Origin of the sequence: Providencia xihuensis (assembly GCF_041953405.1) — a bacterium.
Taxonomy (GTDB): domain Bacteria; phylum Pseudomonadota; class Gammaproteobacteria; order Enterobacterales; family Enterobacteriaceae; genus Providencia; species Providencia vermicola.
This window is the reverse complement of record NZ_CP169565.1, coordinates 2018501-2249186: the sequence shown is the minus strand read 5'-3', so window position 1 is coordinate 2249186 and position 230686 is coordinate 2018501. Positions and strand designations below refer to the sequence as shown.

General features: G+C 40.1%; 216 protein-coding genes, 2 tRNA genes, 4 pseudogenes and 1 riboswitch (1 of these 223 only partly in view). Of the genes and pseudogenes, 97 read left to right on the top strand and 125 right to left on the bottom strand.

Features of this window, described 5'->3' with window-relative positions; all coding sequences use genetic code 11:
- The first annotated feature begins 274 nt into the window (after positions 1-274).
- Positions 275-1030, top strand: coding sequence for a YciC family protein (locus tag ACE2AL_RS10015; protein ID WP_206086116.1), 756 nt, complete (start codon positions 275-277; stop codon positions 1028-1030).
- A gap of 63 nt (positions 1031-1093) precedes the next feature.
- On the opposite strand, the gene ACE2AL_RS10010 is transcribed toward ACE2AL_RS10015, so the two are convergent.
- Positions 1094-2893: a SulP family inorganic anion transporter gene (locus ACE2AL_RS10010; RefSeq protein ID WP_375083446.1), complete on the bottom strand. Its 1800-nt coding sequence runs from the start codon at positions 2891-2893 to the stop codon at positions 1094-1096.
- Between the two features lie 225 nt (positions 2894-3118).
- Here ACE2AL_RS10010 and ACE2AL_RS10005 point away from each other — a divergent pair, with 225 nt between their 5' ends.
- Entirely contained in the window at positions 3119-3676 is a 558-nt protein-coding gene (locus ACE2AL_RS10005; protein WP_206086118.1) for a septation protein A, read from the top strand.
- A 68-nt stretch (positions 3677-3744) separates the two neighbouring features.
- On the opposite strand, the gene ACE2AL_RS10000 is transcribed toward ACE2AL_RS10005, so the two are convergent.
- Positions 3745-3942, bottom strand: a complete 198-nt coding sequence (locus ACE2AL_RS10000) for a YqaE/Pmp3 family membrane protein (RefSeq protein ID WP_206086119.1) — start codon at positions 3940-3942, stop codon at positions 3745-3747.
- A gap of 290 nt (positions 3943-4232) precedes the next feature.
- On the opposite strand from ACE2AL_RS10000, the gene yciA reads away from it, so the two are divergent.
- On the top strand, positions 4233-4661 hold the full coding sequence (gene yciA / locus ACE2AL_RS09995; RefSeq protein ID WP_206086120.1) for an acyl-CoA thioester hydrolase YciA: 429 nt from the start codon (positions 4233-4235) through the stop codon (positions 4659-4661).
- Between the two features lie 67 nt (positions 4662-4728).
- Here the strand turns inward: yciA and ACE2AL_RS09990 are convergent, their stop codons facing one another.
- Both ACE2AL_RS09990 and ACE2AL_RS09985 read right to left on the bottom strand, forming a co-directional pair.
- On the bottom strand, positions 4729-5448 hold the full coding sequence (locus ACE2AL_RS09990; protein WP_375083445.1) for a TonB family protein: 720 nt from the start codon (positions 5446-5448) through the stop codon (positions 4729-4731).
- 126 nt (positions 5449-5574) lie between these two features.
- Positions 5575-5748, bottom strand: a complete 174-nt coding sequence (locus tag ACE2AL_RS09985) for a YciY family protein (RefSeq protein ID WP_206086122.1) — start codon at positions 5746-5748, stop codon at positions 5575-5577.
- A gap of 286 nt (positions 5749-6034) precedes the next feature.
- On the opposite strand from ACE2AL_RS09985, the gene cls reads away from it, so the two are divergent.
- Both cls and ACE2AL_RS09975 read left to right on the top strand, forming a co-directional pair.
- Positions 6035-7495, top strand: coding sequence for a cardiolipin synthase (gene cls, locus ACE2AL_RS09980; protein ID WP_206086123.1), 1461 nt, complete (start codon positions 6035-6037; stop codon positions 7493-7495).
- 22 nt (positions 7496-7517) lie between these two features.
- Positions 7518-7850: an HI1450 family dsDNA-mimic protein gene (locus tag ACE2AL_RS09975; RefSeq protein ID WP_206086124.1), complete on the top strand. Its 333-nt coding sequence runs from the start codon at positions 7518-7520 to the stop codon at positions 7848-7850.
- Positions 7851-7885: 35 nt separating this feature from the next.
- On the opposite strand, the gene ACE2AL_RS09970 is transcribed toward ACE2AL_RS09975, so the two are convergent.
- The 8 genes from ACE2AL_RS09970 to ACE2AL_RS09935 form a co-directional block, all read right to left on the bottom strand.
- On the bottom strand, positions 7886-9277 hold the full coding sequence (locus ACE2AL_RS09970) for an SMI1/KNR4 family protein (protein WP_375083444.1): 1392 nt from the start codon (positions 9275-9277) through the stop codon (positions 7886-7888).
- Positions 9278-9452: 175 nt separating this feature from the next.
- Positions 9453-10454 (bottom strand): murein tripeptide/oligopeptide ABC transporter ATP binding protein OppF, encoded by a 1002-nt coding sequence (gene oppF, locus ACE2AL_RS09965; RefSeq protein ID WP_206086126.1) that lies wholly within the window; start codon positions 10452-10454, stop codon positions 9453-9455.
- Entirely contained in the window at positions 10451-11440 is a 990-nt protein-coding gene (locus ACE2AL_RS09960) for an ABC transporter ATP-binding protein (protein WP_206086127.1), read from the bottom strand. The genes oppF and ACE2AL_RS09960 overlap by 4 nt, the downstream gene beginning before the upstream one ends.
- Positions 11441-11451: 11 nt before the next feature.
- Complete coding sequence (gene oppC, locus ACE2AL_RS09955) at positions 11452-12360, bottom strand: oligopeptide ABC transporter permease OppC (protein WP_206086128.1); 909 nt, start codon at positions 12358-12360, stop codon at positions 11452-11454.
- A gap of 13 nt (positions 12361-12373) precedes the next feature.
- Positions 12374-13294 (bottom strand): oligopeptide ABC transporter permease OppB, encoded by a 921-nt coding sequence (gene oppB / locus ACE2AL_RS09950; protein ID WP_206086129.1) that lies wholly within the window; start codon positions 13292-13294, stop codon positions 12374-12376.
- A gap of 67 nt (positions 13295-13361) precedes the next feature.
- On the bottom strand, positions 13362-15002 hold the full coding sequence (gene oppA / locus ACE2AL_RS09945; protein ID WP_273803157.1) for an oligopeptide ABC transporter substrate-binding protein OppA: 1641 nt from the start codon (positions 15000-15002) through the stop codon (positions 13362-13364).
- 90 nt (positions 15003-15092) lie between these two features.
- Positions 15093-16700, bottom strand: a complete 1608-nt coding sequence (locus tag ACE2AL_RS09940; protein WP_371007206.1) for an ABC transporter substrate-binding protein — start codon at positions 16698-16700, stop codon at positions 15093-15095.
- A 500-nt stretch (positions 16701-17200) separates the two neighbouring features.
- Positions 17201-17845 carry a YchE family NAAT transporter gene (locus ACE2AL_RS09935; protein ID WP_206086132.1) on the bottom strand — a complete coding sequence of 215 codons (645 nt, stop codon included), beginning with the start codon at positions 17843-17845 and terminating at the stop codon, positions 17201-17203.
- A 501-nt stretch (positions 17846-18346) separates the two neighbouring features.
- Here ACE2AL_RS09935 and adhE point away from each other — a divergent pair.
- Positions 18347-21055 carry a bifunctional acetaldehyde-CoA/alcohol dehydrogenase gene (adhE, locus tag ACE2AL_RS09930; protein WP_206086133.1) on the top strand — a complete coding sequence of 903 codons (2709 nt, stop codon included), beginning with the start codon at positions 18347-18349 and terminating at the stop codon, positions 21053-21055.
- 180 nt (positions 21056-21235) lie between these two features.
- Here the strand turns inward: adhE and ACE2AL_RS09925 are convergent, their stop codons facing one another.
- Positions 21236-21865, bottom strand: a complete 630-nt coding sequence (locus ACE2AL_RS09925; protein ID WP_206086134.1) for a thymidine kinase — start codon at positions 21863-21865, stop codon at positions 21236-21238.
- Positions 21866-22395: 530 nt separating this feature from the next.
- Between ACE2AL_RS09925 and hns the strand changes: the two genes are divergently transcribed.
- Complete coding sequence (hns, locus tag ACE2AL_RS09920) at positions 22396-22806, top strand: histone-like nucleoid-structuring protein H-NS (protein ID WP_206086135.1); 411 nt, start codon at positions 22396-22398, stop codon at positions 22804-22806.
- A 452-nt stretch (positions 22807-23258) separates the two neighbouring features.
- On the opposite strand, the gene galU is transcribed toward hns, so the two are convergent.
- Positions 23259-24170, bottom strand: coding sequence for a UTP--glucose-1-phosphate uridylyltransferase GalU (gene galU, locus ACE2AL_RS09915; RefSeq protein WP_206086136.1), 912 nt, complete (start codon positions 24168-24170; stop codon positions 23259-23261).
- Positions 24171-24333: 163 nt separating this feature from the next.
- Positions 24334-25344 carry a two-component system response regulator RssB gene (gene rssB / locus ACE2AL_RS09910; RefSeq protein ID WP_206086137.1) on the bottom strand — a complete coding sequence of 337 codons (1011 nt, stop codon included), beginning with the start codon at positions 25342-25344 and terminating at the stop codon, positions 24334-24336.
- Positions 25345-25469: 125 nt separating this feature from the next.
- Here rssB and ACE2AL_RS09905 point away from each other — a divergent pair, with 125 nt between their 5' ends.
- The 3 genes from ACE2AL_RS09905 to ACE2AL_RS09895 all read left to right on the top strand — a co-directional run bounded on the left by ACE2AL_RS09905 (position 25470) and on the right by ACE2AL_RS09895 (position 27150).
- Positions 25470-25943 carry a YchJ family protein gene (locus ACE2AL_RS09905; protein ID WP_206086138.1) on the top strand — a complete coding sequence of 158 codons (474 nt, stop codon included), beginning with the start codon at positions 25470-25472 and terminating at the stop codon, positions 25941-25943.
- A gap of 112 nt (positions 25944-26055) precedes the next feature.
- Positions 26056-26904, top strand: a complete 849-nt coding sequence (gene purU / locus ACE2AL_RS09900) for a formyltetrahydrofolate deformylase (protein ID WP_206086139.1) — start codon at positions 26056-26058, stop codon at positions 26902-26904.
- A 161-nt stretch (positions 26905-27065) separates the two neighbouring features.
- A tRNA-Tyr gene (locus tag ACE2AL_RS09895) sits at positions 27066-27150 on the top strand.
- A gap of 1 nt (position 27151) precedes the next feature.
- Here ACE2AL_RS09895 and ACE2AL_RS09890 read toward each other — a convergent pair.
- A complete protein-coding gene (locus ACE2AL_RS09890; RefSeq protein WP_206086140.1) occupies positions 27152-28027 on the bottom strand; it encodes a LysR family transcriptional regulator in 876 nt (291 codons plus the stop codon).
- Positions 28028-28568: 541 nt separating this feature from the next.
- On the opposite strand from ACE2AL_RS09890, the gene xthA reads away from it, so the two are divergent.
- A complete protein-coding gene (gene xthA / locus ACE2AL_RS09885; RefSeq protein WP_206086141.1) occupies positions 28569-29381 on the top strand; it encodes an exodeoxyribonuclease III in 813 nt (270 codons plus the stop codon).
- Positions 29382-29427: 46 nt separating this feature from the next.
- Here the strand turns inward: xthA and ACE2AL_RS09880 are convergent, their stop codons facing one another.
- Genes ACE2AL_RS09880 through ACE2AL_RS09870 form a run of 3 tightly spaced genes read right to left on the bottom strand, consistent with a single transcriptional unit; the run spans position 29428 to position 32965 of the window.
- The gene (locus ACE2AL_RS09880) at positions 29428-31356 is read right to left on the bottom strand and encodes a DNA topoisomerase III (protein WP_375084289.1); all 1929 of its coding nucleotides are present in this window, start codon (positions 31354-31356) and stop codon (positions 29428-29430) included.
- 3 nt (positions 31357-31359) lie between these two features.
- Positions 31360-32403: a selenide, water dikinase SelD gene (gene selD, locus ACE2AL_RS09875; RefSeq protein WP_206086143.1), complete on the bottom strand. Its 1044-nt coding sequence runs from the start codon at positions 32401-32403 to the stop codon at positions 31360-31362.
- Positions 32404-32413: 10 nt separating this feature from the next.
- Positions 32414-32965, bottom strand: a complete 552-nt coding sequence (locus ACE2AL_RS09870) for an NAD(P)H nitroreductase (RefSeq protein WP_206086144.1) — start codon at positions 32963-32965, stop codon at positions 32414-32416.
- Between the two features lie 792 nt (positions 32966-33757).
- On the opposite strand from ACE2AL_RS09870, the gene sppA reads away from it, so the two are divergent.
- The 3 genes from sppA to pncA all read left to right on the top strand — a co-directional run bounded on the left by sppA (position 33758) and on the right by pncA (position 37439).
- Positions 33758-35614: a signal peptide peptidase SppA gene (gene sppA, locus ACE2AL_RS09865; RefSeq protein WP_206086145.1), complete on the top strand. Its 1857-nt coding sequence runs from the start codon at positions 33758-33760 to the stop codon at positions 35612-35614.
- Positions 35615-35781: 167 nt separating this feature from the next.
- Positions 35782-36801 carry an asparaginase gene (ansA, locus tag ACE2AL_RS09860; RefSeq protein WP_272539380.1) on the top strand — a complete coding sequence of 340 codons (1020 nt, stop codon included), beginning with the start codon at positions 35782-35784 and terminating at the stop codon, positions 36799-36801.
- 11 nt (positions 36802-36812) lie between these two features.
- The gene (gene pncA / locus ACE2AL_RS09855) at positions 36813-37439 is read left to right on the top strand and encodes a bifunctional nicotinamidase/pyrazinamidase (RefSeq protein ID WP_206086147.1); all 627 of its coding nucleotides are present in this window, start codon (positions 36813-36815) and stop codon (positions 37437-37439) included.
- Positions 37440-37506: 67 nt separating this feature from the next.
- On the opposite strand, the gene ACE2AL_RS09850 is transcribed toward pncA, so the two are convergent.
- Positions 37507-37809, bottom strand: a complete 303-nt coding sequence (locus ACE2AL_RS09850) for a YeaC family protein (protein ID WP_206086148.1) — start codon at positions 37807-37809, stop codon at positions 37507-37509.
- 121 nt (positions 37810-37930) lie between these two features.
- Entirely contained in the window at positions 37931-38344 is a 414-nt protein-coding gene (gene msrB, locus ACE2AL_RS09845; RefSeq protein ID WP_206086149.1) for a peptide-methionine (R)-S-oxide reductase MsrB, read from the bottom strand.
- A 355-nt stretch (positions 38345-38699) separates the two neighbouring features.
- On the opposite strand from msrB, the gene gapA reads away from it, so the two are divergent.
- Together gapA and ACE2AL_RS09835 are read left to right on the top strand one after the other, a co-directional pair.
- Positions 38700-39695, top strand: a complete 996-nt coding sequence (gene gapA / locus ACE2AL_RS09840; protein WP_206086150.1) for a glyceraldehyde-3-phosphate dehydrogenase — start codon at positions 38700-38702, stop codon at positions 39693-39695.
- A 231-nt stretch (positions 39696-39926) separates the two neighbouring features.
- The gene (locus ACE2AL_RS09835; protein ID WP_375084288.1) at positions 39927-40808 is read left to right on the top strand and encodes a D-hexose-6-phosphate mutarotase; all 882 of its coding nucleotides are present in this window, start codon (positions 39927-39929) and stop codon (positions 40806-40808) included.
- Between the two features lie 66 nt (positions 40809-40874).
- Here ACE2AL_RS09835 and ACE2AL_RS09830 read toward each other — a convergent pair whose 3' ends face one another.
- The 4 genes from ACE2AL_RS09830 to fadR form a co-directional block, all read right to left on the bottom strand.
- Positions 40875-41627: a MipA/OmpV family protein gene (locus ACE2AL_RS09830; RefSeq protein ID WP_206086152.1), complete on the bottom strand. Its 753-nt coding sequence runs from the start codon at positions 41625-41627 to the stop codon at positions 40875-40877.
- A gap of 132 nt (positions 41628-41759) precedes the next feature.
- Positions 41760-42839, bottom strand: coding sequence for an alanine racemase (gene alr / locus ACE2AL_RS09825; RefSeq protein WP_375084287.1), 1080 nt, complete (start codon positions 42837-42839; stop codon positions 41760-41762).
- A gap of 62 nt (positions 42840-42901) precedes the next feature.
- Positions 42902-44203: a D-amino acid dehydrogenase gene (locus tag ACE2AL_RS09820; protein WP_375084286.1), complete on the bottom strand. Its 1302-nt coding sequence runs from the start codon at positions 44201-44203 to the stop codon at positions 42902-42904.
- Between the two features lie 491 nt (positions 44204-44694).
- Complete coding sequence (fadR, locus tag ACE2AL_RS09815; RefSeq protein WP_047756875.1) at positions 44695-45411, bottom strand: fatty acid metabolism transcriptional regulator FadR; 717 nt, start codon at positions 45409-45411, stop codon at positions 44695-44697.
- Positions 45412-45631: 220 nt separating this feature from the next.
- On the opposite strand from fadR, the gene nhaB reads away from it, so the two are divergent.
- Both nhaB and dsbB read left to right on the top strand, forming a co-directional pair.
- Entirely contained in the window at positions 45632-47179 is a 1548-nt protein-coding gene (gene nhaB, locus ACE2AL_RS09810) for a sodium/proton antiporter NhaB (RefSeq protein WP_272573178.1), read from the top strand.
- Between the two features lie 157 nt (positions 47180-47336).
- The gene (dsbB, locus tag ACE2AL_RS09805; protein WP_206086156.1) at positions 47337-47858 is read left to right on the top strand and encodes a disulfide bond formation protein DsbB; all 522 of its coding nucleotides are present in this window, start codon (positions 47337-47339) and stop codon (positions 47856-47858) included.
- 72 nt (positions 47859-47930) lie between these two features.
- Here the strand turns inward: dsbB and ACE2AL_RS09800 are convergent, their stop codons facing one another.
- From ACE2AL_RS09800 to ACE2AL_RS09790, 3 genes are all read right to left on the bottom strand, one after another.
- Positions 47931-48230: a DUF333 domain-containing protein gene (locus ACE2AL_RS09800; RefSeq protein WP_272573179.1), complete on the bottom strand. Its 300-nt coding sequence runs from the start codon at positions 48228-48230 to the stop codon at positions 47931-47933.
- Between the two features lie 43 nt (positions 48231-48273).
- Positions 48274-48606 (bottom strand): multidrug efflux SMR transporter, encoded by a 333-nt coding sequence (locus ACE2AL_RS09795; RefSeq protein ID WP_206086158.1) that lies wholly within the window; start codon positions 48604-48606, stop codon positions 48274-48276.
- A gap of 112 nt (positions 48607-48718) precedes the next feature.
- A complete protein-coding gene (locus ACE2AL_RS09790; RefSeq protein ID WP_206086159.1) occupies positions 48719-49918 on the bottom strand; it encodes a sugar transporter in 1200 nt (399 codons plus the stop codon).
- Between the two features lie 382 nt (positions 49919-50300).
- Here ACE2AL_RS09790 and ACE2AL_RS09785 point away from each other — a divergent pair, with 382 nt between their 5' ends.
- Positions 50301-50522 carry a DUF2594 family protein gene (locus ACE2AL_RS09785; protein ID WP_206086160.1) on the top strand — a complete coding sequence of 74 codons (222 nt, stop codon included), beginning with the start codon at positions 50301-50303 and terminating at the stop codon, positions 50520-50522.
- Between the two features lie 173 nt (positions 50523-50695).
- Here ACE2AL_RS09785 and ACE2AL_RS09780 read toward each other — a convergent pair whose 3' ends face one another.
- The 7 genes from ACE2AL_RS09780 to ACE2AL_RS09750 form a co-directional block, all read right to left on the bottom strand.
- Complete coding sequence (locus tag ACE2AL_RS09780) at positions 50696-50974, bottom strand: hypothetical protein (protein ID WP_206086161.1); 279 nt, start codon at positions 50972-50974, stop codon at positions 50696-50698.
- Between the two features lie 169 nt (positions 50975-51143).
- Complete coding sequence (locus tag ACE2AL_RS09775) at positions 51144-51452, bottom strand: hypothetical protein (RefSeq protein ID WP_206086162.1); 309 nt, start codon at positions 51450-51452, stop codon at positions 51144-51146.
- Between the two features lie 221 nt (positions 51453-51673).
- A complete protein-coding gene (htpX, locus tag ACE2AL_RS09770; protein WP_206086163.1) occupies positions 51674-52555 on the bottom strand; it encodes a protease HtpX in 882 nt (293 codons plus the stop codon).
- 420 nt (positions 52556-52975) lie between these two features.
- Positions 52976-53725 (bottom strand): cell envelope biogenesis protein TolA, encoded by a 750-nt coding sequence (locus ACE2AL_RS09765; protein ID WP_272539383.1) that lies wholly within the window; start codon positions 53723-53725, stop codon positions 52976-52978.
- 245 nt (positions 53726-53970) lie between these two features.
- Positions 53971-56013 carry a carboxy terminal-processing peptidase gene (prc, locus tag ACE2AL_RS09760; RefSeq protein ID WP_272539384.1) on the bottom strand — a complete coding sequence of 681 codons (2043 nt, stop codon included), beginning with the start codon at positions 56011-56013 and terminating at the stop codon, positions 53971-53973.
- Positions 56014-56032: 19 nt separating this feature from the next.
- The gene (proQ, locus tag ACE2AL_RS09755) at positions 56033-56722 is read right to left on the bottom strand and encodes an RNA chaperone ProQ (RefSeq protein WP_206086166.1); all 690 of its coding nucleotides are present in this window, start codon (positions 56720-56722) and stop codon (positions 56033-56035) included.
- A gap of 110 nt (positions 56723-56832) precedes the next feature.
- The gene (locus ACE2AL_RS09750) at positions 56833-57315 is read right to left on the bottom strand and encodes a GAF domain-containing protein (RefSeq protein ID WP_206086167.1); all 483 of its coding nucleotides are present in this window, start codon (positions 57313-57315) and stop codon (positions 56833-56835) included.
- A 133-nt stretch (positions 57316-57448) separates the two neighbouring features.
- On the opposite strand from ACE2AL_RS09750, the gene yebS reads away from it, so the two are divergent.
- The 3 genes from yebS to ACE2AL_RS09735 all read left to right on the top strand — a co-directional run bounded on the left by yebS (position 57449) and on the right by ACE2AL_RS09735 (position 61370).
- Positions 57449-58675, top strand: coding sequence for a membrane integrity lipid transport subunit YebS (gene yebS / locus ACE2AL_RS09745; protein ID WP_375084285.1), 1227 nt, complete (start codon positions 57449-57451; stop codon positions 58673-58675).
- A complete protein-coding gene (locus ACE2AL_RS09740) occupies positions 58650-60989 on the top strand; it encodes an MlaD family protein (RefSeq protein WP_375084284.1) in 2340 nt (779 codons plus the stop codon). Before yebS ends, ACE2AL_RS09740 begins: the two co-directional genes overlap by 26 nt.
- A 147-nt stretch (positions 60990-61136) precedes the next feature.
- Complete coding sequence (locus ACE2AL_RS09735; protein ID WP_206086170.1) at positions 61137-61370, top strand: DUF1480 family protein; 234 nt, start codon at positions 61137-61139, stop codon at positions 61368-61370.
- 423 nt (positions 61371-61793) lie between these two features.
- Here the strand turns inward: ACE2AL_RS09735 and ACE2AL_RS09730 are convergent, their stop codons facing one another.
- From ACE2AL_RS09730 to ftnA, 4 genes are all read right to left on the bottom strand, one after another.
- Positions 61794-62141, bottom strand: coding sequence for a DUF2511 domain-containing protein (locus tag ACE2AL_RS09730; RefSeq protein WP_206086171.1), 348 nt, complete (start codon positions 62139-62141; stop codon positions 61794-61796).
- 65 nt (positions 62142-62206) lie between these two features.
- Positions 62207-63103: a copper homeostasis membrane protein CopD gene (gene copD / locus ACE2AL_RS09725; RefSeq protein ID WP_206086172.1), complete on the bottom strand. Its 897-nt coding sequence runs from the start codon at positions 63101-63103 to the stop codon at positions 62207-62209.
- Position 63104: 1 nt separating this feature from the next.
- Positions 63105-63491, bottom strand: coding sequence for a copper homeostasis periplasmic binding protein CopC (gene copC / locus ACE2AL_RS09720; protein WP_206086173.1), 387 nt, complete (start codon positions 63489-63491; stop codon positions 63105-63107).
- A 234-nt stretch (positions 63492-63725) separates the two neighbouring features.
- Positions 63726-64229, bottom strand: a complete 504-nt coding sequence (gene ftnA / locus ACE2AL_RS09715; protein WP_206086174.1) for a non-heme ferritin — start codon at positions 64227-64229, stop codon at positions 63726-63728.
- A 292-nt stretch (positions 64230-64521) separates the two neighbouring features.
- On the opposite strand from ftnA, the gene ACE2AL_RS09710 reads away from it, so the two are divergent.
- The gene (locus tag ACE2AL_RS09710; protein ID WP_206086175.1) at positions 64522-64752 is read left to right on the top strand and encodes a DNA polymerase III subunit theta; all 231 of its coding nucleotides are present in this window, start codon (positions 64522-64524) and stop codon (positions 64750-64752) included.
- A 76-nt stretch (positions 64753-64828) separates the two neighbouring features.
- Here ACE2AL_RS09710 and yebF read toward each other — a convergent pair whose 3' ends face one another.
- Together yebF and ACE2AL_RS09700 are read right to left on the bottom strand one after the other, a co-directional pair.
- Positions 64829-65194, bottom strand: coding sequence for a protein YebF (yebF, locus tag ACE2AL_RS09705; RefSeq protein WP_206086176.1), 366 nt, complete (start codon positions 65192-65194; stop codon positions 64829-64831).
- Between the two features lie 192 nt (positions 65195-65386).
- A complete protein-coding gene (locus tag ACE2AL_RS09700) occupies positions 65387-65566 on the bottom strand; it encodes a YoaH family protein (protein WP_206086177.1) in 180 nt (59 codons plus the stop codon).
- A 124-nt stretch (positions 65567-65690) separates the two neighbouring features.
- Between ACE2AL_RS09700 and pabB the strand changes: the two genes are divergently transcribed.
- The 8 genes from pabB (at position 65691) to mntP (ending at position 74095) form a co-directional block, all read left to right on the top strand.
- The gene (gene pabB / locus ACE2AL_RS09695) at positions 65691-67070 is read left to right on the top strand and encodes an aminodeoxychorismate synthase component 1 (protein ID WP_375084283.1); all 1380 of its coding nucleotides are present in this window, start codon (positions 65691-65693) and stop codon (positions 67068-67070) included.
- Entirely contained in the window at positions 67054-67614 is a 561-nt protein-coding gene (locus tag ACE2AL_RS09690; protein WP_272539388.1) for a CoA pyrophosphatase, read from the top strand. Before pabB ends, ACE2AL_RS09690 begins: the two co-directional genes overlap by 17 nt.
- 278 nt (positions 67615-67892) lie before the next feature.
- Entirely contained in the window at positions 67893-69257 is a 1365-nt protein-coding gene (locus ACE2AL_RS09685; protein WP_349415091.1) for an L-serine ammonia-lyase, read from the top strand.
- Between the two features lie 656 nt (positions 69258-69913).
- On the top strand, positions 69914-70879 hold the full coding sequence (gene manX / locus ACE2AL_RS09680) for a PTS mannose transporter subunit IIAB (RefSeq protein ID WP_272539390.1): 966 nt from the start codon (positions 69914-69916) through the stop codon (positions 70877-70879).
- Between the two features lie 82 nt (positions 70880-70961).
- Positions 70962-71762, top strand: a complete 801-nt coding sequence (locus tag ACE2AL_RS09675; protein WP_206086181.1) for a PTS mannose/fructose/sorbose transporter subunit IIC — start codon at positions 70962-70964, stop codon at positions 71760-71762.
- 13 nt (positions 71763-71775) lie between these two features.
- Positions 71776-72627 (top strand): PTS mannose transporter subunit IID, encoded by an 852-nt coding sequence (locus ACE2AL_RS09670; protein WP_206086182.1) that lies wholly within the window; start codon positions 71776-71778, stop codon positions 72625-72627.
- An 89-nt stretch (positions 72628-72716) separates the two neighbouring features.
- Positions 72717-73175 carry a DUF986 family protein gene (locus ACE2AL_RS09665; RefSeq protein ID WP_272539391.1) on the top strand — a complete coding sequence of 153 codons (459 nt, stop codon included), beginning with the start codon at positions 72717-72719 and terminating at the stop codon, positions 73173-73175.
- A 151-nt stretch (positions 73176-73326) separates the two neighbouring features.
- Positions 73327-73513: riboswitch (yybP-ykoY riboswitch) on the top strand.
- Entirely contained in the window at positions 73514-74095 is a 582-nt protein-coding gene (mntP, locus tag ACE2AL_RS09660; protein ID WP_272539392.1) for a manganese efflux pump MntP, read from the top strand.
- A gap of 44 nt (positions 74096-74139) precedes the next feature.
- On the opposite strand, the gene rlmA is transcribed toward mntP, so the two are convergent.
- The 3 genes from rlmA to ACE2AL_RS09645 all read right to left on the bottom strand — a co-directional run bounded on the left by rlmA (position 74140) and on the right by ACE2AL_RS09645 (position 75548).
- Positions 74140-74964 carry a 23S rRNA (guanine(745)-N(1))-methyltransferase gene (gene rlmA, locus ACE2AL_RS09655; RefSeq protein ID WP_272539444.1) on the bottom strand — a complete coding sequence of 275 codons (825 nt, stop codon included), beginning with the start codon at positions 74962-74964 and terminating at the stop codon, positions 74140-74142.
- Positions 74965-75070: 106 nt separating this feature from the next.
- Positions 75071-75271, bottom strand: a complete 201-nt coding sequence (locus tag ACE2AL_RS09650) for an acid-shock protein (RefSeq protein WP_206086185.1) — start codon at positions 75269-75271, stop codon at positions 75071-75073.
- Positions 75272-75341: 70 nt separating this feature from the next.
- A complete protein-coding gene (locus ACE2AL_RS09645) occupies positions 75342-75548 on the bottom strand; it encodes an acid-shock protein (RefSeq protein WP_206086186.1) in 207 nt (68 codons plus the stop codon).
- Positions 75549-75946: 398 nt separating this feature from the next.
- Here ACE2AL_RS09645 and ACE2AL_RS09640 point away from each other — a divergent pair, with 398 nt between their 5' ends.
- Entirely contained in the window at positions 75947-76417 is a 471-nt protein-coding gene (locus ACE2AL_RS09640; RefSeq protein WP_272539393.1) for a GNAT family N-acetyltransferase, read from the top strand.
- A gap of 64 nt (positions 76418-76481) precedes the next feature.
- On the opposite strand, the gene ACE2AL_RS09635 is transcribed toward ACE2AL_RS09640, so the two are convergent.
- From ACE2AL_RS09635 to ACE2AL_RS09625, 3 genes are all read right to left on the bottom strand, one after another.
- Positions 76482-77219: a phosphatase gene (locus ACE2AL_RS09635; RefSeq protein WP_349415090.1), complete on the bottom strand. Its 738-nt coding sequence runs from the start codon at positions 77217-77219 to the stop codon at positions 76482-76484.
- A 217-nt stretch (positions 77220-77436) separates the two neighbouring features.
- A complete protein-coding gene (gene alr, locus ACE2AL_RS09630) occupies positions 77437-78693 on the bottom strand; it encodes an alanine racemase (protein ID WP_375084282.1) in 1257 nt (418 codons plus the stop codon).
- Positions 78694-78915: 222 nt separating this feature from the next.
- Positions 78916-79899, bottom strand: a complete 984-nt coding sequence (locus ACE2AL_RS09625) for an aldo/keto reductase (protein ID WP_272539396.1) — start codon at positions 79897-79899, stop codon at positions 78916-78918.
- 115 nt (positions 79900-80014) lie between these two features.
- On the opposite strand from ACE2AL_RS09625, the gene ACE2AL_RS09620 reads away from it, so the two are divergent.
- Positions 80015-80896 (top strand): LysR family transcriptional regulator, encoded by an 882-nt coding sequence (locus tag ACE2AL_RS09620; protein ID WP_206086191.1) that lies wholly within the window; start codon positions 80015-80017, stop codon positions 80894-80896.
- 275 nt (positions 80897-81171) lie between these two features.
- On the opposite strand, the gene ACE2AL_RS09615 is transcribed toward ACE2AL_RS09620, so the two are convergent.
- From ACE2AL_RS09615 to ACE2AL_RS09585, 7 genes and pseudogenes are all read right to left on the bottom strand, one after another.
- Positions 81172-83124 (bottom strand): DUF262 domain-containing protein, encoded by a 1953-nt coding sequence (locus tag ACE2AL_RS09615; protein WP_375084281.1) that lies wholly within the window; start codon positions 83122-83124, stop codon positions 81172-81174.
- Positions 83121-84401, bottom strand: coding sequence for a DUF262 domain-containing protein (locus tag ACE2AL_RS09610; RefSeq protein WP_375084280.1), 1281 nt, complete (start codon positions 84399-84401; stop codon positions 83121-83123). The genes ACE2AL_RS09615 and ACE2AL_RS09610 overlap by 4 nt, the downstream gene beginning before the upstream one ends.
- 732 nt (positions 84402-85133) lie before the next feature.
- A complete protein-coding gene (gene ptuB, locus ACE2AL_RS09605) occupies positions 85134-85805 on the bottom strand; it encodes a retron Ec78 anti-phage system effector HNH endonuclease PtuB (RefSeq protein WP_375084279.1) in 672 nt (223 codons plus the stop codon).
- A 5-nt stretch (positions 85806-85810) separates the two neighbouring features.
- Positions 85811-87451, bottom strand: coding sequence for a retron Ec78 anti-phage system effector ATPase PtuA (gene ptuA / locus ACE2AL_RS09600; protein ID WP_210782888.1), 1641 nt, complete (start codon positions 87449-87451; stop codon positions 85811-85813).
- On the bottom strand, positions 87444-88388 hold the full coding sequence (locus tag ACE2AL_RS09595; protein ID WP_375084278.1) for a retron St85 family RNA-directed DNA polymerase: 945 nt from the start codon (positions 88386-88388) through the stop codon (positions 87444-87446). Before ACE2AL_RS09595 ends, ptuA begins: the two co-directional genes overlap by 8 nt.
- A gap of 345 nt (positions 88389-88733) precedes the next feature.
- Positions 88734-88958: pseudogene (locus ACE2AL_RS09590) on the bottom strand (AAA family ATPase); the annotation flags it as partial.
- Entirely contained in the window at positions 88943-89194 is a 252-nt protein-coding gene (locus ACE2AL_RS09585) for an AlpA family transcriptional regulator (RefSeq protein ID WP_195569291.1), read from the bottom strand. The gene ACE2AL_RS09585 and the pseudogene ACE2AL_RS09590, both read right to left, overlap by 16 nt.
- 93 nt (positions 89195-89287) lie before the next feature.
- On the opposite strand from ACE2AL_RS09585, the gene ACE2AL_RS09580 reads away from it, so the two are divergent.
- Both ACE2AL_RS09580 and ACE2AL_RS09575 read left to right on the top strand, forming a co-directional pair.
- Positions 89288-90460 carry a transcriptional regulator gene (locus tag ACE2AL_RS09580; protein WP_375084277.1) on the top strand — a complete coding sequence of 391 codons (1173 nt, stop codon included), beginning with the start codon at positions 89288-89290 and terminating at the stop codon, positions 90458-90460.
- A 29-nt stretch (positions 90461-90489) separates the two neighbouring features.
- Entirely contained in the window at positions 90490-91851 is a 1362-nt protein-coding gene (locus ACE2AL_RS09575) for a hypothetical protein (protein WP_375084276.1), read from the top strand.
- Between the two features lie 90 nt (positions 91852-91941).
- Here the strand turns inward: ACE2AL_RS09575 and ACE2AL_RS09570 are convergent, their stop codons facing one another.
- From ACE2AL_RS09570 to guaB, 3 genes are all read right to left on the bottom strand, one after another.
- Positions 91942-93129, bottom strand: a complete 1188-nt coding sequence (locus ACE2AL_RS09570) for a tyrosine-type recombinase/integrase (protein WP_375084275.1) — start codon at positions 93127-93129, stop codon at positions 91942-91944.
- Positions 93130-93438: 309 nt separating this feature from the next.
- The gene (gene guaA / locus ACE2AL_RS09565; RefSeq protein WP_206086582.1) at positions 93439-95016 is read right to left on the bottom strand and encodes a glutamine-hydrolyzing GMP synthase; all 1578 of its coding nucleotides are present in this window, start codon (positions 95014-95016) and stop codon (positions 93439-93441) included.
- Positions 95017-95100: 84 nt separating this feature from the next.
- A complete protein-coding gene (gene guaB / locus ACE2AL_RS09560) occupies positions 95101-96567 on the bottom strand; it encodes an IMP dehydrogenase (protein ID WP_206086581.1) in 1467 nt (488 codons plus the stop codon).
- A gap of 171 nt (positions 96568-96738) precedes the next feature.
- Here guaB and xseA point away from each other — a divergent pair, with 171 nt between their 5' ends.
- Positions 96739-98115 carry an exodeoxyribonuclease VII large subunit gene (xseA, locus tag ACE2AL_RS09555; RefSeq protein WP_371007514.1) on the top strand — a complete coding sequence of 459 codons (1377 nt, stop codon included), beginning with the start codon at positions 96739-96741 and terminating at the stop codon, positions 98113-98115.
- A 54-nt stretch (positions 98116-98169) separates the two neighbouring features.
- On the opposite strand, the gene ACE2AL_RS09550 is transcribed toward xseA, so the two are convergent.
- The 5 genes from ACE2AL_RS09550 to maeB all read right to left on the bottom strand — a co-directional run bounded on the left by ACE2AL_RS09550 (position 98170) and on the right by maeB (position 106981).
- Positions 98170-100431 carry a TonB-dependent receptor gene (locus tag ACE2AL_RS09550; protein WP_375084274.1) on the bottom strand — a complete coding sequence of 754 codons (2262 nt, stop codon included), beginning with the start codon at positions 100429-100431 and terminating at the stop codon, positions 98170-98172.
- 154 nt (positions 100432-100585) lie between these two features.
- Positions 100586-102760: a S9 family peptidase gene (locus ACE2AL_RS09545; RefSeq protein WP_375084273.1), complete on the bottom strand. Its 2175-nt coding sequence runs from the start codon at positions 102758-102760 to the stop codon at positions 100586-100588.
- Positions 102761-102772: 12 nt separating this feature from the next.
- A complete protein-coding gene (locus ACE2AL_RS09540; protein ID WP_375084272.1) occupies positions 102773-103567 on the bottom strand; it encodes a TonB family protein in 795 nt (264 codons plus the stop codon).
- Positions 103568-103697: 130 nt separating this feature from the next.
- Complete coding sequence (locus ACE2AL_RS09535; RefSeq protein ID WP_272539414.1) at positions 103698-104570, bottom strand: ChaN family lipoprotein; 873 nt, start codon at positions 104568-104570, stop codon at positions 103698-103700.
- Positions 104571-104701: 131 nt separating this feature from the next.
- On the bottom strand, positions 104702-106981 hold the full coding sequence (gene maeB / locus ACE2AL_RS09530) for an NADP-dependent malic enzyme (protein WP_206086575.1): 2280 nt from the start codon (positions 106979-106981) through the stop codon (positions 104702-104704).
- 599 nt (positions 106982-107580) lie between these two features.
- Between maeB and ACE2AL_RS09525 the strand changes: the two genes are divergently transcribed.
- The 4 genes from ACE2AL_RS09525 to ACE2AL_RS09510 all read left to right on the top strand — a co-directional run bounded on the left by ACE2AL_RS09525 (position 107581) and on the right by ACE2AL_RS09510 (position 110558).
- The gene (locus ACE2AL_RS09525) at positions 107581-108201 is read left to right on the top strand and encodes a LuxR C-terminal-related transcriptional regulator (RefSeq protein ID WP_225818758.1); all 621 of its coding nucleotides are present in this window, start codon (positions 107581-107583) and stop codon (positions 108199-108201) included.
- Between the two features lie 179 nt (positions 108202-108380).
- Positions 108381-108752, top strand: coding sequence for an ArsC family reductase (locus ACE2AL_RS09520; protein ID WP_241016903.1), 372 nt, complete (start codon positions 108381-108383; stop codon positions 108750-108752).
- Between the two features lie 13 nt (positions 108753-108765).
- Entirely contained in the window at positions 108766-109893 is a 1128-nt protein-coding gene (gene dapE / locus ACE2AL_RS09515) for a succinyl-diaminopimelate desuccinylase (RefSeq protein ID WP_272539416.1), read from the top strand.
- Positions 109890-110558, top strand: a complete 669-nt coding sequence (locus tag ACE2AL_RS09510) for a M15 family metallopeptidase (RefSeq protein WP_272539417.1) — start codon at positions 109890-109892, stop codon at positions 110556-110558. The genes dapE and ACE2AL_RS09510 overlap by 4 nt, the downstream gene beginning before the upstream one ends.
- A gap of 51 nt (positions 110559-110609) precedes the next feature.
- Here the strand turns inward: ACE2AL_RS09510 and ACE2AL_RS09505 are convergent, their stop codons facing one another.
- Positions 110610-111002 carry a DUF454 family protein gene (locus ACE2AL_RS09505; protein ID WP_349415040.1) on the bottom strand — a complete coding sequence of 131 codons (393 nt, stop codon included), beginning with the start codon at positions 111000-111002 and terminating at the stop codon, positions 110610-110612.
- Between the two features lie 237 nt (positions 111003-111239).
- Between ACE2AL_RS09505 and ACE2AL_RS09500 the strand changes: the two genes are divergently transcribed.
- Positions 111240-111428, top strand: coding sequence for a YpfN family protein (locus tag ACE2AL_RS09500; protein ID WP_047757402.1), 189 nt, complete (start codon positions 111240-111242; stop codon positions 111426-111428).
- Here ACE2AL_RS09500 and ACE2AL_RS09495 read toward each other — a convergent pair.
- Both ACE2AL_RS09495 and ACE2AL_RS09490 read right to left on the bottom strand, forming a co-directional pair.
- A complete protein-coding gene (locus ACE2AL_RS09495; protein ID WP_375084271.1) occupies positions 111412-113445 on the bottom strand; it encodes a tRNA(Met) cytidine acetyltransferase TmcA in 2034 nt (677 codons plus the stop codon). The two genes, ACE2AL_RS09500 and ACE2AL_RS09495, sit on opposite strands and share 17 nt — an antisense overlap.
- 7 nt (positions 113446-113452) lie before the next feature.
- Positions 113453-113905, bottom strand: a complete 453-nt coding sequence (locus ACE2AL_RS09490; RefSeq protein ID WP_206086569.1) for a DUF441 domain-containing protein — start codon at positions 113903-113905, stop codon at positions 113453-113455.
- Between the two features lie 622 nt (positions 113906-114527).
- Between ACE2AL_RS09490 and ACE2AL_RS09485 the strand changes: the two genes are divergently transcribed.
- The 5 genes from ACE2AL_RS09485 to ACE2AL_RS09465 are packed head-to-tail and all read left to right on the top strand — an operon-like array spanning position 114528 to position 117931.
- Positions 114528-114953 carry a PPC domain-containing DNA-binding protein gene (locus ACE2AL_RS09485; RefSeq protein WP_206086568.1) on the top strand — a complete coding sequence of 142 codons (426 nt, stop codon included), beginning with the start codon at positions 114528-114530 and terminating at the stop codon, positions 114951-114953.
- A 35-nt stretch (positions 114954-114988) separates the two neighbouring features.
- The gene (locus tag ACE2AL_RS09480) at positions 114989-115570 is read left to right on the top strand and encodes an ECF transporter S component (protein ID WP_206086567.1); all 582 of its coding nucleotides are present in this window, start codon (positions 114989-114991) and stop codon (positions 115568-115570) included.
- Positions 115571-116275: an energy-coupling factor transporter transmembrane component T gene (locus tag ACE2AL_RS09475; protein WP_375084270.1), complete on the top strand. Its 705-nt coding sequence runs from the start codon at positions 115571-115573 to the stop codon at positions 116273-116275.
- Positions 116266-117132, top strand: coding sequence for an ABC transporter ATP-binding protein (locus ACE2AL_RS09470; protein ID WP_272681405.1), 867 nt, complete (start codon positions 116266-116268; stop codon positions 117130-117132). Before ACE2AL_RS09475 ends, ACE2AL_RS09470 begins: the two co-directional genes overlap by 10 nt.
- Positions 117116-117931 carry an energy-coupling factor ABC transporter ATP-binding protein gene (locus ACE2AL_RS09465; protein ID WP_375084269.1) on the top strand — a complete coding sequence of 272 codons (816 nt, stop codon included), beginning with the start codon at positions 117116-117118 and terminating at the stop codon, positions 117929-117931. The genes ACE2AL_RS09470 and ACE2AL_RS09465 overlap by 17 nt, the downstream gene beginning before the upstream one ends.
- A gap of 42 nt (positions 117932-117973) precedes the next feature.
- Here ACE2AL_RS09465 and purC read toward each other — a convergent pair whose 3' ends face one another.
- From purC to dapA, 4 genes are all read right to left on the bottom strand, one after another.
- Positions 117974-118687 (bottom strand): phosphoribosylaminoimidazolesuccinocarboxamide synthase, encoded by a 714-nt coding sequence (purC, locus tag ACE2AL_RS09460; protein ID WP_206086563.1) that lies wholly within the window; start codon positions 118685-118687, stop codon positions 117974-117976.
- A gap of 401 nt (positions 118688-119088) precedes the next feature.
- A complete protein-coding gene (locus tag ACE2AL_RS09455) occupies positions 119089-119697 on the bottom strand; it encodes a hypothetical protein (RefSeq protein ID WP_375084268.1) in 609 nt (202 codons plus the stop codon).
- Between the two features lie 193 nt (positions 119698-119890).
- Complete coding sequence (bamC, locus tag ACE2AL_RS09450; RefSeq protein WP_206086561.1) at positions 119891-120943, bottom strand: outer membrane protein assembly factor BamC; 1053 nt, start codon at positions 120941-120943, stop codon at positions 119891-119893.
- Between the two features lie 16 nt (positions 120944-120959).
- A complete protein-coding gene (dapA, locus tag ACE2AL_RS09445) occupies positions 120960-121868 on the bottom strand; it encodes a 4-hydroxy-tetrahydrodipicolinate synthase (protein WP_206086560.1) in 909 nt (302 codons plus the stop codon).
- 286 nt (positions 121869-122154) lie between these two features.
- Here dapA and ACE2AL_RS09440 point away from each other — a divergent pair, with 286 nt between their 5' ends.
- Together ACE2AL_RS09440 and bcp are read left to right on the top strand one after the other, a co-directional pair.
- The gene (locus ACE2AL_RS09440; protein WP_206086559.1) at positions 122155-122712 is read left to right on the top strand and encodes a glycine cleavage system transcriptional repressor; all 558 of its coding nucleotides are present in this window, start codon (positions 122155-122157) and stop codon (positions 122710-122712) included.
- A 14-nt stretch (positions 122713-122726) separates the two neighbouring features.
- Positions 122727-123197, top strand: coding sequence for a thioredoxin-dependent thiol peroxidase (gene bcp, locus ACE2AL_RS09435; protein WP_375084267.1), 471 nt, complete (start codon positions 122727-122729; stop codon positions 123195-123197).
- 53 nt (positions 123198-123250) lie between these two features.
- Here bcp and ACE2AL_RS09430 read toward each other — a convergent pair whose 3' ends face one another.
- Positions 123251-124315 carry an AI-2E family transporter gene (locus tag ACE2AL_RS09430; protein ID WP_206086557.1) on the bottom strand — a complete coding sequence of 355 codons (1065 nt, stop codon included), beginning with the start codon at positions 124313-124315 and terminating at the stop codon, positions 123251-123253.
- A gap of 196 nt (positions 124316-124511) precedes the next feature.
- On the opposite strand from ACE2AL_RS09430, the gene ACE2AL_RS09425 reads away from it, so the two are divergent.
- Positions 124512-125975, top strand: coding sequence for a M48 family metallopeptidase (locus ACE2AL_RS09425; protein WP_206086556.1), 1464 nt, complete (start codon positions 124512-124514; stop codon positions 125973-125975).
- A gap of 9 nt (positions 125976-125984) precedes the next feature.
- Entirely contained in the window at positions 125985-126341 is a 357-nt protein-coding gene (gene arsC / locus ACE2AL_RS09420; protein WP_206086555.1) for an arsenate reductase (glutaredoxin), read from the top strand.
- A gap of 653 nt (positions 126342-126994) precedes the next feature.
- On the opposite strand, the gene hda is transcribed toward arsC, so the two are convergent.
- From hda to upp, 3 genes are all read right to left on the bottom strand, one after another.
- A complete protein-coding gene (hda, locus tag ACE2AL_RS09415; protein WP_206086630.1) occupies positions 126995-127699 on the bottom strand; it encodes a DnaA inactivator Hda in 705 nt (234 codons plus the stop codon).
- A 129-nt stretch (positions 127700-127828) separates the two neighbouring features.
- On the bottom strand, positions 127829-129121 hold the full coding sequence (uraA, locus tag ACE2AL_RS09410) for a uracil permease (RefSeq protein WP_206086548.1): 1293 nt from the start codon (positions 129119-129121) through the stop codon (positions 127829-127831).
- Positions 129122-129229: 108 nt separating this feature from the next.
- Positions 129230-129856, bottom strand: a complete 627-nt coding sequence (gene upp, locus ACE2AL_RS09405) for a uracil phosphoribosyltransferase (protein WP_206086546.1) — start codon at positions 129854-129856, stop codon at positions 129230-129232.
- 358 nt (positions 129857-130214) lie between these two features.
- Between upp and purM the strand changes: the two genes are divergently transcribed.
- From purM to yegS, 14 genes and pseudogenes are all read left to right on the top strand, one after another.
- A complete protein-coding gene (gene purM, locus ACE2AL_RS09400; protein ID WP_206086540.1) occupies positions 130215-131255 on the top strand; it encodes a phosphoribosylformylglycinamidine cyclo-ligase in 1041 nt (346 codons plus the stop codon).
- On the top strand, positions 131255-131893 hold the full coding sequence (gene purN / locus ACE2AL_RS09395; protein ID WP_375084266.1) for a phosphoribosylglycinamide formyltransferase: 639 nt from the start codon (positions 131255-131257) through the stop codon (positions 131891-131893). The genes purM and purN overlap by 1 nt, the downstream gene beginning before the upstream one ends.
- Before the next feature lie 245 nt (positions 131894-132138).
- Positions 132139-132726, top strand: coding sequence for a spermidine N1-acetyltransferase (gene speG, locus ACE2AL_RS09390; protein WP_206086537.1), 588 nt, complete (start codon positions 132139-132141; stop codon positions 132724-132726).
- 54 nt (positions 132727-132780) lie between these two features.
- Positions 132781-134850, top strand: coding sequence for a polyphosphate kinase 1 (ppk1, locus tag ACE2AL_RS09385; RefSeq protein WP_206086530.1), 2070 nt, complete (start codon positions 132781-132783; stop codon positions 134848-134850).
- Positions 134851-134854: 4 nt separating this feature from the next.
- Positions 134855-136384 carry an exopolyphosphatase gene (gene ppx, locus ACE2AL_RS09380; protein WP_206086517.1) on the top strand — a complete coding sequence of 510 codons (1530 nt, stop codon included), beginning with the start codon at positions 134855-134857 and terminating at the stop codon, positions 136382-136384.
- 374 nt (positions 136385-136758) lie between these two features.
- A pseudogene (gene mgtE / locus ACE2AL_RS09375) lies at positions 136759-138030 on the top strand (magnesium transporter); the annotation flags it as partial.
- Positions 138031-138619: 589 nt separating this feature from the next.
- Positions 138620-139975 carry an MFS transporter gene (locus ACE2AL_RS09370; protein WP_349415034.1) on the top strand — a complete coding sequence of 452 codons (1356 nt, stop codon included), beginning with the start codon at positions 138620-138622 and terminating at the stop codon, positions 139973-139975.
- 377 nt (positions 139976-140352) lie between these two features.
- The gene (locus ACE2AL_RS09365) at positions 140353-141603 is read left to right on the top strand and encodes an MdtA/MuxA family multidrug efflux RND transporter periplasmic adaptor subunit (protein WP_206086504.1); all 1251 of its coding nucleotides are present in this window, start codon (positions 140353-140355) and stop codon (positions 141601-141603) included.
- Positions 141603-144725 (top strand): MdtB/MuxB family multidrug efflux RND transporter permease subunit, encoded by a 3123-nt coding sequence (locus tag ACE2AL_RS09360; protein WP_206086502.1) that lies wholly within the window; start codon positions 141603-141605, stop codon positions 144723-144725. Before ACE2AL_RS09365 ends, ACE2AL_RS09360 begins: the two co-directional genes overlap by 1 nt.
- A complete protein-coding gene (gene mdtC, locus ACE2AL_RS09355) occupies positions 144725-147826 on the top strand; it encodes a multidrug efflux RND transporter permease subunit MdtC (RefSeq protein WP_272573201.1) in 3102 nt (1033 codons plus the stop codon). Before ACE2AL_RS09360 ends, mdtC begins: the two co-directional genes overlap by 1 nt.
- Positions 147816-149204: a two-component system sensor histidine kinase BaeS gene (gene baeS, locus ACE2AL_RS09350; protein WP_206086498.1), complete on the top strand. Its 1389-nt coding sequence runs from the start codon at positions 147816-147818 to the stop codon at positions 149202-149204. Before mdtC ends, baeS begins: the two co-directional genes overlap by 11 nt.
- A gap of 2 nt (positions 149205-149206) precedes the next feature.
- Positions 149207-149902, top strand: coding sequence for a two-component system response regulator BaeR (baeR, locus tag ACE2AL_RS09345; protein WP_272539428.1), 696 nt, complete (start codon positions 149207-149209; stop codon positions 149900-149902).
- A gap of 126 nt (positions 149903-150028) precedes the next feature.
- Complete coding sequence (gene yegQ / locus ACE2AL_RS09340) at positions 150029-151414, top strand: tRNA 5-hydroxyuridine modification protein YegQ (RefSeq protein WP_206086495.1); 1386 nt, start codon at positions 150029-150031, stop codon at positions 151412-151414.
- 439 nt (positions 151415-151853) lie between these two features.
- Complete coding sequence (gene yegS, locus ACE2AL_RS09335) at positions 151854-152753, top strand: lipid kinase YegS (RefSeq protein WP_206086493.1); 900 nt, start codon at positions 151854-151856, stop codon at positions 152751-152753.
- A 49-nt stretch (positions 152754-152802) separates the two neighbouring features.
- On the opposite strand, the gene thiD is transcribed toward yegS, so the two are convergent.
- The 3 genes from thiD to ACE2AL_RS09320 form a co-directional block, all read right to left on the bottom strand.
- Complete coding sequence (gene thiD, locus ACE2AL_RS09330) at positions 152803-153600, bottom strand: bifunctional hydroxymethylpyrimidine kinase/phosphomethylpyrimidine kinase (protein ID WP_272573203.1); 798 nt, start codon at positions 153598-153600, stop codon at positions 152803-152805.
- A gap of 183 nt (positions 153601-153783) precedes the next feature.
- Positions 153784-154650 carry a YjjW family glycine radical enzyme activase gene (locus ACE2AL_RS09325; protein ID WP_206086488.1) on the bottom strand — a complete coding sequence of 289 codons (867 nt, stop codon included), beginning with the start codon at positions 154648-154650 and terminating at the stop codon, positions 153784-153786.
- On the bottom strand, positions 154622-156178 hold the full coding sequence (locus tag ACE2AL_RS09320) for a YjjI family glycine radical enzyme (protein WP_375084265.1): 1557 nt from the start codon (positions 156176-156178) through the stop codon (positions 154622-154624). Before ACE2AL_RS09320 ends, ACE2AL_RS09325 begins: the two co-directional genes overlap by 29 nt.
- 574 nt (positions 156179-156752) lie before the next feature.
- Between ACE2AL_RS09320 and pagP the strand changes: the two genes are divergently transcribed.
- Positions 156753-157328, top strand: a complete 576-nt coding sequence (pagP, locus tag ACE2AL_RS09315) for a lipid IV(A) palmitoyltransferase PagP (protein ID WP_206086485.1) — start codon at positions 156753-156755, stop codon at positions 157326-157328.
- Positions 157329-157390: 62 nt separating this feature from the next.
- On the opposite strand, the gene ACE2AL_RS09310 is transcribed toward pagP, so the two are convergent.
- Together ACE2AL_RS09310 and mgrB are read right to left on the bottom strand one after the other, a co-directional pair.
- Positions 157391-158764, bottom strand: a complete 1374-nt coding sequence (locus tag ACE2AL_RS09310; RefSeq protein ID WP_272539430.1) for an amino acid permease — start codon at positions 158762-158764, stop codon at positions 157391-157393.
- A 231-nt stretch (positions 158765-158995) separates the two neighbouring features.
- Complete coding sequence (mgrB, locus tag ACE2AL_RS09305; RefSeq protein WP_371007564.1) at positions 158996-159127, bottom strand: PhoP/PhoQ regulator MgrB; 132 nt, start codon at positions 159125-159127, stop codon at positions 158996-158998.
- 349 nt (positions 159128-159476) lie between these two features.
- Here mgrB and ACE2AL_RS09300 point away from each other — a divergent pair, with 349 nt between their 5' ends.
- A complete protein-coding gene (locus tag ACE2AL_RS09300; protein WP_206086481.1) occupies positions 159477-159860 on the top strand; it encodes a helix-turn-helix domain-containing protein in 384 nt (127 codons plus the stop codon).
- Positions 159861-160086: 226 nt separating this feature from the next.
- A complete protein-coding gene (gene yidA / locus ACE2AL_RS09295) occupies positions 160087-160899 on the top strand; it encodes a sugar-phosphatase (RefSeq protein ID WP_206086479.1) in 813 nt (270 codons plus the stop codon).
- 47 nt (positions 160900-160946) lie between these two features.
- Here yidA and yddG read toward each other — a convergent pair whose 3' ends face one another.
- Complete coding sequence (yddG, locus tag ACE2AL_RS09290; protein WP_206086477.1) at positions 160947-161843, bottom strand: aromatic amino acid DMT transporter YddG; 897 nt, start codon at positions 161841-161843, stop codon at positions 160947-160949.
- Positions 161844-162005: 162 nt separating this feature from the next.
- Positions 162006-163466 (bottom strand): sodium:alanine symporter family protein, encoded by a 1461-nt coding sequence (locus ACE2AL_RS09285; RefSeq protein WP_206086469.1) that lies wholly within the window; start codon positions 163464-163466, stop codon positions 162006-162008.
- A 598-nt stretch (positions 163467-164064) separates the two neighbouring features.
- Between ACE2AL_RS09285 and ACE2AL_RS09280 the strand changes: the two genes are divergently transcribed.
- Both ACE2AL_RS09280 and ACE2AL_RS09275 read left to right on the top strand, forming a co-directional pair.
- A complete protein-coding gene (locus tag ACE2AL_RS09280; RefSeq protein ID WP_206086467.1) occupies positions 164065-164316 on the top strand; it encodes a DinI-like family protein in 252 nt (83 codons plus the stop codon).
- Positions 164317-164673: 357 nt separating this feature from the next.
- Positions 164674-165045, top strand: coding sequence for a hypothetical protein (locus ACE2AL_RS09275; RefSeq protein WP_241016902.1), 372 nt, complete (start codon positions 164674-164676; stop codon positions 165043-165045).
- A 57-nt stretch (positions 165046-165102) separates the two neighbouring features.
- Here the strand turns inward: ACE2AL_RS09275 and ACE2AL_RS09270 are convergent, their stop codons facing one another.
- On the bottom strand, positions 165103-165474 hold the full coding sequence (locus tag ACE2AL_RS09270; protein ID WP_375084264.1) for a hypothetical protein: 372 nt from the start codon (positions 165472-165474) through the stop codon (positions 165103-165105).
- A 278-nt stretch (positions 165475-165752) separates the two neighbouring features.
- On the opposite strand from ACE2AL_RS09270, the gene ACE2AL_RS09265 reads away from it, so the two are divergent.
- Together ACE2AL_RS09265 and ACE2AL_RS09260 are read left to right on the top strand one after the other, a co-directional pair.
- The gene (locus tag ACE2AL_RS09265) at positions 165753-165977 is read left to right on the top strand and encodes a HEAT repeat domain-containing protein (protein WP_206086463.1); all 225 of its coding nucleotides are present in this window, start codon (positions 165753-165755) and stop codon (positions 165975-165977) included.
- A 165-nt stretch (positions 165978-166142) separates the two neighbouring features.
- Positions 166143-166493 (top strand): hypothetical protein, encoded by a 351-nt coding sequence (locus tag ACE2AL_RS09260; protein ID WP_206086461.1) that lies wholly within the window; start codon positions 166143-166145, stop codon positions 166491-166493.
- Between the two features lie 54 nt (positions 166494-166547).
- On the opposite strand, the gene ACE2AL_RS09255 is transcribed toward ACE2AL_RS09260, so the two are convergent.
- Positions 166548-167051: a DUF1543 domain-containing protein gene (locus ACE2AL_RS09255; protein WP_206086459.1), complete on the bottom strand. Its 504-nt coding sequence runs from the start codon at positions 167049-167051 to the stop codon at positions 166548-166550.
- A gap of 269 nt (positions 167052-167320) precedes the next feature.
- Between ACE2AL_RS09255 and ACE2AL_RS09250 the strand changes: the two genes are divergently transcribed.
- The gene (locus ACE2AL_RS09250) at positions 167321-168472 is read left to right on the top strand and encodes a histidinol-phosphate transaminase (RefSeq protein WP_206086457.1); all 1152 of its coding nucleotides are present in this window, start codon (positions 167321-167323) and stop codon (positions 168470-168472) included.
- 61 nt (positions 168473-168533) lie between these two features.
- Here the strand turns inward: ACE2AL_RS09250 and ACE2AL_RS09245 are convergent, their stop codons facing one another.
- Positions 168534-168878, bottom strand: coding sequence for a DMT family protein (locus ACE2AL_RS09245; protein ID WP_206086451.1), 345 nt, complete (start codon positions 168876-168878; stop codon positions 168534-168536).
- A gap of 127 nt (positions 168879-169005) precedes the next feature.
- Between ACE2AL_RS09245 and ACE2AL_RS09240 the strand changes: the two genes are divergently transcribed.
- Positions 169006-169497, top strand: a complete 492-nt coding sequence (locus tag ACE2AL_RS09240) for an N-acetyltransferase (protein WP_272573208.1) — start codon at positions 169006-169008, stop codon at positions 169495-169497.
- An 86-nt stretch (positions 169498-169583) separates the two neighbouring features.
- Positions 169584-170366, top strand: a complete 783-nt coding sequence (locus tag ACE2AL_RS09235; protein WP_272539433.1) for a class I SAM-dependent methyltransferase — start codon at positions 169584-169586, stop codon at positions 170364-170366.
- 54 nt (positions 170367-170420) lie between these two features.
- Here the strand turns inward: ACE2AL_RS09235 and ACE2AL_RS09230 are convergent, their stop codons facing one another.
- Both ACE2AL_RS09230 and ACE2AL_RS09225 read right to left on the bottom strand, forming a co-directional pair.
- The gene (locus ACE2AL_RS09230) at positions 170421-170822 is read right to left on the bottom strand and encodes a hypothetical protein (protein ID WP_206086441.1); all 402 of its coding nucleotides are present in this window, start codon (positions 170820-170822) and stop codon (positions 170421-170423) included.
- A 98-nt stretch (positions 170823-170920) separates the two neighbouring features.
- A complete protein-coding gene (locus ACE2AL_RS09225; protein WP_206086439.1) occupies positions 170921-171259 on the bottom strand; it encodes a GlpM family protein in 339 nt (112 codons plus the stop codon).
- Positions 171260-171628: 369 nt separating this feature from the next.
- On the opposite strand from ACE2AL_RS09225, the gene ACE2AL_RS09220 reads away from it, so the two are divergent.
- Complete coding sequence (locus ACE2AL_RS09220) at positions 171629-173296, top strand: methyl-accepting chemotaxis protein (protein ID WP_206086437.1); 1668 nt, start codon at positions 171629-171631, stop codon at positions 173294-173296.
- A gap of 157 nt (positions 173297-173453) precedes the next feature.
- On the top strand, positions 173454-174296 hold the full coding sequence (locus tag ACE2AL_RS09215; RefSeq protein WP_206086435.1) for an MBL fold metallo-hydrolase: 843 nt from the start codon (positions 173454-173456) through the stop codon (positions 174294-174296).
- A gap of 98 nt (positions 174297-174394) precedes the next feature.
- On the opposite strand, the gene ACE2AL_RS09210 is transcribed toward ACE2AL_RS09215, so the two are convergent.
- The gene (locus ACE2AL_RS09210) at positions 174395-174784 is read right to left on the bottom strand and encodes a nuclear transport factor 2 family protein (protein WP_206086433.1); all 390 of its coding nucleotides are present in this window, start codon (positions 174782-174784) and stop codon (positions 174395-174397) included.
- Positions 174785-175476: 692 nt separating this feature from the next.
- Between ACE2AL_RS09210 and nqrE the strand changes: the two genes are divergently transcribed.
- From nqrE to ACE2AL_RS09180, 6 genes are all read left to right on the top strand, one after another.
- Complete coding sequence (nqrE, locus tag ACE2AL_RS09205) at positions 175477-176025, top strand: NADH:ubiquinone reductase (Na(+)-transporting) subunit E (protein WP_375084305.1); 549 nt, start codon at positions 175477-175479, stop codon at positions 176023-176025.
- Positions 176026-176613: 588 nt separating this feature from the next.
- A complete protein-coding gene (locus tag ACE2AL_RS09200) occupies positions 176614-176823 on the top strand; it encodes a hypothetical protein (RefSeq protein WP_206086420.1) in 210 nt (69 codons plus the stop codon).
- 739 nt (positions 176824-177562) lie between these two features.
- Entirely contained in the window at positions 177563-177886 is a 324-nt protein-coding gene (locus tag ACE2AL_RS09195; protein WP_206086416.1) for a helix-turn-helix domain-containing protein, read from the top strand.
- 46 nt (positions 177887-177932) lie between these two features.
- A complete protein-coding gene (locus tag ACE2AL_RS09190) occupies positions 177933-178151 on the top strand; it encodes a helix-turn-helix domain-containing protein (protein WP_206086415.1) in 219 nt (72 codons plus the stop codon).
- A gap of 201 nt (positions 178152-178352) precedes the next feature.
- A complete protein-coding gene (aes, locus tag ACE2AL_RS09185; protein WP_371007531.1) occupies positions 178353-179330 on the top strand; it encodes an acetyl esterase in 978 nt (325 codons plus the stop codon).
- A 90-nt stretch (positions 179331-179420) separates the two neighbouring features.
- Complete coding sequence (locus ACE2AL_RS09180; RefSeq protein ID WP_206086413.1) at positions 179421-179870, top strand: N-acetyltransferase; 450 nt, start codon at positions 179421-179423, stop codon at positions 179868-179870.
- A gap of 223 nt (positions 179871-180093) precedes the next feature.
- Here ACE2AL_RS09180 and ACE2AL_RS09175 read toward each other — a convergent pair whose 3' ends face one another.
- The 11 genes and pseudogenes from ACE2AL_RS09175 to icd all read right to left on the bottom strand — a co-directional run bounded on the left by ACE2AL_RS09175 (position 180094) and on the right by icd (position 186327).
- Positions 180094-180402, bottom strand: coding sequence for a GNAT family N-acetyltransferase (locus tag ACE2AL_RS09175; RefSeq protein WP_375084263.1), 309 nt, complete (start codon positions 180400-180402; stop codon positions 180094-180096).
- Between the two features lie 16 nt (positions 180403-180418).
- Positions 180419-180499: pseudogene (locus ACE2AL_RS09170) on the bottom strand (hypothetical protein); the annotation flags it as partial.
- Between the two features lie 182 nt (positions 180500-180681).
- Positions 180682-180888, bottom strand: a complete 207-nt coding sequence (locus tag ACE2AL_RS09165) for a hypothetical protein (protein ID WP_206086411.1) — start codon at positions 180886-180888, stop codon at positions 180682-180684.
- Positions 180889-180964: 76 nt separating this feature from the next.
- Entirely contained in the window at positions 180965-181159 is a 195-nt protein-coding gene (locus ACE2AL_RS09160; protein ID WP_375084262.1) for a hypothetical protein, read from the bottom strand.
- A gap of 300 nt (positions 181160-181459) precedes the next feature.
- Complete coding sequence (gene psiE / locus ACE2AL_RS09155; protein ID WP_206086410.1) at positions 181460-181870, bottom strand: phosphate-starvation-inducible protein PsiE; 411 nt, start codon at positions 181868-181870, stop codon at positions 181460-181462.
- 60 nt (positions 181871-181930) lie between these two features.
- Positions 181931-182008, bottom strand: a tRNA-OTHER gene (locus ACE2AL_RS09150).
- Positions 182009-182376: 368 nt separating this feature from the next.
- Entirely contained in the window at positions 182377-182532 is a 156-nt protein-coding gene (locus ACE2AL_RS09145; RefSeq protein ID WP_180312531.1) for a hypothetical protein, read from the bottom strand.
- A gap of 212 nt (positions 182533-182744) precedes the next feature.
- A pseudogene (locus ACE2AL_RS09140) lies at positions 182745-182867 on the bottom strand (cold-shock protein); the annotation flags it as partial.
- A complete protein-coding gene (gene cspA, locus ACE2AL_RS09135) occupies positions 182864-183076 on the bottom strand; it encodes an RNA chaperone/antiterminator CspA (protein WP_123381878.1) in 213 nt (70 codons plus the stop codon). The gene cspA and the pseudogene ACE2AL_RS09140, both read right to left, overlap by 4 nt.
- Positions 183077-183456: 380 nt before the next feature.
- Positions 183457-183663: a hypothetical protein gene (locus ACE2AL_RS09130; protein WP_206086409.1), complete on the bottom strand. Its 207-nt coding sequence runs from the start codon at positions 183661-183663 to the stop codon at positions 183457-183459.
- Positions 183664-185073: 1410 nt separating this feature from the next.
- Complete coding sequence (icd, locus tag ACE2AL_RS09125; RefSeq protein WP_206086408.1) at positions 185074-186327, bottom strand: NADP-dependent isocitrate dehydrogenase; 1254 nt, start codon at positions 186325-186327, stop codon at positions 185074-185076.
- Positions 186328-186858: 531 nt separating this feature from the next.
- Between icd and ACE2AL_RS09120 the strand changes: the two genes are divergently transcribed.
- The 10 genes from ACE2AL_RS09120 (at position 186859) to ACE2AL_RS09075 (ending at position 196698) form a co-directional block, all read left to right on the top strand.
- On the top strand, positions 186859-187512 hold the full coding sequence (locus ACE2AL_RS09120; protein WP_206086407.1) for a hypothetical protein: 654 nt from the start codon (positions 186859-186861) through the stop codon (positions 187510-187512).
- Positions 187513-187643: 131 nt separating this feature from the next.
- Positions 187644-188300, top strand: coding sequence for a 23S rRNA pseudouridine(2457) synthase RluE (rluE, locus tag ACE2AL_RS09115; protein ID WP_206086406.1), 657 nt, complete (start codon positions 187644-187646; stop codon positions 188298-188300).
- Positions 188293-188742: an NUDIX domain-containing protein gene (locus tag ACE2AL_RS09110; protein WP_272681439.1), complete on the top strand. Its 450-nt coding sequence runs from the start codon at positions 188293-188295 to the stop codon at positions 188740-188742. The genes rluE and ACE2AL_RS09110 overlap by 8 nt, the downstream gene beginning before the upstream one ends.
- A gap of 135 nt (positions 188743-188877) precedes the next feature.
- Positions 188878-189981: a tRNA 2-thiouridine(34) synthase MnmA gene (gene mnmA, locus ACE2AL_RS09105; protein WP_272539446.1), complete on the top strand. Its 1104-nt coding sequence runs from the start codon at positions 188878-188880 to the stop codon at positions 189979-189981.
- 2 nt (positions 189982-189983) lie between these two features.
- Positions 189984-190610 carry a high frequency lysogenization protein HflD gene (hflD, locus tag ACE2AL_RS09100; protein WP_206086405.1) on the top strand — a complete coding sequence of 209 codons (627 nt, stop codon included), beginning with the start codon at positions 189984-189986 and terminating at the stop codon, positions 190608-190610.
- Positions 190611-190627: 17 nt separating this feature from the next.
- Positions 190628-191998 (top strand): adenylosuccinate lyase, encoded by a 1371-nt coding sequence (gene purB, locus ACE2AL_RS09095; RefSeq protein WP_375084261.1) that lies wholly within the window; start codon positions 190628-190630, stop codon positions 191996-191998.
- A 243-nt stretch (positions 191999-192241) separates the two neighbouring features.
- Positions 192242-192916 (top strand): two-component system response regulator PhoP, encoded by a 675-nt coding sequence (phoP, locus tag ACE2AL_RS09090; protein WP_206086403.1) that lies wholly within the window; start codon positions 192242-192244, stop codon positions 192914-192916.
- 1 nt (position 192917) lies between these two features.
- Positions 192918-194375 (top strand): two-component system sensor histidine kinase PhoQ, encoded by a 1458-nt coding sequence (gene phoQ, locus ACE2AL_RS09085; protein ID WP_206086402.1) that lies wholly within the window; start codon positions 192918-192920, stop codon positions 194373-194375.
- A gap of 254 nt (positions 194376-194629) precedes the next feature.
- Positions 194630-195754 carry a cupin domain-containing protein gene (locus ACE2AL_RS09080; protein ID WP_206086401.1) on the top strand — a complete coding sequence of 375 codons (1125 nt, stop codon included), beginning with the start codon at positions 194630-194632 and terminating at the stop codon, positions 195752-195754.
- A gap of 344 nt (positions 195755-196098) precedes the next feature.
- Positions 196099-196698 carry a LysE family translocator gene (locus ACE2AL_RS09075; protein ID WP_206086400.1) on the top strand — a complete coding sequence of 200 codons (600 nt, stop codon included), beginning with the start codon at positions 196099-196101 and terminating at the stop codon, positions 196696-196698.
- Between the two features lie 53 nt (positions 196699-196751).
- On the opposite strand, the gene pepT is transcribed toward ACE2AL_RS09075, so the two are convergent.
- The gene (gene pepT / locus ACE2AL_RS09070; protein WP_206086399.1) at positions 196752-197987 is read right to left on the bottom strand and encodes a peptidase T; all 1236 of its coding nucleotides are present in this window, start codon (positions 197985-197987) and stop codon (positions 196752-196754) included.
- 390 nt (positions 197988-198377) lie between these two features.
- On the opposite strand from pepT, the gene ACE2AL_RS09065 reads away from it, so the two are divergent.
- On the top strand, positions 198378-199088 hold the full coding sequence (locus ACE2AL_RS09065; protein WP_272539437.1) for an SDR family oxidoreductase: 711 nt from the start codon (positions 198378-198380) through the stop codon (positions 199086-199088).
- A gap of 49 nt (positions 199089-199137) precedes the next feature.
- On the opposite strand, the gene cobB is transcribed toward ACE2AL_RS09065, so the two are convergent.
- The gene (cobB, locus tag ACE2AL_RS09060) at positions 199138-199971 is read right to left on the bottom strand and encodes a Sir2 family NAD+-dependent deacetylase (RefSeq protein ID WP_206086627.1); all 834 of its coding nucleotides are present in this window, start codon (positions 199969-199971) and stop codon (positions 199138-199140) included.
- A gap of 329 nt (positions 199972-200300) precedes the next feature.
- Here cobB and ACE2AL_RS09055 point away from each other — a divergent pair, with 329 nt between their 5' ends.
- Both ACE2AL_RS09055 and ACE2AL_RS09050 read left to right on the top strand, forming a co-directional pair.
- On the top strand, positions 200301-200789 hold the full coding sequence (locus tag ACE2AL_RS09055; protein ID WP_206086397.1) for a TIGR00645 family protein: 489 nt from the start codon (positions 200301-200303) through the stop codon (positions 200787-200789).
- 150 nt (positions 200790-200939) lie between these two features.
- A complete protein-coding gene (locus ACE2AL_RS09050; protein WP_349422406.1) occupies positions 200940-201485 on the top strand; it encodes a class IV adenylate cyclase in 546 nt (181 codons plus the stop codon).
- Between the two features lie 62 nt (positions 201486-201547).
- On the opposite strand, the gene lolE is transcribed toward ACE2AL_RS09050, so the two are convergent.
- The 3 genes from lolE to lolC are packed head-to-tail and all read right to left on the bottom strand — an operon-like array spanning position 201548 to position 204691.
- Entirely contained in the window at positions 201548-202795 is a 1248-nt protein-coding gene (lolE, locus tag ACE2AL_RS09045; protein WP_206086395.1) for a lipoprotein-releasing ABC transporter permease subunit LolE, read from the bottom strand.
- The gene (gene lolD, locus ACE2AL_RS09040) at positions 202795-203496 is read right to left on the bottom strand and encodes a lipoprotein-releasing ABC transporter ATP-binding protein LolD (RefSeq protein WP_206086394.1); all 702 of its coding nucleotides are present in this window, start codon (positions 203494-203496) and stop codon (positions 202795-202797) included. The genes lolE and lolD overlap by 1 nt, the downstream gene beginning before the upstream one ends.
- On the bottom strand, positions 203489-204691 hold the full coding sequence (lolC, locus tag ACE2AL_RS09035; protein WP_375084260.1) for a lipoprotein-releasing ABC transporter permease subunit LolC: 1203 nt from the start codon (positions 204689-204691) through the stop codon (positions 203489-203491). Before lolC ends, lolD begins: the two co-directional genes overlap by 8 nt.
- 276 nt (positions 204692-204967) lie before the next feature.
- Here lolC and mfd point away from each other — a divergent pair, with 276 nt between their 5' ends.
- Positions 204968-208411, top strand: coding sequence for a transcription-repair coupling factor (gene mfd, locus ACE2AL_RS09030; protein WP_375084259.1), 3444 nt, complete (start codon positions 204968-204970; stop codon positions 208409-208411).
- A 51-nt stretch (positions 208412-208462) separates the two neighbouring features.
- Here mfd and umoD read toward each other — a convergent pair whose 3' ends face one another.
- From umoD to yceD, 22 genes are all read right to left on the bottom strand, one after another.
- Positions 208463-209056 carry a UmoD family flagellar biogenesis regulator gene (umoD, locus tag ACE2AL_RS09025; RefSeq protein WP_349414971.1) on the bottom strand — a complete coding sequence of 198 codons (594 nt, stop codon included), beginning with the start codon at positions 209054-209056 and terminating at the stop codon, positions 208463-208465.
- Between the two features lie 573 nt (positions 209057-209629).
- The gene (locus ACE2AL_RS09020; protein WP_206086390.1) at positions 209630-210934 is read right to left on the bottom strand and encodes an NAD(P)/FAD-dependent oxidoreductase; all 1305 of its coding nucleotides are present in this window, start codon (positions 210932-210934) and stop codon (positions 209630-209632) included.
- 416 nt (positions 210935-211350) lie between these two features.
- Entirely contained in the window at positions 211351-212970 is a 1620-nt protein-coding gene (locus ACE2AL_RS09015; RefSeq protein WP_375084258.1) for a bifunctional metallophosphatase/5'-nucleotidase, read from the bottom strand.
- Positions 212971-213009: 39 nt separating this feature from the next.
- The gene (locus ACE2AL_RS09010; protein ID WP_272539438.1) at positions 213010-214362 is read right to left on the bottom strand and encodes an OprD family outer membrane porin; all 1353 of its coding nucleotides are present in this window, start codon (positions 214360-214362) and stop codon (positions 213010-213012) included.
- A 1353-nt stretch (positions 214363-215715) separates the two neighbouring features.
- Entirely contained in the window at positions 215716-216738 is a 1023-nt protein-coding gene (gene nagZ, locus ACE2AL_RS09005) for a beta-N-acetylhexosaminidase (RefSeq protein WP_206086387.1), read from the bottom strand.
- 51 nt (positions 216739-216789) lie between these two features.
- Complete coding sequence (locus tag ACE2AL_RS09000; RefSeq protein ID WP_241016900.1) at positions 216790-217692, bottom strand: phosphotransferase; 903 nt, start codon at positions 217690-217692, stop codon at positions 216790-216792.
- A complete protein-coding gene (gene lpoB, locus ACE2AL_RS08995) occupies positions 217655-218233 on the bottom strand; it encodes a penicillin-binding protein activator LpoB (protein WP_206086386.1) in 579 nt (192 codons plus the stop codon). The genes ACE2AL_RS09000 and lpoB overlap by 38 nt, the downstream gene beginning before the upstream one ends.
- A gap of 2 nt (positions 218234-218235) precedes the next feature.
- Positions 218236-218649 (bottom strand): YcfL family protein, encoded by a 414-nt coding sequence (locus ACE2AL_RS08990; protein ID WP_272681431.1) that lies wholly within the window; start codon positions 218647-218649, stop codon positions 218236-218238.
- The gene (gene hinT, locus ACE2AL_RS08985) at positions 218649-218999 is read right to left on the bottom strand and encodes a purine nucleoside phosphoramidase (protein WP_206086385.1); all 351 of its coding nucleotides are present in this window, start codon (positions 218997-218999) and stop codon (positions 218649-218651) included. Before hinT ends, ACE2AL_RS08990 begins: the two co-directional genes overlap by 1 nt.
- A gap of 47 nt (positions 219000-219046) precedes the next feature.
- Positions 219047-219838, bottom strand: coding sequence for a metal-dependent hydrolase (locus ACE2AL_RS08980; protein ID WP_206086384.1), 792 nt, complete (start codon positions 219836-219838; stop codon positions 219047-219049).
- Positions 219839-219850: 12 nt separating this feature from the next.
- Entirely contained in the window at positions 219851-220843 is a 993-nt protein-coding gene (gene holB / locus ACE2AL_RS08975; RefSeq protein ID WP_206086383.1) for a DNA polymerase III subunit delta', read from the bottom strand.
- Between the two features lie 12 nt (positions 220844-220855).
- Positions 220856-221482: a dTMP kinase gene (gene tmk, locus ACE2AL_RS08970; protein WP_375084257.1), complete on the bottom strand. Its 627-nt coding sequence runs from the start codon at positions 221480-221482 to the stop codon at positions 220856-220858.
- A gap of 6 nt (positions 221483-221488) precedes the next feature.
- A complete protein-coding gene (gene mltG, locus ACE2AL_RS08965) occupies positions 221489-222511 on the bottom strand; it encodes an endolytic transglycosylase MltG (protein WP_375084256.1) in 1023 nt (340 codons plus the stop codon).
- Between the two features lie 44 nt (positions 222512-222555).
- Positions 222556-223386: an aminodeoxychorismate lyase gene (pabC, locus tag ACE2AL_RS08960; protein ID WP_206086380.1), complete on the bottom strand. Its 831-nt coding sequence runs from the start codon at positions 223384-223386 to the stop codon at positions 222556-222558.
- Positions 223387-223535: 149 nt separating this feature from the next.
- Positions 223536-224786 carry a beta-ketoacyl-ACP synthase II gene (gene fabF / locus ACE2AL_RS08955; protein ID WP_206086379.1) on the bottom strand — a complete coding sequence of 417 codons (1251 nt, stop codon included), beginning with the start codon at positions 224784-224786 and terminating at the stop codon, positions 223536-223538.
- 78 nt (positions 224787-224864) lie between these two features.
- Positions 224865-225101, bottom strand: coding sequence for an acyl carrier protein (gene acpP / locus ACE2AL_RS08950; protein ID WP_206086378.1), 237 nt, complete (start codon positions 225099-225101; stop codon positions 224865-224867).
- A gap of 155 nt (positions 225102-225256) precedes the next feature.
- Positions 225257-225991 carry a 3-oxoacyl-ACP reductase FabG gene (fabG, locus tag ACE2AL_RS08945; protein WP_206086377.1) on the bottom strand — a complete coding sequence of 245 codons (735 nt, stop codon included), beginning with the start codon at positions 225989-225991 and terminating at the stop codon, positions 225257-225259.
- Positions 225992-225998: 7 nt separating this feature from the next.
- Positions 225999-226931, bottom strand: coding sequence for an ACP S-malonyltransferase (gene fabD, locus ACE2AL_RS08940; RefSeq protein ID WP_206086376.1), 933 nt, complete (start codon positions 226929-226931; stop codon positions 225999-226001).
- Between the two features lie 18 nt (positions 226932-226949).
- On the bottom strand, positions 226950-227900 hold the full coding sequence (locus ACE2AL_RS08935) for a beta-ketoacyl-ACP synthase III (protein ID WP_206086624.1): 951 nt from the start codon (positions 227898-227900) through the stop codon (positions 226950-226952).
- A gap of 9 nt (positions 227901-227909) precedes the next feature.
- Positions 227910-228950 (bottom strand): phosphate acyltransferase PlsX, encoded by a 1041-nt coding sequence (gene plsX / locus ACE2AL_RS08930; protein WP_206086375.1) that lies wholly within the window; start codon positions 228948-228950, stop codon positions 227910-227912.
- Positions 228951-228961: 11 nt separating this feature from the next.
- The gene (gene rpmF, locus ACE2AL_RS08925) at positions 228962-229132 is read right to left on the bottom strand and encodes a 50S ribosomal protein L32 (RefSeq protein WP_047755811.1); all 171 of its coding nucleotides are present in this window, start codon (positions 229130-229132) and stop codon (positions 228962-228964) included.
- Between the two features lie 12 nt (positions 229133-229144).
- Positions 229145-229669, bottom strand: a complete 525-nt coding sequence (gene yceD / locus ACE2AL_RS08920; protein WP_004911841.1) for a 23S rRNA accumulation protein YceD — start codon at positions 229667-229669, stop codon at positions 229145-229147.
- A 143-nt stretch (positions 229670-229812) separates the two neighbouring features.
- Between yceD and ACE2AL_RS08915 the strand changes: the two genes are divergently transcribed.
- Positions 229813-230397 carry a nucleoside triphosphate pyrophosphatase gene (locus tag ACE2AL_RS08915; protein WP_272539442.1) on the top strand — a complete coding sequence of 195 codons (585 nt, stop codon included), beginning with the start codon at positions 229813-229815 and terminating at the stop codon, positions 230395-230397.
- Positions 230398-230445: 48 nt separating this feature from the next.
- Here the strand turns inward: ACE2AL_RS08915 and rluC are convergent, their stop codons facing one another.
- On the bottom strand, positions 230446-230686 hold the 3' end of the coding sequence (gene rluC / locus ACE2AL_RS08910; RefSeq protein WP_225818847.1) for a 23S rRNA pseudouridine(955/2504/2580) synthase RluC. Its footprint extends 719 nt past the window's final position; only the last 241 of its 960 coding nucleotides appear in the window; the start codon falls outside the window, past its right edge; its stop codon occupies positions 230446-230448.

Here is a 230686-nt window from a genome sequence, read left to right as displayed (position 1 = left end):
TTTGATTTAAATCAATTTTTGGAAAATAACTAATAAAATAAAAACTTGATCCTTAAATTTATATATTTACCCTATACATAAAACATATATTTAAAATGCAATTTAAGTAATTCTAATTAACCCTCTCAATTAATTTGGTTAAATATTGAGAATCATTCCCTTTACATACTTACGTTAACTTCCCGAAATTTCTTATCTTTCTCTACCTCTATGTCTGATACTCAGTTACAATTGCCTTAAAATTTTGATCCCGTTTGTAGATAGGAGCAGTTAAATGTCCATTTCGGCCAACTCACTCATCAGTGACAGCGTTAATTTTTTCAAAAATCAACTGAGTGGCCTTTTCACCATTGTTGTGTTGGCAACGGCGGTGAGCCTCGTGATTTACGCAATGATGATCCCGAATGAACAAATGATTGGTGTGCTTGCTCAAGCACAAAACCAAATGATTGAGTCAGGGAATGCAGGTTTACAAGATTGGATATTAGGCCTTTCAGAGCAAGACAAAAGCAGCATTCTACGTGTTTCCTTTGGGCTAATTCTTTCTGTAACGCTAGGCAGCTTAGTGCTTATCTGTGGCACTTTATCCTATATTGCAGGGATGTCCCGCGGTGAAGCCATGAATGCGACGCAGGCACTTAGCGCTTCATTAGGCAAAGCCCCTTCTATGTTTTTGTTACTCGTTGTTTGCTCACTTCTCATTCAACTTGGCATCACCATTATGGTGCTCCCAGGGATTGTTCTAGCGATTGGTTTTTCTCTCGCACCAGCTATCTTAATTAATGAAAAAACAAACCCGTTTAGTGCGATGGGTAAAAGCTGGAAAATGGCGTATGCAAACTGGCGTGTTGCCCTGCCAATGATTTTAATTTGGATGGCTGCACAAATGTTGGTGAGTGTATTATTAAGCAGCTTACAGATGAACCACATTGTCATTAACGGTATATCATTCCTGCTGAATAATATCGTTGCTGCTTTCGCCTTAATTTATTTCTACCGTTTATACATGTTAGTCAATAAAAACGCTTAATTTCGATTTAAAAAAGGGAGCCAAGTGGCTCCTTTTTTCTAATGCAATCAATTGAGAAATATCTTAATTCTTTTCTGGTTTCAAATTAAGTGATTCATCAATATCTTCACAATCCCTTTGTTGTTCTAACGCGTTCATCTCTTCTTGCGCTTTTCTCTCTTCAACACATTTAATTTGAATTTGTTGCTTACTTTGAATTAAACGAATTGCAAAATAGATATCAGGGACAACTAATAAATCATCATCAGAGCGTGTAATTTTATTTTGTTCTAGCCAACGTTTAATTGATGTACGACGCCCTGCCAACACTAACGTGACACCTTTCGCTTTCAAAGATGTGACGATATCATTAAGAGTTGAAAATACACTCACATCATTATGGGTAAAACTTACCGCGGCGTCGACGATCACCCATGCAGGTCTCTTTAATTGGTTATCTAAGTGCTTATTCAACCGCTCTTTAAAGTAATTCACGTTGAAGTAAGTCAACGGAGAGTTAAAACGATAAATTAATACACCTTCAATAGGTTGAATATCATTATCTGATGTCATTGAATGCAACATGCCTTGCTCATCCACACCAAGTTGCTGATCGGTTGGCCTAAATATCACTCGGATAAACTGCAATAAACCCAATAATACGGCTAAACCCACACCACTGATTAGCCCAACTAGCAACACAGCAACTAACGTAAAGACACATAAGAAGAAGGCTTCTCTATTACGCTTACGCATGGATAAAATACTACGAAAGCTAATTAACGAGAACGTCGAAACGACCAGTACCATTCCCAAGGCTGGCATCGGAATATATTCCAATAAGTCCATAGAAAATAACAATACGGCTAAAATCGTTAGTGCCGCAACAATAGAAACGAGCTGAGTTTTCCCCCCCATCATATCGTTAACTGCAGTACGGCTGCTTGCCGCACTCACAGCAAAACCTTGGGAAAACGCAGAGGCGATGTTGGCTATCCCTAATGCACGTAGTTCCTGATCCGCATCAATAGCATAGCCATTTTTACTAGCGAAACTACGCGCAGTCATCATAAAACTGACAAAGCTGATCACTGCCAAGTTCATTGAAGGAATAACTAAGTCGCGTAGCAGTCCCGGTGGGAACTCGGGCATTGGAATAGAAGGCAACCCGTCTCCTAAATCCCCGACAATACTAATACCATACTGTTCAAGATTAAATACGATACTAGCAACCGTCGCGAGAACCATGGCAATCAATAATGATGGCCACTTACTACGCACACGTTTAATAATTAATGTGACTGCTAATGTTGCCGCCGCAACCAATAAGGTTGGTATATGCGTTTGTGCTATTGATAGAGGAAACGCAATAAGGCGCTCGATAAATCCTGCAGGTAATGTGGTAATACCAAAAATTTTACCCATTTGGCTAACAACGATGGTTAATGCCACCCCATTTAACAAGCCTTGTAATATCGGGCGGGATAGAAAATCAGCAAAAGTTCCTAAACGGAATCTTGCTGCAATCAAACACCAAATACCCGTCATGAGGCTCATTACAATGATTAACTGCCAGCGAACATTTTCATCCCCCATTGCAAGTGGAGCAACGGCAGCAGCAATAACCGCGCAAGTCGCCGCATCAGGGCCAATAATCAGTTGCTTTGATGTCCCAAACAGCGCATAAAAAAACATAGGAAGGATACAGGCATACAATCCAACAATAGCGTTCACCCCCATTAATTCGGCATAAGCAATCGCAACAGGTAATGCCACCGCCGCAACGGACAATCCAGCTTTCACATCAGAACCTAAGTTTGAAAGCTGGTAGTTAAACAGCGTTTCTAAACCTGGCATCCAGACAAATAGCTTCGCCTTTATCATTGAGGAAAAACACCTATAAATTAGTAAGTTAAATTATCTAAAACCTTATTTATAGCCGAACTGATAAAGTTTATCTAGAAGTAAGTCAAATAATAGTAAAATTGTGCAAATATGATTGGTAACAAGGCATGTTTATTGGTAAAAAGGTGCAAACTTTTAACAATTAATGCCAATATCGGTTAAACTACTCTATTATCTTGACGTTGAGGCGCTGTATTCACTGTTATGAAACAACTTATTGATTTTATCCCTCTGATTATCTTTTTCATCGTGTATAAGCGATACGACATTTTTTACGCAAGTGGTGCCTTAATGGTCACTACACCACTGGCATTGTTAGCCACTTATCTTATTTATAAGAAAGTTGAAAAAGTAGCCAAGATCACCTGTGCTATTGTGATGGGTTTTGCGGCATTAACACTAATTTTCCACAGTGATGCATTCATTAAATGGAAAGTCACCATCATTTATGGTGCATTCGCTATCGCGTTATTATTCAGCCAATGGTTTACTGAAAAACCATTAATTCAACGTATGCTAGGAAGTAACCAAGAAATTAAGTTAGCGGATAGTTACTGGAATAAGCTTAATAGTGCATGGGCTATCTTCTTTGTTTTTTGTGCAGTTTTAAATATTTATGTCGCATTTTGGATGGCACAAGATATTTGGGTCAATTTCAAAGTATTCGGTCTGACGGCAGGAACACTGATTTTTACTGTGTTAAGCGTAGTATATATTTTTAAAAACATGACCAAAGAAGCGGTTGAAAAACACGAAGAGTAGTCATGTTTCTGAATATCTAAACAAAAAAACCTGCTTTATCTGATTGAGCAGGTTTTTTTGTTTTTAAGCTAATGTCGGTTTTGACCAAACGCTTTTTCAATCTTTTTGTCAGTATTGTATTGTGATAACGCATATACAGACCAGATAGCCGCTGGCAACCAACCAATTAAAGTCAGCTGTAAAATCAGACAAATTATTCCTGCAAATGGACGACCAATAGTAAAAAATTGCAACCACGGTAATAATATCGCCAAAATGAGTCTCATACTTTCCCCCCAAATACTTATCAACGGTTTATGGTTTAAGTATAGGCAATCTAGCCAATTGACTAAATACAAAAAACACTTCTAGCGTTTTCTTTGCATAACTCTAACTTTCAGCCGAATTTAAACACAATACGCCGATGTTCTGCGCTATTTATTGGATTTTATTGGCTAAACACGTTTTATTGGCGATACTTGGACAATAAGTCTGTAGTTAGAGTTTACTTGAGTATCAGTAATTTGCTATAAATGCTAACTAGTCGTTTTTATTCCCTTTTTAATAAGAGTTAAATATGCAATTACCAAACGGTGAATTGGTTTTACGAACCCTCGCCATGCCTGCGGATACAAACGCCAATGGTGATATTTTCGGTGGCTGGTTAATGTCACAAATGGACATTGGCGGTGCTATCCTTGCAAAAGAAATCGCGCTCGGCCGTGTTGTTACCGTCGCAGTGAATGGCATAAAATTTCAAAAACCTGTCGCAGTCGGTGATGTGGTCTGTTGCTACGCGCGCTGCTTAAAAACAGGTAAAAGCTCAATTACCATTAATATTGAAGTGTGGGTGAAAAAAGTTGCAACGGAGCCTGTAGGCCAACGTTACCGTGCCACCGATGCGGTATTTACCTATGTAGCCGTGAATGATGATAATACGCCACGAGAGTTACCAACAGAAAAACAGCATTTCCAATTAGCCAGCTCTGAGCAAATCACTGAATAATCGTTTAATTCACGCTTAAATTAAAAAAGCACCGTTTTGGTGCTTTTTTAATGGCTTAATCAGCAAGTTACACTTGGCTAACTGTACCATCCAGTTTGAAGTAAATTTCGGTGACATAACCTTTTGCGGGTTGTTTCTCGAATGTCCAGCGGTTCATTGCTCGTTTAACATCTCGCTCAAACAAACCTTTCGGTGAAACCTCAACAAACTCGATATTCGTCACACGGCCGCCGTCGTCAATATCATAACGCACCTTAACATACCCCTCTTTCCCTAAACGGCGTGCACGTTCTGGATAAACAGGAGCTTGTTTATGTAGAGCCCTTGGACCACTTTTCGCGGTAGACTGGCTATTACTCGCCCCAGTATTTTTTGCGGTCGTTACTGGATTATTGTTTGTTTTCGGTGCTGTTGCATCTGATTTGATGTTATTCATCGCAAGTTGTTTTTCAACTGGCTTAACATCTTCTTTAATTTTTTTCTTTTCTTCCTGCTTTGGTTTTGGCTTCTTCTTCACTTCAGGTTTTTTCTTCGGCAAAACAATCGCAGGCTCAACCACAGGTTCGGGTTCAGGTTCGATAATCGGTTCTGGCTCTGGTTCGACAGGTATTTCAACCTCAGGAACAGGCTCTGAAGCAGGTTCAGGGGCAGCAAAAGCAACCATCGCAATCGTCATTGGCTCAGGATCTCTAGCCAAATTAGGTTGATTAAAAATCCATGCCATCGCAAGACCTGCATGAATAGATAACGAAATGACGATAATTAAACTCCAACGGATCCAACGCATATGCAATTTCTACCCTACACCTGTCGACCTAAAAGAATATAGTCACTAGTTTAAATGCAAATAGCAATCATATTCAATAAGGTTTGTCATACAAAGTGAAAAATGTGAATGTGCGCCCTAATAACCCTACTCAACCCATTGAGTAAAAAGTAGTGAGTGTCGACGGCGATAAATATCGATTTTGCGCATGGCATAAATGTGCATATTGCGTCTTGAATGCCCTTCTAGCCAGCGTCGACGGCGACGTTGCACTTGTCTTAACATTCTCCAACGACCGACCTCATGCCTACTGCGTCTCATTTTTCTGCCCTTTTTTTATGAAAAAATACGGTGAGAAAATATTATATTCCTTTGAAAAAAAGAGCCAAGAAGATCTTTTATGGTCTATCTCATAATAATTATTTAATTTCAATGTTTATTATTTCAATTTGGAATTATTATTTCCTCATGAATTATCTATTACACAAAGCTTTTACTGCAAAATTTTGCTAAATTCTATTAAGTTAATATATTGCTCACTGTTTTTTCAGGTAAAACTTCTTTTTTCGATGGTATTTCCCTATTAGCGAGAGGCATTTAATCCATTATGGCAACTGTTTATACCCTTATGAGTTGGCTTCTATTTTTCCTTTACTGGCTACTTATTGCAGCAATTACTGTCCGCATTTTAGTTAAAAGGAGGCCTGTGACCTCTGCAATGACATGGTTGTTAATTATTTATATCCTTCCTTTAGTTGGGATAATTGCCTATGTCGCCTTTGGTGAGCTTCATTTAGGGAAACGCCGTGTTGATAAAGCCCACCATATGTGGCCTTCTGTCGCCACATGGCTCGAAAACTTACGCCATTCAAAACATATTTTTGCAAATGAAAACAGTTCGGTAGCAGAACCGCTTTTTCAACTGATCGAAAAACGTCAGGGCATCGCTGGCGTTAAAGGAAACCGTATCCAACTATTAACCACTTGTGAAGATTCATTAAAAGCCATTGTTAATGACATTAATAATGCACAGCATTCTATCGAGATGGTGTTCTACATTTGGCAACCTGGTGGATTGGTTGATGGCGTAACGGAGGCTCTGCTAAATGCCGCTAAACGTGGTGTAAAATGCCGCATCATGGTTGACTCCGCAGGGAGTTGGCACTTTTTCCGCAGTGATTATCCTGCAAAAATGCGCGCAGCAGGCATTGAGTTTGTCGAATCGCTAAAAGTGAATTTAATGCGTTTCTTCTTACGTCGCATGGATTTACGCCAACACCGTAAAATTATCATTATCGATAACTATATTTCATACACTGGAAGTATGAATATGGTTGACCCTCGCTATTTTAAACAAGACTCAGGTGTTGGTGAATGGATTGATATTTTAGTGCGTATGGAAGGCCCTGTGAGCACCACTTTAGGGATTGTGTATGCATTTGACTGGGAAATGGAAACAGGCCAACGTATTTTGCCACCACCACCAGACAGCAATATTATGCCGTTTGAGCAAGCCAATGGTCACACCACTCAAACCATCGCTTCAGGGCCTGGTTTCCCTGATGAACTGATTCAACAATCGCTGATGACCGCCATGTTTTCTGCTCGCAAACAGTTAATCATGACAACGCCCTATTTTGTCCCTAGTGATGACCTTCTGCATGCTATCTGTACCGCGGCCATGCGCGGTGTCGATGTGAGCATTATCATGCCAAGACAAAATGACTCTTTCCTCGTTCGATGGGCAAGCCGTTCATTTTATAGCGAATTACTTGAGGCTGGCGTAAAAATTTATCAATTCGAAGATGGCTTATTGCATACTAAAAGTGTCCTTGTGGATGGCGAACTCAGTTTAGTTGGTTCCGTTAATCTCGATATGCGTAGCTTATGGCTTAACTTTGAAATCACCGTCGTTATTGATGATAAAAGTTTTGGTAGCGATCTGACGTTAGTTCAGTATGATTACATGGCTCGATCAACACGCTTAGAAATTGAAGAATGGGAACAACGCCCCTTCTGGAACCGCGTAGTTGAGCGTGTTTGTTATTTCTTTAGCCCACTGTTATAGCGTAAATGAATTAGGAAAGGTCATGACTGAGAAACACAATATACATTTAATCGATGAAGACGATATCATTGAAATGGCTTATGACCTTTTTCTCGAAGGCGCAATGGATAATCTAGAACCTGCTGACCAGCTTATTTTTGCCTTACAGTTTGAAGAATCTGGTGCAGCTGAAATCATTGATTTAACTGATAATTGGCAAGGTATTCTGCCGAGTGAGGCAAATTTATCACAGTTCAGTGAAGTGATTATTGGGCTAGCGAAAAACCCTGATGACGAACTCGACGATATCTTTGCTCGCGTCTTAATTAGCCGCCATCCTACAGAGCCTTTCCACTCTATTCTCTGGAAAAAATAACAATTGAGGGGCATTAGCCCCCTCTTTTTCACATCTTAATCTTCTTTAGGAAAGTCGCCTGTCACTGAAAATTTTCGCAAATAATTCTGAATATTGGTCCTGACATATTCATTTTTCTCTTTTGGGAATTTTTTCCATGCACATTCTAATAGAGGAATAACATCAGGTATTACAGTATTAAGTTCAACTAGCGTTCGAATGGCCAGACAAGCCATGTCACCATCATCTGACGTAATGCTTGGGTAAAAAAGTGCAGATTTTTCCTTAACATTCGTATCAGAACTCGCTGCATAAAGAGCAGTTCTCGCAAGGTTTAGGTTCGAATGTTTAAATAAATGAGCAAAATCTTCAGCTTGCGTGGCAGCTAAGTCTTTAAGTATGTACCCTGCAAAACGAATAAAATCGGCATCTTCCACACTTTTGATTAGCTCCAAAATATTATCTTTATAATCGGCTAAGTTCTCTTTTTGATTAAAAAAGATAGTACTAATCGCTAAATTTTGCCATGCACGGTCGGTGCTTTTTAACGCAGACATAAGGTATGAGGAAGCAATATTAGGTGCATATTGCGCTAAAACTCTCAAAGCCAGTTTTGACTCTTCCCCTTGGTTTTCTTTAATAATTTCGGTCAATAACACCAAACCTTTATCAGATAAAAGCTTAAGTTTAGTCAACCCTGACAATACCTGACATCTTAATTCCGAACTATCCATTTGGATGTATAAATCAAATAACGTTTGCTCATCACCGCCAATTCTGTGACCAAACCAACTAGTTTCATAGCCTTGAATAACTTCATCTAACCAACGTTCATACCATTGTGAAAAACTCAGTTCGTAAGAAAAGAAGAAAGGCTGATTAGAACCACACCAATGGTTTGTATAAATAATTCGCCCTGCATATTCCCCTGTAATCACTAATAATAAATCATATTCACACCCGCACGTTCCAAGGTAAAAAACACCTTGGTGAATATAGTTTTCTCGCTCATCGAATTCTTCATCACTGCAATCATCATCAAGGAAAGTCAGTTTCTGCCATTCCTCTTGGCTCATCGTAGGACTTAAAATAGAGGGTAATGCTGCGGTTTGATCAAAGCGGCTTTCGCTATCTTCAAAACGGACAATTCCATAATAAGGCCCTAGTCCACCATTACCAATTTGCGTTAAAAACTGTACAAAATCTTGCGGTAATGTCGCCCCCGTTCGCTTTTGCCATTTTTCAATATCTGCTAAGGCAATAACGGGGTTTAACTCATATTCATGGCTAGCTGCACCAAATAAGTTTAACTCGCTATCTACTTGTTTAACTAAAGGGATTTTCTCACGAATTCGTGCTAATGCGTCGTTTGGATACTGTTCATTAATCTGCTGCCATTGGCGTAAAACCGAAACCGTCTCTTTATCCTGTAAAAAATCATTCGTCATTTATGTTGAACCTTTATTTTATTGCCTCAATGAATAATTAGTTTATTAACATGTTTTGCTTCCATTATTTATCAGTCATTATCTGAACACAGCTAAAAAAGTGGTTTTTAAGATTAATAACAAAAAAGCAGAGCCAATTGACTCTGCTTTTAAGGTTAATTGTTGGCAAAAATGATTAAAGAGGGTCTATTTTCAAACAAGATACTGCATGTCTAAAACTACCTTCTAACAACGGACGCGTTTTCGCACACCCTTCATCTGCCAATGGACAACGTGTTCTGAAAACACAACCTGAAGGAGGGTTAATCGGTGATGGCAGCTCCCCCTCGAGTAATTCAATGCTTTTATTTTTTTCCTTGTCAGGGTCTGGCACAGGAACCGCTGACATCAACGCTCGAGTATACGGGTGTAAGGGGTTATTATAGACCTCATCATAGGTACCTAATTCCACGGCATGTCCCAAATACATCACCAGTACACGGTCAGAAATGTGCTTAACCACGGCTAAATCATGAGCAATAAATATCAGCGATAATTTCATTTCACGCTGTAGTTCTTGCAGTAAATTCACCACTTGCGCCTGAATGGATACATCCAGCGCAGAAACTGGTTCATCACAAATAACCAATTTTGGTTCTAATATCAACGCCCTAGCAATACCAATTCGCTGACACTGCCCCCCAGAAAACTCATGGGGATAGCGGTTAATCAAGTTCGGTAATAACCCCACTCGCATCATCATCGCTTTTACTTTTTCGGTGATTTGCGATTGTGGCATTTTCGGGTGATAGGTTTTTAGTGGTTCAGCAATAATATCACCAATGGTCATTCGCGGGTTTAATGAGGCCAATGGGTCTTGGAAAATCATTTGAATATCGCTACGCACACTGCGCCACTCTTTATCACTTTTACCTAATAAATTTTGACCTAGCCAGCTAACGGTGCCGTCTGTCGCTTTGACTAAGCCAATTAGCGCACGAGCAAAGGTGGATTTACCACAACCAGACTCACCAACCACCCCCAGAGTTTCCCCTTCGTATAAGCGCAGTGTGACGCCATCCACCGCTTTTAAACTTTTGTCGGGTTGCCAAAACCACTGCTTTTTATCCCTAATGGAAAAGTGCACTTTTAGATCATTAACTTCCAGTAACACAGGCCTATTTTCATGAGTCGTCATACTAATTCCTCCATAGGCTTGAAGCAGGCACGCAGGCGGGTTTGCGCAAAGGATGATAAAGCAGGTTCACTTTCTACACATTGCTGTGTTGCATATTGGCAACGTGGTGAGAACGGACAACCTTTTGGTAATCTTAATAGATTTGGTGGGTTACCTGGTATTGTTGCGAGACTTTCATCATCCCCATCGAGTCGCGGAACTGCCGCTAATAACCCCAAAGAATAAGGGTGAGATGGCTGATAAAAAATATCTTTGGCAGTGCCATACTCCATAGTGCGCCCCGCATACATGACCAACACTTTGTCGCAAACGCCAGCCACAACCCCCAAGTCATGGGTGATCAAAATAATTGCTGTATCAAACTCATCTTTCAATTCATTCAGCAACGTCATGATTTGCGCTTGTACCGTCACATCTAACGCCGTTGTTGGCTCATCTGCAATCAGTAATTTTGGTTGGCACAATAGTGCCATCGCAATCATCACCCTCTGGCGCATTCCGCCTGAGAATTCATGGGGATACATGTTCATACGCTTACGCGCTTCAGGCATTTTAACCGCATCCAACATTTTCACTGATGCCTCGAAAGCGTCACTTTTGCCCATCCCCTTATGGAGCATCAGTACCTCAGATAGCTGCGTGCCAATTTTTAAGTAGGGATTTAATGACGTCATTGGGTCTTGGAAGATCATGGAGATTTCTTCAGCCCGCATCCGATTTAATTCTTTTTCTTTTAAATTCAGAATTTCACGACCATTAAACATCGCCGAACCATTGATTCGGCCATTTTTTGCCAGTAGTCCCATCAAAGCAAATGCCGTTTGCGATTTCCCTGACCCTGACTCCCCAACAATACCCAAGGTTTCCCCTGCGCGTAAATCAAAATTAAGCTTATTAACCGCAGTGACATCGCCATCTTGCGTAGAAAAAGTCACACTCAAATCTTTAACTGATAACAGAGGGCTTTTGGTTGAATTTATTGACATAACATTTCCCTCTAACGGTCTTTCGGATCGAGGGCATCACGTAAGCCATCGCCGATAAAATTAAAACAAAACAACGTGATAACCAGAAAACCTGCAGGGATCAATAATAACCATGGTGTCACTTCCATCGAATTTGCCCCATCACTGAGCAAAGCCCCCCAACTGCTGAGTGGCTCTTGTGTGCCCAAACCTAGGAAGCTGAGGAATGATTCAAACAAGATCATGCTCGGTACTAACAAGGATGCATAGACTACCACCACACCCAGCACATTTGGCACAATATGGCGTAAAATAATATGGCGCGTGCTGACACCACAAACTAATGCCGCTTCAATAAACTCTTTACGTTTTAACCCCAGTGTTTGACCACGTACAATACGTGCCATATCTAACCAAGAGACCATCCCAATTGCGACGAAAATCAATAAGATATTGGTGCCAAATAAGGTCACTAATAAAATAACGAAGAACATAAATGGAAATGAATTCAGAATTTCCAATAAACGCATCATGATTGAGTCAACTTTACCACCGACATAGCCTGCCAGTGAGCCATATAACGTCCCAACCACTACTGCCACCAGCGCAGCAGCAACGCCGACCATCAGCGAGATACGCCCACCAATTGCGACACGCACTAGCAAGTCACGCCCCGACGCATCCGTACCAAAATAATGGCCTGTCGCCATATCTGGCGGCATGGACATCATCTCCCAATCGGTATCATCGTATAGGAATGGTGATAGCATCGGCGCAAAAATGACAAATAATGTGATTAAAAACAACACACATAAACTGAAAATTGCCGCACGGTTATGCATGAAACGACGACGTGCATCTTGCCACAAACTTCGCCCTTCAATATCCAATTGCTCTGAAAAATTCGCCAGAGCTTCACTATTTTTTTGATTCGAAATCATAGCGTTTCTCCAATTAGTAGCGAATTTTCGGGTCAATGACGGCATACAACACATCGACAATAGCATTAAAGGTTATCGTTAATACCCCAACCAAAATGGTTAAGCTCAACACCAAGGAATAATCGCGGTTAAGTGCGCCATTAACGAATAATTGACCAATGCCAGGTAAGCCAAAAATAGTTTCAATCACCATTGAACCCGTAATGATTCCCACAAATGCAGGGCCCATATAAGAAAGCACTGGGAGCAACGCAGGTTTTAAGGCATGGCGTAAAATGATAGTTCTCAGTGGTAAGCCTTTAGCGCGTGCAGTACGGATAAAATTTGAATGCATAATTTCTATCATCGAGCCACGAGTGATACGGGAAATACTGGCAATATAGGCTAATGACAGTGCCACCATCGGCAAAATCATATGTTTCAAATTACCGCCGTCCCAGCCACCGCCGGGGAGCCATTTCAAGTGAATGGCAAATATCAGCACCAAAAGAGGTGCCACAACAAAGCTGGGGATGACAACCCCCGTCATGGCAAACCCCATGACTGTAAAGTCCCATTTAGTATTTTGATTAAGGGCAGCAATGACCCCTGCCGTGACACCAAATAAAACAGCAACCACAAAGGCAGTAGCCCCCAGTTTCGCAGAAACAGGGAAAGCTTTCGCTACTAAGTCATTGACACTATAGTCTTTATATTTAAATGAAGGCCCAAAATCGCCTTGTGAGAGTTGAATAAGGTAGTTGAAGTACTGCTTATACATCGGATCATTTAAATGGTATTTGGCTTCAATATTTGCCATCACCTCAGGTGGTAGCTTACGCTCGCCTGTAAACGGACTACCCGGCGCTAAGCGCATCATAAAAAATGAGATGGTAATGAGAATTAAAAGAGTCGGGATCGCCTCAAGCACCCGACGCAAAATAAATTTCAGCATTGCTCGTTCCTGCTTCTATTGCCCATTAGGCTAATATCTGGCCCCTCTCGGAGCCAGAGCATTGTTATTAGTGTTTGATAATATATAAATCTTTAGTATGTAAGTTATCTAATGGGTCTTTACCACTATAACCACCAACGTAAGGTTTCACTAAACGGGTGTTAACGTAGTAGTAAAGCGGAACAATGCCTGAATCTTTATCGAGTAACTTTTCAGCTTGTTGATATAAGGCCGCTCGTTCTTCGTCTGTTTTCACCTGTAATGTTTTCTTCATCACAGCATCAAAGTCCGTATTTTTATAGTGAACCGTGTTGTTACTACTGTAGGAAAGCAGCATATTCAGGAACGAAGATGGTTCGTTATAGTCCGCGCACCATCCTGCGCGGGCAACATCATAATTACCTTGATGTCGGCTATCCAAGAAGGTTTTCCACTCTTGGTTTTCGAGTTTAACGTCTGCGCCGATATTTTTCTTCCACATAGAAGAGGCAGCAATCGCAATACGTTTATGCAAATCTGACGTATTATATAGTAAGTTGAATTTTAATGGGTTTGCTTTGTTATAACCCGCCTCTTCCAGCAATTGTTTCGCTTTTTCATTACGCTGTTCCTGAGTCATATTGGCGTACCAATCTGGTTTCTCAGTTTTCATGCCGCTGGTAAAGGGTGGAGTAAAACCATAAGCGGGGATATCTCCCTGCGCTTTCACTTTATAGGTGATAGTGTCTCTGTCCATCGACAGTTTTAATGCTTCACGAACACGCGGGTCGTTAAATGGTGGTTTTTCGTTATTAATTTCATAGTAGTAAATACACAGATAAGGATTTACACGTAACTCATTGGGCATGTTTTGTTGTAAGCTTTTAAATTGCTCAATAGGTAAGTTGCTATATGTCATATCAATTTCACCACTTCGGTAGCGGTTTACATCGGTGACTTCAGACGAAATTGGCAGGAAAGTCACTTGATCAATAACTGTATTCGCATTGTCCCAGTAAGTTGGGCTGCGCTCTAATACAATACGCTCGTTAACAGTCCAATCTTTCAGTTTATAGGCTCCGTTACCCACAAAATTTTGGGGTTGTGTCCATTTAGCTCCATTCTTTTCAATCACTTTTTTGTTTACTGGAGACATGGATGAGTGAGCTAATAATTTAGGAATATAAGGAACGGCTTCACTGAGCGAAATCACTAATGTTTTGTCATCAAGCGCTTTGACACCAAGTTCTTGCGGTTTTTTCTTACCCGCAATAATATCGTCAACATTTTTGATATGCGCGTATTGTAGGTAGCTTGCATATGGAGAGGCGGTATCAGGGTCTGCTAAACGTTGCCAACTATAAACGAAATCCTCTGCCGTGACAGGGTCACCATTTGACCATTTTGCCCCATCACGAATTTTAAACGTCCACTCGGTAAAATCTTTGTTTTCCCAGCTGGTTGCTGAGCCAGGTAAAATTTCCCCATCTGGCCCAACAATAGTAATCCCTTCAAATAGATCCCTTGCTAAAGCTGACTCTGGTACCCCTTCAATTTTATGTGGATCTAAAGACTGTGGCTCTGAACCGTTATTTCTGACCATCACTTGCTTTTCAGCAAGTTCAACACCAGCTGGAACCGTCGCAGCAAAACTGGTTGCTATTGACCCCATCGCTAACCCAGCGGTAACGCTAAGTGCAATAATCGATTTATTGATTAATTTACTCATCTTATCGGTTACTCCCATACATATTTATTATGATTGTGTGTTGATGCAGGTTTATCTTAGAGATAAACACTTTTTATAATTATTTGGATATTATTTATTAGGTTCACTTATATATAACCGTTTAATATCCGTATAATCAAGGGGGTCTTTACCTTTAAATCCACCAACGGTGGGTTTTACCATACGTGCGCTGACGCGATAATAGACAGGAACTAACGCAGAGTCCTTGTCTAACAAGGCTTCAGCTTGTTGATAAATCTGATGGCGCGCTTGTTCATCTTGTGCAGTTAACGCTTGGGCAAGTAATGCGTCAAACGTGGCGTTTGAATAGAAACCAGTGTTATTGCTGTTGTCCGTTAACATCATATTTAAAAATGCAGTTGGTTCATTGTAATCAGCACACCAAGTCGCCCTTGCAACGTCGTATTGCCCTTCATGACGGCTTTGCAGTGAAGTTTTCCATTCCTGATTTTGTAGCGTAACTTTCGCACCAATATTTTTTTGCCACATAGAAGCGGCAACAATCGCTTGCTGTTTATTTTGGTCTGACGTGTTGTATAACAACGAAAATTTCAGGGGATTCTCTTTGGTGTAACCCGCTTCTGCCAATAGTTCTCTCGCCCGTTGATAACGCTGCTCAGCGGGTAAACTGGCCCACTGCGGTGGCTCAAAATTGCCATTATTAATAAATGTTGGTGTGAACCCATAAGCCACGGTTTGGCCTTGGTTGATGATTTTATTCGTAATGGTTTCTCTATCTAACCCTAATTTAATAGCCTCCCTCACTCTAGGGTCATTAAATGGTGGGCGTTTATTATTAATTTCATAATAAAAAGTACACAAATAAGGCCTTACATATAACTCATTGGGCTTTTCTTGCTTCATCTTTTGATAAAGCGCGGGCGGAATAGCGGAATTGCTGATATCGGTTTCCCCACTGCGATAGCGGTTGATATCACTAACTTCAGAAGAAATTGCGAGGAACGTCGCTTGGTCTATCTGGCTCTGCACATTATTCCAATATAACGGATTACGTTTTACAACAATGCGCTCGTTAACCACCCATTTATCCAGCAAATATGCCCCATTACCCACAAAATTTTGTGGTTGAGTCCATTTATCACCATGTTTTTCAATTGTCTGTTTATTAACAGGCTTCATCGCTGTATGGGATAGCATATCAACAAAATAGGGGACAGGATGGCTTAACGTGACTTGTAAGTGATGAGGATCTAAGGCTTTTACGCCAAGTTCATTGACAGGCTTTTTCCCTGCCAAAATAGCATCTGCATTTAAAATATAAGCGTTTTGTAGGTAACTTGAATAAGGTGAGCCCGTTGCTGGATCCGCGAGACGTTGCCAGCTATAGACAAAATCTTCCGCAGTGACAGGGGTTCCATCACTCCACTTTGCGTCATCTCTGAGCGTAAAAATCCAAGTAATGTAATTATCATTTACCCAGTTTTTTGCCACACCTGGTGTCACTTTGCCATCGACATCAGTATAAACTAGGCCTTCTAACAAATTTAAAATAACATTACTTTCAGGCACTCCCTCCACTTTGTGCGGGTCAAGGGAAGCCACTTCTGAACCATTGTTAATCACAATTGACTGTACAGGTTTAACAATATTGGCACTCATTGATGATGTCGTAATAAATAATGACAGTGCTCCCAAACCCATTGCCGTTCTTATCATTTTATCCCTCATGATTAGCAACCTTCGCAGTAATTAACGAAACCTTTTATCTAGCCGAACATGGCCAAATGCACCCTTTGAATATGAATAATTAAAACAATTAATTAACATTTGTTAGTTAAAAATTTCATGCTATTTCTAAAAAAAACTCATCAATACACCATTAAACACATTAAAATCAATGCTATACCATAAACCCCATCATATCGTACAGCATGTCCCCCCTTCACACTTCCAAACATATCATTAACAAACACCAATTAAAATAGTGAATAAATTTACGTAGCTCACAATTCCTTACTTTTTATCCCTGTTTTAGCAAAAAATGCGATATTTAATTACAGATGTGACTTTTATTATTGCTGATTGTTTGTTGTGAAAGAGATTAGATAACGACATATCCTGCTATTGGATACCACAATACTGTTTTTGAAAGGCGATAGTTTTTCTCAATGCTGCTGTCAGCAAAATGCATAACAGCAGCATTGGAAAGAGGTGTTTTAGAGTAAACCTGGGAAAAGTGCTTTAACCCCTGTGACGATAAATTCGATGCCCAACGACATCAATAATAATCCCATAATACGCGTAACAACGTTGATCCCTGTCTGCCCTAAATAGCGTACTAATAACGAAGCGGAGCGAAATAATAACCAACAACAAAAGGCAAAGAAAATACTGGTTAGGGCTAAACCCAAGAAATTTTGCCAGCCATGCCACCTTGAAGACCAAACAATACAAGAACTTATTGCTCCAGGGCCAGCCATTAACGGTAATGCCAGAGGCACAACACCAATGCTGTCGCGAACCGCTGTTTCTGTTTTTTCTTGTTTATTCTGTTTGTCTTCACCAATTTTCCCGCTGATCATCGACATTGCGATGGTGACAATCAATATCCCCCCTGCAATACGGAATGAATCAATAGAAATCCCAAATAATTGTAAGATTGAATCGCCAATTAATAATGACGTACATAAAATAATAGCAACGGAAGTATTCGCAATGGTATTGGTTTTATTTCTCCCTGCATTACTTTGATAATTAGTCATACTGATAAACACAGGCAAAATACCCACAGGGTTTACCAATGCAAATAAACCGATAAAAAATTTAATGTAGCCCGATAAGTCAAGTAATGCTGCACTCACTCATTCATTTCCTTAAATAACTCTTGTTAGAGGTTTATTGATGTCTTAAATAATTTTATCACTGATGCAGTAAATTTCCTTGAGAAAAGCACTAATTTCTGTGAATGTCTCTTTTTACCCCATTTTTTGTTAGCTTTATTATCAATCTCGACGCATTTAGCTTACTTATGTGAAAGTTAATTAATACACCAACAACACTATTTCAAATAGTACAAAAATAGCCATGCTGAAAGGTGTCAGCTTGCCATTTTCGTGATTTAGATCACTTTATTTAATTCCTGTTTTGTTAATCTATCCTTAACTGATAGACAGAGTTAATGGTGAACCAATCATCAATAATTCACGTTTTAACAAGGTTTTTAAGCCAATAGGCGATGATGAGCTACGTTATTATAGATATTATCTATACTTTCTTTTTTAAGTGGTCTTTTTTAAACCTCTTTATAATAGATACATTGCTCATTGGCTTAAAAAGTTTAACATTTATCAGGAGTAATCTATATGTCCGTAACTAACGTTACCGAACTCAATGAACTCGTTGCTCGTGTCAAAAAAGCTCAACGCGAATTCGCTAGTTTTTCGCAAGAAAAAGTAGATGAAATCTTCCGCGCTGCTGCCCTTGCTGCTGCTGATGCACGTATCCCTCTCGCAAAACTCGCGGTAGAAGAGTCTGGAATGGGTATTGTTGAAGATAAAGTGATCAAAAACCACTTTGCCTCTGAATATATCTATAATGCCTATAAAGATGAAAAGACCTGCGGTGTACTTTCTGAAGACCCAACATTTGGTACGATTACAATCGCAGAACCTATTGGGATTATTTGTGGTATCGTACCAACCACAAACCCAACATCAACAGCCATCTTTAAATCCCTGATTAGCTTAAAAACCCGTAATGCCATTATCTTTTCTCCGCACCCTCGCGCAAAAGTAGCCACTAACCGTGCCGCCGAAATTGTTCTTAATGCCGCTATCGCAGCAGGTGCGCCAAAAGATATTATTGGTTGGATTGATTCCCCATCAGTTGAATTATCCAATGCATTAATGCATCACCCTGATATTAACCTGATCTTGGCGACAGGTGGCCCTGGTATGGTTAAAGCGGCTTACAGCTCAGGAAAACCCGCTATTGGTGTAGGTGCAGGAAACACCCCTGTGGTTATTGATGAAACTGCAGATATTAAACGCGCAGTGGCTTCTATTTTAATGTCCAAAACCTTCGATAACGGTGTTATCTGTGCATCTGAGCAATCTGTTGTCGTTGTCGATGAAATCTATAGTCAAGTACGTGAACGTTTTGCAAGTCACGGTGGCTACTTACTGCAAGGTAAAGAACTCAAAGCTGTTCAAGATATCATCTTAAAAAATGGCAATTTAAACGCAGCTATCGTGGGTCAACCTGCTTATAAAATTGCAGAGATGGCTGGCATTACGGTGCCAATCAATACAAAGATTTTAATTGGTGAAGTGAAACTGATCGATGATTCAGAGCCCTTTGCTCATGAAAAATTGTCTCCACTGTTAGCCATGTACCGCGGCAAAAACTTTGAGGATGCAGTATCGAAAGCTGAGCAGCTGGTTGAGATGGGCGGTATTGGCCACACATCTTGCTTATATACAGACCAAGATAATGAACATGAACGTGTCAATTATTTCGGTCAAAAAATGAAAACGGCGCGTATCCTGATCAACACCCCTGCCTCACAAGGTGGGATTGGTGACTTGTATAACTTTAAATTAGCCCCTTCTCTCACACTCGGCTGCGGTTCTTGGGGGGGTAACTCTATCTCTGAAAACGTTGGTCCTAAACATTTAATTAATACCAAAACTGTGGCGAAGAGAGCTGAAAATATGTTGTGGCATAAACTTCCAAATTCAATCTACTTCCGCCGTGGCTGTTTACCTATCGCCCTAGAAGAAATTGCAACTGACGGTGCAAAACGTGCATTTATTGTCACCGATGGCTATTTATTTAATAACGGCTATGTGGATGAAGTGGTTAATGTCCTCAAAAAACACCATATCGAAACCGATGTTTTCTTTGAAGTTGAAGCTGACCCAACGTTAACAGTTGTTCGTAAAGGTGCGGCACAAATGCAAGCTTTCCAACCTGATGTCATTATCGCATTAGGTGGCGGTTCTCCAATGGATGCGGCGAAGATTATGTGGGTCATGTACGAACACCCTGAAACACATTTTGAAGAGCTGGCGTTACGCTTTATGGATATCCGTAAACGTATTCACCGTTTCCCGAAAATGGGTGTGAAAGCAAAATTAGTTGCTATTACAACAACATCAGGTACAGGTTCTGAAGTCACACCATTTGCAGTTGTCACCGACGATAAAACAGGTCAAAAATACCCATTAGCGGATTATGCATTAACGCCTAATATGGCAATTGTCGATGCTAACCTTGTAATGAACATGCCTAAATCGTTAACTGCTTTTGGTGGTTTAGATGCCGTCACCCACGCATTAGAAGCTTATGTCTCCGTGTTAGCTAATGAGTTTACCGATGGTCAAGCTTTAAAAGCGCTAAGCTTATTAAAAGATTACCTGCCAGCAAGTTATCATGAAGGGGCTAAAAACCCAGTGGCACGTGAGCGTGTACACAATGGTGCAACCTTAGCAGGTATTGCCTTTGCTAACGCCTTCTTGGGTGTTTGTCACTCAATGGCACACAAACTGGGCTCTGAGTTCCATATTCCTCATGGTCTTGCGAATGCATTGCTAATTTGTAACGTTATTCGTTTCAATGCGAATGATAACCCAACCAAGCAAACTGCTTTTAGCCAATACGACCGTCCTCATGCACGCCGCCAATATGCTGAAATTGCAGATCATTTGGGGCTCACAAATGCAAATGACCGTACGGGTGTTAAAATTGAGAAATTATTAGCGTGGTTAGATGAAATTAAGGCTGACTTAGGCATTCCTAAATCTATCCGTGAAACAGGTGTTTCTGAAGCTGATTTCTTAGCCCGCGTTGATAAACTGTCAGAAGACGCTTTTGATGACCAATGTACAGGGGCTAACCCACGTTATCCATTAATCTCTGAAATTAAACAGTTATTACTGGATTCATATTATGGCCGTGAGTTTATTGAACATACAAGTGCACCATCTGCGGAAGTAAAGACAGAAAAAAAAGTTGTTGAGAAAAAGACGACAACGAAAAAAACGGCAGAGAAAAAATCATCTAAAAAATAATTTTTTGGATAATTAAATAATAAAGGCACTGCAAATGCAGTGCCTTTAATGTTTTACAAGTCAAATAATGCTATTAATCACAATCATATATTAGAGAAATTATACACAAGGGCTTTCATTAAAAGCCCATAGGTCTATTCTAAAAATAGGTTATTTTTCACTTTCCATTTTATTTTTCGTTTAATTGAAGTGAATAGCTTTTTTAGGAATAGTCCCTGCGTTCATTAATTTAGCTTGTTCAATCGCATCTGAATAATGCTTGCGACACACAGAGATGTATTTCTCATTTCCCCCTATATCCACCTGTGCGCCCTCATAAACTGGGATCCCATCACTTCCTACACGTAATACTTTATTCGCTTTACGGCCGCAGTAACAGACTGTTTTAAGCTCAACCAATTTATCAGCCCAAGCAAGTAAATATTGGCTTCCTGCGAACAGTTCACCTGCAAAATCAGTGCGTAAACCATAACATAAAACAGGGATATCGCAGTTATCAACGATATCGCATAATTGCGCTACTTGTTCTTTTGTTAAAAATTGACACTCATCAATAAGAACACAATGTACTTTCTGTGTGCTATTTTCACGTTTAATAATCTCTGCCATATTTGTCGATGGTGAGAATAATAACGCTTCAGCTGATAGCCCAATACGTGAGGATACCCTTCCTAGGGCAAAACGGTTATCAATTTCTGCCGTGAATATCAATGTTTGCATCCCTCTTTCGTTATAGTTATACGATGACTGTAACAAAGACGTTGATTTCCCCGCATTCATTGCTGAATAATAAAAATAAAGCTGAGCCATCTCGCTGTTTCCTCAAAAATTATATTCGAAATAATTTTATCATAAAACATATCATTAGATTAACTATAACCACTCTTTCTCACCTTTACTTATTGAAAATTTAACTCTTTTTACGTAAACATATCTGTATTTTATACTTATAATGATTATCTTATATGCAATAAAAACCAGTTCAATATTAACGACAAATGTTTTTGCTGAAGCACTGATGGCAAAAACCTCATCAAAAAAAGAAAATTTAAGTTAATCCCTGACATCGCTTCATTTTGAGCTAAAGTAAAAAAGACCTTTTACTCATTTTACAGAATATTAAGTTAGTAAAACTTTTTCATATTGCTATTTTTTTCATTAGTTCAGTTATTGATAATAGTGGTATATATATCTACGAAAAGTTTATATTTCTTTTGTAAAAAAATTGCATTCGTTAAAGATTACTTTTAAACTAGGGGCGTAATTTAGCTATTGCAGAATTTAAAATAGCATTCTATTATTACTGTACACATGCCAACAAATAATTTGAGACCAGGAAAATGAGCGAATCATTAAAAGCGTTAAATAACATCCGTACTCTTCGTGCTCAAGCTCGCGAAGTTACTTTAGAATCTTTAGAAGAAATGCTGGAAAAATTAACGGTCGTTGTTGATGAGCGTCGTGATGAAGAAAGCCAAGCACGCGCGGAATTAGAAGAACGTAACCGTAAATTGGAAAAAGTTCGTGAAATGATCCTAGAACAAGGCGTAGATTTAAATGATCTTCTGCAAACTATGGACTCAGGTAAAACGACAAGCACTCGTGCTAAACGCGCTGCACGCCCTGCTAAATACAAATATGTTGATGAAAACGGCGAAACAAAAACGTGGACTGGCCAAGGCCGTACACCTGCTGTAATCAAAGTTGCTATTGAAGAGCAAGGCAAATCGTTAGACGATTTCTTAATCTAATCAACTAAACACGTATTCTAAACACCCTTTTTAAAGGGTGTTTTTATTTATAGCCTTATATATTATTTTATATTTCTCTGTGTCAGAAGTATCTTCATGCATATAAAACCAGCATCCTAATTTCAATTATTTCATATAGACTTCTCTTAAAATGCGTATTCTTCGTTGTTCAAATGCCTAAAAAAATTAAATAAAATATTGTTATAGTAAAGAAATGTAATCTTAATTAGAAATAACAGGTGCATAGACAAGCATTTATTGACCTACCCTGTAAGCATATTTTTAATACTTTCATCGTAAAAGCTAAATGCCACAATTGTTGCATTTGCAATGTAAGATATACCACTTAATACTTAGCTACTGGCATTAATATTACCGATTTATCTGCACAAAAAAGGCTAACAGATAAAATTAGCCTTTAATAAAATTTGACGGATTGAAGCGATTTAGGTTTATTTAATGTTTGATGACAATTCTTTCACCCACTGTGTAAAATCATCGCCCAATGTATCGTGCTGCATTCCATATTCAACAAAAGCTTTCATGTAACCTAATTTATTTCCGCAATCATGGCTTTTACCACATAAGTGGTAGGCTTCAACAGGCTCGTTATTTTCCATCATTAAAGCAATTGCATCAGTTAATTGTATTTCATCACCAGCACCTGGTGTTGTCTTCGCTAATGCACCCCAAATCTTTTCAGATAATACATAACGGCCAACAATGGATAAATTAGATGGTGCTTCGTTTTGTTTTGGTTTTTCAACCATACGTAAAATCTTTTTACTATCGCCAGGTTGTAAGCTTTCACCATTACAATCCACAATACCGTAATTAGAAACTTCCTCTTCGGGTACAGGTTCGACCAAAATTTGACTCGCCCCTGTTTCCTCGAAATGTTCAAGCATTTCACGTAAGTTAAATTTAGTTAAATCTGTGCTGTAACGATCTAAAATTACATCAGGTAAAATTACTGCAAATGGTTCTTCGCCAACCAGGGGTTTAGCACATAAAATAGCGTGACCTAACCCTTTTGCGATTCCTTGGCGCGTTTGCATAATCGTAACATGACTTGGGCAAATAGATTGCACCTCGTCGAGTAATTGGCGCTTAACACGGGCTTCTAAAATGGCCTCTAACTCAAAGCTTGTATCAAAATGGTTTTCAATTGAGTTTTTAGAAGAATGTGTGACAAGGACAATCTCATTAATACCCGCGGCAATACATTCATTAACAACATATTGAATCAACGGTTTATCAACGATTGGTAGCATCTCTTTAGGGATCGCTTTCGTTGCTGGAAGCATCCTTGTTCCTAATCCCGCAACGGGGATTACCGCTTTACGCACCTTACGTTGTGTCATTTTATACTCCATATAATTTCTGCACACCTTTACCTCATTTTTCAAAAAAGTGAATGAGGTTTTTTTAGTGCGCAGAAGTATATCAGGAATTATTAATGAATAAATAGCGATGAGTCTGATTAGCTTTATTTGGCGCTTTACTGTGAGTCATTTTAAGATAATGCTAACTTTCAGGGTTAAACATAAGTTTTATTTTCTGGCTGTTATTACGAATTAAACACTGCCAAGCCGTTCCTTTTACTTCTAAATGATTCGGATGGTAGAATTTTAGAGCACCCAATGGAATACTTCTGTCTAATTTAAAATGGGATTCTTCTGTAGTCACTTCCGCTTCTAAACCTGCACTTGCCATAATAATCGCTTTATTCTGAGTATTAAAATACCCAAGAAGTAGAGGAAAATGGCCAGTAAACCCTGAGTCTTCTAGCAAATGATTTATTTGATTAATAATTTTATCAATATTTGGTAGTTTTTTATCTGGGTAGCTCACCGCGTTTTTCAACAAATCATTGAAAACAACACGAATCAAAAACGCAGCCATGATCCCCTCTTGTGCTGAGCGCTCTGTATCAATGCAATAAAAACCGATTTGGCTTTCTGAAATTGGCGCTAAATCTAGCAACAGTCCAAATCGGTTGGCTTCATTCAATTGGCGATAATTAATTCGATAACCATTAATAATCTGATGCACTGGTGGCTGCAATTGTTTCAAGACGGCTAGCATATCTTGCGTATTACTTTGCATCAGAGACGCAATCTGGTGTATTTCATCACCAATTTGAGTGCTAAGATCATCTTCTTCGGGATAGAGAGCAGACAAAATTGTAATTTTGACTTCATCTAAATTCTTTATTGGCTTAAGTAAAGCATCCTTTGCACCAAGACGAAACATGCGATCAAGTTGAGTAAAATCTGTCGTTGCAGAAATAACGATCACAGGTGTGGTTATATTACTAGCAACCAATTCACGCATGAAGTCTTCCCCATTCATCACTGGCATATTTAGATCACAAAGAATAATATCAGGGTCAATTCCCTCAACCGTCAACATCTCAATCGCTTGTTGGCCATTACTTGCGGTATAGATCTCTAGCTCTAAACTTTCTAAGTACGTTTTCAAGATAGTACAGAAGGTGATTTCGTCTTCGATTATCAATATTTTTCTATTTTTCATTTGATACCTACCGCAATAACCCTGTTTAATTAACAATACTATTATTCATATAATAAAATCATTTTTCATCCATCATTTGAGTATAGTGATTTTTCAACCTTCTACTTATTTTTATCGAGAGTATTATGGATCACCAAGAAGAAAGTAAGTGCCATTGTGGCAGCAGAGCACAATTTGAACATTGCTGTGCCCCATTCTTACGCAATGAAGCCACCCCAGAGACGCCTGAACAGCTTATGCGTTCACGTTATAGTGCCTATGTATTGCATAACGCTGATTATTTAATTGAAACATGGCATCCAGATTGCAATGCACAAGAGTGGCGGCAAGAAATGACAAATAGCTTCGAGCATACACAATGGGTAGGGCTCCGTGTTATTAGTTCTTCTTATGCTAAAAACGCCGATGAAGGCTATGTCGAATTTTCGGCTTGCTTTATTGATGAAAAAGCTGATCATAAACAGCTTATTCATGAACGTTCCCGCTTTATTCGTTTGAATTCGCGTTGGTATTATCTCGATGGTATTACCCCCAAAGTTGGACGTAACGATTTGTGTCCCTGTGGTTCTGGCAAAAAATATAAAAAATGCTGTGAATAAAACGAATACTTTTCGTTATAAACACTAAATACTATCTACCTACGCGAGTTCATTACGCCGTATGTATTAGCCTGAAAAATAAGGCTCTGTTAGTTAAGGATTAGGCAGTTTCATGCAACACAAAATTGTACAAAAAAAAATCCTCAGGACTATTTGCCCTGATGCGAAAGGATTAATCGCAAAAATCACCAATATTTGTTACAAGCACCAACTCAACATTGTGCAAAATAATGAATTTGTGGATCACCATACGGGTCGTTTTTTTATGCGAACAGAACTTGAGGGTATTTTTAATGATGAAACCCTCCTCGCCGATCTTGATGACGCATTACCCGCGGGTTCAAAACGTGAGCTCAATGCTTCTGGCCGCCGCCGTATTGTTATCATGGTGACCAAAGAAGCACATTGTTTGGGTGACTTGTTAATGAAGAGTGCTTACGACGGGTTAGATGTTGAAATTGCAGCCGTTATTGGTAATCACGACACATTGAAAAATTTGGTTGAGCAATTTGGTATTCCATTCCATCATATTAGTCATGAAGGTTTAACTCGTGAACAACATGATGAAAAGATGACGGCGCAGATTGATCAATATCAACCTGATTATGTCGTTTTAGCAAAGTATATGCGAGTTTTAACCCCTGAGTTTGTCCAGCATTATCCTAATCAAATTATTAATATTCACCATTCATTCTTACCTGCTTTTATTGGTGCACGCCCTTATCATCAAGCTTATGAGCGTGGTGTGAAGATTATTGGCGCTACCGCACACTTTGTGAATGATAACTTGGATGAAGGTCCTATTATCACGCAAAACGTGATTAACGTTGACCATACATTTACAGCGGATGATATGATGCGAGCAGGTCGTGATGTTGAAAAAAATGTCTTAAGTCACGCATTGTATTGGGTGTTGGCGCAACGTGTATTTGTATATGGTAACCGCACTATCATTTTATAAACAAATACACGTAAGCCCTTTCTAGTAATAATTTGTAGTATTTACAATCATTAAGAACAAAAAAACAGCAAACGAATGTTTTTTGAAAATTAATGCTTTACAGCGGCGCGTCATTTGATATGATGCCGCCCGCTGTGACCGATTACAGCAATTCAAAATCTGGTGGGATACCCAAGCGGCCAAAGGGAGCAGACTGTAAATCTGCCGTCACAGACTTCGAAGGTTCGAATCCTTCTCCCACCACCATTTAAAGACACTCTACACCAAGCTTATCAACGACCCCCATAAAACGATTTAGTACACTTGAATGTGCCTTTGACTTATAGACATAACACTCGCTCTGTCCCAATAATTTATTCAGTGATATATATATTAATGACTTATCGATTAATTCTTCTTCAGGATAGTGATCAATAATGCCAATAAAATCACCATCTTGAATAAAACTCTGGCAACAACCAATATTATCCATTTGCCTCACACTCACTTTATTATCGAGTGTTTCTATTTTTTCTAATAAATCACTCATCAGTGAACTTTTATAAAACGCAGGATCACAAAGCCATGTGCTTTCTTGTAATAATGCGACAAGGTCATGATTAAATTTCTCATAAAGAGCCTTACGACAGTAAATACCCAATGGTGAATTCTCTATTTTTTTTTGTAATGAAAATCGTTCACTTATCACTTGTTCAGAACTTAAAATCAGTGTATTTCCATCATAGTCAACTATTTCATCCACCTCATCATAATTAAACCTTAATATATTTACTTGTACATTATTTTGGTGAGCTGCTTGGTAAAGATTAATCAAATGATTTTCCTTTCCCCAGTCATAGTAAATATTTGCTTCATTGACAATATAACCTGAAAAATGTTTTTTAGTGATTTCCTTCTCCTGCAAGTACAGATCTCTAAGATCATTATAAAGTTCCTGGCCATCCTTAGTTAATGTCATTCCAAATTTTTCTCGTTTAAAAAGCCGTTTACCTAGGCTTGTTTCGAAGTCCTTGATAGACTTAGCGATAGGAGGCGTCGTTCGGTTCATCACTCTCGCAGCTTTACTTAACGAGCCATTTTCAACAACCGCCATAAACGCCTCTAATTTTCTTGAAAAGAACATATCTATGACCCCATTCTATTTATTAATATGTTAATCAACAAAATTATTATCCAATAGATAATATATTGATTATCCCATAACCAAAATCATTCAATAAAAAATAAAATTTAATTTTTTATTGAATGAGTAACAATATTTCATAAAAGTATTTTTATAATTTCCAACATAGCAAAGCAATATATTATACTGTTTCTTTTAATTATTTTTTATGCCACCACTATTAAATCACATTAAAATGCAAATAACCAATTGACTTTAAATGAAATTAACAATGCTTATTCCAAATAATTAACAACCATTTTTTAATCATCAACCATAACTTTATATTAATGACAATTGAATCACACACAATAAATTATAAATAATTAAATATATCCTTATTTATTTTTAATATAGCTATTTTCCATTACACCCCTAATTCATATCTTTAATTAATTGTTATTTTGTATATTAGCCAATAACCACTATCATATGGGTTACAGTGACGATTGCATCTGTTAGAATTAACCATAAGAATATTAAAAATAGGTGATAAAAATTCATGAAATTCATATCGTTTAACATCAATGGTCTTCGTGCTCGCCCGCATCAACTTGCCGCTATCATCGAAAAACATCAACCTGAGGTCATCGGCTTACAAGAAACCAAAGTACATGATGATATGTTTCCTTATGATGAAGTGAGCCAATTGGGTTATCATGTTTTTTATCACGGCCAAAAAGCACACTACGGTGTTGCGCTTCTGACTAAAAATGAACCTATCGCTGTCCGTAAAGGCTTCCCGACTGATGATGAAGAAGCTCAACGGCGAATCATTATGGCTGACATTCAAACAGAGCGGGGATTACTCACTGTAGTCAATGGTTACTTCCCTCAAGGTGAGAGCCGTGACCATCCAACAAAATTTCCTGCAAAAGAAAAATTTTACCGTGACTTACAAAGTTATGTGACTTCCACACAAACTGCGGACTCCCAGCTACTCATCATGGGTGATATGAATATTAGCCCAACAGATTTAGATATTGGTATTGGCGATATCAACCGTAAGCGCTGGTTAAAGACAGGAAAATGTTCATTTTTACCTGAAGAACGAGAGTGGCTAGACAAGCTAATAGGTTGGGGTTTAGTTGATACTTATCGCGCAAAAAACCCAGATGTCGATGACCGTTATTCATGGTTTGATTACCGTTCGAAAGGTTTCGATGATAATCGTGGTTTACGCATCGATTTATTACTGGCATCCAATAAGCTAGCAGAACGCTGTATTGCAACAGGTATTGATTATGAAATTCGTGGAATGGAAAAACCGTCTGATCATGCCCCTGTTTGGTCTGAGTTCGATTTAACTAAATAGTTAATATTATGTGGAAAGGCGCTCAAATCAGCGCCTTTTTATTGACTTAGCCATCCGCTTTCTTCTTACTTTTCTTCGCAGTTTTAGCCATTTTCTTACCACCTTTACTTGGCGGCGGAGGTAACTCTCTAAATGCTCGTAAATTAGTAAACTGGCGTGCGTGATGAATAAGCTGTATCAATGTTTCACTCAGTGGATGCATAAAATCATCATAACGAGTTTGCTTTTCACTGATTTGCGTTAAAACTGATTCCCAGTGCGCTGTCATATCAGGCAACGTAGCCATGTCAGGCAATACATGAATCAAGGCTCTTCCTGCAGGAGATGAATGAATATATCGCCCTTTTTTATACAGAAACTGGCGTTTAAACAATAAATCGATAATCCCAGCTCGGGTTGCTTCAGTGCCAAGACCATCTGTTTCTCGCAATACTTTTTTTAATGCTTTATCTTGAACAAATCGCGCAATACCCGTCATAGCAGAGAGTAAAGTGGCATCAGTAAAAGGCCTCGGTGGCTGAGTTTGCCTCTCAATCACTTCTCCTTTTTCACACAAAAGCTCATCATCTTTAGCAACAACAGGCAATGGCATCCCATCGTTTTCAGCATCACGCTCTTTCCCGCCTAAAACAACCCGCCAGCCTGCTTCAGCTAAGAAGCGAGCTTTGGCAACAAATTTGCCCTTTTCAATTTCCAGTTCAATCGTGCATTTGCGAAAAATAGCATCAGACATAAACTGGATAATATATTGGCGTGCAATTAGCTGATAAATATGATTTTCATTTTCTGTTAATTTTACTGCTGTTGCTTTAGCTGTAGGGATAATCGCATGGTGAGCATCAACTTTTTTATCATCCCAGCAGCGGTTTTTCTTATCTAATTCAGGTAATTCAAATTCTATTAAATCAGGTTGATGAACCGCAATTGCATTTAATACACTATGTCGCCCTGCAAAGTGCTCATCGGGTAAATAACGGCTATCTGAACGTGGATAGGTGATTAATTTATGGGTTTCATATAAGCGCTGGCAGATATCCAACACTTCTTGCGCACTTAACGCGTATTTTTTAGCTGCTTCTATTTGTAATGCAGACAATGAAAAAGGCAGTGGCGCAATTTCAGACTCTCGTTTGTCTTGATACAGCGTGACAATTGCGGGTTTTCCCTCAATACGAGATACGACATGCTCAGCCAACGGTCGATGAAATAAGCGCCCTTCTTCATCCTGATAATCAATACAAGACTCACTCGGTTGCCAAGTCGCAACAAAGCGTTCATCGTTTGGGGTGACAATGTGCGCTTTCACTTCAAAAAAGTCTTTAGGCACAAAATGTTCTATCTCTTCATCACGCCTCACTACCAGCCCTAAAACAGGGGTTTGTACTCGACCAACAGAAAGAACACCTTGATATCCGCCACGTTGCCCTAGCAACGTGTAAGCGCGAGTCATATTAATACCATACAACCAATCTGCTCTTGCCCTCGCAAGGGCAGATACACACAATGGGATAAACTCGCGGTTTTCCCTTAACCGGTCAATAGCGCGCTCAACGGCTTGGGGATTAAGGTCATTGATAAGGCAACGTTTAACGTTTTTGCGTTTTTCCACATCAAGTTTTAGAAAATCGAGCACTTCATCCACCAGCAACTGACCTTCTCTATCAGGGTCTCCTGCATGGATCACAACTGTTGCTTGTTTAAGCAGTGCTTCGATGGTTTTCAGTTGTTTGGTTACTGCGGCACGCGGTTTTAGCTGCCACTTTTCAGGAATAATTGGCAAGTCTTGCAAATTCCAACGCGCATAGCGTGGCTCATAAGCATCGGGCTCAGCCTGTTCAAGAAGGTGACCAATGCACCATGTGACCGTTTGGCCATCACCGCATTTAATAAAACCATCCCCCCGCTGGTGAGGTTTTGGTAGTACATCGGCAATCGCTCTAGCGAGGCTCGGTTTTTCCGCAATAAACAAACGCATGAATTAATCTATCACTTCAACTAGTGGGACATTGTCCTGATGGGGGAGTAATCTTCCGATAGACTGTAGCAAAACACCTTGCTGCTGTGCAATCTCTTTAATTTTAATGACTTCAGATGGTTTTACAGCAATAAGTAACCCACCAGAGGTTTGAGGATCACACAATAATTGACGCTGCATATCACTCATAGGACCAATAAGATGACCATAGCTATCAAAATTACGTGATGTTCCGCCTGGCACACATCCCGCTTCGATATATTTTTCAACATCGGCTAATTTTGGCACTTTGCTAAAAGAAACCTGTGCGCGAACGCCAGAACCTTCGCAAATCTCACTTAAGTGACCAAGTAAACCGAAACCTGTCACATCCGTCATTGCAGTGACACCTTCTAGGGGGGCAATCACGGCGCCGAGTTTATTCAACTGGCACATGGTTTCTGCGGCAAGGTGCTGGTGCTCTTCTTTGAGTAAACCTTTTTTCTCCGCGGTCGTTAGCACGCCAATACCGAGTGGTTTTGTCAAAAACAGCTCACAATCTGCTGTTGCAGCACTATTTTTTTTCACATACTCCGTGTTGACGACCCCCGTGACAGCCAAGCCAAAAATAGGCTCAGGGGCATCAATAGAGTGCCCACCCGCAAGGGAAATTCCAGCATCTGCACAAGCAGCACGACCACCTTCAATCACTTCACGAGCAACCTCTGGTGGTAATTTAGCGATCGGCCATCCTAAAATCGCAATCGCCATAATCGGCTTACCCCCCATAGCAAAAATATCGCTAATCGCGTTGGTTGCCGCAATGCGCCCAAATTCAAATGGAGAGTCAACGATTGGCATAAAGAAGTCAGTGGTACTGATGATCCCAATACCATTACCTAAATCATAAACAGCAGCATCATCCTTAGTTTCATTGCCAACTAACAAATGTGGATCATGAAATTTGGCTTGTTCTGTATGTAAAATCTGTTCTAACACTTTCGGGGCAATTTTACAGCCGCAACCCGCTCCGTGACTGTATTGCGTTAGCCTAATTTTTTCAGTCATTATTGTTCCCTTAAAAATGTGTGATAAAACTGTCCATATCTGGTGTTTGAACTTTTGCTGGTGCTTTTAGTTCTGGAGTGCCTAAGTAAAGGAAACCGACAATACGGTCATTTTCTTCGCAACCTAACCCTGCACGAACAACGGCATCTTCTGTCCATGAACCTGAGCGCCAAATCCCACCAAAACCTTGTGCAACTGCAGCCATTTGCATCGCTTGGACAGTACAACTCGCGGCAACTAATTGCTCCCACTGTGGCACTTTAGCGTGATCTTTAATTTTCGCGATCACTGTGATGATTAAGGGTGCACGAAAAGGTGCATTACGTGCTTTTTCTTCAACTTCTGCACCTAGTTTGCCTTCAATCGCTGCTTTTTCTAGCAATTGACTAAAGCGCTTAATACCCGCATCTTGCATAATAACGAAATGCCATGGGCGTAATGCACCGTGATCGGGTGCTCTCATTCCTGCCGCAAGAATGTTGTTAAGTTCTTCGCCTTGTGGTGCTGGTGTAGTGAGTCTGGAAGCTGAACGACGGTTCAACAAAAGAGTTAAAGCATCCATATTGGTCTCCGATTAAGAGTAGACTGATTTGATAATCATTCAATCAGGTAATTATACCCACACAACCTATTGTTATAGTAAGCTTATCGTTACACTCTGACTTGCTTGACGATTAACGTGGGTTGCATTAATTAGATTATTAATTCATTGAATTATATCATTTGTCATGAGTGAAAAATATCATTGTGGCATTGTATATCGCGCATAACGGATTTGTTATGCATAAAAAATGATTCATTATCAAATAACTGTATTGTTAATAAATCAAATTTAAAGCAGTATCCAAAATAGTTTGTGCCACAAGTAGGCGGCAAGCGATTGAGTCCCTAGGAGCATACATAAGTCTGTGACTAGAGCGAGTGAGTGAAGCCAACAACCTTGTGGTGCAAAATAAGATAACAAGCAGTATCCAAAATAGTTTGTGCCACAAGTAGGCGGCAAGCGATTGAGTCCCTAGGAGCATACATAAGTCTGTGACTAGGGCGAGTGAGTGAAGCCAACAACCTTGTGGTGCAAAATAAGATAACAAGCAGTATCCAAAATAGTTTGTGCCACAAGTAGGCGGCAAGCGATTAAGTCCCTAGGAGCATACATAAGTCTGTGACTAGGGCGAGTGAGTGAAGCCTGCAACCTTGCGGTGCAAAATAAGATAACAAGCAGTATCCAAAATAGTTTGTGCCACAAGTAGGCGGCAAGCGATTGAGTCCCTAGGAGCATACATAAGTATGTGACTAGGGCGAGTGAGTGAAGCCAACAACCTTGTGGTGCAAAATATGAAGGATAGGAGAAAAAATGCGTCAAATATGGGACATCCTCGCCACCATCTTTAAAATCAGTTGGAAGGCACTTAACTTTATTCGGGAATTCGTTTTCAACGCGATTTTCCTTGTGCTGTTCTTCATTGTGATTGGGTCTTTTGCCCTTTATCACTCAGAATCTGAGCCTGAAAAAAATTACTATGGTGCGTTGTATGTAGACTTACAAGGCGTGGTGGTTGACCAAGTCTCTGCACCTGACCCGTTCGGGCGTATGAGCCGCGAATTATTAGGCACCTCTAATAATCGGATGCAAGAAAACTCTTTATTCGATATTGTCGATACCATTCGCACTGCCGCCGATGACGACCGTATTACAGGTATGGTATTACGCCTTGATAACTTAGTCGGAGCAGATCAACCTTCCCTTGCTTATATTGGTAAAGCCATTGCACAATTTAAGCACAAAGGTAAGCAAGTTTACGCTGTAGGTAACCATTTTTCTCAACCACAATATTACCTTGCAAGCTTTGCAGACGATATCTATCTTACACCACAAGGCTCCGTTGGCTTATATGGTTTCGCTACAAACAGCATTTACTACAAGTCCTTGTTAGAAAAACTGAAAATTAGCAGCCATATTTTCCGTGTCGGAACGTATAAATCTGCGGTTGAACCCATGATGCGTGATGATATGTCCCCTGACGCGCGCCTTGCGAATCAGCAATGGTTAAATGCTTTATGGAACAATTATTTGGATGCTTTAGCGACTAACCGTAAAATGACCACTACGCAGATTTTCCCTGGAGCTGATACAGTCCTTAGCCAATTACGTGCAGTTAAAGGTGATAGCGCTCAGTATGCATTAAAACAAAAATTGGTTGATAAAGTGTATACCAATGAGCAAGTCGAAGAGCTCCTCAGCAAGCACTTTGGTTGGAATAAAGACGATAAGCAATTCAATAATATTAGTATCTATGATTACTCAGCTAAGATTGCCGATACCACCGCAAACCAAGGCGGCAACATTGCCGTCATCGTAGTGCAAGGCGCAATCATGGATGGCCCACAGACGCCTGGAATTGCTGGGGGGGATACCATAGCAGCACAAATCCGCGATGCCCGCCTTGATGACAATATCAAAGCCATTGTTCTACGTGTGAATAGCCCAGGGGGAAGCGTTAGTGCATCTGACCTTATTCGCAGCGAATTAGCGTCCGCCCATGCTGCAGGTAAACCTGTTGTTGTTTCTATGGGCGGTATGGCGGCATCAGGCGGTTACTGGGTTTCCACACCTGCGGATTATATTATTGCAAGCCCAAATACGCTAACGGGCTCAATTGGTATCTTTGGTGTAATTAATACCTTTGAAAAATCACTGGATTCTATTGGCGTATACACTGATGGGGTTTCCACTTCACCACTTGCCGATATCTCCATAACAAAAGGGATCAACCCACAATTTGCAGATATGATGCAAATCACCATTGAAAATGGTTATGACACCTTTATTAATCTTGTAGCAAAAGCGCGAAACAAAACCCCTGAGCAAATAGACAAAATTGCCCAAGGCCGTGTTTGGATTGGTCAAGATGCATTGAAAAATGGTCTTGTCGACCAACTGGGTGATTTTGATGACGCCGTGGATAAAGCCGCAGAATTGGCTAAACTGTCAGAAGTACAATTGGATTGGATGAAACCAGAATTGTCCTTTATGGACCAGCTGCTACTTGAATTAACCAGTAATGTTCAAGCAGCCATGCCTGATGTTCTGCACGTGTTTTTACCACCCGCTGTTGCAACAGATATCCGCCAACAAGCTCAATTTTTCTTAAAAATGAATGACCCACAAAACCGTTATGCATTTTGCTTAAATTGCGCTGAAATTAACTAATCGCCATCCCCTCTAGCTTACTGGAGGGGATTTCTCTCACTAGATACTCAGTTCACCTCATTTCAATCTACAAATTAGCAATTTAACGATAGTAATACACCAGTAATTACGTCAAAATTCGGATAATTATTTTCACTTCTCCATGCGCTAATAAATTAGGTAATCAAATGCAGAAGAAATCTATTTATGTCGTTTATACTGGCGGCACCATCGGCATGCGTCACTCACCGCAAGGTTACATACCTGTCTCAGGTCATTTACAAGCGCAATTGGCTCAGATGCCTGAATTTCACCGTCCAGAAATGCCTGAATTCACAATTCGCGAACATCAGCCGTTAATCGACTCATCCGATATCACCCCTGAAGATTGGCAAATCATTGCAGATGATATTTGCCAACACTATGAAAAATATGATGGGTTTGTCATTTTACACGGCACGGATACCATGGCATTTACAGCATCCGCCCTTTCTTTTATGTTTGAAAACTTAAAGAAGCCCGTTATCGTGACAGGGTCACAAATTCCATTGGAAGCATTACGTTCTGATGGTCAAACTAACTTATTGAATGCCTTGTATTTAGCAGCAAATTATCCCATTAATGAAGTAGGATTATTTTTCAACAATAAATTGTACCGTGGTAACCGTACAGTCAAAGCGCATGCAGATGGTTTCGATGCCTTTAGTTCCCCGAACTGCTCACCGTTGATGGAAGCAGGTATTCATATTCGTACTTTTAATGCTTGCCCCGCCCCCATTGGCGTCGGGGAATTCAAGACACACCGCATCACACCTCAACCGATTGGCGTTGTCACGCTCTACCCTGGTTTATCTATTGATATTGTTCGTAATATCCTTCAACAACCCGTCAAAGCATTAATCTTGCGCTCTTATGGGGTCGGGAATGCACCTCAGCAGCCTGAATTACTGCGCATTCTACGGGAAGCGACTAACCGTGGGATTATTGTGGTCAATCTAACACAGTGCATTTCAGGGCGTGTGAATATGGAAGGCTATGCCACAGGACATGCCCTCGCAGAATCAGGGGTAATTAGTGGTTATGACATGACTTTTGAAGCGGCATTGAGTAAATTACATTATTTACTGAGCCAAGATTACACACCTGCGCTGATCCGCGAATTAATGCAAAATAATTTACGCGGTGAATTGAGTTACGCTGATGAATAACTGAGGAAATGATGAAAACGGCCTTATTATTAGTCGATTTACAAAATGATTTTTGCACAGGCGGCACTCTCGCTGTGAATGAAAGTGAACACGTTATAGACATAGCAAATAAAGCAATCACGATTTGCCAACAAAAAGGGATTACCACCCTTGCAAGTCAAGATTGGCACCCTGTTAATCATTTAAGTTTTGCCGCAAACTCAGGCACACAAATTGGCGATATCGGTGAACTTAATGGGCTGGCGCAAGTATGGTGGCCTGTACATTGTGTCCAAGGCGAATATGGCTCAGAGTTCCACCCACAATTAAACACTCAAGCCATTCAAGAAACATTTACGAAAGGCGAAAACCCGCAAGTTGATAGCTATAGCGCTTTCTTTGATAACGATAAGGTAAGTCAAACTCGATTACACACATGGCTACAAGCTCAGAGGATCACCCATTTAATTATTATGGGGATTGCGACCGATTATTGCGTTAAATTTACAGTGCTCGATGCCTTGAATTTGGGCTACAGCGTTGATGTATTAGTTGACGGCTGTCGTGGGGTAAACTTAACCGCTAATGACAGCCAGATTGCATTAACCGAAATGGAACAGCAAGGCGCCAAACTTATCACACTAGACGATATTGCCTAACCCCTCATTTTCCTCAGCAATATTTTCTCTTGTACTGTATTCCTTGAGAAAATATTGCCGCTCAACCTTAATCGTTATTTTGCGGTTTGAGTGTTGCGAACATCTCCCCTTGGAACATCGCTTTCAGCTCTTGCTTGCTTTTCATGGTGATCTCACCATTGGTACCAACAGTCATATGTTCAGCATCATGGTTATGGCGTGATTGCCACAGCATCACCATCTGTAAGCTATGTTCTTTTTGCTCCGCCGTTAAAGGAACTCCATCTGGCCATTTCCCCAACTCAACGGCAGTAACGAGACGCTCATAAATCTCTGGGGTCATTACTGCAAGCAATTGTTCAATATGTTTTGGGTCGACTTCTACACTCATGGCACCGCTCCTTCAAAAAATTATACTGACGTTTAGTTAAATTGCTTTTTTATTTTTAGCTGAATCGTTATTGCTGAAGGTTATTGATAACAACTTATAAACTTCAGCAGCCTTCAGCAGCCTAACCACGCGTCTTTTCACCCGATGACTCATCCAAAAAGCTTAAGGATGCTGAATTAATACAGTAACGTTGCCCTGTTGGCATAGGTCCATCAGGGAACACATGCCCTAAGTGGGCATTACAATTTTGGCAACGGACTTCAATACGATGCATACCATGAGAAAAATCTTCGATGTATTTGATGACATGATCATTCACTGGCTCATAGAAACTTGGCCACCCACAACCTGCATCAAATTTAGTCTCAGACATAAATAAAGGTGTACCACAACACAGGCATTCGTACACACCCTCTTTACGGTTATGCAATAATTGACCACTAAATGGCGGCTCAGTGCCCGCTTGCTGTGTAACATAACGCTGTATCTCATTTAAATCTGAAATATCAACGTGTTGTTTATCTTTCTGTGACATAACTTATCCACGTATTTAAGCAATTTGTTCTGTTGATGACTATCACACCGTAATTTTCAGCAACAAAAAATTAACAACAATTTTTATAAAACTATTCTAAACTAAGAAGCATCTTACTTTCCGTTTTGATTTGTGAAGCGTATCACATATATCACTGATAGATGGTTTCATTATGCCGTACAATCCCGATAATACGTGCGGCTGTGTTTGCCGCTGAAGTGGCTGACAAATAAGCAGTTAGTGGTATCAGAATTGATTTTTTTCAATAATTGACACGATTCCGCTTGACGGCTGGCAAGGTTTTGGTAACTTTAACTACAACTTAATTCACGAATAAATAGCTGGTGGAAATACTATGACTATCAAAGTAGGTATTAATGGTTTTGGTCGTATTGGCCGTATCGTTTTCCGTGCTGCACAAGAGCGTTCTGATATCGAAATCGTTGCTATCAACGACCTGCTCGATGCAGAATACATGGCTTACATGCTGAAATACGATTCAACTCACGGTCGTTTCAACGGTACTGTTGAAGTTAAAGATGGTCACCTGGTTGTAAACGGTAAAAAAATCCGTGTTACTGCAGAAAAAGATCCTGCAAACCTGAAATGGAACGAAGTTGGTGTTGATGTTGTTGCTGAAGCAACAGGTATCTTCCTGACTGACGAAACTGCGCGTAAACACATCCAAGCAGGTGCGAAAAAAGTTGTTCTGACTGGCCCTTCTAAAGATGACACTCCAATGTTCGTTATGGGCGTTAACCACAAAGCTTACGCAGGTCAAGAAATCGTTTCTAACGCATCTTGTACAACTAACTGCTTAGCGCCGCTGGCTAAAGTTATCAACGACAAATTCGGTATCGTTGAAGGTCTGATGACGACTGTTCACGCAACAACTGCAACGCAAAAAACAGTTGATGGCCCTTCTCACAAAGACTGGCGTGGTGGTCGTGGTGCTTCTCAAAACATCATCCCATCTTCAACTGGTGCTGCTAAAGCTGTAGGTAAAGTTATTCCTGAGCTGAACGGTAAACTGACTGGTATGTCTTTCCGTGTACCAACACCAAACGTTTCAGTTGTTGACTTAACTGCACGTTTAGAAAAACCAGCAACTTACGCGCAAATCTGTGAAGCTATCAAAGAAGCTGCAGCAGGCGAACTGAAAGGTGTTCTGGGCTACACTGAAGATGACGTTGTATCAACAGACTTCAACGGTGAAAAACTGACTTCTGTGTTTGATGCTAAAGCTGGTATCGCACTGAACGATAACTTTGTTAAATTAGTTTCTTGGTATGACAACGAAACAGGTTACTCAAACAAAGTATTAGACCTGATTGCTCACATCTCTAAATAAGTGTTGTTAAGTAATTAGCCTGACTGAGCCGCCAATTGGCGGCTCTTTTGTATCATATCGAATACTGCATTAATATTTTATCTCACTTCATTTATCTTTAATCCATTATTCGATACTGTATAAACCAACTTTCAATCAGATTTAAGATAAGTGCCATACATCGCACAAATCTGCCACACGCAAAACGTATAATGCGTATTAATGCTGTTTCTACTAACACAGGCCGATACCATGCACGAAAAAATTTTTGCTCTACCCGTTATTAAACAACTCTCTGCCTATATCACTCAACGCCAATTAGGTGACCTACCACTGATTGTGGTTTCTCACCCAAAAGTTCGTGGTGCAGTCAGTTTACAAGGCGCACATCTCATTGATTGGCAACCTGCGGGGCAAAAGCCGTGTCTTTGGCTAAGTTCTGAAAGTGCGTTTAAAAACGGCGTAGCAATCCGTGGAGGCATTCCTATCTGTTGGCCATGGTTTGGCCCTGTAGCGAGTCCGAGTCACGGCTTTGCGCGTATCTTGCCTTGGCAATTTACTGCCCATAATGAACATGATGATGGGGTAATTTTAACCTTTACGCTCACTGACACTGATTATACCCGTAAGCTATGGCCCCACGAGTTCACATTGATTTTACGAATGAAACTGGGTGAAACCTGTGAGCTTGAGCTCGAAAGCTATGGTGATTTTGAAACGACAGCAGCATTACACACTTACTTCAACATCAGTGATATTCACAAAGCGACTGTTTACGGCCTTGGCGGTCACTATTTTGATAAGGTCGCTGATAAAGAAGTGTATGCATCTGAACCATTAAAATTCAATAAACACACTGACCGCATCTATTCAGAACCTGAAGAGTACAGCTTACTGCGCGATGAAGGCTGGAACCGCACGATTGAATTGCATCATTACCATAATAGTGATGTGGTGTGTTGGAATCCATGGGCTGAATTATCATGTAGTATGCAAGACATGCCAAATAATGGTTATAAACAGATGGTTTGTGTTGAAACGGCCTGTATTAATGTGCCCATGAAAAGCGATGCTCAGCACCCTGCTCGCCTGTCTTTAGTGATGGTAAGCCGCGATAATAAACCACAAAATTAATATTAAGACAAAATAAACCCCCAGTAGAGTCATCTTACTGAGGGTTTATGATTCTTTAACGACACATTAGAATGTATAGGTCACACCCGTCCACATAATGGCAGAAACAGATTTATTCACCATTGGGCTATCTTTTACTTCACTCGGTAGGCGGTCAACACGCCCCATCGCAAACACAGTCCAATTTTCGTCGAAACGGTAGTTACCTGTGACTTCCATATACGGCGTCCAGCTTGAACCTGGGTTATAACGTTTTAAACCGCTATGATTCGATTCTTTTGAAGAAACGCCATATTCATAACGATTTTGATTTTTGCTATCCCATTTGATACCTAAGCCTGGCGTGATAGACCATTTGTCGCCTTCAAAGCCATATAGGTAAGCAAACTCACCACGAATACCATTACTAATACCAAGGATATCCCCTGAAATATTCGTACGCAGTGTGCCCCAATCCGCTTTATGGCGGTAGGTAAAACCGGTCATAACCGTATCACGGCGACGATTTAGCTCACGCATTGCTTTGTCATCATTGTCTTTAGGTTTAAAAAATTGAGGATAATAGTACGCATCTAAAGACAGTTGATCTTGCGTGTCATTCCACAGGTAGTAACCTGCAGCTAACGTATGAAAGTAAAAATTTTCACTGTCATAATTCACAATTGGTACTGGCGTAATATAATCACGAGACTTAATGCCTTTATATGGCGTAGATTGCGCCAGTACAGAGCCACCAACAGACCATGTTCCAGCTAAAGCTGCGCTCGATAACACGCTTAACGCCACAGCAAGTGTGGTTAACTTAATTGTTTTAGACATAGATTAAACCTAAAAATAATGAGAAATGGATCAAACTTATATGTTATATCAATATGCAAAGATCCCCAATCTTCATAATCTAAATCACATTTAAAGCTAAATATGTGAGTTAGCGATAGTATTGGTTAACAATTATTCTACGCTTTTTTCGTAACGAACAGGAACTCTTTTTGCAAGTGCACACATTAATTCATAGCCTATCGTGCCTGCCGCTTGTGCCACATCGTCCACAGGCAAATTTTGCCCCCACAATTCCACTGTGGTGCCTAATTTCACATCACTACAATGGGTGATATCAATGCTCAACATATCCATAGAAACTGCGCCTAATAGCGCACAACGTGTCCCATTGCACCAAACAGGTGTTCCATTGGGGGCATGACGTGGATAGCCATCAGCGTAACCACACGCAACCGTAGCGATACGCATCGGCTTAGATGCAGTGAATCGGCTCCCATAACCGATAGATTCCCCTGCAGCGATATCATGCATTGCTATCACCTCTGATTGTAACGTCATCGCAGCTTTTAGCGGATACTGTTGGATATCAGCTGACTTTCCACTTGGTGACGCACCATACAACAAGATCCCCGTCCGTACCCAATCATACTGAGTATCTTTGTGCCAAAGAGTTGCACCTGAATTGGCAATACAGGTTTGTAAAGACAAATGACTAAACTGTTTAATTTTCTCAAATGGCTCAATTACCCCAGTATGTGAATCTGAATTAGCAAAATGACTCATTAACGTGATGGAGCCGACATTCTCCATCTTCGCTAACTGTTCAATGACATTTTGATATCCCGATACAGGAAAACCTAAACGATTCATGCCACTATTGAGTTTGACATAAACTGAAATTGGCGTAGACAGTTGCGCATTTTCAATAGCATAAAGTTGCCATTCACTATGTACGCTAGTCGTTAAGTGATACTGGTCGATTACCCCTAAATCTTGTGGCTGAAAAAAACCTTCAAGCAACAAAATTGGCCCTTTCCAACCTTCTTCACGCAATAGAATAGCTTCTTGGAGGTCTAACACTGCAAAGCCGTCAGTGGCTTTCAGTGCGGGCCAAATGTGTTTGATACCATGACCATAACCATCCGCCTTCATGACTGACCAAATTTTTGCCTGCCCTGAATGCTGACGCACAACCGATAAATTATGTTGTAAATTGTCTAAATGAATAATGGCACTAATTGGGCGTGGCATCTTAAGTCCTTAAATACATGTCTATTTTTATGTCAATACATCAGTTATATGGTACCAGCGAATTAACGTGCGGGGTTTAAATGCCCACCAGCCACTAATTTCGTATTAAATCCATCTAAATACCGTGATACTGACAAATCATCAGAAGCAATATCGGGTGTATTTCCTGAAATTAAATCTGACAGCAATTTCCCTGCTCCACATGCCATCGTCCAGCCCAGTGTGCCGTGGCCCGTATTCAAGTATAAATTGCTATACGCTGTTGGCCCTACAATTGGCGTACCATCTGGCGTCATTGGTCTGAGCCCTGTCCAAAATTGTGCTTGTGCGATATCGCCACCACCTTGGTACAAGTCTTGTACCACCATTTTCAGTGTTTCACAGCGTTTTTTCAGGATATTTAAATTAAAACCGACCACTTCTGCCATACCACCAACACGTATGCGTTCATCAAAACGAGTGACTGCAATTTTATAGGTTTCATCTAAAATGGTGGAAGTTGGCGCTCTTTGGGTGTCAATTATTGGCATCGTCAACGAGTAACCTTTAAGCGGATAGACTGGGATTTTAACCAGATTTTGGAGTATTGAGGTAGAATAAGACCCCATCGCAACCACATATCTATCGGCTTGCAGGATCTGACCATCAATACGCACACCACTCACACGTTGACCTTCTGTTATAATTTGCTCCACTTGCACGCCAAATTGGAATTTTACCCCTGCATCCTTCGCCATTTTAGCGAGCTTCTTGGTGAATTGCTGACAATCCCCTGTTTCATCATTTGGTAAACGCAATCCCCCCGTTAATTTGTGCTTCACAAATTCGAGTGCTGGCTCTGCTGTGATCAATTCATCAGAGGTTAATAGCTCATAAGGCACTCCCTCTTGTTGCAGCACGGCAATATCATTCGCGGCATTATCAAATTGCTTAGCCGTACGAAACAGTTGCAGTGTACCCCCTTGGCGTTCCTCATAGTGAATACCAATGTCATTTCTAAGCTCACGCATACAATCACGGCTATATTCAGCAATACGCACCATGCGGCTTTTGTTCATTGTGTAATGCTGAATATCACAGTTTTTGAGCATTTGCCACATCCAACGTAGTTGAAATAACGACCCATCTGGACGAATAGCCAGTGGTGCATGCTTTTCAAACATCCATTTTACCGCTTTCAATGGAATACCTGGCGCCCCCCATGGCGTAGCATATCCAGGTGAAACTTGCCCTGCATTACCTGCACTGGTTTCTTCAGCAACATCATGTTGCCTATCCACAACAATAACTTCATGGCCTTCTTGCGCCAAATACCATGCTGTTGTCACACCAATAACACCTGCACCTAACACTAGAATTTTCATAAGATCCTCAGCCGCAAAATGATGATTTACTCATTAGAATAATATTCTAGTATTCATTTGCCAATGTAGTGAATTAACACTTTTAACAATTCAGATAAAAAATTCGATTATTGTCACAATGTATTTACAAAATAGATTTTTATTCTAACGCATAAAAAAGAGGCGATTCAATTAAATTTTAAATATCAACATCTTACTTAAAACAAGAAACAACTTTATAGCTGAAAGCAATATTTTTCAGTAGAATCTATCAAATAACCAGAACTTACTATTACTTGCACTCACTCCTAACAAACGCCAACCTTGAAACTTAATATATTTTAAATAGCAACTTTTACAGCTTATTATTTTAATTAACGCTTTGTAACGACTGTTATATCGCGCATTCTCTGTAAGAACGATAAAACCAGAGATTTAGGAATGACTCACAAAATAAAAAAGCCAGCATCCATCGTTGAATGCTGGCTTGAATCATAAAAATTTGATGATGCTTAACGGATATGAGCTAAGTCAGATGGCATATTACCTTGCATAGAATGCCAAATCAGGCCACTTTCCTTACCGTAATTACGCACACATTCCATGATACGGTCATAGGCTTGCTCACGACACAGATGGCTTAATTGCTGATAGAAACTCAACGCTAAGCGTCTCGCTTCAGGGTTAGAAAAATAATACCGACCAACACGGGTATATAACCCTCTTAACCCATTAATAATTAGCCCATAAATTGGGTTACCTGAAGCAAAAGCGAGGCCACGGAAAATGTTATAATCCAAATCGCTAAAGGCATCTGAATTGTCTTCCACTTTTTCTCTGCCAGCTAATACCTCTAAGGACTTTTCAGGATTGTTACGAAAAGCCGTACGAATAAAAATTGCAGCAATATTTGTCCGCACTGCCAGCAAATTATCAATCAGTTGTGGAACTCTATCGTGATCTAATCGAGCTAATGTTTCTAAAATATTTAAGCCAGAAGTCTCCCAATAGTTATTCACCTTAGTTGGCTTACCATGTTGGATGGTTAACCAACCATCACGAGCCAAGCGTTGTAACACCTCACGTAGAGTGGTGCGTGTCACACCAATTAACTCAGACAGTTCGCGCTCAGCGGGCAAGATTGAACCTGGTGGAAAACGGTTGTTCCATATACTTTCAATAATGTACTCTTCCGCAAAACCTGCCGGGCTTTGAGCTTTAATAACCATATTTTTATTATTCCAAACCTTTTAAACGGATATTGAGGAAATCATACCAGATTGTCGTCTTCTGATATAGTTAGACTCAAAATAAAGAGTGAAGCAAATCATAGAATTTCCATATAATTCATACATTATCAATTAGCAAATAGACTTAAAATCCTTAAAAGATAAGAGTAGTATGTTGTGGAACGAGACAAAACATCCAATAAGAGGATAACAAACCATAATGGATTTTAGTTTAAAAAGCGCATTTTTGAAAAACTTTCTGGGGAACTCACCTGATTGGTACAAACTTGCCATTATTATATTCCTGGTCATCAACCCAATTGTTTTCTATTTCGCCAGCCCATTCATCGCAGGATGGCTATTGGTTATTGAATTTATATTTACATTAGCAATGGCATTAAAATGCTATCCCTTACAACCTGGAGGCCTACTCGCTATCGAGGCTGTACTGATTGGCATGACCAGCCCTGCGCAGATTTCTCATGAAATCAGCAATAATCTTGAAGTCATTTTACTGTTGATCTTCATGGTGGCTGGTATCTACTTTATGAAGCAGCTGTTGTTATTTGTTTTCACCAAATTACTGATAAACGTCCGTTCTAAACGAATTCTGTCATTAGCTTTTTGCTTAGCAAGTGCGTTTTTATCTGCTTTTTTAGATGCGTTAACCGTTATTGCTGTCGTGATCAGCGTTTCAATTGGTTTCTATTCTATTTATCACCAATATGCATCTAATCAGCATAGTGATATTGACCTGCAAAATGATGGTTTTATTAATAGCAGTGAGCAAAAACAAACCTTAGAGCAATTTCGCGCTTTTTTACGTAGCTTAATGATGCATGCAGGGATTGGTACGGCGCTGGGTGGCGTAATGACCATGGTTGGTGAACCTCAAAACTTAATCATCGCAAAGCATGTTAACTGGGATTTCATTACCTTTTATATTCGTATGGCACCTGTCACTATTCCTGTTTTCCTCTGTGGGCTAATTGTTTGTTTTCTTGTAGAAAAGTTCAAACTATTTGGTTACGGTGTAGAACTTCCAGACAGTGTTCGCCAAATTTTAACCGATCATGATAAAAAAATGACGGCGAAACGGACGAAAAAGGAACAAGCCCAACTGTGGGTACAGGGGCTAATTGGGATATGGCTAATTGTTGCTTTGGCCTTCCATTTAGCTGAAGTTGGGTTAATCGGTTTATCCGTGATTGTGTTAGCGACTGCATTTTGTGGTATCACTGAAGAACACGCTCTAGGCAAAGCTTTCGAAGAAGCCCTTCCATTCACGGCACTATTAACCGTATTTTTCAGTATTGTCGCCGTTATTATTGATCAACAACTCTTCACGCCATTCATTCAGTTTGTCTTACAGTCGTCCGAATCGTCCCAGTTATCGCTATTTTATCTGTTTAACGGCTTATTATCCGCAGTATCAGATAACGTCTTTGTGGGCACTGTGTATATCACTGAAGCAATGAAGGCTGCAAAAGAAGGACTCGTTTCACCTGAGCAATACCAGTTTTTAGCCGTGGCTATCAATACAGGGACAAACCTCCCCTCTGTAGCAACACCAAATGGGCAAGCGGCATTCTTGTTCTTACTAACTTCCGCACTCTCACCATTAATTCGTTTATCATATGGTCGAATGGTTTGGATGGCTCTTCCTTATACTGTTGTCATGACCATTGTTGGCTTATTAGGTGTTGAATACTGGCTCGTACCGATAACGCATTGGATGGCGTCCATCGGTTTGATTACATTTGGATAGGGATTATACTCAACCTCAATCAGGCGCTTTTATCAGCGCCTGATTGTAATGTTAGGTAAAACCTAACTCGAAATGGCATTTATTTTGCTTTAGGCGCTTTTTTTATCAGGCCGATAGGGGCAAAATGTGCGCATCACTCAATTAGGATATCTCAAGTATGTTCCGATTTTTTAACTACTGCTCACAAGGACGAGGCGCATGGCTATTGATGGCCTTTACAGCCTTTATGTTAGAGTGTGCGGCATTATATTTTCAACATGTTATGAAGCTTCAACCCTGCGTAATGTGTATTTATGAACGCGTTGCATTACTGGGCGTTATGTTTGCAGGTTTAATTGGTGCTATCGCACCGAGAAATATTGTCATTCGTTGGGTAGCCATCGCTGTGTGGATTTACGCCGCATGGCGCGGTTTAGACCTTGCATGGGAACATACCATGCTGCAACTTTACCCTTCGCCATTTGCTTCTTGTGATTTCTTTGTCAACTTCCCTGATTGGTTGCCACTGCAAGAGTGGGTTCCTGCGATGTTTGAAGCAACGGGTGACTGCGCGGTTAGACAGTGGGCATTTTTAGGCCTTGATATGCCGCAGTGGTTAATTGGTATTTTTGCCGCTTATATTTTAGTGGCTATTATTGTGTTAATTAGCCAATTTTTCCCCGCTAAAAAATCGGTTTAACCATAAATGAATTGAAAACGTAAAAAGCCCCTGATTAAAGGGGCTTTTCTTTTGTGAAGCCTAAAATAAATATTAAATACACGCACCACTTTGGATAACATTGGCAGCACAACGTTTGCCATTTGCAAATTGGCAAACCGCCGTTTCATCACCATTTAGTTCAAGTGTTAAGGCAGGTAATCCTCCTGCAGAAACGCAGGCTTCCTGAATCCCTGGCCCTAAATTAACCACTTGCTTTGCATACTGAGTTGCAGAGTTATCAACGGTTTTATTCACTTCTGAGCTTCCACAAGCCGATAACATCACTGACATTACAACTGCCACAACAACTGTCATCACAGGTTTTAATAACTGGCCGACCTTACGCCCCATGCTGTTTATCTCCCATCAAGCCGTTGTAACCCCTTGCCTTGCACTAGTGTGTGCTACTTTTTGAAAATAAATTGATGACTAAAACACCAATAATAATTAATAGCATACCAATAATTGCAGGTAAATCGAGTTTTTGGTGATAAATAAAAATTGCAGCAACAGAAACTAACACAATCCCTAGCCCAGACCAGATAGCATAGGCAATCCCCAATGGCATCACTTTCACTACCTGCGATAAGCCCCAGAAGGATACCCCATAGCCAATAATCACAATTAAAGACGGCCAGAAACGGCTAAAACCCTCAGAAGCTTTTAATGTGGTCGTTGCAATCACTTCTGCAAGAATCGACATCAAGAGAAAACTTAGACCTTTCATTGATAAACCTTATTGTTGTATTAAAAAAATAAATTATAGCGATAAACCAGAAAAAGCCCTGTATCCAATAAAGGTAATACAGAGCTTATTTAACTGTCTATTGTTGAGTGTGTTAATGTTGTTCAGCAGGTGCCAGCTTATCCGTTAATGTTTGGCTATAACGTTTAAACAAATAGAGGCACCAAATAAGCGACATGACACCAATTATAGCCCCCACATAACCAATTTGAGTCATCCCCATATGTACAATCACTTGATTACCCAGTAACGCCCCACCACCGATACCGATGTTAAAAATTCCAGAGAAGATAGCCATCGCTAAGTCTGTTGCATCTGGTGCTAAATCAATCACTTTAACCTGCATACCTAAGCTAATACACATCATCGCAATTCCCCAGAACACGGACAATATAATGAGTGACCAGACATTGCCTCCCATAGGCAACAGCAACAACAGACATAGCGTCATTAAGGCTATTGCTGAAGGTAAGAATATTAATGAAAGTTTTGTGCTATAACGGCTAAAGATGACGCTACCAATAATACCCGCAGCACCAAAAATCAGCAGCAAGACAGTGGCAAAATTTTGGCTCTGATGGGCTACATCGCGAACAAATGGCTCAATATAACTGTAAGCCGCGAAGTGTGCAGTCACCACTAATACCGTGAGCGCGAACATTCCGACTAATGCAGGTCGCTTGAATAAAACTGGAAGGCTTTTCAAAGAACCTGAATGTTCACTTGGCAAGCGTGGTAAGAAACGAATAAGTGCAATCATCGTAAATAATGCCACGACCCCGATACACAAAAATGTCACTCGCCAGCCTAAAAACTGCCCGATAACACGGCCGATTGGTAAGCCTAAAACCGTCGCTAACGCAGTGCCTGTCGCTAATAAGCCTAATGCCTGCGCTTTTTTGCCCGCAGGAGCTACACGAATAGCTAAAGATGCCGTAATCGACCAAAACACAGCATGAGACAAAGCAACGCCAATGCGCCCCACGATCAAAACATCAAAGTTCCACGCAAAACCTGAAACAAGATGACTGATAATAAAAATAACAAACAAGAATCCCAGTAGCTTACGCCGTTCTATTTTACTGGTTAATAACATTAACGGTAATGACATGAGTGCCACTACCCACGCATAAATGGTGATCATCAGCCCTGTATGCGCCACCGTCATGCCAAAACTCGCTGCAATGTCACTTAATAATGCAACAGGGACAAACTCCGTTGTATTAAAAACAAATGCAGCAACCGCCAGCGCTAAAACACGGATCCAAGCGGTTCTTCTTGATACTTGTGTCATTATTTATTTTGCCTTCAGTTTTCCATAAGCTAATTACACAAATCGGTTACCGACTTATGATGATGGCACATGGGAAATATATGTTTAGAACTAAACTGAACGATTAAACGGTGTTTTATTGCTCAAAACCACCGTATTTTTGTGAATTGTATCACAACTATTTAGCTATTTTAAAGCTTGCTATCAGTATTGGTAATCAATTTAAAATACATATTCCTGCAATTAGCCCTTCTTAAAAACCTAACTAAGCAAAATCAAACAAACACATCATTATTTGAGTGTTTTATCTTCGATTACATACATCTTATTTATCTGAAAGCACATATTATTTTTTCTATGCTACAATCCATCAAATTACTTTTTATCTTAAAGGATCGACTTAATGAAAACGCATTTTCCTACCGAACCAGATGTCCATGCACTTGCAGATGAAGTGACATGCCTAAAAAATTTGGTTACACATATGCTTAAAGCAATTGGCCAAGCAGATGCAGGTAAGATTTTGATCAAAATGCAGCGCGAAGTTGCTCAAATGGAAGACGAAAAACAGGCTGAAACCTATACAAACATCTTAGAACAAATTAAAACAGGTTATCGCCAATAGATTATTTAGCGATAAATGCGATTTAAAGCATAAACGTATTCAAGAATGGATTAACTGCACAAATAACTAAGTTTTTGTTATCAAAATCATCTATCTTTATTGACGAATTAAACCATTCTTTATTCATTTAGCTCCCCCTTCAAAACCCTATGAAGGGGGCTTTTTTTCCTCAATTATTGCCCTGCTTGTGTATATAAGTCATTACAATAATTAGCATATTCCTCTAATGTTGTATTCTCCGTTTGCTTACCCCAACTTTTTTGCTCTTCAAAAGCCCAAACTCGAAATACCTGTCCAAGGTTTGCACCAGACATCCCCACCTCTTTATATATCCGATGGTAAAACCCTTGATCTGCTTTATAAATTTCAAATTTAATGGGGACAAGCCGTGCAGGGTTAGATGCCGTTTGAAATGAATTACCAAAAAGTATTGTTTTAACCAGTATGTCCATGCTTAACTCCCATATGAAATTGAACATAGGTAAGATTACCCTATAACTAGAGTTAATATAGCTTATTATCGGGAATATATTGAAGACTCTTAGAAAATAAATGCCTATTTTTACGTAATTAAGAATAAATATCGAGTCAGTTTGGAGCGATGTTTTAGGCGTTTATATTCTAATTTGTTGGCATACAATGCAACTCAGTCTCCCAATCCTCATATGGCGGGTCAATAACATATGAATGGTCTACATACCAACGAATATAGTCTGTCGCACGCTTTTGCGCGTGTTTGAAATTAATTACATCACCCTTTTCATCAAGCTCCAATGTATTGATTAAAATAGCATACACTTGTTCAACTAAACTCGGTTCATCTACACACAATTCAACATAATCAACACCATTTAACATATAGTGGCTACCACTAGTCATAAAATAGGCGAACGTTCTCAAGGCGCCACTGACACTGTGTGAAAGTTTCATAACTGTCCCTATGAATATTATATAAAAAAGCCACTTCATTTGAAGTGGCTTCAAACTGCTGACAAACCGATTAGATTTGGCTGCAGGTTGGATTGGTTTTGAAAATAAACGAGAAAAATCAATTCATTAATTTTTGGCTGATAACACAAAGCAGGAAAACCACGCTTTTATCCTGCTTTGTCAACAACCTCAAGCCACTTCATTTGAAGTGGCTTTCCATACTATTTTAAATATTCGCCTGAGCGAAGTGCTTCAATTCGTTTATCTAACGGAGGGTGAGACAGGAATAATTCACTGAATGCTTTACCACGACCATTAATACAAAATGCCATCAAACGCCCTTCTTCTTGCGGCTCATAACTGGTTTTCAGTCTTTGCAGTGCCGCAATCATTTTTTCACGTCCCACTAATTTTGCAGAGCCAGCATCAGCGTGGAATTCGCGATAACGAGAGAACCACATGGTGATAATGCTTGCTAAAATACCGAATACAATTTCCAGTACCATAGAAACCGCAAAATAGACCATTGGATTACCGTTGCTACTTTCACTTTCGTTATCATTGTTTGACATAAAACCTGCAGCTAATTGAGCAATGATACGGGATATAAAAATAACGAAAGTATTCACAACACCTTGTAACAAGGTCATTGTCACCATATCACCATTGGCGATATGACTGATTTCATGGGCAATAACCGCTTCCGCTTCGTCGCGACTCATGTTTTCAAGTAGCCCTGTGCTCACTGCAACTAATGAAGCATCACGACGTGCCCCTGTTGCAAAAGCATTGATATCTGGCGCATGGTAAATAGCCACTTGTGGCATTTGAATCCCCACTTGCTGGGCTTGGCGCTGAACCGTTGTCATTAACCACTGTTCAGTTTGGTTACGTGGGTTTTCAATAACTTCACCACCTACCGATTTCAGAGCCATCCACTTAGACATCAGCAATGAAATAAAAGCGCCACCAAAACCAAATAAGCCCGCCATAATCAACAAGCCTTGAACGCTACTTCCGCGAATGCCTGTTAAACTCAATATTATTCCAAACACAAACATAACCGCTAAGTTTGTGAGCAAGAATAAAGCAATTCTCATCATTTTTTGTATTCCTTGGTAAAAACTAAGATCACGTAGAATTTACTTTATAAATAAGGTTTTTTCACACTATTTCAAGTCAATTAACACGAAAACAGTAAAAAATAACATAACTTTACACAGCGAGACTAAAAAAAGGGCAAGCGCTCTACCTACCTCTCTGTTTATTAAGAGTTCAAATTTTAACTATTTGTTTTAAAAGGGTCAATTCATAGCCATTTCAATTTAAACTTATTTTTAGTTGAATCGAGGAATCTAATTTTTGAGGGATATGAATCTTAATAATGTATTTATCGGCTCTTTTGATGAATTTCTTAGCCTGATAAACAATAGTTAAGGTTTCGCTTACGAAAAAATAATGCCACGCAGCGTGGCATTATTATCACAATATAATGATAGGTTAACAGCAAAAAAACTCGTGCCTTAATTCGCTTTCTCTTTAGCAACTTTTGCCGCTTTTTCTTTTGCTGCTTTAGCGGATTCTTTATCCGCGGCTTTGGTTGCTTTTTCTTTAGCAGCCTTAGCAGGCTCTTTATCAGTAGCCTTAGTCGCTTTTTCTTTTACTACTTTTGATTTTTCTTTATCCGCAGCTTTACTTGCTTTTTCTTTTGTTTCTTTTACTGCATCTTTTTTATCTGTCGCTTTTGACGCTTTTTCTTTTGTCTCTTTCACTACGTCTTTATCGGCTACTTTTGATGCTTTTTCTTTCACCACTTTTGCAGACTCTTTATCAACCGCCTTGGAGGCTTTTTCTTTTGTTTCCTTCACCACCTCTTTGTCAGCCGTTTTTGAGGCTTTCTCTTTCACCGTTTTCGCTACATCAGTGGCTTTATCCGAAGCTTTTGTTGCTTTTTCACTGGCTGTTTTGCTTGTTTTATCCCCTGTTGATTTGATTGAATCAGACACAGAAGGTTTGCTGGATTGTTTTGCGACTCCTGCTCCAATTACACCACCAGCAATACCCGCCTTACTGTTAATGTCGTTTTTTAATTCAATGGTACACACTTGCTCTGAGCGACTTGTTGAACCATCATTACAAATAAACTTACCATCTTCGCAGCGATCTATCCCGCCTTTACTGCCCGAGCAAGGGTAATTTCTTGCATTCGCGGTATTGACCACAGAAACCATCATGACACTAACAGCCATTAATCCTAAAAGTAATTTACGCATGGTATTGCCTCATGTTTAAAAGAGCTACAACAAAAGTTTAGGATAAATTAAGCAAAGGTAAAGAATTCTATCGTTAGAGCATTAAGTTAACTTCAAAAATATTTTCGTTGTGACGTAAAATGAATAATGATAAGTCTGAGATTATCAATTTTAGTATAAAAAAAGCCAGCTTACGCTGGCTTCAGACTGCTGACAAACCGATTAGGTTTGACTGCAGGTTGGATAGGTTTTGAATGTATTTCGAACTACTGATTACCTGATAGCATTTTGGTGTTTTGTTTTGACAAATCAACCGCCATCTTCACTGTTTCGTCCAAGTATGGGTCTGGCGCTTCGTAATCTTTTGGTAGGTCTTCCAATTTCTTCAGTAATGGCTTACCTTCTTTCGTATTACGCTCATTTATTCGTTTTAGTTTCGTCGCCTCAATTTCATCATCTTCTTTCTTACGCTCTGCATAATTCAATGAAATCAGATTCTTACTTTCTTTACTTACTTTATAGCGAGCGATATCTTCATCGATATAATTGAATTCACGATCCTGACTAATTCTATCGAGGTGCTTAGTTTTAATGGCTGATAAATCAGGTGAAATATCCCCTACTTTGCTATAGTTCGCAGCAGGAATGCTATCCCATGGCAGCGCATTATCTTCAAAGCTTTCCCCCGTTTCAGCAGGATCTTGCCCCGTTGGCATCACAACATCAGGGGTAACGCCCTCACGTTGCGTACTACCACCATTAACACGATAAAATTTTTGAATAGTATATTGAACAGAACCTAATGATGGCCATTCAGGTTTTAGCATTTGGTCATAAACACGGCTTAAGCTACGGTGTTGCTGAACAGTACCTTTACCAAAAGTTGGTTCGCCCACAATTAAAGCACGACCATAATCCTGCATCGCAGCTGCAAAAATTTCAGACGCTGATGCACTAAACCGATCAACTAAAACAACCAAAGGACCTTTATAATAGATGACATCATCGTCATCAACATCTTGGCGCACTTGGCCATTGTTATCGCGTACTTGAACAATTGGCCCTTTTGGAATAAATAAACCCGATAATGAAACCGCTTCGGTTAATGCTCCACCACCATTACCACGAAGGTCAATAATTAGTGCAGAAACATTATCTTTCGCCATGTTTTGCAGTTGGGTTTTTACATCATTGGTTAAGCCCACGTAAAAACCAGGAATATCCAGAACAGCAACTTTATCTTTACCTTGCTGTTTAATCGTCAGTTTTACTGCACGATCCTCCAGTCGGATCTGCTCCCTCACTATAGTAACGATATGTGGCTTCGCCCCTTTAGTATCAGAAACGACTTCCAAACGAACCTGACTTCCTTTTGGCCCTTTGATCAATGCAACAACATCATCAAGACGCCAACCAACAACATCGACAATCGGTTTACCTGTTTGACCAACGCCGATGATTTTATCACCAACTTTCAACTCTTTACTTTTAGCTGCAGGGCCGCCTGCAACCAGTGAGTTGATAACCGTGTTTTCGTCATCTTGCTGTAAAACGGCACCAATTCCTTCTAATGATAAGCTCATTTCAGAATTAAATTGCTCAGTATTACGAGGCGAAAGATAACTGGTGTGCGGATCGATTTCACGCGCAAATGAGTTCACTATCAATTGAAAAACATCTTCACTTTGCGCTTGAGTTAAACGGCGTAACGCAAAATTATAACGCTTAGTGAGTTTCTCTTTGATTTCTTTGTCATCTTTGCCTGAAAGCTTTAGGTTTAACCAATCATAACGTACTTTTTGATCCCAAAGACGGTCAAGCTCTTGCTTGTCTTTAGGCCAAGGTGATTTTGAACGGTCAACTTCAATCGAATCTGTCGCATTTAAATCAATTGGTTGCTCTAAACGTGCTAATGCATATTTAAAACGTTCGAAACGTCTTTCCTGAGACAGGTTATACAGGTCATAAAACGCATCTAATTTGCCATCTTCAAGCCATTGCCCCACTTTCCCTTTATCTTTGGCATATTGGTCAACATCGGATTGAAGTAAAACATTGTGACCGAAATCTAACATATTGAGATAACGGTCAAATATTTTCCCAGAAAACGCATTGTCTAAATCAAATTGGCGGTAATGTGAACGAGTAAACCGTGAGGTTACTCTTTCACTGACGGTGCCATGCTGTGCGCTCTGTTTTAAGACAGGTAACTGAGCAGCAGTGACAGGAGCCACTGCTTGTGTATTAGCAATTGCACTGCCGAAAGTCGCCAGACTAACGACAAGTGCAACTTTAAGAAGTTTGTTCATGACCTGATTGACCTCCGTATCAGAACTTTAAATGTTCCGCGCGTACAATCATTGCCAGTCCAGTAGGCAATTGAACTCTCACACCGTCTTTCGCAATTTCCAGAACAGAAGCGTCCATCAAGCTGCTACCAACTTTCACTTTCAAGGTTTGGCCTATTTTAAGTGCATTGATATCAGTGACTGACTTCAGGTTTTGTTCAGGAGCTGGATTGTTACGACGGGGTGTTTTTTCTGATGTATTTTGCGGACGTTCTTTATTGTCTGATGGGCGACGACGTGGTGCTTTGTCTTTAGTAGCTTCTGGATTACGTGCTGGTTTTTCACCCGCTTTTTTCGCTACAGGACGTTTTTGCGCTTTTTGTTCAGCACGTTGTGCTTGAACGCGTGCTTTCGCCTCAGTTAATTGTTGGCGAGCATGAGCGATGTGCTCTGCATCTAGCTCACCACAATCTTCGCCATTTAGGTCAACGCGCTTTGCGCCTTCTTTAACACCGTAAAGGTAGCGCCAGCTAGAAGTATACATGCGTAATGCTGAACGCAATTGCGTTTTGCTAATACCATCTTCTTCCGTCAAGCACCCTACGATATCTTGAAAAATTCCGACTTTTAACGGACGTGCTTCGCCTTCAGCGATAAAACAGCGTGGAAAACGCTCTGCTAAAAATGCGATAACTTCTTTACTACTATTCAACTTAGGTTGATTTTCCATGAAATTTCCTGATAACAACGATTTTGCCAACCTCACGGGCATGAACAAGCCGACATTATAATCGTGTTGCTAACAATTGCCACGTTACTATTAATTTTACAGCCCAATATTTAGTAATATTTTGGCATAGAACACATTGCCAGATGCTGACACAACTGGTTTACAAGGTGTTGTAACCCTTTTTCATCTTCTTGGTCGAATTGGCTAATATTTGGGCTATCAATATCTAAAACCCCGATATTTTGTCCATTTACTACCAGCGGAAAGACAATTTCAGCATTACTTGCCGCGTCACAAGCGATATGACCAGGAAAAGCATGGACATCTTCAACACGCTGAACTTGGTTTTCACTAAATGCCGTACCACAGACCCCTTTACCAAATGGAATTCGAACACATGCGACTTTTCCTTGGAATGGGCCTAAAACAAGCTCTTGCCCATTGCTCAAGTAAAAGCCAGCCCAGTTCACACCATCTAAACGTTCATATAATAACGCACTGGTATTTGCCAAGGTCGCAATTAAATCATATTCTCCCGCCAATAATGCAGAGAGATTATCTGAAAGTTCGAGATAATACTTCTTTTTATCCATAATTATTTCTAGTAATAATCAAGTAATTAAAATACACATATGCAAGAGTAATGCTAAGGTTACCAAGTTGTCACTTTGAGGTAAATTTTTTTACACTAGATTACATCTAGGCGAAACCCTAAAATGAGCAAATATGAATCACATTAATCATACTGACTTGATTTTGCAACGTTGTCGTCACTGCAATCAAAAAATTCATACGCCGCCATTTAGCCCGCGGCAGGTTATTATTTGCCCACGATGCGCCTCTCAACTCAATGACGGCCGTTCATGGTCATTAAATCGACTGTCTATCCTTGCCATCACGCTGCTAATGCTTGCACCCATTGCATTTTGGCAACCACTAATATCAATTCATCTATTGGGCAGCCAAATCAATGCCAATGTTATAGAAGGAATTCGCTTAATTAACCAGCAAGGTGACCCCATTACTGCCAGTATAGTGGCTTTTTGTGCAATTGCCGCTCCTTTGCTACTTCCCATTTTAGTTTTATCGTTACAGGTTGGTCGAAAAATCGGCTTAAACCTCAGGCCTATTTTATTGGTCTTGAGCCATATAAAAGAATGGGTCATGCTTGATGTTTACTTAATTGCACTGGGTATCGCTGCGATCAAAATGCAAGATTATGCTAGTGTATTTATCGGCCACGGGCTGATTGCCTTTATCACAATGTCTATTTTGAGCTTGCTGATCCTCATCCACATGAACCTTGACCTGCTATGGAAAAACGTTTATCCCATCGAAGAAAAAGACTCGCAAGCCGACGCAATGACCTGTACAGCCTGCCATTACACAGGCCCACCCAATAAACACGGTAGGTGCCAGCGCTGCCATTGTCTGGTGCAATATCGGGATCCTCATAGCTTACAAAAAACGTGGGCCGCACTGATTGCTGCCATGGTGTTATTGTTTCCTGCTAACCTAATGCCGATTTCCATTTTTTATTTAAATGGTCAACGACTCGAGGATACCATTTACTCAGGTGTCGTTTCGCTAATCGATTCGGGTAACTGGCCAATTGCAATTATTGTTTTCATTGCCAGTATCTTAGTCCCGTTTATTAAAATTATTATTATGATTTTGTTGCTATTTTCGATTCATTTTAATAGCAAAACTGACCCCGTCTTACGCATGAAGCTCCTGAAGTTTGTTTCATGGATTGGCCGTTGGTCAATGTTAGATTTATTTGTCATCGCACTGATGATGACGCTCGTTAACCGAGAACAATTAATGTCCTTTACTATGGGGCCTGCCGCTCTCTATTTTGGCACCGCCGTGATTCTAACGATTTTAGCCGTTGAATGGTTAGACAGCCGTTTAATTTGGGATTCTTATGGAAAAACAAAACTCGCAAAATGAGCCTTCTGATGATGTTGCAGAAGCGATACAACGCCGACGTGTGCATATTTCGCCTTTTTGGCTGCTCCCCTTAGTCGCCATCTTTATCGCTGGATGGTTATTATTTCAACAGTGGGTTGAGCGCGGCACAGATATTACCATTGAATTCACCTCGGCTCCTGGTGTCGTCGCGAATCGTACCCCTATTCGTTACCAAGGTGTTGAAGTGGGTTTAGTGCAATCTGTGGCGATTAGCAAAGATATGAAAAACATCATTGTCACGGCCAGTATAAACAAAGATATGCGCTCAGCCTTGAATTCAGGTACTAAATTTTGGCTAGTCACCCCAAAAGCGTCCCTTGCAGGTGTCTCAGGGCTCGATGCCCTTGTTGGTGGGAACTATATTGGTATGCTACCAAGTACGGGATCTGAGCAATTTTCTTTTGTCGCACAAGACACGCCCCCTCAGCAAAATATTGACCAAGGCGAGCTGCTCATCCACCTTTCAGCTCCCGATTTAGGTTCATTAAATGAAAACTCGCCTATTTATTACCGCAAAGTGCCTGTTGGTCATATTTCAGATTATACCGTTTTGCCAGATAACCAAGGTGTATCCATCTCCGCTATCGTGCAAAAACGCTATGCCAATTTAGTGCGCAAAGACAGTCAATTTTGGAATGTTTCAGGCTTGCAAGGCCATTTTGACCTAAAGTCTGGCGCAAGTGTCAAAATGGAAAGTCTTTCTGCAGTCATTAATGGTGCCATTGCATTTGACTCTCCAGAAGGCAGTCCACAAGCTGAAGAAGGTCAATCGTTTGTCTTACAAAGTAATGCTGAGGTGGCAAATGCAGCGAAGCAAAACGCAAAATCACCACTGAATTTAACCTTATGGGCTCATGACACTTTTGGCGTCAATCAAGGGCAGCCCGTAGTTTACCGAGGTATTCAAATTGGCGAAGTGTTACAGCGTCACTTAAGTGCTGATAAAGTTGACTTTAATATTGCAATTTATGATGAATATCGCCACCTAGTAAGAGCAGACAGTAAGTTTGTCGCCAATAGCCGTGTTGATGTTCAATTGGGGCTAAATGGATTGCAATTTCAAGGCGCTACGCCGCAAGAATGGCTCGAAGGTGGGCTTCATTTAATTGTCGGAAACAGCCAAGAAAAACTCCCTGATACTTTCCCTCTCTATCGCAGTGACGAAAATGCCAAAGCGGGTATTCTGGGAGTTTCACCACCCACAACTATTACACTTAACGCGACCACTTTACCCGATATCCAAACAGGCTCAGTTGTGCTTTACCGTCAATTTGCTGTTGGAAAAATTATTGCCATTAAACCAACAAAGTTAGGGTTTGCCATCGATGTCAATATTTCCAGTGAATACCGCCATCTACTTACCGAGAACAGTATCTTTTGGGCTGAAGGTGGTGCGAAAGTCGAACTTAACAGCAATGGATTAACCGTCCAAGCAGCGCCTCTCAGCCGTGCAATTAGCGGAGCAATTAGCTTTGATAACATTGATAGCTCCACCGTAAATAAAGCCCGTCAACATACATTATATCCCAATGAGACCTCCGCAAAAGCCATTGGTAGCGTTGTCACATTAACGACTTTTGACGCATCTAAACTTTCTGAAGGGATGCCAATTCGCTATTTAGGGATTAATATCGGCCAGATTGAGTCCTTAAAACTCTCTGCAGATAAACGCGAAGTTCAAGCAAAGGCAATCCTCTACCCTGATTACGTGAGTACATTTACCAAATTAGGTAGCCGCTTTGCTGTTGTCACACCAGAACTGTCACCTGCTGGCTTAAATAATTTAGACAGTTTACTTCAACCTTATATTAGTGCAGAGCCAGGCCGAAGTAATAAAAATCGTTACCAATTTGAATTACAAGCCGCCAATATTACTGATTCACGCTATCTTGATGGCTTAACCGTCTATCTTGATGCCACTGATGTAGGCTCAGTCCAAGTGGGTACGCCAATTCTCTTTAGGGGCTTAGAAGTCGGCGTTGTGACGGGATTATATTTGGGAGAGCTTTCCGATCGCGTTTATGTGGCGACTCGTATTGGTAAAGAATACCAATATTTGGTTCGTGACAATACCCAATTTTGGCTATCTTCTGGCTTCAATCTTTCCTTTGGTTTAACGGGAGGTGTCGTCAAAAGTGGAACATTTAAACAATTTGTTCGAGGAGGCATTGTGTTTGCAACCCCACCAACAGTGCCACTCTCCCCTAACGCTAAGCCTGAACAGCACTTCATTCTAAAATTAGAGCCACCAAGCGATTATTTGGAATGGGGAACCTCCATTCCAAAAAAATAACGACTACAAAGGTGCTTGTTACCCCAACAATGCACCTTTTCCTTTTTAAGGATTAAAAAAATATTTTGGAAATAGATTCCATTTATACTATGCTTAATCTCGTTGGGCTGAATTTATACAGCTAAAATCAATCAGTGAGGTGTGATTATGTGTATAGTTAAATTGAAAATATCTTCCTATGAAATCAATGATGCCGTTATGGAGACCCATAAAAGCGATACAGTGAGTATCCCTTGTGATTCTGATACGGATTTTTGTATGCAATTAGACGGTTGGGATGAACACACGAGTATTCCAGCAACGATTGATGAAAAACCCGTGCTGTTATATCGCCACCGTTATGACAAAGAAAATCATCATTGGGTTATGAAGGTTGCTTAGTCGCTTATTGGGCAATAAGGCGATTAATCCAAAGATGATTGGCTTATTATTGATGGGTCAATATGTGGGAAAGCAAACCAATAGGCAAAAAAAGAGGCCTGGTAGATTCCGATTACCGGGCCTTGGGAAATGGCTCTGGCAGAGCCGTGCGCTAAAATTGCCATTGAGACGTAACAAAGTACACCTTAATACTAGCTTTCAATGTACGTTCTTACCACATTAATTATCAATTATTTTACATATTATTAACACAATTTATTGTTTAATATTCTAATATTGAACAATTTGTTTAATAGGTTATGCCTATGTAATTAATCAATAAAACCTTTCAATCAATTACTTCATTGATATATAAGATAAATTCCAACAAGCAACTATTTTAGCTTCCCACTCTTTTCAATGATAAAAACAACTTAAATATACCTACTTACTACCACACAATTTCGCAGCAGCTTCCTTTAACGGTAAAACACGTTCTTCAACACTTTTTGTAGTCTCAATCGGCTTGAGCAATACATCGATTGGTTGGCCTTTAATTTCTTTATTATTCATTTGTGTTGCAGCGATATCATTTAATGGATATTGCATTAATGTGGCTGGATTGATCACCACCAGCGCACCATTAGTGCGACATTCCAACATCACCTCTTCACGTGTAAAGGGCCAATCATCACCAAATTGTTTTTTACTAACTGATGTTAAGGGAGCAGCAACAGCAGTACTAATTGTTCCACCAACTAATAAGAAGCAAATAATGAGTTTAGATTTCATTGAGATGACCTTGTTAAACGAGTGCGATAATAATTCGCTATTATCAAATAAATAAAATGGTTTTGCTACACGGGTTGATACGTGGCAAAAATGGCTACTGCTAAAATCGCCATTGTCCCTAACAATAATTCGACCCAGCTATTAATGATCAAATAATTAACTTGCCCTTTTTGCTTGATCCTTGGCACGATGTAATAACGGTTAATAGATGCAAGCATTATCATTCCCACGACCAATATAATCTTAAACCAAAGTAGTGATTGATATTCAGAGCCTGAATACTCCATTGGCCATTGCGGCAAAATGCTTATCGCACTTATGACGCCAGTGATAACCACTAAAACAACCGCAACGTGCCCATAACAGGAGAATCGCTTCATTGTCTTAATAATTTGCGCATCCATTCCAGCCACAAGTTCACGTTTATTCCGCAAAAATTGAATACAGATTAAAAATGGCCATAAGCCACCAAACCAATAGGCTGAACTAATAAGATGAATAAATTGATTAAAGCGATGAAGCCCGCCAACGATACCATCTTGCATCGCGGCATGCCCAACGAAGGCATGTAAGCCAAGAGTAAGAATAGAAAGAAGTAAAACAAGGTGTAATCGTAACTTAATAGACTTAATAAATAAAACTACCAACAAAATTACAGATAATAATAATTCCCAGCGCCAAATTTGACCGAATGATGTCCCCAGCACGCCCTGCCAGATATCCCAATCTGTTGCATCCTCCCAGCCATCCCCCATTAAGCCCGCTTGTGCTAACATCCAGCCCCAAATGGTTACAACAGTAACGACTGCACAAAAGTTGATCCCTTTATTCAAATAACGGCTAATGAGATAACTAAATTGCCCACAACTCAGCAACGCTGCAAATATTGACATTCCACACATCAATATTGCAGCAATAAAATGAATAAAACGGATTAAGGTATAAAACGCGTCCAGTGACATATTATTTCACTGTAAAGCTATAAGTCCCTTTGGTTTTGTGGCCATCAACTGAAACAACACTCCAGTTAACATCGTATTTCCCTGAAGTCAGTTTGCCTTCAACAGGCACGATGACTTTGGTGTCATTACTTGGGTCTAATGTCGCTTTTCCTGTTTTAATGATATTTTTTTCAGGTCCGATGATAGACACTTTCGTAAAGTTAGCTTCAATACCTTCAGAGAAATTTAACGTGATTGATTCAGGCGTTTGCTCAATTGCGGCACCTTCTGCTGGAAGTTGGTCTTTTAAATGTGCGTGGGCAAAAGCTTGTTGGAAAGACATCCCTAAAAATAAGACAGCGATTGCACTTAATTTGCGCCATGAAGATTTAATATGGGTAATTGGCATAGTAACCTCTTAATTTGCAGGTAAATTTAGAATAATTGCCAATCATTATACGGAAAAAAACAGTTTGTGCCGCTTAAAAACGGGATTTAAGCGTCCATCCTGTGAGTATTCACACAAAATGAAAAGAAAAAGGCTTATGAACATTGAAATTAATCACTTTTATCCATAAGCCTACTAAGGTCTTTATACATCAGATAGATTAAATTTTAGCCATAACCTATTTGTAACACAAAATTAGATATGTGTAGCTGCTGACATATTTTTCAAATCTTTATCCAATAAGAATAGTGCTTTACCAGACTCACCCACCATATCCAGTTTATCCAGCACCGATTTAAATAATTTCTCTTCTTCGTGCTGTTCTGCGACATACCATTGCAGGAAGTTAAATGTTGAATAATCTTGTGTAGTCATTGCTAGGTGCGCTAACTTATTAATTTCACGAGTAATTAATTGTTCGTGTTCATAAGTTTGATTGAACACATCAGAAATAGATTTAAAATCAACAGGTGGTGCCGCAATTTGACCTAATAATGGCAGTGCGCCAGTATCGCTAAGGTAATCAAACAAACGCTGCATATGTTCCATTTCTTCTTGAGAATGTGCCTTTAAAAAAGCAGCTGCGCCTTCGTAGCCTTTATCACTACACCAAGCGCTCATTTGCAAATAAAGATTTGCAGAGTAAAACTCAAGGTTTAATTGTTCGTTTAATTTTTTGACCATATCAGTAGTTAACATATTTTTACCTTAATGTTTAAATATTCCTGAGGCTATTATGCACAGTATTACAATAATTAAAACCCTAAAACATTCTGAAAACAAAAAAATCCAATTTACTGATTATTAATAACTTTTGCTAAAAACAATAATAATCAATCTCATTATCTTTCCCTGTTTTTAAAGTCATTACTTAAATATAAAACTATATTAGTTTGATTATATTTTCACGTTCTTTTCGATAAGAATTGAGACTTCTTCTCATTTAATCGCTACAATATTCCTAAATCCCATTAAGTGATAGAGAATTAAAATGAGCCATAATCTTGCTTTATTGCCCAAAGATGAAATGGATAAGGTTAACGTTGACTTATTGGCATCAGGCGTTGCATTCAAAGAACGCTATAATATTGCCATTCTTGCCGACGCTGTGGAGCGGGAACAACCCGAGCATTTAAGGGAATATTTTAGAGAAAGGCTGGTCTATTACCGCCAATTATCACAAAATTTCTCGCGGTTACCATACGAACCCAGAAATCGTTAAGAAAAAAGAGGGGCATCTCCCTCTTTTTCATTATAAGATATTCAATTGCAAATATTTGAAATTGAATAAAACCAAATTATTTGGATGTGTTATAAGTCACTGTATTGTTTTGGCAATCCACTGAAACAGAATAATGGAGGTCAGATTTTGCCCCTCTTACCACTAAGGGAACTGTGTAGCCTGTATCTGTTTTAGTTACTTCATTATCATTAACCCAAGCAACGGCTTTTTTACCTAGTGCGGCTTTTTCTTCCGTCCAGCGTGGTAGACGATTATGCATAAAATCACTTTTAACCTGAGCCGCAATTTGTGACTCTGTTAGTGCGCCACAGCTCACAAATGGTGCAGCCTTACCTTCTTCCTTATTAACACTTAACGCAAATGAACTAAAAACAAGAGCGCACGTTCCTAAAGCAATCGCTATTTTTTTATTCGCTTCCATACTCTCCTCCGACACCTAATTATTAGGTGAATATTTTTGATTAGTTTAGCTGCTCATTTAAGCCTATAAGAAGGTATTAAATTTGCGCGTTGTCTGTGAATTATTTTCTAACGACATTAATAAACAGAATGACTTAACTAATATTAATTTATCAGATTCATGTATGGATGTTAATAGTATGTTTACTTATTATTAATTTTCATCATCAAAACGTACATGCACTTGCTCTTTACCTTGATGTTTCTCACGAATTTCTTGTGCAACGAGTGCGATTGCTTCTCCACTACTCATACCATCGGCCATTAATTGGTGAATTTTTTCCACCGCTTCTTGCTGTTCTTCATGATTAAGTGCAGGGATCCCTGATAACATGGTTTAAACCTCATTCATAAAAGACTAAAATTAATCTTTAAGATTTTAACATCTCTTCGATTATTAAGATAAGAATATCTGTTAGTCTGGTTAGAGTCACTTGCGAAAAAATAAACTTATCACCATGATTATTAATAAAATTCAGTTACCATATAGCCCAACAGCGGCAATCGATTATTTTACGCCACTCGCTCACCAACCTTGGGCGATGCTATTGCACTCGGGCAATGCGAAACACTCACACAATCGTTTTGATATTATTGTCGCTGATCCAATAGCAACACTCACAACCTATCAAACACAAACAACAATTACCGAACAGAATCAAGAACCTATTATTTCTGGAGCATCGCCATTCGCCTTGCTTCAAACGCAACTTGATAAGCACCATGCAAACCAAATATTGGATAATACATTGCCATTTAATGGCGGGGCATTGGGTATCTGGAGCTACGACCTTGGCCGCCGTATTGAAAAAATCCCAGAAATCGCGAAAACTGAATTAACATTTCCCGATATGGCAGTCGGCATCTATTTATGGGCGCTGATTGTTGATCACCAAGATAAAACCGTCACATTAATTAGTCATCAAGATGCTGAAGCTCGCCTAACTTGGTTGCAAAACCAAAAAGCACCCCGCAAAAATAAATTTAAGCTCAACACCCCCTGGCAATCCAATATGACCGAGGATGAGTATCAGCAAAATATTGCTCGCATTCATGAATATTTGCGTAGTGGTGATTGTTATCAAATCAATTTAGCACAGCGATTTAAAGCAAAATATAAAGGAGATGAATGGAACGCTTTCCTAGCCTTGCTTGAAACGAATGGCGCCCCATTCTCTTCCTTTATACGTCTACCAGAAAATGCCGTCATTAGCATTTCCCCTGAGCGCTTTATTTTATTGAAAGATGGCGATATCCAAACCCGCCCGATTAAAGGCACACTTCCGCGTTTAGACGATGAACAAGACGACTTGGCTCAAGCGCAAAAGCTGGCTAACTCACCTAAAGATCGCGCTGAGAACTTAATGATTGTTGATTTATTACGTAATGATATCGGACGCGTAGCGAAACCAGGTACCGTTAAAGTGCCTGAATTGTTTATGGTTGAACCCTTCCCTGCCGTTCATCATCTCGTGAGCACAATTACGGCAAGATTAGATAATCCATATCGAGCCACCGACTTACTACAAGCTTGTTTTCCTAGCGGTTCCATTACAGGCGCACCAAAAATTCGAGCAATGGAAATTATTGAAGAATTAGAACCTCATCGACGGCATGGATATTGTGGCGCAATAGGCTATATTAGTTTCTGTGGCAATATGGACACCAATATCACTATCCGAACCTTACTAACCTATAAAAAGCAGATTTACTGCTGGGCAGGCGGTGGTATTGTGGCAGACAGCCAAGCTGACAAAGAATATCAAGAAACTTTTGATAAATTGAGCCTTATTCTACCTCTATTAGGAGCATTAAATTCGGATGACCGAGCTGAATAACTTTATCAACCGTTTTCAGTTTACTTTACCGACAACCCGTCAGGCACAGCGCCAGACGGGTAAGTCGGCTGCGGTTTTATTACCTATTATTAATAAACCTAATCCAACCCTGCTACTGACCCAGCGCTCACCATTTTTACGTTCTCATGCAGGGGAAGTAGCCTTTCCAGGTGGCGCAAAAGATCCCGAAGATGGCTCATTAATTCATACTGCGCTGCGCGAAACTTTTGAAGAAGTCGCCATCCCACCGGAAAAAGTGAAGGTACTGGGGCAATTAGCACCGTTGCAAAGTTATGGTGGTTATGAGGTCACCCCCATTGTTGGCTTGCTGCCCGCCAATATTCAATATCAAGCAAACCCTAGTGAAGTCGCCTCTATCTTTGAAGTTCCACTTTTTGATGCACTGTCATTGCGACAACATAAATATGTGGATATCAAACGCTCAGGCCGTGAAAATCGAATTTTTTTCTATTGGTATAACGGCCATCTCGTTTGGGGTTTAACTGCATCCATTCTTCATCAATTAGCATTGCAACTAGATTAGCTCTTTCAATATAAACCACTGAATAAAATTAATTTTTCAAACAAAAATTTTACATTGACTTTTATCTGCTTCCCTATCATTCCTAATTTTTTTAATGTGGCTGTATAAATTTAAAGCAAAACACAAGCAGATTGTGCTATTTACAATCAATTATTCCTAAGCAACTACCTTATTTCAAAAAATACTTTAAACTTACTGGTTAACACTACTAAATAACAGTAAAGTAGCGCCTTTTAAAATAAAGCACTCTATTTTCAACTTTTTTTAAGGAGTCCTGCGTGATAAGCGTTTTCGACATGTTTAAAGTGGGCATTGGCCCGTCAAGCTCTCATACCGTTGGTCCAATGAAAGCTGGTAAAGAATTTGTCGATGATTTAGTGAGCAAGAATCTATTACCTAACGTCACCCGTATCTCTGTTGACGTCTATGGGTCATTATCGCTTACTGGTAAAGGGCACCATACTGATATCGCCATTATTATGGGGCTGGCAGGTAACTTACCTGCCACCGTTGACATTGAATCTATCCCAACTTTTATCAAAACGGTAGAAGACACCGAAAAACTGCCTTTAGCGAATGGAGCTCAATCAGTTGATTTCCCACGCGAAGGTGGCATGAATTTCCGTCAGGATAACCTAGAGCTACACGAAAATGGCATGACTATTCATGCATTTGCAGGAAATGACGAAATTTATACTAAAACCTATTATTCAATTGGTGGCGGCTTTATCGTTGATGAAGAACACTTCGGTGAATCAACGGTTGATAGCAAGCCAGTATCCTATCCATTTAATTCAGCAAGTGAATTGTTGCTAAATTGCAAAAAATCAGGTTTATCAATTTCCAGCCTGATGATGAAAAATGAACTCGACCTTCACTCAAAAGAAGAGATTGACGACTATTTCGCAGATGTATGGCATACCATGCAAGCATGTATTGAACGGGGCTTAAATACAGAAGGTGTGTTACCTGGCCCATTACGCGTACCGCGTCGTGCGCCTGCATTAAACCGTGTGGTCACATCATCAAGCAAGTTATCGAATGACCCAATGAATGTCATTGACCTCATTAATATGTATGCCCTCGCAGTAAATGAGGAAAATGCGGCGGGTGGACGTGTCGTTACTGCCCCAACTAACGGAGCATGTGGGATTGTTCCTGCTGTTTTGGCTTACTACAACCACTGTATTGAGCCAGTTACACCTGAACTTTATCTACGTTATTTCTTAGCGTCTGGCGCTATTGGTATTCTTTATAAAATGAATGCGTCTATTTCAGGTGCGGAAGTGGGTTGCCAAGGTGAAGTTGGTGTTGCTTGTTCGATGGCCGCTGCTGGCCTAGCAGAATTACTCGGCGGTAGCCCAGAGCAAGTGTGTATCGCCGCTGAAATTGGCATGGAACACAACTTAGGTCTTACTTGTGATCCTGTTGCAGGTCAAGTTCAAGTCCCTTGCATCGAACGCAATGCAATAGCCTCCGTTAAAGCAGTCAATGCAGCAAGAATGGCTATCCGTAGAACCAGTGAGCCTCGAGTCTCATTGGATAAAGTGATTGAAACCATGTATGAAACAGGCAAGGACATGAACGCAAAATACCGTGAAACCTCTCGCGGTGGTTTAGCTATCAAAGTGCAATGTGACTGATTAAGCCTGTTTATTCCTACAAAGCGCCCTTTTTTTCATTCGAAGGGCGTTTTTTCTTCCTCTCCCATACAATATTATTCACTTTTATTCACTAAGTCCCCGCATTATCAACAAATTTTTTTAATCAATTCACCATATTAGCCCAACGATTTTCACCTTATTCCATTCAATTTCGACTATGTGTTCAATCTCAAATCAAGACTATTTTATTCTAAAAACCAATTTTGTTAGTTCTCTCTGATTAATATTTATCATACAAAACAGTCTATTTTTCACTCAAAAAATCAATACCAAACACTTTTATATTTGCATTTTGTTACCGATAACAATAATTTACTCTGAAAAATAATTATTACTCAGAGCTAATGCATAACAAAAAACAAATAAAAAGATAATAATCGCAAATTATTAAGTGCTTTTAGGTATATTCTTATTTTTCTGACGCGAAACAAGTTTTTAGGTTAAAACAAAATGATATGCTACAAATGTACTTCATACTAATAATTCAAATAGCTGACTCGTGACCGCCATAAGTAAATTGTCATTATTCAGCTAATATTATGATACAGGGGAAATTGATAAAAAGGAGTCTAACTTTAGTGTCCGATTTATCTACAGATAATATTTCGTTTTTATCTATCAATGAGGGAAAAATAGTGAGTATAGCTATTATGATTGGTACCCACGGAGTCGCCGCTGAGCAGCTTCTCCGAACCACCGAAATGTTAATTGGCGAGCAAGACAATGTCTCGTTTATTGACTTTATCCCTGGGGAAAACGCAGACACCCTGTTTGAAAAGTACACTCAAAAGTTAACGGATTTAGATACCTCAAAAGGGGTGCTATTCCTTGTCGATACTTGGGGAGGTAGCCCATTCAACGCTGCTAGCCGTATTGTGAATGAAGATGATAATTACGATATTATCACAGGTGTGAATGTCCCAATGCTGGTTGAAACCTTCATGTGCCGCGATGATGACCCATCTTTGGATGAGCTTATCACTGTTGCATTAGAAACAGGTCGTGGCGGAGTTCGTTCATTCAAATTTAAAGAAGTTGAAGCACAACCTGCACCTGCTGCTGCAAGTACCCCACCTCCGGCTCCTGCCAGAAAAGCGGGACCTGGCGAACATATGGTGATCGCCCTTGCTCGCGTCGATGACCGTTTAATTCATGGCCAAGTTGCAACGCGCTGGACAAAAGAGACCCAAGTCAAACGTATTATCGTCGTTAGTGATGAAGTCGCCAAAGACCAAGTCCGTTCAACACTGTTAAAACAAGTTGCGCCTCCAGGTGTCACTGCTCACGTTGTTGACGTTGCAAAATGTGTCCGCGTCTATAACAACCCGAAATATGCGGGTGAGCGTGTAATGTTATTATTTACTAACCCGACTGACGTAAAACGTATTGTTGAGGAAGGCGTAGAAGTTAAATCCGTCAATATTGGTGGTATGGCCTATCATGAAGGTAAAACCATGGTAACCAATGCCGTTTCTATCAACCAAACTGACATTGATGCCTTTAATTATTTGAATGACAAAAATATTGAGTTAGAAGTTCGTAAAGTTTCATCTGACAGTAAAGTCTTCATGATGGACTTAATCAATAAGCTCAAAAAATAATGTGTTATCAAACTTTTAATTTTGCTTTTTAAACCATTACTCAAACAGATTTTAAAACTTGTTGGTTACAGGAGATTAAACAATGGAACTTACCGTTGTTCAAATAGTACTGGTTTTCATCGTAGCATGTATCGCTGGTATGGGGTCAATTCTCGATGAATTCCAGTTTCACCGCCCTCTCGTTGCCTGTACGCTTATCGGTATCGTTCTGGGAGACATGAAAACGGGTATCATCATCGGTGGTACGCTAGAGATGATCGCGTTAGGTTGGATGAATATCGGTGCGGCTGTTGCCCCTGATGCGGCTTTAGCCTCCATCATCTCAACTATCTTAGTTATCGCAGGTGGTCAAAGCATTGGTGCAGGTATTGCCTTAGCAATTCCACTGGCCGCTGCGGGACAAGTATTAACTATCATCGTTCGTACTATCACCGTTGCTTTCCAGCACGCGGCTGACCGCGCTGCAATCAGTGGCAACCTAACATCACTAAGCATTATCCACGTCAGCGCATTAGTGCTGCAAGCGATGCGTGTTGCAATCCCTGCGCTGATTGTTGCTGTTTCCGTTGGTACGTCTGAGGTTCAACACTTATTAAGCTCCATTCCTGAAGTTGTGACCAGCGGTTTGAACATTGCAGGTGGTATGATCGTCGTGGTCGGTTATGCAATGGTTATCAATATGATGCGTGCTGGCTACTTAATGCCATTCTTCTATTTAGGCTTTGTCACTGCCGCATTTACAAACTTCAACCTTGTTGCCCTTGGGGTTATCGGTGTGGTTATGGCTGTTCTGTATATCCAGCTCAGTCCAAAATATAACAAATCGCAAGTTGTTGTCACACAAGGCAATAGCAACAATAACCTTGATAACGAATTAGACTAGGAGGAGCACAAACATGGTTGATACAACTCAGTCTACAGAGAAGAAACTGACACAGAGCGATATTCGCGGCGTGTTCCTGCGTTCCAACTTATTCCAAGGTTCTTGGAACTTTGAACGGATGCAAGCCCTTGGTTTTTGTTTCTCAATGGTGCCCGTTATCCGTCGTCTTTATCCAGAAAATAATGACGATAGAAAACAAGCGATTAAACGTCACCTTGAGTTCTTTAATACCCACCCATATGTTGCTGCTCCTGTTCTTGGTGTGACCATGGCGATGGAAGAGCAACGTGCCAATGGTGCTGATATTGATGATGGTGCAATAAACGGTATCAAAGTTGGTTTGATGGGGCCTTTAGCGGGTGTTGGTGACCCTATATTCTGGGGAACTGTACGCCCTGTATTCGCGGCATTAGGTGCGGGTATCGCGATGACAGGTAGCTTACTTGGCCCTGTCCTATTCTTCGTTTTATTTAACCTAGTTCGTTTATTAACTCGTTACTATGGTGTTGCATACGGATATAAGAAAGGGATTGATATCGTTCAAGATATGGGTGGTGGCTTCCTGCAAAAACTGACGGAGGGAGCATCGATACTCGGTTTATTCGTTATGGGGGCCCTTGTGAACAAATGGACCCATGTGAATATCCCGCTCGAGGTTTCGCGCATTAAAAACCAAACCACGGGTGTTGAAGATATTACAACCGTCCAGATGATCCTTGACCAATTAATGCCAGGCTTAGTCCCTCTTCTGCTTACATTTGGGTGTATGTGGTTATTACGCCGTAAAGTCAATGCGCTGTGGATTATTATTGGCTTCTTCGGTTTGGGTATTTTAGGTGCTTGGCTGAAATTCTTGGCGCCATAATTTTCTCATAATATTTTACTCGGGAGGTTGCGGCCTCCCTTTTTTAATTTTAAGCTTTGCCATATGTTTACTTAGTCAAGGGCGCACCAATGACTTTAAATGATGTTATTCTCGCCATTATCATTTTGATCATGCTTGTATATGCTATTTATGATGAATTTATTCAGCATTTGCTAAAAGGGAAAACGCTATTAAAAATTAACTTAAAACGAAAACATCGCGTTGATGCCATTATTTTTATTGTCTTAATCTGTATTGTAATTTATACAAATATTGTTCGACATGGTAATTTATTAACCACTTATTTATTAATGATTACTATATTTATGTCAGTCTACTTGGCGTTTATTAGAACACCTAAGCTATTCTTTAAACAAACTGGTTTTTATTTTGCCAATACCTTTATTTCCTACGATAGAATAAAAGCAATGAACTTATCTGAAGATGGTATTCTTATAATAGGTTTAGAGCAAAAGAAAATTCACATTCAAGTTTCACATCTTGATGATTTACAAAGAATTTATGAATTCCTCATAAATCATAAGTAATCATTATATATATTCATAAGAATACTAAGGTTAATTAAAAATATAATTAACCTTTTTTTTCTCATTAACTCAATTGATAATAATTCTCACTACCGTTTAATATCCACAATTAATTAAGTGTTGCCTTTAAAATAAAATGTGGTATCTTTCTTTCCACGTCATTGGGGAGTAGCCTGTTCTGGATATATATATTCCAGAAAGTCCGTATCAACATACTCGTTTGATTTCAAACGTGGTGCGGACACCATAATCTGGTTGGCAAGACCATAGACACATAAATACACCTTAGGTTGGGGGTAGTTTATGTGTATATGGAAACACCCAACCGAGGTTATGTTATGAGTTTTTACGCTACCCTTGTCTTAGCCCTCGCGCTATCAATGGACGCATTTGCAGTTGCTATTTGCAAAGGTGCCGTCCTGCATAAACCCCGTTTTAGAGAGATCCTCCGTACTGGTTTCATTTTTGGCTTCATAGAAGCTATCACTCCTATCATTGGTTGGGGAATTGGTATTCTTGCTAGCCAGTACGTTATCCGCTGGGATCACTGGATTGCATTCGCGTTATTATTTGTTTTAGGTGCTCGCATGATTTGGCAGAGTCTTAAAACAAAAGATGAAGAATGCTGTTCAAAACCTTCAAGCCACAGCTCTACTAGCCTTATTTTTTCAGCGATTGCAACGAGCTTAGATGCCATGGCAATCGGCTTAGGCTTAGCTTTCTTGCAGGTAGATATTGTCCACACTGCGATGACCATTGGCTTAATGACCATGATTATGGCAACTATCGGTATGATGATTGGCCGTTATGTAGGTCCATTATTAGGAAAAAAAGCAGAGATTGTCGGCGGGTTAGTGTTAATTGGGATCGGGTTCAATATCTTATTTGAACACCTCGAATTATTTATGTACGCACCATAATAATTTATTGCCCCCTACACTTCTCTTAGGGGGCTTTACCAACATTAGTCCGCTTGGTATTGATACACTCGAATTAAAAAGTCTGCTGTATAATCTTTCACTTTCGCTTGCTTCAGATGTTGCTTCACTTCTTCAGATGCTCGCCACGCAAATGGTGTCATCGCTAACAGTTCATAAGCTTCGCTGCCAGTCAGCACCATTTTATAATTTAATTGGCTCTCATCCAGTAATTTAAAATTCGGCAAATTTTCGTCTTTAGCGGGGTGCAATTTAACTTCATCGTAGATAAGGGCTTTTAATTCTTGCAGATGTTCCGCTGCTGGCGTGACAGTGACTAAAATACCATTATCGATTAATACTCGACTTAATTCTTCCGCTTTACAAGGCGCATAAATACGGACAACCGCTCCTAAGCTTGACTCAGGAAAAGGTAAACGGTGGCTAGTGCCTACACAGAAATTAACTAATTTATAGCGTTTGGCCGCATAACGAATTGCTACCTTTGATACATCCAACCCAAAAACTTGGGTGCTCCCAAATTTATTTTGCAGTATTTGCCCAAAATAGTCAGTGTAATACCCTTCACCACAGCCGATATCCAATACCGATAAATGGCTTGAAGGTAAATATTGGACCAATTTTTTAGCCACTTGATCTCGCATTGGCTGATAATGCCCTGCATCAAGGAATTGACGCCGCGCTTGCATCATTTCTGTGCTATCACCTGGATCTTTCGAGCGCTTATGTTGCACAGGTAGTAAATTAACATACCCTTCTTTAGCACAATCAAATTGGTGATTGGCTTCGCAACGATAACTATTGTGAGTTTGTAAGAGAGGCGTAAAACAAAGTGGGCATTGATAATTCATAAAGGTCACTGATCGCAAAATAATAGCCAGTATACCATATAAGCAACGATGCAGCGCCATGGAAAATATCCCATGGCACCGTGACGTTAGCGAATTTTATAACTGATTATTTCGCTGATTTGCTTTTTTCAGCACGCTTTTCTTTAACAACTTGCTTCTCAGCTTTCGCGTTCAAATGAGACGATTTAGCCACTTGATGTGATTGCGCAATAGGTGAAACAGGCTCAGATTTGACGGTTGTGTTTGCTAATGCTGCACCAGAAATAGCAAATGATAATCCAGTTGCGATTGCGACTAATTTTTTCATTTTTTCTACCTTTAAATTTGATCTAGGACTTACGTTAAAATACAAAGATATTTGTCACAGCTTATTGGTTCTATATTGCTTTGCTGGTTTCTTCAGTTTTACTTTTATCCTCTTTTTTCTCGGCTTTTAATTTATTAGCATGGTGGGTTTTCGCAGTATGCTGAACTTTAGCAGCATGAGTAACAGGCTCAGTTTTTACTGCCGTATTCGTATTCGCCAGTGCGGCACCAGAAACAGCAATAGACATAACCGTTGCAATTGCTAATAACGTTTTCATTTTTGTACCTTAGAATTTTAAAGCAAGGATGTTCTTGCAACACTAATAAATCACAAATGAACATTCCCCCACAATAGGACAAATTTAAAGATTTATAAATTTTTTATAGGTTATTTTGGTAAATAAATATTTTCAGTTTGTTGATTGTTTATTTACTTTATTTTTAGCTGCTCACCATTATTTAAAATAAAAAATACAAATAAAAACAATCAATTAAAAAAATCTCTTATTTGATTTCAATTTTTTTATTTAAATAATCCATTTAAAATCAATTAATTTGTTGTCCTCTTTTTTTATTTTTTAGCTTAATTTTAACTGTTAATACTTTATAACTTGCTTTCCCCCTTTGTTTTTGGTTTTAATCAAATGATGTGCAATGACATTATTTAGGTAAAAAAATGCAAATTCGATTAGCAACACCAAAAGAAGCCAAACGGTTATGGTTTATTCGTAATCAAGCCATTCGCCATGGCTGTAAAACAAGCTATGAAACACAAACGATTTACAATTGGACACCTGATGAAATGCCACTAAGCTACATAAAAATGGTTGAGAACAATCCCTTTTTTGTTGCTGTAAATGAACACGATGACGCTGTATCAACTGGCTTTTTAAATTTAGAATCAAATAGTATTGATGCGATATTCACGCTGCCAGAGTATATGGGATATGGTGCAGCAGGCTTAATATTGGATGCAATAAAGGCCGAAGCGAAAAAACGAAAAATAAAAACCCTAACCTTAGACTCATCACCGAATGCAGAGCGTTTTTACCAAAAACACGGTTTTACGTCTATTTGCCATGATAATTATTATTCTGCACTCGCTCAGGTTAATTTAGCCTGTATACGAATGAAAATAGAGTTATAAGATAAAAGAAAAAGCCGTTAGCGTGTTAACGGCTTTATTCATTGCAAGTTATCTGATTAGTTCACTAAAAATCTGCAAATTCAGGGATTGGCTTACGTCCATGGGATTCAAGAAAATCCAACACTCGACGGGGAGTCACATTTAAAATTTGTGATTGAGGGAAATCAATCGATTCCAACATTTCCACTACGCGATCAAAACGCCCTAAATAGCCTGCAAAATGGGAATCAGAACCCAACGCAACCCACCCCCCTGTTTCTTTCACTGCTTTTGCAATCTCGAGACAATTTTGTTGACTGCCCGCTCTCGAGTGCAAAAAAGATGAATTATTCATTTCTAGCGCAACATTACACTCTTTAGCTGCTTGGGCAACGGCTTTGATATCAATAGGATATTTGGGATTACCGGGATGTGTAATAATGTGTACTTTTCCACTGCGAATAGTGGCAATCATTGCTTCGGTATTATCTGCAAGACTTTGTGGTTCAAGAACAGGTTCATGAAAACCTGCTAAAATAATGTCTAAGTGGCGAGCAATTTTTTCATTACAGTCTGTTTCACCTAGCTTATTTTTAATATTGGCCTCAATGCCATACAGTAAGCCAACGCCATCAACAATCCGCGGTAAAATGGGCATATTACCAAAATGCCATTCGTGCGGTGCATCCTGCATTTCAGGGCCATGATCGGTGATTGCAAATAGCTTTACACCACGGCTCGCCGCCTCAGCAAAATATTCATTAACGGTACTGTATGCGTGGGTGCTGGCAATGGTATGGGCGTGTAAATCAACTTGATACATAAATAATATCCTTCTCATTCTACTATTCGCCTTCTGAGTCTATCCGCTCAGAAAAGGTTCAACCAAGCTAACATATCAACGTAAAGGTTTCGATAGTCATTCACTTAAACAGCACTTTATCAACACATTGTAATATATTGCATATAATCCGAAATTATTTTTAGGATAAAAAACCCGCAATCAATGCGGGTTAAAATATGTTGAATAAAAAATTAATTTAATCCACTAAGACGCGTTTATTGGTAGCCCCCCAAAGGATGGACATTTCTGTAAATAGTGCACCGCTGATGTCTTCAACTTCTTCAGCCGTAACTTCTTCATTACCTTGTTTACCAAAGAAAACCACTTCATCACCTGGGCGGACTTGTTTTATATCAGTCACATCTACCATCACAGTATTCATTGAAGTTTTTCCTAATACGGGTACTTTCTGGCCATTGATAAGCACATGCCCTGTATTACTAAATACACGACGATAACCATCTGCATAACCAACAGGAATATTCGCTAAAATAGAATCACGTTTCAGTGTAAAGGTACGGTCATATCCAACCGTATTGCCTTTCGGATAATGATTTACTGAAGCAATGTTTGATTTCAATGTCATCACACGTTTGTAGTCGTTGGTTGCAACGGTATCACCATAAAAAATACCACCAACACGCACCATATCTAACCATGATTCAGGTACAGTAATTGTTGCATAAGTATTCGCAACATGCAGTGTGACATCTTCGCGTTTTAACCCCGTTATATTCAATACTTGCTGAGATTCTTTATTAAATTTAGCGAGATCTTTACGAATTTGTGCCTCATCTTCTTCTGGGTAATGGGACATAATGCCGACAATTTTTAAATTTGGTAATTGTGAAATTAGCTTCGCTTCATTAAGGCCCGAGGGCGTACTCACCTCTAACCCGTTACGCGACATACCTGCAGAGTTTAACGCAAGATGGATGGGGATGACTTTATTTTGCTGTTTCGCAATAGCATTTAAGCGCTGCGCCATTTCTAAATTACCGACCAACTCTTCCGTTTGATACTGTGTTGCTTGCTCCATTTCTTTTTCAGTTGCGCTTCTAACGCGCATTAAACGGCCTTTGAAACCAAGGTCTCTCACGGTTTTTAATTCTTGGTTATTAGTCACGCCAATACATTGCACATTATTGGCAATCATCACTGGCGTCACTAATGATAAATCATGGCCATAAGCATCCCCTTTGAGAACGGCGCACATGGCGGATTTATCCCCTAATAACGCTTGAACTTTTTTGATATTAAAATCCAATGCACTTTGTGAAATTTCAATCCATGAATTATTTACAACAACAGGCTGCACATGCGCAGCTGGCATTGCAATAGACGTGTTATTTGGATTAGTAGGCTGCTGACAAGCGGTTGCTGCAACAAAAAGAGGGAGTAATGCCAGATATTTTAAACGAAATGCCACAAGATTTTCCTTAGCTGTTGTCATGTTACCCCAACTCATTATTTTGATGATTGTGGGATATAGAAATATACATGAAATGTATAACTTCTTTGGATGATAGCAATTTAAGGAAATTGAACAAGTAATAATTCACTTTAACTGCATAAAAAACCAAATTATCTTGCAGGATCATTTCGTATTGATAATATAAAGGCATCCATTAAATATCAGATGCCTAAACACTGTTATTCCCTGATTAATCCCTATTTAGGCATTAATCCCCTTCATACCCTCAACAGAATATCGGGATCCCACTGGTTGAAAATGCTCAAGGACTTGTTTAATTTGATGTAAATCCTCTGAGGTTAAACAAATATCAACTGCGCCAAAGTTGTCTTCAAGATGTTTTACTTTATTAGTCCCCGGTATTGGCACAATGTTATCTCCTTGAGCCAGTAACCACGCCAGTGAAATCTGTGCAGGTGAACATGATTTTTGCTCCGCCATCTGAATAATAAAATCAGATAATGTGCTGTTAGCTTTGAGGTTTTCAGATGTAAAACGTGGTAATCCCTTTCGAAAATCGCCACTTTCAAACGAACTCTGATCATTAAAACGACCCGTTAAGAAACCACGCCCTAAAGGGGAATACGGCACAAAACCAATACCCAGTTCTTTGCAAGTTGGCAAAATTTCAGCTTCAACATCACGCGTCCAAAGGGAATATTCTGTTTGGACTGCGCTAACGGGAAACACAGCATGAGCCTGTTTAAGCGTAGCCGCGCTCACTTCTGATAACCCTATATGGGCTATTTTCCCCTCAGCAACCAATTCAGCCAATGTTTCCATTGTCGTTTCTATTGATGCCTTTGGATCTAAGCGATGAATATAATACAAATCAATACAATCGACACCTAATCGGCGTAGTGAACTTTCACAAGCACTGCGAATATATTGGGCACTATTATCGATTCTACGCTCATATTCCCCTGAGCGGCGTACGATGCCACACTTTGTTGCAACCTTGATATCTACATCCGTCTGTTTAAGAAAATCCCCAATCAATTCTTCGTTATGAAAATTGCCATATGTATCGGCAGTATCTAGCATTGTGCAACCAAGTTCAGCCGCCTTATGTAGTACATCCATCGCCGCTTGGTCATCTTGAGGTCCATAGAACTCACTCATTCCCATGCAACCTAGCCCAATTGCCGAAACTTCGAGCCCATTTCCTAAAATACGTTTATTCATCATCTGCCCCTTGGTTTATTTAGCGTATTTCAGTATATTTTCCTAAAATAACGATTCATATGAGCAATATTAACAATCAATTTTCCAAAAATGGAAAATGGATGAGAAAAAATAGATGAACTGGGATGATGCCAAAATATTTTTAGCTATTGCACGAGAAGGCACACTAAGTGCTGCATCCAAGGTATTAAAACTGGGTATTGCAACGACATCACGGCGCTTAGAACGACTCGAAGAAGCATTAGGCGTTCGATTATTCACCCGCGATCAGCTTGGTTATAAGCTTACGGATGAAGGAAGTGCGTTAATTTCACAGGCAGAGGCTTTAGAGCAAGCAGGCTTCGCGTTTAGCTATGCTGCGCACAAAAAGAGTGAAAGCGTTATGGGGCATGTTTGCTTAGCAACCGCACAAGGCTTAGCTGACCACCTTATTATCCCTGCTCTACCATCGCTAACTGACGTTAACCCTAATCTAACCCTCGAAATTGTCACAAGCGTTTCAACCGTGAATTTGCATAGACGAGATGCCGATATCGCTCTACGTATGGTTAGACCTGAGAGTGGAAATTTGCGGATCCGCAAATTAGGTATCCTTGGCTTCGGTCTTTATGCCTCAGAAAGCTATTTACAACGCAGGCAAAACCCAGATAGGCCTAACACCTTAGAACATGATGATTTTATAGGTTGGTCTGAAACACAACAGCACCTTAATTCCGCGCAGTGGCTAGAAAGAACGCTCAGAGGAAGACCTTGCCGGTTGACTACGACCACAATGTCAGCTCAATTTAGTGCTGTAAAAACTGGTCTCGGACTTGCGGTTTTACCGCATTTTATTGCAAGAAAAATGGGTTTAATTTGCCTACAGGATGATATTGGCTGCGACCAATCAATTTGGTTAGCCATTCATTCTGACCTCGCCCATTCACGACGAGTACGTGTTGTGGCGGATTTTTTGACTGCATTAGTTTCTGATAATCAAGAAAAATTGATGTCATAAAAAAGCCCATTTTTACATGGGCTTAAGTCGTTATTTTACTAGTCAGTGCCAGCTGATTCTTATTGCGGGATTATTCCCACTCGATGATTAATGCTGTCTTAAAACACTATAAAATCAATAAAATAGCATTATCTCTGCATGTCGATACCATACAAAATACCATGGTAAGAAAACTTGGAGACTGTACTGATCGTGTCGCCCGACGCAAAACGCTTTTAGACTGACAACTTGCACACCACAAAGGATATTCGTCCAAAAGCGGTTATTCAAAGAAGTCAACGCCCTGGGTTGGATCTTCCGCTTGCCTCCACCAGACTTACATCATCACGAAGCAATGTCACCATAGCTTCATGATGTGTTGTTATCTGCTGATCGTCCCAGTTTGTATTTCGGGTGATTTCCGCCATTCTCTTGAGCTTGGGACTTTGAAGTTCAATTGTATCCTTGAAGTTTTCGGCCTTCGCTCTGGGGAGGCTATTGCTGAATTTTGAGTTCGCGCTGACGCTTACGAGCGCGAGGTTGCCAAGCAGGTTAAGGCTAGAACCTGAAACAACCGCGCCCGACTGTTCTTTGTCAGGATGCTGTGGATAGAAGTGCTCAATGGAAGTTCTGAACTGAAATTTGAAATCTCGTTTTGAGGAGTCACTCAACAGAAGATAGTCGAGATACGAAAAGACGATACGGCTGATACCAAACCCTTGTGGTTGCTGATCTTTCTCAAAGGAGAATGTCTCTTTAACCTTGCTGCGGGCATATCCCTTCAACAAATCGGCAAGATCCGCATGTTTCACGTCTCGAGGGGCTTTAATGGAGAGCCAGCGAAGAACTTTGGTAATCCAGTGCATCGTTCGCGGAGAAGTGTAGGTAATCCGAAGCATGGACTGAAGCAGCAATACATCTCGGGTATGTGGGTCAGCACTCCCGTCCTCCTCTAAGCTTCCATTGCTGGCCGAGAAAACATGGATGTACGTCGGGGTTGGCTTCTTGTCCCCGCCTCCTTTTTTCAGTCGCTGGAGAGACCAATCGCCATCGTCACCGATGTTTGCCGTGAATTGACGCTTCAAGATGAAGCCATCGAAGAGGTTGCGGCACTTGAGAAGCATAAATGCAAAACTACGCACCCAATCGGCTTTAGCATCGGGTACATTATTTACGGCGTCGTCAAATGACTTGATGAGGCGCTTGTCGTCAAGCAGGCCTTCGTCTTCGACCTCATCGCCTTTCATAATTCTTAGAACGTGTAGCAGAAAGGCCGGAAACTCAATAGTCGAACGAAACCGCTCGTTGCCCTCGTCTTCAGTGGAATTTGACTCGAGCTCTTTAGCGTATTTTGACAACGCCTCATCCAAGGACAACGATACCCCTTCGGAGGATTGCCTTGATGAATTGATGCCGGATTGCGGACGACTTTCCATTAGCGAAGCGAAGCTGGTCACCTCCAGCCAGGACCATTCATCACCAAATACTTTGTTTCGCAAACTTGTGTCACCACGGGTCAGAGACATCTGGACATAAGAATCCATGTCAGCACAGGAATCCCAAACCCACGCGAAGCATTCGCGTTCATATTGATTGGGCAGTTTGCTCATCAGGCGAGCCTTAACAATATCAACCTGCTTGAGTTGCTGCCCACGAGTGTTCATGATCTCGAAGTAGCGATTGAGGTCGGTATTGGGTGGCAGCGAGGCACGGACGACAGTCACCTTCGTTAGCAAGAAATCGGAGAATTTTTCGCGTGAGCGATTAAGGTTTTCATTTTGTTTGAAGAACTGATTGATGATGCTGTAGCCTTCATGAATGCCAGCATCTGCATTACTCGTGGAGCCCTGCGGTCGAACGTGCTCCTTAGCCGCCTCCTGTGCTACTCGCAGCAGGGCCTCAGTTGCCCGTGCGCGCGACTCATATTGCAAGTGGCCTGCATGGCCAACCGACGGCCTCTCACCCTCACCGTCTTGCTCCAGGAAGGTCAGAAGCAGATAGAGGGTTGTAAGTCGTTGTTGTCCATCTATGACCTCGAACTCATCCTCTCTACCCCGCTTGATTACAACAAGGTTCCCAAGAAAATAGTTGTCCTGGCCCCCTACCACCGAGTCTTGAATATCGCTAATAAGTTGCTCAATCTGTTCGGCCCGCCAAGCATAGTTCCGTTGATAAATAGGAATCAGATAATTGTCAGTGAATAGCTTGCCTACTGTTAACAGTTCAGGTTTCAACTCCTTCTTGCTCATTGCAGCCCCTTGATAAAAGCAACGAGTTCCTTTTCGTGGTTATCGCTGTATGGCTTACTTGCTATTGGAAGTTTGCGGACAACACTTCCAGTCATCGCGTTACGTAGCAAAACAAAAGGCGATTTATTTGCATCGTTTTTACCTCGCGCTCGGTTGTCAGCAGATACAAATTGCACACGAAGTAACTCGACCCGCAAGGCATATGCCCATGCGAATAACCTATTTCGCACTTCATCTACATCTTCATCGCCAAACTTGTTTGTATAGCAAAGCAGCGCGGCAATGAACAATTCGTACACGTAGCGGTAGCGACTTTGAGATGGGCCAAAGTTTTTGAAACCTCTGTCAATAACCTCTTGTTCCAGTATCTTCAATTCGTCAAGCATGAATGTCACCATCTCGAAAAATGAGCGTCCTGCGATTATCGGGGCATCAAGCTGAAAGCGGCTGCGCCCGGCATTTCGTGCATCATGTGCAGAGGATACCGACCATGCACTTAGAAGTGGCATAGCGGCTTGTGCTGCAAGGTGATATCGTAGATTTGGCGAAAATGACCTGTGGGATCGTGATGAAATGCCCTTGAACATGCCGATGTCCCGAATAGTAAATTCGAGCGAGCTTTCGCCTCGTGACCACTTGGATATCCGGTATAAAAAAGTAGAAAAAAGCCTGTCCAGATCCTCATCGTTTACGGCTTCCCAAGCCTCAACGACAGCCACTTTCATAGCAGCGGACTCATCGTGCATTTCGCGCAGGTGGTGTGCTTTGAGCAAGTCGTGAGGGGCAAGCGGTTTGCCGCGATAGTTCTGGGAATCAAAGACACGAAATGCCTCATCAATATCGTCCGTCACAATACGCACCAACTGACATTTGTGACAGATAAAATCCAAAAACTCTTTTTTATCTTCCAACTGCGACAGGCGCCTTTGAAGCTCTATCCAAACTAGGGAGACAGGGGTTTCGCTGTTACCAGACATCGAAATTTGATGATTTATCGGATCTAAGGCCGCAAGAATCATTCGCAAAGTCAGCAGGCGCTGCTGCCCGTCGACTACATTGAGATACTCACCATCATCGTGAAGAATGATTGCACCCAAAACATAGGGAATATCTTTTCGTTCGGTATCTCGAAGAGCTTCGCTGATATCATCCACCAGTTGTAGAGCAGTCGATACCTCCCAACTGTATGGGCGTTGATAGTTCGGTATCCGAAGGCCTTGCTTGAGTAGTTTATCCACGGTGACTGCACTAACACCGTTCTCTCCGTTAATCGCCATTGCTATGTCCCTTCATTGACGCTTTTCTATTTTCTCAGCGTATTTTCCGCAAACTTTATTCACCTATATGGATACTTCGATTCCGAGCGGCGGCTGTCTTGTTCACAATTTCTATCACGAGGTGCTCCTCTGGCGCATATTTAACGATCTGGGGCATGGGTCGAGAGAGCGGTTCTGATCAAAGCGAGCATCGATGGCATCAGCACAGCGCTGCAATGCACCCGGTTGTCGATACCATGGCATTTGCTGATACGGTCACATGGTATTTGCTATATCTTCGATTCAGCGTCGGCCTTAAACCATAAAAAATGCCATTGATAATGCAGTCAATATCATCAATGGCACTCACTAAATCAAATAAAACAATAGGCTAAATAATAGCCTCACTCCCACTCTAGTATCAATGATAAGGAAATAAATCTATATAACAGATAGTTAGAATGGTAATCACTATCGATACCATCATTAATACCATACACAGAATTTTTTGATTTTTGTTGCTCGCCGACGTTTTAAGGTTTGCCCAGGCAGAGAATTCAGCCATATCACGATGAAGCTCTTACTTATCTTCAGGGGTAAAAAAATGTCACCCATTACTCTATTCAACTTGTCACTATATTCTTTATAGTATCTCATCAAAAAGTGAGCTATCCACAAGAAACCTTAGAGATACTTTTAAATTATTTTTAATACAATCCTTCACAACTATTCAGGTTATGGCTTATCAATCAATTAAAACTGTTCATTATGCATCCACAAATGTTCCAATGCCGTTGAATGCTGAACTGTTTTAATTCTTTTTAATGCTTCAGATAACTCCGATTCTAAAAGTTCAATTAGCTCGCCGTTCTCATCATCAGCTAGCATCTTCCAATAAGTATCTGCCAAACTCTTTTCTCCCGCAATAGCAGCTTTTCTAGCGTTTTCGAGTGTACTGTCACCATCAAGATTGAAAATAACAATAGTGTTGTCAGCAATTTCTTTTTGTTCTGATGTTAAGGAAGTTCTAGCTCTAATTTTTCCAGTATTAAGAAACAGCATTAATTCACTAGGGTCCATTTCATCTGGTTTACATACCTTAGCTAAATCTATATTTTTAGCTTTTAAATCCTCATCTTTAAACTTCCCACAACGATTCGGATTGTTACATGAACCAAATAAATTATTCCAATTAAATGTCATACTTGGGTCGCGGCCCTTTTGAATAAAATGTTCAATATGTCTTTTGGTATTATCTTCATGTAACTGACACTCACAATATGCACAAAAGCCATGCTGCATGATGTTGAGTTTTTCCCAAATATCGCTAGTTAAACCATTGCTAGAAATAACAGACCAATTGTCTTGGCCATGCCTGAATTGAGCTAAACACAAAGGAGATGAACCACGAACTAATTTTTTCATCAGAATCAATTTCCTTTAAGTGCTCTGGCCTTTAATTTGAACTCTTGAGTTCTAATGTCTCCTTTAATTTTCATAACCTCAGGATGTTCAGTGCCGAAATGATTAACTATTTTATCAAATAATTTTATACCATCCTCCGACTGCCAAAGTTTCTCTGCTATCAAACTTGAATAGTCAGAAATCCAATTTGCTTCGCACACTGGAGGTACAGAAAATGTTCCCATAATCTGTTCTAGGACATCAGAGCTACACACACCTTTGGTCTGAAATATTGGTTTGTCTATAAAAGCAACTCCATTATTATCAAATCGAAGTATACGAATACAATCTTTATCTACAGTAGAAAGCACTTGAGGGCTATGAGTGGTCACGATGAACTGTAGGTTAGGGAACATTTTTTGAAAACCTATTAGGATCTCTTGTTGCCACTTTGGATGAAGGTGTAATTCAATTTCATCAATAACTACAATTCCATGCCCATGTAAAGGGGTACTAGAGTCAGGATTTAACTTAACTAAACGCCTTGCCAGGTCTCCAGAAAGAGCTACTAACATTTTTTGACCTTGTGATAACTGGGCAATATTCACTCTATTTCCAAAGTTATCAACCATTAGTCTGGCTCTTCCTGAACTACGATCGACCTCGAGATTCTTCACATCTGGAACAAGTACCTCTATTGCTCGATTGACTAAATCTAAATGTCTTTGATATTTTGCTGAGGATTTAGTTTTTATTAAATTTTCTAATTCCTGTTTTTTAGCATTTAGCTTAGCATTGAATACATCATTTTCTGGAGGTACTTGGCCAGCGTACACATCATCAATAGTAGCCTGCAGCGTTGAGATCTGAACCTTCAGATCTTGAACTTCCTTATTATCTTCACCTTTTGCTCTATTTACGAGCTCAATATAAAGCTTAGAAAAGTCCTCTAGTTTTCCGCTTCCATCCAACGCGGTCTTAAGGTCAGAAAATCTATTACTAGCACTATCTCCTGACGCTGTTTCTGTGATCGTTGAAGATAAGGAAAAGTCTGAACGTTCAACTGAATAGAATACTAAAAGGGGAATATGTATTGATGGATTTTTGGCTATACTTTTATACATATCGGCAACTTGCCTTATAGCAACCACATCTGTAGGAGAACTACCCTCATATCCCAAAACAGTACTACCTAAGCTCACATCAAAGGTATTCTGATTATCAAATTTAAATTGAGTCATGACTTCACTGAACTCTTTAGAGCCAACATGAATATCACTCTCTGTAATTGGTCTACCAACTACGTCTGTTTTTTCCAGATTATTATTCAACCATGAAAATGTCTTCGCAATAGCTTCTACAACACTCGTTTTACCTGCGCCATTAGCGCCTATAAGTACAGTAACTTTGTCATCGAATGAAATATCAAGGTCTGTAAATCTTCTAAAATCAGTCAGGTGCACTGAAGATAAAGTAAGTTTCTTTTCAAGAAGCGCGGATTCTACTTTATTTAAATATTGATAAGCTAAGTCCTCATTTTTATGCGCCACATTCTTACCTTCAGAGTAATTTCTAAACAACTGATACGAAGATTGAAAATTACCTTTATCTGAGCTTTGAACTAGGTGTTTAACAGACCTACTTCTATTTTTACGTAACTTAGTCATTTGACTCCTCAATAATTTGAGTAATTAACTCAGAGGTATATTTTCGTTTCAATGATTGAATAAACATGGGCTCGACATGCTTAGCAAAAGCAATAAGTCCTCTAAGATGTTGCCTGTCATCAGTATCAAGTATATTTAGTTGAACTTGGTGCACTAAATGTTTGATATATCTTTTTCGTTCTCTTCCTAGAGAGAGAACTCCATCATTAGTAATGGTTATACCTGTTACATGCCTATTATGAGCTTTAGATGAGAACCTAGTTTTCTTCCTATTAATTCTTATCGCTCCTCCAAATAATTCAGCCAACTTATCTTTTATGAGCTTAGGAACGACAAAGAGAGAATCCTTATGCTTGGTCGAGAAGGTCATGTCATCAGCATACCGAGTATAAACAATTTCTTTTTCAATGCATAAATTGCTAACAGCGCAATCAAATTGGTACATAAAGAAATTAGACACAAGTGGAGAACTTGGTGCTCCTATACTAAGAACTAATGCACCTCCAGTTTTTTTACTTGGACACCAGAAAAGTAAGTTTTCTAAAGTTTGCTTATCTTGGTTTGAGGGTAAAGGAAGTATTGACTCCCAAACTTCCCAAAATATTTTATTTGAAATGGAATTGAAAAAATTTTCAAGATCCAGCTTAAGTAGGTAAGAATTATTTTTATGAGCAACTGCATTTTGTTTGATACTCATACCTTTCCTATAAGCCATCGCTGAAGCATGGATAGGAAACTGTTGAATTTCTAAAAATTTACGCTGATATTCTTTCAACTCTTTAGATGGTTGAGCTATAACGCGATGCCCTAAAGTACGCTTTGGAATAGTATAGACTTTATACCTTTTAGGCGCATTCTGAAGAAAACTAGTGACTTCGCCTTCACTCTTTTGCAACATTAATGCTAATTTTTCTATCAATATCATATCTAACCCCATAAAGAAGCCCAAGAGCAGCACTCTTGGGCTGGGCTCAACTCTTTACTAGAGGAAGCGATAGGTTCGCAACCTGATTGACGAACGGGTGAGGAGATCAGGTTGCGAACCTATCGCAACCATAAAACCGTTCAATAAATTAGAGTCTGGCTAAACACCCGACTAGACGAATTCGTCCTAAGCTAAAGAGCTCTTACATTATACAATAAGTGTATGAGCTTATTCAATTTAATGTTGGAGTCGTTCTAACCTTCATTATGTGCCACAATCGAAGAATCACCTTCCCCACGCCGGAAAGTATGCTCACTACTATTGTTGAGAAGACTTTTCCTTGAGAGCAACTAACCTTGGATCTTCAGCAGGTAAATACGCAACATGACCTGTCATTAGCTCCCCCATACCTAATAAATCAGGCCCACCCGCGATCTGAACAGCTAATTGCAAAGCCAGCATAGACTTTCCTACACCTCCTGGAGCAACTATTGCCCCTACAGTCCCAGCGACCATATTAGGTAAAACATAGTCAAATGAAGGTGGTTCGTTTGTAAATGCAAACATTATTTCAATCGCCATGATAACTCCCTGCATAAATCTCCTGGTCTAGCCGCTTTTAACAATGATCTGCGTCTTTCTTCTATCCAGTTTTCAACTTCAGCCAAATCCCAGGCAACGCTCCGACTTGTCAGCACAATACGACGAGGAAACTCCCCTCGTTGCTCCAGGTTGTAGATGGTTCGGTCTGATAATGGGATCATTTTCAACAATGTCTTACGGTTGATCAGCGTTTTATTTTTCACTGATATGCTCATTACTTGCTCCTCCTAAACATTATTTGCTAGATAATGTCAGGCTTTGCTAGTACATTAATCATATCCATTGGACAAAAAAGTTGAATTTATTAAATGGAACTAGAATTTGATATCCAAAAACGATTAGGTAAGTTCTACATTCCAATATGGGCTGGCTGTGATAAATCCGTAGCGGCTGCCATTACGATGTTTAGGGAACAATGGCATTCATATTCTCAAGTTTCCAAAAGCCATAATATAGCCAGACTAATCAAAGAATTAGTTGACCCAGCTGTATCTGAATACTTGAATCGTCTTCCAGACAACTATCTACAATATAGTCCAATAGCGTCAGCTAAGCTAACTTACAGCGATTTAATCAAAATGAGAGGTTTTCGTTACTGCTCTGATTGTATTGGCGATTATCTTAGGCCTTTTGTTGAACATTCTACGTATACAGAGCCAGATAAATTATTTATAGCTACTCAAGAAACATTAAAAAGCTTATTTTCCCACTGCAAAGGAAAACGCCCAAAAAGGTCAAGGCTCGCACCTAATATCTACTTTAATACTGAAAGAGGCAAAGGATTATGTCACCTTTGTGGCAACCCAACTGAGTTTTCTTCATTTATTACCAATTGGAATAATGATGGTTTTATTGAAGATACTGAAGAAAAATATGGAGTAAAGAAAGTGCCAGATTTTAGCCATAAATATTGCTCTCACCATAAGCCACAATTACAAGATGGCTCTTGGAACCCAGCCTATAAACAAGCAATGCGCTCTTCTAAACAATTTGAATTGGAAGTTTTAAGATTATGTCGCCAAATAGCTAAACCAGAGCGTTTAAACGCTATGTCAGGTGATAACCTCATTGATGAATATTTTTATTATTATCTTAGCGATAAAACAATAGATTACGCTCAATCACTTACATGTTTTGAGCATATCCAAAATACATTTTCTGAATCAATTACCGTTGATGAAAAAACATGTGAGGAAATAATTAGTATTGTTGATAATATGACAAATGCAGGAGTTTCTTTAGGGCCTGATGACATAGATAAGATACGCAATATTGCCAGGGAAATGGTCAATTCACGTTTATCAGATAATAAAAAACGCATGTTAGTTTTACGCAAGAAAGGTTTTAATCAACGAGAGATAGCTGAAATAATCAGCTCACTGAGCGGTAAAAAATTATCACACCAAGCGGTATCTAAGGCCATGCAGTCTGTGTGTAAGGATTTTTTGTTAGAAGGCTCTCTAGATATAGAGTCTGAATAAATTTTATACTCAATTTATTGGAGTAATTAATGAAAAATTGTCTTGTAGAATACAACGTCAATGTCCCAGTAAAAAATGTAGCGCAATTATCCTTTTCTATAGATAACTGCTCTGTTACAACTGAAAATGATGCTGAGTCTACTACATTTAAAATCTCTATACTATGTCAACTAAAAAACTATCAATCTATTACTGACTCAACTATTCTTGTACGAGCTAAATATTTAAGTATCCTAGGAATAATATCATTCTTAATTGATGAACCCCTAGATGTATTTGGTCACTCTTCTCATAAAAAAATAATTGATAGTCCTCCAAACCTGAATTTAGATGCTATTTATATTAAAGAAAACACTGATCACACTCAAACTTTAAGTGAGTTAATGAATAAAATCATAGACTCAACGACACATGAAAAAGAATTTATTTTTTCTTTGTTAGATCGTTGGCGTAAAGCTAGATATTTAGAAAAAGAAACAGAGGAAAATCTTATTTTTAATGATGAAGCCACATTATCATACTTTCATGTCCTTGAATTACTTGGAAATACATCATCTAGTGAAATAAAAAATGATTCTAAAATTTTAACTGAAGAGTTTCTTAGAAAATATAATGATATTATTCTTTCATTACCTTCCTCAACAATAGAGAATGAAGTCACCCTAAAAACAAAATTGATCTCATCTATATTAGATAAGGATATTTCAGTATACTCTAAAATAACCTATTTATTAAAAAAATACGAACTTTTTGATGAACGTACATCTTACTGGATTAAAAATTTAATTGAATCTAGAAATTCTGTAGCCCATGGAAGAAGAGTTTATTATAGTAAAGCTATTTATCCAGTACAGCCATTTTTTCCATTAATATCTAATGACATTTACCCATTATATTTTTTACGTATTTTCATAGCCAAAGTAATTGCAAATTATCTAGGAATAAAATCATTTGAAAGTGATTGGATTCAAGTACATGCATTTCTAAATCCTGGTGAATATGCTACTAAAACTTTTCTTTCATCAAAACAATTCGAACAACCACATTCATTATCAGGCTTAAATTCATCTATTGTATTTGGAGGGCTTAATGAGTTAGTGTTATCTAAAAAGATAAAAATATCTAACTGTATTGAATTTTACAAATTTTACCTAAAATCCAAGATTGACATGGAAAAATTTGTTTACTTAAATTCTCATGCATTAAGCTTATTATTAGATTTACCAATTGATGATAATGTGGCTCAGTGTATCTTTACTACATTTAAATTGATTAACTCTAGTGGCCATAAATATCATACCAATTTCCGTGATTTATTTTATGACCTTGATTTCCATAACTTTAAAGCAAACAAGCTTGAAGATCTCATTAGCTCAAGAGATTTATGCTAATAATAAGTGTACCGCTGATTATATACATATAAAACATGTATATAATCAAGATATGATAATCATAGGTCTAATTACACTATTAAACGTACTTTAGACCGTCCACTCATCAATCATATCAGCCCAATCCTGCAACATAGCGGTGCGTTGTTCACGATACTCTGCCTTATTGTACACTGCCCTAACTCCTTTCTGTTCATGCGCCAGGCATTTCTCTATCCAATCTGTGTTATAGCCTGCTTCATGCAATAATGTACTCGCTGTTCTGCGTAAATCGTGAGGCCCAAATTTAGCAAGGTCATGCCCGTCTTTTTGTGCTGCTTTATAGGTGAGAACCAGCACCCGATTCATTGTTGCACTACTCATTGGCGCATCTGAATCATAGCGCGATGGTAGAATAAAATCAGAACCGCCTGCAAAGGTTTTTAAGGCAACTAAAATATCCATGACTTGACGCGATAAAAAAACCAAATGCGGATTACGGCGTTTCATTCGCTCTTTTGGGATTGTCCAAATTGCTTCACTGAAATTAATTTCACTCCAGGTGGCGTTCGTTAACTCACTTTTACGTACCATTGTTAACAATAGCAGTTTTACAGCTACCCGAATTGAGGGCGTTGTCCCAACCTTCTCAAGATAGTGATACATCAAACCAATTTCACCTGGCGTTAACGAGCGATCTCTGGGTTCAAATTTTGCAATACTTGCAGGTCTCACTAAATCTGCTGGGTTTTCTACCTTCTGGCCCCGTTCAATCGCCCAGCGATAAACCTGAAGTACGATTTCTCGTGCATGAACCGCAGTCGCTGGTGCACCACGTTCAACAATAGTGTCAGTGATCGCCCGTAAGTCTTCGTGTGTGATTTCATTTAATTTTTGGTTGCCAAATTTCCCCTTGAGTTCCCTGGTATAAACTGATCGCCGCATATCCCGTGTAGAATCTGCCATTTGATAGCCACGAAGCCACTTTTCAGCCCATGCACCAAATGTTTCAGCACCTTTAATTCTCGCTTTATCTCTGGCTTTTTCTTTAGCTGGGGACTTACCATCTGTCACCATTCTTTTAGCTTCCCCTAGCCGCTCTCTGGCTTCAGCTAAAGTAATTCCGCCAATACCATAACGACCAAAAGTCACCGTTTCCTGTCTGCCGTTGATGGCGTAGTTATAACGAAAAGAGACAGAGCCAGCAGGCGTTACAGCGACATACAGCCCATCTCTGTCGTTCACTTTATAGAGCTTTTCTTTCGGTTTTAAATTTCTCAGTTTGGTATCAGTCAGCATTCATTTTCATCCTTTTTTAACGTTTCGATACCATGCAAAACAACCGTAGGAAACTATGATTCAATTCCTTTAAAAACAAACAATTACTTGTTTTTAATACCATGAGGAGATCAAAAACTATCGCATGGTATCAGTCGGTGTTCATGGCATCTGCTTGCGATAATACCAACTTTAATACCCCATTCAACTTGTGCTTGACGCTGCTAATCAGTGCCAGATACGGCAAACTATAAAAACAAAAAAGCCCACTTTTACATGGGCTTAAGTCGTTATTTTGCCAGTCAGTGCCAGCGAGTTCTTATTGGGGGATTATTCCCACTCAATCGTCGCAGGTGGCTTGCCGCTGATATCATAAACCACGCGGGAAATACCATTAACCTCATTGATGATGCGGTTAGAAACGCGGCCTAAGAAATCATATGGTAAGTGTGCCCAATGAGCAGTCATAAAGTCGATGGTTTCAACTGCACGCAGTGAAACAACCCAGTCATATTTACGGCCATCGCCCATAACGCCAACAGAGCGAACAGGTAAGAACACAGTGAATGCTTGGCTAACTTTATGATATAAGTCAGCTTTATGTAGCTCTTCGATAAAGATAGCATCTGCACGGCGCAGTAAGTCACAGTACTCTTTCTTCACTTCACCTAATACACGAACCCCTAAACCTGGGCCTGGGAATGGGTGACGATATAACATGTCATAAGGTAGGCCTAACTCTAAGCCAATTTTACGCACTTCGTCTTTGAACAGCTCTTTTAACGGCTCCACTAAGCCAAGTTTCATGTCATCTGGCAATCCACCCACATTGTGGTGAGATTTAATGACGTGTGCTTTACCAGTTGCAGATGCTGCTGACTCAATAACGTCTGGGTAGATAGTCCCTTGTGCTAACCACTTGATATTTGGTAGTTTAGATGACTCTTCATCGAAAACTTCAATAAACACATGACCAATTTTCTTACGTTTCGCTTCAGGATCGCTGATCCCCGCTAAAGCATTTAAGAAACGATCTTCCGCTTTAGCATGGATAATGTTCAGGTCAAATTTACCTGCAAACATTTCCATCACTTGGTCTGCTTCGTTTAAACGTAATAAGCCGTTATCAACAAACACGCACGTTAAGCGTTTACCAATAGCGCGGTTTAACAGTAAAGCGGTAACTGAAGAATCAACACCACCTGACAATGCCAGCAATACGTGGTCATCACCGATTTGCTCTTTCAAGCGCGCAACAGTGTCTTCGATAATTGCAGCAGGTGTCCATAATGCTTCACATTGACAAATATCTTTGACGAAACGGGATAAAATATTTAAACCTTGATGAGTGTGAGTTACTTCTGGGTGGAACTGTACACCGTAGAATTTTTTCTCTTCGTTTGCCATGATGGCATACGGGCAGCTTGGTGTGCTTGCAATCGTTTTGAAGTCCGCAGGGATAGCTGTTACTTTGTCGCCATGGCTCATCCACACGTCTAAAACAGGTTTGCCCGCTTCATTGAGAGAGTCTTTGATATCGCGGAATAATTCACATTGTTCAGTGATTTCAACGTTTGCGTAACCAAACTCACGTTCACCTGAAACTTCAACAGCACCACCCAGTTGCATTGACATGGTTTGCATGCCATAGCAAATTCCTAATACAGGTACGCCTGCGTTGAAGACGTAGTCGGGTGCTCGTGGGCTATCATTCTCAGTCGTACTTTCTGGGCCACCAGAAAGAATAATACCATTTGGATTAAATTCTCGAATTTGCTCTTCTGTAACGTCCCACGCCCAGAGTTCACAATAAACGCCAATTTCACGGATACGGCGGGCAATCAGCTGTGTATATTGCGAACCGAAGTCAAGGATAAGGATGCGATGCTTATGGATATTTGTTGTCATTTGAGGAGAATTCCAAAAATTCAAGTCAAAAATAAAAATTGGTGATGTGCAATACATCAACACACCACCCTGTAAAGTTATCGGTTATTGTCCCAAACGATAGTTTGGTGATTCTTTGGTGATAGTCACATCATGTACGTGGCTCTCTTGAATACCCGCGCCACTGATGCGGACAAATTCCGCTTTTGTTCTCAGTGCGTCAATGGTACCACAACCCGTCAGCCCCATACAGGAACGTAAACCACCCATTTGCTGGTGAATGATTTCTTTCAGGCGACCTTTATAGGCAACACGGCCTTCGATGCCTTCTGGTACTAATTTGTCTGCTGCGTTATCAGATTGGAAATAACGGTCTGAAGAGCCTTTAGACATTGCCCCTAATGAGCCCATACCACGGTATGCTTTGTAAGTACGGCCTTGGAACAGGATAGTTTCACCCGGAGATTCTTCAGTCCCTGCGAACATCGAACCCACCATCACACACGCGGCACCCGCTGCAATCGCTTTGGAGATATCACCAGAGAAACGAATACCACCATCAGCAATAACTGGAATACCCGTGCCTTCAAGTGCTTCTGCAGCTTCAGCGATTGCAGTAATTTGTGGTACACCAACACCCGTTACGATACGCGTAGTACAAATAGAGCCAGGGCCAATACCGACTTTCACTGCGCTCACGCCTGCATCTGCTAACGCTTTTGCGCCTTCAGCTGTTGCAACGTTACCACCAATGATTTGTAAGTCAGGGTATTTTTGGCGAGTTTCACGAATGCGTTGTAATACACCTTCAGAGTGGCCGTGTGAAGAGTCTATCAGTAAGACGTCTACACCAGCTGCAACCAGCGCATCAATGCGCTCTTCATTGCCACCGCCAGCACCAACCGCAGCACCAACACGTAAACGACCTTGCTCGTCTTTACATGCGTTTGGTTTACGTTCTGCTTTCTGGAAGTCTTTAACGGTGATCATCCCTAACAGATGGAAGTTATCGTCGATGACTAAGGCTTTTTCTACGCGTTTTTCATGCATTTTTTGTAATACGATTTCGCGTGCTTCACCTTCTTTGACGGTAACTAAACGCTCTTTTGGCGTCATAACCGCGGTAACTGGTTGGTCTAAATCTGTCACGAAACGCACATCACGGCCTGTAATGATACCGACTAATGAATTGTCTTTCGCCACCACTGGGTAACCTGCGAAACCATTACGTTCAGCCATTTCTTGCACTTCGCGGATAGTGGTATCAGGGGTAACGGTGACAGGGTCAGTGACAACACCACTTTCATGTTTTTTCACGCGGCGAACTTCTTCCGCTTGGCGCTCGATAGACATGTTCTTGTGGATAAAGCCAATCCCACCTTCTTGAGCCAAGGCGATTGCAAGGTCAGATTCAGTAACGGTGTCCATTGCTGCAGAAAGCATTGGAATGTTCAGGCGGATGTTTGCAGTCAGTTGAGTAGAGAGATCAGCTGTATTTGGTAATACTGTTGAGTGTGCAGGAACGAGTAATACGTCGTCGAAAGTTAGTGCTTCTTTTTTAATGCGTAACATAGGCAATATCCCACCAGGCAGCGTTATGGAAAGGTATAAAATATTGCCGCGGCATTATACACACCGTAATCGGTTGCTTCCAGCCTTTTTTTGAAAAATTACTTGATAACTCCGATAGCTAGGTTAGTATTTAGCGATTAAGTCCTTGTTTTAAAATTTGATCTGGCTCACATGTCGACTTCACAAAATAGTGCAATTTTTTCTGTTAGTAAGCTTAACCTTGCCGTGCGCGAACTTCTTGATCAGCAAATGGGGCGGATATGGTTAACTGCAGAAATTTCAAATTTTTCCCAGCCTAGTTCAGGTCATTGGTATCTGACGCTGAAAGATGACCGTGCACAAGTTCGTGCGGCGATGTTCCGTGGGCAAAATGCACGGGTAACCTTCCGTCCTCAAAATGGGCAACAGGTTTTAGTGCGCGCCACTGTCACGCTATATGAACCCCGCGGCGACTACCAGTTAATTATTGAGAGCATGCAACCTGCGGGCGAAGGGTTATTGCAACAACGTTTCGAGTTGCTAAAACAAACGCTAAGCGCGCAAGGTTTATTTGATACACGGCATAAAAAACCGTTACCCAGCCCAGCAAAATCTGTGGGGATTATCACCTCTGCAACGGGTGCGGCTTTGCACGATATTTTAAATATTCTTCGCCGTCGTGACCCTTCACTGCCGATTGTTATCTACCCCACGGCGGTTCAAGGGGATCTCGCCCCTGCTCAAATCGCACGTATGATTGAATTAGCAAATTTACGCCGTGAATGTGATGTATTAATTGTTGGCCGCGGTGGCGGTTCATTAGAAGACTTATGGGCGTTTAATGAGGAAATCGTCGCAAGAGCGATATTTTCGAGCCAATTACCCATCATCAGCGCTGTAGGCCATGAAACTGACGTCACCATTGCAGATTATGTGGCGGATGTGAGAGCACCGACACCATCCGCTGCCGCGGAACTGGTCAGTCGTAACCAACAAGAAATGCTCCGCCAGATAAAATCAGCACAACAACACCTTGAAATGGCGATGGACTATTACATCGCAGGGCAACAGCAACGCTTTGCTAAGCTTCATCACCGTTTACAACAGCAACACCCGCAATTACGTTTAGCAAGACAACATAATCAGTTGAATTTATTACAGCAAAAACTTGCACAGTCAATGACTCGTCAATTGCAAACTGCCTCAGTTAAATTTGATAGAGCCAATCGTCGTCTGCAACAAAACGATTTACGACCACAATTGCAAAAACAACAGCGCCACTTACAACAAGTGCAATACCATTTACAAAATATGATGACGCAATTAGTGAACAGTTACAGGCAACGTTTTGCAGTAGCGTGCTCAAAAATGGAAGCTGTTAGCCCATTAGCAACACTGGCTCGTGGCTTTAGCATTAGCGAAGCACCTGATGGCGCAGTTTTGAAAAAAACCACCCAAGTTAAACTGGGACAACAGCTACGTACGCGCTTAAATGATGGCTGGGTAGAAAGTGAAATTACCCATATTGAAAAAGTAAAAGCAAGGCGCACCACAAGAAAAACAAATTAACTATTTTATGGGTTTCATCTTTTTAATTTAATGAAACCCATATTTTAACCCTAATTAGAAACGAATTTGCCCACCCAACATATAGGTACGCCCTCTTGCCGTCGCATTGTGTTTACCACGTTCCTCCATAATTGCTGTCGAATTTGAACGGTTTAGTGCATCAGAATAATTTTTATTTGTTACGTTATTTATTGTCATCATCAATTTGACGTTCTTGTTGATTTCATAATCGGTGTATAAATCAATCACGGTTGGCTGCTTTTCATATTTATCTTTTAAAGCATTCCCTTCATTATCTACAATAGATTCAACACCAATACGTTTGGATGGCCCAGTCCATGTAACCGTCGTTCCCAATGTTAACTTTTCATCCAATAAACGGACACCTGAATCTAAGGTTAGATAATAATCAGGTAGTTCCGTAAAATCTCCTGCACTAAAATCTGCGGTTTTCGCAATGGACGTAGGCTGGTCTCCAGTCTCTTTTGTATAAGAAAGCATTGAATAGAATACACCTGCATCATAGTTTGCTTGCAGTTCATAACCACGCAAATTAACGTCTTTTATTTCATTCGAATAGATATAGCTTTTTTGAGTAATATTCGGAAATTCGTTGTCCCAAACATCATCGTTCATCAAACACCATTCTAATTCAACCGCATTTGTTGGCTTACACAATAAATATGGCTTGCTCGTAATGTAATTTTTAATTTTTGTATTAAACCACAACGCTTTCAGATTAAATTGGTCGCCTTCAACAAATAAATCAGGTTTTAAACTGTTAAACCCAACCTGCCACGTATTTGCTCTTTCACCTTTTAAAAATGGGTTCATACTTTGTCCGCCATTTTGTGAATAAAAAACTTCCTGTGAATTTGGTGCCCTCATTGAATGTGCATAACTCACAAAAGGCTGGAATTCAGGTATGATTTCAGCAGAAAGTAATACTCCAGGGTTAAAACCACTCTCTTTTAAGTTAATATTAGCTTCTTCCTGAGGGAAACATTTCTCAGTTTCATCGCAAGCGGGTTTATAACCTTTTAAACGGTAGTGCATATAATTCAAATCAAATACCGCCGTATAAATATCGTATTTCGCTTCTAGTTGCGTATAACCGCTGGATAAATCCAGTGTGCCTTCTGGGGAAAAAGGGTTATATTTTAATGTGTCATCATCAATAACTGAGCTTACTGTCTTTTGGTATTTCGTTTTCGATAATTTAGAACCGATTTTCCATTGAAAATCGACATCTCCATAAGAAAATCGGCTCGTATTTGAGATATTAAGGCCATCTGCAATATTTTTAGACCCGCCCTCTCTCAAAGCCCACCCAAGGGAATCCCCTTCAAACTTTTGGTTGCTATTACTGTAGTTTGCCAACACCTCAATATCCACTAGTTCATTTAATGGCGTATATTTATATTTAAGGTAATAATCTTCACTATCAATTTTACGGCGAGTTAATTTATTTTGTAAAAAACGGCCGCTAAACTCTAATTCATGTGTATCATTGGGTTTATATTTTAATTTGGTTAATTGTGATTGAGGCTTTTGTTTGAACGTTGAATCCGTTGCAAAATCATCACTGTCATATCCCGCACCATTTTTATAACTTCCGGGAATATTGTGACCGCTGATGGCAATTAAACCACCAAAATATCCTTCCCCATCATTTAATAATGTTTTTCCTGCAACGGAAACCATACCGTTATAGCCAAGCCCGTTATCTCCCCAACTTCCTTTGCTACGTAGTCCATATAAATTATCTTTAAAAATTACATCATCAATACCAAGAGTACGAAAGTTTGCGCTACCAGCTAAAGCATTCACACTATTACTGCCATTTAATTGCCCTTTTTCCACATCAACTTCAACAATAAAATTAGGATCAATTAACGCGCCGAAATCATTATTGGGCTGTTGCCCATGCGTGTATTGGCTAGGCGAAATACCGTAGTAACTTTGTGTGACACCATCCACCATCATATTAACGCGACCAAAACCACTCAGGCCACGAATGTTCACGTTGATAGTACCTTGGCTGCCATCCATTTGGGTGTACGTCCCTGGCATAGTACGGATAATTTTATCCATACCTTGTAACTTATTTTCAGTTCCAACAGCACTGTAAGCACCTGGTTTTTCCAGTGCTTTAACCAAAGGCGTTTGTTTTTGCGCACCTGAGACTTTTAATTGGCTAAATTTAACAACCTTTTCTTTGCCTTGATTTTCTTGCTGTGTATTTTCAGCGAAAGCAATCCCCTGAGCACCAGTAAAAACCATACTCGCACTCAATATTATTATTTTATTTTTCATTTAAACCATTCCTGTAAACGCAATATTTCTATTCACGCCCACAGTGCATTCCAATATAAAAAAGATAAATTCAATACCCATAATTGAATTATCAAAAAATGTTTCCCCCTAAATATATTCACACATTTAGGGGGTTATTATTAGATTGAATAAATTATTTTAAATAAGGAAAGTATTTAGCTTTATCTTCTAGCATTAAAAGAAAACTGTAATCCAGAGCAATATCATCAAGTGCATTAAAACGCCCAGATTTCCCGCCGTGCCCTGCGTTCATGTTAGTTTCCAATAATAATAAAGAATTGCCTTGTTTCATATCGCGTAATTTTGCCACCCATTTAGCAGGTTCCCAATATTGAACTTGAGAATCATGCAGGCCTGTGGTGACCAACATATGTGGATAACGCTGTGCTTTAATATTGTCATAAGGACTATAGGATTTTATGCGCCAATAAGCCTCTTCATTTTCAGGGTTTCCCCATTCATCATATTCCCCCGTGGTCAATGGAATAGAAGGGTCAAGCATTGTCGTCACAACATCCACAAATGGAACCGCAGAAACCACGCCTTCATATAACTCAGGCGCCATATTCACAATCGCCCCCATTAATAAACCACCTGCACTCCCCCCCATCGCATAAATATGCCCTTTTTTTCCATAACCTTGGTCAATAAGCGCATTGGTCACATCGATAAAGTCAGTGAAGGTATTCATTTTATGAATAGTCTTTCCTTGCAAATACCATTTTTTACCCAGTTCACCACCACCACGAATATGTGCGATAGCATAGACAAAACCGCGATCTAACAGAGACAATCTTGATGAACTAAATGAAGGGTCCAAACCATAACCATACGCCCCATAGCCATAGATAAGTAATGGGTTTTTGCCTTGTTTAAAGAGGTCTTTGCGATAAACCAGTGAAACGGGGACTTTTACGCCATCGTTAGCCGTTATCCATAAACGTTCACTTTGGTAATTTGCCTTATCAAAATTTTTGATATCCTCTTGTTTTAGTAACTGTTTTTCTTGCGTTTGCATATTGATTTCATACACAGAAGACGGCGTAGTCATCGATGAATAGCCATAACGCAATTTGTTAGTATTAGGTTCTGGATTATTTGATATCCATGCCATGTACGCAGGGTCGTCAAACGTCACATAATTTTCTTGCTGAGTTTGCCAATCAATTTGGCGAATATTCACCAAACCATTCGCCCGCTCTTCAAGCACTAACCAGTTATTAAAGAGTTCAAATCCTTCTAAATCAACATCATCGCGAGGAGCAATCAATGTCGACCACGCCGAAAAATCATTATGTTTTTCTGCATTGTTATTAGTGTACAAACCAAATAATGGGTTTTGATGGTTTGAACGAATATAGAATTTCCCATTGAAATGATCAGGGTAGTATTCCACACCCGTTTGGCGAGGTTTAAAGGTTTCAATCGCTTTATCAGGTTGGTTAGCATCGATAATCCGATATTCGGATGTCTCAGTACTGGTAATGCCAATAAAAATGATCTCTTTCGAAGTCGATTTGCTTAAACTCACGTAAAACGTATCATCGTTTTCTTCATAAAGCAGTTTGTCTTGCGCTTGTTTTGTGCCTAACTTATGGCTAACCACTTGATATGGTAATAACGTTTGCTTGTCTTTATTCACATAGAATAAAGTTTGGTTATCATTCGCCCAAACAATATTGCCTGATGTATTCATCAACACATCATTTTGCCACTGACTTTCATTAATTTTACGAAATGAAACCGCGAATTCATTACGCCCTTGTCTATCCTCTGCAATTGCCATTATCGTGTTATCGGGTGAAATTGTTAACGCCCCCATACGATAATATTCTGTACCTTCCGCACGTTGGTTACCATCGACTAAAACAGTCCATTCACCTTGGCTATTTACAGGGCGTCTTTCATAAATTGCATAATTTTTTCCAGCAACAACACGAGTGCGATAAGTATAGCCATTAAAATCGTACGGAACTGACTCGTCATCTTGTTTCATCCGTGAGAATAACTCGTCATAAATCGCTTTTTTTAATGACTCTCCTGATTTAAGCTCTTGCTGTGTATAGGCATTTTCTTGGGTGAGATAGTCAATGACCTCTGGCGCTTTACGCTCGTCATCCCTTAACCAATAATAGTTATCGACACGGGTATCTCCGTGGATTGTCATCGTATGTGGCTGCTTTTTGGCCATCGGTGCTGTCATTCGTTCCTCCGCAAACACTGCGCTTGTCTGTAATCCCAATAATGCAATAAGACAAAATTTAACGGCTCCTGATAAGCCTGACAATCTATTTAAGTGCGTTCGCATTTTTTACCCTGATTATTTATTTTCAATCGTAAAATCAATCGGCAATTCCACCGTCACTTTGCCTTGAGCTAACATATCGGCAGGGGGTACTGGCAAGGGCTCAGCTCGAGTGAGTACCCGTTGCGCTTCTCTATCTAATGAGTTTGTACCTGAGCTTCTGACTAATGCACTATTCACGATATATCCCTGTGCATCTACCTCAAATTTAATCACGGGCCTTCCAACGCGATTACGCCGTCTAGCATCTTCAGGATAGCGTTTAAATTTATTCAGTTGCCCAAGAACTAGCGCTTCCCATTGGCGTTGCTCATCATCTGATTGAGCATGACTGTTAAATGCAGCCGCAACGCGATCTGTTTGTTGCTTTGCCGCCGCATCGCTTGTCACTGGGGCAGCACTGGCTTTTGAGTTATCGCTTTCCAACTCGCTAATTCGCTTATTTTTCACGTCCTTGCGTTCTTTTTTAGGTACTGGCTCAGTTTTCTTTTTTTCCACCTTTGTCACCAACACTTCAGCCTCTTCGTTAATTGGCACTGAAGGAGTGACAACATCATCCATAGCCGATTCTTGTGCTTGGCTTGCTATCGCGAGCTCTTGAGTTTCACCGATATTAGTTTCAGTTAACTGTTTAGCTTGTGATTCAATGGAAATTTCCATAACCACTGAAGGTGGCGGTAATAAATATTGCCAATCATTTTCCGTAATTTTAAAAAAAAGGAGAATAACCGCAACATGCAGAATAACAGCCAAAGCAAAAGCGCCACTGGTTTTCGTCGTTCTACCGTATTCTAAAGTGATCGTCGACATTTTAATCTTTCATGTAACAACAAAGAACGCAAATGATAATCAATAACAAATGCAAATGAAAACCATTTATTACAAATAGTGCTAATTCATTCACATTATTAATATTTATTTAGCTTAATTAGCCTGACTATTAATCACTTGTTGGGGTATACCAGACGTAATCAGCATGTAAATTATCAATCTCACTGCCTTTTTCAGAGATAATTAATACCTTAAATTCAGTTTCTGGTGATAAATCTTGTAAGTGAAGAGGCACGCCAATCGCACGAGTTGCATGATATCCACCCGCAAACAGTAATGCAGGTTGTGGTGCGTTAATTAAAGCGTTAGCCATTGCGCGGTCACGCATTTGTTGGATAACCGTCATTTTGGTGACTTGTTCAGCTGTCAATTCACCACCATGTGAAGATTCAATCGTTTTACTAATAATCTCTTGTACAACGGGTTGAGTTGAATGTGCTCCCGTCAATTTAGGCGGATTTGCATAAGCCTTTGTAATCACATCTTTATCTAAGTTTGCGGCTAACACAGGATAAGGTTGCACTAATACATGTTTAATCAGCTCGCCGTACTGCTCCCATGGCCAACCCGTATTCCATTTGATCGCTGTTTGTAGCCGCTCATCACGAATATAAGCATTTCCCTGCAATTCCGTTTTTGCTCTATTGAATTCTTTTTGTTGCGATGGTGTCATCATCTCTAGTAAAACCGCACCTTGCGGCCTGACCTGCTGCATTTCTTGGACTAACCACTGCTCTATTTGATGGTGATAACGGTTGTCATGCTTTTCGCCCACAATCACATGGGAAGATTGAGCGAGTTGTTGCACCAGTTGTTCTGGGGTGATTGATTTCCCTGAAGATAAATCAATCAATTGATTTTTTTCTACGAGTTTATGATCGAGTTGAAGTGTTTTTTGCGGGGATTTCTGAACACACCCCACCAGTAACACTAGGCCTGCCAGTAATGTGATTGTTTTTCCAATAAAGCGTTTTGATATCATTATTTTATTTTCCAGTATGCAGATGAAGCACACAAAATACAGATAATGATAATCATTTTCAATTAAAAAAGGGCCTCATATAAATACGAAAGCCCTTTTATGCTTAATTTAAATACAAACCGACTGCCATATTAGAGTGGGTTAGTTTGTGCCTCAACAACCGCCAGCGCCACCATGTTCACGATACGACGAACAGAGGCAATTGGCGTTAAAATATGCACAGGTTTCGCTACACCCATTAATACTGGACCGACAGTCACACCATCAGAACTGGTCACACGCAGTAAGTTATAACTAATACGTGCAGCTTCCATCGTAGGCATAATTAATAAGTTAGCAGACCCTTTTAATGGGCTATCTGGCATCACATCTTTGCGAATGGACTCAACCAACGCTGCATCTGCATGCATTTCACCATCAATTTCAAGGTGCGGATCACGAGCTTTGATCATAGCTAAAGTGTCGCGCATTTTTTGTGCAGAAGGACAATCGGAAGAACCAAAACTTGAGCGTGATAATAAAGCCACTTTTGGCTCAATACCAAAGCGACGTACCGTATCTGCAGCCATCAAGGTAATTTCGGTCAACTCTTCAGGGGTTGGGTCTTCATTGACGTAAGTATCGGCAATAAAAGTGTTACCGGTTGGCAGCAATAAGGCGTTCATTGCACCTGCCGTATGGACGCCTTCGCGGAAACCAAATAGATCTTTTACCACTTCATAGTGTTCGCCATAACTGCCTACTGTACCGCAAATCATACCGTCAGCTTCACCACGTAACACCATGATACCGCCAATTAACGTAGGGTTGTTGATTACGGCACGGCGAGCCATTTCTTGCGACACCCCACGACGCTTCATGATTTGGTAATATTCTTGCCAGTATTCTTTATAGCGCGGGTCATTTTCATTGTTGACCACTTCAAAATCTTTGCCTAATTCAATATGTAGGCCCAGTTTCTGAATACGCATTTCAATAACACTTGGGCGACCCACTAAAATTGGGAATGCCAAACCTAATGAAACCAGCTCCTGCGTTGCATGCAATACGCGCTCTTCTTCCCCTTCCGCTAAAACAATGCGTTTTTTCGCTGTTTTCGCTTGAGAGAAAATCGGTTTCATAAATAAATTTGTTTTATAAACAAATTGGTTTAATTTTTCGATATAGGCATCGAAATCTGCAATTGGGCGAGTGGCCACACCTGAATCCATCGCAGCTTTCGCCACCGCGGGGGCAATCTTAACAATCAGACGTGGGTCAAATGGTTTAGGAATGATGTATTCTGGGCCGAAAAATAAGTCTTGATTGCCATATGCTGAAGCAACTTCTTCACTTTGTTCTGCAAGTGCCAAATCGGCGATAGCATAAACACAAGCCAGTTTCATTTCTTCGTTAATAGTCGTTGCCCCAACGTCCAGCGCACCGCGGAAAATGAATGGGAAACATAATACGTTATTAACTTGATTTGGGTAATCAGAGCGGCCTGTACAGATAATGGCATCTGGGCGAACTTCTTTCGCCAGTGGTGGTAAAATTTCAGGTTCTGGGTTCGCCAGCGCTAAAATGAGAGGGTCTTTCGCCATCGTTTTCACCATTTCTGGTGTCAATAAGCGTGGTCCTGAGCAGCCTAAGAAAATATCCGCATTTGGAATAGCGTCAGCTAAAGTACGTTGACCATTATCTTCAATCGCATAAGCGGCCTTCGTAACATCCATGCGTTCATCACGGCCTTTATAAATCACACCTTTTGAATCACAAACTGTGATATTTTCACGTTTAAGGCCTAATGCAACCAACAGATTCATACATGCGATTGATGCAGCACCTGCACCCGAGACCACTAAGCGAACATCGCCAATCTCTTTTTTCACAATACGCAGGCCGTTAATTACCGCTGCTGTACAAATAATCGCCGTACCATGCTGGTCATCGTGGAACACAGGAATTTTCATGCGCTCACGTAATTTTTGCTCAATATAAAAGCACTCTGGCGCTTTGATATCTTCTAAGTTGATCCCACCAAAGGTCGGTTCAAGTGAGGCAATAATATCAACCAATTTATCAGGATCAGTTTCATCGACTTCAATATCAAAGACATCAACGCCAGAAAACTTTTTGAATAGAACCCCTTTCCCTTCCATAACGGGCTTACCCGCTAAGGCGCCAATATTCCCTAAGCCAAGAACAGCTGTTCCGTTTGATACCACTCCCACCAAATTACCTTTCGCTGTATAACGATAGGCTTTAAGTGGATCATCAGCAATTTCAAGGCATGGCACAGCAACGCCAGGAGAATACGCTAAGGCAAGGTCACGCTGGGTCGTTAAAGGTTTTGTAGGGGTAACCGTGATTTTCCCTGGATGTGGAAACTCATGAAAATCAAGAGCACTTTGTTTTAATTTATCATCCATCGTCAAGTCCTTTCAAAATAGGTAAGGTAAGAGCGATAACAGTATAAACACATCTCGCTAGCAAATCATGATCATGCTGGCAATTTCCAGAAAAATCTTTTGATAAGCAGGAATTTGCAGCAGCAAACTGGATAAAACATCTGCATTTAAACGTATCATTTAGCTTTTTTCTCAGACGACATGGTGAGGTGAACCTCTAGCCTATTTAATTAAATAAAAAACATACTATGAATATAATCATTATAAATTGATAATGTATATGTCACTTAACTTTTTACTTAATTAATACATTAATTATATATTAATTAATTCCGCCCTTATTATTCATTAAGTATCATTTAAATTATTCAAATTACCGATATTAATTTTCGAAAATTAATGTATTATCAAAAATCAGTAAAAGTTATCTTAATTTCATATTTAAATTTCGCTTTACATATTTTATCTCAGCAATGTCAAATAATATTACACATATTAAACTCATAGCCATTAGCATATTAAATAATAAAAATGGTTATATTAACGTCAAAATAGTGATTATTTCTATCACACCTATCCAAATAGTTCGTAACGTTTCAGACATAACAAAGGAACCCTCTATGTCTAATTACACAGTAATGATTGTTGATGAGCACCCTATTATACGCTTTGGATTGCGTCAGCTCATCAATACCGATGAACACTTCGTTGTAATGGCAGAAAGCTGTAATTGTACCGAAGCATTAAGTATTGCAACACATCTACAGCCCGATCTTATCGTGATAGATACCAATATGCATGGCAATAAAACCTTTGAAACCATTCGGATGCTCCGCAAACAATGCTTAAATAGCTATCTATTAGTTTTATCCGCATCTACAATTAAAACCGATATATACGGTGCTATTGATGCAGGAGCCCAAGGTTATTTATTAAAAAGTAGTGAACTTGATATGCTATATTACAGCATGAAAAAGGCCTCTGCAGGGCAACATGTATTCAGTGAAAAAATTTATCAACATTTAATGACTCGCCATCAATCTAATGACCCACTATCCACATTAACACGAAGGGAATGTGAAATTCTGCATGAGCTTGCCGCGGGGTTAAAAAACAGAGAAATTTCTAAGTTACTTTTTATTTCTGAAGAAACCGTTAAAGTACACATTCGAAATATTCTAAAAAAACTGCGCGTGCGTTCTCGACTCGAAGCCAGCTTAATTTACATGCGTTCAAAATAACCAATATGAATTATTCAACCACTCATTTATATAATAAGTATTGGTTATAATGATTATATAAGACATTCATTATAACCAACGTAATAAATACCTACTTTTATTTATATTGTTGGGGGTAGACCCATAATGCATTTTCCCGCATTATGTAAGATAAATCATTTGCTTTAGAGGAAAACTGTATGTCTAAAACCCCTTCTTCTCCTTATATCATGTACGGAATTAAAAACTGTGACACCATCAAAAAAGCACGTCGCTACTTAGAAGACAACGGGGTCGACTATCAATTCCATGACTATCGGGTTGATGGCCTAGACGATGCCTTACTTTCTGTATTGATGGAACACATTGATTGGGAGGTTTTAGTCAATAAACGAGGCACAACATGGCGTAAACTCAGTGATGAGCAAAAAAATGCAGTGGTTGACGCAACAAGTGCAAAACAAGCATTACTTGCTGAGCCAGCAATGATTAAACGCCCTGTTTTAGTTTCAGCAGATAATCGCTATCTGGTCGGTTTTAGTGCCGATGAGTACCAAACTTTTACTCAGTAGTTAGGTGGTATAAATGGATTGTCCTGTTATTCAATTAGCAAAAGAGCTTATTTCACGCCCCTCGATTAGCCCTGATGACCAAGGCTGCCAAGCATTACTCACCGAAAGGCTACAAAAAATTGGTTTTACCGTTGAACCAATGCCCTTTGGTCATACACTCAATTTTTGGGCTCACCGCGGTACTGGAACAACACTCGCGTTTGCAGGTCACACTGATGTTGTTCCCGCGGGAAATAGCGAAAACTGGCAAACGCCACCATTCACTCCAACAATTATTAACCAACATCTATATGGTCGTGGCGCAGCAGATATGAAAGGTTCTGTTGCCGCTATGATTGTAGCTGCTGAGCGTTTTGTCGAAAAACACCCTACTCACCAAGGTCGTTTAGCCTTTCTGATTACCTCTGATGAAGAAGCTGACGCCCATGATGGCACAGTTAAAGTTGTTGAGGCGCTGATCCAGCGTAACGAAACCGTTGATTACTGCTTGGTGGGTGAGCCCTCTAGCCAATCAACGCTAGGCGACATCATCAAAAATGGGCGCCGTGGTTCTATTACCGCTGATTTAACTATTCTTGGCACACAGGGTCACGTTGCTTATCCACACCTCGCCGATAACCCTGTCCATCGTGCAGCAGCCTTTTTACAAGCGCTAACAACAACAACATGGGATAACGGTAATGCATTTTTCCCTGCAACTACCATGCAAATTGCCAATATTCATGCGGGTACAGGGGCGAGTAATGTCATTCCTGGTGAATTATTTATTCAATTTAACTTCCGTTTTAGTACAGAGCTAACAGACACTGTAATTCGTGACAGGGTCACAGAAATGCTTTCGCACTATGGACTAGAATATAAAATTGAATGGTCGTTATCTGGTCAGCCATTTTTAACGGATAGTGGCAAGTTAGTTTCGGCAACCTTACAAGCAATTCAAGAATTAACAGGCCGTACTACGGAATTATCCACCAGCGGTGGTACCTCTGATGGTCGATTTATCGCACAAATGGGGACACAAGTCATAGAGCTAGGGCCTTTAAATGCCACAATCCATAAGGTTGATGAATGCGTTAGTGTCGATGACCTACAGCAGTTGGCTTTGATTTATGAACGGATAATGGAGTTGCTCATTCTATGATCACCATTGAAATGCTCACTGGCCGCTCAACGGATCACTTGGTCACTCTGGGGGGGCCTCACCGTCTGCAATTTAATGCAACCAAAGCCTTTCTTGCAATGCAGCAAGCCGCAGCAAAAGCAGGCTTTAAATTACAATCAGCCAGTGCGTTTCGTGATTTTTCACGGCAACAACTGATATGGAATGAGAAGTTTTCAGGTAAACGCCCTGTGCTGGATGCCAACAGCCAACCCCTGGATATTACCCAACTTTCTGAAGGTCAACTTTGTGAGGCCATTTTGCACTGGTCTGCACTACCTGGTGCAAGTCGTCACCATTGGGGAACTGAGATTGATGTTTATGACCCCTTACGCATTCCAGCTGGGCAAACGTTGCAATTAGAGCCTTGGGAGTACGACGCAGGTGGTTACCTTGCACCGCTAAATGATTGGTTGTCAGACAATATGGCCACCTTTGATTTTTACCGTCCTTTCACTGCAAGGGATTCGGGTGTTGCCTATGAACCTTGGCATATTAGCTATTGGCCGCTTTCACACGAAGCGGAACAATTGTTAACACCCGAGGTCATCAAAAATGTTCTGGAAAAAGAAGATATTCTTGGAAAAAATTGGTTAATCAATAACCTAGGCTATATTTTTAACCACTATATTAAAATTCCAGAGTAACGTTTAACCCTTCTTTTTAATTCAATGCAACCCCATAAGCTAGATATTGACTTATGGGGTTGTTTTATCACGCGTTTGTATGGCCTCGTCAACGACAGGTAACCGATACATAAAATAAAGCAACCAACAAAGTAATCCAAACAAGCCTATTTTCAACCACAAATAGCTCACAACCCAAATCGATAATGAAAAAGTGAGTAAAATCAAAATAATCGCTTTAGGCTTAGCACCTTTAGGCAGTCCTCTATACTTCTGCCAATGACGTAAATAACTACCAAACCAAGAGCGATACAATAACCACTGATGAAAACGCGGCGAGGAGCGTGAGAAGCACCATGCAGCGAATAATAAAAATGGCGTTGTTGGTAAAATAGGCAATACTACGCCTGCAAATGCAAGCGCCACCGCCAGCCAACCCAAAATAATAAGAAGGATTTTTTTCAAATTTGCCTGCGCTCCCTTGCAAACTCATGTAAACGTAAAAACCCTGATAAATATGTGGTAACTCACAGTAATATCAATGATATACTGTAATCGCAAACGGGTTTAGTGAAAAGTCGCTTTTCCCTGTTTAAACCCATCAGTGAAATCGTTGAGTTATATCGTGTCACTCTCATTAGTGATATAAACACAATATAACTGGCTCGACGAAAAAGCAAAAATGATAAATGGTGATAAAAAATGCAATGGCTAGCAGACTACTGGTGGATAATTCCGCTTCTCTTGGTTGGACTGATTTGGAACTCCGTCAAAGAAATGATGAAGCTTGACCCTAAAAAGTTTCTTGATGATAAACCAGAGGTTCCTCCCCACAAAGATAATAACCACCTGTGGGATGATGAAGATGATTGGCCTAAGGACAAAAAGTAATCACCTTTTGAACAATCTCAGATAACAGCGCTGGCTGGTATTGCCTGACAAAAACACCAACCTGCTTTCGCACACAATCCAACCACTGTTTTTTGCCTGTTAGCTTGAATTCTTCGCATATTTGAGACAGTGGCTTATCCTGTTCGAAATAATGTCTTAAAAGAGGGGCTGGATCAGAATATTGAGCTAAAAAGCGCAAAATAGCACTTTGACTGGCTGCAACTGGCCGCTTAAACTCACTAAAACCAATAAGTTCAACCCAATCTTCTTGATTAAGCTGTTGTTCATCCGTTGAACAAAGGGGGAAATCCGCTAAGTCTCTTCGCCAGTAAAGATCCCGTTGAAGCAAGATTTTACCGTATTCGCATAATTGCTTAGCGCGTGAGGAAAGCGGTAAAATCGCCATCGCTGTATAACACCCGCTACTCGCTTCTTTCTGTGACCCAATACGAAGTAAACTAAACCCTGCTTTTTGCCAAAATGCATATAAATCAGGCGTTAGGCCAAAACTAACAGAAAGAAAATCAATATCTTGTATGATACAATCCTGCTTTTGTTGTTCAACTAATGTCAGACCAATTTGCTGGCGACGATAATGAGCATCGACAGCAATGCGCATCACCCTTCGCGACTTCCACTGTGCTGCCTGCGGAAAATAACTATGCGCCGCTAACGATTGAGCGACTAGATTCCCTCGAGGACGACGTAAACCCGCCCAAACTTGCCAACTTAATTCTTCATCTAATAACCCCTCATCCACCATCCATAGCGCAGCTAAATAGTGTTCATCCATTTGTTGGCTCGAGGCGGCCATGAAATGCTGTTTGTTTGCATCTAATAAACGACGTAAATCTAATGGTGATGTTCGATAATGAGCACTCATTAACAAACCATAAAATGCGGTTAATTTACGCTCATTTCTTGCCAATTCGTCCTGGCTAATTGATTGATATTCAATAATCGAATGCGAAGTCAAAGTTGAATTTGAAGTTGAATTTGGCTCTTGCAATAACAGTGCTTGATTTAACCATTTTTCTAACGGGTCATGCCGTGCAAAACGAATCGGCTCATCGAGATTTAAAGGCGTAAAATTGGGTAAGCTTGCACAAAACTTCAACACAAAACCGCGCCCTGTACCTTCATAGCCATCAACCGTGGTCGTTAATAACACACGAGGAAAATAATCAACTAATTGGCATAATATATAGTTCGGGATAGCAGCGGCCTCATCGATAACCAACCAATCTGCTGTTATTTTATGACCCGCTTGACAATAAGCGAGTAAAGCATCTGGCGCCCAAAAATGTAGTGGTTTAACAGCATGTTGTGCTAGCACTTCAGTGGAGACTTTAGCGGGTGCACAGCACCAACATTCCCCTAGCCATTGTTGTATTAGCTGACCTGCGACCGTTGATTTCCCACGGCCTCTTGGCGCAATAATCCCCCAAACCCCTGTTGACGCTGATAATAGTTGATTTAAGGCCTGCTGCTGCTGCGCTGTTAATTGCCCAGTTGGTGGTAACCAAACAGGGCTATTGCTCAGTAATTTTACGCGTACTGTATTGCCTTGCTGGTAAAAGATGACATCATCGGAGGCGCACATAGCACGTTGCAAATGGCGCACAAAATTGGGTGTTGAGATCATGCCATGCTGTTCATTCCAGCGCAGACTATCAATGTCTAGGTGATTAGGCCATGTCTCTTGCGCTACCGTGCAAAAAACCAGCAAACTGCCCGCCTTTAGTGAGCCTGCTAGCATCGCAAGTGCTTCACTATGAATACCCTTGCGTGCATCAAAAATACCATGCAAGAATTCACGTCCTAACAATAAGTGAGCATTCTCTGGTAACACACTGTTAGATAAATCAGAGGAAAGTGTCAGCCAATCCCCTGTTAAGGTGGTTTGTAGTTCAACTAACCGCTGAGTAATCCATTCATCGTCGCCAGATAAAACCAATAAGCGGCGAAAACCAAACATACGCAGCTGCTCAACGCAGGCAGACAGCAAATCATTCATGAGGTGATTAAGATTTCCCAATTAATAATGATAATATCCCTGCGGCAATCAAAGGCCCAACAGGCACACCTCTAAATAAGGCAACACCAATCACGGTGCCAACAAGCAACCCAGCGACAGTCGAGGGTTGGTTTGACATTAACGCGACCCCGCGGCTCCCTAACCAAGAAACCGCGACACCAATGACGATTGCCAGAATGGATTTCCAATTTAAAAATGAGCCCAAGACTTCACTCGCGCTGATTTTACCACTCGCAATCGGAGCCATTACCCCAATAGTTAAAATCAAGATCCCGATGGTTAATCCATACTTTTCAATCCAAGGAAAATAATTATTTAGTGGTGTTATTCGTACAACCAATAAAAATAACATGGCAAGTGTTACTGTCATATTATGGCTAATTATTCCTAACCCAGCTAAGACCAAAAGAATGATTAATGTGGGGTCAACGTGACTCATAGATTTTTCCCTGTAGAACTGGCAATTTTTTGTGAGTAGCAAAATAACTTATTTTAAAACATGTTATTGGGTCATTAGTTAAGAAGCAAATAATTACATCAACTCTTTTTATTATTAGCCATATTCACTATTAAATCTGTGTTTTTATTCACCTAAACATGAAGTTTCAAATACGCATGAGTAACAATGGGGATTTTGATACAAATAAGCATCAAAAACCCAAGAGCGGGATATGATTAAAACTCGCGTCATGCTCCTCTTAATGAATCTCCACCTCCCAGTATAATCCATGGCAAACAAGCAAAATGAAAAAATAAACCATGACTGCACTGGAATTTAACCTCTCGATTGAAAACTTAAGTTAAATTCTTGGAATATTCATCACTCTTTATTTTTTTATCTGCCTTTTTTTTTGATTTTCCTCACTATAAACACCAACTCGTAGAGGGTTTTCCTGAAGTTTGCATCACATGTCTTATCCCCCCAGAAACGCATCAATTATTGCGTATAATGCCCCAGAGCAATCAATACACAAAAACTTATAACCTAGCATTATTTATCATTTTAATGTTTTACATGCTTGTGCGACATTCAGCACAATTTCAACTCTAGGATTGAAAACATGACCCAAGCATTACCCCTTTATTCAAATGCACGTTTTATTGCGATCCGCTTACTTCCAGGTGACGACGTTTTATTAACCTTAAGAAAACAGATTGCCCTACATGGGTTCCAAGCCGCCTTTATTGCAGGCTGTGTAGGGAGCCTTACGAATGTTGCATTACGCTTTGCTGGCCAAGAAGATGCCGACCATATCCGTGGAAAATTTGAAATTGTTTCATTAATTGGCACCTTAGAAGCCAATGGTGAACACCTGCATTTATCCGTTTCTGATGAAAAAGGCCACATGCGAGGCGGTCATATGATGCCTGGTTGTAGTGTTAGAACAACATTGGAATTAGTCATTGGTGAACTTGAAAATATTGCCTTTACACGGGAACCCTGCTCCCTTTCTGGTTATGAAGAACTTGTTGTTATTTCACGCTAATTTTTCTATTTTATTTTGCAAGGAATCATTTTTTTATGAGTAAATCATCGTTTGTTTCCAGCCGCACCCTAACGCTAATTGTTTTTTCAATTGCGATCAATATGGTTGTAGGCCAATTAAGCTCCATGTTAAAGCTGCCTATTTTTCTTGATTCTATCGGAACATTAATTTGCGCCTTACTCGCAGGGCCTTGGGCTGCTCTCACTAGCGGATTATTGACCAACTTATTATGGGGGCTTCTAAGTGGTCCAATCGCAGCGGCTTTTGCCCCCGTTGCAATGATGATAGGTTTAAGTGCAGGCCTTTTAGCACGTGCTGGCGGTTTTCGCACATTACCAAGAGTGATTTTATCAGGCGTTGCGATCACCTTCGCGTTAATGATTGTTGCCGTGCCAATTCGAACGTATTTATTTGGCGGCACAACAGGCAGTGGCGCCGATTTCTTTGTCGCCTATTTCCATGCTGTAGGTGATAACTTACTTGAATCCGTTGCTATCACCGTTTTAGGGGCAAATATTGCCGATAAGATCATCTCAGCACTCGTTGCATGGTTATTAGTTCGACAATTACCTGAACGTGTGCAACGCAACTACCCAAATATGGCGAAGGTGCGCTAAATGCACCCGTTCACCTCACTGACGTTGTGGCTTTGGCTCAGTGCCAGTGCATTGTTATTACCGCTAGACTGGCCATTGATTCTGCTGGGGTGTAGTACATTTCTTGCTTTACTATCATGCCGCCCAGCTCGCTCTCGCTGGAAAATTGTTGCATGGTTTATGATCCCAATGGCATTAGGTTTATGGCTAATACATGGAGGGTGGTTCGCACAATTGCTGACAGGTGAAACACTGAAAAATAGCCGACCTGAGTTTGCTTTAGCCTTATGGTTTAAGTTGTTAACAATTATCAGTTGTTCACAAATTTGGCTGCAATATGTACCAACTGAGCGGTTTATCCGTGCTTTATTTGCTAGCAGACTACCTGCTAGCTTTTCTTACCTTCTTGCTGGGCCATTATTACTTGTCGAACAACTTAAGCAACAACTGAATATTATCCGTGAAGCACAATTAGCAAGAGGTGTTCCACTTGACGGTAATTTTTGGCAACGGTGCACTTCATTACCCGCTATTTTGTTCCCCTTAGCCAGCAATACATTAAGCGAGCTAAGTATTCGTGGCGCAGCTCTGGATATGCATGCGTTTCGCTATAGTACCAAACGCACAACGTTGAATCCGCCTGCGGATAGCTACTGGCAAGTTATATTACGTTACAGCCTGTTATTGTTGATATTTATTGAAGGTGGGTTAGCTCTGTGGTGGTAAATTTACAGCAAATGCAATTTATTCCCCAAGGTGCACAGCACTCGTTACTGGGGCCCATTGATCTCCAGCTTAATGCAGGCCAATGGCTTTGCGTATTGGGAGGAAATGGTAGTGGAAAAAGCACATTAGCACAGCTTCTTGCTGGTTGGTATGGGGATTTATTACACGGTGAATTAACAGGGATAGCAAACGTCTTACAACAACCGCTGGTAAATAACGCATTAGTTCAAGCGTCTGTTACACGTCAACTTATTCAGCAATCCCCTCAGTTGCAGCTTTCTGGCTGCACATTTACCGTCGAACAAGAAATCGCCTTTGGCCCCGAGAACTTAGGCTTGTCACCCGATGAAATCGCTCAGCGTATCGAACATGCTATCGCATTCACTTTTTGTGAGCCACTCAGGCATCGGCATCCTGCGACCTTATCTGGTGGCGAAGCACAACGTGTTGTTTTGGCAAGTGCCCTGGCGATGCGTCCCAAATTATTGTTGTTAGATGAAGCTTTTAGTCGATTGACCCCCAGTGCGACGCAGCGCCTATTGTCTCAATTGAAACACTATTCAATTCACACCAATTGCTGCATCATATTATTTGAGCGTAATTTATTACCCGCTATCAATTACTGTGAAGACTACCTTTTACTCAGTAGCGGTAAGGCATTTTCAGAAGCAGGAAGAATGCTCTCCAGTGGTTCTTTAAACACAATTTTTCCGAGCTCAATTGCCACGATTAATATGCCCGATGCATGGCGTGCGATTGGGGAGTTAATTAACCTCGGCGAATGGCAAAGTTCAATCCCTCGTGATGAAACACAATTAATTGATGCGTTTAAGGTGTTATATGCTACAACTCAATAACGTCAGTTACCGCTGGCCAAGTTCAAATATCAATAATATTTCTGATTTATCATTCAATGTACAGGCAAGTGAATGGGTTGCGCTTGTCGGTGATAATGGCGCAGGGAAATCAACACTTTTGCGACTTTTAGCGGGGTTATTATCCCCTAACCAAGGTGATTTACTGCTACATAACCAGCCCCTCGCACAATTAACAACCCCTCAACGCGCTAACCAAGTCGGTATCTTATTTCAAGAGGCGGAAAAGCAAATTTTTCACAGTACAGTAAAAGCCGAAGTCGCATTTGGACTAAAACGAAAAAAGCTGCCAAAAGAGGTCATTACTGAACGTGTACAAAATGCATTGGAAGCTTGCCACTTAACTGATGTTGCGGACAAACACCCACTCGACCTGCATGCAGGGCAACGCAGAATGGTTGCAGTCGCCTGTTTAGAAGCCGTCTCGCCATCGCTAATCTTACTCGACGAGCCGAGCCGTGACTTCGATGCGTTATGGATGCAGCGGTTTGAAAATTGGTTGGATTTACAACGTATTAAAGGCACTACTATTGTGACTATTAGCCATGATTTTGACTTTGTGGCGCGCCATTTTAAGCGGGTACTACATTTATCCCATGGAAAACTGATTGCAGATGGCTCACCAATAGAGGTGCTCAATCATAATGCATTACAAGTTGAGTCTGAGCTCCCTGCTCCAACCTTGATTTCATTGAGCCAAACGTTGGCATTATCAACCGCACCCGTCACACCTAAAGCATGGGTTAAAAATTTTCTTCATCTTGATGAGATAAAAAAATAGCCTGCTAAGCAGGCTAAAGTCATTCTATTTTATAGGAAATAATTAATCTAATTGAACCCCGATGCGACGCGCAACTTCTTCATAAGCTTCGATCAAACCACCAAGACTTTGGCGAAAACGGTCTTTATCCATTTTGTTTAGTGTTTCTTTATCCCACAAACGGCTACCATCAGGGGAAAACTCATCACCCAGAACCACTTGGCCGTTAAATAAACCAAACTCCAATTTAAAATCAACTAGAATCAAACCTGCATCTGCAAAAATCTTGCTTAATACATCATTAGCTTTGTAGCTAAGCTCACGCATTTTAGCGAGATTTTCTTTGCTCACCCAGCCAAACGTTTCGCAGTAAGATTCGTTAACCATTGGATCGTGTTTAGCATCATCTTTTAAGAACAGGTCAAATAATGGCGGGTTTAATACCATCCCTTCTTCAACACCTAAACGCTTCACTAATGAGCCCGCAGCACGGTTACGGATCACGCACTCAACAGGCACCATGTCTAATTTTTTGACCAGAGCTTCGGTGTCGGACAGTAACGCTTCCATTTGTGTTGGAATACCCGCTTCTTCTAACTTACTCATAATGAAGTGGTTAAACTTGTTATTAACCATGCCTTTACGGTCAAATTGCTCGATACGCTCACCATCGAGTGCTGATGTATCATTACGGAATTCCAGAACTAACAGATCAGGATCCTCAGTGGTATAGACAGTTTTTGCCTTGCCACGATACAACTCAGCTTTCTTTTGCATCTTACACACTCCAGAGATGTGATTGAACTATAGAGAAAAACAATAGGTGAATAGATTTTGTGACGCTGTTTTGCAGAACACAAAATTAACGGAAAATGGAAAACAGATAAAAATGCCTTTTCTCAGTTAATTTTTTGCTCTGTTTCAGTCAGTTAACCATCAAACCGTATCGTTAATCTAACTTACTGATATTCAATATTTTATCTTTCAATGCCTATTATGATAATAAAATTTCACGCTTGACGCAAACGATTACTTAACGATAAACACTGATTTTTTGTCCATTTGTTTTTCGCTCATGAGGCATTCGTTTTTAATTTACCAATAACTAATTAGCCAACTATATAGTTGATAATAAAAGGAAGAGTATTGATAAATGAACTGATTAATGATCAGCTTTATTATTTGGACTGGTTCAATGGTGATTGGCTGATAACAACTAATCTATGTGGATGATTATCCTTGTCTTTCCCCCAGTACACGTCCATCCAGTTAAGGTAAAAATCCTCCATATTGGCAATACGAGCAAGGGGCCTCTCTTCTTCGCCATTAGATGCGTAGACAAAGTAATGATTAAAAAATGCCCAGTTAATCATATTCTCCCAAAAGCGTTGCCCATCTTCAGTTTGTTCTTCATCCGTCACCATAATATTGTACGTATTGAGCAAATAAATGAAAAACCTTTCAGGTAAATCCTTGATAGTCATTTTATGATTAGGCGCAAAAGTTCGCCACACTTTAACATGAGTACACGTGGTTTTCCCTATTACGATGTCCCGTCGAAACCGCAGTTCAACCAAGTACACCGTTTCAGGCTTCTCGCCTTCTGCAATTAAGCGGTATTGATCCTTCTCTCGGGATTTCACTAAACGATAACCGTTGGGTAAAACAAAACCAAGGAGTGCAAATTCACTCACTCCTTCCGCTAAAAAATATGAGGTGTCTTCTACATTTCGGCGGGTGATGCGTAATTTTTGGTTAAATTCTGTGCCTGAAATTTTCCTTGGCATAATATCGTTGCTACCGTTTTTTGTGGGTTTCGCCTCTGCGGTGTTATTGATATTAAATAAGGTATATCCGAAAAATTTCTGATGATAAATCAATCAAAATATACGCGACGAGTATCGATTATTTCTTTTCCCATAAAAAAACCGTGGCTAATAACGCCACGGCTTCTATTTTTTAACCATCAAAACTGAGTGATTATTTTTTTGCTGGGGCTTTACTGAACGCCGCTTTTAATGCTGCAACCATTTCGTCATTTTGTTTCTGCGTTAATGCAACGCCTTTTGTCGAAATAAACTGCAACGTACTACGGTTGTTTAAGTCGCCCACTTGCACTTTATAGTCTGCTTCAGGCACAGTTGGGTCATCAATGCCCAACGCTTGCCACTCAGAACTGCTTAAACCTTTATAAGTCACCATTACTGAACCTGTTGAACGCGTGCGGTCACCCACTTTCATCCCCACGCTTTCTAAAGTGTGTGGTAAGCGTTCCCATACAGCATCAAACGGTGCACGGACAACAATCAGCGGTAAGCCAGTATCATCACTGCCAGTTTGCACATCAATGATGCCATAGGCGTTTTGCAGGCTATTTTTATTTGAGGTATCACGTAACGCATACAAGTTGTCAGTTAATTCATTTAATAACAATTTGTTATAACGTTGAATTTCAACAACATCCGTAATAGTTTCATCACCTTGACGCATACCTAAGTTAGTCACCGTCAAGGCTATCATGCCATTTTCAGGTTTAACTGACACTTTATGACGACTTTCCATCGGAATGTTTTCGTCAGCACGCGTCCATTTTATCCAATCAGTTTCAATGGAGTGAGTACCGTCATCTTTCGATGAAACTGGAATGTTACGTTGCTCTAAAATCATCGTAACTTGTGACCATAAAGCACTATTTTCAGGTGTGTTTTCTAGCAACAAACGGCTTGCATCAGCGCTATTTTCCGTACGCGAACCAGCTAATTGCGAAATCGTCAGTACTGGTGGACGAATATCTAACGCTTTCCCAACTGGACCTGTTGAGGTCGTTTTTGGAATGTCGTATTCACCATTTTGTGCAGGCAATGTAATCCCTTGCGGCACATTTAATACTTTCAATGGCGCGGCGTTAAGGTATTCCTCATCACCACTGACCTGACGTTTATAGCGCTGATCGCTGGAGCAGGCTGCCAGTAACACCACAAGTGACAGGCCAGCAACCTTCATAACCTTCGATTTTTGCAATAATGTTGCCATTAAAATTCCCTAAATTTTACAGTAACCCAGCGAGTTTTAAAGCGTCCTCAACTTTTTGCTGGCCTGCCGCAGTTAACGGTGTCATTGGTAACCGTAATGTTCCATCGGCAATCAGACCTAAGCGATGACAACCCCATTTCGCTGGAATTGGATTCGGTTCAACAAATAACTGTTGGTGTAAGCCCATCAGTTTTTTATTTAATTCACGCGCCTCAGTATATTTGCCTGCAAGCGCTAAGTCACACATTTTTACCATCTGAGCCGCAGCAACGTTCGATGTCACTGAAATAACGCCCTTTCCGCCCAGTTGCATGAAATCAAGTGCGGTCGCATCGTCACCCGTTAATAGCACAAAATTATCATCAACCAGCTCTTTGATTTGATGAACACGTGCTAAGTTCCCTGTCGCTTCTTTAATTGCGACAATATTCGCCAATTTTGCTAAACGACCCACAGTTTCTGGCAGCATATCGCAACCTGTACGTGATGGTACATTATAGAGAATTTGTGGCAAGCTCGTGTTTTCTGAAATTGCTTTAAAGTGTTGATATAACCCTTCCTGTGAAGGCCTATTATAATAAGGTGTTACAGTCAGGCAAGCAACCACACCACTGTTTTCAAAATCATTTGTGAGTGAAATAGCTTCTGCAGTCGCATTTGCGCCCGCTCCTGCAATAATCGGGATACGACCATCAGCAAGCTCTAATGTTGCTTTCACAACATCCACGTGTTCTTTATGCGTTAAGGTTGCTGATTCACCAGTAGTACCAACAGAAACGATAGCCGTTGTGCCGCTTTCCACATGGTAATCGACCAATTTTTTTAAGCTAGCTTTATCTAAACGCCCCGCTGAATCCATTGGTGTGATAACTGCGACAATACTTCCTGTTAAAAATTCTTTGTAGTTTGCGTTTCCATTAGCCATAGCGATACCCCTTAAATAATTGAACCTCCATGTTACGTTTTCATTTCCAAGAAGAAAACCACCCAACAGCAAGATTTTAATGAATTTTGTTAATGCCAACAGAGTTAACTTAAATAGAAGTAATAATTCACTGACTTTTCTCGCAAGAGTGAATGACGCCTCTTGGCAGATGTCACTTTTTATGGTTTCCTTACTCCCAGTGGCCGTCAGTTTTTATAGTCTCGTTTTAAGGCTATATTCTAATCAAATGTTTAACTGGCATAATCAAAAAAATAAGGAATAGACTTTGCCTAAGACTGAACAGCAATTTCTTGTCATTACTGCGCTGGGAACAGATCGTCCGGGCATCGTGAACACCATTACACGTATTGTCAGTGAGTGTGACTGTAATATTGAAGATAGTCGCTTAGCGATGTTTGGCAAGGAGTTCACCTTCATTATGATGTTATCTGGCAGTTGGAATGCAATTACCCTCCTTGAGGCAACCTTGCCTCCTAAGGGAGCTGAACTCGACTTGCTGATTGTCATGAAGCGAACTCAGAGTGTTCAAATAACTTATTATCCATCCACAGTTACTGTGAATGTCGTTGTCGATGATGCACCTCGAATTGTCGAGCAATTCACAAATTTATTTACAACTTCGCAATGTAATATCGCAGAACTTGTTTCTAAGACTCAACCAGCCAATAATAATATGCCTGCTCAACTGGAAATTCAGATTACTGCACATGACCCGTTGGACGATAATGGCATAATTATAAAGAATAAATTTCAACAACTATGTACAATGCTAAATGCCACAGGCAATATCAGTATTGTTAACAACCCCAATATGCAGAGTTAACGGAGATATATGTAATGAACCCATTGAAAGCCGGTGATAAGGCGCCACAATTTAGCCTTCCTGACCAAGATGGTGAGATCATCAATCTTTCTGATTACCAGGGTCAGCGCGTATTAGTTTACTTTTACCCAAAAGCGATGACTCCCGGCTGTACAGTTCAAGCGTGCGGCTTGCGTGATGAGATGGATACACTCAAAGCAAAAGGCGTCGAAGTGTTAGGGATTAGCACTGACAAACCAGAGAAACTGTCGCGTTTCGCTGAAAAAGAAATGTTGAATTTCACACTGTTATCCGATGAAGACCACCAAGTGTGCGAGCAATTTGGGGTTTGGGGCGAAAAACAATTTATGGGGAAAACCTACGATGGAATTCACCGTATTAGTTTCTTAGTCGACCCAACAGGGAAAATCGAGCACATTTTTGATGATTTCAAAACCACTAACCACCATGAAATCGTTCTCGCGTACATCAACGCAAACGCATAATACTTTATAATTCAATAGTGCTGTATATCCCATACAGCACTATGATTGATTTCTTATTTAGCCTCTTCTACTGGCTCTTCTGGCCAAACATGGATTACTGCTTTAATTAAAGTCGCCAACGGGATTGCAAAGAAAACCCCCCAAAAGCCCCACAATCCGCCAAATACCACCACAGATAAAATAATCACCAATGGGTGTAAGTTAACAGCCTCTGAAAACAGTAATGGCACTACAACGTTGCTATCCAGCCCTTGAATGACCAAATAAACTAACATCAGATACCAAAATTCACTGCCAATCCCATATTGGAATAACGCGACAATAACCACAGGAATGGTGGCAGCGACTGCACCAATATAGGGTATGAGTACCGCGACACCGACTAGCACCGATAACAATACCGCATAGCGCAAGTCGAAATAGGCAAAACATAAATAGGTTGCGACACCGACAATCACCATTTCCGTCACTTTACCGCGTAGGTAATTGGTGATTTGCTCGTTCATTTCGACCCAAACTTTCCCGACTAATAACCGGTTTTTAGGTAGCAATTTTAAGAAACTTCGACTAATACGTTCTTTATCTTTTAGTAGAAAAAAGGTCATTAATGGCACTAACACTAAATACACCGCAAGGGAAAAAATGCCAATTAGTGATGCTACCGAAGCCTTAACCACGGAATCAGCAATCCCAGACATACGGCTACGTAAGTTATCAGCCATCATATCTATGATCCCAACATCGACTAATGCAGGGTATTGCTCAGGGAGTTTTTGAGCAAACTCATTGAAGCGGTTAACCATATTGGGGAGATCGGCTATCAAATTAATACCTTGCTGCCATGCCGTTGGCGCAATAATTAAAATAACCATGGCACTTATTCCTGCAAACAAGGTCAAAATAATACTCACGGCAACTGCGCGGGATAACCCTGCGCGCTGTAGTATATTTGTTGGCCATTCAAGTAAATACGCCAAGGCAATTGCCACCAGCAATGGAGCCAGTATACTGCTGAAAAAGAAGATGATCACAAAACCTGAGACCAACAATGTAAACAGTGCCACGGCTTGTGGATCGGCAAAACGCCGACGGTACCATTGTAAAAACAATTCCAGCATGTGTTGCTCCCGAGGAATTAATGCGAAGGACAGTTCCTAAATTAACGAAAATTATACCGAATAACAGATTTTACGATAGCTTTTGCTATCATGTGTTTTAAACTTTTCGAGTTATTTGATGCCTTGTGTTTATGTACTCGAAATAAAGTTGGCACTTACCCTAAATTTTAAACGTTGTATGGGATACTCACGTTTCATGAAAAAAAAATTGAAATACCCATTATTGGCTTTCATGATCGCTGCACTCGTCAATGGTGCGGTTTTGCCTGCTTATAGTGCAATTGAAGATACCTTACCTGACATCGGTACCACTGCGGGTGGCACGCTTAGCATTAACCAAGAAATTATTATGGGTGATGCCATTACCCGGCAAATTCGCGCCAGCACACCACTAATTTACGATCCCTTGTTAACTCAGTATGTTAACAAGATTGGCATGCGTTTAGTGAAGAATGCTGACTCAGTTAAAACCCCGTTTAAGTTTTATTTAGTCAATAACCCAAATATTAACGCCTATGCTTATTTTGGCGGCAATGTGGTGCTGCACTCCGCTTTATTCCGTTATAGCCAAAATGAAAGCCAGCTCGCTTCTGTTATGGCTCACGAAATTTCTCACGTCACGCAAAGGCACCTTGCGCGAATGATGGAAGACCAAAAAAGCACCACGCCGTTAGCCATTGCAGGGACAATTGGCTCACTCCTTTTAGTCATGGCCAATCCACAAGCGGGTTTTGCTGCACTAACAGGTACGATGGCGGGTGTGCAACAAGGTAGGATTAGTTTCACACAAGCGAATGAGCAAGAAGCAGATCGTATTGGCCTGCAAACATTGCGCCGTTCGGGTTTTGATCCTCATGCGATGGCGGATTTTATGCAAACCATGGCAGATCAAACGCGCTATATGTCTAAACCGCCTGAAATCTTGTTAACGCACCCCCTTCCCGACAGCCGTTTAGCGGATGCACGTAACCGTTCAAGTCAGTTACCCAAAGCCAGTGTGCCTTCATCATTAGATTTTATGTTAGCCCGTGTCCGTATTTTAGCCATGTATGGCACAGAGCAAAAGCATGCCCTTGACCAGATCATCGAAAATTACGAGAAAGGTTCGCAAAACGAACAGCTTGCTGCGCAATATGGTAAAGCCCTGATCCTTTCACAGGATAAAAAATACGCAGATGCAGGTAAAATTCTCACTGAATTATTAAATAAACAGCCCGATAATCCGTGGTTTATCGATAGCATGACAGATGTTGATATCGAGCAAAATCAAGCAACTAAAGCCATCACTCGCCTGCAAGGTGCACTCAAAAAATCACCGAAAAACACGGTGTTTATTGTTAACTTAGCGAACGCGTTAATCAACAACCATCAGTATAAAGAAGCGACCACGTTACTGAACAAATACACTTTTGATTATCCTGATGACCCAATTGGTTGGGATTTGTTGGCTGAAGCATCAGCAAAACAAGGCAATCGCCCCGAAGAACTCGCGGCTTATGCAGAAGGCCTCGCACTACGCGGTGGTTATGACACAGCAATCAATTATTTAAGTGATGCCAGCCGCCAAAGCCGTTTAGGCAGTTATGAACAACAACGCTACGATGCACGTATCGATGCATTGAGAAAACTACAATTACGTGATGAAAATGCAAAACCGTAAGGACTCAAAATGACGGATTCAATTAAGATTTACCATAACCCGCGTTGCTCTAAAAGCCGTGAAACCTTAGCGCTTTTAGAAGAAAAAGGGATCGCACCAACGGTGGTTGAATATTTAAAAACAGCACCGACTGCTGCTGAGATTAAAAAATTATTGAAAATGCTAGGTTTTAAAGATGCTCGTCAATTAATGCGCACAAAAGAAGACTTATACAAAGAGTTGAATTTGAGTGATGACAGCTTAACGCAAGATCAACTCATTAAAGCGATGCATGAGAACCCTAAATTGATTGAACGCCCTATTGTGGTTAATGGTGATAAAGCCCGTTTAGGTCGTCCACCTGAGCAAGTGTTGGAGATTTTGTAAAAATCCCTCTTAATAAGCAAAAACCAGTCTCACTGAAAAATTAAGACTGGTTTTTTGTTATTTCTGACCTTTATATTCCATATAGCTCAGTATGGTTAAAAAAAAGCAGTGGAGAAGCCACTATATTTAAAATTATTATTGCTTCAATAAAATCACTTTTACCATAAGAAAATTTACCAACCTTATAGAGTATATTTAATTGGTTAATTAATTGGCTTATGACTATAACGCCAAAAAATAACAAATAAACTTAAATAAAAATAGATAAAGTACAACAAAATTTTCATTTGTTCATTATCTCCTTTTAAGTTGTCATCTATATTTTTCTTCGTTAATTCTGATGATATAGCACCCGTAGCACTACCAACAATATTAGGGTACTTAGATTGTTTTGGAGGAGCAGATATGGATGGCATATGTGTTAAAATCGTTCTTTCAGCCCACTAGACCATATATTCATTTTTTATCTAATAAAATAAAACCTGCATATTCCCTTTCGTTTATGATTGAGTTTCCTAACTTTATTTTATCGTAAAGAAAAATCTAAAATACTCTTTTTTATAGTCAACTAACCATATCTTTTATATTTATTATTTTAAATACCTTTGCCATTCAAGTTTAAGGCTATATTAATAATTAAGGCAGTAATAATACTATAGATTTAGAATATCTTTAACAAACGGAATGGTGAGTTTGCGTTGGGCAACAATCGAGGCGTGATCTAACTTGTTGAGAATATCAAACAACGTACCCATTTTTCTGTCGAGGCGTTTAAGCACAAAACGGCATACATCTTCAGGCAATTCAAAACCCCGCATGCGAGCACGTAATTGTAAGGCGTAGATTTTATCTTCATCACTTAATGGATGTAGTTTGTAAATCTGCCCCCAGTCGAGACGGGAAGCTAAATCAGGCAGTTTAAGGTCAATTTGACGAGGTGGACGATCACTGGTGATCAACAAGCAGGTACGGCCAATTTCGAGAATACGATTATATAAATTGAACATCGCCATTTCCCATTCCTCATCCCCAGCTATGCATTGAATATTATCAATACACACCAGTGATAGGTTTTCCATACCTTCAAGGACATCAGGCACAAAATAGGCACGTTTATCTAAAGGAACATACCCAACAGCAACGCCTTGCTCTGAAAGCTCTGCGCACGCAGCATGGAGTAAATGGCTTTTTCCGCCACCTTCACGTGACCAATAATAAATATAGCTACCATGTGCTTGATTGATTGCAGATTTTATAGCAGACAGCAACGCTTCATTTTCCCCTGCATAAAAGCTGGCAAAGGTTTCATCATCGGGTAGATAAAGTGGTAGTGAAAGCTGTGATGGTGTGTTCAGAATCGCCTCTGGCTGTACAAATCAATTTTCGCTAAACAGTTTACCACAAAAAACGCGGGTAGATGAACAAGATCCCTTTCAATTGCCGCTGCTTTAACCACAGCAGCAATTGTCATAAATTAAAAAATGTGATTACTTATCGTTATTTAGCTCTTTAACTTCACTGTTTACAAACTGTTTTTCAGGACGAACAAAGGTAATAAAACGGAACAGTAATGCCATAAAGATCCCGACAATAGTCGCTAATGCCATCCCTTTTAGTTCAGCTTGGCCAATGTGAATAACCGCGCCACTCACCCCGATAATCAAGATCACAGAGGTTAAAATTAAGTTTTGAGGCTTATTATAATCAACCTTCGAATCAATCAGAACGCGAATACCTGACGCACCAATAACTCCGTACAGTAATAATGAAACGCCCCCCATCACAGGTACAGGCACTAATTGGATTGCAGCGGCTAATTTACCAATGCACGATAACAAAATAGCGATAATCGCTGCCCCACCGATGACCCAAGTACTGTAAACCTTGGTAATTGCCATCACACCGATATTTTCACCATACGTGGTGTTTGGCGTTGAACCAAAGAAACCAGATAACACAGTTGAAAAACCGTTAGCAAACATCGAGCGGTGTAAACCTGGGGATTTCATCAAATCCCGTTCAACGATATTGGCCGTAACCACTAAGTGGCCTACGTGTTCTGCGATAACGACTAACGCCGCAGGTAAAATAGTGAGGATAGCAAACCACTCAAAACGTGGAGTATAGAATGTTGGGATTGCAAACCAAGGCGCTTCAATCACTGGGGTAAAATCCACAATCCCCATAAAGTATGACAACGCATAACCCGTTAAAAAACCGATTAAAATAGGGATAATCGATAAGAAACCACGGAACATGACCGCACATAAAATAGTCACCGATAACGTGGTTAATGAAATGATTAAAGTGTTAGTATCAACCGCCGCGCCATCTTTTGGCAGTAAACCTGCCATACCTGCCGCCGTTTGGGCGAGTTCTAAGCCGATAACAGCAACAATTGCTCCCATCGCCGCTGGCGGGAACATCACATTGATCCAGCTCCTTCCTGCCACTTTGACGATTAACGCCACAAGGCAAAACAACACACCACAAATAATAAAACCACCCAATGCCAGTTCATAACCCAATGGCAATAGAATTAACACTGGTGAAATAAAGGCAAAACTTGAGCCTAAATAAGCAGGGATCTGACCTTTACAGATAAACAAGTAGATTAATGTACCAATTCCGTTAAACAGCAAGATAGTTGCTGGGTTTACACCAAACAGAATAGGTACGACAACGGTTGCGCCAAACATCGCAAAAAGATGCTGAAAACTCAGTGGAATAGTTTGTAGTAATGGTGGTCTTTCTTCAACACCAATAGTGCGACGTGTCATTTGAGCTTATCCCCTTTTAGCTATGATTTATGCAAGTGGCCGAAGACTTGCAAACATTGATTTCATTTAATAAATCAAAAAAAAGCCGACTTCTCAGTCGGCTCATTTTTATTTAGTACCAAATATCTTATCGCCCGCATCACCGAGGCCTGGAACAATGTAACCTTCTTCATTGAGATGCTGGTCAATGGAAGCGGTATACAGCTCAACATCTGGATGGACTTTTTCTAATGCTTTGATCCCTTCAGGTGCAGCAACTAAGACTAAAACCTTAATTGACTTACACCCTTCTTTTTTCAGTAAATCGATAGTCGCGATCATCGAACCGCCCGTTGCCAACATAGGGTCAACAACTAACGCCATACGCTCATTGATATCTGAAGTCAATTTTTGGAAATAAGGGACAGGCTGCAGTGTTTCTTCATCACGGTACACACCAACCACACTGATACGTGCGCTAGGAATGCTTTCCAATACACCATTCATCATACCAATACCTGCGCGGAGGATTGGGACTACAGTGATTTTCTTACCTTTAATTTGTTCTATTTCGACAGGACCACACCAACCATCAATAGTCACTTTTTCAGTTTCTAGGTCAGCGGTTGCTTCATAAGTCAGTAGGCTACCAACCTCTGAGGCCAGTTCACGAAAGCGTTTGGTGCTTATATCATGATCTCGCATCAGGCCAAGTTTATGTTTAACGAGAGGGTGTTTTACCTCAACGATCTTCATGGGTTTCTCCTACTATTTTAGACGCTGGCGGACAAAAAAATCGCGGGATTATAACTCTTTTAACCATGAATGCCACTAGATTACGTTTGATTTTGGTCAAAACAGCAACGATTAGGCAAACTTTTTTAAAATAGTATACCCCATATCGGTTAAGTTGCATGTTGATGATCTCCTGAATTTATTTTTTTGCCAATATTTAAATATTGGGCATATTTCACCTTGTGAACAGGCTCACTTTCTGCCATTTTCAGCCATAATAATTTTCATTCACAAAGCTATCGCAAACGTTTGCTTAGCCTGTTAGAATACTGACCATGATGTTATTTTTCTCAAAAATGTAATTGCCTTGGGGGCCGTAGTGACTGATAAAACCTCTCTCAGCTATAAAGATGCCGGTGTCGATATTGATGCAGGTAACGCACTGGTTGAACGTATTAAAGGTGTCGTAAAAGAAACGCGTCGTCCCGAAGTGATGGGGGGTCTTGGTGGGTTCGGTGCATTATGTTCCCTGCCACAAAAATACCGAGAGCCCGTACTTGTTTCAGGTACCGACGGCGTTGGGACAAAATTACGTCTGGCAATGGATTTAAAACGCCATGATTCAATCGGGATTGACCTTGTTGCCATGTGCGTTAATGACCTTATCGTTCAAGGCGCTGAGCCATTATTCTTCCTTGATTACTACGCGACAGGTAAATTAGACGTTGATACCGCTGCCAGCGTCATCACGGGAATTGCCGATGGCTGTAAACAATCTGGCTGCGCATTAGTGGGTGGTGAAACCGCTGAAATGCCAGGAATGTACCATGGTGAAGACTATGACGTTGCAGGCTTTTGCGTCGGTGTGGTTGAGCGCTCTGAAATCATTGATGGTAGCAAAGTCAGCGCAGGTGATGCGCTAATCGCCCTCGCCTCAAGTGGCCCTCACTCAAACGGCTATTCATTAGTGCGTAAAATTTTAGAAGTCAGCAAAACGAACCCCGAAACTGAACAATTAGATGGCAAATCATTGGCTGACCATTTATTAGAACCTACACGTATTTATGTGAAAAACGTGTTAGAGCTGATTGCGAAGAATGACATTCATGCGATCGCACACATTACAGGCGGCGGTTTCTGGGAAAATATCCCACGCGTTCTACCGGATAATACCCAAGCGATTATTGATGGTAGTAGCTGGCAATGGCCTTCAGTTTTTAGTTGGCTACAAAACGCGGGTGATGTCAGTACCCATGAAATGTACCGCACCTTTAACTGCGGTGTTGGCATCATCATTGCCCTGCCACAAAGTGAAGTCAATACCGCATTAGCGTTATTAACATCACTAGGTGAAAACGCATGGCAAATTGGTTCAATCGGCCAATTACCTGCGGGTGAAGAGCAGGTTGTGATCCGCTAATGAAAAAAATCGTTGTCCTCATTTCTGGCAGTGGCAGTAACTTACAATCGATCATTGAAGGTTGCCAGTCAGGCACAATAAAGGGTCGCATTGTGGCCGTAGTGAGCAACCAAAACACGGCTTATGGACTAGTGCGGGCACAGCAGGCAGGGATCCCTGCCGCTTGCCTTGATGCAAAAGCGTATAGCAATCGCCAAGCCTATGATGCCGCTTTATTAGCGCTTATTGAACAATACCAACCAGACTTGGTAGTCTTAGCTGGGTTTATGCGTATTTTATCCCCTGATTTTGTCACTCATTTCACAGGGAAATTACTCAATATTCACCCTTCTTTATTGCCTAAATACCCTGGGCTACATACTCATCGTAAGGCTTTGGAAAATGGTGATAAAGAACATGGTACTTCCGTTCATTTTGTCACTGAGGAATTAGACGGTGGCCCTGTGATATTACAGGCTAAAGTTCCTATTTTCCCTGAAGATACCGAAGCAGACCTCATTGAACGAGTAAAAACGCAAGAACATACTATTTACCCTCTGGTTGTACAATGGTTTAGTGATACCCGCTTGACCATGGTTGAAGGTAAAGCCGTATTAGATGGTAAAGTGCTCCCTCAACAGGGTTATGCTAATGAGTAGTTTATTTTCTGTATAAATAACGATTCAAAGGGTGGAATTTCCACCCTTTTTGTTGCACTAAAATTGGCGAATATACAATCTGTCAATTGATTGTTTTTTCAGCGATTAACCACTTAGTTCTGCATAAAGTGAACTATTCTTCAACAAGGGGATGATCTCTCTGTGTTATGTCATTATTTTATCCCAAATAAGTGGTATCCTTATTTAAGCAAAAAATGTTTTTTCATAACCAATAGAGGTGTTTTATGACTACCGGGCAAGTTCATCCGTTTAGGTTGCGCCCACTTGAACGTGAAGATTTAGCGTTTATTCATCAACTTGATAACAACGCCAGTGTGATGCGCTACTGGTTTGAAGAGCCTTACGAGGCCTTTGTTGAGCTAAGTGATCTTTACGACAAACATATTCATGACCAATCCGAACGCCGTTTTATCGTGGAAAATGATAGCGAAAAAGTCGGGTTAGTTGAATTGGTTGAAATTGATTATGTTCACCGCCGTTCTGAGTTCCAAATTATCATTGCACCGCACCACCAAGGCCATGGCTATGCGAGCCGTGCAGCAAGGCTGGCAATGGACTATGCTTTCTCTGTATTAAATTTGTATAAGCTTTATCTCATTGTTGATAAAGAAAATGTCAAAGCGATCCACATTTATAATAAACTTGGCTTCCATACTGAAGGTGAATTGATTGATGAGTTTTTCGTGAATGGTCGCTACCATACGGCTATCCGTATGTGCGTTTTCCAACAGCAATATTTTGCAATGAAACAGCAATCAGAGAACCCTGAAAGCGTCATCGCACAAGATAAAGCAATTAAGCATCACATTTAGTTAACTGGCTGATACAATCGCCATTAAGTAACAAGCGTCTAATACGGAGTCAGAATGTCCCAAGAACGTCTCTATCATGAAAAAGAGCTAAGCTGGCTGTCTTTTAACGAGCGCGTTTTGCAAGAAGCCGCCGATAAGCGTAACCCGTTAATTGAGCGAATGCGTTTTTTGGGCATTTATTCCAATAACTTAGACGAGTTCTATAAAGTGCGCTTCGCCGACGTGAAGCGCCGTATTTTAATTAATGAAGAACGTGGCTCTGCCAGTGGCTCTCGCCATTTACTTAAGCGCATTCAAGCAAAAGTCGCCAAACAAGAACAAGAGTTTGACGTTTTATATAATGATTTATTGCTTGAAATGGCCCGTAACCAAATCTTCCTGATTAATGAGCGACAGATTTCCCCACGCCAACAAATTTGGTTGCGCCAATATTTTCGCCAAAATCTGCGCCAACATATTACACCGATTTTAATCAACCCAGACACAGATTTAGTTGAATTTTTAAAAGATGACTATACCTATCTTGCGGTTGAGATAATTAATGGCAATGACATTCAATATGCACTGCTAGAAATTCCATCGGATAAAGTCCCGCGTTTTGTTAATCTCCCGCCTGAAATGCCAAAGCGTCGTAAATCCATGATTTTAATTGATAACATTCTTCGTTATACGTTAGACGAAATTTTCAAAGGCTTTTTCGATTACGACGAACTTAACGCGTATTCCATGAAAATGACTCGTGACGCCGAGTATGATATCGCTACCGAAATGGAGTCCAGCTTGCTGGAAATCATGTCGTCGACGTTAAAACAGCGCTTAACCGCAGAGCCTGTGCGTTTTGTTTATCAACGGGATATGCCTGATGAAATGGTCGCCTTGTTGCGGGAAAAACTGGGATTATCCAACGATGACTCCGTCATTGCGGGTGGCCGTTATCATAACTTCAAAGACTTTATTAATTTCCCCAATGAAGGAAATAAAAATCTATTAAACAAACCATTGCCTCGCTTGCGCCACCGCTGGTTTGATAATTTCCGTAACGGTTTTGATGCCATTCGGGAACGCGATGTGTTGCTGTATTACCCGTATTATACCTTTGAGCATACCTTGGAGTTATTGCGCCAAGCCTCATTCGACCCAAATGTGATATCCATTAAAATCAATATTTATCGTGTCGCAAAAGATTCACGTATCATCGATTCCGTGATCCACGCGGCACACAACGGCAAAAAAGTCACTGTGGTCGTTGAATTACAAGCACGTTTTGATGAAGCAGCGAACATCCATTGGGCTAAACGATTAACAGAAGCAGGTGTGCATGTTATTTTCTCCGCGCCAGGTCTGAAAATTCATGCCAAGTTATTTATCATCTCCCGTATGGAAGAAGGCCAAATTGTCCGTTATGCCCACATTGGGACTGGAAACTTTAACGAAAAAACGGCACGGTTGTATACCGACTATTCCTTACTAACGGCTAACGAGCAAATCACCAATGAAGTGCGCCGCGTATTTAGCTTTATTGAAAACCCATATCGCCCTGTCACCTTCGATAATTTGATGGTTTCACCACAAAATACACGGACAAAGTTAACTGCGTTAATTGACCAAGAAATTACCAACGCTCTGGAAGGTCTACCAAGTGGAATTACATTAAAAATTAATAACTTGGTTGATAAAGAACTGACTGACAAGCTCTATGACGCCTCTAATGCAGGGGTGAAAATTCGTTTATTAGTTCGTGGGATGTGTTCGCTAGTGGCTGGCCAAGCGGGTTACAGTGAAAACATTCAAGTCACCAGCATTGTTGACCGCTTTTTGGAGCATGACCGCGTCTATGTGTTTGCCAACGCAGGAGACGAAAAAGTCTTTATTTCTTCAGCTGATTGGATGACTCGAAATATTGACTACCGAATTGAAGTCGCGGTTCAATTAGTCGATCCCCTTTTAAAACAACGGGTTTTGGATATTCTGGAATTACAATTCAGTGATACTGTAAAAGCGCGTTATGTTGACAAAGATTTAAGTAATCATTATGTTCCCCGCGGCAACAAGCGAAAAATTCGTTCTCAGCTTGCCATTTATGAACATTTGAAATCACTTGAAACGCCAGATACCCGAGCTTGATACTATGCCAATAACAACATCATCAGCACCAAGACCCCAAGAAATTGCGGCCATTGACCTAGGTTCAAATAGCTTTCATATGGTGATTGCGCGCGTTGTCAATGGTGCGCTTCAAGTACTTACCCGCCTAAAAAAACGTGTTCACCTTGCTGATGGACTGAGCGATACCAATGAATTAAGTGAAGAAGCGATGGAACGCGGGCTTTCTTGTTTAGCACTATTCGCCGAACGCCTGCAAGGCTTTTCCCCCGATAACGTCTGCATTGTGGGCACCCATTCCTTACGTGTCGCCACCAATGTGAAAGATTTTTTGCAACGCGCAAAAGAGATCATTCCCTATCCTATTGAAATTATTTCAGGGCAAGAAGAAGCCCGTTTAATTTTTATGGGTGTCGAACATACCCAGCCAGAAAAAGGCCGTAAACTGGTTTTAGACATTGGTGGTGGTTCGACCGAAATTGTTATCGGTGAAAAATTTGAACCCTTATTGATTGAAAGCCGCCGAATGGGCTGTGTCAGCTTTGCAAAAAACTATTTTCATAATGAAACTATCACACCTGAATTTTTTAACCGTGCTTACCTTGCGGCTTGTTTAAAATTAGAAAGCACTGCCATTCTATTTAAAAAATACACATGGGATGTCGCAATGGGGGCGTCGGGGACCATTAAAGCAGCACACGGGGTTTTAGTGGAACTTGGTTACAAAGACGGCATGATTACCCGTGAACGCCTTACTGAAATAAAAAATATGGCGTTGAAATATAAAACTTTTTCTTCTCTGGATATTCCTGGACTGTCCAATGAACGCAAACAGGTTTTTGTTCCTGGCTTAGCGATTTTACTGGCGGTTTTTGACTCATTAGAGATTAAAGAATTGCGATTATCGGATGGCGCACTGCGCGAAGGGGTTTTATATGAAATGGAGGGCCGTTTTCGCCACCAAGATATTCGCCAACGAACTGCTTTAAGCCTTGCTGAGCACTACAATATTGATAGAGAACAAGCAAAACGGGTGTTGAAAACCATGGAAGAACTTTATTACCAATGGGGTCAACAAAATCCTAAACAAATCAATCCACAATTAGAGTCTATTTTAATTTGGGCAGTGATGCTTCATGAAGTTGGATTAAGCATTAACCATAGTGGCATGCATCGCCACTCCGCTTATATTTTGCAAAATACCAATTTGCCTGGCTTTAACCAAGAACAACAACTGTTGTTAGCTACGCTAGTGAGAAATCATCGCCGAGCCATAAAATACGATGATATTCCTAAGTTTAACCTATTTAAACGCAAACAGTTTATGCCGTTAATTCAAATTTTGCGGCTCGCTATTTTATTAAATAATCAACGTCAATCCACCACCATTCCATCATCTTTGCGCATCGAAACAGACGATGGATATTGGACACTTTATTTACCTGCAGAATATCTTGAGCAAAATGCCTTGATGTTATTGGATTTAGAAAAAGAAAGTGCTTATTGGGAAGATGTTCCTGGTTGGTCATTAAGTATATGCGCGGAGAATAAATAACTTTCAGCCATTATTGTGGTGATTTCTTCTTGTTTTTTTCACGCTAAACGCGGAAATCACTGCCTGTTTGGTGCGACTATTTGATATATTATTCAAATGGGCGACAATAATGATAATAAATTTCGTCCGCTCACAGACGAATTAATAAAACGCGCTTCGGCGCGGCTATTGTTTTAAGGATTAAAATGTCACAATCTGCTTTCTCAAACGATGTGGGGCCAATAGTTAACCCGCACTCACAAAAGCTGGCACACATTCGCCAGCAGATCCTGACGCTTTTTTTAGATGACGAGGAATTCGTCCACGCACTTGTTGAAAATGATCAACACGTCAGTATTGATGACAAAGCAATTAGTGAAAAAATCAGTACTGTTAAAGAATTACTTCTCGATTTACACACCGCGGATATCGCCGATATTTTAGAAATGTTACCCTACGATGAACGTCTCGCCTTATGGCGTTTAGTCGATAATAACGAGCGCGGTGAAGTACTCGTCGAGGCTTCTGTCTCTGTATGGGACAGCCTGATTAAAGACATGTCGGATAGAGAATTGCTACGCGCGGTTGCTAGCTTACATGTGGATGAACAAGCCTACATTGCCGAACATCTTCCGCGCGACACCATGCGCCGCCTGTTAACCTATTTAGAACCAAGCCTACGCAGCCGTATTCGCGAAGTTTTACAATACGCAAAAGACAGTGTCGGCCAAATGATGGATTTCGAATTCGTCACCGTTCGTCCAAACGTAGCCTTAAAAACAGTACAACGTTACTTACGCCAACGCGGCAAAATTCCAGAAGCCACCGATAAAATTTTCGTAGTAGATAACAACAATTATCTGCAAGGGGAATTACCTCTAACCACCATTTTGACACAATCACCCGATAAAATCGTCGCCGACGTCATGAAAACGGATACGGTTACCTTCCTGCCTGATGAAAAAGGGGAAGACGCAGCGAGCGCGTTCGAACGGTATGACTTAATTTCTGCTGCCGTTGTGGACAGCAATGGCTTACTGATGGGTCGTCTGACGGTTGAAGACATCGTTGATAATATTAGCGAAGAAAATGATAACAGCATCCGTCGTATGGGGGGGTTAAGCCCTGAAGAAGACGTTTTTGCGCCTGTAGGCCAAGCGGTTAAAACCCGTTGGACATGGCTGGCCATCAACTTGTGTACTGCTTTCGTCGCATCCCGTGTGATTGGTGTGTTTGAAGACACCATCTCTCAGCTGGTTGCTCTCGCCACTTTGATGCCTATTGTGGCTGGGATTGGCGGAAATACAGGGAACCAAACTATCACCATGATCGTGCGTGCGATCGCACTCCACCAGATCCAAAGTGGTAGCTTTTCCTTCTTAATGCTCAGGGAGCTGGGTGTCGCCTTTATCAACGGTATTGTCTGGGGCGGTATCATGGGGGTAGTCACCTATTTCCTCTATGGCGATCTTGCCATGGGTGCAGTGATGACGCTTGCAATGGTACTAAACCTATTGATGGCGGCAATAATGGGTGTGCTTATCCCACTTATTATGATCAAAATGGGGAAAGACCCTGCTATTGGCTCTAGCGTAATGATTACAGCTATCACCGATACTGGCGGCTTCTTTATTTTCCTCGGCCTCGCTACCCTATTCTTAGTATAATCTTTGTTCGTGCATGTTCAGCGAGAGCGTTGAGCATGCACGATTTATAAAACTCCGCCATTTCCAATAAAAACCACACAAACATTTCAAACTTAACGTAGAAAACTCATTGCATTGCAAAGTATTTATTATTTTATTAGCAAGTTCATCTATTATATAGATTAAAATTACCATTCAAATAATTATATTTAGTGTTTATTTCATTACATTAAATAGTAAGAAATTATTAAATTAATCATAATTAACTAAATATATTACTATTTTAAATATACGATATTCTGCAAAATGAAGATTATTAACATCATATAAGGTTATTTAAAGCCGCATTAGATATTAAACCCTAACAAAGAAAACTAATAAGAATGTTATGCTTGTTTTTGGTGTTGCGGTTTACAGAATATAGAATTTCCTGCTATAAATAAGGCATGCAAAAAGATACTGTGTATTGAACTACGTTATACCCATCCAACGTTTTCGACCTCTTATCTGCACCCAATAAATATGATTGGCTCATTATTTTGAGTAAATGCTTGTTACCCTGAATTTATATCATCGTGAATATTTTCAGGTATTTTAGAAGGATAGTATTATGACATCGCAAACAACCAGCCAGCCCTCGGCACGACCGTTGGGCAAAGAAGATTATAAAACCTTAGGCTTGTCCTCTTTAGGCGGCACACTGGAATTTTATGATTTCGTTATTTTCGTCTTCTACGCGAAAATTATTTCTCAGCTCTTTTTCCCTGGGGATAATGAATTTCTCGCGCTAATGGCGACACTTGGCTTGTTTGCAGCGGGTTACCTTGCTCGCCCACTTGGCGGCATTATTATGGCTCACTTTGGTGACAAAATTGGCCGTAAAAAAATGTTCACCTTGAGTATTTTCTTGATGGCATTTCCAACATTCGTAATTGGTTTCTTGCCAACATTTGAAACCATTGGTGCCGCAGCGCCACTGTTATTATTGTTAATGCGCATCATGCAAGGTGCCGCTATCGGTGGTGAAATGCCAGGGGCATGGGTATTTATCGCGGAGCATACGCCAAAACAGCGTTACGGCTTAGGTGTTGGCACATTAACGTCAGGGATCACTGGTGGTATCTTATTAGGTTCCATCGTGGCTATCATTATCGAGCGCACTTACACGACTGCTGAAGTCCATGACTTCGCATGGCGTATTCCGTTTATCTTGGGCGGTATCTTTGGCTTTATCTCTGTGTATTTACGTCGTTTCTTGCAAGAAACACCTATTTTTAGGGAGTTAGCTGCGAAGAAAGCGTTGTCTCAAGAATTACCTGTAAAAACGGTCATTAAATCCCATAAGCAAGCCTGTATGATCACTGCAGCGCTGACATGGTCATTATCAACGGCGATTGTTGTGACGATTTTGATGACACCTGATGTGGTTTTAAAAGGCATCTACAATATTGACCGTAATATTGCGTTACAAGCCAACTGTGCTGCCACATTAACCCTGACGTTAGGCTGTATTTTTTGGGGCTGGTTAGGGGATAAAACAGGTACTCGTACTTCTATGACCTTGTCATGGGGCGGATTAGCAGTCACCGCGATTTATTTCTATTCATCTTTATCAACGGATATTGCCGCCAACACCTTAATTTTTAACTATGGCTTGATGGGCTTCTTTGTCGGTGCGATTGCAACAACGCCAATTATCAGCACGCGTGCATTCCCACCTGAAATTCGTTATTCAGGTTTATCATTCGCTTATAACGTTGCCTACGCCATCTTTGGTGGTTTAACACCAATTTTAACAGGCGCATGGTTGCAACAATCTCACATGGCGCCTGCGTATTATGTGGCAGGCGTGTCATTGTTAGCCGTTGCCGTTGCCTTCATTCCTCTTTCTTGGAAGGGGTGGACAGCAAAAGAAAACCAAACTGATGATCGAGCACCTGTATTAAACACCAGTGCAACACAATAAACAGCTTGTCATACCTCAATACAATGGCCTCGGGTTGAATTTAAACCGAGGCCATTTTTATTTTATAAATAACCACGTTGCAATAAGCAATGCAAAGACCAGCTCTAACGGATCAATCCCTGTTGGTAATTAATTTAGGGGCTATTTAGCTTATTTTAGGTACAAAGACGCAAAGATTAGCTTCCCCTAAAAATAGTAAGTTTATTTTGCATCGCACTCACACCACATAAATTGACACTTATTCATAATTCCTCCATTTTTCTTTGTGCCTATCAGGCTAAACTATTAGTATGTGTAACTGACTCTTTTCAGTTAGTTTTTTGCCTCACAGCCAGACTAATTTTATCCACTCTTTTGAGTTAAGCGAATGACCAAAAATGAATAAGCAAAATCGCCGCAAATCTTTTACTCGCTCTGCTATTTTTGTTGCCATCATTGTGGCCGCTGGAGCGACTTGGTATTTTTACAATCAAGAAAAAACCGCAGATACGCCTAACTCAAGCGCGGTTGCCAAACCCAATTCACAACGCAGTGCAATGGGCCGCCCTCCTCGCGTTTTAGCACCAGTACAATTTGCTGTCGCTGAACAAAAAGTGGTTCCACGGTTTTTATCGGGCTTAGGAACGGTCCAAGCCGCTAATGTGGTGACAGTAACCAGCCGCGTTGAAGGGCAATTGATGAAGCTCTATTTTACTGAAGGGCAATACGTCAATGCAGGGGATTTGCTCGCACAAATCGACCCTCGCCCATTTGAGGTACAATTAGCCCAAGCTGAAGGCCAGCTCGCAAAAGACAAGGCAACACTCGCCAATGCTCAACTGGATTTAGCCCGTTACCAAAAATTAGCGGGTACAAAAGTCATTTCACAACAAGAACTGGATAACCAACGTGCATTAGTATTACAAGCTCAAGGCAGTATTAAAGTCGATCAAGCCGCTGTCGACAGTGCTAAGTTGCAATTAACTTACAGCAAAATCACAGCCCCTATTTCTGGACGTGTAGGTTTAAAACAAGTCGATGTGGGTAATTTTGTCTCGTCGGGAACATCAACACCGATTGTTGTGATCACCCAAACGCAGCCCGCAGATGTATTGTTTGCCTTACCTGAAGGGGATATCCCCGCAATCCAGCAAGCCCAAGCGAACAGTAAAAATGTCCTGATTGAAGCTTGGGATCGTAATAACATTGCCCTGATTGCTCGTGGCGAACTGCTCAGTACCGATAACCAAATTGATGCGGCAACAGGCACATTGAAAATTAAAGCACGCTTCACCAATGAGGAACAAAAATTGTTCCCGAACCAATTTGTGAATGTGAAGATGCAAGTCGAAACCCTACAAGATGCTGTAGTTATCCCCACCGCAGCCTTACAAATGGGTAATGAAGGCCATTATGTCTGGGTTCTCAGTGAAGATAATAAAGTGAGCAAGCATACCGTCACTGTAGGGATGCAAGATAGCCAACAGGTAGTGATTGAAAGTGGTTTAGCCGCCAACACAAAAGTGATTACAGACGGTGTAGATAAGCTCACCGATGGTACAACAGTTGAAGTCGTTACCCCTGAAAGCTTAGCGAAAAAAGACAAAGAACCCCGTAAAGGTCAACCGACTCGTGCGGAGAAAGCATAATGCGGCCTGAAATGTTAAAAGGTGGCGGCCCATCTCGCCTATTTATCTTGCGCCCAGTTGCAACAACCTTATTCATGGTGGCTATATTACTGGCAGGGATTATTGGCTATCGCTTCTTACCCGTTTCCGCTTTACCTGAGGTCGATTACCCCACCATTCAGGTCGTGACGCTGTATCCTGGCGCAAGTCCTGATGTCATGACCTCCGCAGTTACAGCCCCTCTGGAAACCCAATTTGGGCAGATGTCAGGCTTAAAGCAGATGTCATCCCAGAGCTCAGGTGGCGCGTCTGTGATCACTTTGATGTTCCAGCTTTCATTGCCGTTAGAGGTTGCTGAACAAGAAGTACAAGCCGCGATTAATTCCGCCAGCAGTCTACTGCCATCGGATTTACCTTACCCCCCCATCTATAACAAAGTGAATCCTGCAGACCCGCCTGTTTTAACGTTAGCGGTGACATCCGATGCCATGCCGTTGACACAAGTACAAGATATTATTGAAACGCGGATCGCACAAAAAATCTCCCAAGTTAATGGTGTGGGTTTAGTGACACTCGCTGGCGGTCAACGCCCTGCTGTGCGGGTGAATCTTAACCCTCAAGCGATGGCAGCCAAAGGGCTGGACAGCGAAACTATTCGTGTCGCGATTAATAATGCCAACGTCAATTCTGCTAAAGGGAGTTTTGACGGCCCAACTCGCGCGGTGACCCTTTCCGCCAATGACCAAATGAAATCCCTCGATGATTACCGTAAGTTAATTGTTGCATTCCAAAATGGTGCACCTGTTCGCCTTGGCGACATTGCAACCGTCAAAGAAGGTGCTGAAAATGCATATCTCGGGGCATGGGCAAACAACGAACAAGCGATCGTGATTAACGTTCAGCGCCAACCTGGTGCGAACGTAATTGAAACCACGGATACTATTCGTACATTATTACCTGAACTTATTGAGAGCCTCCCTAAATCCGTTAATGTCGATATTTTAACGGACAGAACCAGCACCATCCGCGCTTCAGTCAATGATGTGCAATTTGAGTTGATGTTAGCCATCGCGCTGGTTGTCATGGTCATTTATCTCTTTTTACGCAACGGGATTGCCACGTTAATTCCAGGTATCGCAGTGCCACTTTCCCTGGTTGGCACCTTTGCGGTGATGTATTTTTGCGGATTCTCCGTGAATAACCTAACATTAATGGCGCTAACCATCGCTACAGGCTTTGTCGTGGACGATGCCATTGTCGTGATCGAAAATATCTCCCGCTATTTAGAACAAGGGGATAAACCGCTGGTTGCGGCATTAAAAGGCGCGGGGGAAATTGGTTTTACCATCATATCCCTAACCTTCTCTCTTGTTGCTGTGTTAATTCCGCTGTTATTTATGGGGGATATTGTTGGCCGCTTATTCCGTGAATTTGCCATCACCCTTGCTGTTGCCATTTTGATTTCAGCGGTAGTATCCCTCACGCTCACCCCAATGATGTGTGCGCGGTTATTAAAACCAGAATCGCAGCATAAACATAACCGTTTTGAGTTAGCATGTGAGCGATTCTTTGACCGCATGGTGGCAGGTTATGCCATTTGGCTGAAGCGAATTTTAAACCACCAGTGGCTCACGCTGTCCGTTGCGCTTGGTACTATGGTACTCACCGTCTTGTTATATATGTGGATCCCAAAAGGCTTCTTCCCATTACAAGACAGCGGCATTATTCAAGGCTCCATTGAAAGTCGGCAATCCATTTCGTTTTCTGCGATGGCACAAAAGCAGCAAGAAGTCGCGAACAAGCTCCTCGCCGACCCTGCCGTTGATAACGTCACCACCTACGTCGGCGTCGATGGCACAAACGCAACACTGAATAATGCGCGCCTTCAGATTACCTTAAAACCCCTTGATGAGCGTGAAGATCGCGTCGTTGCTATTATTGCTCGTCTGCAACAATCCGTAGATAACATTGCGGGAGTGAATTTATACCTACAACCAATGCAAGATTTAACCATTGATACGCAAGTGGCTCGTACTCAATATCAATTCACCTTGCAAGCAAGTACCCTTGATGAGTTATCGACTTGGGTGCCTAAGTTGATGAGTGAGTTAGAGCAGCAACCTGAGTTAACGGATGTGAGTAGTGATTGGCAAAATAAAGGGTTAGTCGCTTATGTGAATGTTAACCGCGATACAGCAAGCCGTTTTGGCATTACCATGTCATCCATCGATAACGCGCTGTACAATGCCTTTGGTCAGCGCATGATTTCAACCATTTATACCCAATCGAATCAATATCGCGTCATTTTAGAGCATGATACGCAAACCCGCGATGGTATGGATGCCCTGAACGATATTCGCTTAAAAGGTACCGATGGCGCCATAGTGCCACTCAGTACCTTAGTGAACATTCAAGAAGGCTATGGCCCATTGGCGATTAATCATCTTGATCAATTCCCTGCTGTGACATTCTCATTTAATGTGGCCGATGGCGCATCCTTAGAATCCGCAGTCAATGCGGTTAAGCACGCGGAATCACAAATTTCGATGCCAAAATCCATTACTACGCAATTCCAAGGCGCGACGTTAGCCTTTGAAGCTGCATTAAGCAGCACCATTTGGCTAATCGCAGCCGCGATTGTGGCGATGTACATCGTGCTAGGTATTTTATATGAGAGCTTTATTCACCCCATTACCATTCTTTCGACCTTACCCACGGCGGGCGTGGGTGCACTGCTCGCCTTAATGATGGCAGGAAAAGACCTCGATGTTATCGCGGTAATAGGGATTATCTTATTGATTGGTATCGTGAAAAAGAACGCCATCATGATGATTGACTTTGCTCTAGCCGCAGAGCGAGAACAAGGCATGTCACCGTATGATGCCATCTATCAAGCTTGTTTATTACGTTTTCGCCCAATATTGATGACAACAATGGCTGCATTGCTAGGTGCATTGCCGTTAATGCTCAGTACGGGTGTAGGTGCCGAGTTGCGCCAACCGCTGGGGATTTGTATGGTAGGGGGCTTGATTATGAGCCAGATATTAACGTTATTCACGACCCCTGTGATTTATTTGTTATTTGACCGTTTGTCACATTACCTAAAAGCACGCCGTCAAATAAATAAGGCGCAGGTATCGTAATGAAACGCTTTTTCGCCCTGTTTATTAGCCGCCCCGTTGCCACCACACTGATTAGTGTAGCGATCACCTTGTGCGGTGCATTAAGTTTTCTCTTTTTACCTGTCGCGCCGCTTCCCCAAGTGGACTACCCTGTGATTAACGTGACAGCGTCACTTCCTGGCGCATCTCCTGAAACCATGGCATCTTCCGTTGCAACGCCTTTAGAGCGTTCATTAGGCAGCATAGCAGGGATCAGTGAGATGACTTCAAGCAGCGCACTGGGTCGCACCACAATCACCCTCGAATTTAATCTTGATAAAGATATCAATAACGCGGCGCGGGAAGTCCAAGCCGCCATTAATGCCGCCCAAACCCTGCTGCCTAGCGGTATGCCCAGTCGCCCACGCTACTACAAATCGAATCCATCCGATGCGCCAATCATGATTTTAACCATGACATCGCAGACCTTAGGAACAGGGGAAATTTATGATATCGCCTCGACACGCCTTGCCCAACGTATTGCACAAATTGAAGGCGTTAGTGAGGTTTCTGTAGGCGGTGGTTCACTTCCCGCAGTGCGTGTGGAATTAAACCCAACAGCGTTATTCAACCAAGGCGTATCCCTTGATGCCGTGCGCTCAGCCATCAGTAGCGCTAACGTGCGCCAACCCCAAGGCTACATTAACGATGACGAAAAACGGTATCAGGTACAAACCAACGATGAGTTAAAAAAAGCGGCAGATTACCGGCCAATTATTGTGCACTATAAGGCAGGCAACGCAGTTAAGCTCAGTGACGTTGCCAATGTCAAAGATTCTATTGAGAATGTCCGTGCAGCTGGAATGGCAGATGGCAAGCCCGCCATCTTGATTGTGATCCGCCGTGAGGCGGGTGCCAATATTATTGAAACCGTCAATCGCATACGGGCTGAAATCCCTGAATTTAGGGACATGATCCCTGCCGCCATTGACCTCAAAGTCGCACAAGATAGAACGCCGACCATTCGCGCTTCCCTTGCAGAAGTGGAACGTGCCCTGTTAATCGCCGTCGCATTGGTTATTTTGGTGGTACTGCTATTCCTACGTTCTGGACGTGCTACCTTAATTCCCGCTATTGCCGTACCTGTTTCGCTAATTGGTACTTTTACTGCCATGTATTTATGTGGCTTTAGTCTTAACAACTTATCATTGATGGCATTGACCGTTGCTACGGGCTTTGTGGTCGATGATGCAATTGTGGTTTTGGAGAATATTTCCCGTCATATTGAAAATGGCATGAAGCCCTTTATGGCTGCAGTCAAAGGGGTGCATGAAGTCGGCTTTACTGTCGTCTCCATGAGTATATCCTTGGTTGCAGTGTTTATCCCTCTCCTCTTGATGGATGGGCTGGTTGGTCGGCTTTTTCGTGAGTTTGCCATTACCCTTGCAACCGCAATTGGGATTTCATTAATTGTTTCCCTCACTCTGACCCCCATGATGTGCGCATATTTGCTTAAAAAGCGGGGAAAAAATAGTAAAGCCAAACACCGTGGCTTTGGTCGTATCTTACTGTGGGTTCAAGAACGCTATGGTATTGCACTAAACTGGGTGTTAAACCACCGCCGTAGCGTATTAGCGATTTTGTTTGCCACTATTGGGCTTAATGTTTATTTATATATTACTGTTCCTAAAGCATTTTTTCCTGAACAAGATACAGGTCGTGTATTGGGCTTTGTCCGTGCCGACCAAAGTATCTCGTTCCAATCAATGAAAGAAAAAATGACCCGCTTTATGGAACAGGTTAAAGAAGACCCCGCTATCGATAATGTAACAGGGTTTACGGGTGGCAGCCGCGTTAACAGTGGTTTTATGTATATCTCCCTGAAACCCCTTGGGGAGCGCACTGAAAATTCAGCGACCGTTATTAACCGTTTACGCACCAAGCTTGCCAACGAGCCAGGGGCAAACTTGTTTATGATGCCAGTACAAGATATCCGTGTTGGCGGTCGCCAGGCAAATGCCAGCTACCAATTTACCTTGCTTGCTGATGAGCTTAATGCGCTAAGAGATTGGGAGCCCGCCATCCGTAAAGCATTAGGTGAGCTTCCACAATTAACGGATGTGAACTCTGATAAAGAAGACAAAGGCGCAGAAATGGCCATCACCTATGACAGAGACCTAATGGCACAATTAGGAATAGATGTACGTGAAGCCAACAGTTTACTGAATAACGCCTTTGGTCAGCGTCAAGTTTCGACGATTTATGAAGCCATGAACCAATATAAAGTGGTGATGGAAGTCGCGCCTGAATATACCCAAGATGTAAGCGCCCTTGATAACATGTTTGTAATTAACAAAACAGGGCAAGCAATCCCCCTTTCCTATTTTGCTCGCTGGCAACCTGCCAACGCGCCACTTAGTGTGAATCACCAAGGGTTATCAGCCGCGTCCACGATCGGTTTTAACGTGGCGGATGGCTATACGCTAAATGATGCAATGGTGGAAATTGAAAAAACAATGACAGCTCTTGGAGTGCCTTCTACTGTACGGGGGACTTTTGCAGGCACCGCGCAGGTTTTCCAAGAAACCTTGAAATCACAGCTATTTTTAATTTTAGCAGCTATCGTCACAGTCTATTTAGTGCTCGGTATTTTGTATGAAAGCTACATTCACCCACTGACAATTTTGTCCACCCTACCGTCTGCAGGGGTCGGTGCATTATTAGCCTTAGAATTATTTGATACGCCATTTAGTTTAATCGCCTTAATTGGCATTATGTTGCTCATTGGCATCGTGAAGAAAAACGCCATCATCATGGTGGACTTTGCTATTCAAGCACAACGAACTGCGGGTTTAACGGCTCGAGAAGCCATTTTTCGCGCCAGTTTATTGCGCTTTCGCCCCATTTTGATGACCACACTAGCAGCGATTTTCGGTGCTTTACCCTTAGTTTTAGGCAGTGGTGATGGTGCAGAATTACGCCAACCGCTGGGGATCACCATCGTTGGCGGTTTAATCATGAGCCAGCTGCTCACACTATTCACCACGCCAGTGGTCTATTTAAGCTTTGATAGCTTGAGGCAACGTTGGGCAAGCAAAAAGGCAGCGTCACGCCTTAAAACGGAGAAACACCATGAAGCTTAGGTTTAACAGTGTGAGTACCCGCTTGTTTCTGGCTATCTTCGCCACCTGCTTGCTGCTTGTGGTGATCATGCACCAAGGCGTACGCATGAGTTTTCAACACGGCTTTGTTGATTATATTAAAGAAAATGATCAACAGCGGGTGGAACAAGTCTCTGCCGCCCTTGCGGAGCAATATCAAGAAATGGGCAATTGGCGCTTTTTATTAGGTGATGAGCGGACTTTTTTCCGCATTTTGCGCGCTGTTGAGCACCAACAACATCGAGGCCCGATGCGCCAGCGATGGAGAACAATATTTTGGGTTTATGACACGCAAGATAGACTAATTTTTGGTAAGGACACCCCGCTGCCAAGCAAAGTAATCCGTGAGCCAATTATCACCGATGATGGCAACACCGTTGGTTGGCTTGTTGCCAGCTATGAAGATGGTATTAGCAGCGCGCTTGACCGTCGCTTTGACAGCAAACAACTGTATACTAGTTGGGTGATCGCAGGGCTTTCCCTGTTTGTGGCACTGATAGCCACTATTTTTCTGGCTCGGAGTTTTTTAAAACCCATCAAACGGTTACTCGAAGGCACGAATCAGTTAGCACGTGGTGATTTTACCACCCGTGTACCTGAAGAAGGCCGCGACGAACTTGGTCAATTAGCGAAAGATTTCAACCACCTCGCCTCTACCCTTGAAAAAAATGAGCAAATGCGCCGTGATTATATGGCAGATATTTCTCACGAGTTGCGCACGCCGTTATCCGTTTTACGCGGTGAATTAGAGGCGGTACAAGATGGCGTGCGCCAAGCAACACCCGAAACAATTAATTCCCTACTCAATGAAACTCACACGCTAATCAAATTGGTAAATGATTTGCATCAACTATCGCTTTCTGACCGTGGTTCACTGATCTATCGCAAACACCCCATTGATATTATTCCCTTATTGGATATGGTCATCGGGCAATCTCGCTGGCGTATTGAAGACCAACAATTAACCGTTTCACGCCACTTTAGCGAACAAGCCATTGTATTTGCTGACCCAGACCGTATTAACCAATTATTCTATAATTTGATGGAAAATAGCCTTCGCTATACTGATTCAGGTGGGAAAATTGCCATTGATGTCACAGAGCAACACCATCAGCTGTCTATTGTTTGGCAAGATAGCGCCCCAGGTCTGAGCGCGCTGCAGTGCCAACATATTTTTGAGCGATTTTACCGTGCTGAAGGCTCCCGTAACCGCGCCAGTGGCGGCTCTGGTTTAGGGTTAGCCATTTGCTATAATATTGTTGAAGCGCATAATGGTTCTATCACCGCAGAGCCTTCATCCCTCGGCGGTGTCAAAATTACCATCACTTTACCGCTACAATTTCAGGAAAAAGGGATTTAACCATGGCAGAAAATCACAATGCACATGTTTTGATTGTGGAAGATGAGCCCAAGTTAGGCCAACTTTTGTTTGATTACTTGCAAGCAGCAAATTACCTCCCTACCTTATTAAGCCGTGGTGATGAGGTCATTCCTTATGTGCAAAATAACCACACTGACCTGATTTTATTAGATTTAATGCTGCCTGGCTTAGATGGGTTATCGGTTTGCCGTGAATTACGCAAATTCAGTGATGTTCCCATTGTGATGGTGACGGCAAAAACGGAGGAAATCGACCGCTTATTAGGGCTAGAAATTGGGGCTGATGACTATATTTGTAAGCCGTTTAGCCCGCGGGAAGTGGTTGCTCGTGTTAAAACCATTTTACGCCGTTGCCAAGTTGCCAATGAGCCATCTCAATCCCATCATTCAACGCAATTGATTATTGACGAAAATGCGTTCCAAGTGCGCTATGGCACAAAATTACTTGAGCTCACCCCTGCTGAGTTTCGGTTGCTTAAATTTCTTTCCGATAATGCAGGCACCGTGTTCTCCCGTGATCAACTCCTCGACATTCTCTACGATGACCATCGTGTCGTCACAGACCGCACAATCGACAGCCACGTAAAAAATTTACGCCGAAAACTAGAATCATTAGATAACGAAAAAACCTTTATTCGTTCAATTTATGGACTAGGTTATCGTTGGGATGATGTTTAAAGGCTAAATAGACGTACTTTTATTAAGGGATATTTGGTTTTTGGCGCAATTAGCGTTAAAATCACCGCCCTTAATACGCCATTTCCACGGAAATGGTGCTGACTTGATATCAGATAGAGACAAACCATGTTTACACCAGAACTTTTATCCCCTGCTGGTTCATTAAAAAATATGCGCTATGCATTCGCTTATGGTGCCGATGCCGTTTATGCAGGGCAACCCCGTTATAGCCTACGCGTTCGTAACAATGAATTTAACCACGAAAACCTCGCTAAAGGCATTCAAGAAGCCCATGAGCTGGGCAAGAAATTTTATGTAGTGGTCAATATTGCACCACACAATGCCAAGTTAAAAACCTTTATTCGTGACTTAACACCTGTTATCGAAATGGGCCCTGATGCGCTAATTATGTCTGACCCAGGTCTGATTATGATGGTGCGTGAAGCCTTCCCTGACATGGACATTCACTTATCTGTTCAAGCAAATGCGGTTAACTGGGCATCGGTAAAATTCTGGAAACAAATGGGATTGACTCGTGTGATTTTGTCCCGTGAATTGTCTTTGGAAGAAATTGCAGAAATCCGCCAGCACGTGCCTGACATGGAATTGGAAGTGTTCGTCCATGGAGCACTCTGTATGGCGTATTCAGGCCGTTGCCTGCTATCAGGTTATATTAATAAACGTGACCCGAACCAAGGTACCTGCACTAATGCATGCCGTTGGGAATATAAAGTGGAAGAAGGTAAAGAAGATGATGTGGGCAATATTGTTCATGTTCATGAGCCCATTCCCGTGCAAAACATCGCCCCAACATTAGGGGCTGGCGCGCCAACGGATAAAGTGTTTATGATTGAGGAAGCCAAACGCCCGGGCGAATATATGACCGCGTTTGAAGATGAACACGGCACGTACATCATGAACTCTAAAGACCTTCGTGCGATTGAACATGTTGAAAACCTAACTAAAATGGGTGTTCATTCACTGAAAATCGAAGGCCGCACTAAATCTTTCTATTATTGTGCTCGTACTGCGCAGGTCTATCGCCGTGCGATTGATGACGCTGTCGCAGGTAAACCATTCGACCCAACGTTGCTATCCACCTTAGAAGGGTTAGCTCACCGTGGTTATACCGAAGGTTTTTTACGTCGTCATACTCATGATGCATACCAAACTTACGAATACGGCTATTCTGTGTCAGATACTCAGCAGTTTGTGGGTGAATTTACGGGTAAGCGTGTTAATGGCCTTGCGGAAGTGGATGTAAAAAATAAATTTAGCGTGGGCGATAGCTTAGAAATGATGACACCTGCAGGTAACATTGTGTTTATGCTCGATGCATTAACGAACCGTAAAGGTGAAGCCATTGATGTCGCACCAGGTAACGGCCATGTAGTATACCTGCCTATTCCTGAAGACGTTGATGTCAATTTTGGTTTGTTGATCCGTAACCTTGCAGGAACAACAACCCGCGACCCCCACCAAACTCAGTCAGAAAACCCCATTGCAAGCTAACGCTTAGCGATAATTTTCGATAAAAATACATGATGACCTAGCCAAGAATTCATAATTTAGTTATTTGAATTTTTGGCTTTTTTATCGGTAATCGATAAACCAATTTCACTTTAAGTGCCATTTCGTATTTGAGAATCATTCTCGTTATTGACATTTTCTTTGAACAGTGCACTTAATATCCAATTTTATGCAACAGATCACATCAATTGGTTATTCAATATCGTATAGTCACTATCGAAAACGAAGAACTAGAAAGTCATAAAATAAGACTAGGAACCACCTCCTTGGCTGGCTCAATCTCCCTTGAGCTAGCCATTTCTTTTATCTAAACCTTTTCTCTTCCTGACCCACTCTTCTGTAAAAAAGATAAAACATTTCCTTTCTTAAATGAAATCCCCTTATACTCATTTTAGATAATAAACCCTATGGATGAGTATTTATGATTAAATATCAGTCAGCTATGATTATTCTCAACGGCAAGCAATCAAATAACCCTGATCTGCGTAAAGCCATAGCCCATTTGCGCCAAGAAAATTATTTAATAACAGTGCGGATTCCATGGGAAATACAAGACACTCATGATTTTATTGCCGATGCCATAGCGAATAATATTGCCACTGTCATTGCTGCTGGCGGAGATGGCACAATCAATGCAGTTGCAAGTACACTCATGCAATTTCCTGCTGAAAAGCGCCCTACTTTAGGTATTCTCCCTATGGGCACCGCAAATGATTTTGCAACGAGTGCAAATATTCCCTTAGATATTGAATCTGCACTCTCCCTCGCAGTGAAAGGCAAAGCCGTTTCCATTGATATTGCTCAGGTTAATGAAAAATACTTTTTTATTAACATGGCAACGGGGGGTTTTGGCACACGGATCACCACAGAAACGCCAGAAGCACTTAAATCTGCACTTGGTGGTGCGGCTTATGTGATAAATGGCCTTTTACGCCCAGATACCCTAAAAACAGATATCTGCCGTATTGAATCAGACAATTTTACTTGGGAAGGTGAAACACTGGTTATCGCAATTGGCAATGGGAAACAGGCGGGTGGAGGCCAACAACTTACCCCTCATGCACTTATCAATGATGGCAAACTTGATTTACTGATAGTCCCTTCAAGAGACGTACTACCCGCTTTATTAAGCAATTTATTTTCAACGGATAAAAATGAGCATTTAATTGAAAAGAGCTTAACCTGGGTAAAAATTTCTTCCCCTCACACGATGGTATTAAACCTAGATGGAGAACCGTTATCAGGGGATTCCTTTACCTTTCATGTTCAAACAAATGCCATACAATGCAGACTACCACCACAATGCCACTTGTTAGCCTAAACGGTCTAATATCAGGAAACCTGACTCGAGTTTCCTGATATTCGTTTTGTTACCACCATGCATGGAAATGATGAACAGGCCCGATCCCTTGCCCCACTTCCAAGCTATCAGCTTGTTCTAGCGCAGCTTGCAGATAGGCTTTTGCCTCACTCACCGTCGACTGCCAATCAAGATGACGTGGGCGCAATGCCGCTAATGCCGCAGACAACGTACAGCCCGTACCGTGTGTATTTTTTGTGTTAATACGTACAGAAGTAAAGCGCCACTCCCCTTGTGGGGTAATTAGCCAGTCAGGGCTTTGCGCATCTGTCAGGTGCCCCCCCTTCATCAGAACAGCTTGGCAGCCCTTTTCAAGGAGCTTATAGCCTTGTGCCAACATTTCACCTTCTGTTTGCGCCACTTTTTCATCTAATAATACCGCCGCTTCAGGTAAATTTGGGGTAATTAATGAGACTAATGGTAATAATTGCTGGCGCAGAGCATCAACCGCCTCTGGCAACAGTAAGGGATCACCACTTTTTGCAACCATCACGGTATCTAACACCACAAACGGAATAGGATATTGTTTCAATGCGTTCGAGACAACCTCCACATTGGCTTGATTAAATAACATGCCAATTTTAGCAGTATCGATGCGCACATCACTGAGAACGGAATCAAGCTGCGCAGCAACAAATTGTGCAGGTAAATCCTGAACAGATTGTACGCCACGCGTATTTTGCGCCACTAATGCTGTCATCACGCTGGTTCCATAAGCCCCAAGTGCCGAGAACGTTTTTAAATCCGCTTGGACACCTGCACCACCTGATGGGTCTGTTCCAGCAATGGTTAACGCATTAATACGCATGAGTGACTCCCCTTTCTAATTAGAAAATACGTCAATATCATCGATGTAAGATATGGTTTATAACAAACAATAAAACCGCGTTAATTGTCTCATAACATTTAACAAATGCCAGCGGTTACTGACTGAAATTTAATGAGTTAGTGAATTAAAACCGTATTTTTATATCAGAAGGGTCAGCTTGTCTTATAAATAAACATTCGGTAAATGAATATTTTCAACACCGCGCGCGCGCAACTGAGCCGCAAACGCCTCCACTTCAGTTTGCGTGGCAGCGAGCCAATTTGCCGCTTCATTTTTAACACCGTGCTGCTGAAATGCGTTAATTTTTATTCGTGTTGCTGATGGCAATGTGTTGATGAATTCCGCCAACACATCGATGTGTTCTTGATAGTCCGTTTGCTGCGGAATATACAATAAGCGCAGTTCGTATAATTTTCCTGCATTTGCTAATAATTGAATTGTTTCAAAAACGCGCTGATTATCTTTCCCTGTTAATCGTAATGCACATTCATCGCTCCAGGCCTTTAAATCCACCATCACTCCATCGGTGTAGTCTATCACCCGTGCCCACCCCGCTTTTGCAAGATGACCATTGGTATCAATAAAACAGGTTAAATGATTTAGTAATGGTGATGCTTTAATGGCTTTAAACAAATCAATAATAAAGGGAAGCTGGGTTGTCGCTTCCCCACCACTGATCGTAACGCCATTTAAAAACATCACATTTTTATTCAAGCTGCTGATGGCCTCGCTCACGCTCAATGGTATTGTCATTGGGCTTGAGTTTTTTGTACAGGTTTGCAGGCACGTATCACAAAGCTGGCAAGCCACATTGTCCCAAATGACTTTACCATCCACCATGGATAGACCACCATGGGGACAGGTAGCGACACAATCCCCACAGTCATCACACAACGCCATGGTGTATGGGTTATGGCAATTTAGGCAACGCAAATTGCAGCCTTGCAAGAAAATCACTTGCCGGTTCCCCGGCCCATCAACGCAAGAAAACGGAATAATTTTATTCAGCGTAGCGCATCGATTGCTCATGGCTAATCACTCGTTGTTGCCGTGCGGTAATTTTGCAATTTTTTGTCGCTTCTTCCCCTAACCACGTGGTATTACTTCTCGACCCTTCCGCCTTGAATTTTTCAATATCGGATAAACGCACCATGTACCCCGTGACACGCACTAAATCGTTGCTGGCCACATTTGCGGTAAATTCACGCATCCCACAGCTAAATGCCCCTTTACACAGTTGCAAAAGCGCTTGCGGGTTTTGCTTAATGGTTTCATCGATGGTTAAGATGTCGCTGATCCCAGATAGGTAGTGTTTATGATGCGGCGCGACGGCTTGAATGTGTGAAACGGGGTCTGGTTCTTCCCCATAAGGCAACCGCGCTCCTGGCGTGGTGCCAATATCTGAACTGATCCCAGATTGAGCATGCAGCATCGCCCGCTGTTTATAACCATATTTAACGGGGGTCGACTCAACATAATCAGCAAGTTGTTCACTGATTTGATAAGATAACGGCAACGCGGGTGAATTTGGCTCATATTGGCCTTTTCGCCCATCTTTTTCCATTAACAGATTGACGGCTTCTGCTAAACCAAAAATACCAAACATCGGCGCAAAACGCCGTGGCTCAATCAATCCTTCGTGCACAAGGAAGCTAGTTTGGAAGAAGTTAGACTCTTCAAATAAAAACGCACTGCGCGTTTCGATGAGCTCCATTTGTAAATCGCAATATTTTTTCAGTTGATTTTGTAAGAAATCATCGGAGTTTTGGCTGCGTAAAGCCACTTCACGCAGGTTGATTCGCACCAATGTGCTCCCCCCACCCGCAACAGGCAAAGAGTTATAGCAACTGACAATACCATAACCTTGCTCATCGAATGCTGCACTATGCACAAGGTCATTGGCAATATGCGGCTTACTGCATTCACAAATGTTCTCAATGGCTTGTAAAAAAAGCGATTCAGGGGTTCTTTGCGGGTGATAAACAAACGTTAAATTTGGCGCAACCTGCTTTAATTCCGCATCAATACGCAGAATAAGACGACAAATAATGTTGTCATCAGGCCCAATATTCGCGTGCATAAATGCATCAGGTAACGTGCGATCCAACATTACCCAAAAGCGTTTTAATTTCGGATAAAGTTGCTCTTCCGTCAACTCCCCCACATAAGGCATTAAAATTTTATCAAGGTACCCAAGAAAAACGGGGAATCCAGTGACAGAAGGCACATGGTTATAAATAATCATCAAATGATTAAGTGCATCGTCAAAGTCTTCTGCTGGGGCTAACTCTAAGTAGCTGGAGCCCTGTTTAAGAAACTTCACATAATCAGGTAAAACATAACGAGGCTTATAAGGCGCATTCCCTTCATACATGTCGCAAATAACACGCTCATTTAACGCTTCAGTTAAGGGCTTGCTCATTGAAAGATAGGGGATATTGCTTTCCGCCTCAATGGCTAAAAAGTTAGCTTTTTGTCTGGGTGATAATAACTTATCCGTGGCGATGGCCAAACATTTGGCTTGGTAATCGGTTAAAGGTTCTTGGCGCTTCATCATAGGAGTTCCTTATATGTCTAGGTGCAGTAGCACACCTTGGGCAGTCAATATGCCGCCTATAGACGCATTTCATCCCATTGAGCGCTTTCTTGGTTTGACGCCCGTCATACTTTTTTGAATTGTTTGCACGTTTTTTCTCATAAATGTCTACGGCGTCAACATTATTAATAACAACACCGTAAAAGCCTAAAATATTTTGAAATTACAATCTATTAGTAACAAGCAATATGTGTAGTAATCGTCATTTCTTATCGAGCCATGATGTAATTGAAGTCTAGAAACTGACCTCCCCCTCAAAATATCGCTCAAGCCCTCCGTGAACACTTTTTAGGAAAGCTATACACTGAAATAATGTGAATTTAGGCTAATATATACCCCATGAATAATTTTACTTGTATAACCTTGTTAGGATAGCCTCACTTAATTATTTTTTCTTAACAATTGAATAAATACTGTCATCTTTTGTGTATCTTAATTAAAATAATTCAGCTAATAATTATTATAAAAATGCTAATCTAACAATCATTAGCGAGCTAATTATCATTTATATCAGCGATAAAGAACTGGATCTTCAATGAGAGTTTATAAAAAAAGACAATGGGTCATCGGTGCCTCAATATTAATGGGTGCTTCCGTCTGCATGTCAACACCTGCATTGGCACAAAACCAATCAACCAATCTTTGGGATACTTTCAAAGGGAATGTCAGTTCCACTTGGGATTCCGATAAGTATGAACTGTATGTTCCTGCGGTCACATGGCACAACCGTGCCATGTATGACAAGAAGAAAACAGATGAATACAACGAACGTCCTTGGGGAATTGGTTTTGGTAAATACCGTTATGATGAAGATAATGACTGGCACGCTATTTATGCAATGGCCTTTAAAGATTCACATAACGACTGGGAACCAATTGGTGGCTATGCTTATCAAAAAATGTGGATCCCTGGCGATCTTGATGGTTTTCGAATGGGAGCAGGTTTCACGCTAAGTGTCACAGCACGCAAGGACATGTATTACATTCCAATCCCTGCACCGCTTCCTTTAGTTTCGGTGGAATATGACAGGCTTTCACTTCAAGCAACGTATATTCCAGGAACCTACAATAACGGAAACGTGCTATTTGCCTGGTTGCGTTGGCAGTGGTAAAAACCCTGTGATACAAAAAAGGCCAGAGATTTTATCTACTGGCCTTTTTTTAACGTTTAATTCTAGCTTTGTTGGCGTTTCGCGACATCTTGCTTCTTCGCACCAGAGAATTGATAGCCAATCCACAGCACACCAATCCATACCGGGATCATCAGAACAGAAACGCGTAACCCGTCCATCGTTAAAATAATCCCTAGAATTAACAATAAGAAAGCTAAGCACAGGTAGTTACCAAATGGATACCAGATACTCTTAAACTTAGTTGCTACACCTTGTTTATTCATTGCCGCTCTGAATTTCAAGTTTGAGACGCAAATCATAATCCAATTCAATACCAACGTGGTGACAACTAAAGACATTAATAATTCGAATGCCTTTCCTTCCATCACAAAGCTAATCAGTATCCCACCTGATGTTGCAATACCTGAAACCAGCAATGCCATAATAGGAACCCCACCTTTATTCACTTTAGATAAGAATTTTGGGGCATTATTTTGTTGAGCCAAACCAAATAGCATGCGGCTTGTCGCGTAAGCACCACTGTTATACACAGAAAGCGCCGCAACCAAGATGACAAAGTTTAAGGTGTTCGCAACCAGCAAGTCACCTAATTCATGGAAAATTAAGACAAATGGACTCGTTTTCCCATCAAGGTCAACCCATGGGTAAAGCGCTAACAGCACTGCAAGTGAACCGATATAGAAAATCAGGATGCGGTAAACAACTTGGTTGATGGCTTTTGGAATGCTTTTTTCAGGGTCTTCCGCTTCTGCCGCCGTGATCCCCACCAGCTCTAAACCACCAAACGAAAACATGATAATGGCAAGTGCCATCAGGAGACCATGAAAATCTTTCGCAAAGAAGCCGCCATATTCCCACAAGTTACTCACTTTAGCTTGTGGCCCACCGTGACCGCTTAGCAGGAGATAACAACCAAAGATTATCATCGCAACAACAGCGACAACTTTGATTAATGCAAACCAGAATTCAGTTTCACCATAAGAACGAACATTAATCAAGTTTACCGCATTAACGGCGATAAAAAATATCACTGCTGATACCCAAATTGGTAGCTCAGGCCACCAATGTTGCATGTATTTCCCTGCCGCAGTTAACTCCGTCATGCCGACAAGGATAAACATAAACCAGTAGTTCCAGCCAGATAAAAAACCTGCAAAACCACCCCAGTATTTAAAAGCAAAATGGCTAAAAGAACCTGCAACGGGTTCTTGAACAATCATCTCGCCCAGTTGACGCATAATAAGAAAGGCGATAACGCCACACAATGCATAACCTAAAAGAACAGATGGCCCTGCCATTTGTATGGTTGTTGCAATCCCAAGGAATAAGCCTGTACCAACGGCGCCCCCCAATGCAATCAACTGGATATGCCTATTTTTCAATCCCCGCTTTAGCATTTGCTGCTCTTGCGCCATAACTTTACCCTTTTGTCCTATTACTTGCTTTTTATCGTCCAAAATTATAATAATCGGACAAGTTTATTTGAATTTTCTTATTAAAACCACATTCTTATGATGCTGTTTTTGCATTTAAAATACTTAAAGGTATTTTTGATTTATTGCCTACCTTTATTCATCCATTACGCAACGATACTGAATAATTATTATCGCGCTTCAATATCAAGTATTGTGCATTAAAAAGCAAATTCAAAATGGTAACAAGTCGGTTACACGACAAATTCCAACAATAAAGTTATCTCCACCTTGATCGCACACGTTATCCATAGCAAGTAAGTAAAGAAACAAGCAAACTAACAAAACACTCACGGTGATAACAATGATACGGCTGAACACTGGGCATTCCTTCAGAATAACAAAGATGATTTTTATCTTTCAAATGATTACAATGCTTATGCACTATCATTTTATGACTGTGCATTTTGGCTGCATTGCGGGTAAATTTTCGAATAGCGAATAGTACGCCAATTCATTACTTGAAATTTGAGGAAAATAAGCAATTGGCACATCTTTACAATAATTATGCTTATTTTAAGCGCTATCCTTTGTTAACTTATTCTGTTTGTGCTTTTTTTATTCAAAAATTGCTGAATATCGCACAACCAGCCTTTGTCATGGGGAAATGAAGTTGTGTATACTTCTACTACCGTAAAACAAGAAATTATTTGAGATGCCACAAGATAACCACTTAGCACTTGTCTATGCGTTGAGTAAATGGATAGAAGAACATTTGGGTCGAGTCATACATCTAGAAGAGCTCGCAGCCTACTCTGGCTACTCACTTTGGCATATGCAAAAAATATTCAAAGAAGTCACCGGAATTTCCTTAGGAAAATACATTCGCCAGCGCCGTTTAGCAGGGGCTGTTAATTTATTACGTAATAGTAGCCAATCTATCTTTGATATCGCTCTCGATTTTGGTTTTGGTTCCCAATCTCACTTTACCTATATGTTCCGTAAAGAGTATGGCATTACACCCTTTGATTTTAGGCAAAATGACCAAATTCAACTCGATGTAAAACAACCACTGCACTTAACCCGAGAGTATGAGTGAACATGTGTTAATCACATTAATTCTTTGAATTTACTAGTTAATGTTCTAACACATTGTCATTTCAACCAAGCATCCAGTTTAATACCTTGAACAGCCGCTGAAATTATGCACTGTTCAAGGACACTTTTGCGTATCCATAACTTAATTTATACCCACTTAGATAATTTACATTCCGAATAATTAGAGTAAGGTACTGTGGTAATGTATTAACTTCAGGAGGCAGTGGATGTCTATCAAACTGGTTGCTATTGATTTAGATGGCACATTACTCAATCCCCAACACCAAATCTCCCCAGCAGTTAAAGATGCCGTCATACAAGCCAGTCAAAAAGGGGTTTATGTTGTACTCGCATCAGGACGCCCTTTTTCAGGGATCGCCCCTTACCTTAAAGAGTTAGGCTTAAATACCGCTAATAATTATTGCATAAGTAATAATGGCAGTGTTATCCATCAAGCTAGCGATGGCAGCCATTTAGTGGAAGTACCGTTAGATTTTGATGATTTTCAGTATTTTGAAGAACTTGCCAGAAATGTAGGTATTCACATGCATGCACTTGCGGACAATACGATGTTCACTGCTAATCGTCATATTAGCCACTATACTGTGATGGATGCCTATCTCACTAATACCCCATTGGTTTATTGTCCTGTCAATGAAATGGACACGTCCCTTGCTTTCACGAAGTTTATGATGATTGACCATCCTGAAACCCTAGAAACAGGTATTAGTTACATTCCTGAAAATGTCTTCGACAATTATGCCTTAACGAGAACCAGCCCTTATTTTCTTGAAATATCTAATAAAGCAGCGAATAAAGGTGCTGCACTTCAGATTATTTGTGAAAAATTAGGCCTTACACCCGATAAAGTCATGAGTATTGGCGATCAAAATAATGATATTCAAATGCTGCAATATGCCAGCGTTTCTGTCGCGATGGAAAATGCGGCTGAGCCCATACGGAGAATGGCAAAATTTGTCACCACAACCAATGAAGAAGATGGTGTGGCGATCGCCATAAATAAATTTATTAATGTGTAATCTCTAAATCAAACAGAAAACAGCCCACCTTTTGAGCTGTTTTCTCTCTATTTAACCTGCTTTTGCCTGGTCGCAAGAAAACAAATAATTGAACCAATTGTTACCATTAATACCCCTTGCCAAAAACCGAGTGTTAATGCAGTACTCAATAAAATGGATGCAAAGGCTGTTGAAATAACGGGTGTGAAATATGAAAGTGTGCCCAAAAAGGCCACATTGCCTTTGATAACAGCGAAAGTCCACAATGCATTCGCCCCACCTGTCGCAATAGCAGCGATAAGGAGAAGCGTCAGGCTATTTGTCGTAAGATTAAATTCACTTGGTGTGCTAAATAAATAGAGAATCCACAGCCCTATTGCCGTCATTATAAAAAATAACACCATTCCATTGTGCCCACCTGAAATACGTTTCGTTACATTGCTATAAAATGACCAGAAGATCGCGCCAATAAAGGCTAGAAAATAACAGAGTGGGTTACTTTGAATATTGGCTAAAATAGACTCAGTGGAAAGTGGCTGATCGCCAGAAATAACCCAGACAAGCCCCATAAACGCAAGAATTAACCCTATAGCAAGTAATACGGTAAAACGCTGGCGATTAAAAAAAACAGCTAAAGCGATAGTAAAACTTGGCCATAGATAATTTACCATTCCTAGCTCAATCGCTTGCTGACGATTATTGGCTAAACCCAGTGCTAGCACAAAACATATTTCATAGCTAACAAACAGTAATGTCCCCCAAAATAAATAACGTTTAGGGTATTGTTTTATTTTTGGAAGGCCCATTGCTAAAACTAAAACAATCGAACCAATGGTATACACTAATGCCGCGCCACCGACAGGGCCGAAGTTTTCGCTAACACTACGGATCAGCCCAACCATGGTGCTCCACAATAGGATAGAAATAACCCCATACAGTGTCGCTGCGTATTGACCTAATTTCATGATTTTCTCTGCCAGTTACCCCAAACAATATGTCCGATAACAAAATGGTTATTCTTTTAAAAAACCTTATAGCTCAACACATTGGAATGCAAGCACTTTTCTTTACATAAAAAAAATTCCTAGGTATTACCCTAAGAATTTTATGATTTAATATCTTATTAATTAACGGGAGCTTTCTTTTTCAACCCATTTTTCAACCTGATCTTTTTCCCAAATCCCTTCTTCAAATTGTTTTTTTAATTCAGGATGTTGGTTGATATCAAATGTGGGAATTTTCCCCGCGGCTAATTGTTGGTTGTAATCTTTGGCTAGTTTAAATGCGATCCCCGATAATAAAAGAATTGCAATGAGGTTTGTCACAGCCATTAACCCCATAGATAAATCAGCTAACTTCCAGATAAATGGCATTTCAGCCAACGCACCAAACATCACCATACCAAGTGCCGCTATGCGGAAAATAAATAGCCCCGCAGTATGGTTATTCTCCAAAAAGATCATATTACTTTCTGCGTAAGCATAATTTGCAATGATTGACGTAAAAGCAAAGAAAAATATCGCGATCGCAATAAATGTGCTCCCCCAACTTCCCACCGCTGATGACAATGCTAACTGTGTCAATTCAATGCCATTAATTTTATCAACCCCACTATCTAATACCCCAGACGATAAAATAATAATCGCTGTTGCGCTACAAATCACGATTGTATCCATAAAGACCCCAAGCATTTGAATATATCCTTGGGAAGCTGGATGAGGTGGGTAAGGAGAGGCTGATGCTGCTGCATTTGGTGCTGACCCCATTCCCGCTTCATTAGAAAATAAGCCCCGCTGAATGCCTTGAGTCATCGCTTGGGCGACACCATAACCCACTGCGCCTCCTGCAGCTTCTTGTAGCCCAAAGGCATTACGAATAATCATCATAAACACATCGGGTAAGCGTTCGATATGGTGTCCAACAACCCAGAAAGCTAAAAGCAGGTAAGCGAGCGCCATAATAGGTACAACAAGCTCTGCCACTTTTGCTATTGATTTTAATCCACCAAAAATAATCACACCACTCAGAATAACTAAGCTGATACCGACATAAAGTGGGTTGAAGTCAAAAGCAACTGCGGTCGCTTGAGCGATTGAATTAGCCTGAACGGCATTAAATACTAACCCAAATGCAATAATAAGAAAAACAGAAAAAAGGATACCCATCCAACGTTGATTCAGGCCCTTTTGCATATAATAAGAAGGCCCGCCACGATAGTTTCCTTGGTCATCTTTTGTTTTATACAGCTGTGCTAGTGTACATTCGACAAATGACGTTGCCATTCCAAGTAAAGCCACTACCCACATCCAAAATATCGCACCAGGCCCCCCTGCTGTTAATGCGATAGCGACACCCGTTAAATTTCCTGTTCCAACGCGCGCTGCTAGGCTGGTACATAATGCCTGGAATGAAGAAATCCCAGAACTATCAGATTGTTTACTATTTTTCAGAATACCAAACATATGACTAAAATGCCTAATTTGAATAAAACCTGAACGAATCGTGAAATACAACCCTGCACCGAGTAGCAAATAAATGAGTAGCGAACCCCAAATAATATTCGTTAATGAATTTATAAATTCTATCAAATCACTCTCCTTTTTTATTAAATAAGCTAACGTAACTCGTTAGCAATTAATTTTGCCCCATATCAGCTAAACATTTAAATATAACCACTAAAATAAAAACAAAAATATAATTAATGTAAAATCCAATCTGTCATGAAATTATATTTTTTTATCTTTAATGTAAATTCATTTCTCTTCTCACTGTTCATTAACCGCCAAAAATACAAAAAACCAAATTAAGCCAAATGCAGAAAAAATAAAATAATCAAAAAAATCAAAGATATAAAAACAAGAGAAAATTACCCGACTTAAAAAATCAATCGTTTGATTTTTAGCTGATTATTTAAACCATTAACTATTTTAGTTAATGGTTAATCTTAATTCATTACATAAAATTAAATTGAATTTATTATTTTAAATATAAAAATCGCTTTTAAATTAAATTAAAAATAAGCAATAACCATTTTTAATTTAAATTTAAAATAGTGCTATTTTATTATTTCATAAAAAAACTCAGCACATAAAATCACATTATGATAATCAAAAAACGAATATTGCTTATACTTTCTGATAACAATACACTGAACGTAAATTCGCTTTATTGACAAGAGGTTAACATATGGAAATTACGATTAAAGTATCTGATGACTCAATTGAACAGCTCCCTGCTAAAACTTATGATGCGTTTTGTGCAGAGCTAAAAGCGCGTGTTTTAGAGGTCTACCCTAGCAGTAACTTATTGATCACCCATGATAGTGGGCCAACAACTTTCTCAACTAAGGGTTTTCATAACGATAATGAAGCTCATATCGTTTTACATGAGCTTGTTGAAGATGTTTTAAAACACGGCCATTGGCTAAAAAATAATTAATCACCATTATTTACAGCAGCTGACAGTCGCTTTATAGCAACAGTCAGCTTCTTATCTCTTCCCTTCCAACTTTTATCTTCATATCCCTAAAGCCTGATCAAGATCATAGTTAATAAGGTATTTTCACTCTCTTCACTAAAATCGCTTTACCCTTAATCGTTATATGATAAAGTATATAACGTAATTTTCATTTACATTGCTTTTGCTAATTTATAGCGGCCAGTATTTATACTGGCTCTTTTTTATGAAATGGTGCGAAATGCAACACAACATCCCCGTTTTAGTCCTAATCTGCTATAGTAATTTCTAGATATTATTTAGAATAACTATTCATTGAGTGCAAACAGAGGTATGACTATGAAGCGTTTATTACTGGCTCTTTGCCTGTCACCAGCTATAACCATGGCAGCCAATGCCCCTTTAAATATTAGTGAACTGGCCAAGGATTATTGTGAAATAACAGGTCAAGCGCTAAACGAAGCATACAGCACTAACAAAAGCAGTAGTGACCTAACCCTTGAAACAATTGCAAAATTGAAAAATGAAAATGTCGATTTGAAAAAGCTGGAGACAGTTGAGACAGACCTTCGCCAAAACCTCACATCCGCTATTGATGCAATTCGTAGCAATAAATCTCAGTTCAAGAATGACGAAGAGTTTGCTAAATCATTAAATGACTCAATCTCTGCGTGTAAAATTCAAACTGAGTTACTCCTGAACAAGTCGTAATCAGAATAAATCTCATCGAGATAAGAGCGCAACAGTAAAATTGCGCTCTTTTTCATATTAAGGTGCTTTAGCACATAATTTTTCTATTGATAATTTTAGCTCTGATGTTTCACTCACAATCAGTTGAGTATGCTCTGAAATTTTACCTTCTTGCACACTCACGTTGGCAACGAATGGAAGCATCTCATCTTGCGAAGACGTACGATATAGCCCACAAACTCGGTAGCTATTTCCCTCTTTATATTCACTCTTCAAAGCGATTCTGACGTCCTTAAATGTAATCTCGCCTGATTGGTTTAACTTCTTATCTACCAACTGCTTAGCTGTACTTTCAACGTCTGAATCACCAATAGTGTTATAAAAATGATAGCCAAAAACCCCTAGAGCTAACAATAAAACGATCAAGAGCTTTGTTTTTATACGTTTCAACCAGTTATCCTTCATATGATATGTTTGCTTAACTCATTATAATGACATAAGTGCCATAACAGTGAACAAAATGAGCCTTTGAGGTCGCTAGTTTGTGACTTCTTGTACGCATTTTATTATTTAATAACCAATAACATTTTTTCATGAAAATCATTTATTTTCATTAGCATTAGTTGTTTTTATATTATTTTATTAATCATTGATAAAAAAAACATTTTAAGTTTTTTCTTATCGATTTATACTTAACACATTCCAATATCTTTATTGTTAATTAATTTATGAAAGAAAAAATCGTTAAAAATTTAGTTGAATTAACTTATGGTACAAACAATGATGTTAAAATTGCAGCAATTAATGCACTCGGTGATTATAAATGTTCTATTGAACAGCAACATGCCATAGACCGCTTATTAAATCTATGCGACGATTACAATAAAGATATTGCTGTTGCATCAATCACCTCACTCAGCAAACTTGCTAAATTCTTTTCAGAAAACCCATAAATTAACGGTAATTTAATTATTTTAACAATTCATCTTCATTATGAAGAAATAATGAATTAAAGTTGTATGAAATATGATTTATTCATTTATATAAGTAAATTAAATTGAATTAATTTATTTAACTGCCAATATAATAATTAATAAATATTCTAAAGGGGATTAAATATGAATATTCTTAAACCGTTAATTATTTCGACAAGTTTATTGGCAGCAAGTTTCTCAACATTCGCATATCATGGTGATGGCTACGGAAATAGTAATGGTTCTTGGCATCGAGGCGGGTACCAAAATCAGCAACAGTATAATAATCGCCCTTGCGATAACTATCGCAATAATAACTATAATAGACACCACCAAGGTATGATGCAATATTCAACGTCAATACAAACAAGTCAACCAGAAGAAGCTCTTAAAAAAATAGTTGCAGATGTTCCTAAAGGTGAAAACGGCAAACAATATATGGTTAAAGTTGCCGTGGTCGAAATCACACCGAATACACCAGTACAAGCCCAGTAATTGAAAACTCAGGGTAGTAAATGCTACCCTGTTAGTTATTTGACCTGATTATTCTTACAGGCCAATAGGCTGATAACCTTGCCACTGTGGGACAAAGTGTTCTCCCTGTTTGTTTTCTGTTAGGTGAATATAAAAATCACCAACTTGCTCTAGGAATACGCAGTCATCCACATCTTTCAAATTATCTTTATGTTGTTGTTCACTGTTAACTAGCAACTTTTTAATTGCCTTTTGTTTTGCATCATCCGCTGTTTTCGCAACAAAAAGATCAAACTCGTGCAATTCTGCTAAGCTGTTTGGAGTATACCCGCCGACATTAACAAAATATAATTTATGGCTAGTTTTTGATGGTTCTCGGCTTAGGATCACATCAAAACCATCAGCCCATGTAATAACTGCATAGCCGTCAATATGAATCTTATCTTTATCACCAAACCAAGCTTCTCTCAATGTAGGCCAAGCATCCTCTGGTTTTTCTGCAATAACAAACTGGATATCGTGAACCTCTATATTTGATTTGCCTGCATTACCACCAATGTAAAACATAAATAATTTCATTCTTACTCCAATTTACCACCTTGTTATATAATAAATTATATAACCATTAAAATTCAATTTGCAATCTTCCATTTTGCAGAAAATAACAACCTAAATTTTTATCTATGGTTTTCATCATATTAGCTTTATTAGCATTACTCCTTCTACCCGAGATCACTACCAGCAACATAAAAAGTGAATAAGAAATCATTTTAACTATATAATTATTTACTTTGAGGTTATTTTGAGTAATCTAATGAGCTCAAGAATAATAATTTCAGGGAATAATTATGGATCGTCGTTCATTTCTAAAATCCACTTCATTAGTAGCAGGTGGATTAGCGCTAAATACATTTATAAATCAAGCATCTGCTAACACAGCATCGGTAAAACTACCTGATGCTAAGCATCCTTTATTGCTTAATTTCAATGAAAACTCATTAGGGATGTCACCAAAGGCTAAAGATGCAATTATTGCCGCGTTACCTAATTCTTTTCGCTATCCTGACGATGCTAGAGCTGAATTAATCACTAGTATTGGCTCTCTTTATGATTTATCTGATAAACATGTCAGCATAGGTAATGGCTCATCAGAAACCATTCAAGCCACTGTTGCCATGTTGGCAAATAAAGCTAGAAACCAAGGGATCAAAATTCAACTGGTTACCCCTGATCCTACATTTAATTATGCCGAGCTGTACTCACTTCCACTTGGTGTACAAATTACAAAGGTTCCTCTAAAAGCAGATTTATCTTTTGATTTACAAAAAATGGAGCAAGCGGCAAATAATTTTGATGGTTTATCCATGATTTATATCTGTAATCCAAACAACCCGACTGCCATGATTACCCCTCATAGCCAGTTAGATGGCTGGATGAGTAAAGCTCCCGATAACCAATTTTTTATTGTTGATGAGGCTTATGCTGAGTTTGTCGAAGACCCTAGCTTTGTCAGTGCAATAGAATTAGTTAAAAAAGGCCAAAAAAATCTTATTGTTACACGAACATTTTCAAAAATATTTGCGCTAGCGGGATTACGTGTTGGTTATGGAATAGCGATACCAGAGGTTATTACTGCCGTAGATGAATTTTTATCTATTGATAACACAAATACAGCAGGGGCTGTTGCTGCCCTCGCCTCATTAAAAGATAAAACCTTTATCGCAAACAGTCTTAAATCCAATAATTTATCGCGTAAAATTGTCGAAACTGCACTAAAAGAAATTGGACTCGAATATGCCCCATCACAGGCAAACTTTATTTTCCATAAAGTAAAAGGTGATGTAAAAGCCTATAAGCAACGCATGGCAGATGCAAATGTGATGGTAGGAAGAGAATTCCCACCCGCTGTAGGCTGGAACCGTTTAACATTAGGAACTCCTGAAGAAATGGAACAATTCGTCACAGTCCTAAAAGAATTTCACAAAAAAGGTTGGGCATAACATAGCCCCTCCAGCGCTACCAAAATAAAAGGAACAGGTATTGATCTCCCCCTTTTATTTTTTAAAAAGGGCCTTTGAAAATAAAGAAGGCCCCCACAAAAATAAGGGCAAAACCAATAATATGATTAACTGTTATACTCTCTCCTAAATATAAAACTGAAAAGAGCACAAAAACACAAAGAGTGATAACTTCCTGCATTGTTTTCAATTCTGCAGCACTATAAAACTGATGCCCCAACCGGTTTGCAGGTACAGCAAAGCAATATTCAACAAAAGCAATTAGCCAACTAAAAAATACCACCACATATAAAGGTTTCGTCGTAAACTTCAAATGTCCATACCAAGCAAACATCATGAACACATTTGAAATGATAAGTAAAAATACAGGGTATAATTTTGCTAGCATGTTAATTTCATAGTAAGAAGATAATTTTCATCATTATGAAATGAAAAAATCACGATTTCAATAAGGTGTAATTAGGCTAATTATTTCATTCTAAAATTTATTTCAGCTAAGACAAATGGAGAGTTAAATGTTTATTCAATATCGCTTAATGGATCTGACAGATAGCCTCAAAGTCGCTCATTTATTACAAGCTAATGCCCCTTCTAACCATGGTGAGCTTCTTGGCGAATTTCCACTTCCTAAGGTTAAGGATATGTTGATGGGAAGCTCAGGAACCATTATTGCGGTAGCGGCTCAAGACGTTATCGGTGTGGTTTTTAGCTTTAGGTCGTCATCGGCCACATTACCCCCTTTAGCTTCATTTATTATCGAACAGTTTCCTCACCTAGTTAAAAATAATTGGTTTTATGGGCCTGTTTGTATCAATAAAGAATACAGAGGCAAAGATATCCTCAAAACTTTATATGACAAAGTTTGCGCACTCAATACAGGTAAACCTGTTGCTTTTATTAACACAAAAAATTTACGTTCATTAGCGGCTCACCAGAAATTAGGTATGAGTGTTGTCGCTAACTTTATTTTCGATGAAATAGAATACTATTTAGTTATCGGCAGATAATTTTTAGTACCACCCAGTACATTTTTATTTTAATTTGCTCACGTTTTGATAAACTAGATACATTATTGTATTAAAGAGTACATTTTATGACAGATTTTCTTACTGTAAACCAAAAGGCATGGGACAAACAGGCAGAGTCGCAACAAGCTTGGTCGACACCTGTGGATTCACAAACCATTCATGATGCTAAACAAGGTCACTGGCAAGTTCACCTTACCCCTACCCCAGTATCAAAAGATTGGCTAGGTGATATTAAAGGGAAAAAAATTCTTTGCCTTGCATCTGGCGGTGGTCAGCAAGCTCCTGTATTAGCAGCTGCGGGTGCTCAAGTTACCGTTTTTGACTTTTCAATAAAACAACTTGAACAAGATATAATGGTCGCAGAACGCGATCATTTAACATTAGAAACTGTACAAGGTGATATGCGTTCGTTATCTATGTTTGCTCGCGAAGAATTTGATATTATTTTCCACCCTATATCTAACCTATATATTCCAGATGTAAATCCTGTATGGCAAGAATGCCATCGTGTATTAAAAACAGAAGGAAAATTATTATCTAGCTTTTTTAACCCCGTAGTTTTTATTGGCGACCGGGATAAAAAATACCATGAGCAAGGCCTTATAAAACCAAGTTATACTATGCCTTTTTCGGAATTAAGCACTTTATCTGAAGAGCAAATTGCATACAAGACTGAACACCAAGAAGCCTTTGTGTTTGGCCATTCTTTAAATGATTTAATTGGTGGACAAATTAAAGCTGGCTTTCATATTGCAGGATTTGAGGAAGATTGGCAGCCACATCCACGTTTTATTGTTGACCGTTATTTACCAACATTCCTATCAACATTAGCGATTAAAATCCGCTAAAAATCCTACATTAGTTAGACTATTAGCTAATCAATGTTAATTATCTAAGATAGGCTATTCACCACGGTGGCAATAGCGCTCCCAAACAGATTCAAATTGTTCAGGGGGAATAATATCATCTGTCTTTTCAACAAATGGAATTGAAATCATCACCTTACCCGTTTTATTCTTATGTAGCCTAACAATAAATCGCTTATAGCCATGGGGTAATTCATTTTCAAAACCAAAGACTTCACCGCAGTAGTATCCTGTTTCCTCACCTTCATCACTTTTCGTTAGTACATAATATTTTACATTTTTGTACGTTGCTGCCGACGGATATGCCAAGAAGTCTTCAACTGAGCTTCTCACTCTACTATCCGTATCTAATTCTGGGTCAATAGTCACTTCGGTCATGATCCCCGCTATGTATGCACACCCAGCAACAAGTAATAGAACTAAAGATCTTAATAACATTTTATATAGATAATCCATGAGAAAACAGTAAACATCATTATAGTTTATACTTATTGTTTTGCGACCTCAAAGCGAATCAGGCCATTTATTTTTATAATCTACTGAATAAGTTGCCAAATATAAACTAAAATAGCAGCAGTAATTATCCATATTATTGTTGCTAAACTCAAACTACCCCAAGCCGTCATTTTCGTTGCAAATATATAAACTGTAAGTAGATACATAGCATAAGGAATTAATGACCATAACCCAAATAATGCAGTTTTTCTTAATGCCTCAGTGCCTTGCTCCTGCACAACAATCACATGTGCGATAAGCGCAAAAGTTGGAAATAAAGGCACCAACCCAGCAATATAATAAACTTTACTCCGTGAAAATAATGCAATGATAAGTACAGCTACAGCACCAATTAGACATTTTAAGAATAATGAAAACATAAGAGTTTAATTCCTTTTTACATTTAGCTTATTATCATTTCTTACTATTGAAAAGTTAACAGCATTATCAATTCAAACAATAGCTCATAAATTTTCTTTTCATTTTGTTAACCATTCCAAAAAATAAGTAAACACACTTAGATTTCATTCATTTTTATGAACTAAGTCATATTATTGCATGTAAAGTATCCATCACGAGTGCCGATACATTGAGTTAGTCCCTACGCCTGATGCTTTCGCGTGACTATATATAACGTTTTAGTCTATAGGATAATTTTGATTCACTTATCGCTAACAATGTTATGTCTGAAAGTCGTTATTTGTATGTATTCAAAACATACTGCTCGATGGTATGAAAGGAAATAATCAATGATGTCTGATACTTCAAAAAAAATTAAATTTAACTCAGCTAAATTTACCTTCACTGGCCTCAAAACGACGACGTTGGTCTGGTTTATTTCAGGACTGCTGATCACACTACTACTGTCTACTTGCTGGTTTTTCTTTAGCTCGTTAAAACAGTATCAAGCAACACTCAATGACCTGGATATAATTTATAATGAGCAAACTGAATTAAACAATACGTGGCAATCTCTACTTCAAGCACGCAATACCTTAAACCGCGCAAGCTCTCGCCATTTATTGATCATCAATAAAATGAAAACGTCGAATACTGACATCGACAGCCTTATTCAGTTTTACCATCAAAAAATGACACAAACCAATACATATTGGAAAAATTTTTCTGAAAGTTCCATGTATCAAAACAATGCAGCTTTCACCGATTTAGAAAAATCGTATAATACATTATATGCCGCACTGAATGAACTTTCTGTGTTCTTAGTTGAAGGAAAAACCTACGATTTTTTAAATCAACCCACACAATCATTTCAAGATGCATTTGAAAAAAATTACATAAATTATCACCAACAGCTTAATAAAAATTACCATGACATCGCTATTTCAAGCGAAAAGCTTTATCACCAAAGCATAATTGGTCTTATTGTGATCATTACAATAATCTCCATTGTCACGCTATTCATCCGTTTTATTTTGCAATTTTTCTTTATCCGCCCTCTCAACCAAGTTATTGATGGTATCGAAAAAGTCAGCCAAGGTATTCTTTATCATCAATTTGATAATAAAGGTCTTTCTGAAATAAAACTGCTCAAAATGCATGTCTCTAATATGCAAAGTAAGCTTATTGAAATTGTAAAAAATATTTATGACAACACTCACCATATTAAAGTTGAGTTGAATGATATTACGCAAATGAACCATGATTTGTCCATCCGAGCAGACCAGCAAGCCGCAGCAATTGTTGAAACTGCCGCCAGCGTTGAAGAACTCGACTCTTCATTTAAGCTCAATACAGCACATACAAATCAATCTTGTCAGCTTATGTCTGCAACGAGTATTACCATAGATAAGAGCAATGAGCTAATTTCTGATGTCGTCGAGAATATGGATGATATCGTCGACTTCTCTAAAGAAATCAGCAAAATTACATCTACAATTGATAATATTGCCTTCCAAACGAATTTGTTGGCGCTTAATGCAGCTGTTGAAGCCGCTCGAGTGGGTGAACATGGGAAAGGTTTTGCTGTCGTCGCTAATGAGGTTCGCGAGTTATCAATAAGCTGTACGCAAGCATCCAAAGAGATTAAATTACTAATCAATAATTCAAATGATAAAATTAATCATTGTTTCCAACTGGCGGCAGATGCTAACGATAATATTGTCTCTATTGCTCAAGATACCTCTAATATTAACGAAATGATCCAAAGCGTTGCCCTTGCCTCTAATGAGCAAACTCACGGTGTAAGCCAGATCCACCTAGCTATCAACGAATTAGATAACACGACTCAAGCGAATGCTTCAATGACACGTGAATTACAATCTTCACTAAAAGCACTCGAGTCTCAATCCAATTTACTGGAAGAGATAATTTCTATCTTCCACGTTGAAGCTGAAGATACACAACAATCTGACAGTATTGAGCAAAAAAAAGATCTACCAATTAAAAAACTCCACTAAATTAAATTATTAAACCGTTGGGCACTATTCATGGTGCCCATATTTTTATTTTCTTTCGTATTTTTTCTTCTTTATTCATGTTTGACTACCATTGAATATTTCTAACAAATTATCTGATATAACATGTAACGATTATTTCGAATAACGACGAGCCAATATGACAATTAAAATTACCGTTCTTGTTGATAATAACACTCTCATCGACAGTTATTTTTGCGGTGAGCCAGGTGTCTGCTATCACATTGAAGCTGATGACAAAAAAATATTATTTGATACAGGTTACTCTGATATTTTTATTAATAATGCCCATATACTCAATATTGACCTAGCCGATATTACCGACCTTGTACTGTCTCATGGCCACAATGATCACACATGGGGATTAGGCCATTTGATTCAGTATTTTGACCGTCGTAACGTTGAGGAAAACCACCCCAAACAGCTTATTTATCATCCAGATGCATTAAAACCAAAACAGTTTCAATCGAAAGTGATTGGAGCAAACACCCCAAAAAATGTACTCGATGCCTACTTCACTTGTATAGAATCTATAAAGCCATACTATTTATCTGATAACGTTATATTTTTAGGTCAAATACCTCGGAATAATAATTTTGAAGGAAAAGACCCAATCGGTATTATGGTTAATGAAAACCAACAACACGTTGATGACTATGTCCTTGATGACACCGCTCTGGCAGTTACAACAACAGAAGGACTGATTGTAATAACAGGTTGTTCTCATTCAGGTATTTGCAATATTGTTGAATATGCGAAACACGTTACTGGGATAAATAAAATAGTCACTGTAATTGGCGGTTTTCACTTACAACAAGCCTCAGATGATCTTTTAGAACAGACTGGCAACTACTTTACTCAACAGGACTTATTGCACATCCACCCATGCCACTGTACTGACCTTGCAGCAAAGATACACTTAGCTAAGCATGCTCCTGTTAAAGAGGTTGGTGCTGGCTTACAGCTCACTTATTCAAGTTAACTTGATTGCCCAGTAGTAAGCTGGGCATATTCTTGCAGCTAATCTGATGAACAAAAAAATTACCTTTCCATTCAGAAAATTATCTACATATAAATACGTTAAGTTCTTGACCCTAAATCACTGTCGTGTTTATTACCTTGAGTCATCCGCGTAAGCTCCTCGCAACGTACTATTTTATTATCTAAGACAGTAAAACAGGCAAATACTTCATACTCGCTGTAAGAGCCGTCTTTTTTCATTGCCTTTGCAATATGTTGAGTATGAACGCAGTTATCTCCCTCTGCGATAGATTTAATTGTTATCGTAATTGATTCAGTTGCTTCCTCTAACACCTTCATATGCGCAACGAACTCATCAAAGCCAATTTCTTTACCATCGACTATTTGAATGTAATCTCTAGAGAAAAACTGCTCTATAACAGATAGTGATCCGATTTGCGTTCCTAACACAGAATCTAAAGCTTGTTTAACCAACTGTATTTTTCCCACTATTTACCTCTTGTTTTTTATAAATGCCTTTACTCTGTTATATGTTGTAAACCAACGATTTCAAGGGAACACTTATATTTAATTAAGCATTCTATTAACTTCAGCATTTTATGCTTTTTATAGCCCAAATGTTCCCTCCACATTAAATCAGGCTCATGTTATTTCTTTTAGATACATTTTGTTTTTTTAACATTAAAACCATTTAACGCATATTAACACCAATAAATAACCTTATAATTCATAATGGTATATGGATTAATTTTATAAAAATCACTCATAAAAACAAAGAAAATATGGAAAAAATCATTTATTTTTAAGCCATTTACTCCATTTTTCGCTTTAGATCACAAAATTCATGTGTAATATCATATTCTTCGTAAATTTCACGCTTTTATAAAATAATGTATCTTGCTAATTCTTATGATTTTATCCATAATCTTAAGCTATAGTATTTACCACTTTCAGTAACTTCATAGACTCAGTTTTTCCAAGTAATCTTGGATAAGTCCTGAAAACGATATCCCTAATTTATTGGGGGGGCAGTTTTATACATATCCCCCCCCTACTTATATAGGAAACATTTAATATAATCGTATGTTTTTACTGTTAAATGTAATCATGACATATATAAAGGAGGATTTGTGCTGGAAAATCATTTAAACATATTTATTCGAGCTGCATTTATTGAAAATATGGCCTTGAGCTTTTTCCTCGGAATGTGTACTTTCCTCGCGGTATCCAAAGAGGTTAAAACCTCGTTTAAATTAGGTCTAACCGTTGTTGTCTTACTCACTATCGCTACGCCCATCAATAACTTGATCTATAACTATGTTCTTCGAGACGGAGCTATAGCTGAAGATATTGACTTATCATTTTTATCCTTTGTCACATTTATTGCTGTTCTAGCCGCTTTAGTCCAGATCTTAGAAATGTTCCTAGATAAATTTATACCTTCCCTCTATCACTCACTGGGGGTCTTCTTACCACTCTTAACTATTCACTGTGCTATTTTTGGAGCAACCATTTTTATGGTTGAAAGGAACTATACATTCACAGAATCTGTTGTTTATGGTGCTGGTTGTGGGATAGGTTGGATGTTGGCTATTATTGCGCTTGCGGGTCTTCGTGAAAAAATGAAATACTCTGATATTCCAAAAGGATTAAGAGGATTAGGAATAACATTTATTACCGTAGGTTTAATGTCCCTTGGCTTTATGTCTTTTTCAGGTATTTCGCTCTAATTTTGCATTGAATAGCACATTTCTAAAATCATCTCATTCTATAATGTTAAAAAGCCAATAAGGACATTACTTTTTAACATTTAAACTTGTTTGCTAAGAGGCTACCCCTTTCTTTCGTCCTAGCTTTTTCTCAATCCCCCTACTCTTTCTATCCGATCTGTAACTTCTATCACTTTTTTATTTTTACTCTAAATTGGATTAAAAGATAAATACTGGTATGATTCAATTGCCGACTCAAACGATAGGCACTTTATAACTATAATTATACAGATACATTTCCATTAGATACCCCTGCTTGCAGGGGCTTTTTTATAAAGAACAGTATTCACGTTGAAGTGCTATATTTGCTAATTACATTTTATACAACGAATAATATTGTAAAATTAGTCATATAATTAGATGAGAACATTTCTCTTTTCACTATATCCCTTTAGAACCCCTGTCCCCCTAGATGTCATTTCATCTTTCTTTTCATGCTACTTGTTACATTATTTAACCCTTTGTTAAGGTAATACATGGTTATTTAGCATACAGTAATACCAACTTTATCAAAATCATCAATTGGATATTTACAATTAAGGTGGCACTATGCGATTTAATTTGACCCAAATAAGTATCTTAGAAGAAAACTCCAAAATAATTGGTTTAGACCTCATTCTAAGTGGAGATGATAAATCTACTCACCATTTAAAAATGGATATCAAAGGGTTGGATATGATGAATCTCACATTAAGAGATATTGAGAAACAAGCAATTAAACAGGTTAAACATAATTTTGAACATTGCTCCAATGGATAAACTAGGCACCACATTCACTTTATCCCAATACATCTATCTCATACTGGCTTAGGCCAGACGAAACTCACCTTTTAATCAGAGGGTCATCTGAACCCCACCATCATCTAATACCCTCTAGGTATATGAGTATCTATGATTGAAAAATAATTAGTTAAAATCATCAAGTTTTAAAATGACATACCGATAAACTAAACTATTACGCCCAATTTTGATATAGAGCATCGATACGTTCCGATACAATGAACTCATTCCAAATAAGTAACAAAGCAACTAATACCTATTCCAGAAAATATTTGTAACAAATCTTTTCTACTGGTAAACTTTCATTTCAGTATTGTTTTATCTATGTAAAAAATAATAATAAATTTTGTCTCAAATTGATAAAAAAGAATAATAAAAATATTGAATAAATAAAAAACCAAACAAGCATCATAAAATAATAGTTCATATTATTATTTATTAATACATGAAAAATGCTATCGCATATACACGTGATAAGAGTATTTGCGATAATCACAAAATTCGCTGTATAAAATACATAAAATTAACAAATTGGTTTATAAACTTATTTATCAATATGTTGAGACTACCTTACCACTAAAATCAAACGATTGTTTAATTTCATTTGATAGCTACCACCAATTAAAAATTGGAAAACAAGTATTTAAAACGATTGTACTTGATATAAATATTTGACTAGTTTTTATCTCAGAAAATTCTTAATAAAAAAGAGGTTGATATGAATCGTGCTATTTTAAATAGCAAAGTTAATACCTTAGTGGGAAATTATTTAAGGCAAAAACGGATTGAAAATGATATGACTGGTGCTGAAGTTAGCGAATTACTTCATGTTAGTCAGCAACAAATTTCACGTTATGAAAATGGTATTAATACAATTTCATTCAGTTTAATCCTACTGTTTCTTATCAAATTAAATATCAGTGTAGAATCTTTTTTTGTTTCTTTACTGAAGGAGCTGGAAAATGAAGGTGATATTATAGACTTAGGATTAAGTTTATATTTAAATCCATCATCTAGAGAAAATCAATATCTTTATATATAAAATGCCTCATCAACATCAGGATCAATAACTAAATCAGAACATATAAATGTTAAAAAACAATAAAAATCTTGGCCTATACATACAAAAAAACAGAATAACTAACCATATTTCAATTGAAAAAATGGCAAATTTATTAGACATATCAACAGATTTTTATCTATCTTATGAAAATGGTGAAAAATCCATTTATGCAGACCATTTATTTTATATCGCTAAAATTTTAAATATCGATATCAGCCAGTTAGTTAACGTTTATTTAGAATAGCTAACTTATAGCATTTAAGCGTCAGAGGTTTATTAAAACCTCTGACCTTCAATAGTAAACCCACTAATAGCTCTTCTCCTCCTATTTTGTGAAAATATATCAATATGCAATAAAAAAACATGTCTTTTAATATTGGATAACGAGGTCACAACTTCGCATTTTATGTCTTCTACAATGTACAGCCTAAAAGTAGGAGAAAAAATGAACCCTAATAACAAAGTAAACGTGCTTAAACTCATTTCGGCAGAAATGAATAAAGTCATTGATTTTTACTCAAAAAACACCTCTAGCTCACCGCAAAGTACTGATTTAATATCATTACGTGAAGCTTATAATGAAGATAGAAAGTATTGGAATGCAGATGCCCCCATCATGCAATCAACTCATGATATTAACATTCAAACGCCTTATGGTTGTATCCTTACACGCATATTTCAGCCTACAATAACTACACCTGCGACATTATTTTATATCCATGGTGGTGGGTTTATTTTAGGTAATCTTGATACCCATGACAGAATAATGCGGTTACTAGCGCTATATACTGGCTGTACCATCATTGGTGTAGACTATTCTTTATCACCCGAAGCCCGTTACCCTCAAGCAATTGAGGAAATATCTATGGCATATCAGTTTTATGCTCATAATGCCGAGAAATATAATATTAACATGGATCAGACAGGCTTTGCGGGGGATTCCGCTGGCGCAATGTTATCATTAGCGACAACACTTTGGCTTCGTGATAATAATATTGTAAATCATGAAATTAAAGCTAATTTACTTTGGTACGGACTTTATGGTTTACAAGATTCAGTGAGCCGTCGACTTTATGGCGGTGAGTGGGATGGATTAACACAGAAAGACCTTGAAGGGTATGACAGCGCCTATCTTGGTGAGTCAGGAAGTCGCGAAGCACCTTACTACTGTTTATTCAATAACGATTTAACTCATCATATTCCACCTTGCTTTATTGCCAGTGCGGAATTTGACCCACTTTTAGATGATAGCATCGCATTATTCAATACATTAAAAAACAATAAGATATCCTGCAAATATAAGATGTACCCAGGTACATTACATGCTTTTTTACATTATAGCCGTATGATGAATATTGCTGATGAAGCAATTAGAGATGGTGCTGAGTATTTTAAAAGACTTACCTCTGAAAATAGCCTCTAGAGCTAAATTCTGTCATTCAATTTTCTGTATTGTTTTATTTGATTAATACTTACAAGTAAAATTATCTTACAGAGCAAAACAGAGGTTATTATGCTAATTAGCCTAAAAGCGGTTACAAAAGAAAACTATGAATCCATTTGTCTTTTAGATGTATCTGATGAGCAAGAAAAATATGTTGCTTCAAACACTTGGTCACTGGTTGAAGCCGCTTATAATGAAAATTATACCGTAAGAGCTATTTACTGTGATGATGACCCAGTTGGTTTCTTTATGTGGGTACAAGAAAGCCCAATAAGAATATCAATTTGGCGGTTTATGATTGACCAACATCACCAAAATAAAGGAATAGGTAGACAAGCGCTTAGCCTCGCGCTTACAGAGATAAAACAAACACAATCAATCATAGAGATTGAAATATGTTATAACCCAAACAACCCTGTCGCCAAAAATTTTTATTCCTCATTTGGTTTCAGCGAGGTCGGTATGGATAAAAATAATGAAGATATGCTCGCGTTAATTTACCTTAAAAAAGAGCGATGAATTTTCTCCTTAATCTAGAGAAAAAACCTCTGCAGCAGTAGCCATTATCTCAATATATGCATATCGCCCTCCTGCAAGGTATTCCTATTTATTAAGTTAATAGGTAAACACACAACCATTAAAGTAATTAATCTGTGAGAGTGATATCCGGTAGCTATAGACGAATAAAGGCCGCATTAGTGTTGTGATCCCACTAATTGGACGACTAATTACTGAAGGCTTTTTACTGTCGTAATTCATCTTTCCAATGTATAAATACAGTCATCAAAGATAACTCCTCCAATAGTGTAGTTATCTTTAATAACGTCTGTAAGGATAAACCCATTTTTTCTAGAACGCTAACTGATGCCTTGTTTCCATCCGTAACCACAGCTTGATACCGTGAAATGGCGGATAATTCAGGGAGTGCCAATAAGACGGCCAATGAATCAGTAGCCAAAGACTTACCTGAGAACTCACACGCTATCATGTAACCAACTTCAGCCACTAGCTCACAGCTTTCTTGAACTATCATTAAACCCATTAACCCCATCGGAATACCATCAACTAGTCTTAGCCGCGATTGCGCCTTCCATACCTTTAACGATTAAGTCAGCAGCTTCAGTCCAACCCATATGGCGCAGCAATACATAGCCTAATAGTTTATAACTAACTGATATTTATTATTATTAATGATTTATTGTCTTTAGTATGGTAAAAACATATTTTTTAAGCCCTTGATAACATAAACAATTAATTTAGTTTTGATAGCCACTATTTATTAAAATATAAGATATTATTATTGCGCTTAATACTAGTTATTGATTAAAACCTACCCCCAACGCCTAGACTCCATTAAATCAATTGCTATCGCATATATAGCAATCATGTGTTTTTCTTGCTCACCTTCTCTCTGCTCCTTCAAAATTGCAGATATGCGCTCTCCTGTGATGTTATGCTTTGACTCATTTAGCAACATAACAGCCCTGCCAACTACTTGGCATATCCGCATATAAATTACATCTTTATCTGTGTCCATAATCACCTCTGTGTATTCACTCAACACTAACACCTTGTTGAAATAATACCCAGATAAGATTTGTATAGTTTTCAATCTAACCAACATTTCTATGCAAAAACTCAATGGACTCATTCAAAAGTTTTTTATATTCATCATCTCCTGATGCCACCATCCTTTCGATTAACTCGTTCACTAGTGTCGACTTAAATACCATCATATTTCCAAACAACAACTTGACGGTTGCATATCCGATTTCAATCATTATTTCACTTGTTCGGCTATCAGCCATAACTCACACCTCTTTATTGTATGAAGCTTAGACAATTATTATCGAATTTCGTTTGTTTTAAATGCGTTACCACTATGAAGTTAGCCTTTGATAACAAATACCACCTAAAGAATAATAAAAATTCCTTATAGAACATAATTTATAACAAATTATATATTTCCACACCGAAAAATTATTCTTGCTACCGCATTATATTTATAAAAGAAATTTAATTTTTACGCTGTTAACTAAAATAATGCTAAATAAACTATAACTAGTTAAATATTTTTTAAGATAAAAATAGCCATCTTATTACAAATTTTATTCTTTGGGTTTCAGTCTATCAGCATTAGCAATGTACAGGGCAATAATAAGTATTAGTATTGAAACAGAGTAAATAATAAACAGCTGAGGGTCCTTATGTTCAACTATAATAAGCCGAATTACAGCTGTAATTGCAATATAAATAAAATATTGTAATGGGAAATGGTAATTTGACTGAAAGTACTTGATAATCAAAGCAACAAATTCAAAATATAGAAAATATATAATAAGCTCATCGACCAGCAAATAAATCGAAATGGAATCACTAGCGGAAAATAATAGTTTCGATAAAACAATAGTTTCTTTTACTAAAAAAGAAATTAATATAATAGCAAGTAAAATCAGCGCAGCACTGCTAATCCACTGTAACACTCTACATATTAATTTTGATTGACTTAGCCCTGACATGGTAACTCCTCAGGAGTTTAACCTTTCTCATTAAAAATATAGCATCATTAAATATTTAAATGGACCACCATCGAGGCCTCGAACCTCGACTTTTAGTTTTGTCAGGACTAAATACTCTTCCAATTGAGCTAATGGTGGAATAAATTTATTTAGCTAAGTTTATAATATATGCGATAATTAGAATAAATATGATAATCAGTACAAAAACAACAAGCATGTTTTGTGAAAAATTCAAAATACTTTGATAAAGATATGACCATTTCATAAATAATACCTTAGAAATCTCACTTACCTTTCAGATAATATTTTTTAAATGCAAGAGTTATGGTAATGAGATACTTTAAATTGCTAACACTCAGAGAATTGTAATTTTTCAATTAATTACTATAAGAACTGAATTAAGAATGCTACTCGCTTTAAAACATGACATAGAGCATACACTGATTAATAGGATCTTTATTCACAACAACATAACACTTTAGAAAAGCTATTACACTCGATTGGTGTTAGTTTTTAGGGAAAATGTATCCACCACCGAGCTGGCTCCATGATGAACTATCGAACAAATAAATGACACCAAGAACGACGATAATTAGTACAGCCACAATGAGGATTTTTTTATAGATACTTAGAACTCGACTATAAAATGTTTGCTTTTTCATTCGTGTTTCCTTAGGAAAGTGATCCCCTTGGATACCACATCTATTTTTTAGATAAAAGCTTGCGGAGGCAAGATTTGCTACTCATAGCAATGGGGTATAATTATCAAACAAGCATACCACGTCAGCTTAAATAAATACGATTAATGCGATAAAACCTCTTTAAAAAGAGGTTTAAATGTGAATCAAATTATTTATCAGCTAACTTGAGCTTTCATGACGCTTTTACAAAAGATACATTTTGCACCATGTGGATTATTGGCCGAAACATCAAACTGTGAAGTTCTATACTGGGATCCACTACAGCAAGGACATTTAAAATACAAATAAATTTTTATAGTGCCACCACGTTTCCAGCTGCTGGGCCTTTCATTCCATTCTCGATGGTAAATGAGACTTGTTGGCCTTCAATTAACGATTTAAAGTCATCGCTCTGAATAGCAGAAAAATGGACAAATACATCTTTACTACCATCTGCTGGAGTAATAAAACCGAAGCCTTTATCGTCGTTAAACCATTTTACTGAACCAGTTAATATATTAGACATAGAAATTCCTTTAATTATTTAATATTTGCCATAAGGCATAATAGAGTTTGTTTTTAATTTTTACTTATGGGAATTAATTAGAAGGAATTCGCGATGAAGTGATATCAGGGATAACGCTAAATGGTGAACAACTTGAAACTGACTAACATAAATAGGTTTGTACTTCCAAAACAGTAAGGGCATTAAGCCACACCCCCCCGACTATAGCAAGTTTTATTTTTCACTCCACTTTAAGATAAATGATTATTTAACGAATTCCTTTTCAATACAAATCTTAAAAAGTAATTACTTTGAAAATAACGACTTTTTCTCTGAGTTAACACCTATTTCACTAGAATAAATGTAAAAAATCTACAATTTTTAATTTTATTACTTATAATTTAGTGTTTCATGCTATTTTTTATGCAATCAGAGCATATCTTAACAATCTTATAGTGTGATTTTTTAGCAGCTTCAATAGCTTGCATAGCATTAAAAAAGTTACCAAGGTAAAATCTATTTGAAGCCATAGGCATATTCTTGCATCCAAGCTTATGTATTTTATAACCACCCTGTGGTTCAACTATAGTCTGAATATAATAATTCATTTATCTCTCCTTTATTTTTCAAAGGTGCTATACCAATGTTTTTCCACCATAAATTAGTCCTCGAATCTCAGCATTGTTAAAACTCATTACTTATTTAGTTTTAGCTAACTGTGGAATAATTTTACATCCAATATACAAGTGCAAATGTAGCCAGAAGTAATACCGTTATAATTAGCACATTTTCTGTAAGTGATAAAATCCGATGATATAATGCAGATAAATTCATAGGTAATTCCTTAGGAAACAATTCCTTTGGATACCACATCTATTTATTAGATAAAAACTTGCGAATGCAAGGTTTGCTTTTTATGGCAATGGGGTATAATGATTTAAACCACTATAACACATTACCTATACTTTTACTTGGTTAATAACCTCTGAATACCAACTTTCATCGCAGAGTGATTTAATTGAAGTAATTATCTAATTGATTTAGCTCACTATTACCATAATAAAAAGATTAAATATCGTAAGTTAACTGTTTTATTCTTACTACTTTTTTATTCATCGTAACTAATCTTTAATATAAATAAAAAACAATTATGGGTCTTTTAATCAGAAAGAAAACCATAATTCCTAACCATGTCATAGCATATTTAGGATGGAGTAACTTTATAGAAAAAAATTCTTGGCGTACATTATATTTACCAACACTTTGTTTTTGCGATATGCAACGTATCTTAGACTGTTAATTTTATTTAAATTCAAAACCTAATTATATATTTATCAACATACTGTTTAAACTAAAAATTCTCAAAGGTTCATGTGCATGATGTGTACCTAAAAAACACGATCTCCTGTATAAATCTATCCTATAAACAATATATTTTCTGCAATATGTTATCGCCTTGTATCTAGCTCACTAAAGATCATATAGTTACACTCCATACAAAAACAACCATCGAAGACTAATCGATAAGGTTATACATTTACAAATATTAACTGGCTATTATTTAAACAAAGGCGTAGATTTAAATGGCTCACTTAATAAGCTAATACTTACAGCGAGCATGCACGACCTGTCTACTCGACAATACATAATAAAACATCAGTAAACCTAGAACGTTTAGATCCCTATCTAACATAGGGGTCTTTTTTATTCTTTAAAGATGCTTTTCCCCATCTTTTCATAAAGAATTATAAAAATTAATAAGTCTACACATACACCTATTAATTCTGGAACAATATTTCCTATAATATAATTATTTTCATCACAATAGTAAGCAAGTCCAACACATATAGTTAAAACCAATAAAAGAAAAATAAAAAAATGTTTTTTCTCTATTTTTGCTTAGTTTTTTGAGAAGATTTTGATAATTCGTTTTGATAACTTTTTGATAACCGTTTCAAATGTGACAATAAAAAACGGGAACTATTAAGTTCCCGTTCTTAATCACAACACGTAATAAATTACATGTGTGCGATCATTGCATCGCCGAATTCGCTACATTTCAGTAATTTAGCGCCTTCTAACTGACGTTCGAAATCGTAAGTTACAGTCTTAGCCGCGATTGCGCCTTCCATACCTTTAACGATTAGGTCAGCGGCTTCAGTCCAGCCCATATGGCGCAGCATCATTTCAGCTGAAAGGATGATAGAACCAGGGTTTACTTTATCCTGACCTGCATATTTAGGTGCAGTACCGTGAGTTGCTTCGAATAATGCGCACTCAGAACCAATGTTAGCGCCTGGCGCAATACCGATACCACCAACTTGTGCTGCTAATGCATCAGAAATGTAGTCACCGTTTAAGTTCATACACGCTATAACATCATATTCCGCAGGACGCAGCAGGATTTGTTGTAAGAATGCATCTGCAATCACATCTTTAACGATGATATCTTTGCCTGTTTTAGGGTTTTTAATTTTAACCCATGGGCCGCCATCTAATAATTCGCCGCCGAATTCTTCTTGTGCTAATTGGTAACCCCAATCTTTAAACGCACCTTCAGTGAATTTCATAATGTTGCCTTTATGAACTAAAGTCACTGAATCACGACCATTATCAATTGCATATTCAATTGCCGCGCGAACTAAACGCTTTGTTCCTTCTTCTGAACATGGTTTGATACCGATACCACAATCTTGTGGGAAACGGATTTTTGTCACACCCATTTCATCTTGCAGGAATTTAATGACTTTGTCAGCTTCTGCGCTACCTGCTTTCCACTCAATTCCTGCGTAAATATCCTCCGAGTTTTCACGGAAAATAACCATATCGGTCAGTTCGGGCTGTTTAACTGGGCTTGGTGTGCCTTTGTAGTAACGTACTGGACGTAAGCAGATGTACAGGTCAAGTTGTTGACGTAGTGCAACGTTCAAAGAACGAATACCACCACCAACTGGAGTTGTTAAAGGACCTTTAATTGAAACGCGGTAATCACGGATTAAATCGAGAGTTTCTTCTGGTAACCAAACATCTTTACCATAAATTTGTGTAGATTTTTCGCCAGTGTAAATTTCCATCCAAGAAATTTTGCGCTCACCGTTGTAAGCTTTTTTAACTGCCGCATCAACCACTTTTAACATTGCTGGAGTGACATCAACACCAATGCCGTCACCTTCGATATAAGGGATAATTGGGTTGTTCGGAACGTTTAGTTTGCCTTTTGCATCAATGGTAATTTTAGCGCCTTCTGCCGGAACTACTACTTTGCTTTCCATTAACCTCTCCTTTCACTTGCGTATTTTGCTTGTTAATTTTTTGTAAGAGACGTGTCAATACTACTTCAATCTGCGTCGAACGCCAATGATTACTCACCTAAGCTTTAGTATGGATCGCATTAAACGCACTAACACGTGAATAAAAACAGAATAATTCCTTATAAAATCATATCATTACTGAAAAAGATAACTCACTCATACCCTACAAATCATCGAAACCCAATAACACTGCCTTGACGACTTTGAAACTCAATTCACATTAATTTTATCTGGAATAACATTAATAAACATTCGAACTGCTCACATAAATTGAGTTGTTTGTTATTTTTTCCTTTAATAAACAATAACTTTAATTAACAAATCCTCAATTTATTACTTTTATGATTTTAATGTTTTTAATCTCTAGTAAAGGTGAGCAAATAAAGAGCACGAATAAGCTAAGAAATAACTCCCACTAATAAATATCGCAATATAGGCAAATATAAAATGAATATAAAATCATTAATAACCAACTCATAAAAAGGTGATTATATGAAAAAACTTTCTATTTTTATTCAAAAAAAGAAAAATGAATATGCTCAACACCCTTTTTTCTTAAAACCCATCGACCCGCAGCGCCCTACAGCTGAATCTTTAGAGTTTCTGCCTAAAATAGCTTTTTTTATTATGAGCTTTGGTGATTTAAATAAATTTATTTTGCCTTTTACTTTTCCACAAAATACGTTAGAGGCAGCTGTTAATACACACGCACTTGAAGATGAAAATCATTGGCCATGGTATCTCAGTGATTTATGCACATTGAAAATGAATAAGCCACAACCTATAACAGATACTCTAGCGTGGCTGTGGTCACCACAAATGGAAGCCAATCGTAAACTCACTTACCAACTCATTGAAATGTTATCAAACCAGCCTGCAAAAATTCGATTAGTCATCATTGAATCAATAGAAGCCACAGGTCGTGTATTTTTTACTTATTTAAATGAAATTGCACAACATTCCCCTAATGCGTTAGTTTATTGTGGTGATCTTCATTTAAGTCGTGAAAGCGGTCATACCATGGGTAGTGAAGTTGAACTTATTGATACTATTCCTTTTAGTCATCAAGAATATACAATTTGCTTAGGTCTCATTGAGCGGATATTCGATATATTTAGTGAGTTCATTGATGAGATCAGCGAATAATTAATTAAAATATGAGTCATAACGCTTTGTGACTCATATTTCCCTACCCCCTAAGAATATTTTTTTTCGTTGATTTCCATTATACTTTCAGACGTACCTTTTTACTGGCACTACTATCTGGCTAACGACAAATGAATATACCCCCTAAGAAACGGGCTAAATTTGGCTCATCCCCTATAAAACAAAAACACGCCAAATCCACCAAGCATTTAGCAATTTCAGCTAGTCGCCAACCCGCTAAAGTACGCAAAGTTATTCTGTTCAACAAACCCTTTGATGTACTGCCACAATTTACCGATGAACAAGGCCGCGACACCCTAAAAAACTATATTCCTATTACGGATGTTTATGCCGCGGGTCGCCTTGATAGAGATAGCGAAGGCTTGTTAATTCTAACTAACGATGGAAAATTACAAGCGCGTTTAACACAACCCCAGAAAAAAACAGGGAAAATATACTATGCTCAAGTAGAGGGGATCCCTGATGAAAGTGCATTGGTACGATTTCGCCAAGGGCTGACGTTAAATGATGGCCCTACGCTTCCCGCAGGGATTGAGTTAGTCGAAGAACCTAAATGGTTGTGGCCCCGCAATCCGCCAATTAGAGAACGCAGAAATATTCCAACAAGTTGGCTTAAAATTACATTATACGAAGGCCGTAATCGACAAGTGCGTCGTATGACGGCAAATATCGGATTCCCAACGCTGCGCTTAATTCGCTATCAAATGGGTGAATTTAATTTAGGGGATTTATCAGTAGGTGAATGGATGGAGGTCAATGTTGTTTAAACCCAATGTCACTGTCGCAACAATTGTGCATGCTGAAGGCAAATTTCTAGTCGTCGAAGAGTGGATTAATGATAAACCCACTTGGAACCAACCCGCAGGCCACTTAGAGGCTAACGAAACTCTCTTGCAAGCTGCTGAACGTGAGTTACTTGAAGAAACTGGCATACAAGCGACGCCAACTCAATTAATTCAAATCCATCAATGGATTGCACCTGACAGCACTCAATTTATTCGCTTTTTATTTGCTGTCGAACTTGATGCTATTTGTGAAACCCACCCGCAAGATAGCGATATCGCCTGTTGTCACTGGGTCGACGCGCAAGACATTTTAGAAAGTGACTGCTTACGTTCCCCTTTAGTCGCTGAAAGCTTGCGTTGCTTTCAAACTGGGAATCATTACCCTCTAGATATTCTTTCAGCTTATGGCTCCCACTACCAATAATCCCCCTTTGCTTGGTGAAATTGTCACCAAGCAATAATATTCTCTCTAACGCTGGTGCAACAAGGGGTCAACATGCTAAAGTATGGGGCTTGATTTTTCCGCAGTGAGACTATTTCCATGTCAAATAACAGTACCATGTCAGATAACAGCCAGAAAAAAGTCATCGTCGGTATGTCCGGTGGTGTTGACTCATCCGTATCCGCCTATTTGCTGCAGCAGCAAGGATATCAGGTGGCTGGCCTGTTTATGAAGAACTGGGAAGAAGATGACGATACGGAATATTGCTCCGCTGCAACTGACCTTGCTGATGCGCAAGCTGTGTGTGACAAACTCGGTATCGAGTTACACACCATCAACTTTGCCGCAGAGTATTGGGACAATGTGTTCGAACATTTTTTAACCGAATACAAAGCGGGCCGCACGCCAAACCCTGATATCCTGTGTAACAAAGAAATCAAATTTAAAGCCTTCTTAGAATTTGCTGCTGAAGATTTAGGGGCAGATTATATTGCAACAGGCCACTATGTACGCCGCCGTGATGTCAACGGAAAAAGCCAGTTACTCCGTGGTTTAGATGGTAATAAAGACCAAAGCTATTTCCTGTATACACTCAGCCATGAACAAGTGGCAAAAAGCCTGTTCCCTGTCGGTGAGCTTGAAAAGCCTGAAGTCCGCCGTATTGCTGAAGAAATCGGTTTAATCACCGCAAAGAAAAAAGACTCAACGGGCATTTGCTTTATTGGTGAACGTAAATTCCGCGACTTCCTCGGTCGTTACCTTCCTGCTCAACCAGGTCCGATTGTCACGGTTGATGGTGAAACAATTGGTCAACATGAAGGCCTGATGTATCACACATTAGGCCAACGCAAGGGCTTAGGTATTGGTGGAACGAAAGAAGGTTCAGAAGAACCTTGGTATGTTGTCGATAAAGATGTTGAAAACAATATATTAATTGTTGCACAAGGCCATGAGCATCCACGGTTGATGTCTATCGGCTTGATTGCGCAGCAATTACACTGGGTTGATAGAAAAACGCTAACCCAACCATTGCGCTGTGTAGTCAAAACGCGTTACCGTCAAGGGGATATCCCTTGTACAATTACGCCTATTGATGCAGAGCGAATCGAAGTCACATTTGATTACCCAGTTGCTGCTGTCACCCCAGGGCAATCTGCCGTGTTCTATATTGACGAAGTCTGCCTTGGTGGCGGCATTATTGAAGCGCGTATTCAGGAGTAGTTGTGGCGAAAAATTATTACGACATTACGCTTGCCTTAGCGGGGATCTGCCAAGCAGGTGCTATGGTTCAAAAGCTGGCCCACGAAGGCACATGCCTTGATAGCGATGCCGAAACAATGGTCAATAGCCTGACCAACATGAACCCAAGCTCCACATTAGATGTGTATGGTAATGCCCCTGCAAATCTCAAAACAGGTTTAGGTGCAATGTTAGGCATGCTAACAGGTGGTAACAGTGGTTTATCCGCCGAGATGACGCGTTATATGCTGAGCATGATGGCCCTTGAGCGTCGTCTAAATAAAGACGATGAAGCGATGAATAAGCTTGGGCAACGTATTGAGCAATTCGAGCGCCAAGCGAGCTATTTTGAACCTCTTTCTGAAGGTGTGTTTAATGCATTAGCAGGAATCTATGTTGATGTCGTCAGCCCTGCTGGCCCACGCATTCAAGTAACGGGTTCCCCTGACATTCTGAAAAACACCTTAGTTCAGGCTAAAGTTCGCGCAATTTTGCTGGCGGGTATTCGTTCCGCAGTACTTTGGCAGCAAGTGGGTGGAAGTCGCATCCAACTTATGTTTTCTCGCAATCGTCTGGCAAATCAGGCGAAAGAAATTTTGTCTCACCTTTAAATCTGGAGTTGCTACCAATGGAATTATCCTCACTGACCGCTGTATCCCCGATTGACGGCCGTTACGGTGATAAAGTCAGCGCTTTACGCACTATTTTTAGTGAGTTTGGCTTACTGAAATTTCGCGTGCAAGTTGAAGTTCGCTGGCTGCAAAAACTGGCTGCAACCGCTCAAATCAAAGAAGTTCCTTCATTTGATGCTGACGCAATCGCTTACTTAGATGAAATTGTTGCGAACTTCTGCGAAAAAGACGCAATGCGGATTAAAGAAATTGAACGCACAACCAACCACGATGTTAAAGCCGTTGAGTATTTTCTCAAAGAAAAAGTAGAACATATTCCTGCCCTGCATTCGGTTTCTGAATTCATTCACTTTGCATGTACATCAGAAGATATCAATAACCTTTCTCATGCATTGATGCTCAAAACAGCACGTAAAGAGGTGCTTTTACCTCAATGGCGTCAAATTATTGATAAAATAAAAGCAATGGCGCATGAATACCGCGACCTGCCATTGCTCTCTCGGACTCACGGTCAACCTGCTACGCCATCAACCATTGGTAAAGAGTTTGCCAACGTTGCTTACCGTTTAGAACGTCAATTCCGTCAACTACAACATGTTGAAATTTTAGGTAAAATTAACGGTGCAGTGGGTAACTATAATGCACATATGGTTGCTTACCCTGAAGTGAACTGGCACGAATTTAGCGAAACGTTTGTGACTTCATTAGGCATTCAGTGGAACCCATTCACTACGCAAATTGAACCACATGATTACATTGCTGAACTCTTTGATTGCGTCGCACGTTTTAACACAATTGTGTTAGATTTCGACCGTGATATTTGGGGATATGTCGCATTAAATCACTTTAAACAAAAAACTATCGCTGGCGAAATCGGCTCTTCTACCATGCCACACAAAGTTAACCCTATCGACTTCGAAAACTCCGAAGGTAACTTGGGTTTAGCAAATGCTGTTTTAGGTCATTTAGCGAGCAAACTGCCTGTTTCCCGCTGGCAACGTGACTTAACGGATTCAACTGTACTACGTAACTTGGGTGTAGGCTTAGGTTATGCCTTAATTGCCTATCAATCTACTATGAAAGGCTTAAACAAGCTGGAAGTTAACGAACAGCACTTACTGGACGAGTTAGACCAAAATTGGGAAGTGTTAGCGGAGCCTATCCAAACTGTTATGCGTCGCTATGGTATCGAAAAACCGTATGAAAAACTGAAAGAATTAACGCGTGGTAAGCGTGTTACCGCTGAAGGCATGAAACAGTTTATTGATGGTTTAGAGTTACCTGAGCATGAAAAAGTGCGCTTAAAAGCAATGACACCCGCTAACTACATTGGTTACGCTGTCACTTTTATTGATGAACTGAAATAATCTTAGTTGATTTATTCAGGCGGCCAATGTGCCGCCTTTTTTATTAGCTCTATTTCTATATTAACCATAAATTCCCCAAAACAGCCTAATCACTCGAAAAAAACCGCTTTTTTTTTGCTTTGTTTGACTTATATTTACTTAATCCCTTGTCGTGGCTGAGATCTCTTTTTACCATGACGTTTCTAGTGCATGATTCATGATTATCTCGGTAGGCACTTTAATTTTTTACTATGAGGGTTTCAGATGCGTATTCTTATCGTCGAAGACAATGCGTTACTTCGTCATCACTTAACAGTTCAACTTAAAGAACTGGGTCATCAGGTTGATTCAGCTGAAGACGCAAAAGAAGCTGACTATTTTTTGCATGAAAGCTGCCCAGACATCGCCGTTGTCGATTTAGGCTTACCCGATGAAGATGGCCTATCAATGATCAAACGTTGGCGCAGTAATCATGTAAATATCCCCCTCCTAGTACTGACCGCCCGCGAAAGTTGGCAAGAAAAAGTCCAAGCATTAAATAGCGGAGCAGATGACTACGTCACCAAACCTTTTCAATTAGAAGAGCTTGTCGCTCGCATGCAAGCACTAATGCGCAGAAACAGCGGGTTAGCCTCTCAAGTATTGGAGTTGAATAACTTTGTTATCGACCTGTCTCGTAAAGAATTCACTGTAAATGGTGAAGCCGTTAAACTAACAGCTTTTGAATATACCATTATTGAAACCTTATTACGCAATAATGGTAAGGTTGTTAGCAAAGATTCATTAATGCGCCAACTTTATCCAGACGCAGAGCTTAGAGAAAGCCATACCATTGATGTTTTAATGGGAAGATTGAGAAAGAAAATTCAACAATTTCATAGTGATGAAGTTATCGTGACGGTTCGTGGCCAAGGCTACCGTTTTGATGTGAATGGCTAACATGTGGCTAAGCAAATTTAAAGTTAAACCGCTTTCGTTACGTGCTCGATTTTTGTGCGCAACGTCTGCTGTTATCCTTGCGTTAACACTGTCCTATGGCATCGTGGCCATACTTGGTTATTTAATCAGTTTCGATAAAACCACCTACACCCTACTACGGAGCCAAAGTAACCTAATTTATAGTCTGGCTCAGTGGCAAAACGATAAAATTGATATTCGTGTTCCTCCAAATTTCACGTTAAATAACCCTACATTAATCATTATTTACGATGAACAAGGGCAAGTATTATGGCGCCAGCGTGATGTACCTAGTGTTGAGCGCTTGATCCGCAATGATTGGTTAAAAAAAGAAGGTTTATACGAAATTGATACCGATATTCGTGAAACCCGCCAACTCCTTGATGACAATCCAGAATACAACAACAAGTTGGATAAAATAGAAAGTGATGATGAGCCGCTCACTCACTCCGTTTCAGTTAACCAATATGCCGCTGGAGAGAACCTGCCTCCTTTAACTATTGTTGTTGTCGATACATTGCCACAAGATTTACAAAATACAGGGCTAGTATGGGAATGGTTTGGTTATGTATTGCTCGCTAACTTAATTTTAGTCATTCCTTTACTGTGGCTCGCCGCCTATTGGAGCTTGCGTCCCATCAAGTCCTTAGTTTCTCAGCTAAGTAGTCTTGAAAAAGGCGAAAGGGATACCCTAGATGAAAACCCTCCTTCTGAGCTCAGAGGATTAGTGCGTAATTTGAATATTTTGTTAACTAACGAACGAAAACGCTATAGCAAATACCGCACCACTTTGTCTGATTTAACCCATAGCTTGAAAACACCACTTGCTGTTTTACAATCCACGTTGCGCTTACTTCGTTCAGGTAAACAAATGAACATCGACCAAGCTGAGCCCATCATGCTGGAACAAATTGGCCGAATTTCACAACAAGTCGGTTATTATTTGCATCGTGCGTCGACACAAGGTGATGAAAACCTGATGCTCAGAGAAATTTCATCTGTTCCATCAATATTAGATAGCTTAGCAAGCGCATTACACAAAGTTTATCAACACAAAGGCGTTTCTATTACCGTCGATATTTCCCCTGAAGTAACTTGGTTAGGTCAACCTAATGATTTTATGGAAGTGATGGGTAATATTATGGAGAACGCCTGCAAATATTGTTTGGAGTTTGTTGAAGTGACCGCCATTGTTGAACAAGACAGCCTAACATTAATTGTGGACGACGATGGCCCAGGTGTTCCTGAAAGCAAACGTAGCCTCATTTTCGTTCGTGGGCAACGTGCAGATACACTTCGACCAGGCCAAGGATTAGGCTTGTCTATCGCAGTGGATATCATTGATCAATATGATGGGGAAATCACCATTTGTGATAGCCCTCTCGGTGGGGCACGATTAGCCGTCACATTTCGGCAGCAATCTATGATTGAAGATAGTTAATATGTGATGTGAATCCGTTTATTCCCTACTTTACAAACCATTTCAGGTATACTATTTAAGAGGTTTTTTTCGCGGAGCTGTTATATTTTGATAATGCTTTTTCAATCAAAATCATCACACAGTTCCCACTTATTTAAGATAAGATCGATAGAGTAAAATAAGCCTTACTTAGGTTATTAAGACTAGAACAGCCATATTAATCTAGACATTGTAAAAGTTATCAGGAAAGCTCAACAGCTCCTAGGGACAATAAGATGGACTATACACTCAATCTTGACTGGCAGAGTTTTCTCGACAGTCACTGGCAGAAGCGCCCACTGCTTATCAAAAAAGGGTTTGCGCGTTTTATTGATCCTATCTCACCAGACGAACTTGCTGGTTTAGCGATGGAAGATGAGGTTGATAGCCGTTTAGTCAGCCATAAAGAGGGAGTTTGGCAAGTCGGCCATGGCCCATTTGAAAGTTATGATCACCTCGGTGAGGAAAATTGGTCTATTTTAGTGCAAGCTGTGGATCATTGGCATCATCCAAGTGCCGCCTTAATGAAGCCATTTCGTGTCTTATCCGACTGGCGTATGGATGACTTGATGATTTCTTATTCCGTACCTGGTGGCGGTGTTGGCCCTCATCTTGATCAATACGACGTATTTATCATTCAAGGAGAAGGCCGTCGTCGTTGGCGTGTTGGGGAAAAAATCCCAATGAAACAACATTGTCCTCACCCTGACCTTCTGCAAGTGCAGCCTTTTGACGCTATCATTGATGAAGAAATGGAGCCAGGTGATATCCTATATATCCCACCTGGATTCCCACATGAAGGCTATGCTATTGAGCCCTCATTAAACTACTCTGTTGGTTTCCGAGCACCCAATACACGCGAACTGATGAGCAGCTTTGCTGACCATTTAATTTCTAATGATTTAGGCAGTTATCGTTATAGTGATCCTGATTTATCGTTCCGTGATAACCCTGCTGAGATTTTACAAGGTGAACAAATCAAACTGCGTGAAATGATGGAATCACTGATTAACGACCCTGATTTGTTTCGTCAGTGGCTAGGTGAGTTTATTTCTCAATCACGCCATGAATTAGATATTGCACCACCAGAACCGCCTTACGAACACGATGAAATCTATGATTTGCTAAAAACACAGCAAGAGACTTTATATAAACTTAACGGTCTTAGAGCATTACGTGTCGGCGATCAATTCTTCGTAAATGGTGAATGTTTAGAAACCACTTGCTATGAAGCTGCAGACAGCTTATGTCGTTATGATTCCGTTAATAGCCAAACTCTGGGCGAAGCTATTGATGATGTCAATTTTATCGCTCTTATGACAGCCTTAGTGAATAATGGTTATTGGTATTTTGACGACTAATTCGCTTTATTAAAAATAACATCTAAATAATATACAAGCTCATCCTAAAATGATGGGCTTGTAATTCTATAAATAAGAAATATTACTTCAAAAAATACGCTCTCTCTGCTGGAAAAAACCAGTCATAGAACCACTTTTCTTTACTTACCTCTATTTAATGGGCTTTATTGTCTATTTTATCACTAATAAATCGTCATTATTTAGCCTATTACCACCAAAAATGGCATCCATAGATAAAGCATTTTCAAAATTCATTTCTAAAATACTTTAAATTAACAAACAACTACCTTTGCAGACTTGCAATATAAACTTAATTTATATATTTCACGCTAGCATACAACATCATGAATATAGAAGTTTTTTTAGCTTTATCGATATTTTCGTTTGCTACATCAATCACCCCTGGCCCCAATAACGTCATGTTACTCACTTCAGGTGTTAATTTTGGATTTAAACGTACTGTTCCCCATAGCATTGGCGTTTCATGTGGCTTTTTTATTATGTTACTCGCTGTCGGCTTAGGTATGGGGACCATCATTCAATCTTCACCGTTGCTATACGCCATTTTGAAATATCTCGGTATTATCTATTTGCTTTGGTTAGCATGGAAAACAGCAATTAGTCACGCTATGACCAAAGCGAATAATAAAAAAAATAAACCATTAACTTTCATAGAAGCTGCGCTTTTTCAATGGATAAACCCAAAAGCTTGGATCATGGCAGTTGGAGGTATGGCAATGTATACCAACACTGTGGAACCCTATTTTTCAATATTGTTAGTCGCTGTGGTCTTCGCCTTGATAAATTGGCCTTGCGTTGCGATTTGGGCTTTGTTTGGTCATCAATTACGTGAACGATTATCGCAACCTCGCATATTAAGAAGATTTAACTTAGTGATGGGGATACTTTTGGCACTGAGTGGTATTTCTGTATTATTTCAATAAATCCGTGAAGCACACTCTAATAAATTTTGAGTGTGCTTCCTTAGATAAATAGTTTATGGCTGACGAGCATGAATTGCTGTTAATTCAGCGATTCGCATAATAACGTCTACCGCCTGTTCCATGCCCTCTTGGGTGATAAACTCATGTTTACTATGGAAGTTATATCCCCCAGTGAAAATATTTGGACAAGGTAAACCACGATGAGAAAGCTGAGCGCCGTCCGTTCCGCCACGAATTGGCTGAACAACAGGTTCAATACCACAATCAATCATGGCCTGTTTTGCTAACTCAACAACATGGGGATATTTCATCACCTCTCTTTGCATGTTGTAGTAAGTGTCATCTAATGTCAGCTCAATATAGCAACTTGGGTGAAGGTTTTCTCCAACCTTTTCAGCAATACGAATAATATTTTTCTTTCTCGCTTCAAAACTGGCGAGATCAAAATCACGAATAATATAGTTTAGTTCGGCCTTTTCTACCGTTCCCTTCATAGATGTGAGGTGGTAAAACCCTTCGTAACCATCTGTATTTTCAGGCACTTCATCCGCAGGTAACATGGAATGAATGCGGTTAGCTAAATTGAGCGCATTTACCATTACCCCTTTTGCATTACCAGGATGAGTATTATTGCCAACAATTTTGATACCTACGTTTGCCGCATTGAAATTTTCATACTCTAATTCCCCTACACCACCGCCATCAACGGTGTAAGCCCACAATGCATCAAACTGCTTAAAATCAATATGACGGGCACCACGGCCAATTTCCTCATCAGGGGTAAATGCTAAGCATATTTTCCCATGTGGGATTTTATTGCCCTTTAAACGTACCAGAGCCGTGATAATTTCAGCGATCCCCGCCTTATCATCCGCACCTAATAATGTTTTACCGTCAGTCATTATCAGTGTTTTGCCAATCATTTCATGTAATACAGGGAACATGACTGGCGATAAGACTTCGTCACCAATACCTAACGCAATATCACCACCTCGATAGTTTTCTAAAACTTGTGGGCAAACATTTTTACCCGAAAAATCAGGCGCTGTGTCTAAATGAGAAATAAAACCAATGGTAGGAACATCCCAATCAACGTTCGATGGCAAAAAGGCCATTAAGCAACCTTGATCGGTTAACGTCACCTGATCAAATCCTAATTCATTCAGTTCTTTAGCTAGTGCTCGGGCAAATTTTAGCTGGCCTGTGCTACTAGGTACTGTTTTTGCATTCAGTTTTGATTGTGTATCAAAAGCAGTATATTCAAAAAACCGCTCCAAGAGTTTGTCCATACCCATCCCCCTAAAATATCAATAGCTATATTATGGGAAAGATCACAGATTCAATTATTGTTTCAAATCAGCTTTGCGGTTATTGCTGGTGCTTTTTTAGCATAATGCGTAAATTATATTTAATTCACGCATTTTATTTTATATACCTGTTTGCATTTTGCCCACAAAAGAACCCATAAATAATAAAGATAATACTCAATGTGTATTATCTCGTCGGTAATCAGTTATTTTTTCTTACCTAAAGCGTCAAATTAAGTTAACGATTAACCAACAACTGCATTATTAGCCAGTTATTTTTTTAAACAACTGTGCTATACAAGGTAAATAATTATTTGCTTATCATTTAGCAAATAAACAACATTAATTTGTTTCAAGGTAATTAAGGATATTATGTCAAATACTTGTTTAATTTATGGTGTTAGCAAAGGATTAGGTAAAGCACTTGTTGAGGGGGTACCTGGTCCTAATGATGTTATTTATGGCGTTTCACGCTCAAAACCGCCATTCGAGCAGAGCAACTTTTATTGGATCCAAGCAGATTTAAGTGATAACCAGTCCGCTAACATAATTAAAAACACCATTAAGCAACAACCTATTAATACCTTAATTTATAATGTTGGTATCTGGGAGAAGTTAGCCTTTAGTGATAAATATCAATTTGAAACAAGCGATGATATTGAAATACTGAATATGATCCAAACCAATATCAGTGCTTGCTTGCTCAATTTGAAAGCATTATTACCTAACTTACGTTTAGCAAAAAATAGCAAAATTATTTTAATTGGCTCAACCTGGGGATTAGATAACCATAAAGGCAAAGAGGTTACCTTTTCTGCCACTAAATATGCATTAAGGGGTATTATTCAGTCATTAAGGGAAACTTTAAGGGAAGACAAAATTGCTATTTCAATACTGAATTTAGGCTATTTAGCAACTGAATACCCGCTGTCTTTGCCTGTAGATGATGTTATTGAACAAAGTGGAGGTCAACTGATCCCCCTACAGGATGTGGTTAGTGCTGTGCGGTTTATACTCAGCACCAGCAATGCAACATGCGTAAAAGAAATCACTATGCCAGCCATGATGGATGAAAATGTTTAACTGATTTTTATAAAAAATCTGAAAAGGGAAACTTCGTTTCCCTTAATGCTTACTGCGCGATGTCTTTAACCTGTAATTCCATTATCAACTGGTTTATATACTCCACCACCACCTGACTTGCCAAACCGTAATGTTTTTCATCGAATTCACTTTCGACTTGGCTTGGCTCTAAGTTAAGCTCAACAGTATGAGCACCATGCAATTTTGCTTCATGGACGAAACCTGCTGCTGGGTATACATGTCCAGATGTCCCAATAGAAATAAAAATTGTCGCGTTTTCAAGGGACTGATAAATATAATCCATACCAATAGGCATTTCACCAAACCATACAATATGCGGTCGCAATGGTTGAGGAAATTGGCAACAATGGCAACGGTCTTCTACCGTTAAATCCCCTTTCCACTCCAATACTTGATTGGACCAATTACAACGTACTTTTAATAATTCACCATGCATATGGACTATGCGTTTACTTCCCGCTCTTTCATGTAAATTATCAATATTTTGTGTGATCAACAAAAAATGGTCACCTAACAATTCTTCCAGTTGCGCTAACGCAAAATGTGCCGCATTGGGTTTGATATTGTCCTGCTGAAGTTGTTTACGCCTTTCATTATAAAAACGTTGCACTAATTGAGGATCCCTTTCGAAACCTTCAGGTGTCGCAACATCTTCAACACGGTGTTCTTCCCATAATCCATCCGCAGAGCGGAATGTTTGAATACCTGACTCAGCCGAAATACCTGCACCAGTTAATACAACAATGTTCACTTTTTTCATATCATTTAGTCTGTTATCTATATAAAAAGACCGGTTGCGAAGTCGCTGGCGGCGTACACATTTATTTTTACGAGCTTTTTTTAATCTATGACGATATCGCAACATCGAAAGCTTCCCTTCATTCAAGCAACCAATGTATAACAACTCAGATAATTAAATTTGTTCTCTATCGCTGTTAATACACCACTTTTCTATATTATTTAAACATTAATATACTAGAGCGCATCACGCAGTTGAATGCAAATAAAAATATCGAGGGTATCGATTTTGTCACCTTTTTATCATAAATATTTCATCATTTATTCATAATTGAGCCACAAAAATCGCGCAACCGTAAAACAATAAAAAAACCTTTCTTGATAGTACCCCATACAGTTAGAATACATCCCGCAGATTTACTGCGATGATTATTCACCATTTAAAGGGGTTTCATGGAAAAGTTTTTCGAAAGAGCAATGTATGCTTCGCGTTGGATCTTAGCACCTATCTATTTTGGGTTGTCACTGACATTATTAGCTTTAACGATTAAGTTCTTCCAAGAACTCTACCATATTCTACCTAACATATTATCCATCCCTGAGGCAGACTTAATCCTTATGCTGCTCTCATTGATTGATATGGCATTAGTTGGTGGTCTATTAGTGATGGTGATGTTTTCAGGCTATGAGAACTTTGTTTCTCAGATGGATATTCCTGATAGCAGTGAAAAACTGGGTTGGTTAGGCAAAATGGATGCCTCTTCCCTAAAAAATAAAGTTGCCGCTTCAATTGTAGCGATCTCATCTATTCACTTACTGAAAATCTTTATGGATTTAAAAAGTGTCGAAAATGACAAGCTCATGTGGTACGTCATTATCCACCTGACCTTTGTGTTATCAGCCTTTGTCATGGGCTACTTAGACAAAATGACGAAAAAGTAATTTTCTTTTGTCCTTGTTGTGCCTGTTTTTCATACGATACGAATAATCGGCCATCAATTAATTTGTTAGCATACATTTAACTCGATGTCGTTGTTCCTGCTGTGCTACGATCTCGCCTAAATAATTTGATGGCACAATAAGGACGTTAATATGAGCGAGCATTTTATCGGTAAATATGAAGCTGAAATTAAGTTTCGCTTAGCAGATCACGCGACATTCCTGCAAAAAATAAAAACCGACCACGCAGAACCTTTCACAGAGAATAATTCAGAAACAGACTATTTCTATGAAAGTACTCACCAGCCTCTTGTCAATAATAATATCAGTATGTGTGTCCGTGAAATGATCCCTTCTGGAATCAAACTGTGGATAGTCAAAGGCCCTTCGTCTTCAGAATGCAAAGCCATTAATATCGATGACTGCCAACACGTACAAAATATGCTAGTCACTTTGGGCTATCATTGCCATTTAACGACGACGAAAGTCCGTAGTATTTATTTTCTTGGGGATGTCCACATTACAGTAGACCACCTTGACGGCATCGGTTGGTTTGCTGAATTTGCCATTATGACGGATGATGAATGCCTACTTGGGCACTACTATCAAAAATTAATGTTGCTCGCAAAAAGGTATGATTTTACTGAAGAAATGATTGAAAAACGCAGCTATAAGCAAATGTTTTTAGAGAAAAAATAAAAAAACGCCAAGTATCATCATCTCGATGAGAAAGATACCTTGGCGTCTAGTCTATTATAGCATTATTGGCCGCTTAAAATACGAGCGGGGTCTAATTTACTTGCACGGCGTGCAGGATACCAGCTTGCTAATAAACTTAAAATAATGGTAGTAATTAATACATACACCACATCCATAATATGCAATTCAGAAGGCAAGAAATCGATAAAATACACATCCCCAGAAAGAATTGGATGCCCTAAAACAATCTCTAATCCTTTAATAATACTAGTTAAATTAACCGAAACCAAAACACCAAGCACGACCCCAATCAATGAACCAACTAAACCACCAAGCAAGCCATACCATAAGAAAATGGCACGAATTTGCCCGTCCTTCGCCCCGAGAGTCCGTAATACGGCAATATCGCTGCTTTTATCTTTAACTGCCATGACTAACGTCGATACAATATTAAAGCATGCCACGCCAATCACTAAAATCATCGCTAAGTACATAATACTACGTACCATTTGGATATCATTGTACATATAGCCATAATCACCAATCCAACTTTTCACAATAACGTGGTGCATTGTCTTTAGGCCAGCATCATAGACAACTTTATCCGCCTCAAAAGGATTTTCTGCTTTAATTTCAAAGCCACTAATACCATCACCGTAATCCAGATATTGCTGAGCATCCTCTAATGGTATTAACGCTAATTGGTGATCAAGTAACCCACTGAGTTTAAAAATACCCGCAACTTGCACACGTATACGTTTAGGTTGTTGAATTTTTAAGCTTTCATCAGTGTTGGGGATCATGATGGTCACCCAATCCCCTTGCTTCACATTCAATGCGTCTGCAACACCTTGGCCTAAAATAATCGATTGATTACCTGCGGCAAAATCTTTCCAAGCATCATTCAACACAAATTGCGGCAATGCACTGACCTGTGACTGAGTTTCTGGGGAAACCCCCATCACTTGAATCGCCTTTAAGTTTGCACCGCGCTCAAGCAACCCCGTAAAATTCACATACGGACTAACGCCTTCAACGCCTGGTGTTTTGCGAATAACCTGCTCAGCAAAATCCCAATCTTTATACGGCGGTTTTACTGCGTAAATTTGCCCATGAGGCACCACGGATAGCACGCGATTATTCAATTCGCGCTCAAAACCATTCATGGCACTGAGACCGATAATAAGCACCGCAACACCCAGCACGATCCCTAATGTTGAGACAATCGACACCAAAGATACCATGCCTGTACGCCGACGCCCGCGGCTAAAGCGTATCGCCGCAAGGAGTGTAAGAGGTAACTGAAACATTACCGCGCCCCCAACGTAATTTCCTGCTGTAAATGGCCATCACGCATTTCTAATTGACGAGATAACCGACGAGCGAGCGTCATATCATGGGTTACCACCAAAAATGCCGTGCGTTGCGTGCGATTCAATTCGCCTAATAGCTCAAAAATGGCATCTGCATTGCGCAAATCGAGATTCCCAGTCGGCTCATCCGCTAGTACCAACGCAGGTTCATTCACCAGCGCCCTTGCAATCGCAACACGTTGACGCTCCCCGCCAGATAACTCGGAAGGGCGGTGATCTGCACGATGTTCTAGCCCCACGGCTTTGAGCATTTCTTTCGCTTTAGTAAATGCAATCTCTTTTGCTGTAGCGCCAATCAACAACGGCATTGCTACGTTCTCAAGTGCAGTAAAATCAGGTAAAAGGTGGTGAAACTGATAAATAAAGCCTAAATCTTTATTACGAATGGCTGCGCGTTCATCAGAGGACAATTGATTAATATGTTGGCCACGGAAAATCACATTACCTTCTGATGGCGTATCTAACCCACCCAATAAATGTAATAACGTACTTTTCCCTGAACCTGAACTACCGACAATCGCCATCATTTCCCCTTGCCCCATAGAGAAACTGACATTTTTCAACACTTGCGTCGACAATGAACCTTCTTGATAGGTTTTACTTAAATGTTCACAGACAAGAAGTGGTTGTTTATTCATAACGTAAAGCCTCAGCAGGTTGAACTGCTGCTGCACGCCAAGAAGGATAAAGCGTCGCAAGCAGTGAAATAAGCATCGCAGAAACTGCAATAATTAAAATACCTGAATAATCAAGTACAATTGGCAAAGAAACCCCTTTGGGTAATAACCCAATTAACGGCATAATGACATTGAGTTGGCTTGACAAAAGCGTCCCTAAAACCGTTCCAATCAACGTACCGATAATACCAGCCCCTGCACCTTGGATCATAAATATTGCCAAAATACGCCAACGCTTTAAACCCAGTGTTTTTAAAATTGCCACTTCACCTTGTTTCTCCATGACAAGCAAAGAAAGTGAGGTGATGATATTAAAGGCCGCAACAGCAATAATTAGGCTCAGGAGCAAACCCATCATATTTTTTTCCATGCGAACCGCTTGGAAAAACTCCCCTTTGCGTTCACGCCAGTCCGTCCACACAAGTCCATCAGGCAAAACCTGCTTACTGAGTGTGTCAACTTTCAATGGTTCATTTAAATACAATCGCCACCCCGTGATATTCCCTGTGGGATAACGCAGCATTCTCGCTGCATCTTGAGCAGCAACAATCAATTCGCTAGTATCAGCTTCACCATTTGTTTGGAAAATACCTGCAACCGTAAATAAACGCTGGCTTGGAATACGCCCCATCGGAGTCAGTTGGCTAACACCTGGAATAATTAAACGGACATCGTCACCTCGTTTTACGCCCAATGTGTCTGCTAATTTGCTCCCCAAAAAAACATGGTAGCGTCCTTCTTTGAGGTCACTCCTGTTACCACTAATAAGTTTATCTAGTAGCAGTGAGTCCGCATCAGGTTCGATACCGGCCATTACCCCAACCCCAACATTAGTGCGACTTTGCAGTACCACGTCGGACTGGACGATGGGCGCAATACGGCTCACGCCTTGTAAATGTTGCAAGCCTGTAATAGGGTGTTTTGCTGGGTCAATATTTCCAGAAGCCGATGTTAAAATAGCCTGCGGCATATAGGCAAGTATGCTATCTTGTAGCGAACGTTCGAAGCCGTTCATCACGGATGTCACCGTAATTAAGGCCATGACCCCCAGAGTGATACCAATAGCCGATAAACTGGAAACAAAGCGTCCAAATTTATCCGCTGCGCGCCCACGCAAATAGCGCAGACCTATAAATAATGAGACAGATTGGTGCATGAAATCTTTAATGCCCCTGTTGCCAAAGCGAAGTGTTCAGCGATAATAAAGGCTACGATTGATGAATGGAACCACTCAACGGTTTTTTTTCTGCTTTCCCCCCTTTTTTGTCTGAATTTCAGACAAATTACAGGCTGAAATGAGTTGTTTTGCTGTTAATTTTATAGTTTAACTATCGGTTAATTTATTTAAGTGTTAATTATCTAAAGACTGTCTATTATTGTTCTGATGTTTGTTTAACTGCTAACTAATCGCTGTGAGATACCAAAGATTTCTATGTCCTCAAAATTTCGTTATGAACTCCCTAGTCGTAGTGGCAATGTTCGCCATTTAGGTTGCCTTATTGGGGCGGCTGGTGCACTTGAATGTGGAGAAATGATACAACGTCATCACGGGCCTGTTGTCATTGTGACGCGAGATATGCAAAATGCATTACGCTTACGAGATGAAATTCAACAGTTTACATATCACCCTGTAGAGACGCTTTCTGATTGGGAAACATTGCCTTATGATAATTTCTCTCCACATCAAGAAATCATTTCTCATCGTTTATCAACACTTTACCGTCTATCTTCTTTGCAAAAAGGGGCATTAATTCTTCCTGTTAATACCTTGATGCAAAAAGTCTGCCCACCTGATTTCTTAACGAGCCATGCACTCGTCATGTCAAAAGGTGACAAATTATCACGTGACAATTTACGTGATGAATTGGATAAAGCAGGCTATCGTCATGTAGAGCAAGTGTTAGAACACGGCGAGTATGCAACCCGCGGCGCTTTGCTTGATTTGTTCCCAATGGGGAGTTCACTGCCCTTTCGCATTGATTTCTTTGATGATGAAATCGACAGTCTGCGTACCTTCGATGTGGATACACAAAGAACATTAGAAGAAGTCGCTCGCATCAATTTGCTACCCGCTCACGAATTTCCAACAGACAAGGACGCGATTGAACGTTTCCGAAGTCAGTGGCGTGAACGTTTTGAAGTACGCCGCGACCCTGAGCATATTTATCAACAAGTTAGCAAAAATACATTACCTACAGGTATTGAGTATTGGCAGCCATTATTTTTTGCTCAACCATTACCATCACTGTTCGACTACTTACCGTCCTCAAGCCTGATTGTTTCACAGAATTTACAAGAAGCCGCTGAGCGTTTTCAAATTGACACTCAACAACGTTATGAAAGCCGTGGTGTTGACCCTATGCGTCCTCTGCTCCCTCCAGCAGATTTATGGCTTACCGTTGAGCAACTCAACCAAAATTTAAAACAATGGCCACGAATTCAACTTTCTTCTGAGGCGCTACCTAAAAAAGCGGCAAATACCAATTTAGATTATTTGCCATTACCTGATATCAGCACTCAAGCGCAAAGCAAAACACCATTAGAAAAGCTTCGCCAATTTAGTGAGCAATTTGACGGCACGCTCGTTTTTTCTGTAGAAAGTGAAGGCCGCCGTGAAACAGTAACAGAGTTATTAGCACGGTTAAAAATTCGCCCTGAAATCATTGAAAGCTATACAAGCCCAATTACCTCACGCTTTGCGATTACTATTGGTGCAGCCGAGCGCGGTTTTATTCAATCAGATGCGAATAAAGCGCTGATCTGTGAAAGTGATTTATTAGGTGAACGCGTAGTTCGTCGTCGTACAGATAACCGCCGGACGATTAACACAGATACCTTAATTCGTAACCTCGCAGAGCTGCGTCCAGGGCAACCCGTTGTGCATATTGAACACGGTGTTGGCCGTTACCAAGGGCTAATCACCCTTGAGGCTGGCGGTATTAAAGCAGAGTATTTAATTCTCACCTATGCAGGAGAAGATAAGCTATATGTTCCTGTTTCTTCACTGCATTTAATTAGCCGTTATGCTGGTGGGGCCGACGAAAATGCGCCACTGCATAAATTGGGCAGTGATAGTTGGGGACGTGCTCGCCAAAAAGCAGCCGAAAAGGTACGTGATGTTGCTGCTGAGCTTCTTGACATTTATGCACAACGTGCAGCAAAAGCAGGTTTTGCATTCAAACATGACAAGCAGCAATACCAAGAATTTTGCCAAGGTTTCCCCTTTGAAACAACGCCTGACCAAGAAATGGCCATCAATGCCGTTTTGAGTGATATGTGTCAGCCACTGGCAATGGATAGGCTCGTCTGTGGGGATGTTGGTTTCGGTAAAACTGAAGTTGCCATGAGAGCGGCGTTCCTTGCTATCAATAATAATAAGCAAGTCGCTGTTTTAGTACCAACCACCCTGCTTGCTCAACAACACTATGATAACTTTAGGGATAGATTTGCAAACTGGCCCGTTCGTATCGAAATGCTTTCTCGCTTTAAAACCGCTAAAGAGCAACAACAAATTATTGCTGATGCTGCTGATGGCAAAGTCGATATTTTGATTGGGACACACAAATTATTGCAAAGCGATATTGTCTGGAAAGATTTAGGCCTACTGGTTGTCGATGAAGAGCACCGGTTTGGCGTTCGCCACAAAGAACGTATTAAAGCAATGCGTGCGGATGTGGATATTTTAACGCTTACCGCAACACCTATTCCTCGCACGCTGAATATGGCCATGAGCGGAATGCGAGATTTATCCATTATTGCAACCCCACCAGCACGTCGATTAGCCGTAAAAACCTTTGTTCGTCAATATGATGAGTTAGTTGTCCGTGAGGCAATTTTGCGTGAAACTTTACGGGGGGGGCAAGTTTATTATCTGTATAATGATGTAGAAAATATCGAAAAAGCCAAAGCACGACTTGAAACGTTAGTTCCTGAAGCCCGTTTTGTTGTCGGGCACGGACAGATGCGCGAGCGCGAGTTAGAAAGAGTCATGACCGACTTCCACCATCAGCGTTTTAACGTTTTAATCTGTACCACCATTATTGAAACGGGTATTGATATTCCAACGGCTAATACAATTATTATTGAACGCGCAGATCACTTTGGTTTAGCACAATTGCATCAATTACGTGGCCGTGTCGGCCGCTCGCATCACCAAGCCTATGCCTATTTGCTGACGCCTCATCCGAAGGCAATGACGACTGATGCCCAAAAACGCCTTGAAGCGATTTCATCTTTGGAAGATTTAGGCGCAGGCTTTGCGCTCGCAACTCATGACCTCGAGATCCGTGGTGCAGGCGAGTTGCTGGGCGAAGACCAGAGCGGCCAAATGACCACTATCGGCTTTACATTGTATATGGAATTATTAGAAAGTGCAGTCGATGCGTTAAAAGAAGGTCGTGAGCCGTCATTAGAAGACTTAACGAATCAACAAACTGAAATTGAATTACGAATGCCTGTCTTATTGCCAGATGACTATATCCATGATGTGAATATGCGTCTTTCATTTTATAAACGCATTGCCAGTGCTAAAGACTATCAGGAACTGAATGAATTACGCACAGAACTCATCGACCGCTTTGGTAGCCTACCCGATGCAGGGAAATTTCTACTGACCTCTGCTGCTATTCGTCTACAAGCACAATCTCTGGGAGTGAAACGTATTGAAGCCCATGAAAAAGGTGGCTTTGTTGAGTTTGGTGAAAAGAACAAAGTTGACCCAAGCTTCTTGATCAGCTTGTTACAAAACCAACCAAAAACGTATCGTTTAGATGGCCCTGTACGCTTGAAATTTTTCCATGATTTAGCCGATAGAGTCACGCGCCTTGACTTTATCAAACAGTTATTGACTGATTTTGAAGAACACCTGCTTGCTTAACTTATAAAAATAGCGGCCATCAATTTGGTGGCCCTTATCCTTAAATCGAATTTACTCAAAAAAGCCTAAAGTATTTTTATTAGGTTGTAGCCTCAAGACACCAGAAGTACTTGAGAGTGGCTGTTCGTTTTGGTGTAAACAATAGAATGGTAAAAGTTCTTTAACATCACTACGTACAGTTTCACAAATTGAATTTGAAGGCGATAAATCTAAGCGCCCATCTTCATTTAAGGGTATAAAAATCGAAGGTGCATAAGATGTTCTAACCTTACCAATCGTTTTACCTATCTGATAAACTACATCATAACCAATGGTCACCAGCTCCATCCTTTGTGTCTTCACGCATGTTTTATTTTGATTATCAAATAGGGATGGAACGCCTTTACCTTGGAGGGCTTCAATCATAAAAATTATTTTGCACTCATTTTGTGCAGGATGAAAACGCGATAAAGACTGCTGATTAAAAGAACCAAGTACCCCCGTTAGCGTACAGTTTTCATATTCAACCAAACGATTCGCCTTTATTGGTTCAACAGATAGGACTGTGGCGAGCTTTGCTTCAGGCTCTCGAATAAACGATGAGACAGCAAACGAAACAAGGCAAATCGCTACTACCGCTAATAACAACTTAAATTTTAGCTTCATCAATTTGCCCTTATTAAATACCCGTATATCTATTGTAACGACTCAGTGAGAGAATTCGAACGTTGCTAAGATAATTCACATTTTTTTAGAATTATCCTAACTTAGTGTCAATAAACTATAATGATTTTATTATTCTGATATTCATTATTAGTGTAATATTTAACAAAGTAAATTAACTAGCTGATACTCAACGTTCATAAACTCGGCCTAGTGTTTTTTTCAGTTCTATCTTTGTTTATAAACATACCGCTATATAAAATATAAATAATAAATTTAATAAAACTATTTGTTATTCATAATATATTTCTTAAAACAATTATTAACATTAATAATTTTAATTATTCAAACATCACCCATGATGCTTGTTACAATACTAAACGATTTAATCTTACTGAAGATTGATCTGAATAGGTTTAAATGCAAATACCACTTAACCACATAAAAAATAAATAAATTGGCGATTTATATCAACTTCAATAAGCTTAATTGTCCTATCAAAATTAATGCACTGGATCACCTTTGCAATCAAGTGCATTCTATTATCACGTATTTTTATTTTTCCACCAATAAAAATTAGTGCAATTTAAGCTTTGGCCTAATAATTCGGTTAATACTGCCGACTAACATCATCAAGCCTGTTTTAATATATCCATGCAGTGCAATTTGATGCATGCGATATAACGAAATATAAACAAAACGAGCAATACGTCCTTCTACCATCATATCACCACGCATTAGGTTACCCATTAAGCTACCAACAGTACTAAAACGCGAAAGTGACACTAAAGAACCATGATCTTTATAGATATAGTCTTTAAGCGGTTTATCTTTCATCATGGCAAGGATGTTATCGTAACATAAACTGGCCATCTGGTGTGCAGATTGTGCCCGTGGCGGTACAAAACCCCCCTCAGGTTTTGCACAAGATGCGCAATCACCAATAGCAAAAATCATGTCATCCAATGTCGTTTGTAATGTCGGTTTCACAACTAACTGGTTGATTCTATTTGTTTCTAATCCTGCAATATCTTTCATAAAGTCAGGCGCTTTAATCCCAGCAGCCCATACCATAAGATCTGCATAAATCTTGCCATCTTCTTTGGTATTTAACCCATCTGAATCAGCACTAGTCACCATAGTTTTCGTCAATACATTCACACCAAGCTTATTCAGTTCTTGATGTGCGGCTCCTGAAATTCGCGGTGGTAATGCAGGCAAAATACGTTCCCCCGCTTCAACCAACGTCACATTTAAAGCGTCTGTATCTAACCCTTTAAACCCATAACTCGTTAATTGTTCCACTGCATTGTACAGTTCAGCCGACAATTCAACCCCAGTAGCACCACCACCAACAATGGCTATATTCACTTTCTCCTCTGCATTATCACGCACAGAATAGCGCAGGAATAGGTTTAGCATTTCGTCATGAAAACGGTGAGCTTGATGAGGATTGTCCAAGAAAATACAGTGATCTTTCACGCCAGGTGTACCAAAGTCATTCGATGTACTTCCCAGTGCCATCACTAAAATATCGTATTCAAGCTCACGTAAAGGAACCAGTAACTCACCGTGCTTATCGTGCAATTCACCTAACACGACTTTTTTATTTTCACGATCAATATTCGTTAATGACCCTAATTGAAAGTTAAATGCATTATGCCTTGCATGCGCTAAATAACTGATAGCATCCACGCCATCATCCAATGAACCCGTCGCTACCTCGTGTAGTAATGGTTTCCATAGGTGGCTAGGATTACGGTCAACGAGCGTAATCTGCGCTCGTTTCTTCCTGCCTAGCTTTCGGCCCAAACGTGTTGCTAACTCTAAGCCACCCGCACCACCACCAACAACGATGATTTTTGGTTGAGATAAGGTCATAAATTCCTCGAACAAATATATTAAAATTATTTAAGATTTCTAGTGATAAAAACCTTAGATAACAATAATTAACACTCTCATTTGCCCCAAAGAAGTTCAGAATATCATGCTTGGTCTATTGGTAATACCAAATATTGATTCACATCAATTTACTTGATTATTATGATATCGACAACCTGCGTCAAATCATTTCTTATCAGCATATGAATCGAGTCAGCTCGAAACCATTAAATATCAATCATATGATTAAATTCATATCAGCATTAATGATAATAAGAATCATTATTCTATCATTTTTATTTTAATACAAACAATTGATTATCTTTAATTGGTAAGATAACTGGATGAATAACAAACAATAAAAAACCCGAAGCGCTTAGCACCCCGGGTTCCAATCATTTAAATATCAGTTTGGATTATTTGATTTTTTTGATACGCACGTCAGTTGGTACTGAAACTGGTGAGTTATCTTTGAAGTATTGCATTAATGCTTCGTTATCTGGCACGCTGTAAACACGGTCTTTACCTTCATTAAAGGCAGAGAAACGGCTACCACCCGTTGCTAAAAACTCATTTGCTGCAACACGGTAGATTTTCTTCATGTCTAACGGTTTACCATTTAACTTCATTGAGCTTTGGATGACTTTATCACCCACTGCGCGGCTGTCATCCCACTCATAATAGAAACCTTTAGACACTGGCATCACTTGTGGACGTGCACGATCCCATTGTTGTTCAAGTGCTTGTTTAATTTGAGCACCTGTCAGCGATTGAGTCACAACCACATTAGAGAATGGCTGAACAGTAAAGATATCGCCGTAAGTCTGTTGACCCGCTTTCATGTCAGCTCGAATACCACCACTGTTCATGAAGGCGATTTGTGCCCCACCCGCATCTTTTGCTGAAGCAACATACAACTGACCATCTGCAATAATTTTACCTAACGTTGAGTCCCCACCAGACAATAATTTTTTGTCTGAATCCGCACTCAGAGACCCCATCACTTCTTGCGAAATTGGTAACGCAATTTTTTCGTATTTTTGTACGAAAGTGGTTAGCTCAGGGTTTTTCTCATAACGTTTTGTTTCAACTGGAATGTTTTTCGCTTTAATGCTAACAATATCTTTTGTTTTTCTATCAATTTCAATATTTAGCTGAGACAACAACGTACCGTTAGACTGTGCAGAAATAACCGTTTTACCATTAATTTCACAGTTATACGCCTGATGAGTATGTCCACTAACGACAAAGTCAACAGCACCATCTAATTGATTAACGATATCAACGATTGGGCCTTTGATATTATCACAACGGTTAATATCTTTGACTTTAGTATCAACTTGTTGGGTTGCACCTTCATGGATCAACACACCGATGCTGTTAATGCCTTGTGCTTTTAACAATTTAACTTGATTGTTGATGGTTTCAACTTCATTTTTGAATTCTAAACCTGCGGTGCCGCTAGGTGTCACGATAGCGGGGGTACCTTCTAACGTCAAACCAATAAACGCCATTGGAATACCATCAAACTCTTTAATAAAGTAAGATGGGAACAGGGTTTCTCCTGTTTCTTTCACAATCACGTTTGCCGCTAAATAGTTAAAGTCCGCACCAGCAAAAGAGTCTTTACCGACACAACCTGCAGTTGGGTGGCAGCCACCATTTTGCTTTCTCAGCAGCTCTTCTTTACCTTTATCAAACTCATGGTTGCCTACTGCGCTTGTTTCCATACCAATTGCACTTAATGCTTCGATGGTTGGCTCATCATAGAACATAGAAGACAATAATGGGCTCGCACCGACTAAGTCACCTGCACCTACCACGATAGTTTTATCGTTTTGAGCACGCAGCTGGTTAACTAAGGTTGCGATAGATTCTATCCCACCTAATTTACCATCACCTGGCGCTTGTAATGCACCGTGGAAGTCATTGATACCAATAACTTGTACTTTTACTGTGTCGGCCGTTTTGGTAGCACAACCTGCAAGTAGTGCTCCCGAAATCAAAACGGTCAGTAATCCAATTTTATGTTTCATTTTTCAATCCTTTTATTATAAACAGCACTCAACTACCGACTACATTTTGAAGCGATAAGTTGTGGTCATAGAGCCTGACAACGAGTGCGCACGACGTGAGTGGCCGTCATACAGCTTTGGTGTGGTATAGTCGTTTTCTTGCTGGTGGTGCCAACCCAGACCGCCACTCAGTGACACAGATAAGTTTTCTGTTGGTTTCCAGTAGCTAAACAGACCAAATTGACCTTGCTTTAATCTTTCGCCTTCATATTTGAATTCTGAATAGTTAGTACGCGCACCAACAGACAGCTCTTTGCTTACACGGTATTCTGCCGCTAATGCGACCATGGTTTCACCATCACGTACATAGTCGATATCTGCATATGCTGGTGAGTTAAAGCGGCCACGAGTATTACCAATCGGGTTGCGGGCAAATTGACCTACACCATTCGCTTTTTTCGCTTGGGTATAGGTTAAGCCAGTACTCAGTGTCCACGGTGTTTCTGGTACACGCCATTCAGCGGTTCCTGCATAGTGCCATGCACGTTTATCAAAGTTACGTTTGCCTTTTGCATCGTTCGTTTCAGTCCGTTTACCGTCACTACCGTACTCGTGATTATAAATTTGTGTGCCGAGCGTTAAGTCAGAAGTCAGCTTATATTTTGCTTCAAGACCCTGCTGACGGAATAAATCGTCCGCTTGACCATAAAAATAATGCACTTTCAGTGGTTTTGTATTGTAGTTAATACCACCAGTGATCACGTGATTAACGTTATGTCGTACACCATTACCATCCGTAAAATACATTGCATCGATATTTGGACTATCACGACGCATGACTTTCTTATCGAGATATAATAAATCCAAGCTCCAATCATCAATCGCTGTATTGGTGTAATAACCACTGTAACTGTTTAAAGAGAGACGTTGTGAGTTAGTAAAAATACCCGTATTTTTTAGGGTAAACCAACCTGCTTTTGCATTAAATTTAACAGGATCTAAATCCAGTTTAACTTTGGCATAACGTTGACCAATTTTGTTATAACCTTTCGCATGACCATCATCGTTATATAAAATTGCACGAGAGGCGAAGTCTTTACTCGCGCCTAACTTAATACCGCCGTAGTAAGATGCATCAAAGCCAATCACATCAGCAAAATAACCTGATTTAAAATCGGCTTGAAAGTTTTGCCCCCATGCATTAGCGACTTGTTTTCTGTAGCGTTGTTCGTCTTTATCAAAACGGTTTTCTGTTTTCAGGTATTTCCACATATTACGAGTAGACAGCTCTAACTCTGAGTCCGCAATAAATGCGTTTTCTTTGATTGAATTTTCCCAGTTGCTCGCATTTGCCATAGTAACTGCTAAATAGCAAGGAGAAAGCATTAATAGCGCAAGATTTTTAACTTTCATTGGAATTAACCTAGTTAATGATTATTTGAATTAATTTTATGTTGAGTCATGTTGCCATGAACAACAAATCACCATTTTTTATTTTTAGCTTAATAAAACAATTTAACTTAACGATAAACAAAAACGTCCATTTCAAACACTAAAGTCATTTTTTAAATAAAAAAAATTCAATACAGCAATTTAGCCGCATGCGTGTTTACTTTTTGAGTTAATAAGGTGTTGCCCCTATTGTTAAAAATTAATTAACTTTAATTATTATCAGAATCCTTACTCATTTTTAGCGTTTAATTTAGGTTAAGATCAAACAAGGCCAGTCAATTTTCAATCAACATAGAAAGTATAATTTGCACTTAAACTCGCAGTGTTACTTATTCTCTTTTTTTTGGGCAAAACTCCCCCTTGAGAAATAAACATCTCAGAATTTACAGCACTATTTGACTTAATATATTGTTTGCGAATGGCTTTCTTTTTCAATGCACTGTATTTATCAACGCATTGTCATAAAACTATCATAATAGGAATGCTATCGTAATTTTACGTCAATTAAAACGATCACTGTCACAACGTGTTACATAAGTTGCATTAAATATCTAATCAAATGTGACCAAAGTCACATATAAATGACATTTACCTTTTATATAAATTGAGCGACACATAAATAGGAAATCATACTCACCTTAAGGAAATAAGGAAAAAACCTTTAAAATCTGGAAGTAACAACAATCATATGCTCCCATTTTTTCATGTATAGGTTGTTATATCCCCATTCCTTCTGTCAATGCCTTATTGGATTTTGGAATATCAAATAAATATGCACCTTTAATCCAGTTTACTAGGTTGGATAATGTGTTTGGTTTTTATACAAAACGTTTGCGTCAATTAATAACTAAAAATAACAGTGGGTTAATGCACTCAATTTGATTCACTTAATTAATTTAATAATAAGTTAAGCTTATGAACAAAAATAAAATCAATTAAGAAAATAACGGAAGTAAACCTCAGATTATTTCAACCTTAAACAAAATTATTGGTTTAATATTCCTAATTTTGGCACCCGCTCTAATCGCCGTGCTTATAGTTTTTTCTTATTCTTAGTACTATATTGTTTCATTTATGTTCTTTTTCGGAAAAAATTAATTTTCAATATAAAATACGTTTTTTGTTTTTTTATTTATATATAATTTCAAAAAATTTAACCTATATAAAAATTATTTAATACGTTACGGGTAACGCATGAGATACAAAGTTAATACATTCTCCTATTTGAAATATTGCATATTTAGGTTAATTATTGTGCAAAAAAAAGCCAGTCAGATATTCCATCTCACTGGCTTCGTCCGTACTTGCTTTCAATTACTGTTTAAACTCTTGCCATCTATGATGTAATTCAACCAGTTTTTGATTGCTTTCCTGCCAACGTGCCGCACTTTGTAGTTCTTTCAGACTGTATTGCCGGCCACTGTGGTATAGCTTCGACGCTTGACTAGCTTGTTGCTTCGGTAGGTTATCCAATACACTCACTGCACCTTCGCGGTTATTACAAACAAGGATCATGTCGCAACCCGCATCCAGGGACGCTTTTGCCCTTTCAGGGTAACTGCCCATAATCGCTGCGCCTTCCATCGATAAATCATCGGAAAAAATAACGCCATTAAAGCCAAGTTGCTCACGTAAAACGGACTTTAACCAGAAAGGCGACCCGCTTGCTGGGCGATCATCAGCCTGCGTATAAATAACATGTGCAGGCATGATGGCATCCAGTAATTCCCTTTGAATAAAATCTTTAAAAATCGACATATCTTTGCCACGGATCACATCAAGCGCACGATCATCCCTCGGTGTTTCTTTATGGGAGTCAGCTTTTACTGCACCATGTCCAGGGAAATGCTTCCCTGTTGTTTTCATCCCAGCGCTATGCATACCTTTAATAAAACGCTCAGCCATCATCATCGCCATGTCGGGATTTTCATGGAATGAACGCTCACCAATAGCAATACTTTGATGACCTAAATCCAGAACAGGTGCAAAACTAATATCAATATCCATCGCTATCATTTCTGCGGCCATTAACCACCCCGCCTCTTCTGCTAGCTTGGCACCGTCATGCTCATTATTCAGTGCTGCAAATGCTTGTGCTGATGGTAACGCGGTAAAACCATCGCGAAAACGTTGTACCCGTCCACCTTCTTGGTCTACCGCAATCAAGAGCCGATTTCTTGATGCATCCCGAATTTGACGTACCAGTTCACGCAACTGCGCTGCATCATGAAAGTTACGGGTAAATAAAATTAAGCCGCCCACTAGTGGATGAGCTAATATTTCACGTTCTTCATTGTCCAGTTCATACCCTTGGACATCTAGCATTATCGGGCCCATAACCTGCCTCACTTATTTCATTCATTATCTGTATATAGGTTTGCCAGGCATTTAGCCTAACAAACTGAAATATTGTCGTAGTGGCTGAGAGTGTATCAAAAAGTCAGAATGCCGACTTTCATTCCACTGCACTTCATACCACATTAATGTCATATATTTTACCCAAGGAGACCATAAATTACAGTGATGCATTAACTGAAATTTATCATGGTAAGCGCCCTGAATATCACAATATTGCGTCAGAAATTGCTGACGCTGATGCACGGTCAAGTTATTGAATTGAAAATAAGTCTCCAGCGAAAACGCAATATCGGTATTTGCAGTATATTCCCAATCCAATAACATCAATTTGCCATCTTCTTGAATAAGAATATTTTTAGGATGAATATCCATATGGGCAGGTGCCAATTTCAACGTCTTTGGCATCTTTTTTTGTAAAAAGTCTCGGTGAATCCGCTTCCAGCGCGGAGAAAAACGTTGTGGGTCAATACGTTTCCCATAATGGGCAATTTCAGCCCTTAAGGGTAACGTGTAGGTCAATAATGGTGAACAATGCAAAGTAGCAATCGTATTAGCGAGTTCCCGCTGAAATTCGACTGAGCAAAATTTTTTATCGCTAGGGTGTCGTCCTTCACGCCAAGCTAAAACTAACCACTCGGCGTTATGTGCAACCACCGCCTGCGCAAAGGGTAAATGCTGAATTTGCCGTAAGATACGAGCTTCTTTACGCCGAGAGACATACAAGGCACTTTGCCGATGTGTATCCGCTCGAGCAACCAGTTTAAGCAGATAATTGGATTGATGACTTTCAACTAAAAAGCTGCCACCAGACAACCCCGCCAAGGGAGATATTTCCCAGCACTGTGCTGAAATTGCTGGGAAATGTGTCGAAAGTAAAGCAAGTAATGACGGTATGTCACTCAATATTCTTTTTTCCAGTCCAAATGATTTCACCTGTTTGCACTTCCATTAATTGCATCTCAAGGCGACGGTCTTTGTTTGAGCCTGACATCACACTATAAATCACATAATTTGCCTGTACATAACGACCCAAACCAATTGCTTTACTACGAGTCACAAGGCTATCTTCTTGAGATAAACCCAGTGTCTTACGTGCTGCGTTAACCACATCTTGTGGAACGACATTAAAACGCTGCGTATTTTCCACCGCGGACATCATATTTGATGTAATTAGCTGAACAGGAAGTGAACCATTTGTATTATTTTTAACTGAATCAACTAACAAAACTTTACCAGGTTCCACACCATCAGCTGCAACCATTTGTGCGACTAATGGTGATATCGCCGCAGACCAATCCGTTGTTTGTTGTTTAGGTGGTGTTGGTACCTTATCTGGCGGTGGCGGAGGTGTCACCTCTGGTTGTTGTGGCTCAATAGGGACAATCGGTGGTTGCTCAACCGGTTGCTGTGGTGGGTATGACGGACAGCCTGCCAAAATAAGCGTTGCCGCAGCAACCATTAAGATCCGTTTCATTATTATTCTCCGGCCTTAGGGGATAAAAATACATGAATGCGCAGATTATCTGCACGAGGTGAAGAGGTTATCGCACGAATTTGTTCTGTAGAGCTCGGCAATACTAATTGTTCTTCCACTGCCGATGTATCCACTCTCAACCCTTGCTTGTCGTACCAATACAAGCGATAAGCAATATTTACCGCTTTTGATCCCACATTGCTAACATTGATGGTGGCAACATGTTGATGGTTTTCTACTCTGATAATTGGGTTTTCAACAATGATCCCTTGAGCTAAAACAACAGGTTCCATAATCACACGCTGTTGTTCATTAAAAACCAAGCCTTGCGGTTTTTTATAGAGGCAACCACTCAGTGCGGCTACCACTGTAGCAAGTAATGCAATGCGGTTTATTGTTGCACCCAATATTTTCATTATTTTGCCAATAATGGGCCTAATGGGCGACCACCCACTAAGTGCATATGGATATGAAAAACTTCTTGGCCTGAATGTTCATTGCAATTCATGATTAAACGGTATCCGTTTTCTGCAATGCCTTCTTCTTTCGCAATTTTGGCTGCAACAGTAAATAAACGGCCAAGTGCCAGTTCATCATCCTGCGTCACATCGTTTACCGTTGGGATAAGCTTATTAGGGATGATTAAAATGTGAGATGGCGCTTGTGGCGAAATATCACGAAAAGCAGTGACCAGCTCATCTTGATAAACCACATCCGCAGGGATTTCTCGACGGATGATTTTGCTGAAAATGGTTTCTTCTGCCATGTTAATTTCCTTAATAATTCAAGAATGATTTAATTAGCGTGTATTGATTATGCGTTATTCACGCCGACATTTAAATGAAACAATCGATTGAAATTCTGTGTGGTGATATCAGCCATCTCCTCAACACTAACGCCCTTGAGTACAGCCATGTATTCAGCCACATCACGCACATAAGCAGGCTGATTTTCTTTTCCACGGTGAGGAACTGGCGCTAAGTATGGTGAATCCGTTTCAACGAGAATTCTATCCAACGGGACAATTCGTGCGGCTTCGCGAATTTGTTCTGCATTGCGGAATGTCACAATACCGGAAAATGAAATGTACATACCTAAATCAAGCAGCTCGATAGCCGTGTCTTTATCTTCCGTAAAACAATGCAATACACCGCCACACTCCATCACCTTTTCTTCACGTAAGATTGCCAGCGTATCTTCCCGTGCTGAGCGGGTATGGACGATAACAGGTTTATTGACCTCTCGGCCAATACGGATATGTTGGCGAAAGGACTCCTGCTGTAATACTGCATTTTCTTGTTGATAATAATAATCTAAACCTGTTTCGCCTAATGCAACGACTTCTTGCCCAGCAGCAAGTTGCGCTAAACGCTCGAAATCGTACCCTTCATCCAAATTGAGAGGATGAATACCACAGGAAAATGCAATATTTTCTCGTTCACCAATAAGCGTTTTCATTTTTTCAAAACCTGGCAGCGTAGTTGCCACCGCTAACATAAAACCGACATCACGAGCGGACGCTTTTGCGATGACATCATCAACATTAGCATGTAATTTTTCATAATCTAAACAATCGAGATGGCAGTGTGAATCAACAACAAACATATTTAACTCTTTTTAAAATGAGGGGCTCGCCAGTAAGGCTTCCCATTGTAATAATTGATTAGCCAGAAGCAGTTCCTGATTTAATGCAGAAACGGTCAGTAATTGGTAGCGACAGTACAACCATTGCTCATAAATATCATGAAGTTGTGTACGGTTCATCATGGACGCCAATTGCATCACTTGAGCACTATAGTCCTGGTTAATGCAAAACTGCGCTGCGCCTTGCTGAACCTTGATAGCATCTGCTAATAAGCTCAATAACCAATTTAGAGACATCACTGCATCATCTATATTTAATGAGGGCAACAAACCTAGCATATCGCGATTTTGTAATGCTAATGCCATGTTATGGCATAATGCAGCGCGCTTTTGCCATAGATTATCATCAAGTAGCGCTAATGCCGCGACGGGTGCGCCTTGGCAAAGCTTTAAAGCGGTAACCGCATTATCCATAACCAAATTTGGCTTTTGCTTTTGCAGCCAATATAACGCGATTTGTGAGTCTGGCGCAGGTAAAAAGTGGCTCAAACAACGGCTGCGGATAGTCGCTAACAAATTTTCCTGTTTTTCACTCACTAATAAAAAATAAGTATCTTTAGCGGGTTCTTCGAGGGTTTTCAGCAGTGCATTCGCCGCTGCATCGGTAAGTGCATCAGTGCTGGGAATATACACCACCTTGCTACCGCCCTGCTGCGCATGACTACTTAAGGTTTCAATCAGTTTTCTAACCGCATCAACGCTGACCGTTGATTTACCTTTTTCCACCTCAATGACATGGTAGTCTGGGTGTGTTCCCGCTAACATCAAACGGCAACTATGGCACTCACCACAGCTTTTCATCCCATCACGATTTTGGCAAATTAACCAGCGGCTAACCCCATAACACAATGCATCTGCACCGTTGCCTGATATGGAATGAAGCAACAAGGCATGGTGACCCCGACCACTTTGGTAAGCCGCAATCATTTGCCGGTAAGGCTCATTTAACCAAGGATACCAATTCATGCCTTCAATACCTTATTTCGCTAACCATTTAAGTAACGCAGTACGAATATCGTTTTGAACTTGCTCAATATTTTGGCTTGCATCAATCGTTATTATGGATTTATCACTCGCTGCAAGTTCCAGATATCTCTCACGTGTTCTTTCAAAGAAAGCCAGCGACTCTTTTTCAATTCTATCTAATTCACCCCGTGAACGCGCACGTTGTAGGCCAAGTTCTGGTGATAAATCAAGATATAACGTCAGGTCGGGTTTAAAATCACCTAGCACTAAATCACGCAAGGACTGCATTAAATGGCGATCAATCTGGCGTCCACCACCTTGATAAGCTTGTGATGACATATCATGGCGATCACCGAGAACCCATTTTCCAGCGGCAAGTGCGGGCTTAATCACGGTATCAACCAATTGCACTCGGGCAGCATACAGCATTAAAAGCTCGGCTTTATCTGTGACTTTATCCCCTTCAATACCTTGTTTGATGAGCTCTCGTAGCTTTTCTGCTAGCGGTGTCCCCCCTGGCTCACGGGAAAAAACGATATCGTTGATACCTGCATGGTTTAAAATATCAACTACCGTATTGATTGCGGTGGTCTTCCCTGCGCCTTCTAATCCTTCAATAACAATAAATTGGTTTTTCATGTTTTATCAGTTTTGCTGTTCAATTTGACGGTAAACTTTGACGGCACGGTTGTGGTCATTCAAGTTACGGCTAAAGGTATGCCCCCCTTTGCCGTCCGCGACAAAATACAAATAATCTGTTTTGGCTGGATGTGCAGCTGCTTTAATGGATGCAATACTTGGCATTGCTATCGGTGTTGGTGGTAATCCATCAATTTTGTAGGTGTTGTATTCTGTGTAATTATCTAAATCACTACGATAAATTTTACCACGATATTTATCACCCAAGCCGTAAATGACGGTTGGATCGGTTTGTAAACGCATTTTTTGCTTCAAGCGATTGACAAATACCGAGGCAACTTGCGAACGTTCGCTGTCAACACCCGTTTCTTTTTCAATGATTGATGCCATTATCAGCATTTCATACGCATTTTTATACGGCAGATCCCTATCACGCCCCTTCCATTCATTTTCAAGGCTAGCCTGCATGCGCTTATGTGCACGTTTCAAAATCTCAGTATCCGCCGTTCCAGCAGTATATAAATAGGTATCAGGATACAGCCAACCTTCTAAGGTTCCTTCGCCTTTAAAGTCAATCGCATTGTAGAGTTCAGTCGGTGTCATTTCCGTTGATTTATGCGCTAAGTATGGCGCATCACGCAGGATGTTACTCCAATCTACTAAACGATTACCTTCAATAAAGCGAATAGAAAACTGCGCTTCTTTACCGCTTACGATTAATTTTAGTAGCTGTTCTACATCCATGTCAGGTAGCAAACGGTATGTGCCCGCTTTAAGCTGCGCCAATTCAGGTCGCAATTTCAGTAACCATTGAAATTCATTGCCCTGCTCAATCAATTTTTCATTAATAAGCAATGCTTCAAAAGCCACACGTCCAGTCCCCGCAGGCACAGTGAAAATCTTTTCTTCCGTAAGGTTAATCGGTGTTTTAGCGTAATTCAGTACTTGGCGATATTGCAAATAAAGTGCAATCGCCACAACGGTAATCAGAACAACAGCAATTAAAATGATTTTTTTAGCTAATTTCATTTATTGACCACATCAATGCGTATTAGGACTTTAATTTATGCAAACTAGATTTTGCAGCGCAAAAATAAGTATTCGAACAGCTCCCGTGATGCATAATGCAACGGATTTTCTTGTGAAGCTATTTGGATGCTTTTAACGGGTAGAACAGGCATCAACGCATTACACATAATCACTTCATCGCAGTGAGCTAATACTGACGCGAACCGCTCAACTTCTTCAAGATGGTACTGACTCCCTACTAATAACGCTATGATCTTTTGTCTCATTAATCCGTTCACCCCACAATGCGATAATACAGGGGTATAAACAGTTTGCCCGATACGCCAAAATACATTTGCACTACAACACTCAATAATGATGCCATCTGTATCGAGCACAATCGCTTCATCCGCTTGAGCCTCATCGATTTCCTGGCGGATCAATACTTGCTCAAGGCGATTTAAATGTTTCATCCCTGCCAATAATGGATTTCGAGAAACAGGTGTTTGGCTCAATATCAGCTTAGCCCCTTGGCATTGTAACTGAGTATAGTGTGATGGAAAGGGGGAAACACTGACAATAATGGTAGGCTGAGTAAAGCCTATAGAACTGTAACCTCGCCCACCTACACCACGGCTGATAATGACCTTTAGAACAAATTCTTCATCCACTTGTTGTGTACAAATTTCCGTTAAATGATGTTCTAATTCCCCCCAATCGGGTGCGGTAATTTTTAATCTTAAGCAGTCACGTGTTAAACGCGCAATGTGTTCTTTGAGCATCTGCGCTTGCTGATTCACTCCATGAATGGTCGTGAAACAACCATCCCCGAACGCAACGGCGCGATCAGAGACACTAATTTGTTGACAAGGTTGGCCATTAACCCAATATGACATTGATAATACTTATAATAAAAGCTGATAAATCAGACAGTAATCAGGTAGAACTATCATAAACTAAAGCACAGAGCTGTGCAAAGAAGCTGGCAAAATAAAGCCCCAGTTGCATACACAACTGAGGCTGAATTAATGGTGGAACGATTTGATTATTCTGCGTGGTAACGGCGGAAAATCAATGAACCGTTTGTGCCACCAAAGCCGAAGGAGTTACACAGAGCGTACTCCATGTTCTCAACTTTACGTGCTTTATTCGCAACGAAATCTAACGTACAACCCTCATCAGGGCTGTCTAAGTTAATCGTTGGAGGGACAATTTGATCACACAAAGACAAAATCGTGAAGATAGATTCAACCGCTCCTGCAGCACCTAATAGGTGACCTGTCATGGATTTCGTCGAACTCACTAACACATTTGAATCTTCACCAAATACAGACATAACCGCTTGTGCTTCCGCTAAGTCACCTGCATTGGTTGATGTGCCATGGGCATTGATGTAACCCACTTCGCTCGCCTTAATGCCAGCATCTTTTAGCGCATTTTCCATTGCTAATGCAGCACCTTCACCATTTTCTGGCGGAGATGTCATATGGTAAGCATCACTGCTCATACCAAAGCCAGCAACTTCTGCGTAAATTTTAGCGCCACGTGCTTTCGCATGTTCATATTCTTCAAGAATAATGATACCTGCACCATCACCGAGAACAAAACCATCACGGTCTTTATCCCAAGGGCGACTTGCCGCTTGTGGGTCATCATTGCGAGTTGATAGAGCACGCGCAGCACCAAAGCCTGCCACACCTAATGGTGTCGTTGCTTTTTCAGTACCGCCTGCCAACATAACGTCTGCATCGCCATAGGCAATCATACGTGCTGCGTGACCAATATTGTGAACGCCCGATGTACATGCTGTGGCAATAGAAATGCTTGGACCACGTAAACCGTACATAATGCTTAAATGGCCCGCCGCCAAGTTAATGATTGTCGATGGCACGAAGAATGGGCTAACTTTACGAGGACCACCTGCCATCAGTGCTTCACAGTTATCCTGAATTAACCCTAACCCGCCAATACCAGAACCAATCGCTAAACCGATACGAGTAGCATTGGCTTCTGTTACTTCCAATCCAGCATCTTTAAAGGCTTGGAAGCCTGCTGCAATACCATATTGAATAAATGGGTCCATCTTCTTCGCATCTTTGCGAGAGATGTCAAAATCTTCGTAATTGAAATCTTTTACTAAGCCAGCAAATTTAGTTGCGTGGTTAGTAGTATCAAAATGTTCAATGAGGCTGATACCACTCTGTCCGTCACAAACAGCTTTCCATGATGACTCAACTGTGTTGCCGACAGGAGATAACATGCCCAGTCCGGTTACGACTACACGACGCTTAGACACGTATTTCCTCCAAGGAGGGAAAAGTTACAAAAGGAACATAGGCGATCGAGTGATCGCCTAGACATGTTTTTCGTACAATTATTTAGATGCGTTCTCGACGTAGTCAATCGCAGCCTGTACTGTTGTGATCTTTTCAGCTTCTTCGTCAGGGATTTCGCAATCGAACTCTTCTTCCAGAGCCATAACCAGCTCAACTGTGTCAAGAGAATCAGCGCCCAAGTCATCAACAAATGAAGCTGCATTTACAACTTCTTCCTCTTTAACACCCAGTTGTTCAACGATGATTTTCTTAACGCGTTCTTCGATAGTGCTCATACTATTAAAATTCCTATCAAAACTCGCTTTCGCGATGGTTTTCGTAGTTTATGAAATACAGGAAAAGATACAACCCAATCCCGGCTGTTGGAACCATTATTTTGCATTATTTAGCGTTAGATAACACTAATAATGCAAGTAGTCCCATCATTTCTTTAGATCATGTACATGCCACCATTGACATGCAATGTTTCACCTGTGATGTAAGCAGCTTCGTCAGAAGCTAAAAACGCTACAGCACTGGCAATTTCTTGTGCATCACCCAGTCTATCTGCAGGAACCTGAGATAAAATGCCTGCACGCTGCTCATCTGTCAATGCTTTAGTCATATCCGTTTCGATAAAACCTGGAGCAACAACATTAACAGTGATACCACGAGAAGCGACTTCCCGAGCTAATGATTTACTAAAACCAATTAGCCCAGCTTTCGCTGCTGCATAGTTTGTTTGTCCCGCATTCCCCATCACACCCACAACTGATGCGATAGAAATAATACGCCCACAACGTTTTTTCATCATGGCACGCAAAACGGCTTTAGACAAACGGTAAACGGATGAAAGATTCGTGTCAATAATATCTTGCCACTCTTCTTCTTTCATACGCATCAATAAGTTATCGCGAGTGATACCTGCATTATTAACCAAAATATCAATTTCACCAAATTCCTCACGGATCTTAGTCAAAGTTTCTTCGATTGATGCTGCATCAGTCACGTTTAACGCTAAACCTTTCCCTTTACCATCAAGATAAGCAGTAATGGCTTCTGCGCCTTTTTCGCTGGTTGCTGTGCCAATAACGGTTGCACCGCGCGCGATTAATGTTAAAGCAATGGCTTTACCAATCCCACGGCTAGCACCTGTTACTAGTGCAATTTTTCCTTCAAAGCTCATGTCGTCCTCAGCTATTTTCTAAAGCAGTGCTTAATGATACAGGATCATTGGCTGCTACGGCAGTTAAATTAGAGACAATTCGCTTGGTAAGACCAGTCAACACTTTACCTGGCCCCATTTCGATAAGGTGTTCAACACCTTGATCTGCCATCAATTCTACTGTTTCTGTCCAGCGTACTGGATTATACAGTTGACGAACTAACGCATCACGAATATTTTGCGCCGATTGCTCGATTTTAACATCAACATTGTTGATAACTGGATAGACTGGCTCACAAAATTCGATTTTTTCTAACGCTTCGGCTAATTTATCAGCAGCAGGCTTCATTAATGCACAATGTGAAGGCACACTAACTGATAATGGCAGTGCACGTTTTGCACCCGCTTCTTTACACGCAGCACCTGCTCGTTCAACCGCTGCTTTTTCCCCTGCAATGACCACTTGGCCTGGGGAGTTAAAATTCACGGGTGAAACGACTTGACCTTGTGCCGCTTCTTGGCAGGCTTTTTCAATAGATTCATTATCTAAGCCGATAATCGCATACATTGCGCCTGTACCTTCAGGAACCGCTTCTTGCATCAATTTACCACGCAATTCAACAAGTTTAATCGCTTCTTTGAAGTCAATGACACCTGCACAAACTAATGCGGAGTACTCACCCAGGCTATGCCCTGCCATCATTGAAGGCATTGCACCGTTTTTAGCTTGCCAAACACGGAAAATTGCCACAGACGCGGCTAATAATGCGGGCTGTGTTTGCCATGTTTTATTTAATTCTTCTTCTGGCCCATTTTGGACTAATGCCCAAAGATCGTAACCCAATGCTTCTGATGCTTCAGCAAATGTTTGCTCAACCAGCTTATTTTCTTCAGCTAATGCCGCTAACATTCCTAAAGACTGAGAACCCTGTCCGGGAAATACCATCGCAAATTGTGTCATGTCTGTTTTCTCAATAAATTAAAAACGAACTAAGGCAGAGCCCCACGTGAAACCACCGCCAAAGGCTTCTAACAGCACAAGTTGGCCACGTTGGATACGTCCATCACGCACTGCTTCATCAAGTGCAGTTGGGACAGATGCCGCAGAAGTATTGCCATGACGGTCTAAGGTGATAACCACTTTGTCCATAGTCATATCAAGTTTTTTTGCCGTCGCAGAAATAATTCTTAAATTTGCTTGATGTGGCACTAACCAATCAAGTTCTTCTTTTGCAATCCCACTTTTTTCCAGTGTTTCATCAACAATATGCGCTAATTCGCGGACTGCAACTTTGAATACTTCATTACCCGTCATCGTTAAATACGCAGAGTCGTCAGAGCAACGGCTACGATTAGGCAATGCGAGTAAATCCCCATAACGCCCATCAGCGTGTAAATGGGTAGAAATAATGCCAGGTTCATTAGACTCACCAACCACAACAGCACCTGCGGCGTCACCAAATAAGATGATGGTACCACGATCTTCTGGGTCTAATGTTTTTGATAATGCATCAGCGCCAATAACAAGGGCCTTTTTCGTCATCCCTGTTTTAACAAACTGGTCAGCAATACTGATCGCATAAGTAAAGCCTGCACAGGCCGCCGCAACGTCAAATGCCGCGCAATCATTGATTCCTAGCATTTGCTGCACTTGGCACGCTGCACTTGGGAATGCATGCGTTGCAGAAGTGGTGGCAACAATGATTAAACCTATCTCGCTGGCCTCAACCTGTGCCATTTCAAGCGCTTTTTGTGCAGCATGAAAACTCATTACAGAGACATTTTCGTCTTCGTTAGCAATTCTTCTTTCATGTATCCCAGTGCGGGTCACAATCCATTCATCAGAAGTATCAACCATTTTTTCCAGATCAGCATTGGTACGAACTTGCGCTGGCAAGTAGCTGCCTGTTCCTAAGATTTTACTGTACATAGCCATAGGTTATTGATCGCTCCTGGGTAAAACAATATTTAATCGCGCTGTTATTCTTTCTGGTACTTGTTTTTCAACAGCTTGCACTGCGCGGTCAATCGCAGCTTTAAATGCACTTTCGTTAGCCGCACCATGACTCTTGATCACAATACCTTTTAATCCTAACAGAGTCGCACCGTTATACTGGTCGGGGTTCATATCCCCAAAACGCTTCATTAAACGTTTTTTTAGCCATTTTTTCGCCAGTTGCATTATCCAACTGCGTTTTTTCTTTTCGTCGTCCGCCGATTTTAACAAGGAGAGAATAACGCGAACGACTCCTTCCATTGTTTTTAATGAGACGTTACCCGCGAAGCCGTCACACACTAATACATCGGTTTTACCTGTCAGTAACTCATTACCTTCAACGTAACCAATATAGTTAATGGACGCCGTTTCTTTTAATATTGCGGCGGCTTCGCGGATATTATCCAGCCCTTTGCTCTCTTCTTCACCGATATTGAGCAAAGCAACTTTCGGTTTTGTGATATTGACCACTTCTTCAGCCATCACTGAACCCATTACGGCAAATTGCACTAACATTTCACTACTGCAATTGACGTTTGCCCCTAAATCCAACACTACCGTTTGTTTTTTCTGCTGGTTAGGTAAGATTGTCATTAGCGCTGGACGCTCAATGCCATCTATCGACTTTAACATCAATTTCGCTAACCCCATCAATGCGCCTGTATTACCAGCACTCACGCACGCTTGTGCCTGCCCTGTTTTCACCAACTCTAAGGCCACTCGCATCGATGTTCCTTTGCTTTGTCTTATTGCGTTTGATGGTTTGGCATCGTTAGCAATAATTCCGTCCGCAGGGATAATTTCGACACGCGAAATTTGCTCAGCACTTAGATGTGCAAGCAAGGGTTGAATGGCTTCGGGTTGACCGACAAGCAGTAATTTGAGTGCTAAATTAGATGCCAGAGCCTGCAATGCAGCAGGCACTGTGACGCGGGGACCAACATCCCCGCCCATAGCATCTAACGCAATGGTTAGATTAGCCAAGGTACCAACAATTACTTGCTGATAACCTTACGGCCACGGTAGAAACCGTCTGCAGTCACATGGTGACGCAGGTGAGTTTCACCTGAAGTTTTATCTACAGAAACTAGGGTAGCAGTCAGTGCATCATGTGAACGACGCATACCGCGTTTTGAACGAGTTGGTTTATTCTGTTGTACGGCCATTGACCTTACTCCTTAAGTACTTTTCTTTAAACTGGCTAATACGGCAAATGGGTTTGGCTTTTCTGCCTCAGGAGGCAGTTCACCATACACCATGTCCGCTTCGGACACTTCACAGTGTTCAGAATCATGAACCGGAACAACTGGTAAGGAAAGAATTATTTCATCTTCTATCATTCCCAGCAAATCTATTTCACCAAATTCATCAATTTGAATTGGCTCGTAGAGCTCCGGTAATGCTTCGGCCTTTTCGTCATTGACGACAGGACTAAAACAATACGATACGTAGGCATGATGCTTGAAATTTTTTCCGCAGCGTTGGCATTGGAGGGTGAGATCCACATCGGATTTCCCTTCGATAACCGTGAGACGCTGTTTATCAATATTAAATGATAATTCGGTTTCTACATCACTGTCTACACTGACTACTGATTCTGCAAGACGTGCAACTTGCTCAGGTGTATAACTCCCGACATAGTCGAGGTTTTTCTGAGCTGCACGCTGCGCATCGATAGTCAGGGGTAATTTTACCTTTTGCATAAGGCGCGCATATTAACTTTGTAATGAGCTATAGTCAAAGAAAAAGGCGGGGTAAACTCGCCTTTTCACCAAAAAATCGCAGGTTTTGCGGTTTATAGTTTAAAATGAGTTAACCCTTTTGGCTACGAGTTTTGAGAAAAATCATGAAATCGATTATTTTGGCGTCAACTTCACCCTATCGGCAATCCTTATTAAAAAAATTAGGTTTGCCGTTTTTAGCCTCACCGCCGAACATTGATGAATCACCTGTTTTAAATGAATCGGCTCAAGCTTTAGTCCTGCGGTTATCTCATGCCAAAGCCGCTGCACTGACAGAACAATACGCTCAACATTTAATTATTGGTTCTGATCAAGTGTGTGTTATTGATGGAAAAATTGTCGGCAAGCCCCATACCTTTGAAAATGCATTCAAACAATTGAAAGCAGCCTCTGGTCATAAAATCACATTTTATACTGGGTTGTGCCTATTAGATTCCGCGACAGGAAAATTTAATCTGCAATGTGAATTGTTCGATGTCTATTTTCGAAACTTAACTGACCAAGAGATCACCAACTACTTGTATAAAGAAGAACCGTTCCAATGTGCAGGAAGTTTTAAATCCGAAGGGCTAGGTATAACTTTATTTGATAGGTTAGAGGGACGTGACCCTAACACTTTAATTGGCTTACCGATTATTTTGCTGCTAGATATGCTACGCCAGCATGATGTTAACCCACTATTGGGTTAATAAAAATAATTGGCGGGTAATGACCTTTTACCCGCCAACGAGTGATGCTTACGATGTGGTTTTACGGTTACGTAATACTTTTAAACAATGGTTTAGCTCTGCACCCATTGGCGCTTGCAGCCGCATCTCTTCCCCAGTTTTGGGATGAGTGAATTTTAATGCGCTTGCGTGCAGGAACAACCGATTGAGGCCTGTATCTGCTAATTGGCTATCGAATAATTCGTCACCATAACGGTTATCAAACGCAATTGGGTGACCTGCATATAAAGTGTGCACACGAATTTGATGT

Excerpts from the sequence above, each read along its gene's own strand:
- ACE2AL_RS09550 (WP_375084274.1), bottom strand. The coding sequence starts at position 100,431 with ATGAAAAATAAAATAATAATATTGAGTGCGAGTATGGTTTTTACTGGT.
- ACE2AL_RS09620 (WP_206086191.1), top strand. The coding sequence starts at position 80,015 with ATGAACTGGGATGATGCCAAAATATTTTTAGCTATTGCACGAGAAGGC.
- ACE2AL_RS09065 (WP_272539437.1), top strand. The coding sequence starts at position 198,378 with ATGTCAAATACTTGTTTAATTTATGGTGTTAGCAAAGGATTAGGTAAA.
- bcp (WP_375084267.1), top strand. The coding sequence starts at position 122,727 with ATGAACCCATTGAAAGCCGGTGATAAGGCGCCACAATTTAGCCTTCCT.
- ACE2AL_RS09365 (WP_206086504.1), top strand. The coding sequence starts at position 140,353 with ATGAATAAGCAAAATCGCCGCAAATCTTTTACTCGCTCTGCTATTTTT.
- guaA (WP_206086582.1), bottom strand. The coding sequence starts at position 95,016 with ATGACAACAAATATCCATAAGCATCGCATCCTTATCCTTGACTTCGGT.
- ACE2AL_RS09180 (WP_206086413.1), top strand. The coding sequence starts at position 179,421 with ATGCTAATTAGCCTAAAAGCGGTTACAAAAGAAAACTATGAATCCATT.
- yegS (WP_206086493.1), top strand. The coding sequence starts at position 151,854 with ATGATTAAATATCAGTCAGCTATGATTATTCTCAACGGCAAGCAATCA.
- baeS (WP_206086498.1), top strand. The coding sequence starts at position 147,816 with ATGAAGCTTAGGTTTAACAGTGTGAGTACCCGCTTGTTTCTGGCTATC.
- ACE2AL_RS09890 (WP_206086140.1), bottom strand. The coding sequence starts at position 28,027 with ATGTTCTTTTCAAGAAAATTAGAGGCGTTTATGGCGGTTGTTGAAAAT.
- ACE2AL_RS09780 (WP_206086161.1), bottom strand. The coding sequence starts at position 50,974 with ATGGACATACTGGTTAAAACAATACTTTTTGGTAATTCATTTCAAACG.
- ACE2AL_RS08980 (WP_206086384.1), bottom strand. The coding sequence starts at position 219,838 with ATGTTTGTTGTTGATTCACACTGCCATCTCGATTGTTTAGATTATGAA.
- mfd (WP_375084259.1), top strand. The coding sequence starts at position 204,968 with ATGTCCTCAAAATTTCGTTATGAACTCCCTAGTCGTAGTGGCAATGTT.
- proQ (WP_206086166.1), bottom strand. The coding sequence starts at position 56,722 with ATGGAAAATCAACCTAAGTTGAATAGTAGTAAAGAAGTTATCGCATTT.
- dapA (WP_206086560.1), bottom strand. The coding sequence starts at position 121,868 with ATGGCTAATGGAAACGCAAACTACAAAGAATTTTTAACAGGAAGTATT.
- ACE2AL_RS09850 (WP_206086148.1), bottom strand. The coding sequence starts at position 37,809 with ATGAGTGTAGAAGTCGACCCAAAACATATTGAACAATTGCTTGCAGTA.
- ACE2AL_RS09500 (WP_047757402.1), top strand. The coding sequence starts at position 111,240 with ATGCAATGGCTAGCAGACTACTGGTGGATAATTCCGCTTCTCTTGGTT.
- mltG (WP_375084256.1), bottom strand. The coding sequence starts at position 222,511 with ATGAAATTAGCTAAAAAAATCATTTTAATTGCTGTTGTTCTGATTACC.
- bamC (WP_206086561.1), bottom strand. The coding sequence starts at position 120,943 with ATGGCAACATTATTGCAAAAATCGAAGGTTATGAAGGTTGCTGGCCTG.
- holB (WP_206086383.1), bottom strand. The coding sequence starts at position 220,843 with ATGAATTGGTATCCTTGGTTAAATGAGCCTTACCGGCAAATGATTGCG.
- selD (WP_206086143.1), bottom strand. The coding sequence starts at position 32,403 with ATGACTGAAAAAATTAGGCTAACGCAATACAGTCACGGAGCGGGTTGC.
- pabC (WP_206086380.1), bottom strand. The coding sequence starts at position 223,386 with ATGTCATATTGGGTTAATGGCCAACCTTGTCAACAAATTAGTGTCTCT.
- ACE2AL_RS09740 (WP_375084284.1), top strand. The coding sequence starts at position 58,650 with ATGGAAAAACAAAACTCGCAAAATGAGCCTTCTGATGATGTTGCAGAA.
- purC (WP_206086563.1), bottom strand. The coding sequence starts at position 118,687 with ATGCAAAAGAAAGCTGAGTTGTATCGTGGCAAGGCAAAAACTGTCTAT.
- ACE2AL_RS09690 (WP_272539388.1), top strand. The coding sequence starts at position 67,054 with ATGACCGAGCTGAATAACTTTATCAACCGTTTTCAGTTTACTTTACCG.
- icd (WP_206086408.1), bottom strand. The coding sequence starts at position 186,327 with ATGGAAAGCAAAGTAGTAGTTCCGGCAGAAGGCGCTAAAATTACCATT.
- oppA (WP_273803157.1), bottom strand. The coding sequence starts at position 15,002 with ATGAGTAAATTAATCAATAAATCGATTATTGCACTTAGCGTTACCGCT.
- ACE2AL_RS09905 (WP_206086138.1), top strand. The coding sequence starts at position 25,470 with ATGGATCACCAAGAAGAAAGTAAGTGCCATTGTGGCAGCAGAGCACAA.
- mnmA (WP_272539446.1), top strand. The coding sequence starts at position 188,878 with ATGTCAGATAACAGCCAGAAAAAAGTCATCGTCGGTATGTCCGGTGGT.
- ACE2AL_RS09195 (WP_206086416.1), top strand. The coding sequence starts at position 177,563 with ATGAATCGTGCTATTTTAAATAGCAAAGTTAATACCTTAGTGGGAAAT.
- mdtC (WP_272573201.1), top strand. The coding sequence starts at position 144,725 with ATGAAACGCTTTTTCGCCCTGTTTATTAGCCGCCCCGTTGCCACCACA.
- rlmA (WP_272539444.1), bottom strand. The coding sequence starts at position 74,964 with ATGAATTATCAATGCCCACTTTGTTTTACGCCTCTCTTACAAACTCAC.
- ACE2AL_RS09310 (WP_272539430.1), bottom strand. The coding sequence starts at position 158,764 with ATGGCGCAAGAGCAGCAAATGCTAAAGCGGGGATTGAAAAATAGGCAT.
- ptuB (WP_375084279.1), bottom strand. The coding sequence starts at position 85,805 with ATGAAAAAATTAGTTCGTGGTTCATCTCCTTTGTGTTTAGCTCAATTC.
- ACE2AL_RS09835 (WP_375084288.1), top strand. The coding sequence starts at position 39,927 with ATGCACGAAAAAATTTTTGCTCTACCCGTTATTAAACAACTCTCTGCC.
- ACE2AL_RS09075 (WP_206086400.1), top strand. The coding sequence starts at position 196,099 with ATGAATATAGAAGTTTTTTTAGCTTTATCGATATTTTCGTTTGCTACA.
- ACE2AL_RS09830 (WP_206086152.1), bottom strand. The coding sequence starts at position 41,627 with ATGTCTAAAACAATTAAGTTAACCACACTTGCTGTGGCGTTAAGCGTG.
- ACE2AL_RS09665 (WP_272539391.1), top strand. The coding sequence starts at position 72,717 with ATGACTTTAAATGATGTTATTCTCGCCATTATCATTTTGATCATGCTT.
- ACE2AL_RS09055 (WP_206086397.1), top strand. The coding sequence starts at position 200,301 with ATGGAAAAGTTTTTCGAAAGAGCAATGTATGCTTCGCGTTGGATCTTA.
- ACE2AL_RS09300 (WP_206086481.1), top strand. The coding sequence starts at position 159,477 with ATGCCACAAGATAACCACTTAGCACTTGTCTATGCGTTGAGTAAATGG.
- ACE2AL_RS09265 (WP_206086463.1), top strand. The coding sequence starts at position 165,753 with ATGAAAGAAAAAATCGTTAAAAATTTAGTTGAATTAACTTATGGTACA.
- ACE2AL_RS09245 (WP_206086451.1), bottom strand. The coding sequence starts at position 168,878 with ATGCTAGCAAAATTATACCCTGTATTTTTACTTATCATTTCAAATGTG.
- oppB (WP_206086129.1), bottom strand. The coding sequence starts at position 13,294 with ATGCTGAAATTTATTTTGCGTCGGGTGCTTGAGGCGATCCCGACTCTT.
- ACE2AL_RS09190 (WP_206086415.1), top strand. The coding sequence starts at position 177,933 with ATGTTAAAAAACAATAAAAATCTTGGCCTATACATACAAAAAAACAGA.
- rpmF (WP_047755811.1), bottom strand. The coding sequence starts at position 229,132 with ATGGCCGTACAACAGAATAAACCAACTCGTTCAAAACGCGGTATGCGT.
- ACE2AL_RS09495 (WP_375084271.1), bottom strand. The coding sequence starts at position 113,445 with ATGAATGATTTGCTGTCTGCCTGCGTTGAGCAGCTGCGTATGTTTGGT.
- rssB (WP_206086137.1), bottom strand. The coding sequence starts at position 25,344 with ATGAAAAATAGAAAAATATTGATAATCGAAGACGAAATCACCTTCTGT.
- hns (WP_206086135.1), top strand. The coding sequence starts at position 22,396 with ATGAGCGAATCATTAAAAGCGTTAAATAACATCCGTACTCTTCGTGCT.
- ACE2AL_RS09820 (WP_375084286.1), bottom strand. The coding sequence starts at position 44,203 with ATGAAAATTCTAGTGTTAGGTGCAGGTGTTATTGGTGTGACAACAGCA.
- ACE2AL_RS09260 (WP_206086461.1), top strand. The coding sequence starts at position 166,143 with ATGAATATTCTTAAACCGTTAATTATTTCGACAAGTTTATTGGCAGCA.
- lpoB (WP_206086386.1), bottom strand. The coding sequence starts at position 218,233 with ATGAAACGGATCTTAATGGTTGCTGCGGCAACGCTTATTTTGGCAGGC.
- ACE2AL_RS09625 (WP_272539396.1), bottom strand. The coding sequence starts at position 79,899 with ATGAATAAACGTATTTTAGGAAATGGGCTCGAAGTTTCGGCAATTGGG.
- ACE2AL_RS09250 (WP_206086457.1), top strand. The coding sequence starts at position 167,321 with ATGGATCGTCGTTCATTTCTAAAATCCACTTCATTAGTAGCAGGTGGA.
- ACE2AL_RS09130 (WP_206086409.1), bottom strand. The coding sequence starts at position 183,663 with ATGAATTATTATATTCAGACTATAGTTGAACCACAGGGTGGTTATAAA.
- ACE2AL_RS09750 (WP_206086167.1), bottom strand. The coding sequence starts at position 57,315 with ATGGATAAAAAGAAGTATTATCTCGAACTTTCAGATAATCTCTCTGCA.
- ACE2AL_RS09525 (WP_225818758.1), top strand. The coding sequence starts at position 107,581 with ATGTCTAATTACACAGTAATGATTGTTGATGAGCACCCTATTATACGC.
- ACE2AL_RS09235 (WP_272539433.1), top strand. The coding sequence starts at position 169,584 with ATGACAGATTTTCTTACTGTAAACCAAAAGGCATGGGACAAACAGGCA.
- guaB (WP_206086581.1), bottom strand. The coding sequence starts at position 96,567 with ATGTTACGCATTAAAAAAGAAGCACTAACTTTCGACGACGTATTACTC.
- fabD (WP_206086376.1), bottom strand. The coding sequence starts at position 226,931 with ATGACACAATTTGCGATGGTATTTCCCGGACAGGGTTCTCAGTCTTTA.
- ACE2AL_RS08915 (WP_272539442.1), top strand. The coding sequence starts at position 229,813 with ATGAAATCGATTATTTTGGCGTCAACTTCACCCTATCGGCAATCCTTA.
- ACE2AL_RS09200 (WP_206086420.1), top strand. The coding sequence starts at position 176,614 with ATGCGATTTAATTTGACCCAAATAAGTATCTTAGAAGAAAACTCCAAA.
- purB (WP_375084261.1), top strand. The coding sequence starts at position 190,628 with ATGGAATTATCCTCACTGACCGCTGTATCCCCGATTGACGGCCGTTAC.
- ACE2AL_RS10000 (WP_206086119.1), bottom strand. The coding sequence starts at position 3,942 with ATGAGACTCATTTTGGCGATATTATTACCGTGGTTGCAATTTTTTACT.
- yebF (WP_206086176.1), bottom strand. The coding sequence starts at position 65,194 with ATGGAAGCGAATAAAAAAATAGCGATTGCTTTAGGAACGTGCGCTCTT.
- ACE2AL_RS09790 (WP_206086159.1), bottom strand. The coding sequence starts at position 49,918 with ATGACACAAGTATCAAGAAGAACCGCTTGGATCCGTGTTTTAGCGCTG.
- alr (WP_375084287.1), bottom strand. The coding sequence starts at position 42,839 with ATGCCACGCCCAATTAGTGCCATTATTCATTTAGACAATTTACAACAT.
- copC (WP_206086173.1), bottom strand. The coding sequence starts at position 63,491 with ATGCCAATTACCCATATTAAATCTTCATGGCGCAAATTAAGTGCAATC.
- dsbB (WP_206086156.1), top strand. The coding sequence starts at position 47,337 with ATGTTCCGATTTTTTAACTACTGCTCACAAGGACGAGGCGCATGGCTA.
- ACE2AL_RS09585 (WP_195569291.1), bottom strand. The coding sequence starts at position 89,194 with ATGAGCATATCAGTGAAAAATAAAACGCTGATCAACCGTAAGACATTG.
- ACE2AL_RS09595 (WP_375084278.1), bottom strand. The coding sequence starts at position 88,388 with ATGGGGTTAGATATGATATTGATAGAAAAATTAGCATTAATGTTGCAA.
- ACE2AL_RS09175 (WP_375084263.1), bottom strand. The coding sequence starts at position 180,402 with ATGGGGTTAATGGGTTTAATGATAGTTCAAGAAAGCTGTGAGCTAGTG.
- ACE2AL_RS09990 (WP_375083445.1), bottom strand. The coding sequence starts at position 5,448 with ATGCGTTGGATCCGTTGGAGTTTAATTATCGTCATTTCGTTATCTATT.
- ACE2AL_RS09640 (WP_272539393.1), top strand. The coding sequence starts at position 75,947 with ATGCAAATTCGATTAGCAACACCAAAAGAAGCCAAACGGTTATGGTTT.
- nqrE (WP_375084305.1), top strand. The coding sequence starts at position 175,477 with ATGGCCTTGAGCTTTTTCCTCGGAATGTGTACTTTCCTCGCGGTATCC.
- rluE (WP_206086406.1), top strand. The coding sequence starts at position 187,644 with ATGAATATACCCCCTAAGAAACGGGCTAAATTTGGCTCATCCCCTATA.
- ACE2AL_RS09015 (WP_375084258.1), bottom strand. The coding sequence starts at position 212,970 with ATGAAACATAAAATTGGATTACTGACCGTTTTGATTTCGGGAGCACTA.
- ACE2AL_RS09220 (WP_206086437.1), top strand. The coding sequence starts at position 171,629 with ATGATGTCTGATACTTCAAAAAAAATTAAATTTAACTCAGCTAAATTT.
- ACE2AL_RS09215 (WP_206086435.1), top strand. The coding sequence starts at position 173,454 with ATGACAATTAAAATTACCGTTCTTGTTGATAATAACACTCTCATCGAC.
- ftnA (WP_206086174.1), bottom strand. The coding sequence starts at position 64,229 with ATGTTAACTACTGATATGGTCAAAAAATTAAACGAACAATTAAACCTT.
- yegQ (WP_206086495.1), top strand. The coding sequence starts at position 150,029 with ATGTTTACACCAGAACTTTTATCCCCTGCTGGTTCATTAAAAAATATG.
- ACE2AL_RS09010 (WP_272539438.1), bottom strand. The coding sequence starts at position 214,362 with ATGAAAGTTAAAAATCTTGCGCTATTAATGCTTTCTCCTTGCTATTTA.
- uraA (WP_206086548.1), bottom strand. The coding sequence starts at position 129,121 with ATGACACGTCGCACTATTGGTGTTGAAGAAAGACCACCATTACTACAA.
- ACE2AL_RS09370 (WP_349415034.1), top strand. The coding sequence starts at position 138,620 with ATGACATCGCAAACAACCAGCCAGCCCTCGGCACGACCGTTGGGCAAA.
- ACE2AL_RS09635 (WP_349415090.1), bottom strand. The coding sequence starts at position 77,219 with ATGTATCAAGTTGATTTACACGCCCATACCATTGCCAGCACCCACGCA.
- xseA (WP_371007514.1), top strand. The coding sequence starts at position 96,739 with ATGTCGACTTCACAAAATAGTGCAATTTTTTCTGTTAGTAAGCTTAAC.
- umoD (WP_349414971.1), bottom strand. The coding sequence starts at position 209,056 with ATGAAGCTAAAATTTAAGTTGTTATTAGCGGTAGTAGCGATTTGCCTT.
- thiD (WP_272573203.1), bottom strand. The coding sequence starts at position 153,600 with ATGCGTATTAATGCGTTAACCATTGCTGGAACAGACCCATCAGGTGGT.
- ACE2AL_RS09870 (WP_206086144.1), bottom strand. The coding sequence starts at position 32,965 with ATGGATGCTTTAACTCTTTTGTTGAACCGTCGTTCAGCTTCCAGACTC.
- ACE2AL_RS09880 (WP_375084289.1), bottom strand. The coding sequence starts at position 31,356 with ATGCGTTTGTTTATTGCGGAAAAACCGAGCCTCGCTAGAGCGATTGCC.
- lolE (WP_206086395.1), bottom strand. The coding sequence starts at position 202,795 with ATGTTTCAGTTACCTCTTACACTCCTTGCGGCGATACGCTTTAGCCGC.
- adhE (WP_206086133.1), top strand. The coding sequence starts at position 18,347 with ATGTCCGTAACTAACGTTACCGAACTCAATGAACTCGTTGCTCGTGTC.
- ACE2AL_RS08935 (WP_206086624.1), bottom strand. The coding sequence starts at position 227,900 with ATGTACAGTAAAATCTTAGGAACAGGCAGCTACTTGCCAGCGCAAGTT.
- nhaB (WP_272573178.1), top strand. The coding sequence starts at position 45,632 with ATGGATTTTAGTTTAAAAAGCGCATTTTTGAAAAACTTTCTGGGGAAC.
- yidA (WP_206086479.1), top strand. The coding sequence starts at position 160,087 with ATGTCTATCAAACTGGTTGCTATTGATTTAGATGGCACATTACTCAAT.
- ACE2AL_RS09645 (WP_206086186.1), bottom strand. The coding sequence starts at position 75,548 with ATGAAAACGTTATTAGCAATTGCAACGGTTATGTCTATTGCTGTTTCT.
- ACE2AL_RS09710 (WP_206086175.1), top strand. The coding sequence starts at position 64,522 with ATGAGCCATAATCTTGCTTTATTGCCCAAAGATGAAATGGATAAGGTT.
- ACE2AL_RS09480 (WP_206086567.1), top strand. The coding sequence starts at position 114,989 with ATGAGTAAATCATCGTTTGTTTCCAGCCGCACCCTAACGCTAATTGTT.
- pagP (WP_206086485.1), top strand. The coding sequence starts at position 156,753 with ATGAGAGTTTATAAAAAAAGACAATGGGTCATCGGTGCCTCAATATTA.
- ACE2AL_RS09275 (WP_241016902.1), top strand. The coding sequence starts at position 164,674 with ATGAAGCGTTTATTACTGGCTCTTTGCCTGTCACCAGCTATAACCATG.
- phoP (WP_206086403.1), top strand. The coding sequence starts at position 192,242 with ATGCGTATTCTTATCGTCGAAGACAATGCGTTACTTCGTCATCACTTA.
- gapA (WP_206086150.1), top strand. The coding sequence starts at position 38,700 with ATGACTATCAAAGTAGGTATTAATGGTTTTGGTCGTATTGGCCGTATC.
- psiE (WP_206086410.1), bottom strand. The coding sequence starts at position 181,870 with ATGTCAGGGCTAAGTCAATCAAAATTAATATGTAGAGTGTTACAGTGG.
- purN (WP_375084266.1), top strand. The coding sequence starts at position 131,255 with ATGAAAAAAATCGTTGTCCTCATTTCTGGCAGTGGCAGTAACTTACAA.
- galU (WP_206086136.1), bottom strand. The coding sequence starts at position 24,170 with ATGACACAACGTAAGGTGCGTAAAGCGGTAATCCCCGTTGCGGGATTA.
- lolD (WP_206086394.1), bottom strand. The coding sequence starts at position 203,496 with ATGAATAAACAACCACTTCTTGTCTGTGAACATTTAAGTAAAACCTAT.
- ACE2AL_RS09455 (WP_375084268.1), bottom strand. The coding sequence starts at position 119,697 with ATGCCAAGGAAAATTTCAGGCACAGAATTTAACCAAAAATTACGCATC.
- nagZ (WP_206086387.1), bottom strand. The coding sequence starts at position 216,738 with ATGGGCCCGATAATGCTAGATGTCCAAGGGTATGAACTGGACAATGAA.
- lolC (WP_375084260.1), bottom strand. The coding sequence starts at position 204,691 with ATGCACCAATCTGTCTCATTATTTATAGGTCTGCGCTATTTGCGTGGG.
- fadR (WP_047756875.1), bottom strand. The coding sequence starts at position 45,411 with ATGGTTATTAAAGCTCAAAGCCCGGCAGGTTTTGCGGAAGAGTACATT.
- ACE2AL_RS09320 (WP_375084265.1), bottom strand. The coding sequence starts at position 156,178 with ATGATGAAGCGCCAAGAACCTTTAACCGATTACCAAGCCAAATGTTTG.
- hinT (WP_206086385.1), bottom strand. The coding sequence starts at position 218,999 with ATGGCAGAAGAAACCATTTTCAGCAAAATCATCCGTCGAGAAATCCCT.
- ACE2AL_RS09800 (WP_272573179.1), bottom strand. The coding sequence starts at position 48,230 with ATGGGGCGTAAGGTCGGCCAGTTATTAAAACCTGTGATGACAGTTGTT.
- ACE2AL_RS09675 (WP_206086181.1), top strand. The coding sequence starts at position 70,962 with ATGGAACTTACCGTTGTTCAAATAGTACTGGTTTTCATCGTAGCATGT.
- upp (WP_206086546.1), bottom strand. The coding sequence starts at position 129,856 with ATGAAGATCGTTGAGGTAAAACACCCTCTCGTTAAACATAAACTTGGC.
- ACE2AL_RS09610 (WP_375084280.1), bottom strand. The coding sequence starts at position 84,401 with ATGGCGATTAACGGAGAGAACGGTGTTAGTGCAGTCACCGTGGATAAA.
- phoQ (WP_206086402.1), top strand. The coding sequence starts at position 192,918 with ATGTGGCTAAGCAAATTTAAAGTTAAACCGCTTTCGTTACGTGCTCGA.
- ACE2AL_RS09050 (WP_349422406.1), top strand. The coding sequence starts at position 200,940 with ATGAGCGAGCATTTTATCGGTAAATATGAAGCTGAAATTAAGTTTCGC.
- ACE2AL_RS09160 (WP_375084262.1), bottom strand. The coding sequence starts at position 181,159 with ATGGCTGATAGCCGAACAAGTGAAATAATGATTGAAATCGGATATGCA.
- ACE2AL_RS09535 (WP_272539414.1), bottom strand. The coding sequence starts at position 104,570 with ATGATATCAAAACGCTTTATTGGAAAAACAATCACATTACTGGCAGGC.
- ACE2AL_RS09960 (WP_206086127.1), bottom strand. The coding sequence starts at position 11,440 with ATGTCAATAAATTCAACCAAAAGCCCTCTGTTATCAGTTAAAGATTTG.
- ACE2AL_RS09475 (WP_375084270.1), top strand. The coding sequence starts at position 115,571 with ATGCACCCGTTCACCTCACTGACGTTGTGGCTTTGGCTCAGTGCCAGT.
- prc (WP_272539384.1), bottom strand. The coding sequence starts at position 56,013 with ATGAACAAACTTCTTAAAGTTGCACTTGTCGTTAGTCTGGCGACTTTC.
- maeB (WP_206086575.1), bottom strand. The coding sequence starts at position 106,981 with ATGGATGATAAATTAAAACAAAGTGCTCTTGATTTTCATGAGTTTCCA.
- ACE2AL_RS09425 (WP_206086556.1), top strand. The coding sequence starts at position 124,512 with ATGAAAAAAAAATTGAAATACCCATTATTGGCTTTCATGATCGCTGCA.
- cls (WP_206086123.1), top strand. The coding sequence starts at position 6,035 with ATGGCAACTGTTTATACCCTTATGAGTTGGCTTCTATTTTTCCTTTAC.
- htpX (WP_206086163.1), bottom strand. The coding sequence starts at position 52,555 with ATGATGAGAATTGCTTTATTCTTGCTCACAAACTTAGCGGTTATGTTT.
- ACE2AL_RS09735 (WP_206086170.1), top strand. The coding sequence starts at position 61,137 with ATGTGTATAGTTAAATTGAAAATATCTTCCTATGAAATCAATGATGCC.
- msrB (WP_206086149.1), bottom strand. The coding sequence starts at position 38,344 with ATGTCACAGAAAGATAAACAACACGTTGATATTTCAGATTTAAATGAG.
- ACE2AL_RS09575 (WP_375084276.1), top strand. The coding sequence starts at position 90,490 with ATGAAAAATTGTCTTGTAGAATACAACGTCAATGTCCCAGTAAAAAAT.
- ACE2AL_RS09255 (WP_206086459.1), bottom strand. The coding sequence starts at position 167,051 with ATGAAATTATTTATGTTTTACATTGGTGGTAATGCAGGCAAATCAAAT.
- acpP (WP_206086378.1), bottom strand. The coding sequence starts at position 225,101 with ATGAGCACTATCGAAGAACGCGTTAAGAAAATCATCGTTGAACAACTG.
- speG (WP_206086537.1), top strand. The coding sequence starts at position 132,139 with ATGACTACCGGGCAAGTTCATCCGTTTAGGTTGCGCCCACTTGAACGT.
- ACE2AL_RS09360 (WP_206086502.1), top strand. The coding sequence starts at position 141,603 with ATGCGGCCTGAAATGTTAAAAGGTGGCGGCCCATCTCGCCTATTTATC.
- ACE2AL_RS09510 (WP_272539417.1), top strand. The coding sequence starts at position 109,890 with ATGATCACCATTGAAATGCTCACTGGCCGCTCAACGGATCACTTGGTC.
- ACE2AL_RS10015 (WP_206086116.1), top strand. The coding sequence starts at position 275 with ATGTCCATTTCGGCCAACTCACTCATCAGTGACAGCGTTAATTTTTTC.
- ACE2AL_RS10010 (WP_375083446.1), bottom strand. The coding sequence starts at position 2,893 with ATGATAAAGGCGAAGCTATTTGTCTGGATGCCAGGTTTAGAAACGCTG.
- fabG (WP_206086377.1), bottom strand. The coding sequence starts at position 225,991 with ATGAGCTTTGAAGGAAAAATTGCACTAGTAACAGGTGCTAGCCGTGGG.
- ACE2AL_RS09225 (WP_206086439.1), bottom strand. The coding sequence starts at position 171,259 with ATGTTTTCATTATTCTTAAAATGTCTAATTGGTGCTGTAGCTGTACTT.
- ACE2AL_RS09540 (WP_375084272.1), bottom strand. The coding sequence starts at position 103,567 with ATGTCGACGATCACTTTAGAATACGGTAGAACGACGAAAACCAGTGGC.
- ppk1 (WP_206086530.1), top strand. The coding sequence starts at position 132,781 with ATGTCCCAAGAACGTCTCTATCATGAAAAAGAGCTAAGCTGGCTGTCT.
- ACE2AL_RS09615 (WP_375084281.1), bottom strand. The coding sequence starts at position 83,124 with ATGAGCAAGAAGGAGTTGAAACCTGAACTGTTAACAGTAGGCAAGCTA.
- ACE2AL_RS09765 (WP_272539383.1), bottom strand. The coding sequence starts at position 53,725 with ATGCGTAAATTACTTTTAGGATTAATGGCTGTTAGTGTCATGATGGTT.
- ppx (WP_206086517.1), top strand. The coding sequence starts at position 134,855 with ATGCCAATAACAACATCATCAGCACCAAGACCCCAAGAAATTGCGGCC.
- yddG (WP_206086477.1), bottom strand. The coding sequence starts at position 161,843 with ATGAAATTAGGTCAATACGCAGCGACACTGTATGGGGTTATTTCTATC.
- ACE2AL_RS09580 (WP_375084277.1), top strand. The coding sequence starts at position 89,288 with ATGGAACTAGAATTTGATATCCAAAAACGATTAGGTAAGTTCTACATT.
- yebS (WP_375084285.1), top strand. The coding sequence starts at position 57,449 with ATGAATCACATTAATCATACTGACTTGATTTTGCAACGTTGTCGTCAC.
- ACE2AL_RS09165 (WP_206086411.1), bottom strand. The coding sequence starts at position 180,888 with ATGGACACAGATAAAGATGTAATTTATATGCGGATATGCCAAGTAGTT.
- pabB (WP_375084283.1), top strand. The coding sequence starts at position 65,691 with ATGATTATTAATAAAATTCAGTTACCATATAGCCCAACAGCGGCAATC.
- ACE2AL_RS09120 (WP_206086407.1), top strand. The coding sequence starts at position 186,859 with ATGAAAAAACTTTCTATTTTTATTCAAAAAAAGAAAAATGAATATGCT.
- pepT (WP_206086399.1), bottom strand. The coding sequence starts at position 197,987 with ATGGACAAACTCTTGGAGCGGTTTTTTGAATATACTGCTTTTGATACA.
- ACE2AL_RS09940 (WP_371007206.1), bottom strand. The coding sequence starts at position 16,700 with ATGATAAGAACGGCAATGGGTTTGGGAGCACTGTCATTATTTATTACG.
- aes (WP_371007531.1), top strand. The coding sequence starts at position 178,353 with ATGAACCCTAATAACAAAGTAAACGTGCTTAAACTCATTTCGGCAGAA.
- yceD (WP_004911841.1), bottom strand. The coding sequence starts at position 229,669 with ATGCAAAAGGTAAAATTACCCCTGACTATCGATGCGCAGCGTGCAGCT.
- ACE2AL_RS09145 (WP_180312531.1), bottom strand. The coding sequence starts at position 182,532 with ATGAAAAAGCAAACATTTTATAGTCGAGTTCTAAGTATCTATAAAAAA.
- ptuA (WP_210782888.1), bottom strand. The coding sequence starts at position 87,451 with ATGACTAAGTTACGTAAAAATAGAAGTAGGTCTGTTAAACACCTAGTT.
- ACE2AL_RS09020 (WP_206086390.1), bottom strand. The coding sequence starts at position 210,934 with ATGACCTTATCTCAACCAAAAATCATCGTTGTTGGTGGTGGTGCGGGT.
- ACE2AL_RS09795 (WP_206086158.1), bottom strand. The coding sequence starts at position 48,606 with ATGAAAGGTCTAAGTTTTCTCTTGATGTCGATTCTTGCAGAAGTGATT.
- ACE2AL_RS09700 (WP_206086177.1), bottom strand. The coding sequence starts at position 65,566 with ATGTTATCAGGGATCCCTGCACTTAATCATGAAGAACAGCAAGAAGCG.
- yciA (WP_206086120.1), top strand. The coding sequence starts at position 4,233 with ATGCAATTACCAAACGGTGAATTGGTTTTACGAACCCTCGCCATGCCT.
- ACE2AL_RS09430 (WP_206086557.1), bottom strand. The coding sequence starts at position 124,315 with ATGCTGGAATTGTTTTTACAATGGTACCGTCGGCGTTTTGCCGATCCA.
- ACE2AL_RS09670 (WP_206086182.1), top strand. The coding sequence starts at position 71,776 with ATGGTTGATACAACTCAGTCTACAGAGAAGAAACTGACACAGAGCGAT.
- copD (WP_206086172.1), bottom strand. The coding sequence starts at position 63,103 with ATGTCACTGGACGCGTTTTATACCTTAATCCGTTTTATTCATTTTATT.
- cspA (WP_123381878.1), bottom strand. The coding sequence starts at position 183,076 with ATGTCTAATATATTAACTGGTTCAGTAAAATGGTTTAACGACGATAAA.
- ACE2AL_RS09975 (WP_206086124.1), top strand. The coding sequence starts at position 7,518 with ATGACTGAGAAACACAATATACATTTAATCGATGAAGACGATATCATT.
- dapE (WP_272539416.1), top strand. The coding sequence starts at position 108,766 with ATGGATTGTCCTGTTATTCAATTAGCAAAAGAGCTTATTTCACGCCCC.
- ACE2AL_RS09775 (WP_206086162.1), bottom strand. The coding sequence starts at position 51,452 with ATGAAACTTTCACACAGTGTCAGTGGCGCCTTGAGAACGTTCGCCTAT.
- ACE2AL_RS09325 (WP_206086488.1), bottom strand. The coding sequence starts at position 154,650 with ATGAGCAATCGATGCGCTACGCTGAATAAAATTATTCCGTTTTCTTGC.
- mntP (WP_272539392.1), top strand. The coding sequence starts at position 73,514 with ATGAGTTTTTACGCTACCCTTGTCTTAGCCCTCGCGCTATCAATGGAC.
- alr (WP_375084282.1), bottom strand. The coding sequence starts at position 78,693 with ATGACAACAGCTAAGGAAAATCTTGTGGCATTTCGTTTAAAATATCTG.
- ACE2AL_RS09730 (WP_206086171.1), bottom strand. The coding sequence starts at position 62,141 with ATGAAATCTAAACTCATTATTTGCTTCTTATTAGTTGGTGGAACAATT.
- sppA (WP_206086145.1), top strand. The coding sequence starts at position 33,758 with ATGCGTCAAATATGGGACATCCTCGCCACCATCTTTAAAATCAGTTGG.
- ACE2AL_RS09785 (WP_206086160.1), top strand. The coding sequence starts at position 50,301 with ATGAAAACGCATTTTCCTACCGAACCAGATGTCCATGCACTTGCAGAT.
- xthA (WP_206086141.1), top strand. The coding sequence starts at position 28,569 with ATGAAATTCATATCGTTTAACATCAATGGTCTTCGTGCTCGCCCGCAT.
- ACE2AL_RS08990 (WP_272681431.1), bottom strand. The coding sequence starts at position 218,649 with ATGAAAATATTGGGTGCAACAATAAACCGCATTGCATTACTTGCTACA.
- ACE2AL_RS09490 (WP_206086569.1), bottom strand. The coding sequence starts at position 113,905 with ATGAGTCACGTTGACCCCACATTAATCATTCTTTTGGTCTTAGCTGGG.
- ACE2AL_RS09485 (WP_206086568.1), top strand. The coding sequence starts at position 114,528 with ATGACCCAAGCATTACCCCTTTATTCAAATGCACGTTTTATTGCGATC.
- ACE2AL_RS09240 (WP_272573208.1), top strand. The coding sequence starts at position 169,006 with ATGTTTATTCAATATCGCTTAATGGATCTGACAGATAGCCTCAAAGTC.
- ACE2AL_RS09280 (WP_206086467.1), top strand. The coding sequence starts at position 164,065 with ATGGAAATTACGATTAAAGTATCTGATGACTCAATTGAACAGCTCCCT.
- ACE2AL_RS09925 (WP_206086134.1), bottom strand. The coding sequence starts at position 21,865 with ATGGCTCAGCTTTATTTTTATTATTCAGCAATGAATGCGGGGAAATCA.
- baeR (WP_272539428.1), top strand. The coding sequence starts at position 149,207 with ATGGCAGAAAATCACAATGCACATGTTTTGATTGTGGAAGATGAGCCC.
- arsC (WP_206086555.1), top strand. The coding sequence starts at position 125,985 with ATGACGGATTCAATTAAGATTTACCATAACCCGCGTTGCTCTAAAAGC.
- tmk (WP_375084257.1), bottom strand. The coding sequence starts at position 221,482 with ATGAAAAACCAATTTATTGTTATTGAAGGATTAGAAGGCGCAGGGAAG.
- pncA (WP_206086147.1), top strand. The coding sequence starts at position 36,813 with ATGAAAACGGCCTTATTATTAGTCGATTTACAAAATGATTTTTGCACA.
- ACE2AL_RS09985 (WP_206086122.1), bottom strand. The coding sequence starts at position 5,748 with ATGAGACGCAGTAGGCATGAGGTCGGTCGTTGGAGAATGTTAAGACAA.
- ansA (WP_272539380.1), top strand. The coding sequence starts at position 35,782 with ATGCAGAAGAAATCTATTTATGTCGTTTATACTGGCGGCACCATCGGC.
- ACE2AL_RS09570 (WP_375084275.1), bottom strand. The coding sequence starts at position 93,129 with ATGCTGACTGATACCAAACTGAGAAATTTAAAACCGAAAGAAAAGCTC.
- ACE2AL_RS09520 (WP_241016903.1), top strand. The coding sequence starts at position 108,381 with ATGTCTAAAACCCCTTCTTCTCCTTATATCATGTACGGAATTAAAAAC.
- oppC (WP_206086128.1), bottom strand. The coding sequence starts at position 12,360 with ATGATTTCGAATCAAAAAAATAGTGAAGCTCTGGCGAATTTTTCAGAG.
- ACE2AL_RS09465 (WP_375084269.1), top strand. The coding sequence starts at position 117,116 with ATGCTACAACTCAATAACGTCAGTTACCGCTGGCCAAGTTCAAATATC.
- ACE2AL_RS09230 (WP_206086441.1), bottom strand. The coding sequence starts at position 170,822 with ATGTTATTAAGATCTTTAGTTCTATTACTTGTTGCTGGGTGTGCATAC.
- ACE2AL_RS09650 (WP_206086185.1), bottom strand. The coding sequence starts at position 75,271 with ATGAAAAAATTAGTCGCAATCGCAACTGGATTATCATTTGCTATTTCT.
- ACE2AL_RS09545 (WP_375084273.1), bottom strand. The coding sequence starts at position 102,760 with ATGCGAACGCACTTAAATAGATTGTCAGGCTTATCAGGAGCCGTTAAA.
- oppF (WP_206086126.1), bottom strand. The coding sequence starts at position 10,454 with ATGACGACTCATGAAAATAGGCCTGTGTTACTGGAAGTTAATGATCTA.
- ACE2AL_RS10005 (WP_206086118.1), top strand. The coding sequence starts at position 3,119 with ATGAAACAACTTATTGATTTTATCCCTCTGATTATCTTTTTCATCGTG.
- ACE2AL_RS09080 (WP_206086401.1), top strand. The coding sequence starts at position 194,630 with ATGGACTATACACTCAATCTTGACTGGCAGAGTTTTCTCGACAGTCAC.
- ACE2AL_RS09970 (WP_375083444.1), bottom strand. The coding sequence starts at position 9,277 with ATGACGAATGATTTTTTACAGGATAAAGAGACGGTTTCGGTTTTACGC.
- purU (WP_206086139.1), top strand. The coding sequence starts at position 26,056 with ATGCAACACAAAATTGTACAAAAAAAAATCCTCAGGACTATTTGCCCT.